This is a genomic window from Streptococcus didelphis DSM 15616 (genome assembly GCF_000380005.1).
GTDB lineage: Bacteria > Bacillota > Bacilli > Lactobacillales > Streptococcaceae > Streptococcus > Streptococcus didelphis.
In genome coordinates, this window is the sequence record NZ_KB904195.1 from 46,477 (window position 1) to 210,004 (window position 163,528).

149 protein-coding genes, 1 tRNA gene, 1 other RNA gene and 3 pseudogenes are annotated in these 163,528 nt (G+C 36.7%); 127 read left to right on the forward strand and 27 right to left on the reverse strand.

Annotated elements, in window-relative coordinates:
- Nucleotides 1-214: 214 nt before the first annotated feature.
- Nucleotides 215-1,159, reverse strand: a complete 945-nt coding sequence (locus A3GU_RS0105595) for a magnesium transporter CorA family protein (RefSeq protein WP_018366556.1) — start codon at nt 1,157-1,159, stop codon at nt 215-217.
- Nucleotides 1,160-1,390: 231 nt separating this feature from the next.
- Between A3GU_RS0105595 and uvrA the strand changes: the two genes are divergently transcribed.
- Nucleotides 1,391-4,213, forward strand: coding sequence for an excinuclease ABC subunit UvrA (gene uvrA / locus A3GU_RS0105600; protein WP_018366557.1), 2,823 nt, complete (start codon nt 1,391-1,393; stop codon nt 4,211-4,213).
- A 128-nt stretch (nt 4,214-4,341) separates the two neighbouring features.
- On the opposite strand, the gene A3GU_RS09615 is transcribed toward uvrA, so the two are convergent.
- Together A3GU_RS09615 and A3GU_RS09620 are read right to left on the reverse strand one after the other, a co-directional pair.
- The gene (locus A3GU_RS09615) at nt 4,342-4,740 is read right to left on the reverse strand and encodes a DUF6568 family protein (RefSeq protein WP_018366558.1); all 399 of its coding nucleotides are present in this window, start codon (nt 4,738-4,740) and stop codon (nt 4,342-4,344) included.
- Nucleotides 4,740-5,585 (reverse strand): excalibur calcium-binding domain-containing protein, encoded by an 846-nt coding sequence (locus A3GU_RS09620; RefSeq protein WP_018366559.1) that lies wholly within the window; start codon nt 5,583-5,585, stop codon nt 4,740-4,742. The genes A3GU_RS09615 and A3GU_RS09620 overlap by 1 nt, the downstream gene beginning before the upstream one ends.
- Before the next feature lie 180 nt (nt 5,586-5,765).
- Between A3GU_RS09620 and A3GU_RS0105615 the strand changes: the two genes are divergently transcribed.
- The 6 genes from A3GU_RS0105615 (at nt 5,766) to nusB (ending at nt 14,130) form a co-directional block, all read left to right on the forward strand.
- On the forward strand, nt 5,766-6,842 hold the full coding sequence (locus A3GU_RS0105615; protein ID WP_018366560.1) for a M24 family metallopeptidase: 1,077 nt from the start codon (nt 5,766-5,768) through the stop codon (nt 6,840-6,842).
- A 31-nt stretch (nt 6,843-6,873) separates the two neighbouring features.
- On the forward strand, nt 6,874-7,332 hold the full coding sequence (locus A3GU_RS0105620) for a deoxycytidylate deaminase (protein ID WP_026216460.1): 459 nt from the start codon (nt 6,874-6,876) through the stop codon (nt 7,330-7,332).
- 216 nt (nt 7,333-7,548) lie between these two features.
- Nucleotides 7,549-12,507: a S8 family serine peptidase gene (locus tag A3GU_RS0105625; RefSeq protein WP_018366562.1), complete on the forward strand. Its 4,959-nt coding sequence runs from the start codon at nt 7,549-7,551 to the stop codon at nt 12,505-12,507.
- A gap of 194 nt (nt 12,508-12,701) precedes the next feature.
- Entirely contained in the window at nt 12,702-13,259 is a 558-nt protein-coding gene (gene efp, locus A3GU_RS0105630; RefSeq protein ID WP_018366563.1) for an elongation factor P, read from the forward strand.
- Nucleotides 13,260-13,301: 42 nt separating this feature from the next.
- Nucleotides 13,302-13,691 carry an Asp23/Gls24 family envelope stress response protein gene (locus A3GU_RS0105635; RefSeq protein WP_018366564.1) on the forward strand — a complete coding sequence of 130 codons (390 nt, stop codon included), beginning with the start codon at nt 13,302-13,304 and terminating at the stop codon, nt 13,689-13,691.
- The gene (nusB, locus tag A3GU_RS0105640) at nt 13,684-14,130 is read left to right on the forward strand and encodes a transcription antitermination factor NusB (protein ID WP_018366565.1); all 447 of its coding nucleotides are present in this window, start codon (nt 13,684-13,686) and stop codon (nt 14,128-14,130) included. Before A3GU_RS0105635 ends, nusB begins: the two co-directional genes overlap by 8 nt.
- 50 nt (nt 14,131-14,180) lie before the next feature.
- Here the strand turns inward: nusB and A3GU_RS0105645 are convergent, their stop codons facing one another.
- Nucleotides 14,181-15,146 carry a LacI family DNA-binding transcriptional regulator gene (locus A3GU_RS0105645; RefSeq protein ID WP_018366566.1) on the reverse strand — a complete coding sequence of 322 codons (966 nt, stop codon included), beginning with the start codon at nt 15,144-15,146 and terminating at the stop codon, nt 14,181-14,183.
- Between the two features lie 3 nt (nt 15,147-15,149).
- Entirely contained in the window at nt 15,150-16,589 is a 1,440-nt protein-coding gene (locus A3GU_RS0105650; RefSeq protein WP_018366567.1) for a sucrose-6-phosphate hydrolase, read from the reverse strand.
- A gap of 192 nt (nt 16,590-16,781) precedes the next feature.
- Here A3GU_RS0105650 and A3GU_RS0105655 point away from each other — a divergent pair, with 192 nt between their 5' ends.
- The 7 genes from A3GU_RS0105655 (at nt 16,782) to A3GU_RS0105685 (ending at nt 27,227) form a co-directional block, all read left to right on the forward strand.
- Nucleotides 16,782-18,719, forward strand: a complete 1,938-nt coding sequence (locus A3GU_RS0105655; RefSeq protein WP_018366568.1) for a sucrose-specific PTS transporter subunit IIBC — start codon at nt 16,782-16,784, stop codon at nt 18,717-18,719.
- A gap of 184 nt (nt 18,720-18,903) precedes the next feature.
- The gene (gene manA / locus A3GU_RS0105660; protein WP_018366569.1) at nt 18,904-19,854 is read left to right on the forward strand and encodes a mannose-6-phosphate isomerase, class I; all 951 of its coding nucleotides are present in this window, start codon (nt 18,904-18,906) and stop codon (nt 19,852-19,854) included.
- A 132-nt stretch (nt 19,855-19,986) separates the two neighbouring features.
- Nucleotides 19,987-22,518 (forward strand): preprotein translocase subunit SecA, encoded by a 2,532-nt coding sequence (secA, locus tag A3GU_RS0105665; RefSeq protein WP_018366570.1) that lies wholly within the window; start codon nt 19,987-19,989, stop codon nt 22,516-22,518.
- Between the two features lie 121 nt (nt 22,519-22,639).
- Complete coding sequence (acpS, locus tag A3GU_RS0105670) at nt 22,640-22,996, forward strand: holo-ACP synthase (protein WP_018366571.1); 357 nt, start codon at nt 22,640-22,642, stop codon at nt 22,994-22,996.
- Nucleotides 22,993-24,099, forward strand: coding sequence for an alanine racemase (gene alr, locus A3GU_RS0105675; protein ID WP_018366572.1), 1,107 nt, complete (start codon nt 22,993-22,995; stop codon nt 24,097-24,099). The genes acpS and alr overlap by 4 nt, the downstream gene beginning before the upstream one ends.
- An 83-nt stretch (nt 24,100-24,182) precedes the next feature.
- On the forward strand, nt 24,183-26,198 hold the full coding sequence (gene recG / locus A3GU_RS0105680) for an ATP-dependent DNA helicase RecG (RefSeq protein WP_018366573.1): 2,016 nt from the start codon (nt 24,183-24,185) through the stop codon (nt 26,196-26,198).
- Nucleotides 26,199-26,309: 111 nt separating this feature from the next.
- Nucleotides 26,310-27,227, forward strand: coding sequence for an aldo/keto reductase (locus A3GU_RS0105685; protein ID WP_018366574.1), 918 nt, complete (start codon nt 26,310-26,312; stop codon nt 27,225-27,227).
- Nucleotides 27,228-27,271: 44 nt separating this feature from the next.
- On the opposite strand, the gene A3GU_RS0105690 is transcribed toward A3GU_RS0105685, so the two are convergent.
- Nucleotides 27,272-28,234: an asparaginase gene (locus A3GU_RS0105690; protein ID WP_018366575.1), complete on the reverse strand. Its 963-nt coding sequence runs from the start codon at nt 28,232-28,234 to the stop codon at nt 27,272-27,274.
- A gap of 73 nt (nt 28,235-28,307) precedes the next feature.
- Here A3GU_RS0105690 and A3GU_RS0105695 point away from each other — a divergent pair, with 73 nt between their 5' ends.
- The gene (locus tag A3GU_RS0105695; protein WP_018366576.1) at nt 28,308-29,696 is read left to right on the forward strand and encodes a Cof-type HAD-IIB family hydrolase; all 1,389 of its coding nucleotides are present in this window, start codon (nt 28,308-28,310) and stop codon (nt 29,694-29,696) included.
- Nucleotides 29,697-29,932: 236 nt separating this feature from the next.
- Here the strand turns inward: A3GU_RS0105695 and A3GU_RS0105700 are convergent, their stop codons facing one another.
- Nucleotides 29,933-30,385, reverse strand: a complete 453-nt coding sequence (locus A3GU_RS0105700) for a universal stress protein (protein WP_018366577.1) — start codon at nt 30,383-30,385, stop codon at nt 29,933-29,935.
- A 199-nt stretch (nt 30,386-30,584) separates the two neighbouring features.
- Between A3GU_RS0105700 and A3GU_RS0105705 the strand changes: the two genes are divergently transcribed.
- The 3 genes from A3GU_RS0105705 (at nt 30,585) to A3GU_RS0105715 (ending at nt 33,526) form a co-directional block, all read left to right on the forward strand.
- Entirely contained in the window at nt 30,585-31,799 is a 1,215-nt protein-coding gene (locus A3GU_RS0105705; protein WP_018366578.1) for a pyridoxal phosphate-dependent aminotransferase, read from the forward strand.
- Between the two features lie 192 nt (nt 31,800-31,991).
- A complete protein-coding gene (codY, locus tag A3GU_RS0105710; RefSeq protein ID WP_018366579.1) occupies nt 31,992-32,774 on the forward strand; it encodes a GTP-sensing pleiotropic transcriptional regulator CodY in 783 nt (260 codons plus the stop codon).
- A gap of 191 nt (nt 32,775-32,965) precedes the next feature.
- Nucleotides 32,966-33,526, forward strand: a complete 561-nt coding sequence (locus A3GU_RS0105715; RefSeq protein WP_018366580.1) for a cysteine hydrolase family protein — start codon at nt 32,966-32,968, stop codon at nt 33,524-33,526.
- A 138-nt stretch (nt 33,527-33,664) separates the two neighbouring features.
- Here the strand turns inward: A3GU_RS0105715 and A3GU_RS0105720 are convergent, their stop codons facing one another.
- Nucleotides 33,665-34,651, reverse strand: a complete 987-nt coding sequence (locus A3GU_RS0105720) for a 3-hydroxyacyl-CoA dehydrogenase (RefSeq protein WP_281167238.1) — start codon at nt 34,649-34,651, stop codon at nt 33,665-33,667.
- A gap of 149 nt (nt 34,652-34,800) precedes the next feature.
- Between A3GU_RS0105720 and ccpN the strand changes: the two genes are divergently transcribed.
- The 7 genes from ccpN to A3GU_RS0105755 all read left to right on the forward strand — a co-directional run bounded on the left by ccpN (nt 34,801) and on the right by A3GU_RS0105755 (nt 42,681).
- Nucleotides 34,801-35,430 (forward strand): transcriptional regulator CcpN, encoded by a 630-nt coding sequence (gene ccpN, locus A3GU_RS0105725; RefSeq protein ID WP_018366582.1) that lies wholly within the window; start codon nt 34,801-34,803, stop codon nt 35,428-35,430.
- 15 nt (nt 35,431-35,445) lie between these two features.
- Complete coding sequence (locus tag A3GU_RS0105730) at nt 35,446-36,261, forward strand: pyruvate, water dikinase regulatory protein (protein ID WP_018366583.1); 816 nt, start codon at nt 35,446-35,448, stop codon at nt 36,259-36,261.
- Nucleotides 36,262-36,274: 13 nt separating this feature from the next.
- A complete protein-coding gene (gene ppdK / locus A3GU_RS0105735) occupies nt 36,275-38,926 on the forward strand; it encodes a pyruvate, phosphate dikinase (protein ID WP_018366584.1) in 2,652 nt (883 codons plus the stop codon).
- 159 nt (nt 38,927-39,085) lie between these two features.
- The gene (gatC, locus tag A3GU_RS0105740) at nt 39,086-39,388 is read left to right on the forward strand and encodes an Asp-tRNA(Asn)/Glu-tRNA(Gln) amidotransferase subunit GatC (RefSeq protein WP_018366585.1); all 303 of its coding nucleotides are present in this window, start codon (nt 39,086-39,088) and stop codon (nt 39,386-39,388) included.
- Complete coding sequence (gene gatA, locus A3GU_RS0105745) at nt 39,388-40,854, forward strand: Asp-tRNA(Asn)/Glu-tRNA(Gln) amidotransferase subunit GatA (RefSeq protein ID WP_018366586.1); 1,467 nt, start codon at nt 39,388-39,390, stop codon at nt 40,852-40,854. Before gatC ends, gatA begins: the two co-directional genes overlap by 1 nt.
- Nucleotides 40,854-42,293 carry an Asp-tRNA(Asn)/Glu-tRNA(Gln) amidotransferase subunit GatB gene (gene gatB / locus A3GU_RS0105750; RefSeq protein ID WP_018366587.1) on the forward strand — a complete coding sequence of 480 codons (1,440 nt, stop codon included), beginning with the start codon at nt 40,854-40,856 and terminating at the stop codon, nt 42,291-42,293. Before gatA ends, gatB begins: the two co-directional genes overlap by 1 nt.
- Before the next feature lie 151 nt (nt 42,294-42,444).
- Nucleotides 42,445-42,681 carry a GlsB/YeaQ/YmgE family stress response membrane protein gene (locus A3GU_RS0105755; protein WP_018366588.1) on the forward strand — a complete coding sequence of 79 codons (237 nt, stop codon included), beginning with the start codon at nt 42,445-42,447 and terminating at the stop codon, nt 42,679-42,681.
- 79 nt (nt 42,682-42,760) lie between these two features.
- Here the strand turns inward: A3GU_RS0105755 and A3GU_RS0105760 are convergent, their stop codons facing one another.
- Nucleotides 42,761-42,964 carry a cold-shock protein gene (locus tag A3GU_RS0105760; RefSeq protein WP_018366589.1) on the reverse strand — a complete coding sequence of 68 codons (204 nt, stop codon included), beginning with the start codon at nt 42,962-42,964 and terminating at the stop codon, nt 42,761-42,763.
- A 455-nt stretch (nt 42,965-43,419) separates the two neighbouring features.
- On the opposite strand from A3GU_RS0105760, the gene A3GU_RS0105765 reads away from it, so the two are divergent.
- The 23 genes and pseudogenes from A3GU_RS0105765 to A3GU_RS0105870 all read left to right on the forward strand — a co-directional run bounded on the left by A3GU_RS0105765 (nt 43,420) and on the right by A3GU_RS0105870 (nt 63,293).
- A complete protein-coding gene (locus A3GU_RS0105765) occupies nt 43,420-43,686 on the forward strand; it encodes an ACT domain-containing protein (protein WP_018366590.1) in 267 nt (88 codons plus the stop codon).
- 12 nt (nt 43,687-43,698) lie between these two features.
- Nucleotides 43,699-45,036, forward strand: a complete 1,338-nt coding sequence (locus A3GU_RS0105770; protein ID WP_018366591.1) for a PFL family protein — start codon at nt 43,699-43,701, stop codon at nt 45,034-45,036.
- Nucleotides 45,037-45,109: 73 nt separating this feature from the next.
- Complete coding sequence (locus tag A3GU_RS0105775; protein WP_018366592.1) at nt 45,110-45,811, forward strand: histidine phosphatase family protein; 702 nt, start codon at nt 45,110-45,112, stop codon at nt 45,809-45,811.
- Complete coding sequence (locus A3GU_RS0105780) at nt 45,808-46,545, forward strand: M15 family metallopeptidase (RefSeq protein WP_018366593.1); 738 nt, start codon at nt 45,808-45,810, stop codon at nt 46,543-46,545. The genes A3GU_RS0105775 and A3GU_RS0105780 overlap by 4 nt, the downstream gene beginning before the upstream one ends.
- Entirely contained in the window at nt 46,542-47,129 is a 588-nt protein-coding gene (locus A3GU_RS0105785; RefSeq protein ID WP_018366594.1) for a glucosaminidase domain-containing protein, read from the forward strand. Before A3GU_RS0105780 ends, A3GU_RS0105785 begins: the two co-directional genes overlap by 4 nt.
- Nucleotides 47,130-47,259: 130 nt before the next feature.
- Nucleotides 47,260-48,294, forward strand: a complete 1,035-nt coding sequence (gene hrcA, locus A3GU_RS0105790) for a heat-inducible transcriptional repressor HrcA (RefSeq protein ID WP_018366595.1) — start codon at nt 47,260-47,262, stop codon at nt 48,292-48,294.
- A 31-nt stretch (nt 48,295-48,325) separates the two neighbouring features.
- Complete coding sequence (grpE, locus tag A3GU_RS0105795; RefSeq protein ID WP_018366596.1) at nt 48,326-48,916, forward strand: nucleotide exchange factor GrpE; 591 nt, start codon at nt 48,326-48,328, stop codon at nt 48,914-48,916.
- Between the two features lie 242 nt (nt 48,917-49,158).
- Complete coding sequence (gene dnaK, locus A3GU_RS0105800; protein WP_018366597.1) at nt 49,159-50,988, forward strand: molecular chaperone DnaK; 1,830 nt, start codon at nt 49,159-49,161, stop codon at nt 50,986-50,988.
- A 376-nt stretch (nt 50,989-51,364) separates the two neighbouring features.
- Nucleotides 51,365-52,501: a molecular chaperone DnaJ gene (gene dnaJ, locus A3GU_RS0105805; RefSeq protein WP_018366598.1), complete on the forward strand. Its 1,137-nt coding sequence runs from the start codon at nt 51,365-51,367 to the stop codon at nt 52,499-52,501.
- Between the two features lie 216 nt (nt 52,502-52,717).
- Nucleotides 52,718-53,509, forward strand: a complete 792-nt coding sequence (gene fabM, locus A3GU_RS0105810) for a trans-2-decenoyl-ACP isomerase (RefSeq protein ID WP_018366599.1) — start codon at nt 52,718-52,720, stop codon at nt 53,507-53,509.
- A gap of 75 nt (nt 53,510-53,584) precedes the next feature.
- Nucleotides 53,585-54,019 (forward strand): fatty acid biosynthesis transcriptional regulator FabT, encoded by a 435-nt coding sequence (gene fabT, locus A3GU_RS0105815; protein ID WP_018366600.1) that lies wholly within the window; start codon nt 53,585-53,587, stop codon nt 54,017-54,019.
- On the forward strand, nt 54,019-54,993 hold the full coding sequence (locus tag A3GU_RS0105820; protein WP_018366601.1) for a beta-ketoacyl-ACP synthase III: 975 nt from the start codon (nt 54,019-54,021) through the stop codon (nt 54,991-54,993). The genes fabT and A3GU_RS0105820 overlap by 1 nt, the downstream gene beginning before the upstream one ends.
- 60 nt (nt 54,994-55,053) lie before the next feature.
- Complete coding sequence (locus A3GU_RS0105825; protein ID WP_018366602.1) at nt 55,054-55,278, forward strand: acyl carrier protein; 225 nt, start codon at nt 55,054-55,056, stop codon at nt 55,276-55,278.
- A gap of 197 nt (nt 55,279-55,475) precedes the next feature.
- Nucleotides 55,476-56,441 carry an enoyl-[acyl-carrier-protein] reductase FabK gene (gene fabK, locus A3GU_RS0105830; protein ID WP_018366603.1) on the forward strand — a complete coding sequence of 322 codons (966 nt, stop codon included), beginning with the start codon at nt 55,476-55,478 and terminating at the stop codon, nt 56,439-56,441.
- Between the two features lie 29 nt (nt 56,442-56,470).
- Nucleotides 56,471-57,400, forward strand: a complete 930-nt coding sequence (gene fabD, locus A3GU_RS0105835) for an ACP S-malonyltransferase (RefSeq protein WP_018366604.1) — start codon at nt 56,471-56,473, stop codon at nt 57,398-57,400.
- Entirely contained in the window at nt 57,401-58,135 is a 735-nt protein-coding gene (fabG, locus tag A3GU_RS0105840) for a 3-oxoacyl-[acyl-carrier-protein] reductase (protein WP_018366605.1), read from the forward strand.
- Nucleotides 58,136-58,149: 14 nt separating this feature from the next.
- Nucleotides 58,150-59,382 carry a beta-ketoacyl-ACP synthase II gene (gene fabF / locus A3GU_RS0105845; RefSeq protein WP_018366606.1) on the forward strand — a complete coding sequence of 411 codons (1,233 nt, stop codon included), beginning with the start codon at nt 58,150-58,152 and terminating at the stop codon, nt 59,380-59,382.
- Nucleotide 59,383: 1 nt separating this feature from the next.
- A pseudogene (locus tag A3GU_RS10675) lies at nt 59,384-59,492 on the forward strand (acetyl-CoA carboxylase biotin carboxyl carrier protein); the annotation flags it as partial.
- A 53-nt stretch (nt 59,493-59,545) separates the two neighbouring features.
- A pseudogene (locus A3GU_RS10680) lies at nt 59,546-59,842 on the forward strand (acetyl-CoA carboxylase biotin carboxyl carrier protein); the annotation flags it as partial.
- Entirely contained in the window at nt 59,839-60,261 is a 423-nt protein-coding gene (gene fabZ, locus A3GU_RS0105855; RefSeq protein ID WP_018366608.1) for a 3-hydroxyacyl-ACP dehydratase FabZ, read from the forward strand. The pseudogene A3GU_RS10680 and the gene fabZ, both read left to right, overlap by 4 nt.
- A gap of 25 nt (nt 60,262-60,286) precedes the next feature.
- Nucleotides 60,287-61,651 (forward strand): acetyl-CoA carboxylase biotin carboxylase subunit, encoded by a 1,365-nt coding sequence (accC, locus tag A3GU_RS0105860; RefSeq protein WP_018366609.1) that lies wholly within the window; start codon nt 60,287-60,289, stop codon nt 61,649-61,651.
- An 8-nt stretch (nt 61,652-61,659) separates the two neighbouring features.
- Nucleotides 61,660-62,526 (forward strand): acetyl-CoA carboxylase, carboxyltransferase subunit beta, encoded by an 867-nt coding sequence (gene accD / locus A3GU_RS0105865; RefSeq protein ID WP_018366610.1) that lies wholly within the window; start codon nt 61,660-61,662, stop codon nt 62,524-62,526.
- Nucleotides 62,523-63,293: an acetyl-CoA carboxylase carboxyl transferase subunit alpha gene (locus A3GU_RS0105870; protein WP_018366611.1), complete on the forward strand. Its 771-nt coding sequence runs from the start codon at nt 62,523-62,525 to the stop codon at nt 63,291-63,293. Before accD ends, A3GU_RS0105870 begins: the two co-directional genes overlap by 4 nt.
- Before the next feature lie 163 nt (nt 63,294-63,456).
- Here the strand turns inward: A3GU_RS0105870 and serS are convergent, their stop codons facing one another.
- Complete coding sequence (serS, locus tag A3GU_RS0105875; RefSeq protein WP_018366612.1) at nt 63,457-64,734, reverse strand: serine--tRNA ligase; 1,278 nt, start codon at nt 64,732-64,734, stop codon at nt 63,457-63,459.
- A 302-nt stretch (nt 64,735-65,036) separates the two neighbouring features.
- On the opposite strand from serS, the gene A3GU_RS0105880 reads away from it, so the two are divergent.
- Nucleotides 65,037-66,104: an acyltransferase gene (locus tag A3GU_RS0105880; RefSeq protein ID WP_018366613.1), complete on the forward strand. Its 1,068-nt coding sequence runs from the start codon at nt 65,037-65,039 to the stop codon at nt 66,102-66,104.
- 75 nt (nt 66,105-66,179) lie between these two features.
- Here the strand turns inward: A3GU_RS0105880 and A3GU_RS0105885 are convergent, their stop codons facing one another.
- From A3GU_RS0105885 to A3GU_RS0105905, 5 genes are all read right to left on the reverse strand, one after another.
- Nucleotides 66,180-66,545, reverse strand: coding sequence for a DUF956 family protein (locus tag A3GU_RS0105885; RefSeq protein ID WP_018366614.1), 366 nt, complete (start codon nt 66,543-66,545; stop codon nt 66,180-66,182).
- 73 nt (nt 66,546-66,618) lie between these two features.
- Nucleotides 66,619-67,530 (reverse strand): PTS system mannose/fructose/sorbose family transporter subunit IID, encoded by a 912-nt coding sequence (locus A3GU_RS0105890; RefSeq protein WP_018366615.1) that lies wholly within the window; start codon nt 67,528-67,530, stop codon nt 66,619-66,621.
- Nucleotides 67,531-67,544: 14 nt separating this feature from the next.
- A complete protein-coding gene (locus A3GU_RS0105895) occupies nt 67,545-68,357 on the reverse strand; it encodes a PTS mannose/fructose/sorbose transporter subunit IIC (RefSeq protein WP_018366616.1) in 813 nt (270 codons plus the stop codon).
- 270 nt (nt 68,358-68,627) lie between these two features.
- Nucleotides 68,628-69,620 (reverse strand): PTS sugar transporter subunit IIB, encoded by a 993-nt coding sequence (locus A3GU_RS0105900; protein ID WP_018366617.1) that lies wholly within the window; start codon nt 69,618-69,620, stop codon nt 68,628-68,630.
- A gap of 363 nt (nt 69,621-69,983) precedes the next feature.
- Entirely contained in the window at nt 69,984-70,796 is an 813-nt protein-coding gene (locus tag A3GU_RS0105905) for a Cof-type HAD-IIB family hydrolase (protein ID WP_026216464.1), read from the reverse strand.
- Between the two features lie 274 nt (nt 70,797-71,070).
- On the opposite strand from A3GU_RS0105905, the gene A3GU_RS0105910 reads away from it, so the two are divergent.
- The 5 genes from A3GU_RS0105910 to lytR all read left to right on the forward strand — a co-directional run bounded on the left by A3GU_RS0105910 (nt 71,071) and on the right by lytR (nt 76,622).
- Entirely contained in the window at nt 71,071-72,531 is a 1,461-nt protein-coding gene (locus A3GU_RS0105910) for an NCS2 family permease (RefSeq protein WP_018366619.1), read from the forward strand.
- Between the two features lie 251 nt (nt 72,532-72,782).
- Complete coding sequence (locus tag A3GU_RS0105920; RefSeq protein ID WP_018366620.1) at nt 72,783-74,243, forward strand: NCS2 family permease; 1,461 nt, start codon at nt 72,783-72,785, stop codon at nt 74,241-74,243.
- 100 nt (nt 74,244-74,343) lie between these two features.
- Nucleotides 74,344-74,823 carry a tRNA (adenosine(37)-N6)-threonylcarbamoyltransferase complex ATPase subunit type 1 TsaE gene (gene tsaE, locus A3GU_RS09625; RefSeq protein WP_051069443.1) on the forward strand — a complete coding sequence of 160 codons (480 nt, stop codon included), beginning with the start codon at nt 74,344-74,346 and terminating at the stop codon, nt 74,821-74,823.
- Nucleotides 74,780-75,304 (forward strand): GNAT family N-acetyltransferase, encoded by a 525-nt coding sequence (locus A3GU_RS0105930; RefSeq protein ID WP_018366622.1) that lies wholly within the window; start codon nt 74,780-74,782, stop codon nt 75,302-75,304. Before tsaE ends, A3GU_RS0105930 begins: the two co-directional genes overlap by 44 nt.
- Nucleotides 75,305-75,311: 7 nt before the next feature.
- Nucleotides 75,312-76,622, forward strand: a complete 1,311-nt coding sequence (gene lytR / locus A3GU_RS0105935) for a glycopolymer--peptidoglycan transferase LytR (RefSeq protein ID WP_051069444.1) — start codon at nt 75,312-75,314, stop codon at nt 76,620-76,622.
- Between the two features lie 193 nt (nt 76,623-76,815).
- Here lytR and A3GU_RS0105940 read toward each other — a convergent pair whose 3' ends face one another.
- From A3GU_RS0105940 to A3GU_RS0105950, 3 genes are all read right to left on the reverse strand, one after another.
- A complete protein-coding gene (locus A3GU_RS0105940; protein WP_018366624.1) occupies nt 76,816-77,106 on the reverse strand; it encodes a hypothetical protein in 291 nt (96 codons plus the stop codon).
- A complete protein-coding gene (locus tag A3GU_RS0105945; RefSeq protein ID WP_018366625.1) occupies nt 77,103-77,522 on the reverse strand; it encodes an HIT family protein in 420 nt (139 codons plus the stop codon). The genes A3GU_RS0105940 and A3GU_RS0105945 overlap by 4 nt, the downstream gene beginning before the upstream one ends.
- Before the next feature lie 224 nt (nt 77,523-77,746).
- Nucleotides 77,747-78,127: a CPBP family intramembrane glutamic endopeptidase gene (locus A3GU_RS0105950; protein WP_169333485.1), complete on the reverse strand. Its 381-nt coding sequence runs from the start codon at nt 78,125-78,127 to the stop codon at nt 77,747-77,749.
- Between the two features lie 626 nt (nt 78,128-78,753).
- Between A3GU_RS0105950 and A3GU_RS0105960 the strand changes: the two genes are divergently transcribed.
- From A3GU_RS0105960 to rbfA, 11 genes are all read left to right on the forward strand, one after another.
- Nucleotides 78,754-79,479, forward strand: coding sequence for an ABC transporter ATP-binding protein (locus tag A3GU_RS0105960; protein ID WP_018366628.1), 726 nt, complete (start codon nt 78,754-78,756; stop codon nt 79,477-79,479).
- Nucleotides 79,480-79,481: 2 nt separating this feature from the next.
- A complete protein-coding gene (locus A3GU_RS0105965; protein WP_018366629.1) occupies nt 79,482-80,516 on the forward strand; it encodes an ABC transporter permease in 1,035 nt (344 codons plus the stop codon).
- Between the two features lie 60 nt (nt 80,517-80,576).
- Nucleotides 80,577-81,368, forward strand: a complete 792-nt coding sequence (gene ccrZ / locus A3GU_RS0105970) for a cell cycle regulator CcrZ (RefSeq protein WP_018366630.1) — start codon at nt 80,577-80,579, stop codon at nt 81,366-81,368.
- Nucleotides 81,368-82,003 carry a tRNA (guanosine(46)-N7)-methyltransferase TrmB gene (trmB, locus tag A3GU_RS0105975; protein ID WP_018366631.1) on the forward strand — a complete coding sequence of 212 codons (636 nt, stop codon included), beginning with the start codon at nt 81,368-81,370 and terminating at the stop codon, nt 82,001-82,003. Before ccrZ ends, trmB begins: the two co-directional genes overlap by 1 nt.
- A gap of 36 nt (nt 82,004-82,039) precedes the next feature.
- Nucleotides 82,040-82,126, forward strand: a tRNA-Ser gene (locus A3GU_RS0105980).
- 277 nt (nt 82,127-82,403) lie between these two features.
- Nucleotides 82,404-82,886 (forward strand): ribosome maturation factor RimP, encoded by a 483-nt coding sequence (gene rimP / locus A3GU_RS0105985; protein WP_018366632.1) that lies wholly within the window; start codon nt 82,404-82,406, stop codon nt 82,884-82,886.
- Nucleotides 82,887-82,975: 89 nt separating this feature from the next.
- Nucleotides 82,976-84,130, forward strand: a complete 1,155-nt coding sequence (gene nusA / locus A3GU_RS0105990; RefSeq protein WP_026216465.1) for a transcription termination factor NusA — start codon at nt 82,976-82,978, stop codon at nt 84,128-84,130.
- A 14-nt stretch (nt 84,131-84,144) separates the two neighbouring features.
- The gene (rnpM, locus tag A3GU_RS0105995) at nt 84,145-84,441 is read left to right on the forward strand and encodes an RNase P modulator RnpM (protein WP_018366634.1); all 297 of its coding nucleotides are present in this window, start codon (nt 84,145-84,147) and stop codon (nt 84,439-84,441) included.
- Nucleotides 84,434-84,736 carry a YlxQ-related RNA-binding protein gene (locus A3GU_RS0106000; RefSeq protein WP_018366635.1) on the forward strand — a complete coding sequence of 101 codons (303 nt, stop codon included), beginning with the start codon at nt 84,434-84,436 and terminating at the stop codon, nt 84,734-84,736. Before rnpM ends, A3GU_RS0106000 begins: the two co-directional genes overlap by 8 nt.
- Before the next feature lie 19 nt (nt 84,737-84,755).
- A complete protein-coding gene (gene infB / locus A3GU_RS0106005) occupies nt 84,756-87,578 on the forward strand; it encodes a translation initiation factor IF-2 (protein WP_018366636.1) in 2,823 nt (940 codons plus the stop codon).
- 105 nt (nt 87,579-87,683) lie between these two features.
- The gene (gene rbfA / locus A3GU_RS0106010; protein ID WP_018366637.1) at nt 87,684-88,034 is read left to right on the forward strand and encodes a 30S ribosome-binding factor RbfA; all 351 of its coding nucleotides are present in this window, start codon (nt 87,684-87,686) and stop codon (nt 88,032-88,034) included.
- A gap of 52 nt (nt 88,035-88,086) precedes the next feature.
- Here the strand turns inward: rbfA and A3GU_RS0106015 are convergent, their stop codons facing one another.
- Entirely contained in the window at nt 88,087-89,127 is a 1,041-nt protein-coding gene (locus tag A3GU_RS0106015; protein ID WP_051069442.1) for an alpha/beta hydrolase fold domain-containing protein, read from the reverse strand.
- 132 nt (nt 89,128-89,259) lie between these two features.
- Here A3GU_RS0106015 and A3GU_RS0106020 point away from each other — a divergent pair, with 132 nt between their 5' ends.
- Nucleotides 89,260-89,688 (forward strand): CopY/TcrY family copper transport repressor, encoded by a 429-nt coding sequence (locus tag A3GU_RS0106020; RefSeq protein WP_018366639.1) that lies wholly within the window; start codon nt 89,260-89,262, stop codon nt 89,686-89,688.
- A 128-nt stretch (nt 89,689-89,816) separates the two neighbouring features.
- On the opposite strand, the gene A3GU_RS0106025 is transcribed toward A3GU_RS0106020, so the two are convergent.
- Complete coding sequence (locus A3GU_RS0106025; protein WP_018366640.1) at nt 89,817-90,581, reverse strand: DeoR/GlpR family DNA-binding transcription regulator; 765 nt, start codon at nt 90,579-90,581, stop codon at nt 89,817-89,819.
- 211 nt (nt 90,582-90,792) lie between these two features.
- Here A3GU_RS0106025 and A3GU_RS0106030 point away from each other — a divergent pair, with 211 nt between their 5' ends.
- The 7 genes from A3GU_RS0106030 to A3GU_RS0106060 all read left to right on the forward strand — a co-directional run bounded on the left by A3GU_RS0106030 (nt 90,793) and on the right by A3GU_RS0106060 (nt 95,971).
- Nucleotides 90,793-91,266 (forward strand): PTS sugar transporter subunit IIA, encoded by a 474-nt coding sequence (locus A3GU_RS0106030; protein WP_018366641.1) that lies wholly within the window; start codon nt 90,793-90,795, stop codon nt 91,264-91,266.
- Nucleotides 91,259-91,564, forward strand: a complete 306-nt coding sequence (locus A3GU_RS0106035) for a PTS sugar transporter subunit IIB (protein ID WP_018366642.1) — start codon at nt 91,259-91,261, stop codon at nt 91,562-91,564. The genes A3GU_RS0106030 and A3GU_RS0106035 overlap by 8 nt, the downstream gene beginning before the upstream one ends.
- A gap of 31 nt (nt 91,565-91,595) precedes the next feature.
- Nucleotides 91,596-93,044 carry a PTS galactitol transporter subunit IIC gene (locus tag A3GU_RS0106040; protein ID WP_018366643.1) on the forward strand — a complete coding sequence of 483 codons (1,449 nt, stop codon included), beginning with the start codon at nt 91,596-91,598 and terminating at the stop codon, nt 93,042-93,044.
- Nucleotides 93,045-93,112: 68 nt separating this feature from the next.
- The gene (gene lacA, locus A3GU_RS0106045) at nt 93,113-93,538 is read left to right on the forward strand and encodes a galactose-6-phosphate isomerase subunit LacA (protein ID WP_018366644.1); all 426 of its coding nucleotides are present in this window, start codon (nt 93,113-93,115) and stop codon (nt 93,536-93,538) included.
- 34 nt (nt 93,539-93,572) lie between these two features.
- A complete protein-coding gene (gene lacB / locus A3GU_RS0106050; RefSeq protein WP_018366645.1) occupies nt 93,573-94,088 on the forward strand; it encodes a galactose-6-phosphate isomerase subunit LacB in 516 nt (171 codons plus the stop codon).
- A gap of 8 nt (nt 94,089-94,096) precedes the next feature.
- The gene (locus A3GU_RS0106055; protein WP_018366646.1) at nt 94,097-95,032 is read left to right on the forward strand and encodes a tagatose-6-phosphate kinase; all 936 of its coding nucleotides are present in this window, start codon (nt 94,097-94,099) and stop codon (nt 95,030-95,032) included.
- Nucleotides 95,033-95,155: 123 nt separating this feature from the next.
- The gene (locus A3GU_RS0106060) at nt 95,156-95,971 is read left to right on the forward strand and encodes a Cof-type HAD-IIB family hydrolase (RefSeq protein WP_018366647.1); all 816 of its coding nucleotides are present in this window, start codon (nt 95,156-95,158) and stop codon (nt 95,969-95,971) included.
- A gap of 96 nt (nt 95,972-96,067) precedes the next feature.
- On the opposite strand, the gene A3GU_RS0106065 is transcribed toward A3GU_RS0106060, so the two are convergent.
- On the reverse strand, nt 96,068-96,625 hold the full coding sequence (locus tag A3GU_RS0106065) for a TetR/AcrR family transcriptional regulator (protein WP_018366648.1): 558 nt from the start codon (nt 96,623-96,625) through the stop codon (nt 96,068-96,070).
- A 138-nt stretch (nt 96,626-96,763) separates the two neighbouring features.
- Between A3GU_RS0106065 and A3GU_RS0106070 the strand changes: the two genes are divergently transcribed.
- From A3GU_RS0106070 to pepC, 33 genes are all read left to right on the forward strand, one after another.
- Nucleotides 96,764-97,606 (forward strand): DegV family protein, encoded by an 843-nt coding sequence (locus tag A3GU_RS0106070; RefSeq protein WP_018366649.1) that lies wholly within the window; start codon nt 96,764-96,766, stop codon nt 97,604-97,606.
- Nucleotides 97,607-97,821: 215 nt separating this feature from the next.
- Nucleotides 97,822-98,970, forward strand: a complete 1,149-nt coding sequence (nagA, locus tag A3GU_RS0106075; RefSeq protein WP_018366650.1) for an N-acetylglucosamine-6-phosphate deacetylase — start codon at nt 97,822-97,824, stop codon at nt 98,968-98,970.
- A 95-nt stretch (nt 98,971-99,065) separates the two neighbouring features.
- Nucleotides 99,066-99,905, forward strand: a complete 840-nt coding sequence (locus A3GU_RS0106080; protein WP_018366651.1) for an aldo/keto reductase — start codon at nt 99,066-99,068, stop codon at nt 99,903-99,905.
- A gap of 133 nt (nt 99,906-100,038) precedes the next feature.
- Nucleotides 100,039-100,551, forward strand: coding sequence for an isoprenylcysteine carboxyl methyltransferase family protein (locus tag A3GU_RS0106085; protein WP_018366652.1), 513 nt, complete (start codon nt 100,039-100,041; stop codon nt 100,549-100,551).
- 363 nt (nt 100,552-100,914) lie between these two features.
- Nucleotides 100,915-101,832: a glycine--tRNA ligase subunit alpha gene (glyQ, locus tag A3GU_RS0106090; RefSeq protein ID WP_018366653.1), complete on the forward strand. Its 918-nt coding sequence runs from the start codon at nt 100,915-100,917 to the stop codon at nt 101,830-101,832.
- Complete coding sequence (glyS, locus tag A3GU_RS0106095; protein ID WP_018366654.1) at nt 101,832-103,871, forward strand: glycine--tRNA ligase subunit beta; 2,040 nt, start codon at nt 101,832-101,834, stop codon at nt 103,869-103,871. The genes glyQ and glyS overlap by 1 nt, the downstream gene beginning before the upstream one ends.
- A 74-nt stretch (nt 103,872-103,945) precedes the next feature.
- Entirely contained in the window at nt 103,946-104,203 is a 258-nt protein-coding gene (locus A3GU_RS0106100; RefSeq protein WP_018366655.1) for a DUF896 family protein, read from the forward strand.
- A gap of 250 nt (nt 104,204-104,453) precedes the next feature.
- Complete coding sequence (locus tag A3GU_RS0106105; RefSeq protein ID WP_018366656.1) at nt 104,454-104,798, forward strand: PepSY domain-containing protein; 345 nt, start codon at nt 104,454-104,456, stop codon at nt 104,796-104,798.
- 168 nt (nt 104,799-104,966) lie between these two features.
- The gene (gene glpK / locus A3GU_RS0106110) at nt 104,967-106,481 is read left to right on the forward strand and encodes a glycerol kinase GlpK (protein ID WP_018366657.1); all 1,515 of its coding nucleotides are present in this window, start codon (nt 104,967-104,969) and stop codon (nt 106,479-106,481) included.
- A 9-nt stretch (nt 106,482-106,490) separates the two neighbouring features.
- Nucleotides 106,491-108,329 carry a type 1 glycerol-3-phosphate oxidase gene (gene glpO, locus A3GU_RS0106115; protein ID WP_018366658.1) on the forward strand — a complete coding sequence of 613 codons (1,839 nt, stop codon included), beginning with the start codon at nt 106,491-106,493 and terminating at the stop codon, nt 108,327-108,329.
- A gap of 3 nt (nt 108,330-108,332) precedes the next feature.
- Nucleotides 108,333-109,034 carry an MIP/aquaporin family protein gene (locus tag A3GU_RS0106120; protein WP_018366659.1) on the forward strand — a complete coding sequence of 234 codons (702 nt, stop codon included), beginning with the start codon at nt 108,333-108,335 and terminating at the stop codon, nt 109,032-109,034.
- Between the two features lie 112 nt (nt 109,035-109,146).
- Complete coding sequence (locus A3GU_RS0106125; protein WP_018366660.1) at nt 109,147-110,499, forward strand: NAD(P)/FAD-dependent oxidoreductase; 1,353 nt, start codon at nt 109,147-109,149, stop codon at nt 110,497-110,499.
- A complete protein-coding gene (locus tag A3GU_RS0106130; protein WP_018366661.1) occupies nt 110,489-111,958 on the forward strand; it encodes an AcpB/EbpR/MafR family transcriptional regulator in 1,470 nt (489 codons plus the stop codon). The genes A3GU_RS0106125 and A3GU_RS0106130 overlap by 11 nt, the downstream gene beginning before the upstream one ends.
- Nucleotides 111,959-112,110: 152 nt before the next feature.
- Nucleotides 112,111-112,755 (forward strand): fructose-6-phosphate aldolase, encoded by a 645-nt coding sequence (gene fsa / locus A3GU_RS0106135; protein ID WP_018366662.1) that lies wholly within the window; start codon nt 112,111-112,113, stop codon nt 112,753-112,755.
- A gap of 187 nt (nt 112,756-112,942) precedes the next feature.
- Complete coding sequence (tkt, locus tag A3GU_RS0106140) at nt 112,943-114,928, forward strand: transketolase (protein WP_018366663.1); 1,986 nt, start codon at nt 112,943-112,945, stop codon at nt 114,926-114,928.
- Nucleotides 114,929-115,158: 230 nt separating this feature from the next.
- On the forward strand, nt 115,159-115,893 hold the full coding sequence (locus A3GU_RS0106145; RefSeq protein ID WP_018366664.1) for an ABC transporter ATP-binding protein: 735 nt from the start codon (nt 115,159-115,161) through the stop codon (nt 115,891-115,893).
- Nucleotides 115,894-115,897: 4 nt separating this feature from the next.
- The gene (locus A3GU_RS0106150; protein WP_026216467.1) at nt 115,898-117,541 is read left to right on the forward strand and encodes an ABC transporter permease; all 1,644 of its coding nucleotides are present in this window, start codon (nt 115,898-115,900) and stop codon (nt 117,539-117,541) included.
- A 106-nt stretch (nt 117,542-117,647) separates the two neighbouring features.
- Entirely contained in the window at nt 117,648-118,460 is an 813-nt protein-coding gene (gene proB, locus A3GU_RS0106155; protein ID WP_018366666.1) for a glutamate 5-kinase, read from the forward strand.
- A 1-nt stretch (nt 118,461) separates the two neighbouring features.
- The gene (locus tag A3GU_RS0106160; RefSeq protein ID WP_018366667.1) at nt 118,462-119,712 is read left to right on the forward strand and encodes a glutamate-5-semialdehyde dehydrogenase; all 1,251 of its coding nucleotides are present in this window, start codon (nt 118,462-118,464) and stop codon (nt 119,710-119,712) included.
- Between the two features lie 83 nt (nt 119,713-119,795).
- Nucleotides 119,796-120,746, forward strand: a complete 951-nt coding sequence (gene rsmH, locus A3GU_RS0106165) for a 16S rRNA (cytosine(1402)-N(4))-methyltransferase RsmH (protein WP_026216468.1) — start codon at nt 119,796-119,798, stop codon at nt 120,744-120,746.
- A 4-nt stretch (nt 120,747-120,750) separates the two neighbouring features.
- Nucleotides 120,751-121,074, forward strand: coding sequence for a cell division protein FtsL (ftsL, locus tag A3GU_RS0106170; RefSeq protein WP_018366669.1), 324 nt, complete (start codon nt 120,751-120,753; stop codon nt 121,072-121,074).
- 3 nt (nt 121,075-121,077) lie between these two features.
- Complete coding sequence (pbp2x, locus tag A3GU_RS0106175; RefSeq protein WP_018366670.1) at nt 121,078-123,324, forward strand: penicillin-binding protein PBP2X; 2,247 nt, start codon at nt 121,078-121,080, stop codon at nt 123,322-123,324.
- 1 nt (nt 123,325) lies between these two features.
- Nucleotides 123,326-124,333 (forward strand): phospho-N-acetylmuramoyl-pentapeptide-transferase, encoded by a 1,008-nt coding sequence (gene mraY / locus A3GU_RS0106180; RefSeq protein WP_018366671.1) that lies wholly within the window; start codon nt 123,326-123,328, stop codon nt 124,331-124,333.
- A 145-nt stretch (nt 124,334-124,478) separates the two neighbouring features.
- On the forward strand, nt 124,479-125,822 hold the full coding sequence (locus tag A3GU_RS0106185; RefSeq protein WP_018366672.1) for a DEAD/DEAH box helicase: 1,344 nt from the start codon (nt 124,479-124,481) through the stop codon (nt 125,820-125,822).
- A 197-nt stretch (nt 125,823-126,019) separates the two neighbouring features.
- The gene (locus tag A3GU_RS0106190) at nt 126,020-126,781 is read left to right on the forward strand and encodes a transporter substrate-binding domain-containing protein (RefSeq protein WP_245537483.1); all 762 of its coding nucleotides are present in this window, start codon (nt 126,020-126,022) and stop codon (nt 126,779-126,781) included.
- A gap of 124 nt (nt 126,782-126,905) precedes the next feature.
- On the forward strand, nt 126,906-127,709 hold the full coding sequence (locus A3GU_RS0106195; RefSeq protein WP_018366674.1) for an amino acid ABC transporter permease: 804 nt from the start codon (nt 126,906-126,908) through the stop codon (nt 127,707-127,709).
- The gene (locus tag A3GU_RS0106200; RefSeq protein ID WP_018366675.1) at nt 127,709-128,455 is read left to right on the forward strand and encodes an amino acid ABC transporter ATP-binding protein; all 747 of its coding nucleotides are present in this window, start codon (nt 127,709-127,711) and stop codon (nt 128,453-128,455) included. Before A3GU_RS0106195 ends, A3GU_RS0106200 begins: the two co-directional genes overlap by 1 nt.
- Nucleotides 128,456-128,565: 110 nt before the next feature.
- Complete coding sequence (locus A3GU_RS0106205; protein ID WP_018366676.1) at nt 128,566-128,790, forward strand: DUF4059 family protein; 225 nt, start codon at nt 128,566-128,568, stop codon at nt 128,788-128,790.
- Nucleotides 128,791-128,850: 60 nt separating this feature from the next.
- Nucleotides 128,851-129,765: a thioredoxin-disulfide reductase gene (gene trxB / locus A3GU_RS0106210; RefSeq protein ID WP_018366677.1), complete on the forward strand. Its 915-nt coding sequence runs from the start codon at nt 128,851-128,853 to the stop codon at nt 129,763-129,765.
- 123 nt (nt 129,766-129,888) lie between these two features.
- Nucleotides 129,889-131,286 carry an amino acid permease gene (locus tag A3GU_RS0106215; protein ID WP_018366678.1) on the forward strand — a complete coding sequence of 466 codons (1,398 nt, stop codon included), beginning with the start codon at nt 129,889-129,891 and terminating at the stop codon, nt 131,284-131,286.
- A 159-nt stretch (nt 131,287-131,445) separates the two neighbouring features.
- Entirely contained in the window at nt 131,446-132,909 is a 1,464-nt protein-coding gene (locus A3GU_RS0106220; protein WP_018366679.1) for a nicotinate phosphoribosyltransferase, read from the forward strand.
- On the forward strand, nt 132,906-133,730 hold the full coding sequence (gene nadE / locus A3GU_RS0106225) for an NAD(+) synthase (RefSeq protein ID WP_018366680.1): 825 nt from the start codon (nt 132,906-132,908) through the stop codon (nt 133,728-133,730). The genes A3GU_RS0106220 and nadE overlap by 4 nt, the downstream gene beginning before the upstream one ends.
- Nucleotides 133,731-133,958: 228 nt before the next feature.
- Nucleotides 133,959-135,293, forward strand: a complete 1,335-nt coding sequence (gene pepC / locus A3GU_RS0106230) for an aminopeptidase C (RefSeq protein ID WP_018366681.1) — start codon at nt 133,959-133,961, stop codon at nt 135,291-135,293.
- A 28-nt stretch (nt 135,294-135,321) separates the two neighbouring features.
- On the opposite strand, the gene pbp1a is transcribed toward pepC, so the two are convergent.
- Complete coding sequence (pbp1a, locus tag A3GU_RS0106235; protein WP_018366682.1) at nt 135,322-137,508, reverse strand: penicillin-binding protein PBP1A; 2,187 nt, start codon at nt 137,506-137,508, stop codon at nt 135,322-135,324.
- Nucleotides 137,501-138,103: a Holliday junction resolvase RecU gene (gene recU, locus A3GU_RS0106240; RefSeq protein ID WP_018366683.1), complete on the reverse strand. Its 603-nt coding sequence runs from the start codon at nt 138,101-138,103 to the stop codon at nt 137,501-137,503. Before recU ends, pbp1a begins: the two co-directional genes overlap by 8 nt.
- A gap of 78 nt (nt 138,104-138,181) precedes the next feature.
- Between recU and A3GU_RS0106245 the strand changes: the two genes are divergently transcribed.
- From A3GU_RS0106245 to A3GU_RS0106260, 5 genes are all read left to right on the forward strand, one after another.
- Entirely contained in the window at nt 138,182-138,703 is a 522-nt protein-coding gene (locus A3GU_RS0106245; RefSeq protein WP_018366684.1) for an SLOG family protein, read from the forward strand.
- A 115-nt stretch (nt 138,704-138,818) separates the two neighbouring features.
- The gene (gene gpsB, locus A3GU_RS0106250) at nt 138,819-139,148 is read left to right on the forward strand and encodes a cell division regulator GpsB (RefSeq protein ID WP_018366685.1); all 330 of its coding nucleotides are present in this window, start codon (nt 138,819-138,821) and stop codon (nt 139,146-139,148) included.
- 19 nt (nt 139,149-139,167) lie between these two features.
- Nucleotides 139,168-139,539, forward strand: an RNA gene (rnpB, locus tag A3GU_RS10045) — RNase P RNA component class B.
- Between the two features lie 62 nt (nt 139,540-139,601).
- Nucleotides 139,602-140,762, forward strand: a complete 1,161-nt coding sequence (locus A3GU_RS0106255) for a THUMP domain-containing class I SAM-dependent RNA methyltransferase (protein ID WP_018366686.1) — start codon at nt 139,602-139,604, stop codon at nt 140,760-140,762.
- A 6-nt stretch (nt 140,763-140,768) separates the two neighbouring features.
- Nucleotides 140,769-142,235, forward strand: a complete 1,467-nt coding sequence (locus A3GU_RS0106260; RefSeq protein ID WP_018366687.1) for a cell division site-positioning protein MapZ family protein — start codon at nt 140,769-140,771, stop codon at nt 142,233-142,235.
- A gap of 132 nt (nt 142,236-142,367) precedes the next feature.
- On the opposite strand, the gene A3GU_RS0106265 is transcribed toward A3GU_RS0106260, so the two are convergent.
- Complete coding sequence (locus A3GU_RS0106265; protein WP_018366688.1) at nt 142,368-142,850, reverse strand: S-ribosylhomocysteine lyase; 483 nt, start codon at nt 142,848-142,850, stop codon at nt 142,368-142,370.
- 169 nt (nt 142,851-143,019) lie between these two features.
- On the opposite strand from A3GU_RS0106265, the gene A3GU_RS0106270 reads away from it, so the two are divergent.
- From A3GU_RS0106270 to A3GU_RS0106330, 13 genes are all read left to right on the forward strand, one after another.
- On the forward strand, nt 143,020-144,627 hold the full coding sequence (locus A3GU_RS0106270) for a ribonuclease Y (protein ID WP_018366689.1): 1,608 nt from the start codon (nt 143,020-143,022) through the stop codon (nt 144,625-144,627).
- A 107-nt stretch (nt 144,628-144,734) separates the two neighbouring features.
- Nucleotides 144,735-145,361 (forward strand): guanylate kinase, encoded by a 627-nt coding sequence (gene gmk / locus A3GU_RS0106275; protein WP_018366690.1) that lies wholly within the window; start codon nt 144,735-144,737, stop codon nt 145,359-145,361.
- Between the two features lie 19 nt (nt 145,362-145,380).
- Nucleotides 145,381-145,698, forward strand: coding sequence for a DNA-directed RNA polymerase subunit omega (gene rpoZ / locus A3GU_RS0106280; RefSeq protein WP_018366691.1), 318 nt, complete (start codon nt 145,381-145,383; stop codon nt 145,696-145,698).
- Between the two features lie 63 nt (nt 145,699-145,761).
- Entirely contained in the window at nt 145,762-148,149 is a 2,388-nt protein-coding gene (locus A3GU_RS0106285) for a primosomal protein N' (protein ID WP_018366692.1), read from the forward strand.
- 73 nt (nt 148,150-148,222) lie between these two features.
- A complete protein-coding gene (fmt, locus tag A3GU_RS0106290; RefSeq protein ID WP_018366693.1) occupies nt 148,223-149,158 on the forward strand; it encodes a methionyl-tRNA formyltransferase in 936 nt (311 codons plus the stop codon).
- Nucleotides 149,148-150,470, forward strand: coding sequence for a 16S rRNA (cytosine(967)-C(5))-methyltransferase RsmB (gene rsmB / locus A3GU_RS0106295; RefSeq protein WP_018366694.1), 1,323 nt, complete (start codon nt 149,148-149,150; stop codon nt 150,468-150,470). The genes fmt and rsmB overlap by 11 nt, the downstream gene beginning before the upstream one ends.
- 37 nt (nt 150,471-150,507) lie before the next feature.
- A complete protein-coding gene (locus A3GU_RS0106300; protein WP_018366695.1) occupies nt 150,508-151,248 on the forward strand; it encodes a Stp1/IreP family PP2C-type Ser/Thr phosphatase in 741 nt (246 codons plus the stop codon).
- On the forward strand, nt 151,245-153,155 hold the full coding sequence (gene pknB / locus A3GU_RS0106305) for a Stk1 family PASTA domain-containing Ser/Thr kinase (RefSeq protein ID WP_018366696.1): 1,911 nt from the start codon (nt 151,245-151,247) through the stop codon (nt 153,153-153,155). The genes A3GU_RS0106300 and pknB overlap by 4 nt, the downstream gene beginning before the upstream one ends.
- Nucleotides 153,156-153,273: 118 nt before the next feature.
- Nucleotides 153,274-153,969, forward strand: a complete 696-nt coding sequence (gene liaF / locus A3GU_RS0106310) for a cell wall-active antibiotics response protein LiaF (protein WP_018366697.1) — start codon at nt 153,274-153,276, stop codon at nt 153,967-153,969.
- Nucleotides 153,966-154,970, forward strand: coding sequence for an envelope stress sensor histidine kinase LiaS (locus tag A3GU_RS0106315; protein WP_018366698.1), 1,005 nt, complete (start codon nt 153,966-153,968; stop codon nt 154,968-154,970). Before liaF ends, A3GU_RS0106315 begins: the two co-directional genes overlap by 4 nt.
- Nucleotides 154,963-155,604 (forward strand): response regulator transcription factor, encoded by a 642-nt coding sequence (locus tag A3GU_RS0106320; RefSeq protein ID WP_018366699.1) that lies wholly within the window; start codon nt 154,963-154,965, stop codon nt 155,602-155,604. The genes A3GU_RS0106315 and A3GU_RS0106320 overlap by 8 nt, the downstream gene beginning before the upstream one ends.
- Before the next feature lie 31 nt (nt 155,605-155,635).
- Nucleotides 155,636-157,036 carry a bifunctional Cof-type HAD-IIB family hydrolase/peptidylprolyl isomerase gene (locus A3GU_RS0106325; RefSeq protein ID WP_018366700.1) on the forward strand — a complete coding sequence of 467 codons (1,401 nt, stop codon included), beginning with the start codon at nt 155,636-155,638 and terminating at the stop codon, nt 157,034-157,036.
- Nucleotides 157,036-157,389, forward strand: a complete 354-nt coding sequence (locus tag A3GU_RS0106330; protein WP_018366701.1) for a S1 RNA-binding domain-containing protein — start codon at nt 157,036-157,038, stop codon at nt 157,387-157,389. The genes A3GU_RS0106325 and A3GU_RS0106330 overlap by 1 nt, the downstream gene beginning before the upstream one ends.
- 109 nt (nt 157,390-157,498) lie before the next feature.
- Here A3GU_RS0106330 and cysK read toward each other — a convergent pair whose 3' ends face one another.
- Both cysK and A3GU_RS0106340 read right to left on the reverse strand, forming a co-directional pair.
- Nucleotides 157,499-158,425 carry a cysteine synthase A gene (gene cysK, locus A3GU_RS0106335; RefSeq protein WP_018366702.1) on the reverse strand — a complete coding sequence of 309 codons (927 nt, stop codon included), beginning with the start codon at nt 158,423-158,425 and terminating at the stop codon, nt 157,499-157,501.
- A gap of 116 nt (nt 158,426-158,541) precedes the next feature.
- Nucleotides 158,542-159,171, reverse strand: a complete 630-nt coding sequence (locus A3GU_RS0106340) for a YigZ family protein (RefSeq protein WP_018366703.1) — start codon at nt 159,169-159,171, stop codon at nt 158,542-158,544.
- 55 nt (nt 159,172-159,226) lie between these two features.
- Here A3GU_RS0106340 and A3GU_RS0106345 point away from each other — a divergent pair, with 55 nt between their 5' ends.
- From A3GU_RS0106345 to hpf, 3 genes are all read left to right on the forward strand, one after another.
- Entirely contained in the window at nt 159,227-160,528 is a 1,302-nt protein-coding gene (locus tag A3GU_RS0106345; protein ID WP_018366704.1) for an ATP-dependent helicase ComFA, read from the forward strand.
- A gap of 41 nt (nt 160,529-160,569) precedes the next feature.
- The gene (locus A3GU_RS0106350) at nt 160,570-161,190 is read left to right on the forward strand and encodes a ComF family protein (protein ID WP_245537482.1); all 621 of its coding nucleotides are present in this window, start codon (nt 160,570-160,572) and stop codon (nt 161,188-161,190) included.
- A gap of 73 nt (nt 161,191-161,263) precedes the next feature.
- A complete protein-coding gene (gene hpf / locus A3GU_RS0106355; protein ID WP_018366706.1) occupies nt 161,264-161,812 on the forward strand; it encodes a ribosome hibernation-promoting factor, HPF/YfiA family in 549 nt (182 codons plus the stop codon).
- Nucleotides 161,813-161,998: 186 nt separating this feature from the next.
- Here hpf and A3GU_RS10050 read toward each other — a convergent pair.
- Nucleotides 161,999-163,138: pseudogene (locus tag A3GU_RS10050) on the reverse strand (transposase family protein).
- Nucleotides 163,139-163,528: the final 390 nt, after the last annotated feature.

The window sequence follows — 163,528 nt, forward strand, 5'->3', positions numbered from 1 at the left end:
ACTAATCCTTTACTTTCCAGCTAGTAAGTGAGTTAAACAAGCTATGTAAACCTTAGCCCAAGAATGATGAGTTGCATTAGCCCCCAAGGAAATTACGACGTGAGAAATTAAAGTCGATAATACTTTAATTTCGAGCTAGTAAGTGAGTTAGGCAGTCTCTATAAAGACTGCCGTAGAATGATGAGTTGCTTTAGCAACCATCATTCTTACTCAATTAAAACCAATTCTTCCTTATGAAATAAATAACAACAGCAGATGAGCCCAAAGAGGCAAATAGGACAATTAGCCAAAAGCCGTGCTTTAAATCGTTAAGTGGTAGCCAGTTATTCTGGAAGTTCATGCCGTAGGCAGAAAAAATAACCGTCGGAATATCCAGCGCCATAGTCATCAAAGCTAAGGTTTTCATGATAGTGTTCTGATTATTGTTAATAATAGAAGCTGTTGTTTCGGTCATGGCATTTAGGACGTTTTCATAGATGCCAGCCATCTCAATGGCCTGTTGGGTCTCGATTAAGGTATCTTCCAGCAAGTCCTCATCCTCTATATATTTCTTTAGAGAGCTTGTGCTACTGGCTAGTTTTTTGACGATACGCTCGTTGAATTTTAGGGATGCCTTAAGGTAGACGATGGATTTTTCCAACTCCATCATGTCTATTAGTTCTTCGTTACGGGTTGCAGCCTCAAGCTGTGCTTCCAGACGGTCACTTTGACGATCAATAGTACGTAGGGCTGTTAGAAAGAGTTCTGCGTTTCGATAAAGAATTTGAAAAACAAAACGTGTTTTCATGAAAGTATAGAAATTCTTAACCCGTTGATTGTAGAAATTGTTAAATAAGGTTAAATCATGAAGGCAAGTTGTAATAACGGCATTTTCAGTCACGATAATACCAAGAGGGACAGTGACATAATAACTCTTATTATTTCTTTCTTCATAGGTTGGTACGTCGACAATGATTAAGGTATAGTCATCTTCAACGGCAATACGAGATGTTTCTTCAATATCAAGAGGGGCCCGTAAGTCAGAGATATCAACATTAAATTGATTGGCAACTTGCATGGATTCTTCTTGGGAAGGGTTGACAAGTTGGATCCAAGCCCCTGGCTCGAATGTTTCTATTTCTTTAAATTCTATTGCCGATGAAAGAAACATTTGTTTCATGACAAGCCCTCCCTTTTTAGATATTTTGAACCATTTAAAGCTTGATTGGACACTGAATATTTGTGTAAGGTCTAAAAAAACACTAGACCCCATCTAGCCCAATTTATGATTAAATACTAAACCATTATACTATAAAATAAGACGTAAGACCAGAAGTTTGAAAGAACTGAATATTAGAAATTTTGATATAATAGAAGAAATGTTAGCGAAGGAGTGCAAAGAAGCACACATATGCAAGATAAATTAATTATTCATGGAGCAAGAGCTCATAATTTAAAAAATATAGATGTGGAAATTCCACGAGACAAGTTTGTGGTCATTACTGGTTTATCAGGTTCTGGTAAGTCTAGTTTAGCCTTTGATACTATTTATGCCGAAGGCCAAAGACGCTATGTTGAAAGCCTATCTGCCTATGCTAGGCAATTTCTTGGCAATATGGAAAAGCCTGATGTCGACTCTATTGATGGTCTCAGCCCTGCTATTTCCATTGACCAAAAAACGACTAGTAAAAATCCTCGTTCTACAGTTGGTACGGTTACAGAAATTAACGATTATTTAAGGCTTTTGTATGCCCGTGTTGGAGTTCCTTACTGTATTAATGGGCATGGGGCTATTACAGCTTCTTCTGTGGAACAAATCGTTGAAAGAGTGCTGGACTTACCGGAACGAACTAGGATGCAGATTTTAGCTCCTCTTGTTCGCCGTAAGAAGGGGCAGCACAAAACTATTTTTGAGAGAATCCAAAAAAATGGTTATGTCAGGGTTCGTGTGGATGGTGAGATTTATGATATTTCAGAGGTTCCTGAGCTCTCAAAGAGTAAAATGCACGATATTGAAGTGGTGGTGGACCGTCTTGTAAACAAGGATGGTATTAGAAGTAGATTGTTTGATTCTGTAGAAGCTGCCTTAAGACTGGGTGATGGCTATCTGATGATTGATACCATGGATGGCAATGAGTTGCTTTTTTCAGAACATTACTCTTGTCCTGTTTGTGGTTTTACTGTGCCTGAATTAGAACCTAGACTCTTCTCTTTTAATGCGCCTTTTGGCTCTTGTCCAACCTGTGATGGCTTGGGAGTGAAATTGGAAGTAGATTTGGACCTTATTGTTCCTGATCCAAGCAAGACCTTGCGAGAAGGGGCAATTGCTCCCTGGAATCCTATTTCATCTAATTATTATCCAACCATGTTGGAACAAGCCATGAAAACATTCGGTGTAGATATGGATACCCCTTATCAGGATTTGTCTGAAGAGGCTAAAGCTCTTATCTTATATGGATCAGGTGATAAAGAATTCCATTTTCATTATATCAATGATTTTGGTGGCGAACGTAATCTCGACCTTCCCTTTGAAGGGGTGGTAACCAATATTAATAGACGTTATCATGAGACTAATAGTGATTACACAAGAAACCTTATGCGTTCTTATATGAATGCCTTGAAGTGTACCACTTGTAATGGTTATCGTCTCAATGATCAGGCCCTATGTGTACATGTTGGTGGTGAAGATGGCCCTAATATTGGGCAAATTTCTGAACTGTCAATTGCTGATCATCTTCAACTATTAGAAGGATTAGAACTGTCTGACAATGAAGCAACCATTGCTAGACCAATTGTCAAGGAGATTCATGATAGGCTCACCTTCCTTAATAACGTTGGTTTAAATTATCTAACCCTCTCACGTGCAGCTGGAACCTTGTCAGGTGGTGAAAGTCAGCGTATTCGATTAGCTACGCAAATTGGCTCTAACTTATCAGGTGTCCTTTATATTCTTGATGAACCTTCTATTGGGCTGCATCAAAGGGATAATGACCGACTGATTGAAAGTCTTAAAAAGATGCGTGATTTGGGCAATACCCTGATTGTGGTTGAGCATGATGAAGATACCATGATGCAGGCTGATTGGTTAATAGATGTGGGCCCAGGCGCTGGTGAATTTGGAGGACAAATCATTGCATCTGGAACTCCAAAGCAGGTTGCCAAGAATAAAAAGTCGATTACAGGTCAGTATTTGTCGGGCAAAAAAGCAATTCCAGTACCCCGCCAACGTCGTTCAGGCAATGGCCGTTTTATCCAAATTAAGGGTGCCAGTGAAAATAACCTACAAAACCTCGATGTTGTTTTTCCACTAGGGAAATTTATAGCTGTAACCGGGGTTTCTGGTTCAGGCAAATCAACCCTTGTTAATAGCATTCTAAAGAAAAGCATTGCTCAGAAACTGAACCGAAATTCTGACAAGCCTGGTAAGCATAAGTCAGTTGAAGGTGTTGAACAGTTGGAGCGTCTCATTGATATTGACCAGAGTCCGATAGGTAGAACGCCAAGATCTAACCCAGCTACCTATACAGGGGTTTTTGATGATATTCGTGATCTTTTTGCTCAAACAAATGAGGCTAAAATCCGAGGCTATAAAAAGGGGCGTTTCTCTTTTAATGTTAAGGGGGGGCGTTGTGAAGCTTGTTCTGGGGATGGTATTATCAAGATTGAGATGCATTTTTTACCAGATGTCTATGTTCCTTGTGAAGTCTGTCATGGTAAGCGTTATAATTCAGAGACGCTAGAAGTCCATTATAAAGAAAAGAATATTGCTGAAGTACTTGATATGACAGTTGACGATGCCTTGGAATTTTTCGCTGCTATTCCTAAGATAGCTCGTAAAATTCAAACTATTAAAGATGTTGGTTTAGGCTATGTTACCTTAGGACAACCAGCAACTACTCTCTCAGGTGGTGAAGCTCAGCGGATGAAGCTGGCTAGTGAATTGCATAAACGTTCAACAGGCAAAAGTTTTTATATTTTGGATGAGCCAACCACTGGCTTGCATACAGATGATATTTCACGTTTACTCAAGGTATTAGAACGTTTTGTTGATGGTGGCAATACGGTATTAGTCATTGAGCATAACTTGGATGTTATTAAATCAGCAGATCATATTATTGATCTTGGTCCAGAAGGTGGAATCGGTGGTGGTCAAATAATTGCCACAGGCACACCAGAAGAAATAGCACAGGTAGCAGAAAGCTACACAGGACATTATTTAAAAACGAAACTATAGAAAAGAGAGAACCCTATTTAGCTAATGTGGCTAGAAAGAGTTCTCTATTTTTTATAAAGTTAAGAAAAAGCAATAAAGTTATCTATATCTTGTGTAGTCGCTAAACTTCCTTTTGTTAAGGACTTTATTTACTTTAAACCAGAGAATTTTAATGCATTTGGTACAAAGACAATGTTATAATTTTTACGAAATGCACGTATATCTTCATTCATAGAAGCATGCTCTGTATCAAGATAATAGACAGTTACGTTTCTTTGTTTAACAACTTCTGATAATTTAGGCACAAAAGCACGGCAGTGAGGGCAAGAACCTCTTCCTATGTATAGATAAAATTCCTCCTCATTGTTCATTTTAGATTGTAAATCAGAGATACTTATTTTTTTAAATGATTTCAGTTCTTTTTGATAGTTCAGAATCTCTTGGGTATATTGAAGAGAATACTTTGAAGCTCCTGCTGCAAATACATCTTTTGTGAATAAGTTTGTAGAAAGCAGTATTAGGAGAAGAAATAGAAGGTGTTTTTTCATCACTCGCAAGCCCAACCATCGTGATCACGATCTAACCTAGACTCATATCCTGGCTGTCCTTGAGCAATCGGAGCAGCTCCTGCATTTCGCATATCTGTACAGTTTGCATAACGTCTACTGGTGCTTTGAGCAGCCTGTACTTGCTGGGCTGCAATTTGAGCCTCTCGACTCTCAATTGCGGAAATGACACTGTCAATGCGTTTTTGATAAGAACTTCTTTGACTTGTGTCAGTTATGGTATTAATAACATTTTGCGCTTCTAATCCATTTTCACGGGTCTGATTATTTTCAAGTTTTTTAAGGACGTTTTCAGGATTTGCAAGAATTGCTTCTTGTTCTTCTTTGACTTTAATAGCCTCAGATACTCTATTAAGACGAAGGAGGTAGGGTTCTTTCTTGTTAGAATCTGTAATGCGATCGATTTTTTGTTTAGCCATATCTAGATTTTCTTTTGTTTGGTTAGACTCTAGAAGCTTAGTAGCAGTTTCTGCTTCATTAACTGCTACTTTTTGTTCTATCAGAGCTAAGCGATCCTGAAGCATTTGTTTTTTAGGATCATTTTTTACTCTGTTTATAAGTAGCCTTACATCGTTGATTCCCTCTCTACTAGGATTTTTTTCGAGGTCTTTAATGGCAGACTCAGCTTTTGAGAGTGCAGAATCTGCTGCCGAATGATTGTTTCTTTTCTTTTTACTTTTCTTGGAACTAACTAGTTCTGTTTTAGTGCTAGATTTAGACTTGACATCAGTTGTGGTTTTCTGTGGTGTTAGCATCATAAAAACTTTTATCAAGACTAGTGCAACAACAATATATACCCCCCAAGTAAAACATCCTTTATTTTTCATCCTACATCCATCCAATTCCTTTTTTATTTTTAATTTTACACTTTTTTAAGAATTATGTAAACGCTTTATGAAATTTTTTGTAATATATTAGATTAAAATAAATGTAGATTTTTAAGGCTTATAGATATAAATAGTATTTCATGCTACAATAAGGTCAAAAAGTTAGAGGGAAATATGATTATGCCATTATTTTTAGAACAAAGACTTAATAAATGTCAGTTAGCTTTAAGGGAGACTTCTTTGGATGGGATTTTAATTACCAATCTAAAGAATATTTATTATTTGACGGGTTTTTCTGGGACTGCTGGTACGGTCTTTATAACGGCTAATCGTCGTATTTTTGTAACGGATGCGCGTTATTATTTATCAGCAAAAGCTTCTATAGAAGGTTTTGATGTGATAGAAAGTCGTGATGCCCTCAAAGAAATTGTAGCAGTCTGTCAGGCAGACAAGCTAGTAAGATTGGGCTTTGAAAATGATATAAGCTATAGCTATTATCAACTCTTACTTAGTCGTTTTCCTCAGTGTCAGCTAGAAGCGCAAGATGGCTTTGTTGAAGCTTTACGCCTTATTAAAGATGCAGTTGAAATTGAGACCATTGCTAAAGCCTGCTCTATCTCAGATAAAGCCTTTAATGACGTTTTGGACTTTATTAAACCAGGAAAAACCAGCGAAATTGACGTTGCTAATTTTCTAGATTTTAGAATGCGACACTATGGGGCTTCTGGCATTTCCTTTGAAACGATAGCAGCCTCTGGTCCACGCTCAGCCATGCCCCACGGAGTGGCAAGCCCTAAAATCATCCAATCAGGTGAAAGCCTTACCTTGGATTTTGGCTGTTACTACCAGCACTATGTCAGTGACATGACCCGCACCATCCATATTGGCTATGTTAGCGACCAGGAAAGAGAAATCTATGCTCATGTTTTAAAAGCTAATCAGGACTTGATTGAAAAAGTTAGCGCTGGGATGACTTATGCAGAATTTGACCAACTACCCCGTCAGATTATTGAAGCAGCAGGCTATGGTAGTCACTTCACACATGGCATTGGCCATGGTATCGGACTTGACATCCATGAGAATCCATTTTTTGCTAAAACAGACCAAGTCTTACAAGCAGGTATGGTAGTAACAGATGAACCGGGTATTTATATTGATAAGGCTTATGGTGTCCGTATTGAAGATGACCTTGTTATTGAAGAAAATGGATGTAGGGTTCTAACTCTAGCACCAAAGGAATTAATTGTCATCAGCTAAGGATACTAAGACTAAGATTTGGAGAAGGACAATGACAAACAGACTTTCTTGGGAAGACTATTTTATGGCTAATGCAGAGCTGATTTCAAAACGTTCTACCTGTGATAGGGCCTTTGTAGGAGCTGTTTTAGTTAAAAATAATCGGATTATTGCCACAGGTTATAATGGTGGCGTCTCTGCAACTGATAATTGCAATGATGTAGGTCATTATATGGAAGATGGTCATTGTATCAGAACAGTCCATGCTGAGATGAATGCTTTGATTCAATGTGCGAAAGAGGGGATTTCAACAGATGGCACAGAAATCTATGTCACTCATTTTCCCTGTATTAATTGCACAAAGGCATTGTTGCAGGCGGGAATCCGTAAAATTACCTATAAGTCCCACTATCGTCCCCATCCCTTTGCCATTGAACTCATGAATAAAAAAGGGGTCATTTACAAACAGCACGATGTTCCTTATATTAATTTAGGAACTAAACCAGATTAAATATGTTTATATCCTCATTTTATCCTCACTTTATAGAGTGGGGATTTTTACTTTTTAAAGTGTTGGGAATTGATAAACAAAAGCTTGATAAATATAGGTTTAATATAAAATAATGAATTGCTTTACTGGTCAAAATATGCTTAAATATGTAATCGTTATTAATATAAAATGAGTTAATGATTAAAAATATATTTAAATTATCCAGGAGGAATTCAAGTGGAGAAAAAACAACGCTTCTCACTTAGAAAGTATAAATCAGGGATTGTTTCTGTTTTAGTGGGAACCGTCTTTTTAACAGGAATGAAGCCGGTTTTAGCAGATCACAAAGAGGTTATTTCAAGTGAGGTAGAGGCAAGTATTGAAACAGTTGTAAGTCAGCTGCCAGATAGTCAGCCACTTCTTAAGGAGGCTTCAACTAGTGGTATAGACAGTTCAGATGTAGCAAGTGTCCCATCTCAAGGAAGTGATTTAGCGCCAGCTATTTCTAAAGAGGCAACTAGTGAGACAGCTCAATTAAGTGAGCAAGAAAGGGAAGTTCCTTTTAACAAAGAGACCCATGATTGGCTTGGCACAAGTGGGGCTTGGGAAAAGGGCTACAAGGGTCAGGGTAAGGTTATTGCTGTTATTGATACTGGTATTGATGCTCAACATGATGCTATGCGGCTTAGTGATGTTAGTCTAGCAAAATTTAAAAATTCAGCAGATATCGAAGCAAAGAAAAAGGAAGTAGGTATTACTTACGGGTCATGGGTGAGTGATAAGATTGTTTTTGCCCATAACTATGTGGAAAATAATGATAATATCAAGGAAGGAAGTGGTCTTTCTGATGATTTAAATGACCCATCTTTGGATAATTTGGGTTTAGAGGATATTGAGATTGATCCTGATGCTATGCCACAAAGTATCAGAAGAAAGAGGAGAAGTAAGTATAGAAGTCAGTCGGCCTCAGCTTCTCCTAATGAAAGTATTCTTGAATTTGAAGATTTTGGAGGTATTAAGATTGAATGGCCTCAGTATAATGAGGAGAGTGAATATGAGTCTCATGGGATGCATGTTACAGGGATTGCAGCAGCTAACCCCCTAAAAGCATCTCCAACAGGTCAACGTATCCTAGGGGTAGCTCCGGAAGCCCAAGTGATGTTTATGCGAGTCTTTGCTAATAATATTATGGGGACCACAGAACCTTTATTTATCAAGGCTATTGAAGATGCAGTTGCTTTAGGAGCTGATGCTATTAATCTTAGTTTAGGATCAGCCAATGGTTCGCATTTAAATGGAAATGCTATTTTGAAAGTGGCTATTGAAAAGGCAAGACAAGCTGGGGTTTCAGTAGTTGTAGCTGGTGGAAATGAGAGAGTCTTTGGATCAGACCATGACAATCCTTTTGCAAGTAATCCTGATTATGGATTAGTGGGAGACCCTTCAACAGGTCGAGCCCCAATATCTGTAGCTTCTATGAATCATAAAATGATTGCTAAACGTTTGATGAAGGTAAAGGGTCTAGAAAATTATTGGGATTTAGACCAAGGCAAGGCTATCTACACAGAATCAACAAACTACCAAAAGATTAAAGAAAAGCTTGGTTTTGATAAAGAACATGACTTTGTTTATCTTGAGAACATTAATGACCAAGCTCATCAAACTAAAGATGTCAAAGATAAGATTGTACTCATTCAAAACGATAGAAGCAAGACTTATAGTCAGATGATTGCACAGGCTCATAAACTTGGAGCAAAAGCCCTGCTTATCTTTAATAATATCCCTGGCCAAGCTAACCATACGATGGAATTACAAGAAGAAGGTAAAACAATTCCTTCAGCCTTTATTTCGCATGAGTTTGGAAAGGCTATGTCAACTCTTAATGGCAATGGTCAAGGGAAATTAATTTTTGAAGAAAGTCTATCAAGTGCAAGAAATCAAAAAGATGGCACTATGAATTATTTCTCTAACTGGGGCCTAAGCTCTGATGGCTATCTAAAACCAGATATTACTGCACCTGGTGGAGATGTGTATTCAACCTATAATGATAATCATTATGGTAGTGACACAGGTACTAGCATGGCTGCACCTCATATTGCGGGGGCAAGTCTCTTGGTTAAACAATACCTTGAAAAGGTGCATCCTCAGATTGCCAAGGATAAGATAGCAGATTTGGTTAAAAATTTACTGATGAGCAATGCGCGTGTCCATACTAATCCTAAGACACAGACAACAAGTTCCCCTCGCCAACAAGGAGCAGGATTATTAAATGTTGACGGAGCTGTGACAACGGGTCTTTATCTAACAGGTAAGGATAAGTATGGCAGTATTACTCTGGGAAATGTTGAGGATCACATTACTTTTGAGGTTACTATTCATAATATTTCTAATGAAGCCAAGTTTCTTCGCTATAGTACAGAACTTTTAACAGATGATGTTGATGAGACTGAGCAACGTTTTAGCTTAACGTCTAAGAGCCTCAAGACCTATGACGGTGAGATAATTGAGCTAGCAGCTCATTCACAAAAAACTATCACAATTACCTTAGATACAAAGACCTTTGCCCAAGATTTGTCAAAACAAATGCCAAATGGTTATTATCTGGAAGGTTTTGTTCGATTTGTAGATAGTAAGGACTCTAATAAAAATCAAGTTAATATCCCATTTGTTGGCTTTAGAGGAGAATTTGAAAATCTAGCTGTTGCCGAAGAGTCCATCTATACACTAAAAGCTCAAGGTAAACATGGATTTTACTTTGAAGAAAGTGATCTTAAAGATGAGATTTATGTTGGAAAACATTTTACAGGTCTGGTAAGTATTGGATCAGATACAAATGTTTCAGTAGATACTCTTTCAGATAATGGACTACATACCCTTGGTACCTTTAGAAATAAAGATGGTAAATTTATCTTGGAAAGAAATGCTCAAGGCAATCCTGTTTTAGCAATTTCACCAAATGGTGATAATAACCAAGATTTTGCAGCCTTTAAGGCAGTCTTTTTAAGAAAATACCATGGCTTAAAAGCAAGTATCTATGCAGTAGATGACATCGCTCATCAAAAAGCTCTATGGACTAGTCCAAGAGCTTTGCAGGGAGAGAAAAACTTTAATAGTGATATTCGCTTTGAAAAATCAACTACTTTACTTGAAACAAAATTTGCAGGAAAAGCCCTAAATGGTGCTGATTTAGCTGATGGTAAATACCATTATGTTATTTCTTATTATCCAGATGTCATCGGGGCTAAGCGTCAAGAAATGACCTTTGAATTAATTATAGACCGAGAAAAGCCTCTTCTAACCAGCGCTAGCTATAATCCAAAGACTAAGGTCTTTAAGCCAGCAGCACTAATAGATCGTGGCCAATCAGGTGTTTTAAGAGACAGTGTCTTTTATTTGGAAATGAAAAATCACAAACCATACACCATTACCATCAATGATGGCTATAAATATGTTTCAGCTACAGACAATAAACAGTTTGTAGAAAGACAGGCTGATGGTTCCTTTATCTTACCTCTTGATAAGGCAGAGCTGGGAGAATTATATTATATGGTTGAAGATTTTGCAGGTAATGTTACCATTGCAAAATTAGGAAAACATTTGCCAAAAAATATTGGTCATAAAACCATTGAGTTTAGCTTAAAAGATGATAATTATAATATTTCAAATACTATAATTGCTAACTTGGTAATGACTGCTAATGATTCAGGTCTAGTAAGTAATCAAGCTTCTCAAATGATTAGTAATCGCAATCAGCCAATAAGTCATCTTACTAGATTGGCTAAAGAAGCCTTTATTTCTCCAAATGAAGATGGGAATAAAGATTTTGTAGCCTTTAAAGGCTTGCCAAATAAGGTCTATAATGGTTTACAGATTACTGTTTATGCTAAAGAAGACTCACGAAGAAAGAGTCCTGTCTGGTCAAGTCAAGAAGGAGCAAATACCTCTGACATACAAACAAGTATGTGGACCGGTCTAGCAGCTAATGGTTTATTGGCTAAGGCTGGACAGTATGTTTACCTAGTGTCTTATAAAGATGCTCAAGGTCATGCTCAAGAAGAGGCCTTTACTGTACACCTTGTCCATAAGAAACCGATTATTACAAAAGCAAGCTTCCAAGAAGAAGGAGACTATGAACGGTTTAGACCAGCAAAAGAAAAAGCCATTAGTCAAGTTGATATTGTACATGAAGAGGTCTTCTATCTCCTAAAGAAAGATGGCCGTAAATATGATGTGACAATAGAAGGACGTCAGATTAAAGTTAGTGATAATAAGGTAGTCATTCCAAGAAATGCTGATGGTTCTTATAGCCTTCCTAAAGTAGCAGGAGTTAGCCCAGCAGATTTCTACTATCTGGTAGAAGATAGGGCAGGAAATGTTTCTTATATTAGTCTGGAAAGTTTAAGAAGTATTGGTAAGAATCATGCAGTCTTGGACATAGCTTTAGACTATGAGATTATTGAAAAAATTCTTCCAACTAAATTTACCTATCTTGTGCGTAATCACGAAGGAAAAGTGCTTGAGACCCTAGATTATTACAATGGATTAACCTCCAGCCTGCTCTTACCATTTGGTAAGTACAGTATAGAATTAATGACCTATGATACCAATATAACTGAACTGATATCAGATAAAGTCGTAATGGTGGAGTTGGATGCTGAAAATAGCTTTAAGCATATTGACTTTAAGATGAAAAAGGCAGAGCCAGGTATGCTTAGGGTGCTATTTGATCAGATGCTCCCAGAAGGAAGCAAGGTCTTAATTAAAGCAGAAGATGGGCAAATCCTTACCTTAGATCAATCCCTCTATGTACCAAGCGCTTACGGGAAAATGGTCAAAGACGGTATTTATACAGTTGTCATTGAGCTGCCAGTAGGTTACCAAGTAGAAGGGTTGAGAACTGTAACCGTTCTACAAAATGATGTAACGGATTTAAATCTAAGCTTACGTAAAGATAAAGACAATTCCCCTCAAATTTCTCATGAGGATAAAGAAATAAGGTTAGAAAACAAGGTGAAAGATACAGAAAAAACGGTGAACTTGCAAACACAAGCGATTTCAACTCAAGGAGGACAAGGACAAACTCTTCCAGCAACTGGTGATGAGACTACTAAGGCTAGAAGCCTACTTTCTCTTCTCATCTTAGCTCTAACAGGCTTCCTTACTTTTAGCAAGAAAGAAAAAGTTAAGAAAAAATAATACTATGTCCTCTATCAATCTTAACCTCCACTAACCTATCAGGAGCCTAGGCGATTTGCCTAGGTTTCTCTGTTTTTGTAGAGGAGGTAGGTTATCAAGCGCTCTAGTCTCATCAATAGTAAGAAAAAATTTGAGTAGGAGTTATTTTTATGATAAAATGAGATGATAAATATTTTAGTAAGAGGTAATAATAAATGATTGAAGCAAGTAAGCTTAAAGCAGGTATGACTTTTGAATCAGAAGGCAAATTAATTCGCGTTATTGAAGCAAGTCACCATAAGCCAGGTAAAGGAAATACTATCATGCGTATGAAATTGCGTGATGTTCGTACTGGTTCTACATTTGATACAACTTATCGCCCAGATGAAAAATTTGAACAAGCTATCATTGAAACAGTACCAGCTCAATTCCTTTATAAAATGGATGATACAGCTTACTTTATGAACACAGATACCTATGATCAATATGAAATTCCTGTTACTAATGTTGAACAAGAATTACTCTATATTCTTGAAAATTCTGATGTTAAAATCCAGTTTTATGGAAGTGAAGTAATCGGTGTTACTGTTCCTACAACTGTTGAATTAACTGTTACTGAAACACAACCATCTATTAAAGGTGCTACTGTTACGGGTTCAGGTAAACCTGCCACACTTGAAACTGGACTTGTTGTCAATGTTCCAGACTTCATTGAAGTTGGTCAAAAACTAGTCATCAATACTGCCGAAGGTACTTACGTTTCTCGTGCCTAACACATTTGTTAGTATGGGGCTTGAGAAAAGAAAGGAAATGCTATGTTAAGTGAAAATATTGGTGAAATTGTTATTTCACCTCGTGTTCTTGAAGTTATTACAGGGATTGCCACAACACAGGTTGAAGGTGTCTATTCACTTCATAACAAAAAAATGTCAGATAGTTTCAATAAAGCCAGTCTTGGAAAAGGTGTTTATCTTCGTACTGAAGAAGATGGTAGTGTCAATGCAGATATCTATGTCTACTTACAATATGGCGTCAAGGTGCCAGCTGTCTCTGTAGCTATCCAAAAAATAGTTAAAGCAGCTGTTTATGATATGGCAGAAGTAACTATTTCATCTGTCAATATCCATGTAGAAGGTATTGTGCCTGAGAAAACACCAAAGCCTGACTTGAAATCACTTTTTGAAGAGGATTTCTTGAATGAGTAATAATTTCGAAAATTCAAGAAGAGACTTGAGAGAACGAGCCTTTCAAGCTTTATTTAATATGGAATTAGGTGGGGATTTTCTAGAAGCTTCTCAGTTTGCCTATGATTATGATAAGGTTTTAGAGGAAGAACAGACCCTAGATATTCCAGCCTTCTTACTAAACTTAGTAAATGGTGTCAAAGATCATAAAGAAGAACTAGATCAATTGATTACAGTAAACCTTAAAAAAGGTTGGTCCTTAGAACGTTTAACTCTAACGGATAAAACCATGCTTCGTTTAGGGTTGTATGAAATTAAGTATTTTGAAGAGACCCCTGATCGGGTAGCTTTAAATGAAATCATAGAAATAGCTAAAAAATATTCAGATGATACATCTGCAAAATTCATTAATGGCCTTTTAAGCCAATTTGTTCTTGATGAAAAAACAAAAAAAGATTGAAGAAAACTGCTTGTTTTTCTTCAATCTTTTTCTTTACTTTAAATAAGCTACTAAATACTTGCCCCTGGTAAGAGTGTAATGGGCAGGATATAATCCTTGCTGGTTTTTTCTTTTTTAATTCTTTTTAGTAGTATATCAACAGTCAACTTGGCAATTTCTTCAATAGGTTGCTTAATTGTGGTTAACTGAGGAAAGTAGTTTTCTATAAAATGAGTTCCGTCATAGCCGATTAATTTTAAATCTTCAGGGATTTTTTTCTTTAGTTGTCCAGCAATTTTCATAATTAAAATAGCCGTTAAGTCATCAGATGCAAAAATACCATCAGGCTGATAGTTAGCCAGAATAGACTTGATTTCCATTTCCCGTCTAATAGTGGATAGGTTGTTTGGTAGTTTGATAATATCAGCTTGTTTTTTTAATTGGTAAGAAAAGCCCAGTTGTCTTAATCCTGTTGGCGAATCTGAGTTATCATTTCCTGTAATCATAATAATCTTTTGACAGTTGTCTTTTTGCAGAGTTTGAGCTGCTAGTTGCCCTCCTTGGAAATTATCAGAAGAAACGATTGGGATATTAGGAGCTAGATTGCGATCAAAGGCTACAATAGGAGCTTCTACACGTTCATAGTCAGCAATGCCTAAGTTATGGCTGGAAGAAATAATCCCATCTACTTGATTAGCAGCTAACATTTCTAAGTATTCTTTTTCTTTTTTAGGGTCTCGTTCACTATTACAGATAATGGTCTTGTAGCCCTGTTTAAAAAGTTCAATCTCTAGATATTCAATCAGTTCAGCGTAGAAAATATTACTAATATTAGGAAAGATTAATCCAATTAGCTGGGCCGACTTGCCCTGTAGGCTCCGGGCTAGATTGTTAGGTTGATAGCCTAACTCTTGCATGGCTTTTTTAACCTTATCCACAGTTTTCTGGGACAGATAACCTTTTTTGTTAATAACCCTTGAAACAGTTGTTGGACTAACCCCTGCTAGTTCAGCAACATCTGTTAATTTAGCAACCAAATCTCAATACCTCATTTCATAATAATAACCACTAACTTGGCCAGATACAAGGTCAATACCAGATTCACCATTTTGAGGAAAGAATCGGCTAGTTAAAACTTTTTGACCCTTATTGACAAAAATCTCAACAATTGATTGGTCTACATAGATATTTAGTGTAACACTTTCATTTGGAATTTGGCAAGTTCTCTTAGTTTCATACTGACTAGCATATTGAATGCCAGAGGCTCCTCTGTCTATTGTCAGAAGCCCTGCTTGGCTATCAATAGAGATTTGAAATCCCTTATGTTGATTATTAGCAAAAAGAATAATGTCAGCTTTTTCCTTACCACTTACAACTAACTCTAATTCATAGGAGTTACTGCTTTTAGTTCTAGTTTTGAATGCTTCTGCCTGCCCTCTTAAGTTTTTTAGACTTTCAACAGGATACTGATACAATTGCTTATCTTTTACTGTGAGTTTTTTAACTAAGCTAAGGGCTCCTTGGTAATCAAAGTGGTCAGTCGGGTAAGGGATATCTGGTAAGCCAATCCAAGATACTGCTAAGCTATCTCCTTTAGGAGTATTAAAGGCCTGTGTTGCATAAGCTTCAAAACCATAATCAAGATTCTGGATGGGAGAGCTGCCTATGAGCTTGCCTTTTTCTGGATCAAAGGATTGAAAAACTTGATAGACATTGGGGTAAATATTGTCATAGGCGAGTTGATCTTTAGATAAGCCCTGGGGACAATAAATAAGAACAGGTTTTTTGTCAATAAAAACGAGGTTAGGGCATTCAATCATATATTCACTAGCAGGATGCTCAAAATCAAGGTCAGCTAGGAAAACCCATTTTTCAGGGTTCTTATGAGGGGCCTTGTATAATTTAATCTTTCCTTTTTCTTGCAGGTCCTGAGCCCCAACAAGGGCATAGAGTTGTCCTTGATAGTTAAAGAGTTGTGGATCTCTAAAATGCTCAGTGACATCACGTGGTTTTGGAATTAGGACCTGCTTGCATTTTTCAATATGACCTTCCTTATCCATCCAAGCACCTACTTGCAAAGGATGGCGCACCCATTCTTGGTCACGGACATTTCCAGTATAAAATAAGAATAATTTGTCATTAAAAGCATAGGCAGAACCAGAGTAGGCCCCATGGCTATCATGTGTATGGTCGGGAAGGAGTTTAATGCCAGTCTCTTTAAAATGGACCAAGTCATCTGATACAAGATGAACCCATTGCTTTAACCCATGTGCTGGACCGTAGGGCCAGTTTTGGTAAAAAAGATGGTACTGGCCATTAAAATAAGAAAAACCGTTGGGATCATTAAGTAGGCCTGTTTGAGGCTCGATATGAAAATGAGCATGCCAAGGAGAAGTAGCCATGTTTTCTTTGATTTGGGCTATATCTGTTTGCTTCCATTCCTTATAAGGTTTGTAGCGAATCTCTCTTGCTAGGTTCATTAGAAACCTCCTTCAGCTTTCTTTATTCAATAATATATTAAACGTTTTCCTTTTATAAATCAATAATAAAAGTCTATTTTTGCAAATATATGTCAAGCGCTTGACATAAAAATCAAATATGCTAGAATGTAACTAATTAAGTGAAACGCTTTCGTAAAAAGTTTACTAATAAGGATAAAAGGAGTTACTGTTATGGATTATAAAAAAGTAGCCCGCCAAGTGGCAGAAGCAGTTGGAAAAGATAATCTTCTTGCAGCTGCACATTGTGCGACTCGGCTTCGCCTGGTATTAAAAGATGATACAAAGGTTGATCAAAAAGCATTAGATGATAACCCAGATCTTAAAGGCACTTTTAAGATGGATGGGCAATATCAGGTTATTATTGGTGCTGGAGATGTTAATTTTGTCTATGACGAGCTGATTAAAGACACAGGATTATCAGAAGCTTCCACAGAGGAAGTAAAAGAGTTTGCTAGCAAGTCTAAGCCATTTAATCCGATTATGGCTTTAATTAAATTACTATCTGATATTTTTGTACCAATTATTCCTGCCCTTGTTGCGGGTGGCTTATTGATGGCCTTGCGAAATTTCTTGACGGCTCCTGGTCTTTTTGGACCGAAATCCATTGAAGAGATTTATCCTGCTATCAAGGGTATTTCAGCAATGATTCAGCTTATGTCAGCTGCTCCATTTATGTTTTTACCTATTTTGGTTGGGATTTCAGCAGCAAAGCGTTTTAGGGCCAATCTCTTTTTGGGGGCTGTCATTGGTATGATTATGACAAGTCCAGATTTGGGTGGCCTAGCTAAACACTGGGATATTTTGGGCTACCAAGTCGCCCAGATAAATTATGCCTATCAGGTTATTCCAGTCTTAGTTGCAGTCTGGTGTTTGTCAATACTAGAAAAATTTTTCCATAAAAAATTACCCTCATCTGTTGATTTCACCTTTACTCCCTTATTATCAGTTATGATTACTGGTTTTTTAACCTTTACAGTGATTGGGCCAGTCATGTTATTTGTTTCTAATGGGATTACAGCTGCCATTGTGTGGTTGTATCACACGACAGGTTTCTTGGGGATGGGTATTTTTGGAGGGACCTATTCTCTTATTGTCATGACCGGGCTGCACCAGTCCTTCCCTGCTATCGAGACGCAGTTGCTGTCGGCATGGACAAATGGAGTGGGCTATGGGGATTTTATCTTTGTAGTGGCTTCTATGGCTAATGTGGCTCAAGGTGCTGCAACCTTTGCTATATGGTTCTTAACCAAAAATACTAAAACAAAGGGTCTTGCTTCTTCTGCTGGGCTTTCAGCTCTTCTTGGGATTACTGAGCCAGCCTTGTTTGGGGTTAATTTGAAATACCATTTTCCTTTCTTTTGTGCTCTAATCGGGTCAGGGCTTGCAGCTGCTTTGGCAGGGATGCTTAAGGTGGTAGCGGTATCGCTTGGTTCAGCAGGTTTTCTTGGCTTTCTTTCAATCAATGCCAAGTCGATTCCTTTTTATGCCTTATGTGAACTGGTTAGTTTTGGAGCAGCATTTGCTATGACCTATTTCTATGGTAAAACAAGGGCCGCTGGGATTTTTGCAGCGGAAGCTCTAGCAGAACAAGCCTTGACAGAAAAAGCAAGAGAAACAGTCACTGTAAGGCCACTTGGATCTTCTTTTCAAACTGTAAAAGCGCAAACTATTTTAAGTCCTGTGGAGGGAACTTATCTTGAGCTTTCACAGGTTAATGATCCTGTCTTTTCCTCTGGTGCTATGGGCGAAGGTTTTGCCTTAAAACCAACTTCTAATAAGGTATATGCTCCAGTTGATGGGCAGTTGGAGGTGGTTTTTGAAACAGGGCATGCCTATGCTTTGAAATCAAACCAAGGTGCTGAAATTCTTATCCATATCGGAATTGATACTGTATCTATGGCAGGTAATGGCTTTGAACCACTAGTGAAGGTAGGACAAAAGGTGACAAAAGGGCAACTTTTGGGAAGCTTTAGTAGAGAAAAGATTGCAGAGGCAGGGCTTGAAGATACTCTTATGCTGGTAGTGACCAATGCTTCTGACTATAAGCATTTTGATATATTAGCAAAAGGTTTGATTAAAGAAGAACAGGCCATCCTTGTTTTAAGCTAAGAAGGCCTTAAACTGATAAGATTCTAAATAGCAAGCTTTAAGAGAGGTGCAGATGAAGTCAGCTCTCTTTTTCCTTTGGCAAATAGTCTCAGAAAAGAGAAGGAAGCTGGCTGACGCTTTTCAATTCAAACTTTAAAATGCTATAATATTAGCAGGAAAGTAAGCTAGTGAAAAGAGGAATATTATGTCAGAACCATTTTTTCTAAAATCATCTATGCATGATAAAATCTGGGGTGGAACTAAGTTAAGAGAAGAATTTAATTATGAGATTCCCACTGAAACAACAGGTGAATATTGGGCCATTTCAGCTCATCCCAATGGGGTTTCAACTCTTATAAATGGTCGCTACAAGGGGCAAACTTTGGATAAGTTATATAAAGAACATCCAGAACTTTTTGGCCATCCTAAGCAAAAGGTTTTTCCTTTATTGACAAAAATCCTTGATGCCAATGACTGGCTTAGTGTCCAAGTTCATCCTGATGATGCTTATGGTATGGAGTATGAGGGAGAATTAGGAAAGACAGAATGCTGGTATATTATCTCAGCTGAGCCGGGATCAGAAATTATTTATGGTCATAATGCTAAATCAAAAGAAGAACTAAAAGAAATGATTAGATCTGGTAACTGGGACGAGCTTTTGACACGTATTCCAGTTGAAGCTGGAGATTTTTTCTATGTACCAAGTGGCACCATGCATGCTATTGGTAAGGGAATCTTAATTTTAGAGACGCAGCAGTCCAGCGATACAACCTATCGTGTCTATGACTTTGATCGCAAGGATGCAAATGGTCATTTACGAGATCTACATATCCAACAGTCAATTGATGTCCTAACTATTGGTAAACCTCAAAACAGTACGCCAGCAACCCTGGTATTAGATAATCTAGTAACAAGTACTCTAGTCTCAAACCCTTTCTTTACAGTTTATAAATGGGTGACAAATGGCATAGTTTCCATGAAAGAGTCAGCTCCTTATTTATTAGTCAGTGTTTTAAAAGGTCATGGTCACTTATTTGTCGGTCAAGAGGCCTATGAGATTACAAAAGGGACGCATTTTATTCTTCCCAATGATGTCAAGGCCTGGACATTTGAAGGCCAGCTAGAAATGATAGTAAGTCATCCAAATGACCACTAGTTTAAACCTAAAAAAACTTAGAAAAAGGAGTCTAATAGGCTCTTTTTCTCTTTTTTAGTTGACGAGCTTTCTTGTACTGATTGCCTAATTATGTTAAAATGAAATGATAAGAGATGATCGAAAGGAAATAGAATGGCCAATATTCTACGCAAAGTCATTGAAAATGACAAAGGCGAACTCAAAAAATTAGAAAAAATTGCAAAAAAAGTAGAATCTTATGCAAGCGAGATGGAAGCATTAGCTGATTATGAGCTACAGGCAAAAACACTAGAGTTTAAAGCACGCTATCAAGATGGTGAGACTTTAGATCAACTACTTCCAGAAGCTTTTGCGGTAGTTAGAGAGGCTTCTAGACGTGTTTTGGGGCTCTTTCCTTATCGGGTGCAAATCATGGGGGGAATTGTCCTACATAATGGTGATGTCCCTGAGATGCGTACTGGTGAGGGTAAAACCTTAACGGCTACGATGCCAGTTTACCTAAATGCCCTTGCTGGGGAAGGTGTACATGTTATCACCGTTAATGAGTACTTATCAACACGTGATGCTACTGAAATGGGTGAGGTTTATAGCTGGTTAGGCTTATCTGTAGGGATTAATCTCGCAGCTAAGTCTCCTGCTGAAAAAAGAGAAGCTTATCTTTGTGATATCACTTATTCAACTAACTCAGAAGTTGGTTTTGATTACCTACGTGATAATATGGTGGTTCGCCAAGAAGATATGGTGCAAAGACCTCTAAGCTATGCTTTGGTCGATGAGGTTGACTCAGTCTTGATTGATGAAGCCAGAACACCTTTGATTGTTTCAGGAGCTGTAAGTTCAGAAACCAATCAACTTTATATCAGGGCAGATATGTTTGTAAAAACACTTAATGAAGACGATTATATTATTGATGTTCCAACAAAAACAATCGGTTTGAGTGACTCTGGTATTGATAAAGCGGAGCAATACTTTAACTTAAGTAATCTTTATGATATTGAAAATGTAGCCTTGACTCACTTTGTGGATAATGCCCTTCGTGCAAACTACATTATGCTTTTGGATATTGACTATGTGGTCAGTGAAGATGGCGAAATCTTGATTGTTGACCAATTTACTGGTCGTACCATGGAAGGTCGCCGTTTTTCAGATGGCTTACACCAAGCTATTGAAGCTAAAGAAGGGGTTCACATCCAAGAAGAGTCTAAGACAAGTGCCTCAATTACCTACCAAAATATGTTCCGTATGTATAAAAAATTGGCAGGTATGACCGGTACAGCTAAGACAGAAGAAGAAGAATTCCGTGAAGTTTATAACATGCGAATTATTCCTATTCCAACCAATAAACCTGTTGCTCGTATTGATCACACAGACCTACTTTATCCAACCCTAGAATCTAAGTTTAAAGCAGTTGTTAAGGATGTTAAAGATAGATATAGTAAAGGCCAGCCAGTCTTAGTAGGTACAGTTGCTGTTGAAACCAGTGATTATATTTCTAAACAGTTGGTTCAAGCAGGTGTTCCACACGAAGTCTTGAATGCTAAAAATCACTTTAAAGAAGCTCATATCATTATGAATGCTGGTCAACGTGGTGCGGTAACAATTGCTACTAATATGGCTGGTCGTGGTACAGATATTAAGCTGGGTGAAGGTGTTCGTGAATTAGGTGGACTCTGTGTTATTGGTACCGAACGTCATGAAAGCCGTCGTATTGATAATCAGCTTCGTGGTCGTTCAGGTCGTCAAGGAGATCCAGGAGAATCACAATTCTACCTATCACTTGAAGATGATTTGATGAGACGTTTTGGTTCAGATCGTATTAAGGCCTTCTTAGATAGAATTCGAGTTGATGAAGAAGATACCATTATCAAATCTAAAATGTTTGCCCGTCAAGTGGAATCAGCCCAAAAACGTGTTGAAGGTAACAACTATGACACCCGTAAACAGGTGCTTCAATATGACGATGTTATGCGTGAACAACGTGAAATCATTTATGCAAATCGTCGTGATGTCATCACAGCAGACCGTGATTTAGGCCCTGAAATTAAAGCCATGATTAAACGGACCATTAAACGAACAGTTGATGTACACATCAGAACTAATCGTAAGGATGCCTTGTCTGCTATTGTGGCCTTTGCAAGAACTAACATTGTTCCAGAAGATAGCATTGCTGTAAAAGATTTACGTCCCTTAAAAGATGAACAAATCAAGGAAGTTTTATATGATAGGGCTATGGAAATCTATGATCAACAAATTGCTAAACTACACACTAAAGAAGCTATTCTAGAATTCCAAAAAGTCTTGCTCTTGATGATTGTTGATAACAAGTGGACAGAGCATATTGATGCTTTAGACCAATTACGTAATTCAGTTGGCTTACGTGGTTATGCTCAAAATAATCCAGTAGTTGAATATCAATCTGAAGGCTTTAAGATGTTCCAAGATATGATTGGAGCTATTGAGTTTGATGTTACACGTACCATGATGAAGGCTCAAATCCATGAACAAGAAAGAGAAAGAGCAAGTCAACGTGCTACAACTACAGCTGCCCAAAACATTACGGCACAATCAAGTAGTCGTCAAGAATTAGATCAGGCAAGCGAATTCTCAAAAATAAAACGCAATGATTTTTGTCCATGTGATTCAGGTAAAAAATTTAAAAATTGCCATGGCAGAAAAAATAGCTAATAGGAGAAGAATAAGTTCTTGATTAGACTAAAATAGAGGAGTGAAGCTGGGGTTTTTATCTCAGCTTCTCCGATTTTAAACTTTCTATTCTAAGAAGATAGGAATAAAGTAGGTTAATAAGATGATATTTGGACATGGTATTGATTTACAGGAAGTCTCAGCTGTTGAAAAGGCTAATCAGAGAAGTCCTCGCTTTGCTAGAAAGGTACTGACCCCAAAAGAATATGAGACTTTTCAATCCTTTTCTGGGAAGAGACAAGTTTTTTATCTAGCAGGACGTTGGTCGGCTAAGGAAGCCTTTTCTAAGGCTATGGGAACAGGGATTGGTAAATTAAGCTTCCGAGATATTGAAGTCTTATCAGATGATAAGGGTCGCCCTTATATTAGCAAGTCCCCTTTTGAAGGTAGAAGCTTTGTCAGCATTTCTCACAGTGGGGATTTTGTACAAGCTAGTGTGATATTGGAGGAAAACAAGTGATTTCTAGTATACATCGCCCAACAGTAGCTACTGTTGATTTACAAGCTATAAAAAGTAATGTAAAATCCCTTCAGGAACATATTCCAGCAAAAACAAAAACCTATGCAGTGGTTAAGGCTAATGCTTATGGTCATGGGGTCGTCAAGGTAGCACAATGCTTAGCAGATCAAGTAGATGCTTACTGCGTCTCCAATTTAGATGAGGCCTTAGAATTACGCCAGGCAGGTATTGACAAAGAAATTCTTATATTAGGAGTAACTTCAGCTCAAGCCTTGGATTTGGCCATTCAAAACCAGCTAACCCTGACTGTTGCAAGTTTAGAATGGTGGCAAGAAGCTAGACGCTTTTGTGGGCAATTGGATCAGCTCCACCTTCATATCAAGGTGGATTCTGGCATGGGAAGGATTGGCCTTCGTTCTTTAGAAGAAGCAGAGCAGTTACTAGTAGAGTTAAGAAAAGATGGTGCCCAAATTGATGGCATATTTACTCATTTTGCTACCGCTGACGAAGCAAATCCTAGCAAGTTCAATAGTCAGCTAGCCTTTTTTAAAGACCTCATAGCCAATCTATCCTATAAGCCCGCCCTAGTACATGCAAGCAATTCAGCAACCAGTCTATGGCATAGTGAGACTATTTTTAATGCTGTTAGAATAGGTATTCTTATCTATGGGCTTAACCCAAGTGGAAAGGAATTAAGCTTGCCATACCCCTTAAAACCAGCCCTTTCACTAGAAAGTCAATTGGTCCATGTCAAGGAAATTGAAAAAGGGGAAACAGTGGGTTATGGTGCCACATATAAAGCCCAAGATAAGCAATATGTAGGAACGCTTCCCATTGGTTATGCCGATGGCTGGACACGGGATATGCAAGGTTTTCATGTCTTGGTAGAGGGTCACTATTGTGAGATTATTGGTCGTGTATCTATGGACCAGACCACCATAGCCTTGCCAGAGAAATTTCCTATAGGGACCAAGGTCACCTTAATTGGGCAAAATGCTAGCAAGTCTATTAGTGCGACTGACATAGCTCAAAAGCGAGGAACCATTAATTATGAAGTTCTTTGTCTTTTAAGTGATCGTATTCCTAGAAAGTATTTTAACTGAAAGTATTTTAACTGAAAATAAGCCAAAACTCTTGTATAATAAAAGTACAAGAGTTTTTTTAAGGATGAGGGACAAAAAAGGATATGAATCTACAATCAGTACTGGCAGAATTAAAGGGTCTGGGTCCTAAGTCTGCTGAAAAATTTCAAAAATTAGGGATTATCACTATAGAAAATCTGCTACTTTATTATCCTTTTCGTTATGAAGATTTTAAGAGCAAGTCAGTCTTTGACTTACAAGATGGAGAAAAAGCTGCTATTACAGGGAAAGTTGTCACCCCTGCCAATGTCCAATACTATGGTTTTAAGCGTAATCGTCTTAGCTTTAAAATCAAACAAGATGAGATGGTAATTGCTGTTAATTTCTTTAACCAACCCTACTTAGCAGATAAAATTGACCTGGATACAGAAATAGCTGTCTTTGGGAAATGGGACCAAAAAAAAGCTAGCCTGACAGGAATGAAATTATTAATGACTGTAGAAGATGACCTTCAGCCTGTCTATCACCTTGCTCAAGGAGTTAGCCAAACAGCCCTAATAAAAGCCATTAAATCAGCATTTGAAAGTGGACTAGTAGAAGAGATTCCAGAAAATTTACCCGATTTTCTTTTAGAAAAATATCGGCTCATGCCCAGAAAAGAGGCTGTTAAAGCCATGCATTTTCCTAATCATTTAGCAGACTATAAGGCTGCTTTGAGAAGAATTAAATTTGAAGAATTATTCTATTTCCAAATGAACCTTCAGGTACTGAAATATGCCAATAAGCAAGCAAGTTCTGGCTTAACAATCAGTTATCAGGAAGAAGAATTAAAAGACAAACTAGCACAACTCCCTTTTAGGCTTACCAATGCCCAAGAAAAAAGCCTTACAGAGATTTTAAAAGACATGAAATTAAGCCAGCACATGAATCGCCTGTTACAGGGAGATGTTGGCTCTGGTAAGACTGTTATTGCTAGCTTAGCTATGTTTGCTGCCTATACAGCAGGTTTCCAGTCAGCTTTAATGGTTCCAACAGAAATTTTAGCTGAGCAGCATTATGAAAGTCTACGTGAACTCTTCCCTGATTTGTCTATTGCTATTTTAAAGTCGGGAATGAAGGTTGCTGAGAAAAGAAGTGCTTTATCAGCCATAGCAGACGGCAGTGTAAACATGATTGTAGGCACACACGCCCTCATCCAAGATGCTGTTCAGTACCACAAGTTAGGTCTTGTTATAACGGATGAGCAACACCGTTTTGGTGTCAAACAAAGACGGATTTTTCGAGAAAAAGGGGAAAATCCAGATGTGCTCATGATGACAGCCACGCCCATTCCCAGAACCCTAGCCATTACAAGCTATGGTGAAATGGATGTTTCTATCATTAATGAATTGCCAGCAGGGCGAAAGCCTATTCTAACACGCTGGGTCAAACACCAACAACTAGATAATGTGCTGACTTGGATGACCAAAGAAATCGCCCAAGGCGCCCAAGTCTATGTCATCTCTCCCTTGATTGAAGAATCAGAGGCATTAGATTTAAAAAATGCTGTCGCTTTAGAAGAAGATTTGAAAGAATACTTTAAAGACAGAGCAAGAATCGCCTTGATGCATGGAAAGATGAAAAATGACCTGAAAGATCAGATCATGCAGTCCTTTAAAAGACAAGAGATTGATATTTTAGTTTCTACCACTGTCATCGAGGTTGGAGTCAATGTTCCCAATGCAACTATTATGCTGATCATGGATGCTGACCGTTTTGGGCTCAGCCAATTACACCAGTTGCGAGGCCGTGTAGGGCGAGGGCATAAGCAATCCTATGCTATTTTAGTAGCCAATCCTAAAACCGATTCTGGTAAAGAACGCATGAAAATAATGACCCAAACCAATGATGGCTTTGTCTTGGCAGAGGCCGATTTAAAGATGCGTGGTTCTGGTGAAATTTTTGGGACTAGGCAGTCAGGAATTCCTGAGTTTAAGACTGCTGACATTGTTGAAGACTATAATATCTTAGAGGAAGCAAGACGGGTTGCAAGTGACATTGCTAGTCAAGACAATTGGCAGGCTGATCCTCGTTGGTATAGGATTGAGAAATATTTGACTGCTTACTTTAGTTTTGATTAAGATAATCTTTCTAAAGCTTGATTATGAAAACAAGAAGAAGCCTGCTTAATCTCAGAAATTAATAGTTAAAAATGATATACTGACTATAAAAAGGGGCAAAAGGAGTAAGCTATGAATAAGCAAAGGATTGGCCAAACAGATATTGAGGCCTCGCGAATTGCCTTAGGCTGTATGCGACTGTCAAGTCTGACAAGTACAGAAGCTAGCAGACTATTGGAAACTGCCTTTGATCAGGGAATTGATTTCATTGACCATGCTGATATCTATGGAGGTGGGGAATCAGAAATACGCTTTAGTCAGGCCATGAAATCCATTAAGCTGAGTCGAGATCAGTATATTCTTCAATCAAAATGTGGCATTAAAGATGGGATTTATGATTTTTCCAAGGAACATATTGTAAGCTCTGTTGATGGCATTTTAAAGAGGCTAGGTACAGACTATCTCGATTTTTTAGTTCTCCATCGTCCAGATGCTCTGATGGAACCTGAAGAAATAGCGGAAGCTTTTAGCCAACTTGAAAAAGCAGGCAAGGTGAGATATTTTGGTGTCAGCAATCAAAATCCTTATCAAATGCAATTATTGCAGGCTTCGTTAGAGCAAAAATTGGCTATTAACCAAATGCAGTTGTCACCAGCACACACCCCAATGCTTGATGCAGGCTTTAATGTCAATATGCGAAATCAGGCTGCTATTAATCGTGATAATGGTGTCCTAGAATATTGTCAATTACACAAAATGACTGTACAAGCCTGGTCACCTTTTCAAATTGACCTTGATAAGGGGCTTTTTAGAGGGAATCCCGATTATCACCAGTTGGATGAAACCCTTGATGCCTTAGGGCAAAAGTATGGCGTAGCAGCAGAAGCCATTATTATTGCTTGGATTTTACGTCATCCTGCTAAGATACAAGCTATTGTTGGTTCAATGAATCCTGAACGCCTTATCAAAATAGCTCAGGCAAGTACTTTTAACTTAACACGTTCTGAATGGTATGCTATTTATCTCAGTGCTGGGAATTCAATACCATAAAATAAAATCCCAACTAGATAATTCTAGTTGGGATTTTATAGTAGTTAGCCTTGAATATAATCTCTTAGTTCTTGCCCTGTTAGGCCAGCATTTAAGGCAATCAAAAGTTTGAGTCTGGCCTTTGGGGCATTGAGTTCTTTGACAAACATGACACCAGCTTCATGAAGCATAGCTCCACCCCCTTCATAGCCATAGACAGGCTCTGCGATGCCATTAAAGCAACGAGAAACCAAAACGACAGGAAGTCCAGAAGCGATTAATTTTTTAATTTCGGGAACTGCTAGGGGTGGAATATTACCAGCACCTAGAGCTTCAACAACTAATCCTTGAATTTTGTCAGCTGATAAAAAGCTGAGAATACTACCATCTCCCATACCAGCGTAAGCCTTAATAATAGGCACATTTCCTTCAATAGCATCAATGTCAAAACGCACTCTGGGCTCTGCATTTTTAAAGAATAATAAGTCTTTTTTCATGACAACCCCTAAAGGTCCATGGGTTGGGGTGTGGAAGGTAGCAATATTTGTGGTGTGGGTTTTTGTGACATATTTGGCTGCATGAATTTCATCATTCATAACTACTAGAATTCCTTTGCCTCTGGCCTTATCATGGCAAGCAACTCGTAGGGCGGTCAGATAATTGTAAATGCCATCACTTCCTACCTCGTTGGTGCTCCGCATTGCCCCTGTAATAATAATGGGAATATCAGGAAGGTTCATGGTATCTAAGAAATAAGCTGTTTCCTCCAAGGTATCGGTTCCGTGCGTGATGACAATACCGTCATAGCGTGCTCCCTCATTCTTGATGTGTTTATATAAGATAAGCATGTGCTTAGGAGTGATATGAGGACTTGGTAGGTTAAAAATATCCCGAACAGTTAATTGCAGGTTGTCAAGATCAACTCCAATCTGGCTCATAGGGTTAATTTGGTTAGGGAAAACCTTGCCATCTGCATCCGCTTGCATGGAAATGGTTCCACCTGTATGTAGTACAAGAATTTGTTTCATTAATTGCCATACTTCTTTCAAAATTTGTGTTATAATCTATTCTATCATAATATAGAAGAGAGTAAAAAAGCTTTTGACAATTAAGGCAGTCTTTTTTGACATTGATGGAACCTTATTAAATGACCGTAAAAATGTTCAAAAAACCACCCAAAAGGCAATTCATAGTTTAAAAAATCAAGGGATCATGGTTGGCTTGGCAACAAGTCGAGGACCAGCTTTTGTTCAGCCATTTTTGGAAAATTTTGGTTTAGATTTTGCAGTCACTTATAATGGCCAGTATTTAGTAACAAGAGATAAAATACTATATCAAAACCAGCTATCCAAGTCTATGATATATAAAGTGATTCGCTATGCTAGTGATAAGAAAAAAGAGGTTTCCTTAGGAACTGCCTCTGGTTTAGCCGGGTCTCGTATTATTGATATGGGAACAAGTTCTTTTGGTCAGTTTGTGTCTAGTTTTGTTCCAAAGAGTATGGTTACAACTGTTGAGAGCAGTTTCAAGCACTTGATACGACGGATTAAGCCACAAAATTTTGATAATCTGGTCACCATAATGCGTGAGCCGATTTTCCAAATTGTCATGGTAGCTTCTGCTGAAGAAACAAAGGAGATTAGAGAAAAATTTCCTCACCTTAAAATCACAAGAAGTAGTCCCTATTCCATTGATTTAATTTCTGTAGACCAATCAAAGATTAAGGGAATTGAACGTCTGGGGCAGATGTTTGGCTTTGAACTCTCAGAAGTCATGGCCTTTGGTGATTCTGATAATGATTTAGAAATGTTAACAGGTGTTGGTGTTGGTGTTGCTATGGGCAATGCTGATGAATTGGTCAAGGCCGATGCGCATTTTATCACAGCCTCTAACAACAATGGTGGCATTTCTAAGGCTCTAGCTCATTATGGCCTCATTCATTTTGATCTGGATAAGAGCTTTAAGAGCCGTGATGAAAACTTTAATAAGGTTAAGGACTTTCATCAGCTTATGGATGGAGATACCATTGAAACACCTAAGGGTTATTCCTTAAAGGATGCTGTTCACCGTGCCGACTTTAAGATAGAGGAATTGGTTGAATTTATCTTTGCAGCTAGTCAAGGTGATAAAAATCAATTTACCCAAGCTGTTATGGATCTGCATTCAGCTATTGATAAGGCAGCTATTAAGGTCCAATCTAAAGAACATATGGAATCTCCTTTGGTAGGTCAAGTGGATGCCTTAACAGACTTGCTTTATTTTACCTATGGCTCCTTTGTTTTAATGGGGGTAGATCCTCAACCTATTTTTGAAACAGTACATGAAGCTAATATGGGTAAGATCTTTCCAGATGGTAAGGCTCATTTTGATCCTGTTACTCATAAAATCTTAAAACCCAATAATTGGGAAAAACATTATGCCCCTGAGCGAGCTATCAAGAAGGAACTTGATAAACAACTCCAAAAATCCTTACAAAAACTTGAAAAATAAAATGATGGGAGAATTATTGGTTGGATAAAGTTTAATAGGCTATTTTGAACTTTAATTCTGATTAATTCCCTAGTATACTAAATATTTTCCATATGAGTCTTTCTAATAAAAGCTAGCTTGCTTTTATTGTAGGCCATATGGGATTTTTTATGTACTTAAAAAGCTCCATAATATCTGGGTGTGAAGCTTATCCACTACAGAAATTATAGAGCCTGACGTTTTTTAAATAGCGTATGTTACATGGTTTTATTAGTATCACGAACAACTAGTAAGTCAACCTTAGCATTACGCATAATATATTCAGAAGATGAACCGATAAGTAGGCGCTCAAAGGTGTTTAAACCAGTAGCTCCAACCATTATTAAGTCTACCTTTTCTTGGTCAGGAATATCGTGGGCTAGGAGACTTTTAGGATTACCAAACTCAATGACTTGTTTTACCTTTGTTACCCCATGGTCACGGGCCTGTTTTTCTAACTCAGCTAAAACATCTTTTGCTTCTTGTTCTAATTTGTCGTAGATATAAGTGTCAAATGTAGCTACACTTTGTAAGGCGCGTGTGTCCACTACATGGGCTAAAATCAGCTCAGCATCATTTCTCAAGGCAACATTGACCCCTTTATTAAAAGCTAATTCTGATTCATAAGAACCATCAACAGCAACTAAGATGTGTTCATATTTTTGTATCATAGTAGTATCCTCCTTTGATTACTATCAAAAAGCAAGTACTTTTCTTAAGTCCTATTATACTCCATTTCGAAGAAATTTGAAAGCGGTTTATAATGTTTTCTGAAATTTTTTGCTCTAACTTTCTCCTCAAGTCTCAGCTTGCTAAAATCTTCCTATTTTAGTTTTTTTTGTTTATAATGTTATGAGCGAGGTAGAAGTAATGAAAATTTTTGAGAAATCATCTAAATTAGAGCATGTGGCTTATGATATTCGAGGCCCTGTTTTAGAGCAAGCAGAGCAAATGATGGCTAATGGTGAAAAAATACTCCGTCTAAACACTGGTAATCCAGCAGCTTTTGGATTTGAAGCACCAGATGAAGTTATCCGTGACCTGATTATGAACGCACGTAACAGTGAGGGTTATTCTGATAGTAGGGGGATTTTTTCAGCTCGAAAAGCGATTATGCAGTATTGCCAGTTGAAGAACTTTCCTGAAGTTGATATTAATGATATTTATCTAGGAAATGGTGTTTCAGAATTAATCTCTATGTCTTTGCAGGCCCTCCTTGATAACGGGGATGAAGTATTAGTTCCTATGCCTGATTATCCCTTATGGACAGCCTGTGTTAGCCTAGGTGGGGGTAAAGCTGTTCATTATCTGTGTGATGAATCAGCAGACTGGTATCCTGATATTGATGATATCAAGGCTAAGGTAAGCCCTCGTACAAAAGCAATTGTTGTTATCAATCCCAATAATCCTACAGGTGCTCTGTACCCCAAAGAGCTATTAGAAGAGCTTGTTCAAATAGCTAGAGAAAATGAATTAATTATTTTTGCTGATGAAATCTATGATCGCCTTGTAATGGATGGCGAAGAACATATTGCTATTGCTTCATTGGCTCCTGATGTCTTTTGTGTTTCAATGAATGGTCTTTCAAAATCACACCGAATTGCAGGCTTTCGAGTGGGTTGGATGGTCTTGTCAGGGCCTAAAGAAAATGTTCGGGGTTACATTGAAGGTGTGAATATGTTAGCCAATATGCGCCTGTGTTCAAATGTTTTAGCTCAACAAGTCGTTCAAACTTCCCTAGGAGGCTATCAATCAGTTGATGAACTCTTGTTGCCAGGTGGTAGAATCTTTGAACAGCGTAATTTTATGTATCAGGCTATTAAGGATATTCCAGGACTCTCAGCTGTTAAGCCTAAAGCGGGACTTTATATTTTCCCAAAAATTGATCGAAACATGTATTGTATTGATGATGATGAACAATTTGTGTTAGATTTATTAAAACAAGAAAAGCTTATGCTTGTTCATGGACGAGGTTTTAATTGGAAGGAACCAGATCATTTCCGCATCGTTTATTTACCAAGGGTAGAAGAACTAGCTGATGTTCAGGAAAAAATTACCAGAGTTTTACAACAATACAAACGCTAATCTAATTCTCATATTAAAATCATTATTAATAAGTCAATTATTTATTAGACTTAGCTCATTTCTTGAAAGCCAAGCAGGAAAAGGGACTTGCCCATTGTAGAAATAATAGAAAATTTTCTGATAATTCCTTGCGCAATCTAATAGGCTTTGGTATAATTGAGACGCAAATATTATCAAAGGAAAAGGTGGAAAATGCCAAACTTATTAGAAAAAACACGAAAAATCACCTCTATTCTGCAACGTTCTGTTGATAGTTTAGAGACTGAGTTGCCGTACAATACCATGGCTTCTCGTTTGGCAGACATTATTGATTGTAATGCCTGCATTATCAATGGCGGTGGAACATTACTGGGATACGCGATGAAGTACAAAACAAATACAGACCGTGTAGAAGAGTTCTTTGAAGCTAAACAGTTCCCAGATACTTATGTTAAAGCAGCTAGTCGTGTTTATGATACAGAATCTAATCTGACAGTTGATAACGATTTAACCATTTTTCCAGTAGAGTCAAAAGACATCTACCCTGATGGTTTAACGACAATTGCTCCTATCTATGGAGGAGGAATGCGTCTGGGGTCACTTATTATCTGGAGAAATGACAAGAAATTTAACGATGATGACCTTATCTTGATTGAAATCTCAAGTACAGTAGTAGGTATTCAACTCTTAAACCTCCAAACTGAAAACTTAGAAGAAACTATTCGTCGCCAAACAGCTGTTAATATGGCTATTAACACCCTATCTTATTCCGAAATGAAAGCTGTCGCAGCTATTCTTGGAGAATTAGATGGAAATGAAGGTCGCCTAACAGCCTCAGTCATAGCTGACCGCATCGGAATTACCAGGTCTGTTATCGTAAACGCCCTACGTAAATTAGAGAGTGCTGGCATTATTGAAAGCCGGTCACTAGGTATGAAAGGTACTTACCTTAAAGTTATTAATGAAGGTATTTTTGATAAACTAAAAGAGCTTTAAGAATTACTAATCCCTTAAAAGTGAGACATTATGTCCTACTCTTAAGGGATTTTTTTATCGGTTAATACATATGTCTTGACACATATAAAGCTTATTGCTACAATAGAAAACTGTTTGAATATAATTTAAAACCTTAATCTCCTTTTATGGGCTAAAGCACATGATTAAGGGATTTAGGAGGAATGTTACTAATGAAAGCCTTGATTTCTATTGACTATACTTATGATTTTGTAGATGATAAGGGAAGCCTAAGTGCAGGATTAGCTGTGCAAAAAATCTCAGAGTCCATAGCAAAAAGCACAGAGGAAGCTTATCAAAAAGGCTATTATATTTTTTTCACAATTGACAACCATGACCAAGATGATGATTACCATCCTGAGAGTAAGTTGTTTCCCCCTCATAATATTAATGGAACAAAAGGGCGTGACTTGTATGGTCACCTAGGAGATATTTATAAGCAGATAAAAGCTGATAAAAAGAAGGTATTCTGGATAGATAAAAAATACTACTCTGCTTTTTCTGGTACTGAACTGGATCTTAGTCTCCGACAACGTGGCATTGATACCCTTATCTTAACAGGGGTTCTAACTGATATCTGTATTCTTCATACAGCTATTGATGCCTATAGACTTGGCTATAAGGTCGAAATTGTGACTTCTGCTATTGCTAGTAATTCCATAGAAAATCATAAGTGGGCACTTAATCATTGCAAGACAGTGTTAGGCGCAAGTTTAGTAGATGCCATTTACTAGTAGACTGTTTTTTTAGCTAAGGATAGTTAGATTGATTAGATAAAAATAGTAATATGAGCTAAAATAGACCCTTAGAAAGTATACCTTTCTAAGGGTCTATTTGTTATCTGTTTATCCTTCTTTTTTAGGATAAATTGACTAGTAGGTGTGGAAACCTCGTCCACTTGCTTTACCAGTGTAACCCTTATCTAAAAAGTCTTCTTTTAACATTTTAGCTATATGAGCCCTTAGAGAATTAGGGTCATTTTGGGTTTCAGCATGGTTGTTGAGGATATTATAGGCTGTTTCAATACCGATAATATCAAGAATTTCAAGGGGACCAAAAGGAGCACCAGTTCCAAGTTTCCAAGCCTTATCAATAGTATCAGGATCAGCAATATCTTTGTAGTAGAGCGTTAGTGCACTCTTTAGAAAAGGAATCAAAATAGAATTAAGAATATAGCCTGCTTGTTCCTGTTTTAGGGTCAAGGGTACCATGCCCATTTCTTTTGCGAAGGTTAGTGTTTTTTGATAAGTGTCTTCACTGCTTGCTTTGTGACCCATAATCTCAACAATATTATTTTGCCAGATATTATTAGCAAAGTGCAAGGCTATGAATTTATCTGGCCGTCCACTAATATCTGCAAATTGACTAGGAATAAAGGTTGATGAATTGCTTGCAAAAATAGTTTTTGAAGGAGCAACTTGAGCTAGTTGTTTGTAAAAACTTGCTTTAATGTCCACATTTTCTGGTATAGCCTCAATGACTAAATCAGCAGCCTTGATAGCTTCTTTTAAGTCTTTAGAGAGGGCTATTTGACTTGGTAGCTGCTCTACTAGGGTAAGAGACTCACTTACTTTTGTCAGAAAGTTGTCATCTAGTTCTGGTAATAAATTTTTATTATAGTTTAGGGTAGAAAGCTTTTCATGATAAGCTTTTTTTGCTTTTTCAATTTCTGCTTGGTAGATACTAGCTAATTTTTCAAGTCGCTTTTCCCCTGACTTTAGGGCTTGATCATCGATATCATAAATAGTGACTTCGAATCCCTTATAAGCAGCTTGAAAGGCTATTTGACTTCCTAAAACCCCGCTACCTGCAACAGTAACTTTTTTTATAGTCATCATAAGACCTCCTAATGTTGTAATCGTTTACAATTGGAGTTTAACAAATGTAGGAAGGGAAATCAACTAATTAAATTGACAGATAAAATTACTTTTATCAGTTTTTAGTTGCATTTCGAGAAAGAGAGTATTATGATATACTATATAATATATAGTATATCATAATTAGAGGGGTGATTCTTATTCAATTAAGTCAGAGGCAAAAAGAAATTCTTGACATTGTCAAAAGCAAGCAACCCATTACTGGGGAGAAGATAGCTGAGCACCTGCACCTAACACGAGCAGCTCTTAGGTCAGATTTAGTCGTTTTGACCATGCTGGGGTTTTTAGATGCTAAACCTAAGGTTGGCTACTTCTATGTGGAGGACAGGGAAGTCCTTCAGACCTCTACTGTTTTTAAGGAAACCAAGGTTTCGGATGTCATGGGGATTCCCTTAACAGTTAATCAAAAAGAGAGTGTTTATGATGTTATCGTTCATATCTTTATGGAAGATGCTGGCTGTGCTTTTATCTTAGATGAGAAGGATTATTTATGTGGGCTGGTATCACGTAAAGACCTCTTAAAAGCCAGCATTGGTGGAGGTGACCTCACTAAAATCCCAATAGGGATGATTATGACACGCATGCCAAATATTTCTACTGTAAGAGAAGATGATCTTTTGTTGGATGCAGCCCAGCAGTTGGTAGCAAAACAAGTTGATAGTTTACCTGTTGTAAGGCTAGAAGCAGATCACAAATATAAAGTGGTTGGTAAATTGTCCAAAACCATTATCACAAGATTATTTTTAGAAATTAAGGAATAAAGAAAGGATAGGCTTATGGATGATCAACTCTCTATTTTCATTGTCTCCGATTCTTTAGGCGAGACAGCAAGGGCAATAGCTAAGGCTTGTATTCAACAGTTTCCTAATCATAAGAATTGGAAATTTAAACGATTTTCCTATATTGATAACCAGGATTTACTAGATAAGGTCTTTGAGGAGACAAAAGATAAAACGGTTTGCTTGATGTTTAGCCTTGTAGACGATAGTCTAGCCCACTATGCTCAAGTAAAAGCAGAGCAGGAAAATCTTGTTTTTGTGGATCTCTTGTCCAATGTGATAAAAGCCATGTCGGATATTTCTGGTATGCAACCCTTGGGGCAACCAGGCTTACTTCGTAAACTGGATAGTCATTACTTTGAACGTGTTGAGGCTATCGAATTTGCGGTTAAGTACGATGATGGCAAGGATCCAAGAGGAATTTTAAAGGCTGATGTGATTTTATTGGGTGTGTCTCGAACGTCTAAGACCCCTCTTAGCATGTACCTAGCAGATAAGGAACTTAAGGTGGTTAATATTCCTATTGTTCCTGAAATTCCCTTACCCAAAGAATTATCCCAGATTAGTTCCAAAAAAATAATTGGCTTGACTAATTCTGTGGAACGTTTATGTCAGGTAAGAAAAGAAAGACTAAAAGCCATGGGCCTTTCCAGTACAAGTCACTATGCTAATAAAGAGCACATTTATGAAGAAGCCCAATATGCTGAGTCGGTTATGAAAAAACTCAAGTGTCCGATAATAAATGTTTCTGATAAAGCTATTGAAGAAACAGCCACTATTATTCTAGATATTTTAAAAACTAGCACTTTATAAATTGGAGGTAGTTATGGAAAAGGGAACTAAGTTTGTTTATGCTTTTGCAGAAGGTCATAAGGACATGAGACAGCTTTTAGGGGGAAAGGGGGCTAATCTAGCTGAAATGACTAGAATTGGCTTACCTGTTCCTCAAGGTTTTATCATTTCTACTCAAGCCTGTAATGCTTATTATGATAACGAGACGTCAATGCCAGCTCAGCTTTTAGAAGAGATTGACCATGCCTTAAATCAATTAGAAAGTAAAGAAGATAAGCAGCTAGGTGCCAAGGGGAACCCTTTGCTTGTATCTGTAAGATCTGGAGCAGTGTTTTCTATGCCCGGAATGATGGACACGATTTTGAACTTAGGTTTAAATGATGAAAGTGTTGAGGGACTTATTGAGGCAACCCAAAATCCACGTTTTGCTTATGATAGCTATCGTCGTTTTATTCAGATGTTTGCAGATGTTGCTATAGGTTTACCAAAAGATAAATTTGAAGCTGTTTTAGAGGAGGTTAAGCAAGCAAAGGCTTGTCAAGATGACACAGAGCTTAGTAGTGAAGATTTACAGGCTATTGTAGCAAGCTATAAAGCTATCTATAAGGAAGGGACAGGTCAGGATTTTCCACAAGATCCCAAGGAACAGTTGCTTTTGGCTGTAGAAGCAGTCTTTAAATCCTGGAATAATCCTAGAGCCAAGGTTTACCGTAGGCTTAATGATATTTCAGATAAGCTAGGAACGGCAGTTACCATTCAGGCCATGGTTTTTGGCAATATGGGTGACAAAAGTGGAACAGGCGTAGCCTTTACCAGAAATCCCTCTACAGGTCACAAGGCTCTTTTTGGAGAATATCTGATTAATGCTCAAGGAGAAGATGTGGTAGCTGGAATTCGAACCCCTCACAGTATAGATAGACTTAAGGAAGAAATGCCTCATATCTATCAAGAATTTCTTACCATTAGTCAACTCCTAGAAAAGCATTATGGTGATATGCAGGATTTAGAATTTACCATTGAAAGAGGTAAACTCTTCATGCTACAAACGCGAAATGGGAAAAGAACTGCCAAGGCTGCTATAAAGATTGCCTTGGACCAAGTAGCAGAAGGCTTAATCAGTAAAAAAGAAGCCATTTTAAGAATTGAGCCCAAACAGCTAGAACAGTTGTTACATCCTTCCTTTGATCTGGAAGAACTTGCAAAAGCTGAGCTTGTGGCAAGAGGCTTACCTGCTTCACCTGGAGCGGCCTGTGGGCATGTCTACTTTCATGCAGAAGATGCTCTAAGAGAGGCTCAAAAAGGGAAGGATGTCCTCCTTGTTAGACAAGAGACTTCTCCTGAAGATATTGAGGGAATAAACAGTGCTAAGGGAATTATTACAGCTCGAGGTGGGATGACTTCTCATGCAGCTGTTGTGGCGCGTGGCATGGGAAAACCTTGTGTAGCAGGTGCTAGTCAACTCCTAGTAGATGAAATCAATAGGCAGGTCGCTATTGGCCAAAAGAGGATCACAGAAGGGGATTTTTTAGCTATTGATGGAGCAAGTGGGCAGATTTATCTAGGTGAAATCCCAATGACCTCAGCTGTTTTTGATGAAGTCTTTCAAGAATTTATGTCGTGGGTAGATGAAGAGCGGACCATGTTGGTGCGAAGCAATGCCGATAATCCTCGGGATGCTCAAAAGGCTATGGAATTTGGGGCAGAAGGAATTGGCCTATGTCGGACAGAGCATATGTTCTTTGATGAAGAGCGGATTCTTGCTGTACGGCAAATGATAGTTGCGGATAATGTGGAAGATAGAGTCACTGCACTTGACCAGCTGCTTCCTTATCAAAGAGATGATTTTTATCACTTATTTAAGGTTTTAAATGGGAAATCATGTACTATTAGGCTCTTAGATCCTCCTTTACACGAATTTTTACCTCATGATCAAGAGGCTATTGAAGTATTAGCTGATCAACTGTCCTGTGATAGTCAGAAACTTCAGAAACGAATCAAGGAATTAGAAGAATTTAATCCCATGTTAGGACATCGTGGCTGCCGTTTAGCTATTACTTATCCAGAAATATACCAGATGCAGGCTAAAGCTATTGCGCAAGGAGCTATTAAGGCTATGGCAGAAGGTGTAGCAGTTAAGCCAGAGATTATGGTTCCCCTTGTTAGTAGCTTAGACGAATTGAAATTTACAAGAGCACTAATAGAAGAGGTTGTTGAACTAGAACTTGAAAAAAGTTCCTTATCATTGTCTTATACGATTGGGACTATGATTGAAACTCCAAGAGCCTGTGTTGTAGCTGATGATCTAGCTCAGCTAGCTGACTTCTTTAGTTTTGGGACTAATGATTTAACGCAAATGGGATTTGGTTTTTCTCGTGATGATGCTGGTAAATTTCTTGGTGACTACCTAGAAAAAGGTATTTTTGAAAAGGAACCCTTCCAGGTTCTAGACCAAAAAGGAATTGGAAGCTTGATACAAATGGCTGTTAAACGCGGTAGAAATAGCAAAGCACAGCTTAAGCTTGGTATATGTGGCGAACATGGTGGTGAACCTAGCTCAGTTGAATTTTGTTACCAAGCAGGTCTGGATTATGTTTCGTGTTCTCCATTTCGAATTCCTATAGCAAAATTAGCTGCCGCCCAGGCTAAGCTTAAAGCTTCTGGTTTAGATTGTGATAAGGATAAATAAAAATAGGACTAGCTTTACACTGTAGAGCTAGTTTTAACTTTAGAAATTTGATGAAGATGACTTGATAAGGATAAGTCTGCTCTATCAATTAAAGGGAAATATGATATAATAATTTAGACTATGTAAAAATGAAAACATACAAAAATCTAAGGAGAAATTATGAAAATTTCTGAAGAAGAAGTGCGCCACGTAGCCACATTATCAAAATTATCATTTTCAGACCAAGAAACCAGTGAGTTTGCAAGTAGCCTCTCAAAAATTGTTGACATGGTTGAACTCTTGAATGAAGTAGATACAGACGGAGTAGCTGTGACAACTACCATGGCAGATCAAAAAAATGTTATGCGTCAAGATATCGCTCAAGCAGGTACTGACCGTGACTTATTATTTAGAAATGTTCCTGAAAAAGAAAATCATTTTATTAAAGTACCAGCTATCTTAGAAGATGGAGGAGATGCCTAATGTCATTTAATCATAAAACCATTGAAGAGCTACATGACCTCCTTGTAAGCAAAGAAATCTCAGCTAGAGAGTTGACTCAAGCAAGTATAGCTGATATTAAAGCACGTGAAGAGGCTGTAGGTTCATTTATCACTATTTCTGAAGAAGAAGCCCTAGCACAGGCTGATGCTATTGATGCTAAAGGCATTGATAAAGATAACATCATGTCTGGTATTCCTCTAGCTGTTAAGGATAATATTTCTACAAAGGGAATTCTAACTACTGCAGCTTCAAAAATACTTTACAACTACAAGCCTGTCTTTGATGCGACAGCTATTAGTAAGGCCTATGAAAAAGATATGATTGTTATTGGTAAAACCAACATGGATGAATTTGCTATGGGGGGATCTACTGAAACGTCATATTTTAAAAAGACAAAAAATGCCTGGGATCACAGCAAGGTTCCTGGAGGATCATCGGGTGGCTCTGCAACAGCTGTTGCTTCTGGACAGGTTCGTCTTTCTCTAGGGTCTGATACTGGAGGGTCTATTCGCCAACCTGCGGCCTTCAATGGTATTGTTGGTTTAAAACCAACCTATGGTAGAATTTCACGTTTTGGATTGATCGCCTTTGGCTCTTCCTTGGATCAGATTGGGCCCTTATCGCTAACTGTTAGAGAAAACGCCCAATTATTAAATGTTATTGCAGGACCAGACTCTAAAGATTCAACTTCTGCACCAGTGGGAATAGAAGATTTCACATCAAAAATTGGTCACGATATTAAAGGAATGAAAATTGCTTTACCTAAAGAGTATTTAGGTCAAGGTATTGATCCACAAATCAAAGAAAATATCCTTGCAGCTGCTAAACAATTTGAAAAATTAGGAGCGATTGTCGAGGAGGTAAGTCTTCCCCATAGTAAGTATGGTGTTGCTGTCTACTATATTATTGCCTCTTCTGAAGCTTCTTCAAATTTACAACGATTTGACGGTATTCGCTATGGCTTTAGGGCTGAGGATGCAAAGAGTTTAGAAGATATCTACGTTAAAACACGTAGCCAAGGTTTTGGTGATGAAGTTAAACGTCGGATTATGCTTGGAACCTTTAGTTTGTCTTCGGGTTATTATGATGCTTACTTTAAAAAAGCTGGTAGGGTACGTACCTTAATTATCCAAGATTTTGATAAGGTTTTTGCTGATTATGATGTGATTATGGGACCAACAACCCCAAGTCCAGCCTTTGGCCTTGATACTCTTAATCATGATCCAGTTTCAATGTATCTAGCAGACCTATTAACCATTCCTGTAAACTTAGCAGGCCTACCGGGAATTTCCATCCCTTCAGGCTTTGTTGATGGCTTACCAGTTGGTTTACAATTAATTGGACCTAAATATAGTGAAAACCGTATCTATCAAGTAGCTTCAGCCTTTGAAGCAAGCACTGATTACCACAAACAAGAACCTATTATTTTTGGAGGTGACAAGTAATGAATTTTGAAACCATAATTGGACTTGAGGTCCATGTTGAATTAAATACAGCTTCAAAAATATTCTCACCTTCTTCTGCCCATTTTGGTCAAGAAGCAAATGCTAATACAAACGTGATTGACTGGTCCTTCCCAGGAGTTCTTCCCGTTATGAATAAGGGTGTTATTGATGCAGGAATCAAAGCTTCGCTGGCTCTGAATATGGATATCCATACAAACATGCACTTCGACCGCAAGAATTATTTTTACCCAGACAATCCGAAAGCCTATCAAATTTCCCAATTTGATGAGCCTATTGGTTATAATGGCTGGATTGATATTAGACTTGAAGATGGCTCAAGCAAGAAAATAAGGATTGAACGTGCCCACCTTGAAGAAGATGCTGGAAAAAACACCCATGGAACAGATGGCTATTCCTATGTTGACTTAAATCGTCAGGGTGTCCCTTTAATTGAGATTGTTTCTGAAGCTGATATGCGTTCTCCAGAAGAAGCCTATGCTTATTTGACAGCTCTTAAAGAAATTATTCAATACACAGGGATTTCTGATGTTAAAATGGAAGAAGGTTCCATGCGGGTTGATGCTAATATCTCGCTTCGCCCTTATGGTCAAGAAGCCTTTGGTACCAAAACAGAACTCAAAAACCTTAACTCCTTTTCAAATGTTCGCAAAGGACTAGAATATGAAGTGGAACGTCAGGCCAAAATTTTACGTTCAGGAGGTATCATTCGTCAAGAAACCCGACGTTATGATGAGGCAAATAAGGCAACTATTTTAATGCGTGTTAAAGAAGGTGCTGCTGATTACCGTTATTTCCCAGAGCCAGACCTACCTCTCTTTGAAATTGATGACCAGTGGATCGAGGAAATGCGAGCAGAATTGCCACAATTTCCTGCCCAAAGACGTGCCCGTTATATTCAAGACCTTGCTCTATCAGACTATGATGCTAGTCAGCTAACAGCAACCAAGGCTTTATCGGATTTCTTTGAAGAAGCTATTGCCCTTGGAGGAGATGCGAAACAGGTCTCAAACTGGCTTCAAGGAGAAGTAGCTCAGTATCTAAATGCTGAAGCTAAAACAATTGAGGCAATTTCCTTAAGTCCAGAAAATCTGGTTGAAATGATTGCTATTATTAATGATGGGACTATTTCCTCAAAAATAGCTAAGAAGGTTTTTGTTCATTTAGCTAAAAATGGTGGTTCAGCTCGTGACTATGTTGAAAAAGCAGGCCTTGTTCAAATTTCTGATCCACAAGTTTTGATTCCAATTATCCACCAAGTCTTTGCAGATAATGAAGCTGCAGTAGCTGATTTTAAATCAGGTAAACGAAATGCAGATAAAGCTTTCACGGGTTTCTTAATGAAAGCAACAAAAGGACAAGCCAACCCCCAAGTAGCCCAAAAACTACTTGCCCAAGAACTTCAAAAATTAGTAGATTAAACCTAAAAATCCCTTATTTAAGGGATTTTTTAGTTTGTAGGTAAAGTAGACTTTTGTTGATTTTGCTAAAAAGTAGAATGAAAGAAAAAGTTAGTCATTGCTATAGTTTTAGCCCATATGCTATAATGTAAAAAAACAAAGAGGTGTAGAAATGATTGGATCTTTAATTGTCGGCGCTATTATTGGTATGATAGCTGGAAAAATTACAAAAAAAGGTTATTCCATGGGCTGTATTACTAATATCGTTGCAGGTTTGATTGGCTCATCTGTAGGGCAAGCCCTATTTGGGAATTGGGGTCCTCATTTAGCTGGTATGGCTCTGATTCCTTCTATTTTAGGAGCAGTAATAGTAGTAGCAGTTGTTTCCTTCTTTTTAGATAGATACTAAAAACCTTTGACATGTCAAAGGTTTTTTTGGAGGATAGGCAAAATAAAAAACCATAGATAGTATCTACGGTTTAATAAACTTAAGCAATTTTAGTAATGTTTGTTGCTTGAAGGCCACGTTGACCTTGCTCAACATCAAAGGATACTTTTTGACCTTCATCTAATGATTTGAAACCGTCAGATTGGATTTCTGAGAAATGAGCAAATACGTCTGCACCATTTTCTTGAGTGATAAAGCCGAAGCCTTTTTCTGCGTTAAACCATTTTACTGTACCTTGTGTCATTTGAGTTACCTCTATATATTTTATTTGTAAAGAATTATTAAGAGGAAAACAAAAGATAAAACTGATACTTTGACTCGAAAAACTTATTTACATTCCCTACTATAACAGTATAAACTTCATAAGTCAAGGATAAACCTTTTTATTTAACCATAAATGAAAGTAGTTATTTAAAAAACTATGAATAAGGTTTTAAAAAAACAAGCTCCCTAGAAATTGATGTAGACATCTTTCTGAAAGGGGTCTTGTCTTTTGCAACATAAAAGTGTCTTATCTAATATTGGTTGCACAGCTATTATAGAAGACTAATATTGTAAAAAGGTATCAATTAAGTGACAAAAATAGCTTTCTAAGAGGAGTTTGACATGAAGCTGCAAAGGGCTTGTAAAAAATGAGAAAAGTTATAGTAAATAGAGATTTTTTGTGGTAAAATTTAAAAAATATTAGGAGGTGCTTCCGTGAAAGCCATTATAACTGTTGTTGGAAAAGATAGTAAGGGAATAGTTGCTGGTCTTTCCACCAAAATAGCTGAATTGGGTTTGAATATTGATGATATCTCACAGACAGTCCTAGATGATTATTTTACAATGATGGCTATTGTATCATCTGAAGAGAAAAAAGACTTTACCTATTTGAGAAATGAATGTGATAAGTTAGGAGATAGCTTACAGGTAAAAGTTAATATTCAGAGTACAGCAATCTTTGATGCTATGTATAATCTATAAGGAGTTCTAAAAATGGATATAAGACAAGTTCGTGAAACGATTGAAATGATTGAAGAACAGCACTTTGATATTCGTACAATTACGATGGGCATATCTCTTTTAGATTGTATTGATAAGGATATCCATAAAGCAGCTGATAAAATTTACCAAAAAATTGTTACTAAGGCTGCTCGTTTAGTGGCAGTAGGAGACGAAATAGCAGCGGAACTAGGGATTCCAATTGTTAACAAACGTATTTCTGTGACACCTATTTCCTTGATTGGAGCAGCTAGCAATGCTAAGGATTATCTGCCTCTTGCTAGAGCCTTGGATAAGGCAGCGCATGATAGTGGTGTCGACTTTATTGGTGGTTTTTCTGCACTCGTTCAAAAAGGTTACCATAAAGGAGATCAGATCCTGATAAATTCTATTCCTCAGGCTTTAGCTGTTACAGATAAGGTTTGTTCTTCTGTCAATATCGGTTCAACAAAGTCAGGGATTAATATGACAGCAGTTGCTGATATGGGACGAATTATTAAGGAAACAGCAGAGCTATCAGAATTAGGGGCGGCAAAACTAGTTGTATTTGCAAATGCAGTTGAAGACAACCCTTTTATGGCAGGTGCCTTTCATGGTGTAGGTGAAGCTGACGTTGTTATTAATGTAGGTGTATCGGGTCCTGGAGTTGTAAAACGAGCTTTAGAAAAGGTTAGAGGTGAGAGCTTTGATGTTTTAGCCGAGACTGTTAAAAAAACTGCCTTCAAAATTACCCGCATTGGTCAATTGGTTGGTCAAATGGCCAGTGAAAGACTTGGTGTTAAGTTTGGAATTGTAGACTTATCACTAGCTCCAACACCAGCAATAGGTGATTCTGTTGCTCGTGTTTTAGAAGAAATGGGGCTAGAGATGGTTGGTACACATGGTACTACAGCAGCTTTAGCACTCTTAAATGATGCTGTTAAAAAAGGCGGTGTCATGGCATGTAACCAGGTAGGAGGCTTATCAGGTGCCTTTATTCCTGTCTCAGAAGATGAAGGTATGATAGCGGCTGTTAAGGCTGGGTCTTTAAATCTTGAAAAACTAGAAGCTATGACTGCGATCTGTTCAGTAGGCCTAGATATGATTGCCATTCCAGAAGATACTCCTAAAGAGACAATTGCTGCGATGATTGCTGACGAAGCTGCCATAGGTGTCATTAACCAGAAAACAACGGCTGTAAGGATTATTCCTAAAGGTCAAGTGGGTGATATGATAGAATTTGGTGGCCTCTTAGGGACAGCTCCTGTCATGGCTGTTAATAAACATTCTTCGGCAGATTTTATTGCCCGAGGGGGACAAATCCCTGCTCCTATCCATAGCTTTAAAAACTAAGAAAGTCACTTGCATGTTTTTGCAAGTGTTTTCTCTTAATGCTATAATTATAGAAAGGAACTTGGAGGATATTATGACAAAAACAAGGTTATACATTGCCCGTCACGGCAAAACAATGTTTAATACTATTGGACGTGCACAAGGGTGGAGTGATACCCCTTTAACAAAATTTGGAGAAGAAGGTATCCGTGAATTAGGATTAGGACTCAAAGATGCTGCAATACCTTTCAAGGCAGCTTTTTCAAGTGATTCCGGAAGAACAATGCAAACCATGGAAATTATCCTAAAAGAGTCAGAACATGAGTTTATCCCATATAGTAAGGATAAACGTATTCGAGAATGGTGCTTTGGTAGCTTAGACGGCGCCTATGACTCAGAACTCTTTTTAGGCGTTTTACCTAGAACTAAGGCATTTGAAGGCAAGAAGAATCTCAGAGATGTTCCCCTTTCAGAACTTGCTGAAAGTATTGTTGAAGTAGATACTGCTAACTGGGCTGAATCATGGGAAGTCTTAAGTAAGCGAATCTATGATGGTTTTGAAGCCATAGCTCTTTCTATCCAAAATGCAGGGGGAGGAAATGCTATAGTAGTAAGCCATGGAATGACTATTGGAACCTTTATGTGGCTAATAGACCCAGACAGAGAAAAGCAATATATTGATAACGGAAGTATCACTATTGTCGACTTTGAAGATGGAAAATTTAGCATCCAAGTCATTGGAGATATGAGTTTTAGATACCGTGGTCGTGAAATTATAGAGAAACTTAGCACATGAAAAATAATAAATTACTAATCTTTTTATTTAAATTTTTTATCGTTATTCTATTTTTGTCCTGTGTTTATATCTTTATAAAGGAAGAAAAACCAAGACAAGATAAGCTTCCTAAACAAGTGGAGTCTGTGACTCTTAAACAAAAAACAAGGGCTGACCTGCCAAAGGTTACAGTAGATGACTGGCAACTTCTTTTGGTTAATAAAGAGCACAAAAAAGAAGATTTACAAGTAGAACTAGCAGATATTAATGGTTTTAAAGTAGATAAGCGTATTGCTGATGCAACGGCAGAATTTTTGGCAGCAGCTCAGGCCATAGACCCTCAAGAACACATTCTTGCAGCTTATCGTAGTCTGGAAGAGCAAAACCAGCTTTATCACTCCTATGTGGAGCAAGAAATAGCAAATAATCCTAGTTTAAATCAGGAGGCTGCGGAAGCCTTGGTTCAGGCTTATTTTCCACTAGGAGGGGCAAGTGAGCATCAGACAGGACTTGCTATTGATATGAGTACAGTAGATGCACTTAATCAAAGTGATCAGCAAGTGGTTAAAAAAGTAGCAGAAGTAGCCCCTAAATATGGCTTTGTACTGCGTTTTCCAGAAGACAAGAAAGATGTTACAGGCCGAAACTATGAGGATTGGCATTACCGATATGTTGGTAAAAAATCAGCCCAATATATGACTAAGAATCATCTCTCTTTAGAAGAGTATCTAGCTATATTAAAGGAGAAAAAATGAGAGAGCGATTGAAGTTAAAATCATTTTTACTAGTTTTCTTTTCGTTTTTGTTCCTATTAATAGTTCCTTTACTATTTAATGCAACTACGCCTTTTGCCCAAAAGCAAGTAAAGGTTAACTATTCTGAAAAAACTTATCTTGCAACTATTGCTGAGGAAGTCAAACCCTACGCTAAGGTTTATGGAATAAGGCCCTCAGTTGTCATTGGACAAATTTTATTGGACACCCAGAATGGCCAAAGTTTATTATCCTATAAGTATCATAATCTTTTCTCGCTACCTGCAAGACCAGGACAGGGTTTTAAAATCTTAAAAACTAATCGGCCGATTGAAGGTCATGCTAAGGGCAGTAAGGTGGCCTTTGCTTATTATTCTAGCCGAAAAGCTTCAATTGAAGATTATTTTATGACCTTACGAAAGGGTGAGGTTTGGGATAAAAATCTTTATCGTCTCTTGGCAACAGATAAAGGTTACAAAGGCCCAGCACGAGTTCTAGGTGAATATCTTTATCCTGAGAATAAATCTTACCCAGAAAAACTCATCACAGTCATTGAAGAAAAGAAATTAACAAGCTATGATAAATAAATTAGCACTCTTTTTAAAAGAGTGCTAATTTATTGGATTTTATACTTGACAAGCTTTTTATTAGGAGTATAATGGAAATATAAGTTAGCAGTCTTTGGTAAGGAGTGCTAATTGGGAAGGGGGATTGTTTTTGATTACACCACGTCAAACTGAAATTCTCAATTTAATTGTTGACTTATTTACTCAAACGCATGAACCTGTCGGTTCTAAGGCTTTACAAGCTAGTATTGAATCGAGTAGTGCTACCATCCGTAATGACATGGCAAAGCTAGAAAAATTGGGTCTCCTTGAAAAAGCCCATACCTCTAGTGGGCGCCTACCAAGCACAGCTGGTTTTAAATACTTTGTTGAACATTCACTCAATTTAGATAGCATTGATGAAAAAGACATTTATCAATTAGTAAAAGCGATGGATTTTGAAGCTTTTAATTTGGAAGATATTTTAGAAAAAGCAAGTCAGATTCTAGCGGAAATCACAGGCTATTCAGTGGCTATCTTGGATGTTGATCCAGCTAGGCAGAAATTAACAGCCTTTGATATTGTTCAGTTGTCTAGTCATGATGCTCTGGCAGTCCTTAATCTAGATAATTCCAAACCTCTGACGGTCCAATTTGCTATTCCCAAAAATTTCTTGTCTCGTGATTTACTTAAAATCAAAGAAATTGTGGATGAAAGATTGGTAGAACGCGATCTTATGGATATTCATTATAAGTTGCGAACAGAGATTCCTCAGGTTTTACAAAAATATTTTTCCATAACTGATAATGTTCTTGACCTGTTTGACTATATTTTTAAGAGTCTCTTTCAAGAAACCATATTTGTTTCAGGAAAAGTTAGTGCCCTAAATTATTCAGGACTTGAAACCTATCAGTTTTTGGATCAAGAACAAAGCTTGGCCCTCTGCATTAGACAAGGAATGTCTGAAAATGAGATGGCTGTCGTCCAAGTGGCAGAAAGTAGTGAACCTGCCTTATCAGATTTAAGTCTCTTAACTTACAAGTTTTTAATTCCTTATAGGGGGTATGGCTTGTTGAGTTTGATTGGTCCTATTGATATGAACTACCGACGCAATGTTAGTTTGATTAATGTCGTGGGAAGAATTTTAGCCATTAAGCTAAGAGACTATTACCGCTATCTTAATAGTAATCACTATGAAGTTCACTAATAAGTGTCAGGTAAACTAATAGAAGAAAATAATGAAAGAGGTGCATCTTTTGTCAAAAAAACATAAAAAAGATGAAGAAATCATAAAAGAAGATATTCTTGATGATAATCCAAAAGAAGAAATGAATGATCAAACAAAAGAAGATCAGGTTAATCTAGATTCAGAAACAGAAGAAAAAGCTGAAAAAACAGAATTAGAATTAGCAAATGAACGTGCTGAAGACTTCGAAAACAAGTACCTTCGTGCCCATGCTGAAATGCAAAACATCCAACGCCGTGCGAATGAAGAACGCCAAAGCTTGCAACGTTATCGCTCACAAGACCTAGCTAAGAAAGTTTTACCAAGCTTGGATAATCTAGAACGTGCTTTAGCTGTTGAAGGTTTAACAGAAGATGTTAAAAAAGGCTTAGAAATGGTTCAAGAAAGTCTTGTTCAAGCTCTAAAAGAAGAAGGTATTGAAGAAGTTTCTGTTGAAAGCTTTGACCACAACCTGCATATGGCTGTACAAACCCTACCAGCTGATGAGGAACATCCAGTTGATACAATCGCCCAAGTCTTCCAAAAAGGCTACAAGCTACATGAGCGTTTGTTGAGACCAGCAATGGTTATTGTTTATAATTAATTTGTAACTTTTAGTAGAAAGCAGTCCTTCTAGGATAGATTCATTAGTTAAATAAAAAATAATGTCGACCGCCAAGTCGTTAAACTAGAAAATAAATAAATTAATAAACGAACTTAAAAATTTGAAAGGAATTGAACCCGAACGGAAAGTTCGGAATTTAGATAAATCCCCTAGTGTGCAAGCACCTGTCTGTGATTTCCTAAAATTCTGTCACTTTCTCGGCGTTCTTGGTATCTTATATTATGTCTAAAATTATCGGTATTGACTTAGGTACAACAAACTCAGCAGTAGCAGTTCTTGAAGGAACTGAAAGCAAAATTATTGCTAATCCAGAAGGTAACCGTACAACACCTTCAGTAGTATCATTCAAAAATGGTGAAATCATTGTTGGTGATGCTGCAAAACGTCAAGCTGTTACAAATCCAGAAACAGTCCTCTCAATTAAATCAAAAATGGGAACATCTGAAAAAGTTTCAGCAAATGGTAAAGAATACACACCACAAGAAATTTCAGCAATGATTCTTCAGTATTTAAAAGGTTATGCTGAAGACTATCTAGGTGAAAAAGTTGAAAAAGCAGTTATTACAGTTCCTGCTTATTTTAACGATGCCCAACGTCAAGCAACTAAAGATGCAGGTAAAATTGCTGGTCTTGAAGTAGAACGTATTGTTAATGAACCAACTGCAGCTGCTCTTGCTTATGGTATGGATAAGACTGATAAAGATGAAAAAATCTTAGTATTTGACCTTGGTGGTGGTACTTTTGACGTTTCTATCCTTGAATTAGGTGATGGTGTCTTTGATGTCCTTGCAACTGCTGGTGATAACAAACTTGGTGGTGATGACTTTGACCAAAAAATCATTGATTTCTTAGTTGCAGAATTCAAAAAAGAAAATGGTATTGACCTTTCTCAAGACAAAATGGCCTTGCAACGTTTGAAAGATGCAGCTGAAAAAGCTAAAAAAGACCTTTCAGGTGTTACTCAAACACAAATTTCATTACCATTTATCACTGCTGGCGCAGCAGGTCCACTTCACTTAGAAATGAGCCTATCTCGTGCTAAATTTGATGACCTTACACATGATCTTGTAGAACGTACTAAAACACCAGTTCGTCAAGCCCTTTCAGACGCTGGCTTGTCATTATCAGAAATTGATGAAGTTATCCTTGTAGGTGGTTCAACCCGTATCCCTGCAGTTGTTGAAGCTGTTAAATCAGAAACTGGTAAAGAACCAAATAAATCTGTTAACCCTGATGAAGTTGTTGCTATGGGTGCTGCTATCCAAGGTGGTGTTATCACAGGTGATGTCAAAGACGTTGTTTTACTTGATGTAACACCATTATCACTTGGTATTGAAACTATGGGTGGTGTATTTACGAAACTTATCGACCGTAACACAACTATTCCAACTTCTAAATCACAAGTCTTCTCAACAGCTGCAGACAATCAACCTGCTGTTGATATCCATGTACTTCAAGGTGAACGCCCAATGGCAGCAGATAACAAGACTCTTGGACGCTTCCAATTGACTGATATCCCAGCTGCACCTCGTGGAATTCCTCAAATTGAAGTAACATTTGACATTGATAAAAATGGTATTGTATCTGTTAAAGCTAAAGACCTTGGTACTCAAAAAGAACAACATATCGTTATCAAATCAAATGATGGCCTTTCAGAAGAAGAAATTGATCGCATGATGAAAGATGCCGAAGCTAATGCTGAAGCAGATGCAAAACGTAAAGAAGAAGTTGACCTTAAAAATGAAGTTGACCAAGCTATCTTTGCAACTGAAAAAACTATTAAAGAAACTGAAGGCAAAGGCTTTGATACAGAACGTGATGCTGCTCAAACAGCCCTTGATGAGCTTAAAAAAGCACAAGAATCAGGTAACCTTGATGATATGAAAGCTAAACTTGAAGCTCTTAATGAAAAAGCACAAGCTCTTGCTGTTAAGATGTATGAGCAAGCAGCAGCAGCGCAACAAGCAGCTCAAGGAGCAGAAGGCCAAGAAGCAACAGGATCAACAGACAAGGGTGATGATGTTGTAGATGGTGAGTTTACAGAAAAATAATCTGTAAAGCTTAGGTGTTAGGATTGAAAAATACTAACAAGATTAATAGCCAAATTCAGAGGTTTTACCAGACCTCTGTTTTTGGCTAAATAAAATCTTAAAATGATATTGTCTAAAATATTTCAAGAAAGGAATGATAGTGTTCTTAATCGAACGCGAGCTGTAAGGCAAATTTAGGTAGAACTGAATACACCTACGACTCTGTGAAAAAAGAAAATTACTTTCCTGAAATTAACTTATAGAAAGGAATACAAGTTCGATTAGTCGAACACAGGCTGAAAACCTAGTGAAAAAGATAAACTTCCTCGCGTGTCTACACACTCCGTCAGTTTTCTATTTTCATACGGTTTTCTTAAGGCCTTTTGTATCATAAATTATGAACAATACTGAGTTTTATGAACGTCTGGGGGTAAGTAAAGATGCTTCCCAAGATGAAATTAAAAAAGCCTACCGTAAAATGTCAAAAAAATACCATCCGGACATTAATAAAGAAGAAGGCTCTGAGCAAAAATATAAAGATGTTCAAGAAGCTTATGAAACCCTAAGTGACTCCCAAAAACGAGCAGCCTATGACCAATATGGAGCAGCAGGAGCGCAAGGAGGTTTCGGTGGTGGCGCTGGAGGCTTTGGAGGCTTTGATGGTGCTGGCTTTGGAGGTTTCGAAGACATTTTTTCAAGCTTCTTTGGTGGTGGAGGAATGCGTAATCCCAATGCCCCTCGCCAAGGAGATGACCTGCAATACCGCGTTAATCTTTCTTTTGAGGAAGCAGTTTTTGGTACTGAAAAAGAAGTTAGTTATAATCGTGAATCAAGCTGTCATACTTGTGCAGGCTCTGGTGCAAAACCTGGTACTAGTCCTGTAACCTGTGGACGCTGTCATGGTTCAGGTGTTATTAATGTTGATACTCAGACACCACTAGGAATGATGCGTCGCCAAGTAACCTGTGATGTTTGTCATGGTAGTGGTAAAGAAATTAAAGAACCATGCCCAACCTGTCACGGAACAGGACACGAGAAGAAAACCCATAAGGTTTCTGTTAAAATTCCAGCAGGAGTTGAAACCGGCCAACAAATTCGCTTGCAAGGTCAGGGTGAGGCAGGTATTAATGGTGGTCCTTATGGTGATCTCTTTGTTGTCTTGAATGTCCTACCAAGTCAAAAATTTGAGCGAAACGGATCAACTATTTATTACAATTTAAATATTAGTTTTGTTCAAGCAGCATTGGGAGATACAGTGGACATTCCTACTGTTCATGGCGATGTTGAAATGTCTATTCCTGCAGGAACTCAAACAGGTAAGATTTTCCGTTTGAAAGGCAAAGGTGCTCCTAAATTACGTGGCAATGGTCAAGGAGATCAGCATGTAACCATTACTATTGTTACCCCAACAAAATTAAATGATAAGCAAAGAGAAGCACTTCAAGCTTTTGCGGAAGCTAGTGGAGAAGAGATATCAACCCCTAAGAAAAAAGGTTTCTTTGATAAAATGAAAGATGCCTTAGAAGATATTTAAGTCAATAATTAATGAGGTCTAGGCCCTTAGAATTAGCCAACTTCCTGATATAGATTAGATAGTCTAAGTTGGGAATAAAGCTAGTTGAGGACCAGGCCTTTTTTGTGTGAAAAAATTTTTGCTTGCATCATTTAATATTCTAGTGTAAAATAAGCCTATAATAATTTGACTATCAAATTATTTGATATCGAAATAAATATGGGAGGAGACTACAAGATGGATTATCAGAATATTATCTTTCAAAAAAATGATGATTTTGCATTGCTTATCTTGAATAGGCCAGAAGTTTCAAATGGTTTTAATATTCCTTTGTGTCAAGAAATACTAGATGCTATTTCAGAGGTAAAAGCAGATAGCCAGATACGCTTTTTAGTTATAAAAGCAAAAGGAAAGCTTTTTTCTGTCGGTGGTGACTTAGTTGAAATGCAAAAAGCTGTTGATGAGGATAATATTGAATCTTTAGTAAAAATAGCTGAGCTGGTTCAAGAGATATCAGTGGCTATTAAGCAACTTCCAAAACCCGTCATTCTATGCGCTGATGGAGCTGTTGCAGGAGCTGCCTTTAATATTGCCTTAGCGGTTGATTTTTGCATAGCAAGTGAGAGAAGTAAATTTGTTCAGGCCTTTGTCAACGTGGGGTTGGCTCCAGACGCTGGAGGGCTGTACCTCCTAACACGGGCTATTGGTCTAGCAAAGGCTACTCATTTAGTTATGACAGCTGAAGCAGTCACGGCCCAAAAAGCTCTAGATTATGGCTTTGTTTATCGGGTTGCAGAAAGTGAAAATTTAGATCGAACCTTAGACCAGCTCCTAAAAAGACTAAGACAGGGTTCCTCTAATTCATATGCAGCCATGAAAACATTAATCTGGCAAAGTGAGTTTAAGGACTGGGAGGCTTACGCTAGTCAAGAACTTGAACTTCAAAAGGAACTTGCCTTTAGAGACGATTTCAAAGAAGGAGTTAATGCATATAGTCAACGAAGACGCCCCAATTTTCAAGGTAAATAAGCTTTAAAATCTTGCAAAAAAGTTTGCTCTTTGATATAATTTGAGAATCAAAGTTTATAGATAGGAGGTGTGAAGGTGGAGTACGATAAAATTAATGAGTATCTTGTAGATATCTTTAATCGGATCTTAATTATTGAGGAAATCAGTTTAAAGACGAGTCAATTTAGTGATGTTTCTTTAAAGGAGATGCACACGATTGAGATTATCGGAAAATACCCACAAGTAACACCCAGTGACATTTCTAGGGAACTTATGGTAACTCTAGGAACAGTTACAACAAGTCTAAACAAGCTTGAAGCTAAAGGTTATATTGAGCGAACCAGATCACATTCAGATAGACGGGTTGTCTATTTAACCCTAACCAAAAAAGGCAGACTTTTAGATCGTCTTCATGCTAAATTCCATAAAAATATGGTTGGCCATGTAGTCCATGATATGGATGAAGATGCGATGAAAGCTCTGCATAAAGGTTTGGAAAATCTACATCAATTTTTGGAGGACTTGATTTAATGACTTATTCTAAAATTAGTCAAGTTGCCCATTATCTCCCCGATCAAATAGTAACCAATAATGACTTAGCAGCTATTTTAGATACTAGTGATGAATGGATTAGTTCAAGAACTGGTATTAAACAAAGGCGTATTAGTAGCCAGGAAAATACCAGTCATTTAGCAGGTCAAGTTGCTAAGCAATTATTGGAAAAGTCTAAATTCAATGCAGATGACCTTGACTTCATTATTGTTGCCACGATTTCACCTGATGCTAGTATGCCTTCAACTGCAGCTAAGGTTCAGGCTTATATTGGTGCAAAAAATGCTTTTGCTTTTGATTTAACAGCAGCTTGCAGTGGTTTTATTTTTGCACTTGCAACAGCTGATAAATTAATCAGCGCAGGAAATTATAAAAGAGGCTTGGTTATTGGTGCTGAGGTCATGTCTAAACAGATAGACTGGAGCGATAGGAATACCGCTGTTCTTTTTGGTGATGGGGCAGGTGGTGTCTTACTAGAAGCTTGTTCAAGTAAACATTTTCTTGCTGAGTCATTGCATACAGATGGAACAAGAGGGCAGACCCTAACTTCAGGTGAACATGGGCTTGCATCTCCTTTTTCAGAAGAAAGCCAAGCAGAAGTCCATCTAAAAATGGAAGGACGCGCTATATTTGACTTTGCTACTAGAGATGTCTCAAAGAGTATTTTGCACTTGCTTGCAGATTCAGAAATTGATGAAAAAGCTATTGATTATTTCTTAATGCATCAAGCTAATCATCGTATTCTAGATAAGATGGCTAAGAAAATTGGCTCGCCAAGAGAAAAATTTCTTGAAAACATGGCAAGCTATGGTAATACCAGCGCAGCAAGTATACCTATATTGTTGTCTGAGTCTGTCCAAAAAGGACTCTTACAATTAGACGGCAGCCAGACAGTCTTACTTTCAGGTTTTGGTGGAGGTTTGACATGGGGAAGCCTAATTGTTAAAATTTAGTTATATCATGTGCAGAGCACATTTATAAAAATAAAGTTAGAAATTTTAAGGAGAAATACAATGTCAGTATTTGAAAAAGTACAAGAAATTATCGTCGAAGAACTTGGTAAAGAAGCAGAAGAAATCAAAATGGACACAACTTTTGATGATTTAGATGCTGACTCATTAGATGTTTTCCAAGTTATTTCAGAAATTGAAGATGCATTTGATATTCAAGTTGAAACTGAAGATGGATTAAATACAGTTGGTGACCTAGTTGCTTATGTAGAAGGAAAAATTAAATAATTCATTGGTTCGTCAATAATTTATATAACGATGATAAGTAATTTTGTCAGTTATTTAGAGAAGTGACTATTTTGAAAATATATTTATTCTTAAATGAAGGGTGAGACTAGCCGCTTTCTATTACACTAGCTCACTCTTTCTTTATAACTATATAGTTTGATTATCAAATTACTTTATCAGGCAGAAGAAGGTTAATAATGAAAACACGCATAACAGAATTATTACAGATTGAATATCCCATCTTCCAAGGAGGAATGGCCTGGGTAGCAGATGGAGACTTGGCAGGTGCAGTTTCAAATGCTGGTGGACTAGGAATTATTGGTGGAGGAAATGCTCCCAAAGAAGTTGTGAAAGCAAATATAGATAGAGTAAAATCAATTACTAATAAGCCTTTTGGGGTAAATGTCATGCTCTTATCACCTTTTGCTGATGATATTGTTGATTTAGTAATTGAAACTGGTGTAAAGGTGGTTACAACAGGTGCAGGAAATCCTGGCAAGTACCTAGAACGTTTGCATGATGCAGGAGTTATTGTTATTCCCGTAGTGCCTAGCGTTGCCTTAGCTAAAAGAATGGAAAAACTTGGTGTGGATGCTGTTATTACTGAGGGCATGGAAGCAGGGGGCCATATTGGAAAATTAACCACTATGACCCTAGTTCGTCAAGTTGTTGATAGTATAAGCATCCCAGTTATTGCTGCAGGTGGCATAGCAGATGGTAGAGGTGCAGCTGCAGCCTTTATGCTAGGAGCAGAAGCAGTTCAAATTGGCACACGATTTGTAGTTGCCAGAGAATCTAATGCCCACCAAAACTTTAAAGACAAAATTATTAAAGCCAAGGATATTGACACTGTTGTTTCTGCACAAGTGGTAGGTCATCCGGTGAGGTCAATCAAAAATAAACTAACTTCAGCCTATGCGAAAGCCGAAAAAGAATTTTTAAGAGAGCAAAAGACAGCTTCTGAAATTGATGAAATGGGAGCAGGCTCCCTAAGGAATGCAGTGGTCGATGGTGATGTGGTCAATGGTTCAATAATGGCTGGGCAGATCGCAGGAATGGTGAAAAAAGAAGAAACTTGTAAAGAAATTATAGAAGATATTTTTTATGGGGCTGCGCAAGTTATTACAGAAGAATCAAAACGTTGGGAAAATAGTATAAAATAAGTAGTTATTTTAAAAAGTGAGGATACTAAATGACAAAAATAGCTTTCTTGTTTGCTGGTCAAGGTGCTCAAAAGTTAGGGATGACTAGAGATTTTTATGATGCTTATCCCATTGTTAAAGATACTTTTAACCAGGCCAGTGAACTATTAGGATATGATCTACGACACTTAATTGATAATGATGCTGAAAAATTAAATCAAACGCGTTATACTCAGCCAGCTATCTTAACAAGTTCAGTTGCAATTTATCGTGTCTTAAAATCATTTGAGATCAAGCCTAGTATGGTAGCAGGCTTATCACTCGGGGAGTATTCAGCCTTAGTTGCTTCAGGAGCAATCACCTTTAGGGATGCCTTACTTCTAGTAGCTAAACGTGGACAATTTATGGAAGAAGCAGCCCCTGCAGGGTCTGGGAAAATGGTGGCTGTTTTAAATACAGATCCCGAAATTATAGAAGCAGCCTGTCAGAAAGCTCGGTCTAAAGGAATAGTTGCACCAGCAAATTATAATACCCCTCAACAAATTGTAATTGGGGGTGAAACGCAAGCTCTTAATCAAGCTCTTGAATATTTGAAAGAAGAGGGAGTTAAACGCTTAATTCCTTTGAATGTCTCAGGTCCTTTTCACACAGCTCTTTTAGAGCCAGCTAGTCAAAGACTAAGTCAAGAGTTACTAAAAGTTCACTTTAAAGACTTTACAATTCCTTTAATAGGTAATACAGAAGCCCAAGTGATGACGAAAGAAAGAATTCCAGAATTACTTGCTCGTCAGGTAATGGAACCTGTCAGGTTTTATGATTCGGTCAATAAACTCAAAGAACTAGGTTGTGATGAGATTATCGAAATAGGACCAAGTAGTGTCTTGAGTGGCTTCATTAAAAAAATCGATAAAAATCTTAAGACAAGTTCAATCGATACTATAAAATCGTTAAGACTATATTTAGAAGAAGAGAGGATATAAATGGAAATCAAAGGTAAAAATGTTATTATTACTGGCTCAACAAGAGGTATTGGCCTAGCAATTGCCCATCAATTTGCAAGTTTGGGCGCAAATATTGTTTTAAATGGTCGCAGCCAGGTGTCAGAGGCAATCTTGTCTGAATTTGAAAAATATCCTGTTCAGGTCCTATTTATAGCAGGTGATGTTTCTAATCTTGTGGATGCCAAAGATATGGTTAATCAAACTATAGAAAAATTAGGTTCAGTGGATATTTTAATTAATAATGCTGGCATCACAAATGATAAAATCATGCTTAAGATGACACAAGAAGATTTTGAAAGTGTTTTGAAAATTAATCTAACAGGTACTTTTAATATGACACAATCAGTCTTGAAGCCGATGACAAAGGCTCGCCAGGGTGCTATTATCAACATATCAAGTGTAGTTGGTCTGACTGGAAATGTTGGTCAAGCCAACTATGCTGCCTCAAAAGCTGGTCTAATTGGTTTTTCAAAATCAGTAGCTAGAGAAGTTGCTGGACGAGGAATTTGTGTCAATGTTATCGCGCCTGGCTTTATTGAATCTGATATGACAGAAGTTGTTTCAGAGAAAATGAAAAGTGCTATTTTAGAGCAAATTCCCTTAAAACGAATCGGTAAGGCAGAAGAAGTGGCCCGATTAACTAGTTTTTTAGCTAGTCAAGCTTATATCACTGGACAAGTCATTGCCATCGATGGCGGAATGACCATGCAATAAATTGAGGTAGAAAAATGACATTTAACAGAGTAGTCGTAACAGGTTATGGAGTAACATCACCTATTGGAAATACCCCCCAAGACTTTTGGTCAAGTATAAAAAATGGTAAAATTGGTATTGGTCCAATCACAAAATTTGATACCAGTGATTACCTTGTTAAAAATGCTGCTGAAATCAAAGACTTTCCTTTTGATAAGTATTTTACTAGAAAAGATTTGAACCGCTATGATATGTACTCTATCTATGCCCTCTATGCTGCTTTGGAAGCTGTAAAAATGGCAGAGCTAGATACGCAGGCTATTAATACAGACCGCTTAGGGGTAATTGTAGCGACAGGTATTGGTGGTATTAAAGAAATTGAAGAACAAGTGATTCGCTTACATGAAAAGGGAACAAGACGTGTTAAACCCATGACCCTTCCAAAAGCTTTGCCTAATATGGCGGCAGGAAATGTGGCAATGGCTATTAATGCACATGGGATTTGTAAGTCAATTAATACAGCCTGCGCATCTTCTAATGATGCTATTGGTGATGCTTATCATAATATTAAATTTGGTCTTCAAGATATGATGCTAGTAGGAGGAGCTGAAGCTTCTATTACACCATTTGCTATTTCTGGTTTCCAAAGCTTAACAGCCCTATCAACTACTGAAGATCCAAGTCGTAGTTCTATTCCTTTTGATAAAGATCGTAATGGTTTTATCATGGGGGAAGGCTCTGGTATGTTAGTCCTTGAAAGTTTAGAGCATGCTCAAAAACGTGGGGCAAGAATTTTAGCAGAAATTGTCGGTTATGGAAATACCTGCGATGCTTACCACATGACATCACCACACCCAGAAGGGCTTGGTGCAAGTAAGGCTATTCAGATTGCCCTTGATGATGCAGGTATTAAAGCAGAAGCAATTGGTTATGTCAATGCACACGGGACATCAACCCCTGCTAATGAAAAAGGCGAAAGCCAGGCTATTGTAAATGTCCTAGGAAAAGAAGTACCTGTATCTTCGACAAAATCCTTTACAGGGCACCTTTTGGGCGCAGCCGGCGCGGTGGAAGCAATTGTAACTATTGAAGCAATGCGTCATAACTATGTGCCAATGACTGCTGGCACACAGGTTCTATCAGATGATATTGAAGCTAATGTTATTTTTGGACAAGGAAAAGAAGCAAAAATAGATTATGCTATTTCTAATACCTTTGGCTTTGGAGGTCATAATGCTGTCCTTGCTTTCAAAAAATGGGAGGAATGAAGTGGAAATTAAAGAAATAAAGGATTTGATGGCCCAGTTTGATGCCTCTAATCTGAGAGAATTTTCTTTTAAAACAAAAGATGAGGAAATTAGCTTTAGTAAAAACGAATATACTAAAGTAGAGACTCCTCCACAAGTTCAAATAAAAGACGAGGCCAAACTAACAGAGGCTGCAAACCTATCTCAAACTGATGAGATGACAGCTTCTCTTCCAGAAAAAAAGGAAGGGCAAGTTGTTGATAGTCCCTTGGTAGGGGTTGCTTACCTGGCCCCGAGTCCAGGGGAACCTAATTTTGTTTCTGTAGGAGATCAAGTTAAAAAGGGTCAAACCTTACTTATCATTGAAGCTATGAAAGTAATGAATGAAGTCCCATCTCCTTGTGATGGAATTGTTACAGAGATTTTAGTTGCAAATGAAGAAGTTATTGAATTCGGTAAAGGCTTGGTAAGGATAACATGATAGATATTCAAAAAATTCAAGAGGCCTTGCCCCACCGCTATCCTTTTTTATTGGTTGATCGGGTGCTAGAGATTGAAGAAGATCAGATAGTTGCTCTTAAGAATGTTACTATTAATGAACCCTTCTTTGCTGGCCACTTTCCCGAGTACCCAGTAATGCCTGGGGTTTTAATCATGGAGGCCTTAGCTCAAACAGCTGGGGTACTGGAATTATCAAAAGAGCAGAATAAGGGTAAATTAGTCTTTTATGCAGGAATGGATAAGGTTAGGTTCAAAAAGCAAGTCCGTCCTGGGGATCAACTCATTATGACAGCAAGATTTATTAAGAGACGTGCAAATATTGCAGTTGTTGAAGCAAAAGCTGAAGTGGATGGAAAGTTAGCAGCCAGTGGTCTCTTAACATTTGCTATTGGTAGCTAAGAAATCATATTCTGTGGAGGAAAAAATGTTTAAAAAAATCTTAATCGCCAACCGTGGCGAAATTGCTGTGCGGATTATTCGAGCAGCACGAGAATTAGGGATATCCACAGTTGCTGTTTACTCTGAGGCTGACAAGGATGCTCTGCATACTATACTAGCTGATCAGGCTATTTGTATAGGCCCTGCTCGTTCTACAGACTCATACCTCAATATGAAATCGATTCTATCTGCAGCTATGATTACAGGAGCACAGGCAATACATCCGGGCTTTGGTTTTTTAAGTGAAAACTCAAAATTTGCGACTATGTGTGAAGAGATGAATCTTAAGTTCATTGGCCCTTCGGCTAGTGTTATGGATAAGATGGGAGATAAAATCAATGCCCGTTCTGAAATGAAAAAAGCAGGAGTTCCTGTAATTCCTGGTTCAGAAGGGGAAATCTTTTCTGTCCAAGAAGCAAAGGGAATTGCAGCTAAAATAGGTTATCCCCTTATGCTTAAAGCTTCTGCTGGTGGTGGAGGTAAGGGTATTCGGAAGGTTGAGTCAGAATTTGGTTTAGAAGATGCCTTTAATTCAGCATCCCAAGAGGCTCTTAGTGCTTTTGGAAATGGAGCCATGTATGTGGAAAAAGTCATCTACCCAGCTAGACATATTGAAGTCCAAGTCTTAGGTGATGCTTATCAAAATGTTATTCATTTAGGGGAGCGTGATTGTTCTCTTCAAAGAAATAATCAGAAGGTTCTGGAAGAAAGCCCATCAATTGCTATTGGTCCAACCTTGAGAAAAGAAATGGGGGATGCCGCTGTAAGAGCAGCTAAAGCTGTGGATTACGAGAATGCAGGGACCATTGAATTTTTACTTGAGGAAGAAAGTGGACAGTTCTACTTTATGGAAATGAATACTCGGATTCAAGTAGAACATCCTGTAACGGAATTTGTAACAGGTATAGATATTGTTAAGGAGCAGATTAAAATAGCTGCTGGCTTAGAACTTACTCATAGTCAAGAAGATATTCATATTAGTGGACATGCTATAGAGTGCCGAATAAACGCTGAAAATCCTAACCTTAATTTTGCTCCAAGTCCCGGTAAAATTACAGATCTTTATCTCCCATGTGGAGGAGTTGGTTTAAGGGTTGATTCAGCAGTCTATAATGGCTACACAATTCCCCCTTATTATGATAGTATGATTGCTAAAATAATTGTTCACGGAGAAGATCGTTTTGATGCTTTAATGAAAATGCAAAGAGCTCTTTATGAATTAGAAATTGAAGGTATCAGTACAAATATAGAATTTCAATTGGATTTAATTTCTGATAAGCAAGTTATTGCAGGAGATTATGACACTTCCTTTTTAATGGAAGACTTTTTACCTCATTATCATAAAGAATAGGAGTTTTTATGGCATTATTTAGTAAAAAGGATAAGTATATTAGAATTACGCCTAATAATTCCTTGAAAGGGCCTTCTAGCAACAATATTCCTGAGGTTCCGGATGAACTATTTGCAAAATGTCCTGCTTGTAAGCATTTGATTTATCAAAAAGACCTTGGCTTAGCAAAGATTTGTCCTGAGTGTTCCTACAATTTTAGGATTTCTGCTCAAGAGAGACTTGTTTTAACAGTAGACGAGGGTTCTTTTCAAGAGCTCTTTACGGAAATCGACACAAAAGACCCTCTTCATTTCCCTGCTTATAAAGAAAAATTAAGGAAAACAAGGCAGGAGACGGGTCTACATGAGGCAGTCCTTACAGGTAAAGCGCGTGTAAAGGGACAACCAATTGCTCTAGCTATTATGGATTCTCGTTTTATTATGGCAAGTATGGGCACTGTTGTGGGTGAAAAAATTACAGCCTTATTTGAATTGGCTACTAAGAAAGGTCTTCCACTTATTATCTTTACAGCTTCTGGTGGAGCCAGGATGCAGGAAGGAACCTTAAGCTTAATGCAGATGGCAAAAGTTTCAGCTGCTGTTAAAAAACATTCTAATGCAGGCCTTTTTTACTTAACTATTTTGACTGACCCTACTACTGGTGGTGTAACAGCCAGTTTTGCTATGCAGGGTGATATTATTATTGCTGAGCCCCAATCCCTTGTTGGTTTTGCGGGGAGAAGGGTTATTGAAACGACTGTTCGTGAAAATTTACCTGAAGATTTTCAAAAGGCAGAGTTTCTTTTGGCACATGGTTTTATTGATACCATTGTAAAAAGGACAGATATGAGAGATACCATAGCTTATTTAGTGGCTTTTCATGGAGGTAGTCGATGACAGATGTTACAAGAATTTTAAAAGAGGCCAGAGATCAGGGCCGTCTTAGCACTTTAGAATATGCTAACTATATCTTTGACCACTTTATGGAACTTCATGGAGATAGGTATTTTGCTGATGATGGAGCTATCGTTGGTGGTATTGGTTATTTAGAAGATTGTCCTGTCACTGTCATTGGGATTCAAAAAGGTTCTAATTTACAAGAAAACCTGTTTAGAAATTTTGGTCAACCTAATCCAGAAGGTTATCGTAAAGCTTTGCGCCTTATGAAGCAAGCTGAAAAATTTGGCCGACCAATAGTAACCCTGATTAATACCGCGGGCGCTTATCCAGGTGTGGGTGCTGAGGAAAGGGGACAAGGAGAAGCTATTGCTAGAAATCTTTTAGAGATGAGTGACTTGTCTGTTCCTATTATTGCTATTATTATTGGTGAAGGAGGATCAGGAGGAGCCTTAGCTTTAGCTTTAGCCGATCAAGTTTGGATGCTTGAGAATACCATCTATGCTGTTTTAAGTCCAGAAGGATTTGCTTCTATTTTATGGAAGGATGGTTCAAGGGCAACAGAAGCAGCTGAATTGATGAAAATTACAGCCAAAGACCTTTATCAGTTGCAGGTTATTGATAAAATCATTCCTGAACGAGGCTATTTTTCTAGTGAAATCATGGATAATCTTAAGGAAGAACTAATTAAAGAATTAACTTACTTAAGAGGTTTGTCGCAAGAAGAGCTTTTAGAGAAGCGTTATCAAAGGTTTAGAAAATTTTAAAAATCCTAGAATGTACTGATTCCTAAAAGTTGGATAAAAAAACTAACGATTGGGGTGCAGTTCAGAACAGGATTTTTTTCTTACTCATAAAAAAAGACCAGTTATTAATCTATTTAGGAGACTAAAAACTGGTTTTTGCTTGTCATTTAGAAAGATTTTTTAACTATTTAGCTGCAATAACTTCTAGACCACCCATATATGGACGGAGTACTTCTGGTATTGTTACAGAACCATCTTCATTTTGATAATTTTCAAGAATTGCTGCTACAGTACGACCGACAGCAAGACCAGAACCGTTTAAGGTGTGGAGGAGTTTAACTTTTCCATCTGCTTCATCACGGTAACGGATTTGAGCACGGCGTGCTTGGAAGTCTTCAGTATTTGAACAACTTGAAATTTCACGATAGGTATTTTGAGCAGGAATCCAGACTTCCAAATCATAGGTTTTAGCAGCTGAGAAGCCCATGTCACCAGTGCAAAGCGTAATAACGCGATAAGGTAGCTTTAATTTTTGCAGAATATTTTCAGCATTAGCAGTCATTTTTTCCAACTCTTGGTATGATTCTTCAGGTTTTGCAAATTTGACCATTTCAACCTTGTGGAATTGGTGGAGACGAATCAAGCCACGGGTATCACGTCCAGCTGATCCAGCTTCTGAACGAAATGAAGGGCTCATTGCTGTAAAGTAAATTGGTAGTTCTTTACCTTCTAGGATTTCCCCACGATAGTAGTTTGTAAGAGGAACCTCAGCTGTTGGGATTAAAACATAGTTACTATCAGCTAGTTCAAAGGTATCTTCTTTAAATTTAGGATATTGGCCAGTACCAAACATTGATTCATGATTAACCATGTAAGGAGGGATTATTTCTTGATAGCCTTCTTTGATATGCTCATCCAGCATAAAGTTGTAAATGGCACGTTCCAGACGAGCACCGAGATTTTTATAGAATAAGAAACGTGCTCCAGTAACCTTGCCTCCACGTTCCCAATCAAGGATATCTAAGTCTTCACCAAGTTCCCAGTGAGGCTTTGCTTCAAAGTCAAATTGACGAGGCTCACCCCAGCGACGTACTTCAACATTCTCATCTTCATCTTCACCAATAGGAACAGAATCATGAGGAGTGTTTGGAAGTACAGTAATGACTTGAGTCACCTGATTGTCAATAGTATTTAATTCAGCATCGATAACTTTAATATCTGAAGATACTTGTTGCATGTCTGCAATTTGTTGGCTGGCATCTTCTTTTTGACGCTTAGCTTGGGCAATAGCAGCAGATGCAAGGTTGCGTTCAGCCTTTAAATCTTCAGATTTTACTAATAATTGGCGACGTTTTTCATCAAGTTCTTTTAACTGATTTAAAGTATCTTCTGAGACTCCACGATTTTGCAATTTTTTAGCCACGGCATCAAAATCAGTACGGATACGTTTAAGATCTAGCATATGATTCTCCTTTATAAAAATAGAAAGTAAAAAGCACAGATTGGAAGATGCTGGAGCGCTTTAGCGCGGTTCCATCCAGCTTCACAATCTGTGCACTTAATTGTTATGTAATTAATAAATCGGTAGAATTTCATGTTATTTCCCTATCTGTTCACAGCAACCACAGACTTCCTTAAAGGGTAGGAACACTACTTATCCGATAAGACTATTATAACAAAATTGGAAAAATTGTAAATAAAAAAGTAAGAGAAGCTAAAATTCCCAAAATAGCGTAATTAAATGACTTATGATAGAATGTTTTCATGATAAAAAAATCACCTAAAGTAAATAGAAAGCACCATTATGGTTTAGATTTGTTACGTATCATCTCCATGTTTATGATTGTTGTGACACATGTTTTAGGAAAAGGGGGATTAAGGTCTAGTGTAGCTGGTCAGACAGACTCTTATTTTATTACGACATGGGTTATTCAAGTATTAGTATATGGTGCTGTGAACTGCTATGCTCTAATTAGTGGTTATGTGGGTGCTGATTCTACCTATAAATATTCCAAATTGGCTAACATTTGGTTACAGGTTTTCTTTTATACTTTTAGTATTACAGCTATCTTTGCTCTTTTGGGATTTCCAGTTACAATTGATAATTGGCGACAGGCTTTTTTCCCTATTGTTAGTGGGGAGTATTGGTATATGTCTGCTTACTTTGGTTTACTTGTTTTTATGCCTATTATAAATGGAGGACTTCATTCCTTAACAGATCGGCAATTAAAGCATCTAGTTATCTTAATTGCTTTTACCTTTTCTATTCTTCCAGCTATGATGAATAATCAGGTTTCGGAATTTTCCTTGAGTAAAGGCTTTGAAATGACTTGGTTACTCATTCTTTATATTGTAGGAGCCTATTTCAAGCGTTTAGATTTAAGTCGTTTTAAGACTAAGCAGCTCCTGCTTACTTATGCTCTATCAATGGTTGTTACTTATGTTATGAAATTTATAGTGGGCAATATCTGGTACTGGTATGTATCGCCAAGTTTAAGTTTAGGGGCCGTTTGTTTATTTATAGTATTTGCTAAAATGACGATTCATACAGAGACTAAACTTTTTAAGTTTATTGTTCTTGTTTCTCCAACGACTTTAGGGATTTATTTGGCTCATTTACATCCTTTGTTGGTTAAATTTCTAATCCGTGATTTTGCTGAACCTTTTGTAAATGCCCCTATTCTTTTATATCCTTGCTTGATTTTAGGAGTAAGTCTTCTTATTTATCTGCTGGCTTTTTTAATTGAAAAAGGTCGCTTACATCTCTTTGCTTTCTTGAAGGTGAATCGTTTAATGCAATGGATTGATTGTAAAATACCTTTTCAAGGATAAGAAAAAGCTGAAATACTTGAACTGTACCAAAGTTTAGAAAGAAAATCTAAGATTGGGTCAGCTCATTATTTCAGCTTATTTGTTACCTTTAAATAATTTTTGCATGAGCAGTTGGATTAGGGTTGGGAGTTTAATAACCTTATCATTACCAATATGTTGTCGGGTAATTTTGAGAATCTTACCTGAATCTTTGGAGGCAAAAAGGAATTTCCCCTGATCTGTAAAAACTTCAAAATGTCTGCTGACCTTGTTTCTAGAAACATTTGCTCCAATTTGATTGATGGAGGTCCAAGGGATTTGAACATAGTCATTAACATTTTTATCGTTATAAAATTCTAAAGCCTTATCGCCAACTAGAATTTTACCAACCTTCCCCCCCATGCCAAGATAGGAAGTTGCAGTAGTTTGAAATTCAACTATTTTATTTAATGATTGTGCCATATATCATCCTTTAGAGTAATTTATGCTTGATTATACCATAAAAGAGTTTCTGTGAGAAACTCTTTTTGTGATATTACATGATACCTGCAAGACGAGCAAGGATACCAACAGCAAACAAGGCAATAATGATTGTGATTGGTGAAACTTTTTTCTTAAGTAACCACATACATAAGAATGTTAGTAGTAAACCTGCTAATCCAGGAATTAATGAATCTAATTGATTTTGTAAAGTATTGGTTTTTTCTGGTGTTAAGCTTAAACCAGAAAGTGCTTTACCTAAAATACCTTGTAATTCAGCACCAGTAATGTTACCTTTAGGGAATTCAACGAAGGCACCTTTAGCTAATTTAGTAGCAGGTAGGTTAACTGTGAAGTTGATAGATACCCAACGTTCCACAAGAACTGCCAAGATAAACATACCAAGGATTGATGCTCCTTTAGTGATGTCTTGTAAGATACCACCAGACATGTCTTTAGTGATTTCTTTACCTGATTTGTAGCCAAATTCTTGAGTATACCATAAGAAGGCCATACGGATAATATTCCATCCAAAGAAGAAAATCAGTGGACCCATGATATTACCAGAAGATGCGATAGAAGCACCAAGTGCACCTAGGATAGGACGAACTGTAAACCAGAATACTGGATCACCGATACCTGCAAGAGGTCCCATCATACCAATCTTAACCCCTTGGATTGCTTTGTCTTCAACTGGAGTACCATTTGCTTTTTCTTCTTCAAGGGCAAGTGTTACACCGATGATTGGAGCAGCAACATATGGATGTGTATTAAAGAATTCCATGTGACGCTCAAGTGCAGCTGCACGGTCTTCTTGACTAGTATAAAGTTTTTTCAGAGCAGGAATAAGTGAGTAAGCCCAGCCCATGTTTTGCATACGTTCATAGTTCCAAGAACCTTGTAAGAATTGTGAACGCCACCAAACGCGTTGACGGTCTTTTTTAGTTAATTTAATTTGTTCAGTCATTATCTTACTCCTCTCTAGTAGTCTTCCAAGATATCACCAATCGGATCTGTTGATCCAGCATTGGTGCTACCACCGTTACCACCTTTTTTAGAAAGGTTGATATAGATGAAGGCAATTGCGACACCGATTGTACCCATTGCAATAAGTGTTAATTGACTTACAGCAGCAAGTGCAAAACCAAGTGCAAAGAATGGCCATACTTCACGAGTTGCCATCATGTTGATAACCATGGCATAACCAACGGCAACAACCATAGCACCACCAACTTGCATACCACCATTTAACCATTCTGGCATCTTAGAAAGAATAGCTTGAACGGCTGAAGAAGGAATAGCAAGTAAAAGTGCTGCTGGAATAGCAATACGTAAACCTTGAAGTAAGAGAGCGATAAAGTGGAAACGTTCAATAGCAGCAAAGTTACCTTCTGCAGCAGCTTTGTCACCAGCATGAACAAGGGCAGTTGATACGGTACGAACAATCATAGTTAAGAATAGTCCAGCAACCGCAAGAGGGATAGCTGTTGAGTAAGCAAAGGTAACACCTTTAGGTGTAAAGTCGCCACCCTTAACCATAATGATAGCAGCGGCAACTGAGGCAAGTGCAGCATCTGGTGCAACTGCTGCACCAATGTTTGCCCAACCAAGAGCTAACATTTGAAGTGTACCACCTAACATGATACCAGCTTCTAAGTGACCAGTTACAAGCCCGATTAAGGTACATGCAACAAGTGGTTGATGAAATTGGAATTGGTCGAGGATACCTTCAAGTCCAGCAAAGAAGGCTACGATAACGACCAAAATCATTGAGATAATTGAAATATCTGTCATTTTGATATCCTTTCGAAATGTATATAGGGATACTATTGTTAAACAACTCTTAAAATAAAAAGAAGCCCCTAAATAGTATTATTTACAACCGCCCTAGCGGTTAGCGTGTAAGGAATAGATACTTTAGTAACATTCCCTAAAGAATACTTACGCCCCTAAAAAAGTAATTCGATAATAATAACTTTTTTAGGTAGTGGGGTATGTAGCTAATCCGCCTCTAGCAGTTAGCGTGTAAGGAATAGATACTTTAGTAACATTCCTTACTCATACTTAATTCACATTTGCTTTTTTTATTAAGTCGAATAAGTTCTTTTGTGAATCGTTTGGAACTTTACGAACATCAAACTTAACACCTAGTTGCTCTAGTTTTTCAAAGGCAGCAACGTCATCTTTATCCATAGATAAAACGTTGTTAACCATTGTTTTACCAGTTGAATGAGCCATTGAACCAACATTTAATTCTTTAATGTCAACGCCACCTTCAATTGCACGTAAGGCATCTTGAACGGTTTCAAATAAGATAAGTGCTTGCGTATTTCCAAAACGAGGGTCTTTTGAAACTTCAATAAGTTTGCTAATTGGAACGACGTTTGCTTTGACACCACCAGGAGCAGCTTGTTTAATAAGTTGCTTGCGTAGTTCATCTTGGGCAACTTCATCAGAAGCTACAATAATACGATTTGCTTTAGAAGCAGGTGTCCATGATGTTGCCACCTGTCCATGTAAGAGACGTGTGTCAATACGCGCAAGGTTGATTTTTAATTTACCATCTCCGATGACAGTTCCTTCAGGAATAGCACCGTGAACCACTGGGGCAGCTGCTTTTACTTCAGAAGTTTCCTCAACTGGGTTAAGTTCTTCTGGAAGAGCCTTAACGCCATCCTTAGATTCTTTAATAATATTAGCTGCAACTTGTTCAACCCCAGCGTTAGCGTCCATCATACGCTCTGTGTAAGATTGAATAAGCATTGGCAGGTTAAGACCTGTGATGATTGCCATTTTACGGTCAGGATTTTCACCCATAACACGACTAGCTTGGTTAAATGGAGATCCACTCCAAAGGTCAGCTAGGACAAGGATTTCATCATCAGCATCAAATTGTGCGATAGCATTGTTGAAGTGTCCATATAAATCATCAGGTCCTTCATTTGGCATGAAAGTTACAACTTGAACTTTCTCTTGCTCGCCAAAAATCATAGAACCAGATTGATGAATACCTTCAGCAAATTTACCGTGGCTGGCAATAATAATACCGATACCCATTCTTGTTCTTCCTCCTTATATAATTTTTTTCGTTGAAATGAAGAAGAATAATCTCCTTCCAAATTTTAAATTTGGCAATTCTTTTTCCTTTAAACGAAATTCAAGAACGTCTCTATTTTAAAACGTTTTCAACAAAAAATCAATACTTTTTGAAAATTTATTATAAAATATGAAAAAATTTTCAGAATTCGGTAGAATATAATCAAATTTACGGGTGATAATGGTATTATATTACGATTTGATATGAAAAAAGACAGAAAATTATCTGGAAAAAACCATGATAGGTGAAAACGGATTTTACTTAACTTAAGCAATAAACGAATATAAAAAGACCCCTCTTTACTAAGAGTGATCTGTGCAAATTTATAAGAAAAGTTCTTCTAATTTTTTAGCGACTCCGTCTTCTTCATTTGAAAATTCAAGCTGTTGATCTGCAAAGGGAAGAAGGACTGGACTAGCATTTTTCATAGCATAACCAGTTCCTGCCAAGGCTAGCATTTCGGTATCATTATGCTCATCTCCAAAGGCAATCAAATCTTTTTTATCTTTATTTAAAACTCCCAGTAAATAATTGAGTGCATATGCCTTGTTAATATTTTTAGGGGAAATCTCTAGGATATTCAGGGGTCCACCCCAAGAATCAATCTCAATTTCATCTTTAAAGAAGGCTCTCATACTCTTAGCTAGGGCGTATTTATCCTGGTGATGGGTTTGTGTTAAGAGAGCATTAGGATTGCGGGTTATTTTTACTTCTTCTAACATCATCTCATCTGTTATAGCCTCAACTCCAAACAATTGCGGGTTAATTTTATCTCGATGGCTAAAGGTGATATAAAAGTTTTTACGATACTCACTAGCAATGAAATCCATTTGGAAGTCATTTTGGTATTTTAAAATATCAAAAAGATATTTCCTATCTAAGGTCACATTATGCTCAAAAGCCCATTTTTGTTCTGGCATATGCGTTAAGGAACCATTAAAGGTAATAATAGGTGTTTTTAAATTTAGTTGCAGATAGTAGTCTAGCGCCATCCGATAAGGTCGTCCAGTAGAAATAATAACCTGATGTCCTTTTTCTTGAACTTTAGCAATTATTTTTTTTGTATAATCAGAAATAGTATTATCATGATGTAGCAAGGTACCATCTAAGTCAATAGCAATCAATTTTTTTCTCATAAAGTGATTATACCAGAATGATAATTATTTAAAAAGTATCTTCTTGTTTCAAAAGATCTAAAAAGATATTTCTTATTAAAAAAGTAGAAAAATATAATAAAAAAATGGTAAAAAAATGAAAAAATATATTGAAAATGGAACAATGCCATGATATGATAGTAACATCGTTCGTTAAATGGATGATTTCAAGTGGTAAATAGACAAAGAGGTATCGCTTAAGATAGCTCTTTTGATTTCTGCCATTATTATCATAAATTAAGGAGATTCCATCCAAATGGAAAAGTTTTTTAAGCTTAGCTCTCATGGAACAACAGTTTCCACTGAAATCGCAGCTGGTATGACAACATTTTTTGCAATGTCATATATTTTATTTGTTAACCCTATTATTTTAGGTGCTACAGGAATGCCAACTCAGGCTGTTTTCTTAGCTACTATTATAGCAACGGTTATCTCAACCATGTTCATGGGACTATTTGCCAATGTCCCTTATGCCCTAGCACCCGGTATGGGATTAAATGCCTTTTTTACTTATACAGTAGTGTTTGGCTTAGGATTTTCATGGCAGGAAGCCTTAGCCATGGTATTTATCTGTGGTCTGTTTAATATTCTTATCACAGTTACCAAGATACGTAAGAGTATTGTTAAGGCCATTCCTTTAACCCTTCAACATGCTATCGGAGGTGGAATTGGGATCTTCGTGGCCTATCTCGGTTTTAAGAATGCCAATATTATTAATTTCTCTTTATCAGGAAACAATATTATCAGTGTTAATGGTGTAGCAACTGCTGATACAACAGCAAACACTTTCGATAATGGTATCCAATCTGTCTTTGCAAATGGAGGTGTGGTGCCTGTTATTTCTAACTTTGCCTCACCAAGTGTACTATTAGCACTTATGGCCTTATTTTTCACTTCTATCCTAGTTATTAAAAAGGTCCGTGGAGCTATCTTAATTGGAATTATTGTAACAACTCTTGTTGGTATTCCTATGGGAGTTGTTGATGTATCAACTATTGATTTAGCAAATAATAACTTACAAACTGGTTTTGCTGAGTTAGGAATTACTTTCTTAGCTGCTTTTGATGGAATGAAAGCTCTATTTAGCGACTCAAGTCGACTACCTTTAGTTTTGATGACTATTTTTGCTTTTTCATTGTCAGATACTTTTGATACTTTAGGTATGTTTATTGGGACTGGTCGTCGTACAGGTATTTTCTCTGCCGAAGATGAAGCAGCCTTAGAAAATGGATCAGGGCTTAGCTCAAAGATGGACCGTGCCTTGTTTGCTGATGCTCTTGGAACAGCAATTGGAGCATTATTTGGGACATCTAATACAACAACTTATGCAGAATCATCAGCTGGAATCTCAGCAGGTGGACGTACAGGTCTAACATCTGTTACAACTGCCCTTTTATTTGTCGCTTCAGTTGTCTTGCTGCCTTTGGTTGGATTAGTGCCTGCAGCAGCAACAGCTCCAGCCTTAATTATAGTTGGTGTTATGATGGTGGCAGGTTTTGCTGATGTTAACTGGAACGATTTTGAAGAAACCTTACCAGCCTTCTTTGCAGCCTTCTTTATGGGCTTGTGTTACTCAATTTCTTACGGTATTGCAGCAGCCTTTATCTTTTATTGCTTAGTGAAAACAGTAAAAGGTCAGGCCAAAGAAGTTCACCCTATTTTATGGGGAGCCAGCTTCTTATTTATTCTCAACTTTGTTATTCTTGCTGGTCTTTAGAAAGTTACTAGTATAGAAACAGAAAGTTTCAAGGATAGTTCCTTGAGGCTTTTTTTGAGGAAAAAATAATAATAGTCTTAAAAACAAATGTTAAAAGGATAAATCAAAATAATTACCTTGAAAAAGGAACTATTATATGTTATTATAAAAATATAGTTCGTAAATTACAAGAATTAAAGCCTCTTCACTCAGGTGATGTTTTTTTATTTTCTTTTAAATTTACCTTACATATTTAAGGAGAGCCCATTCACATGGAAAAGTTTTTTAAACTCAAAGAAAATGGAACTAAACTTTCAACAGAGATTGTTGCAGGATTGACCACTTTTTTTGCAATGTCATATATTTTATTTGTTAACCCTAGCATTTTAGGTGCAGCGGGCATGCCTACAAAGGCTGTTTTCTTGGCAACCATTATTGCAGCAGCTATTTCTACTTTGATCATGGGACTTTTTGCAAATGTTCCTTATGCTTTAGCTCCAGGTATGGGTTTAAATGCCTTTTTTACCTATACAGTTGTCTTTAGTTTAGGGTTTTCATGGCAGGAAGCCTTAGCCATGGTGTTTATCTGTGGTTTGTTTAATATTTTTATTACCATAACAAAGTTCCGTAAAAATATTATCAAGGCTATTCCAGTGAGTTTACAACATGCTATTGGTGGTGGTATTGGGGTCTTTATCGCCTATCTTGGTTTTAAAAGTGCTAATATTATCCAGTTCTCCTTATCCTCGGAGAATATTATTGCTGTAAATGGGGTCGCATCGGCTAAGGCAAGTGCTAAAACATTTGCTCATGGAATTATGTCCTTAGATGCAAATGGTGGGGTCATACCAGCGATTTCCAATTTTACCAACCCTAGTGTCTTACTTGCTATTTTTGGCTTGCTATTAACAGCAATCCTAGTTATTAAAAACGTAAGAGGAGCTATTTTGTTGGGAATAGTTGCTACAACCCTTGTTGGTATACCTATGGGAGTTGTTGATTTATCACAGCTTAATTTTGCAGACAACCATATTGGAACAGCCTTTAATGAATTGGGTGTTACCTTCTTAGCTGCTTTTGATGGCATGTCATCGTTATTCAGTGATTCAAGCCGTCTTCCTCTAGTCTTTATGACCATCTTTGCCTTTTCTCTATCAGATACCTTTGATACAATTGGAACTTTTATTGGAACAGGTCGTCGTACAGGCATTTTTTCAGCAGAAGATGAAGCTGCTCTTGAAAAAAGTAGTGGCTTTAGTTCAAAAATGGACCGTGCTTTATTTGCAGATGCCATTGGAACCTCTATTGGTGCCTTATTTGGAACTTCAAATACAACTACTTATGTCGAGTCAGCAGCAGGGATTGCTGAGGGAGGAAGAACTGGTTTAACAGCAGTTTCGACAGCAGTTTGTTTCCTATTATCTATCTTGATACTGCCTCTTGTTGGAATTGTACCCGCAGCAGCAACAGCTCCAGCCTTAATTATAGTTGGTGTAATGATGGTATCATCTTTCTTAGATGTTAATTGGAGTGATTTTGAAGAAGCTTTACCAGCCTTCTTTGCAGCCTTCTTTATGGCTTTATGTTACTCCATTTCTTATGGTATTGCAGCAGCCTTTATCTTTTATTGCTTGGTGAAAGTAACTAAAGGAAAAGCCAAGGAGATTCATCCAATTCTTTGGGGAGCAACCTTCCTATTTATCATTAACTTTATCATACTTGCTATTTTATAATATCATTATCCAGTAAGGGAGGTTGTCATCAGCAGCCTTCCTTATTGTTATTCTACAGTATCTACTTGGAAGTGGCTTTCTTTTTTGCTATAATGTTTTTATGTTTTATAGTAAAAATGAAAATGAGCTGATTGACTATGGTTTTCGACTTGGTCGTCTTTTGCAAGCTCAGGATGTCCTTATTTTGTCAGGAGACTTAGGAGCTGGGAAAACAACGCTCACCAAAGGGATTGCTAAAGGCTTAGGGATTAGCCAGATGGTGAAAAGTCCCACTTACACGATTGTAAGAGAATATGAGGGAAATTTACCCCTTTATCACCTAGATGTTTACCGTATCGGCGATGATCCAGATTCTATCGACTTGGATGACTTTATCTATGGAGATGGAGTAACTGTTATTGAATGGGGGGAGCTTCTTGATGAGGGGCTTTTTCAGGATTATCTACACCTTTTTATTGTTAAAAGGGACAATGGCAGAGCTGTTCAGTTAGAGGCAAAGGGCTCACGCGCAAAAGAAATTATTGAGAAACTGACTAATGACCAAACAGACTGTTACCATAGAAGAAGCTCAAGTCTATGATGCCAAACAGGTCCTTGAATTATTTCACAAGGTAAGCCGGCAAACTGATTTTATTTCTGAAACGACTGAGATTTTGGCAGCAAGTGAAGAGGACTTAGGCACTTTCCTTGCAAATAGTAGCAATAGCTTGGCAGATATTTGTCTCTTGTTGAAGATTGATCACCAAGTTGTGGGACTTTTAAACATTGCTAGTGAAAAATCAGTAGATACCTGTCATATCGGTGAACTTTTTATTATTATTGAAGAAAATTATCAAGGCTTTGGCCTAGGTAAGGAATTAATGGCAGTCGCTCTTGATTGGGCAGGACAGACCCCTCAACTCTTAAAGCTTGAATTACAAGTTCAAGTTAGAAATCTTGGTGCCATACACCTGTATCAAACTTATGGTTTTGAGATTGAGGGAAGCAGAAAATTAGGTGTTAAAACAAAAAATGGAGACTATTTAGACCTTTACTATATGGGTAAAGTTTTAGATGAATGATGATTACATGAAAATTGGAAAAAAAATATTCTTAATGCTTTCAGCTATTATAGTGACCAGCTTTGTTGCACTTGCTGTCTATGCTACAAGTGCCTACACTTTCTCTACAGGAGAATTATCAAAGACCTTTAAGGACTTTTCAAATGGTAAAAAAAGTACAGCTATTAGCGAAACTAAACCCTTTTCTATCCTCTTAATGGGTGTAGATACAGGTTCCTCTGAGAGAAAATCCAAGTGGGAAGGAAACAGTGACTCGATGATTCTAGTTACTGTTAATCCTAAAACTAAAAAGACTACTATGACCAGCTTAGAAAGAGACATCCTAATGAAGCTATCAGGGCCAAAAGGCAATGATATGGATAGGGCAGAGGCTAAGTTGAATGCAGCCTATGCAGCTGGCGGAGCAGAAATGGCTCTTTTAACAGTACAAGATTTACTGAATATTAAGATAGACAATTATGTGCAAATTAACATGCAAGGTCTTGTTGATCTGGTAGATGCTGTTGGTGGTATTACAGTTACCAATGAATTTGATTTTCCGATTTCCATTGCGGAAAATGAGCCTGAATATCAAGCCAGTGTTGCACCAGGAACCCATAAAATCAATGGAGAACAGGCCTTGGTTTATGCTCGGATGCGTTACGATGACCCTGATGGGGATTATGGTAGACAAAAACGGCAACGAATTGTCATTCAAAAAGTGCTGAAAAAAATTCTTGCCCTAGACAGTGTTAGCTCTTACCGCAATATTTTAAAGGCAGTAAGTAGTAACATGCAAACCAATATTGAGATATCAGCAAACACAATCCCTAAATTACTGGGCTATACAGATGCCTTGAAATCTATTGAGTCTTATCAACTAAAAGGAGAAGATGCTACCTTAGATGATGGCGGCTCTTATCAGATTGTGACTGAAGAACATATCTTAGAAGTGCAAAATAAGATAAGAAGTCAATTAGGCTTAAATCCCATAACCTCTCTATCAACTAGTGCTGTTACCTATGAACAGTTATATGGTTTGGGCTCTGCAGTAAATGGAGGCCGTGGTAAAAACAAGTCTAGTACGACCAATTCCAATGGTAATTATTCACAATCGGGAGGCCAATATTCAAGCTATTCTGATGACACAGGAGGACGCACCTACTATTCTGAATCTAGTAATAATGTGACCATCATTCCACCAGAAAGTAGCCCTTCTTATTCAGCCCCGGTAGAAGGAGGTGCAGGTCAAGCTAATTCAGGCACGACCCATCCAAGTCCTTCTCTTGCCCCTAGTGGTTCACAAGATTCAGGAGCTGGTGTTGGGCAAGGACACTAAGGATACTATTTACTTGATGCTTGCTTGTAGCGAAGCTATCCTTATTTCATTGTAGTTAATTTAGATTGAAGAAAATTTCTAAGGAGAAATTTTCTTCAATCTTTTTTGTCCTGTTTGATGCATTTTAAAAACCCCTTGTTCTTGGACAAGAGGTAGATTTTACTTCGTTTCTTACTATCAATATATAAAGGGTTTATTCTTGCTGGTATTTTTCCATGCGTTCTTTTATCTGATTAATGATGGGTTCTGTTTCTTTATAGAAGACTTTTACTTTATAACTTAGATCTTCTTCTAGGGGAACCAGGGTTTTAATCTGATTTTGAAGATTGGTAAGATTACACTTTATTTTTTCAAGGTCATTTTGGATAAGGTCTTTTGAGGTTTTTGCATTTTCTAGATTTTTAAGAAACTTATCTTTATGTTGATAAGCCTTGTAGGCACCAAATGCTACTAATGCTGTTAAGGACAGGGTTTTTAATGTCATTCCATGATCTCCTTTTGGATGCTACTAGCAAGTTGGGCTAGTTGTTCAAAATCAGGTTCGTGTGTAGTATATTGAATAGAGATACCATCATTTTTATCATAGCGAGGAAGGAGATGAATATGTGCATGAAAGACTGTTTGACCTGCGAGATCTTCATTGTTATTGATAATATTCATGGCAGGTGCCTTAGTTGCTTTTTTTAGAGCACGGGCTATTTTAGGGAGTCTTGCAAAGGTGAGACTAGCAGTTTCTTGATCCATTTCTAAAACATTGCGGACATGTTTTTTAGGAACCAATAAGGTGTGTCCTGGTGTAGTCTGTGTAATATCAAGAAAAGCTAGAACCTGCTCATCTTCATAGACTTTAGAAGAAGGAATATCACCATTAATTATTTTACAAAAAATACAATCTTCCATATTGGAATTCCTTTCTATTTTACAGCTATTTATCTAGGTATTTTTGGCAAGCATAACACCTTTTTATACCGTTAAGAGCTAGAACAACAAACTTCTTATTCTAATCTTAGCATTGTCACAGGGATAATGCAATTCAGAATATCTCCTTTTTAAGGAAGAAAACTAGCTAGGTTTACTAGAAAGCTCTCTTATGTTAAATCTTCTTTTGTTTTTTATGAGCTTTATTATAAAATAGTTAACCCTATAAGGGCAGCTGGAAAAACAAAGACAAGATTAGCTATAGCTGTTTCTAAGATAGTGCTTGCATCTTCAAGCTGGTTTTTGTCTGTATTGATCTTAATGATAGCAGAGCAGAAGTCCACTAAGCCATGTAAGAAGACGAGAGACCAGATATTCTTGGTCACATAAAAAACAGCTCCAAAAAGTATTCCCATAAAGAAAGCATAGATAATCTGAGATAAAATCAGGAGAGATGGTTGATCACTAAGTAGTCCTAAGGAATGGGCTAAGCCAAATAGCAAAGCAGAGATTAAGCTAGCTTTCAAGGGAGAATATTCTTTTTCTAGACGGGAGAAAATAAGGCCCCTAAAAAAATAATTCTTCAAATAAACCAATCAGTAAATTGGCCCAGAGTATTAAATTAACAGTGGTGAAGCTTAAACGTGAATAGTCTAACTCACTTATGTTAGGCAGAACCAGTAAGAGACAAAGAAAGATGACATACCAGCACTTTTTGATCCCTAGCCAAAAGGAAGACCATTTAAAAGCTAATTTTGGTAAAAAATTTCCCTGCCAAATAAGTATAAAGATAGTATAGAAGCAATTCCATCACTGACGATAATTGATACATTAGACTCAAAAGAAACAAGTAAGCCAGTCAGTTTCAGGACAATAAGGGTCAGAACAGTTAAGAGAAAACTCTTTAAAACAGCTTTTCTTGGTTTAAAAAAATAATGAAGCATGCTTGCTACTCACTTTCTAAAATGATAAAATTTACATTAAAATAGACACATTTATTGTTCATTTAACGCAAATAAAGATTAGATAAAAGGATTATAACAATTTAAATCTTTGGTGGCAATATAAGCTTTTTGAATAGGGTTGAAATAGCTAGCAGTTTGGGAACTAATCTGTTATTGAATAGGAAGACTTCCTTTTTGCTCCCTTTATAAACGGATTTTGCTATAATAGAAGCAGCAAGAAAAAGAAAAATAGAAAGTATCATATCATTATGTTGAAAGTAGAAAAGGTAACAGGAGGCTATTTAAATCTTCCTGTTTTAAAGGATATTAGTTTCACGGTTGATGATGGTCAACTTGTGGGATTAATCGGTTTAAATGGGGCTGGTAAGTCAACAACAATTAATGAAATTATTGGCCTTTTAAGACCTTATAAAGGAAAAATAGTTATTGATGGCCTTACTTTAGCTGAAAATGGGGCAGACTATCGTAAAAAGATAGGTTTTATTCCAGAAACACCTAGTTTATATGAAGAGTTAAGCCTAGCTGAACATATTGAAACAATTGCTATGGCTTATGATGTTGATTTAAGTGTCGCTTTGGAACGAGCAAAACCTCTTTTAGAAACCTATCGTTTAGCGGATAAGTTGGATTGGTATCCTATCCATTTTTCTAAGGGGATGAAGCAGAAAGTCATGATAATTTGTGCTTTTATTATTGATCCCAGTCTTTTTATCTTAGATGAACCCTTTTTGGGGTTAGATCCTTTGGCTATTTCAGATTTGATTGCCTACTTGGAAGTTGAAAAGGCTAAGGGAAAATCAATTTTGATGAGTACCCACGTCCTTGATTCTGCAGAAAAGATGTGTGATAAGTTTGTCATACTACATCAGGGTCAGATAAGAGCACAAGGGAGCTTGCAGGATTTAAGGGATAGTTTTGCTAATCCAAATGCTAGCTTAAATGATATTTATTTAGCTTTAACTAAAGAGGTTTAGCCATGCAAGCATTATTCCAGAAAAGAAAAAGAGATTTCCAAAAATTACATGGTAAGTATCTTCCTTACGTTTTTAATGATCATTTTGTTTTGGTTCTAGTCTTTTTCCTAGGTTATATTCTCTATCAGTATAGTCAGCTATTACATCATTTTCCTAAAAATCATTTTCCAGTAGCTATTATTCTTATCTTTTTGTTGCTTATTTTATTAAGGGTTGGCTCACCTGCTAGCTATCTGGAAGAGGCAGACAGTCATTTTTTATTATGTAAAGAAAAGGAAGTTATTGCTTATCTAAAAAAGGCCAGTCTCGCTAGTTTTATAAGATGGTCCAGCCTACAGACAGTTTTTTTACTCCTTTTATATCCTGTTTTTATCAAGCTAGGTGTTACTTTAAGTTTGTTTATTTGTCTAACTCTTGTTTTAATCGTTATAAAATGGTTTTTACAAAAGAAAAAAGTGATGGCTTTGCTAGAAGATGGGCATTTAAATTGGGCTAAGGCCATATCTGCAGAGCAGGAGCGTAAACAGCGAATCCTTAAATTTTATTCCTTATTTACAAATGTTAAAGGGATTTCTACTCGTTTTAAAAAAAGGACTTATTTAAATAGTATCTTAAAATTAGTTCCTAAAAAATCAACACAATTATGGTCTAACTTGTATTTGAGAGCTTTTTTGAGAAGTTCAGATTATTTGGGTTTAAGCCTTAGATTATTTTTGTTAAGTCTTTTATCCTTATTCTTTATTTCTAACACTTACCTGTCCTTGATACTAACAGGAGTCTTTACTTATTTGTTATTATTTCAATTATTATCCCTTTATAAGCATTATGATTACCATTATCTTTCCCTTTTATACCCAACTAGTGGGGATTTGAAAAAGAAAAATCTTCTTGGTTTTTTACGTGGTTTATCAGCTCTTATTTTATTAGTTGAACTAGTTATAAGTCAGTCTTTCTTTAAGGCTCTAGTCTTAATTGGAATTACATTATTACTAAATTTTATTTATATTCCTTATAAGTTGAAGAACATAATTGACTAAGTCATATAAAACAAGTAAAATAGGATTAAGTGATTTGAAAGAGAAAAGGAGGGCGATAAGGTGACAACAACAGAACAAGATTTAACATTGACGCCCTTAAAAGGTAAGAGTGGCAAAGCTTATAAAGGGACTTACCCTAATGGTGATAACGTCTTTATAAAGTTAAATACAACGCCAATCTTACCAGCCTTAGCTAAAGAACAGATTGCACCACAACTATTATGGGCAAAACGTATGGGTAATGGCGATATGATGAGTGCTCAAGAATGGCTTAATGGGCGCATCTTATCTCGTAAAGATATGAATAGTAAACAGATTGTTCATATTTTACTAAGATTGCACAAGTCAAAACAGTTGGTTAATCAGTTGCTTCAACTGGATTATAAGATTGAAAATCCTTATGATTTGTTAGCTGATTTTGAAAAAAATGCACCCTTGCAAATTCAACAGAATACTTATTTACAAGGAGTTGTAAAAGAATTAAAGAAAAGTTTACCAGAATTTCGGGCTGAGGTTGCAACTATTGTTCACGGCGACATCAAGCACAGTAACTGGGTTATCACAACCAGTGGCATGATTTATTTGTGTGATTGGGATTCTGTCAGATTGACAGATCGCATGTATGACGTTGCTTATTTATTGAGTCATTATATTCCACGCTTACGCTGGCCAGAATGGTTATCTTATTATGGTTATAAAAATAACGAAAAGGTGATGAGTAAAATTGTCTGGTACGGACAGTTATCTTATTTAACACAGATATTACGTTGTTTTGAACAAAGAGATATGGAACATGTCAATCAGGAAATTTATGCCTTACGTAAGTTTAGGGAGTCATTTAGAAAGAAATAATGCGAGTTAGAAAACGAAAAGGGGCACAAGAGCACCTAGAAAATAATCCACACTATGTTATTTTAGAGCCTGAAGATGCTAAGGGGCACTGGAAAGACGTTTTTGGGAATGACAACCCGATTCATATTGAGGTTGGTTCTGGTAAGGGAAACTTTATCACAGGTATGGCCTTACAAAATCCTGATATTAATTACATCGGTATTGATATCCAACTTTCTGTTCTTAGTTATGCCCTAGACAAGGTTCTGGCTAGTCAGCTTCCTAATATTAGGCTTTTAAGGGTAGATGGTTCTAGTTTAACCAACTATTTTGAAGACGGTGAGATTCAGTTGCTTTATCTGAATTTTTCAGATCCATGGCCTAAATCAAAACATGAAAAACGTCGATTGACCTATAGAGATTTTCTGGATACCTATAAGCAAATACTACCTGAGAATGGCGAAATTCATTTTAAAACAGATAATCGTGGTTTATTTGAATATAGCTTGGCTAGTTTTTCTCAATATGGTATGCTATTAAAGCAGGTATGGCTAGATTTACATGCTAGTGATTTTGAAAAAAATGTCATGACTGAGTATGAAGCTAAATTTTCTAGTAAAGGTCAAGTTATTTATAGAGTAGAAGCTAAATTTTAGTTGAGATAAACATTTATTATTCTCAGCTTCTTTTATGGAGAGGTCGCATAGTGGCCGAGTGCGCACGCTTGGAAAGCGTGTAGTCCTTAACGGGGCTCGGGGGTTCGAATCCCCTCCTCTCCTTTTATCCTGTTGCTATATCAAGGTTTTGGGGGTATTCACCCGTTTTTTACCCGTCAAAATCACATATTTGAAAAATGCTCTTGGTAACTTGGTCGTTTTTTTCTGCTAATCTCTTAATTTATAAGGCTGAAAAAAGCTAAGCCTTGCAATATCCTGTTAGTATGGTATAATAATACTAACAAATATATAGAAGGGTGGTGAGAGATATCTCGCCACTTTTGTATTGACATTTACTATATAGAGATATTTTGTCTCAGTTTGCTTGAAAAAGGGGGTTATGACAATAGCTAATCACAATATTATTGATATCGTTACAGAACATGTGACGCCAGTCATTGAAGCACCATACCAGTTGGTTGATGTAGAATATGAGAAAATGGGAAGTGACTATGTTCTTAGTATTTTAGTTGATAAGGAAGGTGGTATAACAATAGAAGATACTGCCCAATTAACAGAACTTATTAGCCCTTTGCTGGATACTATTAAGCCAGATCCTTTTCCTGAACAATATATGCTAGAAGTTTCAAGTCCTGGTCTTGAGAGACCATTAAAGACAGCTGAAAGCATTCAAAAAGCAGTAGGAGCCTATGTTAATGTTAGCCTTTATAAGGCTATTGATAAGGTAAAAGTATTTCAAGGTGACTTGCTTGCCTTTGATGGCGAAACGCTTACTATAAGTTACCTCGATAAGACACGACAAAAAACGGTCCAAATCCCCTATCAGGCAGTTGCCAAAGCCCGCTTAGCGGTTAAACTATAAGAGACTTTAAATGAGTAAAAAAGTCTCTTGAGAGATGAATTTAAGAAAGGAATTTAGCTTATGCAAGTTATTGCAAAGCATCTAAAAATATGAGCAAAGAAATGCTAGAAGCCTTCCGGATTCTGGAAGAAGAAAAACACATTAACAAAGAAGATATCATTGAAGCTGTAATGGAATCCTTAAAATCTGCCTATAAACGCCGTTATGGTCAATCAGAGTCCTGTGATATTGAATATAATGAAAAAACAGGAGATTTCCAAGTTTTTTCAGTGCGTGAGGTTGTAGAAGAAGTATTTGATAGCCGTTTAGAAATCAGCTTAAGAGATGCTCTGGCTATTAGTTCGGCTTATGAACTAGGTGATAAGATTCGCTTTGAAGAATCAGTTACTGAGTTTGGTCGTGTAGCAGCTCAGTCTGCTAAGCAGACAATCATGGAAAAGATGCGCCGCCAAATGCGTGAAGTTACCTTTAATGAGTACAAGCAGCATGAAGGTGAAATCATGACAGGTACAGTTGAACGTTTTGATCAACGCTTCATCTATGTTAACCTTGGCTCATTAGAAGCGCAATTATCACATCAAGATCAAATTCCAGGTGAAAGCTTTAAATCACATGACCGTATCGAGGTCTATGTTTATAAAGTAGAAAATAATCCTAAAGGTGTCAATGTTTTTGTAAGCCGTAGTCATCCAGAATTCATCAAGCGTATCATGGAACAAGAAATTCCAGAAGTTTTTGATGGAACGGTGGAAATTATGAGTGTTTCCCGCGAAGCTGGTGATAGAACAAAGGTTGCGGTTAGAAGTCATAATGTTAACGTTGATGCTATTGGTACAATAGTAGGGCGTGGCGGAAGCAATATCAAAAAGGTTATTAGCAAATTCCATCCTAAACGTTTTGATGCTAAGACAGGTATCGAAGTGCCTGTAGAAGAAAACATTGACGTGATTCAATGGGTGGAAGATCCTGCAGAATTTATTTATAATGCTATTGCACCTGCAGAGGTTGACATGGTCTTGTTTGATGATGAAGATATAAAACGAGCAACAGTTGTTGTGCCAGATAGCAAATTATCACTTGCTATTGGTCGAAGAGGACAAAATGTTCGTTTGGCAGCTCATTTGACAGGCTACCGTATTGATATTAAATCAGCTAGTGAATATGAGAAAATGGAAGCTGAAAATGAAGATAGCCCTAGTCAAGAGGTAAGTGAACAAGAAGTAGTTCTTCCAGAAGAAGAATAAGAAATGAGGTGTTTATGCCTAAAAATAAGAAAATACCTTTACGTAAGTCACTTGTCTCTGGTGAGCTTATCGATAAACGCGATTTATTACGCATTGTAAAAACAAAGGAAGGGCAGATTTTTATAGACCCAACTGGCAAAAAAAATGGCCGCGGTGCTTATATTAAGCTTGATAATGAAGAAGCTCTTTTAGCCAAGAAAAAGCAAGTTTTTAACCGTAGCTTTTCTATGGATGTGTCTACTAGTTTTTATGATGAATTGATTGCCTATGTTGATCACAAAGTCAAAAGAAGAGAGTTAGGCCTTGACTAATTTAGAAAAATTATCAAATCTCATTGGTTTAGCACAGGCAGCAGGAAAAGTTGTTTCTGGAGAAGGATTAGCTGTTAAGGCAATTCAGAAGCGACAAGTATCACTTGTTTTTCTGGCTCATGATGCTGGCCCGAATGTGACAAAAAAAGTAACAGATAAAAGTAACTATTATAATGTAGAAGTCTCCACAGTGTTTAGTGCACTGGAATTAAGTGCTGCACTTGGTAAAGCAAGGAAGGTTGTTGCCATTGCAGATGCTGGATTTTCAAAGAAAATGAGGACTCTTATGGAATAGACGAATAGGAGGACACAATTTGTCAAAGAAAAGATTACATGAAATTGCCAAAGAAATTGGTAAGACAAGTAAAGAAGTAGTAGAACAGGCTCAAAAATTAGGTTTGGATGTTAAGAGTCATGCCTCAAGTGTAGAAGACTCGGAAGTAAAGAAAATTGTAAATAGCTTTAGGGATACTACTCAGCCAAAAGGCCAAGCCCAACCAAAAGAAGATAAAAAGCCTGAATCTGCTTCTAAGCAAGCAACTCAAGCACCAAAGGTTGAAGCAAGTAAAACCGAAGCTGAAACCAAGCCTATTTCAGAAGTAAAAACTGAAGTTCCTACTAAACCTAAGCCAAAAAGTAGAAATTTCAAGGCTGAGCGTGAAGCTAGAGCCAAAGCACAAGCAGCTCGTCAGCAAACAGGTCAATATCCTTCAAGCGACAAAGGACAAAGTAAGGCTCCTTCAACTGCTAAAAATCACAAGCAGGGGCAACATAAAGAAAGAAGATTTGATAACAAAGCTTCCCACGGCAATTACCGAAAGGATAATCGTCCCCAAAATAATAGCCGTGATAATAGTCGCTTCCAAGCTAACCAAGCACAAGCAACAACAACTACATCTACTAAGATAGATTTTAAAGCTCGTGCAGCCGCTTTAAAAGCAGAACAAAATGCGGAATATCTTCTTCACAGAGAGAATCAACTCCGTCAACAAGAAGAAGCTAAGCGTTTAGCTGAAAAAGCTAGAGAAGAAGCAAGACAAGCTGCAGAAAAAGAAGCCGCTAAGCAAGCTGCTAAGGCAGAAGCAAAAGGAAGTCAAGGCTCTAACAAAACTGCCTTTGCAGATTCTGTTGCAACAGCTCCAGTGGCAGCTAAGTCAGTAGATAAACGTCGTAAAAAAACACGTCCAGAAAAAACGCAAGATAATAGTCAAACACGTGAAAATGGACAAAAGCAAAATAAGAAGAGTTGGAATAATCATAACCAAGTGAGAAATCAAAGAAATAGTAACTGGAACAAAAAACCTAAAAAAGGTAAAAATAATAGGAATAACACTAGCGCTCCAAAACCAGTAACCGAGCGTAAATTCCATGAATTACCTAAAGAATTTGAATATACTGAAGGCATGACTGTTGCTGATATTGCAAAACGTATCAAACGTGAGCCAGCTGAAATTGTTAAAAAACTGTTTATGATGGGTGTTATGGCAACACAAAACCAATCATTAGATGGTGATACAATTGAGCTCTTAATGGTTGATTATGGTATTGCTGCAAAAGCAAAAGTTCAAGTTGATGATGCAGACATCGAGCGTTTCTTCGAAGATGACACCTATCTTAATCCTGAAAACCTAGTAGAACGTGCGCCTGTTGTTACTATCATGGGTCACGTTGACCATGGTAAAACAACTTTACTAGATACTTTGCGTAACTCCCGTGTAGCTACAGGTGAAGCAGGTGGGATCACTCAGCATATCGGGGCTTATCAAATTGAGGAAGCTGGTAAGAAAATTACCTTCCTTGATACACCAGGACATGCTGCCTTCACTAGCATGCGTGCACGTGGTGCCTCAGTGACTGATATTACCATCTTGATTGTTGCTGCTGATGATGGGGTAATGCCTCAAACTATTGAAGCTATCAATCATTCCAAGGCAGCTGGAGTACCAATTATCGTAGCTATTAATAAAATTGATAAACCAGGAGCTAACCCTGAACGTGTTATCTCTGAGTTAGCTGAACATGGTATTATTTCTACTGCTTGGGGTGGTGACTGTGAATTTGTCGAAATTTCTGCTAAATTCAACAAGAACATTGATGAATTATTAGAAACAGTTCTTTTGGTAGCAGAAGTTGAAGAATTAAAGGCAGATCCAACAGTTCGTGCCATTGGTACAGTTATTGAAGCTCGCCTTGACAAAGGAAAAGGGGCTATTGCAACCCTTCTTGTTCAACAAGGTACCCTTCATGTTCAAGATCCAATTGTTATCGGAAATACCTTTGGTCGTGTTCGTGCTATGACAAATGACTTAGGTAGACGTGTTAAGCTTGCTTTACCATCAACTCCAGTTTCTATAACAGGTTTAAATGAAACACCAATGGCTGGTGATCACTTTGCAGTTTATGAAGATGAAAAAGCTGCTCGTGCAGCAGGTGAAGAACGTGCAAAACGTGCACTTCTTAAACAACGTCAAAATACTCAACGTGTTAGCCTAGATAACTTGTTTGATACCCTAAAAGCTGGCCAAATCAAGACAGTTAATGTTATTATCAAAGCAGATGTTCAAGGTTCTGTAGAAGCCTTGGCCGCATCATTACTTAAAATTGAAGTCGAAGGTGTTCGTGTCAATGTTGTTCACTCAGCTGTTGGTGCTATTAATGAATCAGATGTTACACTTGCAGCAGCTTCAAATGCGGTTATTATCGGATTTAATGTCCGTCCAACACCACAGTCTCGTCAACAAGCAGCTACTGATGATGTTGAGATTCGCTTACACAGTATCATTTATAAAGTTATTGAAGAAGTAGAAGAAGCCATGAAAGGTAAACTTGACCCAGAATATAAAGAAAAAGTTCTTGGGGAAGCTATTATTCGTGAAACCTTCAAAGTCTCTAAAGTAGGGACTATTGGCGGATTTATGGTTACCAATGGTAAAATTACACGTGACTCAAATGTTCGTGTCATTCGTGATAGTGTTGTCATCTTCGATGGTAAGCTAGCTAGTCTTAAACATTATAAAGATGATGTTAAAGAGGTTGGTAATGCTCAAGAGGGTGGTTTAATGGTTGAAAACTTCAATGATTTACAAGTAGATGATATTATTGAAGCTTACATCATGGAAGAAATTATTAGAAAATAATAGGGCAATTCAAAAATTCTCTATTAACTATGGATAATAAAATAGAGCTAGGAACCTTCCTAGCTTTTCCTGAATAAGATTGAAATAAGGGAAGGGAGAATTCTTATGGCTAATCATCGCATTGATCGTGTCGGAATGGAAATTAAACGTGAAGTAAATGAAATCTTGCAAAAGAAGGTTCGTGATCCACGTGTTGTAGGAGTAACTATTACTGAAGTGCAGATGCTTGGTGATCTATCAGCAGCTAAAATTTATTATACCTTAATGAGTGATTTGGCATCTGATAATCAAAAAGCACAGACTGGCTTGGAAAAAGCTACAGGAACCATTAAACGGGAATTGGGAAGAAGACTAACCATGTATAAAATCCCAGATTTAATTTTTGAAAAGGATAATTCAATAGCTTATGGTAACAAGATAGATCAGTTACTACGTGAATTGGATAAAAAAGATTAAAAATAAAACCTTAAGGACAAGTAGGCTTTACTTATCCCTAAGGTTTTTTGTATTAATAAGCTTTTTTAATAGTATCAATAATCTGGTACTGGGCTGTTTTAGCTTCTTCAATAGGATAGATTGGGTAGACATGGTTCATCTTGTCAGCCACAAAGAGCTGATGTTGATGATTCTTTTCCTTTAAAATGCTATCGTATTTCAGAATATCTGGATAGAAGATTTCATGGGTTCCTACAAACATGGTGATAGGAGCTAGACCACTTGGATCCCCATAAATAGGACTGACATAAGGATGCTTGGTATTGTTTGCTATCTTTCCGGCCCAAATATCACCAACTATTTGTAATCCCCAGGCAGATAGGATGGGATCGAGACTCTCATATTTTGGAATATCTGGATTAGTCATAGTAACATCTAGCCAAGGAGAAAGTAAAATAATATCTTTGGGTTGCTTTGGAATAGGATTCTCATTTTTTAGGGCTAAGGCAAGTCCTAGTGCTAGACCCCCACCAGCAGAATCCCCCATAATGGTAATATTTTTGGGATCATCAGTTTCCTTGAGGGTGTCTCGGTAGAGGTCAACTAGCTTTGGCATGGCCATGGAGTAGTTATAGCTAGGAGCCTTGGGATAAATTGGTAAAATAATTCTAGCATCAAGGCTGGTAGAGAGGGTTTTAAGCATGTCAATGTGGTAAGAAGTTGGATTATTTAAATAAGAACCACCATGTAAGTAAAAAATAATTTTTTGATTTCTTGGCTTATTAGGATTTTTATTCCAGCTGTGGACTTGCATGGCACCAACTGTCTTAGTCTCGAGTCCTCCATTGACCGTGTTAGGATCTAGAGAAAAGCCTTGATTTGCCTTTTGACCAGCTGAATTGACATATTCCATGAATTTAGCTGGGTCTTGCTGAGAATAATAGTTTTTGTCTCTTTTTAACCAAAAGTATTGTTCAATCAGCCAGCTTTTCCAGGTCTGTGATGTAGTAGCTTTAGCAGGACTAGCAGAGCTTAATAAGAGACATAGAAAAAGGCTTAGGGTAATTATTTTAAGTTGTTTCACGGTAATCTCCTTCAGTATTGTGTAAAACATGGCTATATTATTATATCAAAATGCAATAATATATCAATACAATTTTAATAAAATGAGACTTATATTAATTTACAAATGTAAACAAAAATGCTACAATAAAATATTATTGACGAGAGAAGAGGTAAACTAAAAATGTATGGCATTTCTGATTCAGAGTGGGAAGTTATGAGAGTCATATGGGCTCAAGGGCCAGTTAAGAGTAGTGCTATTATTGCTGTATTAGAAAAAAAATGTAACTGGACACCTTCAACTATTAAAACCTTACTAGGGAGATTAGTAGAAAAAAACTATGTGCACAGTTCACGATCAGGCAGAGCTTATCTTTATCAAGCCTTGATTGATCAAAACTCTTTTCAGAAAGAAATGGTAAAAGAGTGCCTCAATAAGATCTGTTCAAGGCAAGTAGGAAGCGTCTTATTAAGTTTACTGGAAGATTTACCAATGACTCAAAAAGATATTCTGGCTTTTCAAAAGCTCTTAGCAAAAAAAGAAAAGTCAGCAACTGAGACTATTCCTTGTAGTTGCTCACCTGGCCAATGCCAATGCAGGGCAATAAAGTAAGCAGAATTCGTATCAAAATAGCAGTTATAGATTTAAAAAATGCCCCCTAGTACAAGTGAACTGCTCCCCTATCATTAGATTTTATGTCTAACTTTTGGGGTGCAGTTCACAAGAAATAGGAGCATTTTTTATTTTGGCTGAGAAATGAGAATTTTTGTGTATTTAGTATATTCTTTCTTGATCTGAGGTGAGATTCCACTATCAGTAATGACTGCATCAATAGCATTTAAGTGATAAAATACCGAAAAATCATAGCTATCAAACTTTTGATTGTCCACGAGGAGATACTTTTCAATAGCATTATCAAAGGCTAAGGCTTGAATCTGTCCTTCTAGTTCACTGTAGGTGGCAATATCATTATGGTAAACCCCATTACAGCTGATGAAGGCCTTAGCAAACTTTAAGTTAGAAATGCTTTGATTAGCAGTAGTGCCTACAAAAGCTCCCGTAATGTCACGGTATTCTCCTCCAATTAAAATTAAATCAATACTATCACTAGATTTAAGGATATTAAAAACAGGTAGACTATTTGTTATAATACGGATTTGCCGTGAAATCAACTGTTCTGCAAAATATTCTAAGGTAGTTCCTGGACCAATAAAAATAGTTTCACCATCTTTAATAAAGTGACTTGCAAAGGTTGCAAGTTCTTTTTTTTCTTTCGTTTGCACCTTTAATTTTTCACTATTTGACTTTTCAGGTTTTGTGGTAGAAGAGATACTCTGTGCACCACCGTGAATACGAACCAGCTTTCCAGCAGCCTCTAATTCATCTAAGTCGCGTCTGGCTGTCATATCAGAAACCTTTAAGTTTTCAATAATGTCATTGACGGTGATAATACCCTTGGTATCTATTTTTTCCATAATTTTTAATAAACGTTCTTTTTTTAACAAGAGTATCCCTCTTTTCCTAAAATACTTTTTTAATCATAGCATAAAGGCAGTGATTATTCAATAAACAACAATAACAAACAAAAATAAAATATTTTTAGAAATATAATGTTGAATATTGTTTGATTTTATATTATAATCTATTTTGTAAACGTTACCAAACATAATTAGACAACTTTTTTAGAGGATATTAAGATAGAAAGGTGGCATAGGAATGTTCTCAGACATTCTCTTTACCGAAGCAAAAACACAAGAAGAGCTCTTTGAGCAGGTTGCTAATCAGTTACAAACCCAAGTTTATGTGACAGCTGATTACAAGGAGGCTCTCAAGAAGAGAGAAAAAGATTTTCCAACAGGACTTAAAATTGATTATAAAGATGGGAGTGATGTTCTTTTTGCGGCTATTCCTCATACAGAAACCCAGTATTGTTTAGTGGATAGGCTTGTCTATGTTAAAAATAGTTTTCCCATAACTTTTAAGCATATGATAAATCCTCAAGAGGACTGTTATGCTAAACATTTCTTCTTTATTATTAACAGTAAGAAGTCAGGTCAAACCCAGCTTTTATCTAATGTTATCACTTTCTTTATTAGTAAAGGTAACTTGCAAAGATTAGAAGATTTAGGCAATCATAAAAAGGAAATCAAGGATTTTTTAGTAGAAAAAGGAGTATTGAACAATGATTAAAATTTTAGCAGCATGTGGAGCAGGTGTTAATTCAAGCCATCAAATTAAGGATGCTATTGAAAGTCAAATGGCTGATAGGGGTTATGATGTTACTTGTGATGCCGTTATGATTAAAGATATTACTGAAGAAATGGTCAATCGCTATGATATTTTTACACCTATTGCTAAAACTAACCTGGGATTTGACCTCACAATTCCAACAGTTGAAGCAGGGCCTATCTTATATCGTATTCCTGCCATGAGTGAACCAGTTTTTACAGAATTAGAAAAAGTGATTAAAGAACATCACCTATCATGAGTGTCATTAAAAGAATATAAAGGAGTTTCTTATGCAAGTTTTTCTTCATTTTGTAAATATTTTCTTTAAACCCATTATCGATTTAGGTTCCGGTGTTGTCATGCTTATAGTTATGACAGTACTAGCCATGGTGTTTGGAGTAAAATTCACAAAAGCACTTGAAGGGGGTATTAAACTGGCTATTGCCTTAACTGGTATTGGAGCCATTATTGGTATTTTAACAGGTGCCTTCTCAGAGTCTTTACAGGCCTTTGTTAAAAATACAGGAATCAGTCTCAATATCATAGATGTTGGTTGGGCGCCTTTAGCGACGATCACTTGGGGTTCACCTTATACCCTCTATTTTCTACTTCTGATGTTGATTGTAAATATTGTCATGATTGTTATGAAAAAAACAGATACCTTGGACGTAGATATCTTTGACATCTGGCATTTATCCATCACTGGGCTCTTGATTATGTGGTATGCTGGCCGCAATCATTTACCCCTTATTTTGTCTTTAACTATTGCGACAATAGCTGTAATTTTTGTTGGGGTCCTAAAAATTATTAATTCCGATTTGATGAAGCCTACTTTTGATGATCTACTTGGGGTAGCATCAACTTCTCCAATGACCTCAACTCATATGAATTACATGATGAATCCTATCATCATGGTGCTTGATAAGCTTTTTGATAAGGTTTTTCCAGGTTTAGATAAGTATGATTTTGATGCTGCAAAATTAAACAAAAAAATTGGTTTTTGGGGTTCTAAATTTTTTATTGGTATGATACTTGGTTTTGTGATTGGAATCATGGGAGATCCTCATCTTAGTTGGGCCGCACTCAAGCATTGGTTTGAACTTGGCTTTATAGCTGGGGCCTGTCTAGAACTCTTTTCCTTAATTGGTTCCTGGTTTATCGCAGCTGTTGAGCCACTTTCCCAAGGAATTACCAATTTTGCCAATTCTAAAATGGGAGGGCGCCGCTTTAATATTGGTCTTGACTGGCCATTTATTGCTGGACGTGCAGAAATTTGGGCCTGTGCTAATATTCTAGCTCCGATTATGCTTGTTGAAGCTATTTTACTTTCAAAAGTAGGAAATGGGATTTTGCCACTTGCTGGTATTATTGCAATGGGGGTGACCCCAGCACTTTTGGTGGTTACGCGTGGTCGCCTAATCAGGATGATTATTTTTGGTTCCTTACTTCTCCCCTTGTTCCTTCTTTCTGGGACTATGATTGCCCCTTTTACCACAGAATTAGCCAAAAAAGTGGGGGCCTTTCCAGCGGGTGCACAGGCAGGTTCCATGATTACCCACTCTACTCTTGAAGGGCCAATGGAAAAAATCTTTGGCTATGTTATTGGGCAAGCTACAAAAGGACAACTAACAGCTATTTTCAACCTTATTATTTTTGTAGTTATCTACCTAGCCTTGTTTATGTGGTATGCAAAACAAATGAAAAAACGCAATGCACTTTATCAAGCTAGTCAAAACTAGTAAGTGTACTTATTACTACAGATTATTAAAGAATGTTAGCGTCAAAATAGACATACAAAGGAGTTTTTATGACAATTATTTTAAGCGCTGATGCGCAAGGACAAGCTCTTAAAGAAATACTAATCTCCCATCTGAAAGAAGAAGGCTTTGCTGTAAAAGACCTTTCAAATCCAGAAAAAGATTTTGTAGACAATACCCTTGCACTTGCAAAGGAAGTTAATAAAGATAAAGCTAATCTAGGAATTATGATTGATGCCTACGGTGTAGGCCCTTTTATGGTAGCAACAAAATTAAAAGGGATAATTGCAGCAGAAGTATCAGATGAACGCTCTGCTTATATGACGCGTAGCCACAATAATGCTCGAATCATTACCATGGGATCCCTCATTGTAGGACCAGGTCTAGCCAAAAATATTGCAAAGGCATTTGTAACAGGAAAGTATGATGGTGGTCGCCATCAAATCCGTGTTGACATGCTTAATAAAATGGCCTAGCAAAATGCTAGATTAATAGATAGGAGAGATTCAGATGAAAATTGCAATTGGATGTGACCATATTGTAACCGATGAAAAGATGGCTGTCTCAGATTTTTTAAAATCAAAAGGCCACCAAGTTTTAGATGTTGGAACCTATGATCATACAAGGACCCACTATCCTATTTATGGTAAAAAAGTAGGAGAAGCTATTGTAGGAGGGCAAGCAGACTTAGGAGTTTGCATTTGTGGAACTGGTGTGGGTATTAATAATGCTGTCAATAAGGTAGCAGGAATTCGCTCAGCACTGGTTAGGGATATGACTTCTGCTCTTTATGCTAAAGAAGAACTCAACGCCAATGTTATTGGTTTTGGGGGTAAAATCACCGGCCAGTTCTTGATGTGTGATATCATTGAAGCCTTTATCAATGCAAGCTATAAAAAGACTAAGGATAATCAAGAATTAATAGCTAAAATAACCCAATTAGACAATCATGATTCCTCCCAAGAAGATCCAGAATTCTTTAGAGAATTTCTTGAAAAATGGGACCATGGTGATTATCAGGATTAGGAGGAAAAATGATCTTAACAATTACCTTAAACCCTTCCATCGATATTTCTTATCCCTTGAGTGGTCCCTTTGTGCTTGATGGGGTCAATCGTGTGGAAGCAGTAGAAAAGACAGCTGGAGGAAAGGGACTCAATGTCACTAGGGTTTTGCAAGAAGCCAAACAAGATGTGCTGGCAACTGGATTTATAGGTGAAAATCTGGGACAGTCTATTAAGGCTCAGCTAGACCAAGCTAAGATTAAGCATCATTTTTTTCCCATTAAGGGAGAAACAAGAAATTGCATTGCTATCTTGCATGAGGGGTGTCAAACAGAAATTTTAGAAAGTGGCCCTACAATTAGTCAAGAAGAAGCAAGTGGCTTTTTAGACCACTTAGATAGTCTTTGTAAAGACTATGATATCATTACCATTTCAGGGAGCTTACCCAAAGGGTTGGCCTCTGACTATTATGAAAAAGTAATCTCATTACTAAATAGTCATCATAAAAAAATTATCTTGGATTGTTCTGGAAGTCCATTGCAATCAGTCTTGTTAGGAAAGTCTAAACCTACTCTTATTAAACCGAATTTAGAAGAGCTGCAAGAATTGCTCTCCCACGAAATTGACCCTTCAGCTGATAGTCTCAAAGACGCTTTAAGTCAGAGTCTTTTTGATGACATCCCATGGATCGTTGTTTCCTTAGGGTCAAAAGGAGCATTTGCCAAGCATGGAAATCACTTTTATCGTGTTCACATTCCTAAAATTCAGGTGCAAAATCCTGTAGGCTCAGGAGATGCAACGGTTGCTGGAATTGCTTGGGCCTTGTCTCAAGAAGATGATGATCATATGCTCCTAAAAAAAGCCAATGCTCTAGGAATGCTCAATGCCCAAGAAAAACTAACAGGACATGTCAACATGGAAAAATACCAGGAACTTATCCAGCACATTAAGATAGAAGAAGTCTAGCTTTCTTTTAATCACCTTATTTTCTTATCAGGCCCTTAATATCATAATTGTTATAAAAATGATAAACTATTAAGGTAGACTATTTTGTAAATTGAAACTTAAGAAAATAAATATAGGGGTATTATGATAACATTAATTGCAATTGACTTAGATGGTACTTTATTAAATCACCAAAAAGAAATTCCTGCTGACAATATTCAGGCTATCCAAGAAGCGACAGCCGAAAAGATAAAAATTGTCCTTTGTACAGGTCGCCCTAGTTCAGGGACAAAACCTTATTTTGACCAGCTGGGTTTACAAGAAGATGAATTTCTCATTTTAAACAATGGTTGTAGCACCTATAGCAGTTTAGAGTGGAAGCTGATTCATTCCCATAGTCTAAACTTGCAAGATATAAGTGATTTATATGATTTATGTAAAGATTACCCAGGAGTCTATCTAACCCTGACAGCTGAAGATAATTATTATGTCTTAGGAGATGCGGTACCAGAACTTGTGCAAGCAGATGGTGATCTGGTCTTTACCCAGGTAAAAGCAATCACTATAGCAGATTTAGCTAGCAGCCAAGAAGTAGTTTTTCAAGCCATGTACATGGGAGTAGAAAGCATTTTAGATGGCTTTGAAGAGGCTTATGCCTTGGAATTAAGTGAAAAATACAGCCTTGTTCGTAGTCAAGATTATATCTTAGAAGTCATGCCTCAAAATGTGACCAAGGCTTATGCTTTGCAAGAATTAGCCAAGGACTTAAATTGCAGCCCCGAAGAAATTATGGCTATCGGAGATGCCCCTAACGATATTGAAATGCTCTCTTTTGCTGGCTTAGGCGTAGCTATGGGAAATGCCAGCCCAGCTATTAAAAAGCTAGCTGATAAAGTAACTGCAGATTGTGATCATGCAGGTGTAGCTAAAGCTATCAGAGAATTTGCTTTAAAGGGCTAATATTAAGGTAATATAAAAAAGAAAGTCTTAAACTCCTTTTTCAACTGTAGGACACTAATCCACAGTGGAAGAGGTAGTTCATAGACTTCCTTTTTATTAGTTTAAAAGTGGTAGCCCTATTTTTGCCATTTCCTCAGCAGGGATCACCATATCGTCTTTAATCCAGTTTGAAAAAACAGAAACAATCGCATTACTCCAAAACAGACCAGCATAGTGAGATTGCTTGTTTTTGCGCCATCTTTGATAGGCTTTAAGGCGCTTTGTGACCAATTGGGTCAACAAGTGTTGTAATTGTTGATTAAAGATAATTTTTAAAAATCGTTCTTCTTTTTTGGCTTCTGTAAAAAGATAATACCAGGCTTGACTAGCTTGGGTTGAAATATCAAATAGCTTTATACCTTTGAAAATTCGCCTAATAAACTCTTTTAAAAGATGCATCAGGATATCATCCTTTGAGTTATAATTACGGTAGAAAGCATTTCTGGAGACCCCAGCTTTAGCCACCAATTCAGAAATAGAAATTTGAGCGAGACTCTTTTTTTCTAATAAATATAAGAGGGCTGTTTCAAGAGATTCCCGACTGATACTCTGGCTTTCTTTATTAAATTGTGTTAAGTTTTGAAGTGATTTCTTTGATCTTATTTTATTGGTCATCACAAATACCTTTCAATTGTTACATCGGACTCATTTCTATAGCCTAATGAGTATACTTAATGATATAATTCTAGGTGAAAACCTTTGGTTTGTCAATTAATATAACAAATAAGTAAGTAACGAAAAGAGAGAGTGAGCATGGTTTGGAAAATAGTTTCAGATTCTGGTTGTGATTTAAAAGAACTTAAAACACAGTCTTCTAATATCCTATTTGAACGGGTCCCTTTGAAACTTCGTATAGATAATGAAGAATTTATTGATACACAAGACTTGGATGTTGATCATATGATGGCAAAGCTCTATCAGTCAGCAGAGGCTGCTACATCTAGTTGTCCTAGTCCAGATGCTTATATTCAAGCCTATCAAGGGGCAGAAAACATTATTGCAATAACTATTACGGGTACCTTATCAGGTAGTCATAATAGCGCCCGCCTAGCAAAAGATTTACTTCTAGAAGAAAATCCAAATCTTAACATTCATGTAATTGATTCCTTATCTGCAGGTGGTGAGATGGATTTGATTGTTTTAGAATTAGAACGTTTGATTAATCAAGGTTTAGCATTTACAGAAGTGGTTAAGAAAATAACAGAATACCAAAAACGAACAGGTCTCCTTTTTGTTCTAGTCAAGGTTGATAACCTCGTTAAAAATGGTCGTTTAAGTAAACTATTAGGTAAAGTTATCGGTTTAATCAACTTGCGTATGGTAGGCAGAGCAAGTGCCCAAGGAGAACTTGAACTGCTCCATAAGGCAAGAGGTCAGAAAAAAGCTGTCCTAGCTGTTCTAGAAGAATTAGAAAAGGCTGGCTACAAAGGTGGTAAGATTCTAATAGCCCATCGCAAGAATCTAAAAATTTGTCAGTTAATCACAGATAAGGTTCAGGAGAAATTCCCAGCAGCTAAGGTTATTGTTCAGCCAACTTCTGGACTGTGCAGTTTTTATTCAGAAGATGAGGGCATCCTTCTTGGTTATGAAATCTAACTTAGAAAGATTTTGTTAGAAAACTAAAATAGATTGACTACAGAACAAACTTCAGAGTATTGAGGAAAAGATACTAGTAAAGTTCAAAACCACGTGGTTTTGAACTTTTTGTAATGGTTGAATTAACCTTTAAAAATGAAATGACAAGAAAGTGGTATATACCATTTACAAAGCCCCAAAATAGGCGTATAATAATAAAAAAAGGGAGGAAAAAGATGGTAAGCTATATTAAAGCAGATAAGTTTTATTATTCAGATCATGTCAAAAATGAAGGTTATCTAGAAATCCTTGATGGTAAATTTGGCAAATGGACTGATATAGTAGCAGCAGATGCAAAAATTATTGACTACAGAGGTTATGCAATTGCTCCTGGTCTAGTAGATACCCATATTCATGGTTTTGCAGGAGCAGATGTCATGGATAATTCTGCAGAAGGTATCCATAAGATAAGTCAAGGCTTGTTGTCGACTGGGGTAACTTCATTTTTACCAACAACCTTAACGTCTACTTTTGAACAATTAGAGAAGGTTTCAGCAACTATTGCCAGTGTGGCTAATCAGGTAAAAGGTGCTAAAATTAGGGGGATTTATTTTGAAGGTCCTTACTTTACTGAAGAGTATAAGGGTGCCCAAAACCCCATCTATATGAAAAATCCAAAGATGGAAGAATTTCAAGCTTGGCAAAAAGCAGCTAAGGGTCTTATCAAAAAAATCGCTCTAGCTCCTGAACGTGAAGGAGTAGAAGAATTTGTTTCTCAAGTAACCAAGCAAGGAGTCACAGTTGCACTGGGACATTCTAACGGGACTTATGACCAAGCTAAATCAGCTGTTGATGCCGGTGCTAGTGTCTGGGTTCATGCTTATAATGGTATGCGTGGTCTAACACACAGAGAACCAGGTATGGTTGGTGCAGTCTACAATATCCCAGGTACTATTGCAGAATTAATTTGTGATGGCTACCATGTCTCACCTATTGCTTGTGATATTTTAATGCAGCAAAAAGGCTATGACCACATTGCTCTTATTACAGACTGCATGCGTGCGGGTGGCTCACCTGATGGAGACTATATGCTAGGAGAGTTTCCCGTTATTGTTGAAAATGGTACCGCAAGGCTGAAAGATAGTGGTAGCTTAGCTGGTTCTATTTTAAAACTTAAGGATGCTGTGAAAAATGTTGTCAATTGGGGAATAGCTTCACCTGAAGAAGCCATTATGATGTCTTCTTACATCCCTGCTTTATCAGTAGGAATTGAGGATGTTTGTGGTCAGATCAAAGAAGGCTATGCAGCAGATTTTATTGTTTTAGATAAAAACTTAAATTTACAGGCAACCTATTTAAATGGAGAAAAAGTCTTCCAAGGTTAATCATTTAGGGTGAGTTCAATCTGAACTTGACCCTTTTTTCACTTTAAAAGAGACTTTATGTTACAATGAAACTATCTACAAAGGAGGATAACGTTATGGTAAAAAAACTAAAAATGAACAATGGTTTAGAAATTCCACTTCTAGGCTTTGGTACTTTTCAGGCTAAAGACGGTGAAGAAGCCTACCAATCCACCTTGAATGCTATTAAGCTAGGCTATCGTCATATTGATACAGCAGCTATTTATAAGAATGAAGAAAGCGTTGGGCGAGCAATCAAAAATAGTGGTATTCCACGAAATCAACTGTTTGTGACAACAAAATTATGGAATGATGCTCATAGCTATGATAAGGCCCAAGAGGCCTTGGCAGGTTCTTTAAAACGTCTAGGTTTAGACTATGTTGATCTCTACTTGATTCATTGGCCAAATCCTAAAGCTCTACGTGATAAATGGCAAGAAACCAATGCTGAAACTTGGCGTTATATGGAAGAGGCTGTTGCTCAAGGCTTGGTACGTTCAATTGGTGTAAGTAATTTTATGGTACATCATTTAGAAGAACTGGAAAAGACAGCAAAAATACAAGCAGCAGTCAATCAAATACGACTAGCACCAGGTTGCTACCAAACAGAAGTCATTGATTACTGTAAAGAAAAGAATATTCTTATTGAAGCTTGGAGTCCTCTTGGTCAGGGTGAAATTTTCCAAAATCAAACTATGCTGGAATTAGCTAATAAATACCAGAAAACGGTAGCTCAAATAGCTCTTGCTTGGTCTGTTCAGGAAGGTTTTATTCCTTTACCTAAATCCGTTCATGAAGACCGAATTAAAGAAAATATGGACTTCTTAGATATTGAACTATCTCAAGAAGATATTAACATTATTAGAAATTTACCAGGTATGGCTCCTATTCCAGACCCTGATACAAAAGATTATTAAGATCCAAAAGAACAGGTAGCTTACTACTTGTTTTTTTATGAGCTTGACAAAGAATTGTCATTTTTATATAATATATTCTAATGAAATTAAATAAAAAAGGTAAAGAGGTTAAAAATCGTTGATAGTATTTATAATGATTAGCATGTTTCTAATCAGATTGGTATTTCTGAAATTATCTATAAAAAATGAGAAAAAAATCCGAGGAGAAGGTGGTATCGAATGTGGAAAGAAAAACACACAATTTTTAACCCTTCTTCATATTATGATATATGCTTTTTCCTTGATAGAAGCTGTATTGAAGCAAATTCGTTTTGATTGGATTAGCTTGCTTGGTTTCTTATTAATGGCATCTTCAATAGTAGCCCTTTATTATGTGACACAGCTCTTAGGAGATATCTGGACTGTTAAATTAATGATTGCTAAGAATCATCGCTATGTAAATCACTGGCTCTTTAGATATGTTAAACATCCTAATTACTTTCTAAATATAGGCCCAGAGATGATTGGGATTGTTTTATTATGTCATGCGAGTATAACAGCTTGCTTGTTATTCCCTTTTTATATCCTCTCTTTATCTATTCGTATTGTTGAAGAAAATCGATTGCTAAAAGAAGTGATTATCCCAAATACTTTAAATAACATGTAAGCTTTCATTTATCTTTTGTCAGGAATGGACAATTAAGCTGTCTTGTGCTAATATAGGGGATAAGAAAGAAAATCTTTACCTTTTTCTAAAGAGAGCTTGGAAATGCTGGAAACCAGGTGTGAGGGTAAGCGACATAGGCACTTTCTGTCCATATTTTATTTTAATTTTAATTAATAATATAGTAATGAAGTCATAAACTAGGGTGGAACCGCGTTTCAACGCCCCTATACAATTTGTATGGGATAATTGAAGTGTGGGCCACCTTTTTGCTATAGAAAAGTCCTTACTTATAAAATGATAAGTAGGGAAAAGCCCTTTCTAAAGAACCAATGAAAAATAAACCTACATAAGGAGTAATAGTAAATGTCAAAGAAATTAACCTTTCAAGAAATCATTTTAACCCTACAACAGTTTTGGAATGATAAGGGCTGCATGTTGATGCAGGCCTATGATAATGAAAAAGGGGCGGGAACTATGAGCCCTTATACCTTCCTTCGTGCTATTGGACCAGAGCCTTGGAATGCTGCCTATGTAGAGCCAAGCCGTCGTCCTGCTGATGGACGTTATGGTGAAAATCCTAACCGTCTTTATCAGCACCACCAATTCCAAGTAGTTATGAAACCATCTCCCTCAAATATTCAAGAACTATACTTGGCTTCTTTGGAAAAGTTGGGAATTAATCCTTTAGAGCATGATATTCGCTTTGTAGAGGATAACTGGGAAAATCCTTCAACAGGCTCTGCAGGACTTGGGTGGGAGGTCTGGCTAGATGGCATGGAAATTACGCAATTTACCTATTTCCAACAGGTGGGAGGTCTTGAAACCAATCCTGTAACAGCAGAAGTAACCTACGGTTTGGAACGCCTAGCCTCTTATATTCAAGAAGTTGATTCTGTTTATGATATTGAATGGGCTCCTGGTGTAAAATATGGAGAAATTTTCTTGCAACCAGAATTTGAACATTCTAAATACTCATTTGAAGTATCAGATCAAGCTATGCTGTTGGATAATTTTGAGAAATTTGAAAGCGAAGCAAGCCGAGCCTTAGAAGAAGGACTAGTACACCCAGCCTATGACTATGTGCTTAAATGTTCTCATACTTTTAATTTGTTAGATGCACGTGGGGCAGTTTCAGTAACAGAGCGAGCTGGTTATATCGCTCGTATCAGAAACCTAGCAAGGCTAGTAGCCAAGACATTTGTTTCAGAACGTCAAAAATTAGGCTTTCCACTATTAGATGAAGCAAGTCGTGCAGAATTGTTGAAGGAGGAAACGAACTAATGGTTAAAAATTTACTTGTAGAATTAGGACTTGAAGAATTACCAGCTTATGTGGTAACGTCAAGTGAAAAACAACTTGTTGATAAAATGGCAGCCTTTCTGACTGAAAATCGTCTTTCTTATGATAGAATTGAAGGTTTTTCCACTCCTCGTCGCCTAGCTTTAAGGGTACTAGGATTGGCAGATAAGCAGACAGATTTAACAGAAAATTTTAAGGGACCTGCTAAAAAAATTGCCCTTGATGCCCAAGGAAATTTTTCAAAGGCTGCTCAAGGTTTTGTCCGTGGCAAGGGTTTAAGTACTGATGACATAGAATTTCGAACAATTAAGGGAGAAGACTATGTTTATGTCACTAAACATGAGTCTGGAAAAGATGCTAAAGAAGTTTTGACAGGGATTCCAGGACTCTTAGCAAGTTTAAGTTTTCCTGTTTCAATGCATTGGGCAGCAAACACTTTTGAATATATTCGGCCTGTTCACACCTTAACAGTTCTCTTGGATGATGAGGCTTTGGAACTTGACTTCTTGGATATTCATTCTGGACGCGTAAGCCGAGGGCATCGTTTCCTAGGACATGAGGTAGAAATTACAAGCGCAGATTCTTATGAGGCTGATTTGCGCAGCCAATTCGTCATTGCAAGTCCTAAAGAACGTCAAGAAATGATTCTTGATCAGATTAAAGAGCTTGAAAAAGTCCATCAGATTCAGGTAGATATTGATGAGGACTTACTCAATGAGGTGCTTAATCTTGTGGAATATCCGACTGCTTTTATGGGATCTTTTGACGCTAAGTATTTGGCGGTGCCTGAGGAAGTACTTGTGACCTCCATGAAGAATCATCAAAGATACTTTGTAGTGAGAGATGCAAAAGGTCACTTATTACCAAACTTTATTTCAGTTCGTAATGGGAATGACAAGCATATTGAAAATGTTATTAAGGGAAATGAAAAAGTCTTGGTGGCACGTTTAGAAGATGGGGAATTTTTCTGGCGTGAAGATCAAAAACTGACTATTTCTGAGTTAGTTGAAAAGTTAGCTCATGTGACCTTCCATGAAAAGATTGGCTCTCTGGCTGAACACATGGCACGTACAGAAGTGATTGCAGCCTATCTAGCTGAGAAAGCTGCTTTATCTGAAGAAGAAAAAGAGGCTGTGGCGCGTGCAAGTCGTATCTATAAATTTGACTTATTAACGGGTATGGTTGGTGAGTTTGATGAGCTACAAGGTATTATGGGAGAAAAGTATGCCTTGCTAGCAGGAGAAAAACCAGCTGTAGCGAAAGCCATTCGTGAACATTATTTACCTAATTCTGCTGAAGGGAAACTTCCAGAAACTAGGGTTGGGGCCATTTTAGCCTTAGCTGATAAATTGGATACTCTTTTAGCCTTCTTTTCTGTGGGACTTATTCCATCAGGTTCAAATGATCCTTATGCGCTTCGCCGTGCAACCCAAGGAATTGTCCGTATTTTAGAAGAATTTGGTTGGCAAATTCCAATGGATGCCTTAATCGATGAGCTTTATGCCTTAAGGTTTGATAGTTTAACCTATAATAACAAGCTTGAAGTAATGAACTTTATCCGTGCTCGTGTGGAAAAAATGATGGGTAAAGCCATTCCTAAAGACATTAAAGAGGCTGTCTTAAATGGAGATAATTTTATTGTTTCTGAAATGTTAGCAGCTGCGCAAGCACTTCTTAAGGCTAGTCAAAGAAGTGACTATAAGAGATCTGTGGAAAGTCTATCACGTGTCTTTAATCTGGCTGAAAAAGCTGATTTTAAGGCTTCTGTAGATAGTACTTTGTTTGAAAACACTCAAGAAGAAAGTCTAGCAGCTGCTATTCTTAAACTTGACTTGGTTGGGAATGCCGATCAGCAGATAGATGCTGTCTTTGCTCTTAGTCCATTTATTAATGATTTCTTTGATCACACAATGGTTATGGTAGAAGACCAAGTCCTTAAAAATAATCGTTTAGCCTTGCTAGCAAGGCTTGTAGCAAAAGCAAAGAAAATTGCAGCCTTTAACCAATTAAATACAAAATAGGTTAAAAGCTAGTCTATTAGAAAGGAATCTTACTCAGATTTTCGAATTTGCAGTAATAGTGGTGAATTACAGTTATGGATCCTAAAAAGATTGCAAGAATTAATGAACTTGCTAAGAAAAAGAAAACAGTTGGTTTAAGTGGACCTGAAAAAGTAGAACAAGCCAAGTTACGTGAAGAATATATTGAGGGCTACCGTCGTTCTGTTCGTCACCATATTGAAGGTATAAAAATTGTTGATGAAGAAGGTAGGGACCTAACTCCTGAAAAATTAAAACAAGTTCAACGTGAGAAAGGGCTCCATGGACGCTCACTGGATAACCCTGATCTCTAAGACCTCAAAACCAGTCTTTATCACTGCTAAGCTACTTTTTATTGTTTAAAAAGTATGGTCTAAACAAGTCAGCTACACCCCTTAAGTTGGATTTTCTTTCCAATTTAAGGTTTTTTTATATGAAATAAGCAGAAATTCTAAGGATAAAGTCATGTAATTATCAGTATTAAAATTGGTTAAAAAGTAAATATTAGAAAAAAATGCTGATTTTTAATATAATAGAAGAAATTAAAGAAAGAAGGTAAGAATTATGGGAATGAAAAAAATTTCAGTAGTGTCTCTAACGGCTTTATCTTTAATCACATTATCCGCTTGTAGTGGGGGTATGAACCATAGCAATAAAACAAGCAATCAAACTAGTACACAAGAAACAAAAAAATCAGATATTTCAGAAAAGAAAGCAAAAATAATTGCCTTCAAGGATGCTTCTGTTTCAGAAGCAGAAGCTAAAATGATTCAAGTCAAGAAAGAAAAAGATGATGGTATTTCCATCTATGACATTGAGTTTAAACATAAAGATAAAGAATACAGCTACACAATTGATGCTAAATCAGGAGATATTCTAGAGAAATCGTCAGAGCCTATTCATGATTAGAATAGCCTCGTTTAAAATCAAGAGGAAAGAGTAGAAGCCTAGCTTCTGCTTTTTTTGCTATCTTATCATAAATTTCTAAGTCATAAAAAATTTCTGATAATACTTTTTGGACATTTTTAGCTATAATAGAAACATAAAAAGAAAACGCTTACCACAGGAGGACGACTAATGTCAGAAGAAAAGTACATTATGGCCATTGATCAGGGGACGACAAGCTCGCGTGCGATTATTTTCAACCAAAAAGGAGAGAAGATAAGTAGCAGCCAAAAAGAATTCCCTCAAATCTTCCCCCAAGCAGGCTGGGTTGAACATAATGCCAATCAGATTTGGAATTCTGTTCAGTCGGTTATTGCAGGTGCCTTTATTGAGTCAAGCATTAAACCGGGACAAATTGAGGCTATAGGAATTACCAATCAGCGTGAAACAACTGTTGTCTGGGATAAAAAGACAGGTATTCCTATCTATAATGCTATTGTATGGCAATCTCGACAAACAGCTCCTATAGCAGATCAACTCAAACAAGATGGCTATACTAAAATGATTCATGAAAAGACAGGGCTAGTGATAGATGCTTATTTTTCAGCTACTAAAATTAGATGGATTCTTGACCATGTCCCTGGGGCACAAGAGCGTGCTGAAAAAGGTGAATTACTATTTGGAACTATTGACACATGGTTAGTTTGGAAATTGACTGATGGGGCTACTCATGTCACAGATTATTCCAATGCTGCTAGAACCATGCTTTATAATATTAAGAATTTAGAATGGGATCAAGAGATTCTTGATATCCTAAATATTCCAAGAGCCATGCTACCTGAAGTGAAGTCAAATTCAGAAGTGTATGGCAAGACAGCTCCTTTTCATTTCTATGGGGGCCAGGTACCCATTTCCGGTATGGCAGGTGATCAACAAGCGGCTTTATTTGGCCAACTAGCCTTTGAACCAGGAATGGTAAAAAATACCTATGGGACAGGTTCATTTATTATCATGAATACTGGCGAAGAGGTTCAACTATCAAGCAATAACCTACTAACGACAATTGCTTATGGAATTAATGGTAAGGTTTATTATGCTTTAGAAGGATCCATATTTATTGCAGGAAGTGCAGTTCAGTGGCTGCGAGATGGCCTTCGTATGATAGAAAGCTCTGGAGAATCAGAAGCTCTAGCTCGTGAATCCACCAGTGATGATGAAATCTATGTTGTCCCAGCCTTTACAGGTTTAGGTGCTCCATATTGGGATTCCAATGCCCGGGGTTCTGTGTTTGGCCTAACCCGTGGGACAAGTAAAGAAGATTTTGTTAAGGCTACTCTACAATCTATAGCTTACCAGGTAAGAGATGTTATTGACACCATGCAAGTAGACTCTGGTATTGATATTCAACAACTACGAGTAGATGGTGGTGCTGCAATGAATAATCTTTTAATGCAGTTCCAAGCAGATATTTTGGGTCTTGATATTGCTCGTGCTAAAAACCTAGAAACAACAGCTCTAGGAGCAGCCTTCTTAGCAGGCCTTGCGGTAGGTTATTGGGACAGTCTTGATTCTTTAAAAGAATTAAATGCGATAGGACAATTATTTAAGGCAAGTATGAATGAATCACGCAAAGAAAAACTATATAAAGGTTGGAAAAAAGCAGTACAAGCAACACAAATTTTTGCGCAAGATACAGAAGAATTATAGGAGGATAAAATGGAATTTTCTAAAGAAACAAGACGCTTAGCTCTCCAGAAAATGCAGGAACGTAACTTAGATTTACTTGTTATTGGTGGTGGAATCACAGGAGCTGGGGTAGCTTTACAGGCTGCAGCAAGTGGTCTAGAAACTGGCTTGATTGAAATGCAGGACTTTTCAGAAGGAACTTCAAGTCGTTCAACCAAGTTAGTTCATGGAGGATTACGTTACCTCAAACAATTTGATGTCGAAGTAGTTTCTGATACTGTTTCAGAAAGAGCTGTTGTTCAACAAATTGCTCCTCATATCCCAAAACCAGATCCCATGCTTTTGCCTGTTTATGATGAAAAAGGCAGCACCTTTAGCATGTTTCGTTTGAAGGTTGCTATGGATTTGTATGATTTATTAGCAGGTGTTTCAAATACAGCTTTAGCAAATAAGGTTCTTACTAAAGAAGAAGTATTAGCAAGAGAGCCAGATTTAGAAAAAGAAGGTCTTCTAGGTGGTGGGGTTTATCTTGATTTTAGAAATAATGATGCAAGGCTAGTTATTGAAAATATTAAACGCGCCAATCGTGATGGAGCCCTCATTGCAAGTCATGTTAAAGCAGAAGATTTCTTATTTGATGACAAGGGTAAAATTATTGGTGTTAAAGCACGCGACCTTTTAACTGACCAGCTTATTACTATAAAGGCTAAGACGGTTATCAATACAACCGGACCTTGGAGTGATGAAGTACGTAACTTCTCAAATAAAGGGGAAGAAATCCATCAACTACGTCCAACTAAGGGAGTACATCTTGTTGTAGACCGTAAAAAATTAAATGTATCTCAGCCAGTTTATGTGGATACTGGTTTAAATGATGGTCGTATGGTTTTTGTACTTCCACGTGAAGAAAAAACCTATTTTGGAACCACAGATACAGACTATACTGGAGATTTAAAAGATCCTAAAGTCAGCCAAGAAGATGTTGACTACCTATTAAACGTCATTAATAGACGCTTCCCTAATGCCAAGATAAGTATTAATGATATTGAAAGCTCATGGGCAGGTCTAAGACCTCTTCTTTCTAATAACAGTGCTTCTGACTACAATGGTGGTAATAGTGGGAAATTAAGTGACCATAGTTTTGATAATCTTATTGAAACAGTTAAGTTATATATTGATCATCAAGAAAGTAGAGATGCTGTTGAACAAGCTATAAAAGCTGTTGAGTCAAGCACTTCAGAAAAAGAATTGGACCCATCAGCTATCTCAAGAGGGTCAAGTTTTGAAAGGGATGCAAATGGACTCTTCACTCTTGCTGGTGGTAAAATTACTGACTATCGCAAGATGGCTGAAGGTGCCTTAGAAGTCATCATCCAAGTCTTGAAAGATGAGTTTGGTAAATCCTTTAAACTAATTAATTCAAAAACCTATCCTGTTTCTGGAGGTGAAATTAACCCTGCAAATGTTGAGTCTGAATTAGAAGCTTATGCCCAACTAGGAACCTTGAGTGGTCTGTCTATGGATGATGCACGTTATTTAGCCAGTCTATATGGTTCAAATGTTCCAAAAGTTTTTGCCTTAACCCGTAAAATCCAAGCAGCACCAGGCTTAAATTTACGTGAAACCCTATCTCTACATTATGCTATGGATTATGAAATGGCACTTCGCCCAACTGATTTCTTCCTTCGTCGTACAAATCATATCTTGTTTATGAGAGATAGTTTGGAAGAATTGATAGAGCCGGTTTTAGATGAGATGGCAAAACACCTATCTTGGTCAGATGAGCAAAAGGCTGCTCAAGAAGCAGAGCTTAGACAAACACTGAAGGATAATGATTTAGAAGCATTAAAAAGAAATAATGAGGGATAAACAATGGATATCTTTGGCGAATTTTTAGGAACTGCCTTGCTAATTTTACTTGGTGACGGAGTGGTTGCCGGTGTGGTTTTACCAAAGACCAAGAATAATAATTCCGGTTGGATTGTTATTGCAGCTGGTTGGGGTATTGCTGTAGCTTTATCAGTCTTTATAGTAGGAAAAATAGCGCCTGGTCACCTTAACCCTGCTGTCAGCCTAGCCTTTGCCCTGCATGGGGATATCTCATGGACACAAGCAATTCTTTATAGTATAGCCCAGTTTTTCGGAGCTATGCTAGGTGCTGTTTTGGTCTTTCTACAATATCGTCCCCATTATCTGCTAGCAGACAATCCTGCTGATATCTTAGGAACCTTTGCTACAGGTCCAGCCTTGAAAGACACAAGTTCTAACCTTTTTAGTGAAATAATAGGAACCTTTGTTTTAATGCTAGGGATTTTATCCTTTGGTCTGTATAAAATGCCTGAAGGTCTGGGCACCTTAGCTGTAGGGGTATTAATCATTGGTATTGGCCTTTCTTTAGGAGGAACAACTGGCTATGCTATTAACCCGGCAAGAGATTTGGGACCACGTATTGTTCACGCATTAATGCCTCTTAAGAATAAGGGAGATTCAGATTGGTCCTATGCTTGGATTCCAATTCTAGGTCCAATTGTTGGTGCATTACTAGCTGTCTTACTCTTCCAAATGATGAGTTAAGTCTTTAGCTAGTTAACTTTCAAAAAGAAAAAGGGAACAAAAGAAATTAGAGAGTTCCCTTTTTTGCATTAAAACGTTTTCAAAAACGGTTAATTATTGTTACAATAAGATGATGGAAAAAATAAGAGAAAAAATACACATTATTGGAGCTTCCTTTGCAGGGCTTGCCTTTGCCAAAAAGATGATAGCCCTAAAGCCTGATATCGAACTAATTATCATTGATAAAGAAAAAAATGCCAACTATATTCCCAATGGTCTTAATCTTTTATTTCGAAAACAAATTTCCGACTTAACAGAAGCAAGTTGGCAAAATGATGACCTTATCTCGCGCCCTCATGTCCTTTTTTGGGAGGAAGAGGTTCTGGCGATAGATAGTCAGGCTAAGAGACTTCAATTAAAAGATAAGAAGGGCCGCCTTCACTTTGAAAACTATGAGACCTTAGTTTGTGCTATGGGTGCTGTAGCAGAATCTTCCTATATAAAAACTAGTCCCAAATGTCCAAGGATTATAACAACTAAATATTTTGAAGCCAGTCAAAAAGCTCTGCCTTTAATTGAAAATAGTCAGGATATTATTGTTGTAGGAGCTGGTCCAATAGGCTTAGACATATCTTATAGTTTAACCTTACAGGAAAAAAAGATAAACCTTGTTGAAGCAGCTGATTATCCGGATTTTCACCAGACAGATAGTGATATGATAGGTCCACTACTAGATGAAATAAAAACTAGTTCCGTGAAGTTGTTAAGAAGGCAACGGGTAAATGAAATTGAAGAAGTAGACCAGAAGGTCCTTGTAAAAACGGATAAAGGGACTTGCCTTAGGGGAGATTTAGCCATCTTAGCAGTTAACTTTAGGCCAAATAGTCACTTATTAGAAAATCAAGTGGTCTGCAATCTTGATAAGACAGTAAAAGTTAATCAGTACATGCAAACTAGTAAGGCAGATATTTTTGCTATTGGTGACTTGGTATCTTTAGAACTAGCTGGCATGGGCATGACTTACCATACTTCCTTAATTAATCAGGCTATTAAAACAGGTCAGGTTCTGGCTTATCATTTATCAGGAATTAAGACACCACCATTAAAAACAGTTAAAATAGTGGGCAGTTTTCACTTTGGCTATTACAGATCAAGCCTTGGCCTGACAAAAGATGAGGCTGATTTGTATGAAGATGCATTTTCTTTCCTTTATAAAAGCTATACAGATAGGCAAAAAAAGCAATTACTATGGATTAAACTAATTGCTTCTCAAAAAGATGGACGCTTGATTGGTGCCCAGCTAATCTCCAAAGAAAATAATCTCCTTTTAGCTAACCAGCTAGCGCAAGCCCTCCAATACCAGTTAACAGTTCAAGATTTGGCCTTTCAAGACTTTATCTATTCAAAGAATGAGTGTGAACTAGGCTATCATTTACATCAAGCTTGTTTACAAGCCTTTGAAAAGAGGATGAGCTATGAGAATTGAACAGTTAATGGATAAGGAAAGAAGAGCTCAGTATCTGTTATTAATGAAACTCTATCAGACAGATCATCTATTATCCTTAAAAGAGGTCCTTAATCACTTCAATCTTTCAAAGGTTACCCTAATCAAATATATCAGTAACCTCAATCAATTACTTGCTGTGGCAGGACTTTCCTCGTCTATTAGCTTAGAACAGGATTTATTAGAGCTTTCAGATGATGGGCAGTTTACTTGGCCAGAGCTTCTTGATATTTTGCTAGAGGATTCTATTCCCTATCATATCTTACTTTACCTCTATCGGCATGAAACCTTTAATATAAGCAGCTTATCTCAAGAATTAATGATTAGTGAGGCAACCCTCAATAGGCACCTAGCCTATCTAAATACTTGCTTAGAAGAGTTTAACTTATCTATTTGGCAAGGAAAACAAATAGGAAGTGAGATTCAGTGGCGCTACTTTTATTATGACTTATTTAGTCAGAGCCTTTCTTCTGATAAGTTAAGCTGTCTTATTTCTGGCTTAGACAGGCAAAATCTTCTGAACCTAATTGAAAAAATGGTAGGGCAAGAACTGTCAGAAGATACTTTACAAACCATCTTATTATGGCTGGCTATTTCTCAAAACAGGCTAAGTTTTACAGGGGATAAGAGCTTTGCTGGGGATTTAGACTTGGCTTTTATTGAAGAAAATGTCTTTTTTACCAGACTAGAAAAAACCATGATTCATTATCTAAGGCGCTATGCTATTGAGTTTGATACCTTTGAGGTTAAAAGTTTATTTGTTTTCTTGTTGTCTTATCCGATTTTGCCAATTCCTTCAATGGAGTATATTCTAGGTTTTGGTGGTCCAATTGCAGATAAAATATCTGAGGCCCTCTGGTTATTGCGCAAGGCTGATATTATTGGGGAGAGAACAAAAGAAGAACTCATTTATGGTTTAGGGGTCTTTTTTTCACGGGCCTACTTTTTTAGAGGGGCTATTATAAGTAGAAACAATCCAACACAGGCTCTTTATCAGCTAGTAGAGGAAGAAAAAAGAGAAAAGGTTCACTTTATTATTGGTCACTTCATTATGCAAGCAGGAGATAAAACTCTACAGGAAACAGACCTTGCTAAGGTCTTAAGCTATGATTTGTTAGAGTTATTAATCTTTTCTATTGAAAGGCACCATAGGCCATTAGAAATAGGATTGGATTTTGGGTCCAATCGAGTCCAGCAAGCCATCGTTGAGATAAGTATTAGAAAACATCTAGAAAATAATAGGAATTTTCAGCTTGAAAGCTTTGCGACAGAAAGAAGCTTTGATTGCATTATTCGTTATAAAAAATGTCCTTATCTGGGGGAATTGCCCTGCTATCACTTAAAAGACTATAGCTCACCTTTGGAATTGAAGTATTTGGAGGAATTTTTAAAGGAACTTCACTATCACAAAAACAATCAGAAAACTGTAAGAGAGAAGTAGCAACTTGCCAGTCTATTTTTGAACACAGCTCTGTGTGATACTTGGTCTTTATTATCAGGATACGAGTATTTATAATAAGTAATGGACAAGGGGCAAAAATGAAATTGTCGTCACTTTTTTATTATTTTGGAATATATTAGGAGGAAGATAAAATGAAATTTTTCTTAGACACAGCAAACGTAGAAGCTATCAAAGCTATTAACGAGTTAGGCTTAGTGGATGGAGTTACCACAAATCCAACCATTATTTCAAGAGAAGGTCGTGATTTTGAAACAGTTATCAAAGAAATTTGTGAGATTGTTGATGGGCCTGTTTCAGCAGAAGTGACAGGTTTAACAGCTCAAGAAATGGTTGATGAAGCGCGTGTTCTTGCTAAATGGCATAAAAACATTGTTGTTAAAATCCCAATGACTACTGAAGGCTTAAAAGCAACTAAAGTCCTTTCAGCAGAAGGAATTAAAACAAATGTTACTCTAGTCTTCACAGTATCTCAAGGTTTAATGGCTATGAAGGCTGGTGCAACCTATATTAGTCCCTTTATTGGACGTTTAGAAGATATTGGTTCAGACCCTTATCAATTAATTGCTGATTTACGTGAAATTATTGATTTGTATGATTTTAAGTCAGAGATTATCTCTGCAAGTATCCGTAATTCAGCCCATGTTGAAGCTGTTGCAAAATTAGGTTCAGATATTGCTACTATTCCTGATAATGTCTTTGAAAAAATGACACAACACCCATTAACAACAAATGGTATTAAACAATTTATGGACGATTGGGCAGCGTTTAAAAAATAAGAACAAGCAAGCCTAGTTGCAAGAAGTAACTAGGCTTATTCTTAGGGTAATAGGATAAAAAACAGTTCTAAACCCCTAAATAAAGAGTTCTCTTCCTAGGAATAATTGTCACCATTTCCTTTAAATATGGTACAATGGTCTATAGAAAACGGTTAATTTAAGAACTGGAAAAAGAAAGGTTTTACTTATGACATTTGATGCAGTTGATCAGTTGGCAGTCAATACTGTCCGTACACTTTCAATAGATGCTATTCAAGCAGCTAACTCAGGTCACCCTGGCCTTCCAATGGGAGCAGCTCCGATGGCGTACGTCCTTTGGAACAAGTTCATGAATATCAATCCAAAGACTAGTCGTAACTGGACAAATAGAGATCGCTTCGTCCTTTCAGCAGGACATGGATCAGCAATGCTTTATAGTTTATTACACTTAGCTGGCTATGATCTTTCAGTAGAAGATTTGAAGAACTTCCGCCAATGGGGTTCAAAAACACCAGGACATCCTGAGGTTAATCATACAGACGGAATTGAAGCAACAACAGGTCCACTTGGACAAGGGATTGCTAATGCTGTTGGTATGGCTATGGCAGAAGCCCATCTTGCTGCTAAATTTAACAAACCTGGCTTTAATATTGTAGACCATTATACCTTTGCCTTAAATGGTGACGGAGACTTAATGGAAGGTGTCAGTCAAGAAGCAGCCAGTCTTGCAGGACACTTAAAATTAGGCAAATTAGTTCTACTTTATGATTCAAATGATATTTCACTTGATGGCCCAACATCAATGGCTTTCACAGAAGATGTTAAGGGACGTTTTGAGGCCTATGGTTGGCAGCATATTCTTGTTAAAGATGGTAATGATTTAGAAGCTATTGCTAAAGCAATTGAAGAAGCAAAAGCAGAAACAGAAAAACCAACTATTATTGAAGTTAAAACCATTATTGGTTTTGGTGCTGAAAAACAAGGAACCTCAGCAGTGCACGGTGCCCCACTTGGTGCTGAAGGAATTACCTTCACTAAGAATGCTTATAAGTGGACCTACCAAGATTTCCATGTGCCAGCAGAAGTTAAGGAACGTTTTAAAGAAGGCCTTCAAACTCGTGGTGAAGAAGCAGAAGCAAAATGGAATGACTTATTTGCTAGCTATCAAGCCCAATATCCAGACCTTGCCAAAGCTTATCAGGAAGCCTTTGCTAACCAAGCAATCTCAGTTGACTTGAAAGCTCATGAAGTAGGAACTTCTAAAGCTAGTCGTGTTTCAAGTCAGGAAGCAATTCAACAAATTTCAGAACAGGTAGCTTCTTTCTGGGGTGGTTCAGCTGACCTTTCAGCTTCCAATAATACTATGGTTAAAGTTGAAAAAGATTTCCAACCTAGACAATTTGAGGGAAGAAATATCTGGTTTGGTGTCCGTGAATTCGCAATGGCAGCCGCTATGAATGGTATTGCTCTTCATGGTGGTACACGTGTTTATGGTGGAACTTTCTTTGTCTTCTCAAATTACCTATTGCCAGCAGTTCGTATGGCAGCTCTACAAAATTTACCAACTGTTTATGTGATGACACATGATTCTATTGCAGTTGGTGAAGATGGTCCAACTCATGAACCAATTGAACAGTTGGCAAGTGTCCGTTCTATGCCAAACTTGAATGTTATTCGCCCAGCTGATGGTAATGAGACAAATGCAGCTTGGAAACGTGCCTTGGCAGAAACTGACAAACCAACTATGCTTGTGTTAACACGTCAGAATTTACCTGTTATTGAAGGAACAAAAGACCTAGCTGAAGAAGGCTTAAATAAAGGAGCTTACATCTTATCAGAAGCAAAAGGAGATTTAGAAGGTATCCTTATTGCAACTGGTTCAGAAGTTAAGCTAGCAATGGATGCGCAGGCAGCCTTAGAAGCTGAAGCTATTCATGTTCGTGTGGTATCTATGCCATCACAAAATATCTTTGATCAACAATCAGCTGAATATAAAGAGGAAATCCTTCCATCAGCTATCACTAAACGCTTAGCAATTGAAGCAGCATCAAGCTTTGGTTGGGCAAAATATGTGGGGCTTTCAGGCAAGACCTTAACTATTGATACATGGGGAGCATCTGCACCAGGAAATCGGATCTTTGAAGAATATGGTTTCACAACTGAACATGCAGTAGCCCTTTACAAATCACTCTAAAAACACTTTAGTTATCAAAAAGAAGTATGCAGAGAAGTAAGAATTCTTATTTCTCTGTATTTTTTTGCTATGATAGTCACTTTTTTGGGGAGAGGAGTTTTTTTCAGACATTGACAAATAAGCCTAAAAATACTAAAATAAAAGTAACTTTTGTATTAATTAAAAAGTACAATTGCTGGGAGACTAACTTATGAAAATGAGATATTTTTCTTTGATAAGAGAGGGAAAAAATGATTGAATTTAAACATGTTTCAAAAATTTACGGGGAAAAAGAAGCCCTTAGTGACTTAAATCTTACGATCAAAGATGGTGAAATTTTTGGCTTGATTGGCCACAATGGAGCTGGTAAAACGACAACTATTAGTATTTTAACTTCCATTATAGAAGCTAGTTATGGAGAGGTTTTTGTGAATGGTGACCTTTTAAATGAAAACCGTGATAAGATAAAAAAATTGATTGGTTATGTTCCAGATTCACCAGACCTCTTCTTAAATTTAACAGCTAATGAATATTGGCATTTTCTAGCTAAAATTTATGAGGTTCCTGAACAAGAGGCCAAAGAACGTATTTATGAATTGAGTCATCTTTTTGAAATGGATGAGGAAATAGATAATAGTTTAGATAGCTTCTCACATGGGATGAGACAAAAAGCAATTGTCATTGGTGCCCTTATTTCAAACCCAGCTATTTGGGTACTTGATGAGCCCCTAACAGGATTAGACCCTCAAGCTTCCTTTGATTTAAAAGAAATGATGCGCCAACATGCAGCTTCTGGTAATAGTGTCCTATTTTCAACCCATGTTCTTTCTGTAGCCGAGCAACTTTGCGATAGAATTGGTATATTGAAAAAAGGCAAGCTTATCTTCCTTGGAACTATTGAAGAACTTAAAGCTAACCAAGCTGACAAGGACTTAGAAACTATTTACTTAGAGTTAGCTGGTCGTCAAGCACTAGGGGAGGACTAGTATGATGAAATGGTCTACTGTTTGGGAGCTAACTAAGATTAATATTCTGTATTCAAACCCCCAGAGCTTGGCAGCTCTAAAAAAGAAGCAAGAAAAGAAGGGGAAGAAAAACTTCAAAGCCTATAAAGCAATGCTTAGACAGCAGGCCTTTACTACCTTTGTTTTCCTCTTCATCTATATATTTATGTTTTTTGGCTTTGATTTTAGCAGCAATCCAGGCTATTTCTCATTTTATATTGCCTTATTTTTTGTCATGTCTACCTTGACAGCCTTTAACTCACTTTATACTATTTTTTATGATAGTAATGATTTAAAATTGTATGTCCATTTGCCGATTGATTCTAAAGAGATTTATGTAGCAAAATTTTTGTCATCACTAGGGATGGGGTCCATGTTTTTAATGCCCTTACTCTCGCTTTTTATTATTACCTATTGGCAAATCTTAGGGAATTTTTTGGCTATTCCCCTAGCTTTAGTTTTATTTGCCATATTATTTATAAGTTCCAATGTTTTAGCTCTTTATTTAAATACTTGGATTGGAAAAATTATTGTTAGAAGCCCAAAGAAAAAGTTAATTTCAACCATTCTTATGTTCTTTTCTACCTTTGGAGCCATTGCCCTAATTTTCTTTTTGAACTTTACAAATGGTAAACGTATGGCAAGTGAGGGAGCAATAAGTGATTATGCCTTAATTCCATATTTTAGAGGCTACTATGATACCGTTCATCAGCCATTCTCTCTGCCAGCTCTTTTCCATTTTTGGCTTCCCCTTCTTGTAATAGCTATAATGCTAGTTGGTATTGTAAAAAGAGTTATGCCAAAATATTATGAAGAAGCTTTGTATGTTAGTGCTAAGATGCAAACAAAGAAAAAGACCAAACCTAAAAGTCATGCCTATGTAGATAAGTCTCTATCTCACTTAATGCGAAAACATCATTTATCTACCATACAAGATTCTAGCTTATTAATTCAGACCTTTTTGATGCCACTTATCTATATTGTGGGTTTTACTATGCCTTTATTAACAGGGGGAAACCGATTAATGAGTTATTTGACCAATGACTATTTTGGGATTGCCTTTGCTTTTGGTATTATTATTGCTAGTATGTGTGTCTCCCCTTCGTCATTTGTTGGTGTCGGTATTTCTGTAGAAAAAGATAATTTTATCTTTCTTAAGAGTTTACCAATTGTCTTTACTAAATTTCTAAAAGAGAAATTTTACTTCCTTTTATTTCTTCAAGTGCTTATTCCTATAATTTTCTATACTATCTTTTTGCTACTTGTCATAAAAGTAAGACTTGTACTTGCTATTGCTTTTGTAATAGGTTACCTCTTAACCTGTTTTGTTCAAGGGCAATGGATGTATAAACGTGATCTTAAACATTTAAATTTAAAATGGCAAAATATGACCCAGTTGTATACACGCAGTGGAAGTCAGTGGCTAACGCTCGCCTTTATCATGGGCTCAATGATGATCGGATTTAGCCTGATAGCCTTATTAGCCATCTTATCGATGATAACCCATCAAGCACTCTTGATTAATAGTTTATTTGTTATTGTAGCTCTTATTGTTTTTGTAATATTAGAGCTTATCCTTAAGAAGATTTTTTGGGATAAATTAGCCCTGCTTATAGAAGAACATTCTTAAGTGCAAAAAGAAGATCACTGACTCAGGTGGTCTTTTTCTTTACTTAAAAATCAGATAATCCCTTAGAAGGACTTTTCAGCTTTAATTTTTATGCTATAATCTTCATATGCTAAAACGAAACTTTGAAAATGTAAATAGAATAGTTATTAAAATAGGAACCAGTTCCTTAGTGCAAGCTGAAGGGAAAATCAACCTTGAAAAAATAGACCATCTGGCCTTTGTTATCTCAAGCTTGATGAATAAGGGAAAAGAAGTTATCTTGGTCTCCTCAGGAGCCATGGGTTTTGGTTTAGATTTATTAAAAATGGCAAAACGTCCCAGCCAGCTTTGTAAGCAACAGGCCATCTCTAGTGTTGGTCAGGTTGCCATGATGAGTCTCTACTCTCAGATTTTTTCTCATTATCAAACAACTATTTCTCAAATCCTTCTGACCAGAGATGTGGTTGAATACCCTGAAAGCCTAGAAAATGTTACTAACACCTTTGAAAGTTTATTATCCCTCGGTATCTTACCTATTGTCAATGAGAATGATGCTGTTAGCGTTGATGAGATGGATCATGCAACCAAGTTTGGAGATAATGATAGGTTATCAGCAGTGGTATCTAAGATTACAAGAGCAGATTTACTCATTATGCTGTCTGATATTGATGGCTTGTTTGATAAGAATCCAACTATTTATGAAGATGCTAAGTTAAGAAGTCAGGTGACTGAAATAACAGAAGACATTCTTAAGTCTGCAGGTGGTGCAGGTAGTAAGTTTGGAACAGGAGGTATGCTCAGTAAGGTCCAATCAGCCCAAATGGTCTTTGATAATAAAGGCCAGATGTTACTGATGAATGGAGCAAATCCCCGAGACATTTTAGAGGTTCTAGCAGGTAAGGAACTAGGAACTTGGTTTATTGAAAATAAAGGAAACTAATATGACGATTATTGAAAGCTTAGGAAAAAGAGCAAAAAAAGCTAGTCAAGAACTTGTGAACTTGTCTACTCAGGAAAAAAACCAATTGTTAAACAGGCTAGCAGAGGAATTACTTGCTCAAACTTCTTATATCTTAGAGGAAAACCAAAAGGATTACCAGCAAGCTAAAAAGCAAGCCAGTTCACAGATTATGCTAGATAGGCTTTTGCTGACAGAAGAACGCCTTCAGGCAATTGCAGAAGGAGTTAAACAGGTTGCAGATTTACAGGATCCCATTGGTCAGGTTATCCAGGGCTATACTAATAAAGATGGCCTAAAGATTGTTCAAAAAAGAGTTTCACTTGGGGTTGTAGCAATGATATTTGAAAGTCGTCCCAATGTTTCAGTAGATGCCTTTTGCCTTACCTTTAAAACCAATAATGCCATTATCCTTCGTGGTGGAAGAGATGCCCTACATTCTAACAAGGCTCTGGTCACAGTTATTCGAGATAGCTTAAAAAAATCTTCTATTTCTATTGATGCAGTACAGTTGTTAGAAGATCCTTCACACGACTTAGCTCAAGAACTTATGTGTGCTACTGAATATGTAGATGTACTGATTCCTCGAGGCGGAGCTAAGCTTATTCAAACGGTCAAAGAAAAAGCTAAGGTACCAGTTATTGAAACAGGTGTCGGTAATGTCCATATTTATGTTGATAAAGACGCTGATTTAGATATGGCAGCAGCTATCATCATGAATGCTAAAACACAACGTCCAAGTGTTTGTAATGCCGCAGAGAGTCTTCTGATTCATGAGGAGATTGTGGATTCTTTCATTCCCTTACTTGAAAAAACTCTGGCAAATCAGCAGAAAGTTATGTTTAGGGCTGATAAAAAAGCACATCAGATTTTTCAAGAGTCAGAATTAGCGACAGAAGAGGATTTTTCAAGAGAGTATTTAGATTACATGATGTCAGTAGCAGTGGTGGATTCAGTAGATGAGGCTATTAAATGGATTAACCATTACTCAAGCCACCATTCAGAGGCTATTATTACTAATAACCTTCAAGCTGCTGAGAAGTTTCAAGATCTCGTTGATTCTGCTGCTGTCTATGTCAATGCCTCAACACGTTTTACCGATGGTTATATTTTTGGCTTAGGAGCAGAAATTGGAATATCAACTCAAAAGATACATGCAAGAGGTCCTATGGGCTTACAGGCCTTGACCAGTAGTAAATATTATATTAATGGGACAGGGCAAATTCGTAAATAAATTATAAGGGAAGTTATCAAAGCTAGCGCTTACAGGCTTCCTTTTTGTTTTCTTAATATCTAAAATATGATAGAATTAAAGATATGACAAATGAATTTCATCATGTAACGGTTCTTCTTAAAGAGACTGTGGATATGCTTAAGGTAAAAGCAGACGGTATTTATGTCGATGCAACTCTAGGTGGCGCTGGGCACTCAGCTTATTTGTTGTCCCAATTAAGTGAAAAAGGACATCTCTATTGTTTTGACCAAGATCAAAAAGCAATCGATAATGCCCAAAACGTCTTAAAAACCTATATTGATAAGGGTCAAGTGACCTTTATTAAAGATAATTTCCGTCATTTAAAGACACAGTTAGCTTCTTATGGAGTAACTTCAATTGATGGCATTCTCTATGATTTAGGTGTATCAAGCCCACAATTAGATGAAAGAGAAAGAGGGTTTTCTTACCGACAAGATGCTCCTTTAGACATGCGCATGGATTCGGATGCCTCTTTAACAGCTTATCAAGTGGTTAATGACTATGATTTCCATGATTTAGTTAGAATTTTTTTCAGATATGGTGAGGATAAATTCTCTAAGCAAATAGCAAGGAAAATCGAGCAAGTACGTGCTCTCAAGCCTATTGAGTCTACAGAAGAGTTGGCTGAGATTATCAAATCTGCAAAACCCGCTAAAGAACTCAAGAAAAAAGGACATCCTGCTAAGCAGATCTTCCAAGCCATACGCATTGAAGTTAATGATGAGCTAGGAGCAGCGGATCAATCTATTCAAGATGCCATGTCGCTTTTAGCTTTAGATGGTAGGATTTCTGTTATTACCTTTCATTCTTTAGAGGACCGTTTGACCAAGCAGCTTTTTAAAGAAGCTAGCACGGTTGATGTTCCTAAAGGCCTACCTTTTATACCTGAGGATATGCACCCTAAATTTGAATTAGTAACTCGAAAGCCTATTCTCCCTAGTCAAGAAGAGTTAGCAGTTAATAATCGGGCACATTCAGCAAAATTGCGTGTGGCCAGAAAAGTTCGGATTTAATACTATGAATAATGAAAAAAGAACCCAAGCAGTCACAACTGCCTTACAAAATAGAATTAGAACTTTCTCACGAATTGAGAAAGCTTTTTATAGTGCCATAATTGTCACAGCTATTACTATGGCTGTTAGTATTATCTATCTTCAGAGTCGCAAATTACAACTCCAACAGGAGATTACAAGTTTAAATAGGCAGATTAGTGACAAAAAATCAGAACTCAATAATGTAAAGCAAGAGGTCAATGAGTTATCACGCCGTGATAGAATAGTTGATATTGCTGGTAAAAATGGTCTCAGTAACCGAAATGATAATATTAAGAAAGTGGACTAATCTATGAAAAAATTTCAAAAATATTTTTTAGATTATGCTGTCCGTGATCGAAAAACTCCTGTTAAAAACCGTATCCATGTTGGACAAAACATGATGATTTTAAGCATTTTCATGTTCTTTGTCTTTATTATTAATTTTGTTATTATTATTGGAACGGACCATAAGTTTGGTGTCAATTTATCTGAAGGAGCCAAGAAAGTTTATCAAGAGACAGTTAAGGTTCAGGCTAAACGTGGGACCATCTTTGATAGAAACGGTGTAGCTATTGCAGTTGACTCGACCACCTACAGCATTTATGCTGTCTTGGATAAAAAATTTGTCTCTGCCACTGGTGAGAAGCTCTATGTTCAACCCTCACAATTTGAAACAGTAGCGAATATCCTAAAAGAACAACTAGGAATGAATAAAAAAGAGGTCATTAAGCAGTTAAAGCAAAAAGGCCTTTTCCAAGTTTCATTTGGGACATCAGGTTCAGGAATTTCTTATAGTAAGATGAGTACCATTCGAAAAGAGATGGAGAAGGCCAAAATAAAGGGCGTTGCCTTTTCAACAAGCCCAGGTAGAATGTATCCTAATGGCACCTTCGCTTCAGAATTCATCGGTTTAGCAGCTCTGCATGAAAATAAGGATGGCAGTAAGAGCCTGGTTGGTAAAACAGGCTTAGAATCTTCATTAAATACACTTTTATCGGGTAAAGATGGAACTATTACCTATGAAAAGGATAGAAATGGCAACACCTTACTAGGAACAGGTAAAACCATAAAGAAAGCGGTAGATGGCAAAGATGTTTACACAACACTATCAGAGCCTATTCAAACCTTCCTTGAAACTAAGATGGATGTCTTTCAAGAAAAAGCTAAGGGTGTTTTAACGAGTGCTACTTTAGTGAATGCTAAGACAGGAGAGGTACTAGCGACTTCACAGCGTCCTAGCTACAATGCTGATACCTTAGAGGGCTTAAACAATAAAAACTATAACTGGAAAAGTGCTCTTTATCAGAATAACTTTGAACCTGGCTCAACCATGAAAGTCATGACCCTAGCTGCTGCTATTGATGAAGGAGTCTTTAAGCCTAATGAAACCTATAGTAACGCTAATGGTTTAACTATTGCAGATGCGACTATTCAGGACTGGTCTATTAATGAAGGAATTTCTACTGGCCAGTACATGACCTATGCCCAAGGTTTTGCCTATTCAAGTAACGTTGGGATGACAAAACTAGAGCAAAAAATGGGTAACGAAACCTGGCTAGATTATCTGGAGAAATTTAAGTTTGGCTATCCAACAAGGTTTGGAACAGGAAATGAAGAATCTGGTATTTTTCCTTCAGATAATATCGTAACCCAGGCTATGAGTGCCTTTGGTCAGGGGATCAGTGTAACTCAGATTCAGATGCTAAGGGCTTTTACAGCCATTTCTAATAATGGAGTTATGCTAGAGCCTCAGTTTATTAATAAAATTTATGACCCTAATAGTGCCACTTATCGAATAGCTTCTAAGGAGGTTATTGGTAAACCTGTTTCTAAAAAAGCAGCTAGTGAAACAAGGGAATATATGGTAACTGTTGGTACAGATCCTGTATATGGAACCCTTTACTCAAAATCTAAGGGACCAATCATTAAAGTTGGCAATTTGCCCATAGCTGTTAAGTCTGGTACTGCTCAGATTGCTTCAGAAAATGGTAGTGGGTATTTAGAAGGAGGACAAACCAACTATGTCTTCTCAGTAGTAGCCATGGTTCCTTCTGATAATCCAGATTTCATGATGTATGTGACTATTCAACAACCTGAACATTGGAGTGGTATGTTCTGGGAAGATGTGGTTAATCCCGTTTTAGAAGAGGCTTACCTCATGCAGGAAACCTTACAAAGTCCATCTACTTCAGAAAAAGAAACAACTTATAAATTACCAGACTTTGTTGGAAAAAATCCAGGTCATGTTTCTGACGAGCTTCGTCGGAATTTAGTACAACCTATTGTGCTAGGAAATGGTAGAAAAATAAGCAAGCTTTCTAAGTCTAAAGGAACATCTCTTAAGGCTAACCAACAAATACTCTTATTGACAAATAAACTAGATACCTTACCAGATATGTATGGCTGGAGTAAAAAAAATAGTGAAACATTTGCAAAATGGACAGGACTTGAGATACAATATAAAGGTTCTGAAAAAGGACGAGTGATTAAACAGAGTGCCTCTGTTGGTAAATCACTTAAAAAAATTAAGACATTAAAAATAACACTAGGAGAATAATATGTTTTTAACACTAACGGCAGGACTAATTGCCTTACTGCTAACTGCCTTGGTCATGCCCTATTTTATCAATTTCTATCAGATTAAAAAAATTAGTGGCCAACAAATGCATGAGGATGTTAAACAACATATTGCTAAGGCTGGTACACCTACTATGGGGGGGACAGTCTTTCTTCTGGTATCCACTGTCATAGCTATCATTTATGGCTTGCTGTTTTTCCATCAGGCTGGAAGTTTTGGTCTTATCTCTGGAATACTTGCTATTTTAATTATCTATGGACTGATTGGCTTTCTGGATGATTTTTTAAAAATTTTCAAACAGATCAATGAAGGGTTGACTCCTAAACAAAAACTAGCTTTACAAATAGTAGGGGGATTAATCTTCTACTTTTTACATGTTGCCCCAAATGGTATTGATGCGGTTAATGTCTTAGGTTATCCAATCCACTTAGGTATTTTTTACATCTTTTTTGTCTTATTTTGGACAGTTGGTTTTTCAAATGCTGTTAATCTAACAGATGGAATTGATGGTTTAGCTTCAATATCTGTAGTTATCAGCTTAATTACCTATGGGATTATCGCCTTTAAGCAAGGACAGTATGATCTTTTGATGTTAATTGGAGCGGTCATTGGTTCCCTTTTAGGATTTTTCTTATTTAATCATAAGCCAGCTAAGGTTTTTATGGGAGACGTTGGAAGTTTAGCCTTGGGTGCTCTCTTAGCTGCTATTTCCATTGCCTTGCGTCAGGAATGGACACTCTTAGTTATTGGAATTGTGTATGTTTTTGAAACAAGTTCTGTCATGTTACAGGTTGCTTATTTTAAATATACCAAGAAAAAGTTTGGTCAAGGACATCGCATTTTTAGAATGACACCTTTTCACCATCATTTAGAACTAGGTGGTTTATCAGGTAAAGCAAAAGCTTGGTCTGAATGGAAAGTTGATAGTTTTTTATGGGCAGTTGGTAGCATAGCTAGCTTATTGGTATTAGCCTTTCTCTATTTATAATAAGATTTACATCTGGTTGAGCCTATAAAGGCCCTGACCTATTTGCAAAAAATTACTATAGGCTAAGGAGCTGTTCAAATCGTGCACAGCTCCTTTTGCTTGTCTAATGGTTTAATGATATAATAGAAAAGAAGAAGAGGTAACTATGTCATTTAAAGATTATAATTTCAAACACTACATTCAGCAGGCCCTTGAGGAGATTCATTTTCAAGAACCTACCGAAGTTCAAAAAAAACTCATCCCCCTTGTTAATTCTGGTCGTGATTTAGTAGGTGAATCCAAGACAGGATCAGGTAAAACACACACATTCTTATTGCCAATATTTGAAAAACTTGATGAAAACAGTCAAGATGTTCAAGTTCTTATTACCGCCCCAAGTAGAGAATTAGCAAGTCAAATTTTTAATGCTGCTAAGCAAATTGCAAGCTTTTCTGAACAAGAAATTAGAATTGCTAACTATGTCGGTGGAACAGATAAACTTCGTCAAATTGAAAAACTCCAAGTATCACAGCCGCATATTGTAGTGGGAACGCCTGGTCGTATTTATGACTTGGTTAAATCTGGACATTTAGCTATTTATAAGGCTAAAACATTTGTTGTAGATGAGGCAGATATGACAATGGACATGGGCTTTTTAGATACTGTTGATAAGATAGCAGCTGCTCTGCCTAAGGAAGTTCAAATCTTAGTTTTTTCAGCTACAATTCCTAAAAAGTTACAACCCTTTTTAAAAAAATATCTCACTAATCCTGTCATTGAACAAATAAAAACAGAAACAGTTATTGCAGATACCATTGATAATTGGCTAGTGTCTACTAAGGGACGTGATAAAAATAGTCAGATTCTAAATATCTTACAAACAATGCACCCTTATTTAGCAATGATCTTTGTAAATACAAAGGAGAGAGCAGATGAATTGCATCACTTCCTAGTATCAAATGGCTTAAAGGTTGCTAAAATTCATGGGGGCATTCCACCAAGAGAGCGTAAACGCATTATGAATCAAGTGAAAAAACTTGATTTTGAGTATATTGTTGCGACTGATTTGGCAGCCCGTGGTATTGATATTGAAGGGGTTAGTCACGTTATCAATGATGCTATCCCTCAAGACCTATCCTTTTTTGTCCATCGTGTTGGTCGTTCTGGCCGAAATGGACTTTCAGGAACTGCTATTACCCTTTATCAACCAAGTGATGATTCTGATATTAAAGAATTAGAAAAGATGGGAATTTCTTTTGTTCCTAAAGTTCTTAAAGACGGTGAATTTCAAGATACCTATGACCGGGATCGTAGACATAACCGTGAAAAATCATATCAAAAACTCGATACTGAGATGATTGGCCTTGTTAAAAAGAAAAAGAAAAAAGTAAAACCAGCCTACAAAAAGAAAATTCAATGGGTAGTTGATGAAAAACGTCGTAAAGAACGTCGTTCTGAAGGAAAAGCTCGAGCAAGGGCTGAGCGTAAGGCTAAGAAACAAAGCTTTTAGAAGTTGAGCATTGAGAACTAGTTCTTGATGCTTTTTTGTTTAGATATGATTTTGCTATTGAACTGATAAAAAAATGCTATTATACAAGTCAGCTAGCTTTTGTTAAAATGACTCTATCACTAGCAAGGAGAAAAAAGATGACATATTATGTAAGACTTATTAAGATTTCCTTACTTGTCTTAACTGCTTTTTTGACTATGGGGCAGATAAAAGAAGTAGGAGCGGCTCAAAAAGAGCTTATTACAGTTGCAACTGACTCAGCAACTAAGCCATTTACTTATAAAGAAGGTAAGAAAGATACTGGTTATGATATTGAGGTCCTTAAAGAAATTTTTAAGGGATCTAAAAAATACAAATTAAAGATTGTAACAGTTGCCTTTCCCTCTATTTTATCTGGAGTTGATGCAGGTCGTTATCAAATAGCAGCTAATGACTTTGGTTACAGTAAAGAAAGAGCTACAAAATATCTTTTTTCAAAACCTATCTCAAAATCTCACTATGCTATAGCTACTAAAGGGAATAAGGATTATCATCGTTTAGATGATCTCTCTGGCAAAAAGACCCAAGGGATGTCAGGCGCTAATTATATGCAGGTACTTGAAAAATGGAACAAGGACAATCCTGATAAAGCTCCCATTCAAATTACTTATGCTTCTGGGTCAACTCCATTCACCCAAAGATTACAACTTTTAGAAAACAAGCAATTAGATTTCTTATTTTATGATGCTATTTCTTTAAAAACAGCTATTGATGATCAAGGCTATGATTTAAAAATTAGGAAATTAACAGAAAAAATTGGTGATGATAAAGATGGACAAGAATATTACCTCTTTGCTGATGATGCTAAAGGGAAAGAATTGCAAACCTTTGTCAATAAGAAACTTAAACAGTTAAAAAAATCTGGTTACCTTAAAGAAATGAGTCAAAAGTATTTTGGTGGCAACTTTGTTCCAGACTAATTATAAATTTTGGCCTATCGCCTTGGTGATAGGCTTTATCTATGACTACAATAAGAACTTATTATTTTACAGACCAGCTATCAGGTGCTAAACTTAAAAGATAAGTAAATTAGAAGAGGGATTTATGAGATATTTTTTATTTGCTAGTCATTGGCCCTGGTTTGATAAACTCACATCAGCTATTCCTGAAGGGAAATTATTCAGTTGGAGGGCTGTTTTTGATGCTCTGCCAGACATTATTCACAGGTTACCAGTTACCATAGGTTTGACCGTTGTTGCTGCAATAATAGGCTTACTTTTGGCCTTGCTTTTTGCAATAGTTAAGATAAATAAGGTAAAAATACTTTACCCCATTCAAGCTGTATTTGTCAGCTTTTTAAGAGGAACACCTATTTTGGTTCAACTCATGTTAACCTACTATGGTATTCCCTTATTACTCAAATATATCAATATTACCTATGGACTTAATTGGAATATTAATGCTGTGCCAGCATCTGTCTTTGCTATAATTGCTTTTGCTTTCAATGAAGCTGCCTATACCAGCGAAACAATCAGAGCTGCTATTCAGTCAGTTAATAATGGGGAAATTGAGGCTGCTAGAAGTTTAGGGATGACATCGCAACAAGTCTATAAGCGAGTGATTATTCCAAATGCAGCTGTAGTAGCCACACCAACTCTAATCAATGGATTAATAGGTATGACTAAGGGAACTTCTCTAGCCTTTAATGCTGGTATCGTTGAAATGTTTGCCCAAGCTCAGATTCTTGGTGGAGCTGACTATCGTTATTTTGAACGTTATATTTCAGTGGCTATAGTTTATTGGGTAATTAGTATTTTTATTGAACAAATGGGTCGTTTTATTGAAAAATCAATGGAAATAAAGCAACCAGAAACTGTTAGGAAGATAGAATTAGGAGATTTACGCTAATGATTAAGATATCGCATTTAAGTAAGTATTTCTCTGGTCAAAAGGTACTGGATGATTTAAGTCTGACCATTGAAAAGGGTCAGGTTATTGCCTTAGTTGGCGCTTCTGGTGCTGGAAAATCAACTTTTTTAAGAAGTATGAACTATTTAGAAAAACCAGATTCAGGTTCGATTGAGATTGATGATTTTCAGGTTAATTTTGAAGACATACAAAAAGATGACATACTAAAGTTGAGACGGAAACTAGCAATGGTTTTTCAGCAATTTAATCTTTTTGAAAGACGTACTGCTTTAGAAAATGTTAAAGAAGGCTTGAAGGTTGTCAAAAAACTTTCAGACCAAGAAGCTACAAAGCTAGCGCAGGAAGAATTGAAAAAGGTAGGTCTAGCAGATAAAGAAAATCATTATCCCAGACATCTCTCTGGTGGTCAAAAACAAAGGGTGGCTATAGCCAGAGCCTTAGCTATGAAACCAGATGTCCTTTTACTTGATGAACCAACATCGGCCTTAGATCCTGAATTGGTTGGTGAAGTAGAAAAAACGATTCTTAATGCAGCAAAAATGGGTCAAACAATGGTTCTTGTGAGCCATGATATGGATTTTGTAGCAGAAGTAGCTGATAAGGTTCTCTTTTTAGATAATGGGAAGATTTTAGAATCAGGTAGCCCCCAAGAGCTCCTTAGAGCACCAAAAGAAGTCAGAACTAAAGAATTTTTCAACAAATATTCAAAAACCTATATTTCGTAAGATATTTTGTTATAATATAAATTAGTGGTCTAGGGCTAGCCTAGGCTTTTCTTGTCAAACTTAAAAAGTTTTCTTATTTATAGAAAAGTTTTGAAAAAACAGGTGGAATAATGTTAATTGAATTATTTAATCTCTATCTACAGGGGCTATTATTATCTGCAATCATGGTTCTTCTTATTTGTGTTACATGGATATTAGTAAGAGCCAAGACAAAAAAGGATAAAACTGTCTCAGAAAGACAAGCATTTTTATATGAAATTATTATGATAGCTATTTTATTGATTCCGGTTTTATCGTTTGCTTTCATGAGTATAGTGTTAGTCGTAAAATCATAATTTTTGCATAAAAGACTTGTCGTTGATACAATGATGTCATCATTAACAAAGGAGAATAAGATGTACGATACCTTAATTATTGGTTCAGGACCTGCTGGCATGACAGCTGCCTTATATGCTGCACGCAGCAATCTAAAAGTTGGTATAATAGAGCAAGGTGCACCTGGTGGTCAAATGAATAATACATCAGAGATTGAAAATTACCCAGGCTATGATAATATCACAGGCCCAGAATTGTCAATGAAGATGTATGAACCTCTTGAAAAATTTAAAGTTGAAAATATTTATGGGATTGTTCAGAATGTTGAAGATTTCGGAGACTACAAACGCGTTTCAACAGAGGATGAGGTTTATGATGCTAAAACAGTTATCATCGCTACTGGCGCTAAATATAAACTCTTAAATGTCAAAGGGGAAGAAGAATTTACTAGTCGTGGGGTTTCTTATTGTGCAGTCTGTGACGGGGCCTTCTTTAGAAATCAAGATTTATTAGTAGTAGGTGGTGGCGATTCTGCTGTAGAAGAGGCTATCTACCTAACACAATTTGCTAAGACAGTTACTATTGTTCATCGTCGGGATACTTTGAGAGCTCAAAAGGTTTTACAAGACCGTGCTTTTGCAAATGAAAAAATAAAATTTATTTGGAATTCGGTTGTTGAGGAAATTCAAGGAAATGATATTAAAGTTTCAGGTGCCTTAATCAAAAATGTGGTAACAGGTGAACTAAGTCAGCATGACTTCGGTGGTGTTTTCATCTATGTAGGAATGTTGCCAGTAACAAGTATGCTTACAGAACTGGGTATCTGTAACCAAGAAGGTTGGATTGTAACAGATGATCATATGAGAACTAGTGTAGCAGGAGTTTTTGCAGTAGGAGATGTTCGTCAAAAAGACCTTCGTCAAATTACGACTGCTGTAGGGGATGGTGCTATTGCTGGTCAAGGAGTTTATCATTATATTGAGAATATGAAATAATAGTTAAACTAAGGTTAATCACAAAAGTGGTTAGCCTTTTTAGTAATATTAGAGTAAACCTAATCTTGAAAATCTTCTGAAAAAAGGGTATAATATTATTATTTTTAGTGAATGGAGTTTAGAATGTCGACGAAGAAAGAGACACATACTAGTGATAATAGTGAATTAGAAAATGGAATGGTTAGAGGTTTACAGAACCGCCATGTCCAGTTAATTGCTATAGCAGGAACCATAGGAACAGGACTTTTCCTTGGAGCTGGACGTGCCATAGCTTTGACTGGGCCTTCTATTATTTTGGTCTATATTATAACAGGACTATTCATGTATTTCATGATGCGTGCTATTGGGGAAATGTTATACTATGATCCAGATCAACATACCTTTATCAACTTCATTACAAAATACATAGGGCCTGGTTGGGGTTATTTTTCAGGACTTTCCTATTGGATTTCCCTTATATTTATTGGGATGGCCGATATCACTGCCTTAGCCAGCTATGTCCAATATTGGTTTCCCTCTTGGCATGCCTGGTTGATACAGCTAGTTTTCTTATTTATCCTAGCATCGGTTAATTTGATAGCCGTGAGAATATTTGGTGAAGCTGAGTTTTGGTTTGCTATGATTAAGATTATAGCTATTATTTCTTTGATTGTTACAGCAATATTTATGGTAGCTACTGGTTTTGAAACACCAGAAGGACATGCTAGTCTTTATAACTTATCCAGCAAGTTTTCATTTTTCCCTAATGGTACCTTAAATTTCTTTATGGGATTCCAAATGGTTTTCTTTGCTTATCAGGCTATTGAATTTGTTGGGATAACAACTTCAGAAACTGCTAATCCCAGAAAAGTTTTACCAAAAGCTATTAAGGAAATTCCACTTCGGATTATTATTTTCTATGTTGGGTCGTTAATATCTATCATGGCTATTGTTCCATGGCACGAGCTCCCAGTTAACAAATCACCTTTTGTTATGGTTTTCCAACTTCTTGGGATTAAGTGGGCTGCGGCTTTAATTAATTTTGTTGTTCTGACATCATCAGCTTCTGCCTTGAATTCAGTCCTTTATTCAACAGGTCGTCATTTGTATCAATTAGCCAATGAGAGTCCTAATAAGCTTACTAAAAAGTTAAAACTAAATACCCTATCAAAACAGGGTGTTCCTAGTAGGGCTATTATCTTTTCAGCATTGATTATTGGTATTTCTGCTATTATTAATATTCTGCCGGGTGTATCTGATGCCTTTACCCTTATTGCAGCATCTTCATCAGGTGTTTACATTTCTATTTATGCCTTAACCATGATAGCCCACTGGAAATACCGTCAATCACAAGACTTTATGGCAGGTGGTTATCTGATGCCAAAGTATAAATTATTAACCCCTATAACCCTTGCCTTTTTTGCCTTTGTATTTGTGTCACTCTTCTTACAAGAGTCTACTTATATTGGTGCAATAGGAGCAAGTATTTGGATTATTGCCTTTGGTATTTTTTGTAATTGGAAATTTAAAGGACAGAGCTAAAAATTAAGCTAAGCTGTTCCTGTAAGTTATGACAATCTAGTCTGATTTATGGGATGCAGTTTTAGCTTAATTTTTTTATTTAGTTAATAATTCATTGGAAACAAGCATTAGATAAAACTATGTTATAATATTAACAATAATTTAAAGGAGTAAACCTTAATGTACAAAGATGACAGTTTAACGCTTCATACTGATTTATATCAAATCAATATGATGCAGGTTTATTTTGAACAAGGAATTCATAATAAAAATGCCGTATTCGAAATCTTTTTTCGGAAACAACCTTTTGGAAATGGTTATGCTGTATTTGCTGGCTTACAAAGGATGGTTGATTATCTAAAAGCTTTGCAATTTAGTGACAGTGACTTAGCTTATCTCAAAGATTTAGGTTATAATGAGGCTTTTTTAGCTTATTTAAGGGATTTAAAACTAGAGCTAAGTGTAAGATCAGCCAAAGAAGGAGATCTGGTTTTTGCCAATGAACCTATTGTTCAGGTAGAAGGTCCTCTTGGCCAATGCCAATTAGTCGAGACAGCTCTCTTGAATATTGTTAATTTCCAAACCCTAATTGCTACTAAGACAGCTCGTATTAGATCTGTTATTGAAGCTGAACCCTTATTAGAATTCGGTTCTAGAAGAGCTCAAGAAGTTGATGCGGCCTTTTGGGGAACTAGAGCTGCAGTGATTGGGGGAGCAAATGCAACAAGTAATGTCAGAGCTGGAAAGATTTTTGGAATTCCAGTGTCTGGAACACATGCACATGCCCTAGTACAAGCTTATGGCAATGACTATGATGCCTTTAAAGCCTATGCTAGCACCCATAAGGATTGTGTCTTTTTAGTGGATACCTATGATACCTTAAAAGTGGGTGTACCGACAGCAATTAAAGTAGCAAAAGAATTTGGAGATCGGATTAATTTTTTAGGTGTTCGCCTTGATTCAGGAGATTTAGCTTATCTTTCTAAAAAAGTGAGACAGCAACTAGATGAAGCAGGCTTTCCCAATGCTAAGATATATGCTTCAAATGATCTAGATGAAAATACCATCTTAAATTTAAAAATGCAAAAAGCAAAGATTGATGTCTGGGGTGTGGGAACTAAGTTGATAACTGCTTATGATCAACCAGCACTAGGAGCTGTATATAAAATGGTTTCTATTGAAGATGATAAAGGTGGAATGAGAGATACCATCAAACTTTCCAATAATGCTGAAAAAGTATCTACACCTGGTAAAAAGCAGGTCTGGCGTATTACCAGTCTGGATAAAGGAAAATCAGAAGGGGATTATATTACTTTTACAGACCTTGATGTCAATCAACTAACAGAAATAGAAATGTTTCACCCTACCTACACCTATATTAAAAAGACTGTTAAGAATTTTAAAGCTGTGCCCTTATTAGTCGATATTTTTAGTAAAGGACAATTAGTCTATCACCTACCAAGCTTGCAAGAGATTAAGATTTATGCCCGAAAAGAATTTGATAGCTTATGGGATGAGTACAAACGTGTCTTAAATCCCCAAGATTATCCTGTTGATTTAGCAGGCAATGTTTGGCAAAATAAGATGCACTTAATAGCTGAAATTCGCCAAAAAGCTCTAGGGGAAACTGAGGAAATAAAATGACATTACAAAAAGAGATTATTCAAGAATTAGGAATTAGTCCTACTATCAATCCCCAAGAGGAAATCCGTAAGTCAATTGATTTTTTAAAAGCCTATTTATTGAAATATCCTTTTTTAAAGACCTATGTTTTGGGAATCTCAGGAGGACAAGACTCTACTTTGGCTGGTCGTTTAGCTCAGCTGGCGATTGAGGAATTACGTAAAGAAACTGGGGATAATAGTTACCAGTTTCTCGCTATGCGACTTCCTTATGGCATTCAAGCAGATGAAGCAGATGCTCAAAAAGCCCTTGACTTTATTCAAGCTGACCAAGTCATAACAGTTAATATCAAAGAAGCGGTTGATCAGCAGGTCCTTGCCTTAAAACAGGCCTCAATAGAGGTATCTGATTTTAATAAGGGAAATATCAAGGCCCGTCAGAGGATGATTAGCCAGTATGCAGTTGCAGGTCAAACAAATGGTGCTGTTATTGGAACAGACCATGCTGCAGAAAATATCACAGCCTTTTTTACTAAATTTGGTGATGGCGGTGCAGATATTTTACCCCTCTTTAGGCTCAATAAAAGACAAGGTAAAGCCCTTTTGAAGGAATTACAGGCTGATGCTGCTCTCTATGAAAAGATTCCTACAGCTGATTTAGAAGAAAATAAACCAGGACTTGCGGATGAGCTCGCTTTAGGTGTAACCTATGATAATATTGATGATTATTTAGAAGGAAAGCTCATTCCTCAAGAAGCTCGTGAAAAAATAGAAGCCTGGTGGCATAAAGGACAGCATAAGCGTCATCTTCCTATCACTATTTTTGATACTTTTTGGAAATAAAAAGAACTGACACATAAGGATATTATAAGAAAAAAGTTGGGAGTACTCTCAACTTTTTAATCTGCAGACAAATCGGTAAATATAGACTAGAATCAGAATTCTCATAGTCTTGGTTTAAATCCCTTATGGATTTGAGAAACTTTTCCAAAAAAATTAGGCTAACCTAATTTTTTTCTTGAAGAAATAGAATTATTCATTATAATAGAAGATAATATAAAGGAGGAAAATATGTCAGAAATAACAGATTCACTTACAGAAAAATTATATGAAAATTACAGCTCAAATGCTAAATATGCTGCTCTTGAAAATGCAGTGACCCATAATGGCTTATTACAATCATTGGAAACTCGCCAAAGTGAAGTTGATAATGACTTTGTTTTTTCAGTTGATTTAACAAAAGATAAGGTTGCTAATCAAAAGGCCTCAGGACGTTGCTGGATGTTTGCTGCTCTAAATACCTTTCGTCATAAGTTAATAAGTGATTTTAAATTAGAAAATTTTGAATTATCACAAGCTCATACCTTTTTTTGGGATAAATATGAAAAATCAAATTGGTTTATGGAACAAGTTATTGCAACAAGCGACCAAGAGTTAACTAGCCGCAAGGTTAAATTCTTATTAGATACTCCTCAACAAGATGGTGGCCAGTGGGATATGGTGGTTTCACTTTTTAAAAAATACGGTCTTGTTCCTAAGTCTGTTTATCCAGAATCAGTTTCTTCAAGTAATAGCCGTGAACTCAATAGTATTTTAAACAAGTTATTACGTCAGGATGCTCAGATTCTTCGTGATTTAATAGCAAAAGGAGCTGACCAAGCTGGTGTTCAAGCTAAAAAAGAAGACTTGTTACAAGAAATTTTTAATTTTTTAGCTATGAATTTAGGATTGCCACCACGTTCATTTGATTTTTCTTATCGAGATAAGGATGGTAATTTCCAATCCGAAAAAAATATTAGTCCACAGGACTTCTATAAAAAATATGTAGGACTTAACCTTAGTGATTATGTTTCAGTTATTAATGCCCCAACGGCAGATAAACCTTATAGAAAATCTTATACTGTAGAAATGCTAGGAAATGTTGTAGGTAGCCGTGAGGTTCGCTATCTTAATGTGGAGATGGAACGGTTTAAGGAATTAGCTATTAAGCAAATGCAAGCAGGGGAAACCGTCTGGTTTGGTTGTGATGTCGGTCAAATCTCTAACCGTAAAAAAGGAATTATGGCAATTAATACTTATGACTTTGAATCAAGTATGGATATTAGCTTAAGTCAGGATAAAGCAGGTCGTTTAGATTATTCAGAGAGTCTTATGACGCATGCCATGGTTCTAACGGGTGTTGACCTTGACGAAAAAGGTCAAGCTATCAAATGGAAAGTAGAAAATTCATGGGGTGATAAGGTTGGCGATAAAGGCTACTTTGTTGCATCAGATGCTTGGATGGATGAGTATACCTACCAGATTGTGGTCAGAAAAGATTTACTAACAAAAGAAGAAGTACAAGCTTATGAAGCCAAACCACAAATTTTAGCTCCTTGGGATCCAATGGGTGCTTTAGCAAACTAAAAAAATTCGGAAATATTTCCGAATTTTTTTAGTTATTTCTTTTATCTTTATCCTTGTCATTAGCAGGAGGAGTATTTGCAGCAGGAGAGTTATTCTCAGGTGTGCTGTTAGATGGGGAAGTTTCAGGTGTAGTAGCTGAATCTGTTGAACTAGCAGAGCTACTTTGGCTAGTAGAAGAACTGTAGATATTATTGTAGACAGAGCTACTATTATTACTATTTGTTGTGTAGGTTCCGCCACTTAGATAAAGCATGCCTCCACTACGGTACAAGCCGCTTGGCATTGTCCAATCTTCACTATAGTAATCGGTCAAATAGGCAACCATGTTTCGGTACACCTTAGAAGCGATAGTTAGACCATCGCCATAGATAGGGGTTAGGCGGTTTTTATAACCTGTCCAAACAGCCATAGAATACTTGTTAGTGTAACCTACAAAGTTTTCATCAGGTGCCATTGTTCCTACATAATCAGGAGAAAGACCAGTTTCACTTGTTATCTTAGCTAGTTCTTCATCTGTATAGTTAGAGGTACCTGTTTTACCTGCCTGAATAACCCCAGGTATAATCGCTGCTGTACCAGTACCATAATTTAAAACTGTTTTAAGCATATCAGTCATCATATATGCTGTTGTTTCTTTCATGGCCCGCTTACCTTTATTGTCAATTGTTTTGGTAGTCCCGTCACTAAAGACAATTTTATTAACATATTGTGGTTTGTAATAAATACCACCGTTTGAAAAGGCAGCATAAGCAGCAGCCATTTTCTCACTACTTGCTCCATATTTGCCATCACTACTTGTATTATTACTTGAAATAGCATTTGAATAATGCATTTCAGGGTATTGAATACCTAAATGACTGAGGAAGGTTTGGGCGTAACCTAAGCCAGCTGCTTCCAGAGCTCTAACAGCAGGAACGTTACGAGATAGCATCAGTGCTGTTTGAATAGTCATCCAACCATTATATCTACGGTCCCAGTTATAGAGTTGGGTTGTGCTACCAGGCCAATAATAAACAGAATCATTAGTTGCTTGAGCAGTTGAGCTATAGGCTCCTGATTCAATTGCTGGTGCGTAAGCAGAGATAGGTTTCATAGTAGAACCCCAGTCACGGTCTGTTAAGACAGATTGGTTGGTTCCAAATGAAACATCTAAATTCTGATTTCGACCACCTAATTGTGCAATAACATGACCATTTGTAACATCCATAACAGTTGAAGCTACCTGAAATTCATTGTCTGGGTAGTAGATATACTCATCTGTATTATAGATATCATAGAGTTTTTGTTGTGCTTCGGGTTGTAAGTTGGTATAGACTTTTAATCCTGAAGTAAAGATATCTTTGTTTGTTTCAGTTCTTACTTGTTCAATGACTTGTTTGAGATAATTATCCATGTATTTTGGATAACTTGAAGTCTTTCTCAGCTCTTGGAGACCATCATTTATTGGTGTAGCAATGGCCTTGTCGTATTCAGCTTTAGTGATGTTCTTTTCAGAATACATCTGGTGTAAAACAACATTTCGACGATTAGTAGCAGACTCAGGTTGTGAATAAGGATCGTATTGGGAAGGGGCCTGAGGAATACCAGCTAGTAGGGCTAGCTGAGCATAAGATAAATCCTTTAAATCTTTTCCATAGTAGGCTTTGGCAGCAGTTAACATACCATAGTTTCCGTTACCCATATAAACCTTGTTAATATAGAAAGTCAAGATTTCTTGCTTGGTATATTTTCGTTCCATTTGTAAAGCTAGCCAAACTTCTTGTGCTTTACGTTTAAGAGTTTGGTCAGATTCCTTGGTAGAAAAATAAGCCAGCTTAATAAGCTGTTGATCTAAGGTAGAGCCACCTTGAGTACTCTTACTTGTTAGATTATGAAAAGCAGCGCCTAAAATCCGATATAAATCAATACCTCTATGATTAAAGAAACGTTTATCTTCAATAGATGTAATAGCATTTACAAGTTTTAAAGGAATGCTGTCGGCAGTAACATTTTCTCGTTTTTCAGAGCCTAAATCTGCAATTAATTTATTGTTACCATCATAAACAAGACTTGAATTAGTAGATTTCAACTCTGCTTCAGAAAGCTTTGGTGCAGTTGAAACGTAGAATAAAAATAGCAGTCCTCCTAAGACGATTATAAGAATGATAAGACTAAGAATAGCAGCAAGTGCATATTTTAATAGCTTTTGGATGTTTGGATTTTTGATTTTAATCACCGCCTAAAAAATTTTTTTCAATAATATCTAAATAAGGAACCTGTGGAAATGCTCCAATAATTATCTCATACCCATTTTTTCTGATATAATCGAGAGGCATTGATTTGTTGCCCTTATCGATTTGATAGAAGTCAATTAGAGCCCTTGCGGGAAGATAATAGGTTTCTTTCAGTGTGCTAAAATGTAAGAGGACAAAGCAAATTCCCTTTTGCTCTAAAACAGAAACCATATGCTCAATCTGATGCAAATGAAAATTTTTCATAGGCATCGCTGTCTTTTGCCGGGTTTCCTTAGCTTCAAAATCAAGATAAAAACCTTTGTAAACCCCTGAATAGTCAGTGGTAGAAGCTTGCCTAAAGTAGGCTTCCACAATTTTTGCTCGGCTTCGATGTGGGTAATCCACCTTGACAATTTGAATGGGTGTTGGTTTTTTATGAATAACAGCAATTTTACGAGATAGATAATAATCATTTGTGGCATTAATAGCAGCTTCAAATGACATGCCTCGATTTGCAAAATTCACTTTTGATTTTTTAGTTTTAGCTTGAATTGGGTCTGCATTTTTCCTTTTAAGTTGATGAGGATAATTAACCATTCTACTCCTATATTCAATTACTTAATGAAAAATTTATGCATTCTTATTATAACATATTTTTTGAAAGGAAAACACATTATGACTGCGATTCTAGTCATGGGTTATAAGAGCTTTGAAATTGGTATTTTTGATGATAAAGATTACCGCATTGCTATTATACAAAAGGCTATAAAAAAAGATTTTATTTCCTATATTGAAGAAGGTGTAGACTGGTTTATTTTCACTGGGAATCTGGGCTTTGAGTACTGGGCTTTTCAGGTGGCACGTGATTTGAAAAAGGATTATCCTATTGAGATAGCTACTATTTTCCCCTTTGAAAGTCATAGCGCTAAGTGGAATGAAGCAAATTTGAAAAAATTACAGGAATTTAAAGCCAGTGACTTTGTGAAATATTGCTTTAAAGAATATGAAAAACCTTGGCAATTTACAGTCATTAATCAATTTCTTATTGAAAATACAGATGGAGCTTATTTGTTTTATGATAATGAAAATGAAACAAATCTTAAGTATTTAATTACTAAAATGAAAGAAAAAAATGAATATGGTCTTCATTTCTTAACATTTGAAAGTCTAAATGATATTTTAGATGAAGAGAGATGATTATTTCACTTCCAAGGTCTCTTTTATTGCTTGCTTTTTACTTTTTTTTTCTGTATTATTAATAGTGATATCGGTCTATTGGTATCAAAAAGAACTACCGGTCGGAGAGTATAGAATGACAAGTATAATTTATAGTCCAAAAGATATTTTTGAACAGGAATTTAAAACCAGCATGCGTGGTTTTGATAAAAAAGAAGTTGATGAGTTTTTAGATAATGTTATTAAAGATTATGAAGCTTATATTGCAGAGATAGAGCATTTAAAGGCTGAAAATGAGAGACTTAGAAAAAAGGTCGGCAGTCAAAGTCGGTCCTCTCATGCAGATGAGCATTCTTCAATGATGCAACCAACCCGTGTGACTCAGACAGCAACCAACTTTGATATTCTTAAGAGAATTAGTCGCTTAGAAAAAGAGGTTTTTGGCAAGCAGATTACAGATTATTAAGTAATTAATAGTGATTGCAATTTTCGGATAATCGCGTAGTATTTGAATACTATGAGGAAAGTCCATGCTAGCACTGGCTGTGATGCCAGTAGTGTTTGTGCTAGGCGAAAAAATAAGCCTAGGGATGTAATGTTACATTACGGCAGATAAAAAAGCTAAGTCTTTAAGATATGCTTGAGTAATCTTGAAAGTGCCACAGTGACGTAGTTTTTATGGAAACGTAAAAAATGGAACGCGGTAAACCCCTCAAGCTAGCAACCCAAACTTTGGTCGGGGCATGGAATAGATTGGAAACGAACGAGCTATTCTGACTGTTTAATATTCAGTAGACAGATGATTATCGAAGGAAATGATACCTAGTTATTTCCGGAACAAAACATGGCTTATAGAAAATTGCATAATAGGTTAAGCTAGCACTTGCTAGCTTTTATTTGATTAAAAAGAAAGATTAATATGAAAGAAAATTTTAAATTAGTAGCTACTGTTGCTGCAGGCTTAGAGTCTGTAGTAGGTAAAGAAGTAAAAGCTTTAGGCTTTGATTGTAAGGTGGAAAACGGCAAGGTTTATTTTGAAGGTGGGATAGAGGCAATCATCAAAACAAATCTATGGCTCCGTGCAGCAGATAGAATTAAAATTATAGTTGGTCAATTTCAGGCAAAAACATTTGAGGAACTATTCCAAGGCGTTAATAATTTAGATTGGGAAGACTATCTTCCTTTAGGCTCTAAATTCCCCATTTCAAAAGCAAAATGTGTCAAGTCTAGATTGCACAACGAGCCTAGTGTCCAAGCTATTACTAAAAAGGCTGTTGTTAAAAAACTCCAAAAACACTATCATCGTCCAGAAGGAGTACCTCTTCAAGAAGTTGGTTCTGAATTTAAAATAGAGGTTTCTCTTTTGAAAGATGTGGCTACCATTATGATTGATACCAGTGGCTCGAGTTTGTTTAAACGTGGTTATCGTATTCAAAAAGGTGGGGCACCTATAAAAGAAAATATGGCAGCAGCTATCCTAGAATTGAGTAATTGGTTCCCTGATAAACCTCTTGTTGATCCTACTTGTGGCTCAGGAACATTCTGTATTGAAGCAGCTCTAATTGGGATGAACATTGCTCCTGGTTTTAACCGCTCTTTTGCTTTCGAAGAATGGAGCTGGGTAGACAAAGATACTGTTCAGGCTATTAGAAATCAAGCTGAAGAAATGGCTAATTATGATATTAAGCTTGATATATCTGGTTTTGATATTGACGGCAGAATGATTGAGATAGCTAAAAAGAATGCACAAGAGGCTGGTCTAGCTGATCTTATTACCTTTAAACAGATGCGCCTTCAGGATTTTACCACTGAAAAATTAAATGGGGTCATCGTTTCAAATCCACCTTATGGAGAACGTTTGCTTGATGACAAAGCAGTTGACATTTTGTATAATGAAATGGGTCAAGCCTTTGCCCCATTAAAAACATGGAGTAAATTTATTTTAACTAATGACGAGAATTTCGAAAAGAAATTTGGTAGTCAAGCTGATAAAAAACGAAAACTTTATAACGGAACCCTGAAAGTTGATCTCTATCACTTTTATGGTGAAAGGATTAAACGAAATTTAAGCGAGAGGTAATATAACGTGTCAGAAGAAAAAAAAGAATTTGATATGGCCAAAGAAGACCAGACTCTAGACATGGATCAGGCCAAAAACATGACGGTTGGCGAAGCTGTTCGCAAAGATTCAGAACTTAAAGCAGGCATTACTGATGATGATAGTGTTTTAGATAAGTATATTAAGCAACATCACCAAGAAGTGGTTTCACAAAAATTTGCTACTAAAAGTGCAGAAGCAGAGAATCTAGATACAGCTAGCTTGGATAATTTTATAAAAAAACAAAGAGAAGAACTCTTACAATCAGGTGCACTTGACGATGATTCCGTAGCATCAGCTGATGATTGGCTAGATGTAAGTGACCAGACTTATAAGCAAGAAGAAGTCTTTATTGAGCCAGAGGAAAGTCCACTAACCACTTCAACCAAGGAGACTTTCTCACATCGTAGTCTTGATACGAGTGATAGCTTTTTAGAAAAGACTGATTGTGGAACAAAAAAAAAATCTAAAAAGAAAAAGCTATGGTTCTTGTTTATTCTGTTACTTCTCATTCTAGGTCTAGTTTTTGGTCTGACTTTTTTAAGACAGTCTAATACTAATTCAAAAACAAGCAGCCGCCAAACAAGTCAAAGCAAATCAAGTATAGCAAGTAAAGAAGCAGAAAAAGCCGACAGCTTCAACAAGGCTTATAAAGAATTCTTTACAGATAAAAATCAAACAAAACTAAAAAATGATTCCTTTGACAAGCTTGACAAATTAGAAGAAAATCTTCAAAAATTAAAAAACACTTCTTACTATGAAAAGGCAAAAACAAAATTTGATAGTTTGAAAAAACAAATAAGTGCTATCCAAGCGGTCAATGCAAAATTCTCTTCAGATGCCATTAAAAATGGCGAAAAAGTGACTGCTAGTGTTAAAGATAATGCTAATTTTGATGATTTAAAGAGTGAAACCTTAAAAACAGGGAATGCTAGACTAGATAAGCTTTTACAAACAGTGATTGACAGTGGTCGCAAGCAAGTCAGTGATAAGACTAAGCTTGCTCAAGAAAAAGCTAGTCAAGAAGCACAGGCACAAGCAAAAGCTGAAGAAGAAAATAAAGCAAAAGAAGGAGCTGTTTCAGCAGCTACCACACCTGCTTATACTAGTCCAGTAGCACCTGCAAGTCCTATCATTTACGGGATGAGCCCAAGTACTGTTCCAGGTTTGCAAAGAGAATTATCACGTGTTCCTTACAATAATGCTCTTATAGCTGATCAGACTAACCCAGCTTGGGCCTTTAATCCAGGAGTTCTAGAAAAAATAGTTGCTACATCTCAAGCTAGGGGTTATATTTCTGGTAATAACTATATTTTAGACCCTGTTAATATCATTAATGGTAATGGTTACTATAACATGTTTAAGCCAGATGGCACCTATCTTTTCTCTATCAACTGTAAAACAGGTTACTTTGTAGGGAATGCTAAAGGACATGCCGACGACCTAGATTATTAAGCTATTTTTTAAGACCATAACTTGTGGTTATTGCTAATACAAAAGACCAAGAGATTGACTAGCATCCTAAAATTGCTTTTAGGGTCCTGTTCATTTCGCTTGGTCTTTTTATAGTTATTTATTTATATGAACCTAGATGATATGCCGATCAAAGGCTTGGTCTGAAATGCCTTGGTCTAGAATAAGCTGTGCCCATTCTTTAGCAGAAAAAAGGCTATGGTCTTTATAGTTACCACAAGATTCAATAGTTGTCCCAGGAACATCTTCCCAAGAAATCCCCTCAACAATTTCTTGAAGGCTCGATTTAATAACCTGAGCAATTTCAGTAGTGGTGTGTTGCCCCCACATAATTAGATGAAAGCCTGTACGACAGCCAAATGGTGAGCAATCAATCATGCCATCAATACGTTGCCGAATTAATTTAGCTAGTAAGTGTTCAATAGTATGTAAACCAGCAGTTTCAATGGAGTTGGTATTTGGCTGCACAAGTCGGATATCATAGTTTGTAATAATATCACCTTTAGGTCCCTTATCTTCTGAAATAAGACGTACATAAGGGGCTTTTACAATAGTATGATCAAGTTCAAAGCTTTCTACAATAACTTCTTTTGGCATAGGAATCTCCTTTTTATTTCTATCTCATATCATATGCTATGATACCATATTTTATTTGATGTGTAATAGTAATTCAGTCTTATTTAAATTGTCTAATAGTTCATTTTATGATAAACTTAATTTATAGCTTTCTTTTTAAATGAAAACTAATAAAAATTGAGGTGGAGACATGTATAATATTATTATATTTAGTGTTTGTGCCCTCATTGGTTTGATAATAGGTTATGCACTCATTTCGCTAAAATTAAAATCAGCGAAAGAACATGCAGACTTGACTCTTTTAAATGCTGAACAAGATGCTGTAAATATTCGCGGAAAGGCTGAAGAAGAAGCTGAACATATTAAAAAATCAGCCCAACGTGAAAGCAAAGCAAATCGTAAAGAATTACTACTAGAAGCAAAAGAAGAGGCGAGAAAATATCGCGAAGAGATTGAGCAAGAATTTAAATCTGAAAGACAAGAGTTAAAACAACTAGAAACGCGCCTAACGGAGCGGGCCTTTTCTCTTGACCGAAAAGATGAGAATTTATCAAGTAAAGAAAAAATACTAGATAGCAAAGAACAAAGTCTGACCGATAAATCTAAACATATTGATGAGCGACAAACACAAGTTGAAAAACTTGAAGAAGAAAAACAAGTCGAGCTAGAACGTGTTGCTGCTATGACAATTGCTGAGGCAAGAGAAGTTATTTTAATGGAGACAGAAAATAAACTATCCTATGAAATTGCTACTCGCATCCGAGATGCAGAACGTGATATCAAAGACCGTACTACAAAAACAGCTAAAGACTTACTGGCTCAAGCCATGCAACGTATGGCGGGAGAATATGTTACTGAACAGACAATAACAAGCGTCCATCTGCCTGATGATAATATGAAAGGTCGTATTATTGGCCGTGAAGGACGAAATATCAGAACACTAGAAAGTCTAACAGGAATTGATGTCATTATTGATGATACACCAGAGGTTGTTGTCTTATCTGGTTTTGACCCAATACGTCGTGAAATTGCCCGAATGACTTTAGAATCCTTAATCGCTGATGGTCGTATTCATCCAGCAAGGATTGAGGAATTAGTTGAAAAGAACCGACTTGAAATGGATAACCGTATCCGTGAATATGGTGAAGCAGCTGCTTATGAAATTGGTGCACCAAACTTGCATCCTGATTTAATAAAAATCATGGGTCGTCTCCAATTTAGAACTTCCTTTGGACAAAATGTTCTCAGACATTCTGTTGAAGTTGGTAAACTTGCAGGTATCTTGGCAGGAGAATTAGGTGAGAATGTTGCCTTGGCTAGACGGGCTGGCTTTATGCATGATATCGGCAAAGCCATTGACCGAGAAGTTGAGGGTAGTCACGTAGAGATTGGTATGGAATTTGCACGTAAGTACAAAGAACATCCTGTTGTTATTAATACTATTGCAAGTCATCATGGAGATGTTGAGCCAGAATCAGTTATCGCTGTTTTGGTTGCTGCGGCGGATGCCTTAAGTTCAGCACGTCCGGGCGCACGAAATGAATCCATGGAAAATTACATTAAACGTTTACGTGATCTTGAAGAAATTGCCACAAGCTTTGATGGTGTTCAAACAAGCTTTGCCTTGCAAGCAGGAAGAGAAATTCGGATTATGGTTCAACCAGAAAAATTATCTGATGATGAAGTTGTTATCCTGTCTCACAAGGTACGTGAAAAAATTGAAAACAACCTCGATTATCCTGGGAATATCAAAGTTACTGTTATTCGTGAGATGCGAGCTATTGATTATGCTAAGTAAAAAAGAGGAGAGCTCCTCTTTTTTACTTGGTTGGGCTTATAATATTGTCTTGAAAAAAGAAGCCTAATTTGATAAACTAGTAGAAAGCAATGATTAAGGAGTATACAATGTCTGAACGTGGTTTGTTGATCGTCTTTTCAGGACCATCAGGTGTAGGTAAAGGGACGGTTAGGCAGGAGATTTTCTCAACCCCCGATCATAAGTTTGAGTATTCAGTTTCGATGACAACACGTCCTCAACGTCCGGGTGAGGTTGATGGAGTTGACTATTTTTTCCGCACACGTGAAGAATTTGAAGAATTAATTAGAAATGGTCAAATCTTGGAATATGCTGAGTATGTCGGTAATTATTATGGAACTCCCTTAAGCTATGTTAATGAAACCTTAGATAAGGGAATTGATGTTTTCTTAGAAATAGAAGTTCAAGGTGCCCTACAAGTTAAATCCAAAGTGCCAGATGGGGTTTTTATTTTTTTAACACCACCTGATTTGGAACAATTAGAAGAGCGCTTAGTAGGTAGAGGTACTGACAGTAAAGAAGTTATAGCTCAACGTATTAAGCGTGCTAGTGAAGAGATAGCATTAATGCGTGAGTATGATTATGCAGTAGTAAATGATCAAGTGCCACTTGCTGCCGAGCGGGTTAAACGTATTATTGAAACAGAACATTTTCGTGTGGAACGTGTGATTGGTCGTTATGATAATATGATTAAGAACACAAAACCACTTGTTTAAAAAGAAAAGAGTAAAAAATATGATGTTAAAACCTTCAATTGATACTTTACTAGATAAAGTACCATCAAAATATTCACTTGTTATTTTACAGGCAAAACGTGCCCATGAATTAGAGGCTGGTTCTAAGGGAACCCAAAAATTCAAGTCTGTTAAATCAACCTTGCAAGCCTTGGAAGAAATTGAATCAGGAAACGTTGTTATTCATCCAGACCCATCTGCAAAACGTGCAGCCGTTAGGGCTAAGATTGAAGCTGAACGTCGTGCCAAAGTAGAAGAAGAACGTAAGATAAAAGAACAAATTGCAAAAGAAAAAGAAGAAGAAGGAGAAAAAATCTAAGGTTTGATAAATCTTAGGTTTTTTCATATGATTAATTGAAGAAGTAAAAGAAAGGATATCAGAATGGAAAAAGTTGCACAGATAATTATTGATATACCTTTAATGCAAACCGATAAACCTTTTTCTTATAGGATCCCGAGAGAAGTGGCTAACCTTATCTCAGCAGGCTCTCGTGTGCATGTTCCCTTTGGAAAGGGGAATCGCTTATTACAGGGATTTGTTATTGATTTTATTGAGGTAGAAGATAGTAGTCATCTTAAAATGATTGACTCGCTTTTAGATGTGGAACCAGTTTTAAATAAGGAACAGTTAGCACTAGCCAGTCAGTTGCGAAAAAGAGTCTTTTCATATAAAGTTACGCTCTTAAAAGCTATGATTCCTAATCTTTTAAATTCTAATTATGATAAAGAGCTTATCCCTAATGACACTATAAGTGAGCAAGAACGGCAAATGATTTTTGCACATAAAAGCTCTGTTTTATTGTCCCAATTATCCAAAGAAGAAGAAATTAAAAGTTTAGCTTTAATCAAGGCAAATAAGGTTTCTGTTCACTATATTGCTAAAGATAAAAAGACAATCAAGACAAAGAAGTGGTACAAGGTTAATTTACCTCTTCTTAAAGAACATCCTATTTCAAACAGAGCCAAAAAAAGACAGGCTCTCAAGGACTATTTACTGGATAATCCCGCTGATGGACAACTAAGTCAGCTACAAGTCTTGTTTTCTAGAGATATTCTTCTTTATTTTATCGAAAATAAGCTTCTAACAACTTATGAAGTCAAGGTTAACCGAAGCGATAGCTATTTCGAAGATATAAAAAGTAGCCAATTCTTAGCTTTAAATGAACAACAAGCAGAGGCAGTAGATACAATCTGTCATGACATTGGGAAAGAATCAAAACCCTTTTTATTGGAAGGGATAACAGGGTCAGGAAAAACAGAAGTTTATTTACATGTGATTGATCGTGTCCTGAAACAGGATAAAACAGCCATCGTTTTAGTTCCTGAGATTTCTCTAACCCCGCAAATGACTAATCGCTTTATTTCACGTTTTGGTAAGCTGGTTGCTATTATGCATTCGGGCTTATCTGATGGAGAAAAGTTTGATGAATGGCAAAAAATCAAAAATGGGCAGGCCAAGGTAGTTGTAGGTGCAAGATCAGCTATTTTTTCCCCTCTTGAAAATATTGGAGCCATTATTATAGATGAGGAACACGAATCGACCTATAAACAAGAGTCCAATCCTCGTTATCACGCAAGAGATGTTGCTTTGATTCGAGCTAAAAGCCATGGGGCAGTACTTGTTCTAGGATCAGCTACCCCAAGCATTGAAAGCAGGGCCAGAGCCAGCAAAGGTGTCTACCACTTTATTGAATTAACCAAAAGAGCAAACCCTTTTTCAGAAATTCCTTCAGTCGAAATTGTAGATTTTAGGGATTACATAGGAAAACAAGAAGTTTCTAATTACACCCCTTATCTGCTTGAAAAAATTAAAGATCGCTTTGAAAAAAAAGAGCAAGTTGTCCTCATGCTTAACCGTAGAGGCTATTCAAGTTTTATTATGTGTCGTGATTGTGGTTATGTCGATAGTTGTCCCAATTGTGATATCTCCTTGACTCTGCATATGGATACTAAAACTATGAATTGCCATTACTGTGGCTTTCAAAAAGCAATTCCTCATAAATGCCCTAATTGCCATAGCTCAAGCATTAGGTACTATGGAACAGGTACCCAAAAAGCCTATGACGAATTGAAAGAGGTTCTGCCTGAGGCACGTATTATCCGAATGGATGTGGACACTACCAGAAAAAAAGGAAGCCATGAAAAGCTCTTGACTCAATTTGCTAATCAAGAAGCCGATATTTTACTGGGAACTCAGATGATTGCAAAGGGCTTGGATTTTCCCAACGTAACCTTAGTTGGTGTTCTTAATGCAGATACTTCCCTAAATTTGCCTGATTTCAGAGCATCAGAAAAAACTTTCCAACTCTTAACCCAGGTCGCAGGTAGAGCAGGTAGAGCAGAAAAATTAGGAGAAGTTTTAATCCAGACCTACAATCCAGACCATTATGCGATTAAGCTAGCTAAAGACCAAAATTACGAAGCTTTTTATGCCTATGAAATGAAAATTAGACAAAAGATGGCTTACCCCCCTTATTATTTCACAGTTGGTTTGACCATATCCCATCAGGTAGAAGAAGAAGCGGTTAAAAAGTCTTATCAGATAATGTCTATTTTAAGGCAGAATCTTTCAGATCAGGTGAAACTATTAGGACCAACTCCTAAGCCTATTGCTAGAACCCATAATCTTTATCATTATCAAATCATTATAAAATATCGTTTTGAAAATTATTTAGAAGACACTTTAAATATGATCTTGGACTGGAGCCAAGAAAAAGGCAACAAATCACTAAAGCTTTCCATAGACCAAGAACCTCAAAACTTTACTTAAGTAAGGGGCTTGTTTGAAACCTAGAGATAAGCTACTATGCTATAATGAAATATAATCTTAAATGAGGAAAAATATGACAAAAATACTATTCATGGGAACACCCCAATTTTCAGCCACTGTATTAAAAGGACTTATAGATGATAGCAATTATGATATTTTAGCTGTGGTAACACAGCCAGATAGGGCTGTTGGCCGAAAAAAAGTCCTCAACATGACACCTGTTAAAGAGGTGGCCTTGGAACATAATATTCCTGTTTATCAACCTAAAAAATTATCTGCTTCTAAAGAACTAGAAGAGATTCTTACTTTGGGTGCAGATGGCATTGTTACAGCAGCTTTTGGCCAATTTTTACCAATGAAACTGATTCATTCTGTAGACTTTGCAGTAAATGTCCATGCCTCTCTTTTACCCAAATACCGTGGAGGTGCACCTATTCATTATGCTCTCATTAATGGAGAAGATGAAATTGGTGTTACTATTATGGAGATGGTAAAGGAAATGGATGCCGGTGATATGATTTCAAAGGCCAGTATTCCTATTCTAGAAAGTGATAATGTAGGGACCTTATTTGAGAAATTAGCGTTACTTGGTCGTGATCTCTTATTAAAAACGCTACCAGATTATTTATCAGGAGATTTAAAACCAGTAGCACAAGACCACTCACAAGCTAGTTTTTCACCAAATATTAGCCCTGAGCAAGAAAGACTGGACTGGACCAAAGGGTCAATGGAAGTCTTTAATCAGGTTAGAGGAATGAATCCTTGGCCCGTTGCTCATACTTATTTAAATGAAAATCGATTTAAAGTCTATCAAGTAGAACTTGTTCAAGGTCAGGGAGAACCTGGACAAATTATTGAAAAAACCAAGAATGATTTAATTGTAGCAACAGGCAATGGGGCTGTGGCCTTAAAAATAGTTCAACCATCAGGGAAACCTAAAATGACCATAAAAGATTTTTTGAATGGACTTGGTCGAGACGTGAAAATAGGAGAATATTTTGGCAAATAATTGGAAACAACTGCCACGTGGTAAGGCACTAATGATTATAGAGGATGTTTTTGATAATGAAGCTTATTCTAACATTTCCCTTAATAATCAATTATCTAATAAATCATTAAATGATAAAGACAAATCCCTTATTACAGAAATTGTTTATGGAACGGTATCACGAAAAATAACCTTAGAATGGTATTTGTCCTTTTATATTAAAGACCGTGAAAAAATTGAGAAGTGGGTCTATTACCTCTTAATGCTTAGTCTCTATCAACTTCTATATCTTGATAAGGTACCTGCCCATGGTATTGTTAATGAAGCAGTGACTATAGCTAAAAATCGAGGCAATAAACGTGGTGCTGAAAAATATGTTAATGCTATTCTTCGTCAGTTAGCTGTAGCCGAATTACCAAAAATAGATCAGATTAAGCGAAAAAACAAGCGTTACTCGGTTACCTATTCTCTACCAATCTGGTTAGTTAAGAAATTGATAGATCAGTTTGGCGAAGAAGCTGCTCTTAACATCATGGATAGCCTTTATCAACCAAGTAAAGCAAGTATTCGGGTAAATAATCTAAGTAAGTATGATACTATTAGGCAGGATTTAAAGGCAGACAAATCCCAAATAGCTTCCAGTGCTTTGACCAAATCAAGTGGTTATTTTGCAGCCAATCCCTATTTTACAAATGGTGATATTACTATTCAAGATGAAACAAGTCAGCTTGTTGCCCCAACGCTATCGATTCAAGAAGAGGATATTATTTTGGATGCTTGTAGTGCACCGGGTGGAAAAACTGTCCATATGGCATCATATCTCAGGACGGGAAAAGTTATTGCCATGGATATATATGATCATAAGTTGGATCTGGTTAAAGAAAATGCTAGACGTTTAGGCTTGTCTGATAAAATTGAAACTAAAAAATGTGATGCCAGAAAAACACATCAACATTTCCCAGCTGATTCTTTTGATAAGATTCTAGTGGATGCCCCTTGTTCAGGAATTGGTCTGATACGACGAAAACCTGATCTTAAATATAAAAAAGATATAGCCGATCTGATGCAATTGCAGGAAATTCAACTAGAGATATTGTCTAGTGTTTGTCAAACAGTGCGTAAAGGTGGTATAATAACCTATAGTACATGCACTATTTTTGATGAAGAAAATTTTCAAGTCATTGAAAATTTTTTAGCAAGTCATTCTAATTTTGAACAGGTAATATTAACACATCCACAAGCAGATATTGTCAAAAAAGGTTGCTTATTGATTACACCTGAGCAATATCAAACTGATGGCTTCTTTATTAGCCAAATAAGGCGAGTCTTGTAGTATTTAGGAGGAGACTGACTGAGTCAGAAACACAAATATGAAAATTTCATTAATAACAGATATTGGGCAAAAACGCTCAAACAATCAAGATTATATTAATAAGTATGATAATAAAAAGGGACTTACCCTTATTGTTCTAGCAGATGGCATGGGTGGACATAGAGCTGGTAATATTGCCAGTGAAATGACAGTTACTGACCTTGGTAAAGTATGGGTTCAAACAGAACTAACTGAATTAAGTCAAATTAAAGACTGGTTGTTAGATACTATTGAGTTAGAAAATAAACGTGTCTATGAAATGGGCCAAGATGAAGATTATAAAGGTATGGGTACGACTGTTGAAGCAGTAGTCCTTCTTGAAAATAATGCCATTTATGCCCATGTTGGGGATTCTCGTATTGGCTTAGTCAAAGATGGCCAATACACCTTGTTAACCAGTGATCATTCCCTTGTTAATGAACTTGTTAAGGCTGGACAAATTACAGAAGAAGAAGCAATTGGTCATCCTCAAAAAAATATTATTACTCAATCAATAGGTCAGTCAGCTCCTTTAGAAACTGATTTAGGAGTGAAGATTTTAGAAGGAAATGATTATTTAGTAATCAACTCTGATGGACTTACCAATATGGTTTCTAATGCAGAAATTGCAGAAATTATCTCTAAAGACATTAGTCTAGATGAAAAAAATCAAGCATTAATTAATTTAGCTAACCTAAGAGGTGGTCTAGATAATATCACAATCGCTTTGGTTCATTACGAAAGTGAGGATAAAGAATGATACAGATTGGCAAGTTATTTGCTGGTCGTTATCGCATCTTAAAATCTATAGGCCGTGGTGGCATGGCAGATGTATATTTAGCTAATGATTTGATTTTAGATAATGAAGAAGTTGCTATAAAAGTACTACGGACCAATTATCAAACAGATCAGGTAGCAGTTGCTCGTTTCCAAAGGGAAGCGCGAGCCATGGCTGAATTAAATCATCCTAATATTGTTGCTATTAGAGATATAGGTGAAGAAGACGGACAGCAATTTTTAGTAATGGAATATGTTGATGGTTCTGACCTTAAAAAATATATTCAGGACAATGCACCCTTATCCAACAATCAAGTTGTAAAGATTATGGAAGAAGTGCTATCAGCAATGACCCTAGCCCATCAAAAAGGAATAGTTCATAGAGATTTAAAACCACAAAACATCTTATTAACCAAATCAGGTGTGGTCAAGGTAACAGACTTTGGTATTGCAGTGGCTTTCGCTGAGACCAGTTTAACCCAAACAAATTCCATGCTAGGTAGTGTGCATTACTTATCACCAGAACAAGCGCGTGGTTCAAAAGCAACAATCCAAAGTGATATTTATGCTATGGGGATTATGCTCTATGAAATGCTAACAGGCCACATTCCCTATGATGGAGATAGTGCTGTTACCATTGCTTTACAGCATTTTCAAAAACCCTTACCCTCTATTTTAGAAGAAAATTCAATGGTTCCTCAAGCCTTAGAAAATGTTGTGATCAAAGCAACTGCTAAAAAATTGAGTGATCGTTATGCAACTACTTTTGAGATGAGCCGTGATTTAATGACGGCATTAAGTTATAACCGAAGTAGAGAGAAAAAACTCGTTTTTGATGATGGTGAAAATACAAAACCACTTCCACGAGTTACTCCTACTCCTATTACTAGCCCTAAAAATTCATCTCCAAGTCTTTCTAATACTTCAAGAGATCCTCGTGATAATCAGAAAGATTCTATCAAAAAACCTAAAAAAGAAAAGAAACGGAATCGTTTCTTGAGTACGCTTTTTAAGATTCTCTTTGCTATTTTTGTTGTTGGTGTAGCCTTCTTTGCCTATTTAATCCTAACGAAACCATCAACAGTAAAAGTACCAAATGTTAATGGTGCAAGCTTAAAGGTTGCAGAGACTGAATTGAAAAATCTAGGTTTCAAGGTTGGGGATATTAAAGAAATTGAAAGTGATAGTGTTGCTGAAGGAAATGTTGTAAAAACAAACCCTAAAGCAGGTACTTCAAAAAGAGAAGGTGCTACTGTTGATATCTATCTTTCAATAGGCAACAAAGGCTTTGTATTGCCAGATTATAAGGGGCAAGCTTATCAAGATGTTATTTCAGATTTAGTAACGAATTATGGAGTCTCTAAGTCAAAAATAAAAATTGAAAGAATTGTCACCAACGAATATGAAAAGGATCTTGTCATTAGTCAGTCTCCTACCAAAGGAGAAAAGTTCAATCCTAATGGTAAATCAAAAATTACCTTAAGCGTAGCAACAAGCGATACTGTTAAGATGCCAATATTGACTAACATTTCCTATAGTGAAGCCGTTAATCAATTAACAGCTCTTGGTATTTCTGCCTCAAGGATTAAGGCATACTATCCTGATTCTTCTTCTGAAACAGGCTATAGTAAGATGATGAAACCTAAGAATTCACTCATTGTCAGTGCTCAAGATCCTTATGCAGGTGTAGATGTTTCTTTATCAGATTCAAGTGAGATTAGCATATACCTTTATCCACATGACTCATCTTCTTCAAATTCTGATTCATCATCTTCAGCTACTACGTCAAATACAAGCTCATCAAGTCAAACATCGTCTTCGACAGCTTCAACAAGTAGTAGCTCAACGGATACTTCCTCGAGTGACCCTCAACATCATAACGGAGCATAAGAAAAAAACCATTAGCTAAAGAAAAAACTTTAGTAATGGTTTTTTTAGCTCTTTACTTAGTCCAGGATGAATTTTTTAGGTTTTTTTGATAAAATGACAAAGAAGTGGAAGGAGAAAAATGAAAAAATTTCAGTTTTTTTTATTAGTTGAATGTATCCTATTAGCCATGGGGATTATGACAATATTAGAAAATGATATTTCTGGCTTTGTTTTTATACTAGTTATTATTTTATTGGCTCTACGTTTCTATAATCAAGATAGTCGAAATAACTTTTTGTTAACAGTCAGTCTCCTCATCTTGTTTTTGATTCTAATGCTTAACCCTTATATTATTTTGGCTGTGCTTTTTGGTATTGTATATGTTTTTATCAATCACTTTTCTCAAGTTAAGAAAAAAAATAGGTTTGCCCTAATTCGTTTTAAAGATGAAGAAATCAGTGTTAAACCTACTAAACATCAGTGGATTGGCGCAGCAAATTATGAAAGTGACTACTATGCTTTTGATGACATCAACATTATCAGGGTTAGTGGTAACGACACTATTGACTTGACAAATGTTATTGTTACAGGGCAAGATAATGTGATTATGATTCGTAAATTATTTGGACGGACAAAGGTATTAGTACCTATTGATGTTGCGGTGACTTTAGATGTGAGTTCTGTTTATGCAAGTGTTAACTTTCTAGGTTGTCAAGAATATGACTTACGAAATGAATCAATAAAATTAGGCTATAACAAAGATTCTGCCAGCTTAAAAAAGGTTAAAATCGTTATTAATACTATTGCTGGGAATATTGAGGTGGCAAGACAATGAAAAAAAGATATTATATTTTGATTTGGCTTTATTCCACCATTACAGTTTTATCCATACTTTTTGTAGTTATGGATAATCTAGATCTGAACTTTGCTTATATTACAGGTAATCTTTGGCGAGCAGAAAAACTCTTTTTTTCTATTTTACTCCTAATTGTATCTGTGACACTCTTGCTTTTACTCTTATGGATTATTCTAGATGATACTAGTAAAAGGAGTATCAATCATAATTTGAGACGAATATTAAATAACCAGCCTATTCAATTGGATGAGACATCTGAACTTAATATCAACCTTAAAAGGCTTTCTAAAAAAATGTTTCATATGACAAATAGCCTCCAAAAAAAAGAGAGTGCTTATATTTTAGATAGCCAAAATATTGTTCATCGTGAAAGAAAAAGAATTGCTAGGGATTTACATGATACTGTAAGCCAGGAGCTTTTTGCCTCATCAATGATCCTCTCAGGAGTTTCAATGAGTTTGGATAATCTTGATAAAGAACAATTAAATAAACAGATTTTAACAGTTGAAGCCATGCTACAAAATGCCCAAAAAGATCTAAGGGTATTATTATTACATTTACGACCAACAGAATTGGCTAATCGGACCTTAACTGAAGGTATTCAAATGATTTTAAAAGAGCTCACTGATAAAAGTGATATTGAAGTAATTTATAAAGAAAATATCAAGCAACTTCCTAGAACTATGGAAGATAATCTGTTTAGAATTGCTCAAGAATTCATCAGCAATACCTTAAAACATGCTAAGGCAAGCCGAATTGAAGTTTACCTTAATCAATCCACAAATGAGGTTCAGCTAAAAATGATTGATAATGGACGAGGCTTTGATATGGATGAAGTTAGAGATTTAAGTTATGGCCTTAAAAATATTGAAGATCGCGTAGATGATTTGGCAGGGACAATCAACCTAATCAGCCAAAAAGATAAGGGGGTTTCCATGGATATTAGATTACCCTTAGTGATGGGAGAACATAATGGATAATATTAAAGTGATACTAGTAGACGATCATGAAATGGTTCGTCTAGGACTTAAAAGTTTCTTGGATATGCAAGAAGGAATTGAGGTTATTGCTGAAGGATCAAATGGTAAAGAAGGGGTTGATTTAAGTCTCAGTTTAAAACCAGATGTTGTGGTTATGGATCTTGTGATGCCAGAACTTAATGGTGTAGAAGCTACTCTAGAAATTTTAGAAAAATGGAAGGACGCTAAAATCCTAGTCCTGACTTCTTATCTAGATAATGAAAAAATCTATCCCGTTATTGAAGCAGGAGCCAAGGGCTATATGCTCAAAACATCTAGTGCAGCAGAAATATTAAATGCTATTAAAAAAGTTTCAAAGGGCCAATTAGCTATTGAGACAGAGGTAGATAAAAAAATTAAGGCTCATAATAAAAATCCGGATTTGCACGAAGAACTTACAGCGCGTGAATATGATATCCTTTATTTACTCGCCAAAGGATATGACAACCAAACTATCGCAAATGAATTATTTATTTCTTTAAAGACAGTCAAAACACATGTGTCAAATATTCTTGCTAAACTTGAAGTAGATGATAGAACACAGGCTGTTGTCTATGCGTTCAGACATCACTTAGTCCCACAAGACGACAATTAGTGGTATAATAAAGAGAGTATTAGGAGGAAAAATGGACGCAAAAACAAAATATAAAGCAAAGAAAATAAAGATGGTTTTCTTTGATATCGATGACACACTCCGAGTAAAAGATACTGGCTTTATGCCTGAGTCTATTCCCCTTATCTTTAACAAATTAAAAGCAAAAGGTGTTTTAACAGGTATAGCTTCAGGAAGAGCTCGATATGGTGTCCCAGCAGAAGTACAGGCATTAGGGGCTGATTTTTGTGTAAAATTAAATGGTGCCTATGCCAAAGATCATGCCAATACAGTTATTTTTCATGCTCCAATTCCAGATGAAGTTGTGGTTAGGTTCAAGGAATGGGCTGACGCTGTAGGAATTCAATATGGAATGGCTGGCAAACATCAAGCTGTCTTATCAGAACGCAATGACCTAATTAGCAATGCTATTGATAATGTTTATGCCAATTTAGTGGTTTGTCCTGATTACAATGAAAAAAATGATATTTACCAAATGTGGACCTTTGAAAATCAGGGGGATTCTTTACAGCTTCCAAGTGATTTAGCAGAAGTTTTACGTTTGGTGAGGTGGCACGATAATTCTTCGGATGTTGTCTTAAAAGGGACCTCAAAAGCTTTAGGAGTGGCTAAGGTTGCAGAACATTTAGGATTAAAACCAGAAAATATTTTGGTATTTGGAGATGAATTAAATGATTTAGAATTGTTTGATTATGCTGGAATTAGCATTGCTATGGGAATATCACACCCACTAGTACAGGAAAAGGCCGATTTTATAACAAAAAAAGTAGAAGAAGATGGCATTCAATATGCTCTGGAGGAACTAGGATTGATTGAAAAAGAATTACACTTTCCACAAGTAGACTTAGAAAAAGCAGAAGGACCTAAGGCTATTATTAAGACTAATCATGGGGATATGAAGTTACAATTGTTCCCTGAACAGGCTCCAAAAACCGTCGCTAATTTTATTGGTTTGGCAAAAGAAGGATATTATGATGGCATTATCTTCCATCGTATTATTCCAGAATTTATGATTCAAGGTGGAGATCCAACTGGAACAGGCATGGGTGGCCAGTCTATCTATGGTGATAGTTTTGAAGATGAATTTTCAGATCAACTTTACAATCTGCGAGGAGCCTTATCTATGGCTAACGCTGGTCCAAATACCAACGGCAGCCAATTCTTTATTGTTCAAAATTCAAAAGTGCCTTATGCGCAAAAAGAATTGGAACGTGGTGGCTGGCCTGGGGAAATAGCAGAGCTTTATGCAACCAATGGTGGAACACCACATCTTGATAGAAGACATACAGTTTTTGGACAGTTAACTGATGATAATTCTTACCTAGTTTTAGATAAAATTGCAGCAGTTGAAACAGGCGCACAAGATAAGCCTAAAGAAGATGTTATCATTGAAACCATTGAGGTAATTGATTAATGAAAATTGGCGACAAATTGCATGGAACGGTCACAGGCATTAAGTCCTATGGCGCTTTTGTTGCTCTTGAAAATGGAACTACAGGATTGATTCATATTTCAGAGGTAAAAACAGGTTATATTGATGACATCAATGATTTCCTCGAACTGGGACAAGAGATTTTAGTTCAGATTGTAGATTATGATGAGTTTAGCCATAAAGCTAGCTTATCATTAAGAACATTAGAGGAAGAAAAGCATCATCTTTCTCATCGCCATCGTTTTTCAGACAGTAGATTAAAAATTGGCTTTAAACCTTTGAAAGATGCATTGCCTAGCTGGATTGAAGAAGGCCTAACTTCCTTTAAAAAGTAGTTGCCTTAGACTAAAGTATTGTTTATAAAGTAAAGCCCTCAATTATATATTTTGAGACTAAAAAAGTAGTAATCATCAGCCACTTGGCCTTGGATTACTACTTTTTTCTTTAATTAAAATGATAAAGTTCTGTGGAGAGATAACGTTCACCACTATCTGGTAATAGAGCTAAAACTTTTTTTCCAGGTCCTAGCTTTCTAGCTACTTCAAGAGCAGCATAAATAGCAGCACCTGATGAAATCCCTACCAGAAAACCTTCTTTGCTACCTATTTGTCGCCCAGTAATTAAGGCATCTTCAGATGTGACACGAATAATGTGATCATAAGCTTTGGTATCTAATATCTCAGGGATAAAGCCAGCAGAGATTCCCTGAATTTTATGAGAGGATGGCTCTTTCCCTGAAAGAACAGCAGATTCATCTGCTTCAACAGCATAGACCTGAAGATCAGGGAAGTGTTTTTTCAGACTATGAGAAACTCCTGTAATTGTTCCTCCAGTTCCTACTCCAGCCACAAAAGCATCCAAGGTGCTATCAGCAAAAGCATTAAGAATTTCTTTACCAGTGCTTATTTCGTGAATATGGGGGTTAGCAGAGTTATTAAATTGTAAGGGAAGCCAGCCTCCTCTTTCTTTAGCCAGATTTTCTGCTTTTTTTATAGCACCTTTCATTCCTTCACTACCTGGGGTTAAAATAATTTCAGCACCATAGGCTTGGATGATTTGTCTTCTTTCAATACTCATGGTCTCAGGCATTACAATAATGACCTTATACCCCTTAGCAGCTCCTACCCAGGCTAAGCCAATACCGGTGTTACCACTTGTAGGTTCTATGATAGTATCTCCAGGTTTAATAAGACCGTCCTTCTCAGCAGCTTCAAGCATGGCTAAGGCAATGCGGTCTTTAACAGAAGAACCAGGATTGAAAGATTCTAATTTGACATAAATCTCTGCACTTCCTTCAGGAACTATGCTATTTAGTTTTACAATTGGTGTCTGTCCTACTAATTCTGTGATACTTTTATAGATGTTTCTCATGTAATCACTCCATTCTAATTTAAGTTTACTAATCCTACGCTTAGTATATTACTTATCTAGAGAATGTAAATTAGTTATTTATTATTGCAGCGATATAGACAGTCTATCAAGTCGTACTAGAGGGCTAGTGCTATAATCTTAGGATCAATTCTATAATAGGAAATATTTCCATTATAAAAATCAATGAGTTTAGTAAGAATCAGTTCTTCTTGTGAGGGATCAAAATAAAAGCTACTAGTAATCAGTTCAGTGTACTGAGTATCTTCTTCTTTAAGATGATTTGCTTCTAAAAATTGAGAAAAATTTTGATACTGTGAATAAGTGAGTTCAACTTTTAAGCCTGCTTGCTCCTTAACCTCAACAATTTGCGCCCTTTCTAGAGCTTGGGTAGTAGTAGAAGAATAAGCTCTTATAAGTCCCCCTGTTCCTAATTTTATACCTCCAAAATAACGAGTAACAAGAGCTAAGACATTGGTTAAGGATTGCTTTTCTAAAACAGATAAAATGGGAATACCAGCAGTTCCAGAAGGCTCCCCATCGTCACTTGAGCGTTTAATTTCAGATTGCTCTCCAATAATCATAGCTGAACAGGTATGATTAGCCTTGTAATGCGTCTTTTTTATGCTTTCAATAATTTTTTTGCCATCTTCCTCACTATCGATAGGATAAAGCTTGCATATAAATTGTGATTTTTTGATAATAGTTTCAAATGTAACTGTTGCTTGGATTGTTTTATAAGGTTTCATAAATAAATTTTACAAAAATTTCAATTTTTTAGCAAAGCAATTCGAATATAAAGGTATGGACCAACTTGACAATTACTATGGCCGTCTTTTTACCAGCCAACAATTAAATGATGATTTTAAGAAACTAGCTAATCAAAAAGCAAGCATGTCTATGCAAAATAAGCTACTTTTCTGCAATCGTTGTAATAGTGGAATTTTAAAAGAAAATCAATTACCAAATGGTAGCTATTATTGTAGAAAATGTATTATTTTTGGCCGTATTGAAAGTAAAGACCCTCTTTATTATTTTCCGCCTGGGCAGTTTACTAAAACCAAGAGTCTTAAGTGGCGAGGAAGCTTAACACAATATCAAGAAGAAATTTCTACAAAATTAGTAAGTAACTATGAGAAAAAGAAAAAAACCTTAGTTCATGCTGTGACAGGAGCTGGTAAAACAGAGATGATTTACCAACTAATCAGTAAAGTGCTTGATTCAGGGGGCTGGGTTTGTTTAGCTAGTCCAAGAACAGATGTCTGTATTGAGATTCATAAAAGATTAGCTAGAGACTTTTCTGTCGATGTTACACTGATGCATGCAGGTTCAGAAAGCTATAAGAGAAGTCAACTTATAGTGGCAACTACTCATCAGTTATTAAAGTTTTATAGGGCATTTGATTTGCTAATTATTGATGAGGTTGATTCATTTCCCTTTGTTAATAATCATATGCTGAATTGGGGACTTAAGCAATCCTTATCTGAAAAAGGACATCTCGTTCTTTTGACAGCGACTTCCACAAAAGATTTAGAAAAAGAAGTTGCAAAAGGACTATGTGAGAAAGTAACCTTATCAAGAAGATTTCATAATCAGCCTTTAGTTGTTCCAGAATTTCAACTGGTTTTTTCCTTTTTGAGTCACATTGAGAAAGGGAAACTACCTAAGAAGTTTTTAAGCATTTTTGCACAACAACGTAAAACAGGATTCCCTCTTCTTATTTTCTTTCCTATTATTGAAAAAGGAGAGCTTTTTAGTCGTTTGTTAGCAAGCCACTTTCCTCATGAAGCTATTGGCTATGTTTCAAGCCAGTCTCATAATCGAACGGATATAGTTGAAATGTTTAGGAATGAGAGTCTTTCGATACTTGTTACAACGACAATTTTAGAACGTGGTGTCACATTTCCTGGGATTGATGTTTTTGTTGTTCTGGCTAATCATCCTTTATTTAACTGGTCCAGTTTAATTCAGATTTCTGGCCGAGTAGGTAGAGCCGTGCAAAGACCGACCGGCCAGCTCTTGTTCATTCATGAAGGTATAAGTTTTGCAATGTTAAAAGCTAGAAATGAAATTAGAAGAATGAATAAGGAGGCCTACGGGAAATGACTTGTCTGCTCTGCGATTCTACTATAGAAAATTCAGAAGCTTTGCTTGACCTTTTATTAATAAGAAAAAAGGAATCTAAAATCTGTAAAAGTTGCACTTTGGGCTTTGAAAAAAATGAAGGTCAATCCTGTCCTTGCTGTAATAAGGGTGACAAAGAAGAGGTGTGTTCTGATTGTAGGGAGTGGGAAAGAAAAGGTTATAGGGTTTCGCATAAAGCAATATATCGCTATAATCCCAAAATGAAAGAGTATTTTTCGCTATATAAGTTTCAAGGAGACTACGTTTTAAGAGAAGTCTTTGCAAATGAGTTAAAGAAAGTTATTAAGAGTGATTATCAAGGATACTCTATTATTGTGGTTCCACTGAGTTGTCAGAGGCAGAAGGAGAGAGGTTTTAATCAAGTTACGGCCATTTTAGAGTCAGCAAAAATAGAATATCAGGATGTTTTAGGCAAGAAGAACGTAGAAAGGCAATCACTAAAAAGCAAAAAAGAGAGACAAGCTACTTTAAATCCCTTTTACATAAAAGAAGGAAGTCCTGTTTTCAAAAAAGTTTTAATTGTTGATGATATTTATACAACAGGAACAACTATTTGGTACATCTACAGTATTTTGCAAGCTCATGGCAGTAAAGATATTAAAAGTTTAAGCTTAGCACGCTAAGACTTGCAAATTTTCATGAAAACGGTATAATAGTATTAAAGAAAGCGCTTGAGCGCAAGAAAAGAGGTCTCTTATGATAAAATTCAGTATACGTGGAGAAAATATCGAAGTCACCGATGCCATCCGTAATTACGTTGAATCAAAGCTTGCAAAAATTGAAAAATATTTTGTTGAAGATAATGAGATAGATACACGCGTTAATTTAAAAGTCTATCGTGAAAAAACAGCTAAAGTGGAAGTTACTATTCATCTAGATTCTGTTACCTTGAGAGCAGAGGATGTTTCTCAAGACATGTATGGTTCAATTGATTTAGTAGTTGATAAGATAGAACGTCAAATTCGTAAAAATAAAACAAAAATTGCTAAAAAACACAGAGAAAAGATCCCAACAGGACACGTCTTTACAAGTGAATTTGAAGCAGAAGAGGTTGAAGAAGTTCCAGAGATAAAAATTGTGCGTACAAAAAATCTTACTTTAAAACCTATGAGTGTTGAAGAAGCTCGCTTGCAAATGGAATTGTTAGGACACGACTTCTTTATCTATACAGATGCTGAAAATAATGAGACAAATGTCTTGTATCGTCGTGAAGATGGAAATCTAGGTCTAATAGAAGCAAAATAAAATTTACTAAGAGATTTAAAAAGAGAAACCGTTGAACTGCATCCCTTAAGTTGGATTTTTTCTTTCCAACTTAAGGGGTCAGAACACATTAGGTTTCTCTTTTTTTGATAAAAAATCCACGAAAAAAGTATGTCAATCGAAAATGATTATGTCCCGAAAAAAACAGGTCAATAAGTGCAAAATCTGTTATACTTGTAGTTGAGAAGTCTTGTTCTTCTCAGCTTGAAATTCTTCATAAGATTTTCCAAACTTATGAAGATATTTTTTGAAAGATGCGAGTTTCCACGGGTGAGATTGTAGGGGAATAACCTTGCGTCTTTCTTTTTTTGTTTTCGTGAGCATTTTCAAACTCATTAGAGTAAAGCTCGTGTGCTAGTAACTTCCTTGTGGGATAGATCTTATCAGCGATATTTACGTAAATCTCACCATCAAAGGCTTGTATAACCAGTGCCTTTGTTTTACGACTGAAAAAGACCTCGTTTTGCCCTTCAATAGGCAGATAGAAGTTATTTTGAGAACGAATGTGGTGACCACTATCGACGACTCTTTCGGTCACTCTGGCTAGGATTAAATTTCTCTGAGCGGGCTTAGGGGCCACTTCAAAAACGGATAAGCTCGTCTTGTTTCCAAACTTCCTGTTAAAGGGCTTTATCCATCTTTTGAGGTAGTGATTGGCTTCTTCAATGGTGGTGATTTTGTTTCGTTGTAAATCAATGGGAGGTCGTGATTGTAAGGTTTGATTGAGCCTTTCTACCCGTCCCTTTGCTTGTGGAATAGAAGAGGTCTTAATCTCAATTCCTAGCTGATTGCAGGCATAGCCAAACTGAGTAAAGATATCTTCTTCCATTTTCTAGGACGGCTAGGATGAACCTTTTCCTCCACTTCTATGAAGTCAGAGCCAGAGGGTAGAAGAGAGTTTTCTTCAAGCTTCCTTTTCATTGCTTCTTGTTTAATACGCTTTTTGGTTTTTTGTTGGGTTTTAGGTGAAAGTAATCCAGCTTGATAAAGGATTTTTCTCACGCTTGTATCGGAGTAGTGAATTCCCTCTTCAGCTAGTAATTCACAGAAATGAAGGACATTAGGTCTTATGAGTTCATAGTTTTGATATTTTTCAACGATTTTCTCTTTGACTTCTAAGGGGATGGCACGACTTGATTTCTTCTGCCTGTTACCATGTACAAAAGTTTGTTTCCCTTTTTCGTGATAAGCTTTTACCAAACGATTGACCTGTCTTCTAGTTAGTCCTAGTTCCACACAAGCCCTGTTCTTTTGCTTTTTCCCCTCACACACAGCTTTAATTATATAATACTTTTTAGTTTTTACCATGGTTAATTCTATTTTCCTCATCTTTCTAGTATAACAGACGAGACATTTTTATTTTCGACCTAACTAGGATATTATCACTTTCGAATGATATTTGATAAAAAATCCATGAAAAAAGTATTGACAAAGGATCAAAAAGTCGCTATACTGATAAAGTTGTCGGAAAAGGAATTCCTCCTTTACAGATGATAAAGCAAAAAAAGCTGTTGACAAGTCACAGAAGATTTGCTAGAATAAAGAAGTTGTCTCGTAAGAGAAGAAGACCTTTGAGAACTGAATAAGACGAACCAAACGTGAGGGTGATATGGAGACATATTACCCGTCAAAAGACGAGAAATAAATCTGTCAGCGACAGAAAGAACGAGTAAGTTCAAACTAAAACGAGAGTTTGAT

What these genes read in the sequence shown, in the direction of transcription:
- A3GU_RS0105595 (WP_018366556.1), bottom strand. Translation starts at nt 1,159, where the DNA reads ATGAAACAAATGTTTCTTTCATCGGCAATAGAATTTAAAGAAATAGAA.
- uvrA (WP_018366557.1), top strand. Translation starts at nt 1,391, where the DNA reads ATGCAAGATAAATTAATTATTCATGGAGCAAGAGCTCATAATTTAAAA.
- A3GU_RS09615 (WP_018366558.1), bottom strand. Translation starts at nt 4,740, where the DNA reads ATGAAAAAACACCTTCTATTTCTTCTCCTAATACTGCTTTCTACAAAC.
- A3GU_RS09620 (WP_018366559.1), bottom strand. Translation starts at nt 5,585, where the DNA reads ATGAAAAATAAAGGATGTTTTACTTGGGGGGTATATATTGTTGTTGCA.
- A3GU_RS0105615 (WP_018366560.1), top strand. Translation starts at nt 5,766, where the DNA reads ATGCCATTATTTTTAGAACAAAGACTTAATAAATGTCAGTTAGCTTTA.
- A3GU_RS0105620 (WP_026216460.1), top strand. Translation starts at nt 6,874, where the DNA reads ATGACAAACAGACTTTCTTGGGAAGACTATTTTATGGCTAATGCAGAG.
- efp (WP_018366563.1), top strand. Translation starts at nt 12,702, where the DNA reads ATGATTGAAGCAAGTAAGCTTAAAGCAGGTATGACTTTTGAATCAGAA.
- A3GU_RS0105635 (WP_018366564.1), top strand. Translation starts at nt 13,302, where the DNA reads ATGTTAAGTGAAAATATTGGTGAAATTGTTATTTCACCTCGTGTTCTT.
- nusB (WP_018366565.1), top strand. Translation starts at nt 13,684, where the DNA reads ATGAGTAATAATTTCGAAAATTCAAGAAGAGACTTGAGAGAACGAGCC.
- A3GU_RS0105650 (WP_018366567.1), bottom strand. Translation starts at nt 16,589, where the DNA reads ATGAACCTAGCAAGAGAGATTCGCTACAAACCTTATAAGGAATGGAAG.
- A3GU_RS0105655 (WP_018366568.1), top strand. Translation starts at nt 16,782, where the DNA reads ATGGATTATAAAAAAGTAGCCCGCCAAGTGGCAGAAGCAGTTGGAAAA.
- manA (WP_018366569.1), top strand. Translation starts at nt 18,904, where the DNA reads ATGTCAGAACCATTTTTTCTAAAATCATCTATGCATGATAAAATCTGG.
- secA (WP_018366570.1), top strand. Translation starts at nt 19,987, where the DNA reads ATGGCCAATATTCTACGCAAAGTCATTGAAAATGACAAAGGCGAACTC.
- acpS (WP_018366571.1), top strand. Translation starts at nt 22,640, where the DNA reads ATGATATTTGGACATGGTATTGATTTACAGGAAGTCTCAGCTGTTGAA.
- recG (WP_018366573.1), top strand. Translation starts at nt 24,183, where the DNA reads ATGAATCTACAATCAGTACTGGCAGAATTAAAGGGTCTGGGTCCTAAG.
- A3GU_RS0105685 (WP_018366574.1), top strand. Translation starts at nt 26,310, where the DNA reads ATGAATAAGCAAAGGATTGGCCAAACAGATATTGAGGCCTCGCGAATT.
- A3GU_RS0105690 (WP_018366575.1), bottom strand. Translation starts at nt 28,234, where the DNA reads ATGAAACAAATTCTTGTACTACATACAGGTGGAACCATTTCCATGCAA.
- A3GU_RS0105700 (WP_018366577.1), bottom strand. Translation starts at nt 30,385, where the DNA reads ATGATACAAAAATATGAACACATCTTAGTTGCTGTTGATGGTTCTTAT.
- A3GU_RS0105705 (WP_018366578.1), top strand. Translation starts at nt 30,585, where the DNA reads ATGAAAATTTTTGAGAAATCATCTAAATTAGAGCATGTGGCTTATGAT.
- codY (WP_018366579.1), top strand. Translation starts at nt 31,992, where the DNA reads ATGCCAAACTTATTAGAAAAAACACGAAAAATCACCTCTATTCTGCAA.
- A3GU_RS0105715 (WP_018366580.1), top strand. Translation starts at nt 32,966, where the DNA reads ATGAAAGCCTTGATTTCTATTGACTATACTTATGATTTTGTAGATGAT.
- A3GU_RS0105730 (WP_018366583.1), top strand. Translation starts at nt 35,446, where the DNA reads ATGGATGATCAACTCTCTATTTTCATTGTCTCCGATTCTTTAGGCGAG.
- ppdK (WP_018366584.1), top strand. Translation starts at nt 36,275, where the DNA reads ATGGAAAAGGGAACTAAGTTTGTTTATGCTTTTGCAGAAGGTCATAAG.
- gatC (WP_018366585.1), top strand. Translation starts at nt 39,086, where the DNA reads ATGAAAATTTCTGAAGAAGAAGTGCGCCACGTAGCCACATTATCAAAA.
- gatA (WP_018366586.1), top strand. Translation starts at nt 39,388, where the DNA reads ATGTCATTTAATCATAAAACCATTGAAGAGCTACATGACCTCCTTGTA.
- gatB (WP_018366587.1), top strand. Translation starts at nt 40,854, where the DNA reads ATGAATTTTGAAACCATAATTGGACTTGAGGTCCATGTTGAATTAAAT.
- A3GU_RS0105755 (WP_018366588.1), top strand. Translation starts at nt 42,445, where the DNA reads ATGATTGGATCTTTAATTGTCGGCGCTATTATTGGTATGATAGCTGGA.
- A3GU_RS0105760 (WP_018366589.1), bottom strand. Translation starts at nt 42,964, where the DNA reads ATGACACAAGGTACAGTAAAATGGTTTAACGCAGAAAAAGGCTTCGGC.
- A3GU_RS0105770 (WP_018366591.1), top strand. Translation starts at nt 43,699, where the DNA reads ATGGATATAAGACAAGTTCGTGAAACGATTGAAATGATTGAAGAACAG.
- A3GU_RS0105775 (WP_018366592.1), top strand. Translation starts at nt 45,110, where the DNA reads ATGACAAAAACAAGGTTATACATTGCCCGTCACGGCAAAACAATGTTT.
- A3GU_RS0105780 (WP_018366593.1), top strand. Translation starts at nt 45,808, where the DNA reads ATGAAAAATAATAAATTACTAATCTTTTTATTTAAATTTTTTATCGTT.
- A3GU_RS0105785 (WP_018366594.1), top strand. Translation starts at nt 46,542, where the DNA reads ATGAGAGAGCGATTGAAGTTAAAATCATTTTTACTAGTTTTCTTTTCG.
- grpE (WP_018366596.1), top strand. Translation starts at nt 48,326, where the DNA reads ATGAAAGAGGTGCATCTTTTGTCAAAAAAACATAAAAAAGATGAAGAA.
- dnaK (WP_018366597.1), top strand. Translation starts at nt 49,159, where the DNA reads ATGTCTAAAATTATCGGTATTGACTTAGGTACAACAAACTCAGCAGTA.
- dnaJ (WP_018366598.1), top strand. Translation starts at nt 51,365, where the DNA reads ATGAACAATACTGAGTTTTATGAACGTCTGGGGGTAAGTAAAGATGCT.
- fabM (WP_018366599.1), top strand. Translation starts at nt 52,718, where the DNA reads ATGGATTATCAGAATATTATCTTTCAAAAAAATGATGATTTTGCATTG.
- A3GU_RS0105820 (WP_018366601.1), top strand. Translation starts at nt 54,019, where the DNA reads ATGACTTATTCTAAAATTAGTCAAGTTGCCCATTATCTCCCCGATCAA.
- A3GU_RS0105825 (WP_018366602.1), top strand. Translation starts at nt 55,054, where the DNA reads ATGTCAGTATTTGAAAAAGTACAAGAAATTATCGTCGAAGAACTTGGT.
- fabK (WP_018366603.1), top strand. Translation starts at nt 55,476, where the DNA reads ATGAAAACACGCATAACAGAATTATTACAGATTGAATATCCCATCTTC.
- fabD (WP_018366604.1), top strand. Translation starts at nt 56,471, where the DNA reads ATGACAAAAATAGCTTTCTTGTTTGCTGGTCAAGGTGCTCAAAAGTTA.
- fabG (WP_018366605.1), top strand. Translation starts at nt 57,401, where the DNA reads ATGGAAATCAAAGGTAAAAATGTTATTATTACTGGCTCAACAAGAGGT.
- fabF (WP_018366606.1), top strand. Translation starts at nt 58,150, where the DNA reads ATGACATTTAACAGAGTAGTCGTAACAGGTTATGGAGTAACATCACCT.
- fabZ (WP_018366608.1), top strand. Translation starts at nt 59,839, where the DNA reads ATGATAGATATTCAAAAAATTCAAGAGGCCTTGCCCCACCGCTATCCT.
- accC (WP_018366609.1), top strand. Translation starts at nt 60,287, where the DNA reads ATGTTTAAAAAAATCTTAATCGCCAACCGTGGCGAAATTGCTGTGCGG.
- accD (WP_018366610.1), top strand. Translation starts at nt 61,660, where the DNA reads ATGGCATTATTTAGTAAAAAGGATAAGTATATTAGAATTACGCCTAAT.
- A3GU_RS0105870 (WP_018366611.1), top strand. Translation starts at nt 62,523, where the DNA reads ATGACAGATGTTACAAGAATTTTAAAAGAGGCCAGAGATCAGGGCCGT.
- serS (WP_018366612.1), bottom strand. Translation starts at nt 64,734, where the DNA reads ATGCTAGATCTTAAACGTATCCGTACTGATTTTGATGCCGTGGCTAAA.
- A3GU_RS0105880 (WP_018366613.1), top strand. Translation starts at nt 65,037, where the DNA reads ATGATAAAAAAATCACCTAAAGTAAATAGAAAGCACCATTATGGTTTA.
- A3GU_RS0105885 (WP_018366614.1), bottom strand. Translation starts at nt 66,545, where the DNA reads ATGGCACAATCATTAAATAAAATAGTTGAATTTCAAACTACTGCAACT.
- A3GU_RS0105890 (WP_018366615.1), bottom strand. Translation starts at nt 67,530, where the DNA reads ATGACTGAACAAATTAAATTAACTAAAAAAGACCGTCAACGCGTTTGG.
- A3GU_RS0105895 (WP_018366616.1), bottom strand. Translation starts at nt 68,357, where the DNA reads ATGACAGATATTTCAATTATCTCAATGATTTTGGTCGTTATCGTAGCC.
- A3GU_RS0105900 (WP_018366617.1), bottom strand. Translation starts at nt 69,620, where the DNA reads ATGGGTATCGGTATTATTATTGCCAGCCACGGTAAATTTGCTGAAGGT.
- A3GU_RS0105905 (WP_026216464.1), bottom strand. Translation starts at nt 70,796, where the DNA reads ATGAGAAAAAAATTGATTGCTATTGACTTAGATGGTACCTTGCTACAT.
- A3GU_RS0105910 (WP_018366619.1), top strand. Translation starts at nt 71,071, where the DNA reads ATGGAAAAGTTTTTTAAGCTTAGCTCTCATGGAACAACAGTTTCCACT.
- A3GU_RS0105920 (WP_018366620.1), top strand. Translation starts at nt 72,783, where the DNA reads ATGGAAAAGTTTTTTAAACTCAAAGAAAATGGAACTAAACTTTCAACA.
- tsaE (WP_051069443.1), top strand. Translation starts at nt 74,344, where the DNA reads ATGTTTTATAGTAAAAATGAAAATGAGCTGATTGACTATGGTTTTCGA.
- A3GU_RS0105930 (WP_018366622.1), top strand. Translation starts at nt 74,780, where the DNA reads ATGACCAAACAGACTGTTACCATAGAAGAAGCTCAAGTCTATGATGCC.
- lytR (WP_051069444.1), top strand. Translation starts at nt 75,312, where the DNA reads ATGAAAATTGGAAAAAAAATATTCTTAATGCTTTCAGCTATTATAGTG.
- A3GU_RS0105940 (WP_018366624.1), bottom strand. Translation starts at nt 77,106, where the DNA reads ATGACATTAAAAACCCTGTCCTTAACAGCATTAGTAGCATTTGGTGCC.
- A3GU_RS0105945 (WP_018366625.1), bottom strand. Translation starts at nt 77,522, where the DNA reads ATGGAAGATTGTATTTTTTGTAAAATAATTAATGGTGATATTCCTTCT.
- A3GU_RS0105960 (WP_018366628.1), top strand. Translation starts at nt 78,754, where the DNA reads ATGTTGAAAGTAGAAAAGGTAACAGGAGGCTATTTAAATCTTCCTGTT.
- A3GU_RS0105965 (WP_018366629.1), top strand. Translation starts at nt 79,482, where the DNA reads ATGCAAGCATTATTCCAGAAAAGAAAAAGAGATTTCCAAAAATTACAT.
- trmB (WP_018366631.1), top strand. Translation starts at nt 81,368, where the DNA reads ATGCGAGTTAGAAAACGAAAAGGGGCACAAGAGCACCTAGAAAATAAT.
- rimP (WP_018366632.1), top strand. Translation starts at nt 82,404, where the DNA reads ATGACAATAGCTAATCACAATATTATTGATATCGTTACAGAACATGTG.
- nusA (WP_026216465.1), top strand. Translation starts at nt 82,976, where the DNA reads ATGAGCAAAGAAATGCTAGAAGCCTTCCGGATTCTGGAAGAAGAAAAA.
- rnpM (WP_018366634.1), top strand. Translation starts at nt 84,145, where the DNA reads ATGCCTAAAAATAAGAAAATACCTTTACGTAAGTCACTTGTCTCTGGT.
- rbfA (WP_018366637.1), top strand. Translation starts at nt 87,684, where the DNA reads ATGGCTAATCATCGCATTGATCGTGTCGGAATGGAAATTAAACGTGAA.
- A3GU_RS0106015 (WP_051069442.1), bottom strand. Translation starts at nt 89,127, where the DNA reads ATGTTTTACACAATACTGAAGGAGATTACCGTGAAACAACTTAAAATA.
- A3GU_RS0106020 (WP_018366639.1), top strand. Translation starts at nt 89,260, where the DNA reads ATGTATGGCATTTCTGATTCAGAGTGGGAAGTTATGAGAGTCATATGG.
- A3GU_RS0106030 (WP_018366641.1), top strand. Translation starts at nt 90,793, where the DNA reads ATGTTCTCAGACATTCTCTTTACCGAAGCAAAAACACAAGAAGAGCTC.
- A3GU_RS0106035 (WP_018366642.1), top strand. Translation starts at nt 91,259, where the DNA reads ATGATTAAAATTTTAGCAGCATGTGGAGCAGGTGTTAATTCAAGCCAT.
- A3GU_RS0106040 (WP_018366643.1), top strand. Translation starts at nt 91,596, where the DNA reads ATGCAAGTTTTTCTTCATTTTGTAAATATTTTCTTTAAACCCATTATC.
- lacA (WP_018366644.1), top strand. Translation starts at nt 93,113, where the DNA reads ATGACAATTATTTTAAGCGCTGATGCGCAAGGACAAGCTCTTAAAGAA.
- lacB (WP_018366645.1), top strand. Translation starts at nt 93,573, where the DNA reads ATGAAAATTGCAATTGGATGTGACCATATTGTAACCGATGAAAAGATG.
- A3GU_RS0106055 (WP_018366646.1), top strand. Translation starts at nt 94,097, where the DNA reads ATGATCTTAACAATTACCTTAAACCCTTCCATCGATATTTCTTATCCC.
- A3GU_RS0106060 (WP_018366647.1), top strand. Translation starts at nt 95,156, where the DNA reads ATGATAACATTAATTGCAATTGACTTAGATGGTACTTTATTAAATCAC.
- A3GU_RS0106065 (WP_018366648.1), bottom strand. Translation starts at nt 96,625, where the DNA reads ATGACCAATAAAATAAGATCAAAGAAATCACTTCAAAACTTAACACAA.
- A3GU_RS0106070 (WP_018366649.1), top strand. Translation starts at nt 96,764, where the DNA reads ATGGTTTGGAAAATAGTTTCAGATTCTGGTTGTGATTTAAAAGAACTT.
- nagA (WP_018366650.1), top strand. Translation starts at nt 97,822, where the DNA reads ATGGTAAGCTATATTAAAGCAGATAAGTTTTATTATTCAGATCATGTC.
- A3GU_RS0106080 (WP_018366651.1), top strand. Translation starts at nt 99,066, where the DNA reads ATGGTAAAAAAACTAAAAATGAACAATGGTTTAGAAATTCCACTTCTA.
- A3GU_RS0106085 (WP_018366652.1), top strand. Translation starts at nt 100,039, where the DNA reads ATGATTAGCATGTTTCTAATCAGATTGGTATTTCTGAAATTATCTATA.
- glyQ (WP_018366653.1), top strand. Translation starts at nt 100,915, where the DNA reads ATGTCAAAGAAATTAACCTTTCAAGAAATCATTTTAACCCTACAACAG.
- glyS (WP_018366654.1), top strand. Translation starts at nt 101,832, where the DNA reads ATGGTTAAAAATTTACTTGTAGAATTAGGACTTGAAGAATTACCAGCT.
- A3GU_RS0106100 (WP_018366655.1), top strand. Translation starts at nt 103,946, where the DNA reads ATGGATCCTAAAAAGATTGCAAGAATTAATGAACTTGCTAAGAAAAAG.
- A3GU_RS0106105 (WP_018366656.1), top strand. Translation starts at nt 104,454, where the DNA reads ATGGGAATGAAAAAAATTTCAGTAGTGTCTCTAACGGCTTTATCTTTA.
- glpK (WP_018366657.1), top strand. Translation starts at nt 104,967, where the DNA reads ATGTCAGAAGAAAAGTACATTATGGCCATTGATCAGGGGACGACAAGC.
- glpO (WP_018366658.1), top strand. Translation starts at nt 106,491, where the DNA reads ATGGAATTTTCTAAAGAAACAAGACGCTTAGCTCTCCAGAAAATGCAG.
- A3GU_RS0106120 (WP_018366659.1), top strand. Translation starts at nt 108,333, where the DNA reads ATGGATATCTTTGGCGAATTTTTAGGAACTGCCTTGCTAATTTTACTT.
- A3GU_RS0106125 (WP_018366660.1), top strand. Translation starts at nt 109,147, where the DNA reads ATGGAAAAAATAAGAGAAAAAATACACATTATTGGAGCTTCCTTTGCA.
- A3GU_RS0106130 (WP_018366661.1), top strand. Translation starts at nt 110,489, where the DNA reads ATGAGAATTGAACAGTTAATGGATAAGGAAAGAAGAGCTCAGTATCTG.
- fsa (WP_018366662.1), top strand. Translation starts at nt 112,111, where the DNA reads ATGAAATTTTTCTTAGACACAGCAAACGTAGAAGCTATCAAAGCTATT.
- tkt (WP_018366663.1), top strand. Translation starts at nt 112,943, where the DNA reads ATGACATTTGATGCAGTTGATCAGTTGGCAGTCAATACTGTCCGTACA.
- A3GU_RS0106145 (WP_018366664.1), top strand. Translation starts at nt 115,159, where the DNA reads ATGATTGAATTTAAACATGTTTCAAAAATTTACGGGGAAAAAGAAGCC.
- A3GU_RS0106150 (WP_026216467.1), top strand. Translation starts at nt 115,898, where the DNA reads ATGAAATGGTCTACTGTTTGGGAGCTAACTAAGATTAATATTCTGTAT.
- proB (WP_018366666.1), top strand. Translation starts at nt 117,648, where the DNA reads ATGCTAAAACGAAACTTTGAAAATGTAAATAGAATAGTTATTAAAATA.
- A3GU_RS0106160 (WP_018366667.1), top strand. Translation starts at nt 118,462, where the DNA reads ATGACGATTATTGAAAGCTTAGGAAAAAGAGCAAAAAAAGCTAGTCAA.
- rsmH (WP_026216468.1), top strand. Translation starts at nt 119,796, where the DNA reads ATGACAAATGAATTTCATCATGTAACGGTTCTTCTTAAAGAGACTGTG.
- ftsL (WP_018366669.1), top strand. Translation starts at nt 120,751, where the DNA reads ATGAATAATGAAAAAAGAACCCAAGCAGTCACAACTGCCTTACAAAAT.
- pbp2x (WP_018366670.1), top strand. Translation starts at nt 121,078, where the DNA reads ATGAAAAAATTTCAAAAATATTTTTTAGATTATGCTGTCCGTGATCGA.
- mraY (WP_018366671.1), top strand. Translation starts at nt 123,326, where the DNA reads ATGTTTTTAACACTAACGGCAGGACTAATTGCCTTACTGCTAACTGCC.
- A3GU_RS0106185 (WP_018366672.1), top strand. Translation starts at nt 124,479, where the DNA reads ATGTCATTTAAAGATTATAATTTCAAACACTACATTCAGCAGGCCCTT.
- A3GU_RS0106190 (WP_245537483.1), top strand. Translation starts at nt 126,020, where the DNA reads ATGGGGCAGATAAAAGAAGTAGGAGCGGCTCAAAAAGAGCTTATTACA.
- A3GU_RS0106195 (WP_018366674.1), top strand. Translation starts at nt 126,906, where the DNA reads ATGAGATATTTTTTATTTGCTAGTCATTGGCCCTGGTTTGATAAACTC.
- A3GU_RS0106200 (WP_018366675.1), top strand. Translation starts at nt 127,709, where the DNA reads ATGATTAAGATATCGCATTTAAGTAAGTATTTCTCTGGTCAAAAGGTA.
- A3GU_RS0106205 (WP_018366676.1), top strand. Translation starts at nt 128,566, where the DNA reads ATGTTAATTGAATTATTTAATCTCTATCTACAGGGGCTATTATTATCT.
- trxB (WP_018366677.1), top strand. Translation starts at nt 128,851, where the DNA reads ATGTACGATACCTTAATTATTGGTTCAGGACCTGCTGGCATGACAGCT.
- A3GU_RS0106215 (WP_018366678.1), top strand. Translation starts at nt 129,889, where the DNA reads ATGTCGACGAAGAAAGAGACACATACTAGTGATAATAGTGAATTAGAA.
- A3GU_RS0106220 (WP_018366679.1), top strand. Translation starts at nt 131,446, where the DNA reads ATGTACAAAGATGACAGTTTAACGCTTCATACTGATTTATATCAAATC.
- nadE (WP_018366680.1), top strand. Translation starts at nt 132,906, where the DNA reads ATGACATTACAAAAAGAGATTATTCAAGAATTAGGAATTAGTCCTACT.
- pepC (WP_018366681.1), top strand. Translation starts at nt 133,959, where the DNA reads ATGTCAGAAATAACAGATTCACTTACAGAAAAATTATATGAAAATTAC.
- recU (WP_018366683.1), bottom strand. Translation starts at nt 138,103, where the DNA reads ATGGTTAATTATCCTCATCAACTTAAAAGGAAAAATGCAGACCCAATT.
- A3GU_RS0106245 (WP_018366684.1), top strand. Translation starts at nt 138,182, where the DNA reads ATGACTGCGATTCTAGTCATGGGTTATAAGAGCTTTGAAATTGGTATT.
- gpsB (WP_018366685.1), top strand. Translation starts at nt 138,819, where the DNA reads ATGACAAGTATAATTTATAGTCCAAAAGATATTTTTGAACAGGAATTT.
- A3GU_RS0106255 (WP_018366686.1), top strand. Translation starts at nt 139,602, where the DNA reads ATGAAAGAAAATTTTAAATTAGTAGCTACTGTTGCTGCAGGCTTAGAG.
- A3GU_RS0106265 (WP_018366688.1), bottom strand. Translation starts at nt 142,850, where the DNA reads ATGCCAAAAGAAGTTATTGTAGAAAGCTTTGAACTTGATCATACTATT.
- A3GU_RS0106270 (WP_018366689.1), top strand. Translation starts at nt 143,020, where the DNA reads ATGTATAATATTATTATATTTAGTGTTTGTGCCCTCATTGGTTTGATA.
- gmk (WP_018366690.1), top strand. Translation starts at nt 144,735, where the DNA reads ATGTCTGAACGTGGTTTGTTGATCGTCTTTTCAGGACCATCAGGTGTA.
- rpoZ (WP_018366691.1), top strand. Translation starts at nt 145,381, where the DNA reads ATGATGTTAAAACCTTCAATTGATACTTTACTAGATAAAGTACCATCA.
- A3GU_RS0106285 (WP_018366692.1), top strand. Translation starts at nt 145,762, where the DNA reads ATGGAAAAAGTTGCACAGATAATTATTGATATACCTTTAATGCAAACC.
- fmt (WP_018366693.1), top strand. Translation starts at nt 148,223, where the DNA reads ATGACAAAAATACTATTCATGGGAACACCCCAATTTTCAGCCACTGTA.
- A3GU_RS0106300 (WP_018366695.1), top strand. Translation starts at nt 150,508, where the DNA reads ATGAAAATTTCATTAATAACAGATATTGGGCAAAAACGCTCAAACAAT.
- pknB (WP_018366696.1), top strand. Translation starts at nt 151,245, where the DNA reads ATGATACAGATTGGCAAGTTATTTGCTGGTCGTTATCGCATCTTAAAA.
- liaF (WP_018366697.1), top strand. Translation starts at nt 153,274, where the DNA reads ATGAAAAAATTTCAGTTTTTTTTATTAGTTGAATGTATCCTATTAGCC.
- A3GU_RS0106315 (WP_018366698.1), top strand. Translation starts at nt 153,966, where the DNA reads ATGAAAAAAAGATATTATATTTTGATTTGGCTTTATTCCACCATTACA.
- A3GU_RS0106320 (WP_018366699.1), top strand. Translation starts at nt 154,963, where the DNA reads ATGGATAATATTAAAGTGATACTAGTAGACGATCATGAAATGGTTCGT.
- A3GU_RS0106325 (WP_018366700.1), top strand. Translation starts at nt 155,636, where the DNA reads ATGGACGCAAAAACAAAATATAAAGCAAAGAAAATAAAGATGGTTTTC.
- A3GU_RS0106330 (WP_018366701.1), top strand. Translation starts at nt 157,036, where the DNA reads ATGAAAATTGGCGACAAATTGCATGGAACGGTCACAGGCATTAAGTCC.
- cysK (WP_018366702.1), bottom strand. Translation starts at nt 158,425, where the DNA reads ATGAGAAACATCTATAAAAGTATCACAGAATTAGTAGGACAGACACCA.
- A3GU_RS0106340 (WP_018366703.1), bottom strand. Translation starts at nt 159,171, where the DNA reads ATGAAACCTTATAAAACAATCCAAGCAACAGTTACATTTGAAACTATT.
- A3GU_RS0106345 (WP_018366704.1), top strand. Translation starts at nt 159,227, where the DNA reads ATGGACCAACTTGACAATTACTATGGCCGTCTTTTTACCAGCCAACAA.
- hpf (WP_018366706.1), top strand. Translation starts at nt 161,264, where the DNA reads ATGATAAAATTCAGTATACGTGGAGAAAATATCGAAGTCACCGATGCC.